This window comes from Thalassorhabdomicrobium marinisediminis (assembly GCF_003072065.1).
Lineage (GTDB): Bacteria > Pseudomonadota > Alphaproteobacteria > Rhodobacterales > Rhodobacteraceae > Octadecabacter > Octadecabacter marinisediminis.
This window is the reverse complement of record NZ_QCYG01000003.1, coordinates 1-225,279: the sequence shown is the minus strand read 5'-3', so window position 1 is coordinate 225,279 and position 225,279 is coordinate 1. Positions and strand designations below refer to the sequence as shown.

Below are 225,279 nucleotides of genomic sequence, written 5' to 3'. Positions count from 1 at the left end.
TTCCACCGCGCTCGAAGACATTCACATGAACGTCGAGGCGCGCCTGAAAGAGATCGTGGGCGAGCCTGCGGGGCGTTTGCACACGGGCCGGTCGCGCAATGATCAGGTGGCGCTGGATTTCCGGCTTTGGGTGCGCGACCAATGCGATGCCGCGGACGACGCGCTCAAGGCGCTGATGCTGGCCCTGATCGGGCAGGCGGAAGAGGGCGCCGATTGGGTCATGCCCGGGTTCACCCATTTGCAGGTGGCCCAGCCGGTCACATGGGGTCATCACATGATGGCCTATGTAGAGATGTTCGCCCGTGATCGCGCCCGCTTTGCCGATGCCCGCGCGCGGATGAACGAATCGCCCCTTGGCGCGGCGGCGCTGGCTGGAACCTCTTTCCCGCTGGACCGCGAGATGACGGCAAAGGCGCTGGGCTTCGACCGCCCCATGGCCAATTCGCTCGACGCCGTGGCAGCGCGGGATTTCGCGTTGGAATTCCTCGGCGCGGCGAGCATCTGTGCCATGCACCTGAGCCGGCTGGCCGAAGAGTTGGTGATCTGGTCCTCGGCCCAGTTCCGCTTTGTGTCCATGTCCGACCGCTGGTCCACCGGCTCAAGCATCATGCCGCAAAAGCGCAACTCCGATGCGGCCGAGCTTCTGCGCGCCAAGATCGGGCGCATTTTCGGGGCGAACGTGGCCTTGATGACGATCATGAAGGGGCTGCCGCTGACCTATTCCAAGGACATGCAGGAAGACAAGGAACAGACTTTTGATGCCGCCGACAACCTGATGCTGGGCCTTGCCGCGATGACCGGCATGGTTGCGGATATGAAGGGCCGCCCCGACGATCTGCGCGTGGCGGCGGCGATGGGCTTTTCCACCGCCACCGATCTGGCCGACTGGCTGGTGCGCGAATTGAACCTGCCGTTCCGCGACGCTCATCATGTGACGGGCGCGCTGGTGGCGAAAGCCGAAGAGAAGGGCTGCGACCTGCCGGAGTTGTCGTTGGAAGACATGCAGGCGGTGCATGCGGGCATTACTGAGGCGGTGTTCGATGTGCTGGGCGTCGACAACTCCGTGCGCAGCCGCACCTCTTACGGAGGCACCGCGCCGGACAACGTCCGATCCCAGATCGCCCGCTGGAAAGAGGCGCTGGCGTGACCCGTCTTGCGGTGCTGCTCGCTCTGCTGGGTCTGGCGGCCTGCGGCGCCGACGGCGAGCCCGAGCGGCCGAGCGGTGCTGTCGTCGCAACGCCCGCGCCGGTTGCGGCCACCAACGGGACGATCAGACAGGACGCGAGGTTGTGATCCATTGGCTGAGCGCCGCGCCGGATGCGGGCGGCGGATCAGGTATTTGAGAACCAGAGAAGACGGGGGACCGGCGCGCAGCCGCGGCCTTGGGTTTTCCTGAACGAGAGATCGGAGGGTCGGATGGACCATTTTCTTTACCGGAACGGCCAGTTGATGGCCGAGGATGTCCCCGTGACCGAGATCGCGGCCAGCGTCGGCACGCCCTGTTATATCTATTCCACCGCCACGCTTTTGCGGCACTTCCAACTGTTTGAAGAGGCTTTGCAGGGCACCGACCATCTGGTGTGTTTTGCGGTGAAGTCGCTGTCGAATGTCGCCGTGCTCAAGGTTCTGGGGGACGCGGGCGCGGGGATGGATGTCGTGTCGATCGGCGAATACAAGCGCGCCCGGGCGGCGGGTGTCGCTGGCGAGCGGATCGTGTTTTCCGGGATCGGCAAGACCCGCGCGGAGATGCGCGAGGCTTTGGAAGGTGGCATCCGCCAGTTCAACGTCGAGAGCGAGCCGGAAATGCAGGCTCTGTCCGAGGTGGCCGTCAGTCTGGGCAAGGTCGCGCCGATTACCGTGCGGGTGAACCCGGATGTGGATGCCAAGACCCATGCGAAGATCTCGACCGGGAAGAAGGAAGACAAGTTCGGCATTCCGATCAGCCGCGCGCGCGAGGTCTATGCGCTGGCCGCGTCCTTGCCGGGGCTGAAGGTGGTGGGGATCGACGTGCACATCGGCTCGCAACTCACCGACTTGGAACCGTTCCGGCAGGCCTATCGTAAGGTGGCCGAGCTGACCGGGGTGCTGCGCGCCGAGGGGCACGAAATCAGCCGCCTTGATCTGGGCGGCGGCCTTGGGATTCCCTATGCCCGCGACAACAACGCGCCGCCCTTGCCCATCGAATACGGCGCCATGGTGCGCGAAGAGGTGGGCCATCTGGGCTGCGAGATCGAGATCGAGCCCGGGCGGCTGATCTCGGGCAATTCCGGCATTCTTGTGAGCGAGGTGATCTACGTCAAATCCGGCGAAGAGCGCGAGTTCCTGATCGTCGATGCGGCCATGAACGACCTTGTGCGGCCTGCCATGTATGACGCCTGGCACGACATCGTGCCGGTCGTCGAACCCGCCGCCGGGGCGGAGGCGCAGGCCTATGACGTGGTCGGCCCGATCTGCGAGAGCGGCGACACCTTCGCCAAGGCCCGCCCCTTGCCGCAGTTGGCACCCGGGGCGCTTGTCGCATTCCGCTCTGCCGGGGCCTATGCCGCTGTAATGGCAAGCGAATACAACTCGCGCCCACTGGTTCCCGAGGTGCTGGTGCAGGGCCATCAATTCGCGGTTATCCGCCGACGCCCGACCTTTGACGAGATGATAAATCGCGATACCATACCCGAGTGGCTGTGACCGTTCCGGCGCCGCCTTCAGACTAGGAGTGTCCCCCTGACACCCATCGGACCTGTCCCGCGGCATCTGAAAATGCCCATCGCCCTGACCCGCGCCGGCCTGATGGCCGAGCGGGTGACGCAGGCGTTCTGGCCGGTCTGGACGGTCCTGTTTCTGGTTTTGGCGCCGCTTGTCATGGGCTGGCAGGACGATCTGCCCCTTGAAGCGGTGTGGAGTTTCGCCGTCATCGCCGTGCTGGCGCTGCTGTGGACGCTGTACCGCGGGGTGCGGCAGTTGCGCTGGCCCAGCCGCGCCGAGGCGGTCGCGCGTGTGGATGCGCGCCTGCCCGGGCGGCCGATTGCCGCGCTCTCCGACGAGCAGGTGATCGGGGCCGGCGATGCGGCCTCGGAAGCGGTCTGGCGGGCGCATCTGCAGCGCATGGAGCACCGCACGCGCGAGGCGCGCGCGGTTGAGCCGGACTTGCGCGTCTCGGACCGGGACCCGTTCGGGCTGCGCTATATCGCGCTTCTGGTGCTGATCGTCGCCTTGCTGTTCGGATCGCTCTGGCGGGTGGGCTCGGTGCTTGATGCCACGCCGGGCGGGGGCCAGACGCTCGCCACGGGTCCCGTCTGGGAAGGCTGGATCGAGCCGCCCGCCTACACCGGCAAGCCGACGTTGTATCTGGCCGACATCGCCGCCGACCGCCTACAGGTGCCTGAGGGGGCCTTTGTCACCATCCGTCTTTATGGCGAGGTCGGGGATCTCGCGGTGGCGGAGACCGTGTCGGGCCGGACCGAGGATCTGGGCGCCGCGACCGACCAGCAGCAGGGGTTCGAGGTGATCCGATCGGGCGAGATCGCCATCGAGGGCGCACCGGATGCGTCGTGGCAGGTGCAGGTGCTTGACGACGAAGCGCCGAAGGTGGAGCTCACCGGCCCCGTCGAGGCCGATGCGCAGGGCGAGATGTCCTTGCCGTTTTCCGCGCGCGATGATTATGGCGTTGTGGCGGGGCAGGCGACGCTTGCGCTGGACCTCGACGCCGTGGACCGGCGTTACGGCCTGGCGGTCGATCCCGATCCGCGGGGCGAGGTGGTGGTCGATCTGCCCATGCCGTTCTCCGGTAACCGGGCGGACTTCGAAGAGCTTCTGATCGACGATTTCAGCGAACATCCCTGGGCCAACCTGCCCGTTACGCTCACGCTTGAGGTAGAGGACGCGTTGGGCCAGACCGCCCGCACCGCGCCTGAGCGGCTCATCCTGCCGGGGCGGCGCTTTTTCCAGCCGATTGCCCGCGCGGTGGTCGAGCAGCGCCGCGATCTGCTGTGGTCGAAAGCCAATGCGCCGCGCGTGGCGCAGGTGTTGCGGGCCGTGTCCTACCGGCCCGAGGATCTGTTCCCGAACGAGACCACCTATCTGCGGCTGCGCTACATCATCCGCCGTCTTGAAGCCTTCGAAGGCGTGGAGCTGACGGACGAGGTGCAGGCCGAAGTCGTTGACGCCCTGTGGGAGCTTGCCATCCAGCTTGAGGAAGGGTCGCTGGCCGATGCGATGGCGCGGCTTGAGCGCGCGCAAGAGCGGCTGGAAGAGGCCATGCGCAACGGGGCCAGCGACGCGGAGATCGCCGAGCTGATGCAGGAGCTGCGCGAGGCGATGAACGGCTACATGAACATGCTCGCCCAGAACGCCGAGCCGCAGCAGGACCAGACCGATCAGCCGGATCAGCCATCGGACAGCATGTCGATTACGCAGGACGAGTTGCAGGCCCTTATGGACCGCATTCAGGAGCTGATGGAAGAGGGCCGCATGGCCGAGGCGGCGGAGCTGATGGAGCAGCTTAACCAGTTGATGGAGAACCTGCAGGTGACGCAGGGCGAGGGCGGCGAAGGCGGCCCCCGCACGCCCGGCCAGCAGTCGATGGACGACCTTGCAGACACCCTGCGCGACCAGCAGGAGCTGAGCGACGATGCCTTCCGCGACTTGCAAGAGCAGTTCAACCAGGGCCAGCAACAGAGCCAGCAGAACCAGCAGGGTCAGCAAGGCCAACAGGGCCAGCAAGGCCAGCAGCAGGGCCAACAGGGCCAGCAGGGTCAGGACGGCCAGCAAGGGCAGTCCGGCCAGCAGGGCCAGCAGCAAGGGCAGGGTCAGGGCCAAGGCGAAAATGCCCAAGGCGGGCTGACAGATGAGGCCGGACCGGGCGGTGAAGGCGGCGGCGCGCCGCAAAGCCTTGCCCAGCGGCAAGAGGCCTTGCGCGACGGGTTGAACCGCCTGCGCAACGGGTTGCCCGGCCTGAGCGGTGAGGCGGCCGACAATGCCGAACAGGCCTTGGAGCGGGCCGAAGGGGCCATGGACGGGGCCGAGGAGGCATTGCGTAACGGCGATCTGGCCGAGGCGCTGGATCGTCAGGCCGAGGCGATGGACGCCCTGCGCGACGGCATGCGCAACCTCGGTCAGGCGCTGGCCGAGAACCAGATGGACGAGCTTGAAGAAGGGCAGGGCACCCAGACCGGACGCGCCGAGGGGCGGCCGGAGCCGGAGCGCCGCGATCCGCTGGGCCGTGCGATGGGCAACAACGGACAGGTCGGCAGCGAAGACTCCATGTTGCAGGACGACATCAACCGTCGGGCCGAAGAGTTGCTGCAGGAATTGCGCGACCGCTCGTCCGAGCAGGACCGCCCGCAGTTGGAACTGGATTATCTGCGGCGGTTGCTGGACCGCTTCTGATCAGCACTTTCTGATCAGCCCTTTCCAATCAGCCCTGAGCGTTGTCCGGGGCCGCGTCGGCGGCAGCGCCGGTGTCGTCCAACAGGTCCTGCAGTTGCGCATCCAGCCACAGGCGGCCTTCGTTCACCCATTCCACATAGGAGGCCATCACCGGCTCGGCCTGCGGCACGGCGGCGCTGATCTGGGGGGCGAAGACATAGGCGCCCAGGGCCAACAGCGCGAAGGCGATCATGAGCGTGAAGCCGCGCCGAAAGCCGCTGCGCCGTTCGGTCTGGTCTTCCGGGTCTGCGGGCGCGTCCGGCGTGCTGGCGTCCTGTCGCAGGGTTGAGTTGATTTCTTCGATATCTGGCAAAAGGTCCCGACGGGGTGCGTTCGGGTCGGGCACGGCCGCGGCCGCCGCGCCGGGGGCCGAGCGCGTGACCGGATCGGCGTCGCCGCGCAGACGGGCCAGACGGTCGCGCGCCTCACGGCTGCGGCGATCCTCTTCCGGGTCGTGGGACAGATCAAGGTCCGGCTGCGTCTCGATCAGGTTGGCCTCGGCCTGTCGGGCGGCTTTCTCGAACTCGGCCTCTTCGCGCAGGATGCTTGCCACGTCGTCATCCATCGTGCGACGGCGCGGCGCGGGGGCGGGCTGGGGTTCGGGCTCCGGTTCGGGCTCAGGCTCTGGCGCAGGTTCAGGCCGGGGGTCCGGTTCGGCTTCAGGCTCGGGTTCTGGTTCCGGCTTCGGCGTCAATTCGGGCTGCGGTTCTGGCGCAGGCGGGGCTTGCGGCGCAGGCTGGGGGGCCGCCGGATCAGCACGGGCTTCGGCGGCGGCCGATGCGCCCGGGGTTTCAAACCATGTATGCCCGCAGTTCGAGCATTGAACATCCCGACCGTCGTCCGGGATCACATCCTCACCGACTTCGTATTGCGCCCCGCAATTCGGGCAAATCAGCCGCATTGTTCTGTTCCTCTGCCTCCGCACAGGCCTTGGGCCTGCAATCTTTCCGGAATGTTACTGGTCAAACCCTTGCAGCGCAAAGGATTAGCGCGGTTTGAGGGGGCGCATAGATTGCATGTGCGACCCATTTGCGCCAGAACGGGGCAGAAACGGGGCCCCGCGCGGCCCTGACAGCGGGGACCGACAGTGATCGAGCTTGACAATGTGGCCTACAGTTACGGCGGAGGAGAGCTGTTTTCCGGCCTTGATCTGTCGCTCGCGCCCGGTTCGTTCCATTTCCTGACCGGCCCGTCTGGCACCGGCAAGACCACGCTTCTCAAGCTATGCTACGGAGAGTTGATCGCCACCGCCGGGCAGGTGCGCCTGTTCGGAGAGGACGCCCGCGCGCTGGACCGCGATGCGGTGGCGCTGACACGGCGGCGCATCGGCGTGGTGCATCAGGATTGCCAGTTCCTTGACCATCTGCCGGTGGCCGAGAATATCGCTTTGCCGCTGACGGTTGCGGGCCTGCCGGCGATGCCTGACGATCTGCGCGACCTTCTGGGCTGGGTGGGGCTGACCCGGCAGGCGGCGCAACGTCCGCCGGAATTGTCCGGAGGCGAGCGGCAGCGCGCGGCGCTGGCCCGTGCGGTGATCATGTCGCCCGAGGTGATTTTGGCCGATGAGCCCACCGGCAACGTCGATCCCGAAATGTCGCAGCGGCTGCTCGCGCTGCTGGTCGAGTTGAACAAGATGGGCAAGACCGTGCTGATCGCCACCCATGATATGAGCCTGATCCGCGCCGCCAAGCCCCATGTTTCAGCCCGCGTGCTGCGGCTTGCCGATCGCAAGCTGCATCTGGCGGGGGCGGACCTGTGATGCAACGGCTGCGCCGCCTGTTCGACCTTCTGGCCGGTGACCCGCAGGCCGAGCGCGCGGTGCCGCCCACGGGGTTCACCGCGCGGCTGACGGTGCTGACCGCCGGCGCGATGGCGTTCCTTGCGGTCTTCGCGATGGCGCTGTCCCTTGCGACTGGGCGGCTTGCGGATCGCTGGGCGGCGGAACTTGCCCAGACTTCGACCTTGCGGATTTCCGCGCCGCAAGGCCAGCTGGACGCCCAGACCGAGGCCGCGCTGCGCGTGTTGCAGACCACCCCCGGCGTGGCTGAAGCCCGCGCGTTGAGCGCGGATGAGCAACGCGCCCTGCTGGCCCCGTGGTTCGGGCCCGATCTCCCGATCGAGAGCCTGCCGGTGCCGCAGTTGATCGAGATCATCGAGGATGCCGACGGTTATGACCCGGCTGGATTGCGTGCCCGGTTGCAGGCCGAGGTGCCGGGCGCCGTGCTTGACGATCACACCCGCTGGCGTGAGCCGCTGATCGAGGCGGCGGGCCGTTTGCGGCTGCTCGGGCTGGTCTCGATGGGGCTGATCGCCGTGGCCACCGCCGCGATGATCACGCTGGCGGCCAATGCGGCGCTGGCGGCCAATGCGCAGGTGATCCGCGTGATGCGGCTGGTGGGGGCAAAAGACATCTACATCGCCCGCGCCTTCGTGCGCCGCTTCACGCTGCGGGCGCTGATCGGCGCGGCGCTTGGCACTCTTGCGGGCACGCTCGCTGTGATGCTTCTGCCGCGCACCGATGCGGCGGGCGGGTTCCTCACCGGGTTGGGGTTTCAGGGGCTGCATTGGCTCTGGCCGCTGGTGATCCCGATCCTTGCGGCCCTTGTGGCCTTCGTCGCGACACGGCAAGCTGCGTTGAAAACCCTGAGGGAACAATCATGAAATATGCGGTCCAATGGCTGCGGTCGCTGGTGTTCAACGCGCAGATGTATGTGGCGATGCTGGTGATCGGCGTGCTCTGGACGATCCCTGCGCTGGTGTCGCGCCGGGGCGCCATCTCGGCCTGTCACGCCTATTGCGACTGGGTGACATGGACCGCGGGCTGGATGATCGGCCTGAAGTGCGAAGTGCGCGGAGAGGTGCCGACGGACGAGGTGCTGATCGCCGCGAAACACCAGTCGTTTCTGGACGTGATCATGATCTACGGGGCGCTGCCGCGGGGCAAGTTCATCATGAAAGACATCCTGAAATACGCGCCAATTCTGGGTCAGTTCGGCCTGCGCATCGGCTGCATTCCGGTGAAACGGGGCAAGCGCGGGCACGCGATCAAGAAGATGGTCGCCGACGTGGCAGCCGGACGCGCCCTGCCGGGGCAATTGATCATCTACTCCCAAGGCACGCGCGTGGCACCGGGGGTCAAGGCGCCCTACAAGGTCGGCACGGGCGTTCTTTATCAAGAGCTGGGGCAGGACTGCGTCCCCGTGGCGACCAACGCCGGTGTCTTCTGGCCCAAGCGCGGGATCTACCGGCATCCCGGGGTTGCGGTGGTCGATTTCCTGCCGCGTATTCCGGCGGGCATGCCGCTGAAGCCTTTCATGCAGCATTTGGAAGAGGCCGTGGAAACCCGCTCTGATGCCTTGATCCGCGACGCCCAGTATCGCGCGCTTGCAACCTGAGGGGGGGTGCACCGTGAAGACCGTGACCGATATCACAGAGCTTGAAGCGCTGTATGACGCGCCGCTACAGGTGGTGCTGGACAAGGTCGTGAGCCGACTGACGCCGCTTTACACCGAATGGATCAATGCCGCGCGGTTCTGCGTGCTGTCCACCGCAGGGGCCGAGGGCACCGATGGCAGCCCGCGGGGCGACGTCGGCCCCGTCGCACGGGTGGTGGACGACACAACGCTGCATCTGCCGGACTGGCGCGGCAACAACCGCATGGATACTTTGCGCAACATCGTCACCGACGGGCGCATCAGCGTGCTGTTCATGGTGCCCGGAGCGACGAATGTGATCCGCATCAACGGCACCGCGGTGCTGAGCGACGATCCCGAGCTGACCCAAAGCTTCGAGCAGGGCGGCAAGCACCCCCGCACGGTGATCGTGATCACTGTGGGTGAAGTCTATTACCAATGCGCCAAGGCGATCATGCGGTCGGAACTCTGGACCGCCGCGCCGCGCCGGGACCTGCCCACGGCGGGCCAATTCGTGAAAGAGCAACAGGCCGATTTCGACGCCGAAGGCTATGACGCGGGCTACGACGCACGCGCCAAGACGCGGATGTGGTGATGAAAAGCGCAGGCTTTGTGGTGGGCGCCGGACTGGCGGCGCTGGCGGTCTGGCTGTTCTATGCGCTGACCACCGTGCGCGACGATGACCTGCTTGCGGCCGTCCTTGGCGATCACTGTCTGCCTTACGTGCAATCCGGCCCCGCGCCCTTCGCGGACATGGGCCGCGCGCCCGGTGTCTATGACGCGATTGAGCCGCGCGAGGGGGTGAGCGATGGCGCGGCGCGGCTGATCCATGACGGACGTTTCGTCGCGCAATGGGGCATCTACGACGGGCTGCGCTTTTGCGAGGTCAAGTCGACCTCTGCCAGCGTCTCCCCCACTGTGTTCGAGGTCGAGCCTTCGGGCTTTATTCCCCGCTACACCGAGCTGATTGCACCCTTCGCGCCGCTCGTCCCCGATGTCGAAACCTTGCGCGACGGGCCGCGCAGCATCGGCTGGTATGGTGCGGACCGCGCCCCGACCGAAGGGCTGCGGGTGCTCATGGTGGCCAGCCCGGGGCGGGTCGCTTCGGTGCTCGCCGTGGCCCCGGCGCACGATTAACTCAGCGGGCAGTCCGCCACGTCGACATCCACGACAACGAAGGTCTGCGGGCCGAAATCCAACCCGGCCATGTTCACATAAAGCCGCGAGCCTTCGACGAAGATCGCGTCATCGGCCAGCGTCACCGTCGAGTTGTCCTGATCCTGCCCCGCGCCGTTGAACAGCACGCATTCGGTCAGAAAATCCAGCACATAGCCGTTGAACGCCGGCGCGGGGAACTGGCCGCCGACGGTGTCGGGATAGGTGACGATGATCTGCTGGTCGCGGATGTCGATGATCGCGGGCACGATGTCCCAGCCGTTCTGTGCGCCCTCGGGGCGCAGCCCGTATTCGATGCGGTCGCTGACCACCGCCGGATGCCGGTCGCCCACGAAAATCGGCGCGTCGGCCTGATCGTAGGCCAGCGCGCCGAAGGTCACGGTGCGGTCCATCAGGCCACCCGCCGCTGCCATCTGCCCGCAGCAGATCACCGCCGCGGCCAGCCGCATCACGCGGCGAGCCCCTTGCTCCCGAGGTCGAGGTATTTCTGCCGCCGCGACTGGCGAAGCACGTCGGGCGCTTGCCCCGACAGGTCGTCCAGCATTGCGCGGATCACCGCGCCCACGCCGTCGATCGCGGCCTTCTTGTGGCGATGGGCTCCGCCGGTGGGTTCGTCGATAATCCGGTCGCAGACGCCCAGCTCTTTGAGGTCTTGCGCGGTCAGGCGCAGCGCTTCGGCCGCTTCGCGCATCTTCTCGGCGTCCTTCCACAGGATCGAGGCGCAGCCCTCGGGCGAGATCACCGAATAGACGCTGTGCTGCAGCATCGCCACGCGGTTGGCCGTGGCAAAGGCCACCGCCCCGCCCGAGCCACCTTCACCGATGATGACGCTGACCAGGGGCACGCCCAGTTGCAGGCACTTCTGGGTCGAGCGGGCAATCGCCTCGGACTGCCCGCGCTCTTCGGCGCCCTTGCCCGGATAGGCGCCCGGCGTGTCCACCAGCGTCACCACGGGAATGCCGAAGCGGTCGGCCATGTCCATCAGGCGGATCGCCTTGCGGTAGCCTTCGGGGCGGGCCATGCCGAAATTGCGTTCGATGCGGCTTTTGGTGTCGTTGCCCTTCTCGTGCCCGATCACCATCACCGGCGTGTCGTTGAACCGTGCCAGACCGCCCATCACCGCGTGGTCGTCGGCAAAGTTCCGGTCCCCGGCCAGTGGCGTGTATTCCGTGAACAGCGCGTCGATGTAATCCTTACAATGGGGCCGGTCCGCATGGCGCGCGATTTGGCATTTCCGCCACGGCGTGAGGTTGGCGTACAGGGTGTCGAGCAGGTCCGACGCCTTCTTGTCGAGCGCCTGCGCCTCGGCTTCGACGTCCATCTCCTCGTTCTGGCGGGCCAGCGCCCGCAATTCGGCAGCCTTGCCTTCGATCTCCGCCAGGGGTTTCTCAAAGTCGAGGTAGTTGGTCATGGGTGCGGCTCCAATAAATGCTGCGCCCGATATAAGGGGGAGGGGCGGGGGGATGCAACGGGCCGCTTGATCGGCGCGCGCGGGCGGCGGCAATCCCGCCCCATAAGCGCTAGGGCGCGTCCTGTAGCGCGTCGAGCCACGTGGTCTTGATCCACTGCCGCAACTCGGCGTCGCTCAGCGCGGCGATGAACCGCGCGTCGGCGGGATCTTCGAGGTGGTGGAAGAACACGATGCGGTCGCTTTCGCCGTAGGGCGCGCGGACGTATTCCCCGTCCTCCGATCCCGCGCCGCCAACCCACGGATCAAACCCCATGTCGGTCAGGATGCGGGCAAGCCGTTCAAGTTGGGCTTCGTAGCGGGGCGAAAACCTCTCCCACACCTCGGCGGGGTAGGGGCCGGACAGCCCCCAGGCGAAGGGTTCGCTGTCCTTTTCACGGGGGAACGCAATGGGCATCGCTCACCTTTCCTGCGATCGGGCCAGCTTGAAAATCCGGACTCCCGCCGCATACCACAGGGCGAGGTAGCCCAGCAGCAGGGCCGCGCCAAGAACCATCCCTAAGGCCCCACCGACCCATGAGAAAGAAAAGACATAGGTCGAGAGCGCGTCGAGCGGATCAAAGCGCAGGGGCTGGTTCGACGGCTTGCTCGCCAGCGTGATGGCCAAGACAGCAAGGCCCGCGCCAAACAGCGCAGAGAGAAGGCCGGCGATATGTTTCATCAGAGCGCGCTTTCCTGTCGGGTCCTCAAACACCTAAGGCCGCCCGTGCCGACTTCAATGCCCCGCCACCGCGCCCGCGCTTATCCGTTGATCATTTCCGATTGTTTGACGATGACTTCGGCCTGTTTGATGCTGGCGATATCAACAAGCCGCCCCTTGTAGACCGTGGCCCCTTCGCCGCGGGCGGTCGCTTCTTCCATCGCGGCAAGGATGTCGCGGGCTTCGGCCACAGCCTCGTCGGAGGGGGTGAACACCTCATTGGCGAGGGCGATCTGTTTGGGGTGGATGGCCCATTTGCCCACCATGCCCAGCGTGGCCGAGCGGCGGGCCTGCGCGCGGTAGCCTTCGTCGTCGGAGAAATCCCCGAAGGGGCCATCGACGGGCAAGACGCCGTGGGTGCGGCAGGCGGCGACAATCGCGGTCTGCGCCCAGTGCCACGGGTCGGAATAGTGCCGGGTGTCGCCGTGCAGCATGTAGTAATTGTCCTGCGTGCCGCCGATGCCGGTGGTCTGCATGCCCATGGAGGCGGCAAAATCGGCGGCCCCAAGGCTCATCGCGGCCATCCGGGGCGAGGCGGCGGCAATTTCTTCGACATGGGCAAGACCGGCGGCGGATTCGATGATCACCTCGAAGGTGATTTTCTTGCTGCGCCCTTTGGCGGTTTCGATTGCGGTGACCAGCGCGTCCACCGCATAGACATCGGCGGCACAGCCCACCTTGGGGATCATGATCTGGTCCAGCCGGTCGCCTGCCTGTTCCAGCACGTCGACGACGTCACGATACCAAAAGGGCGTGTCGAGCCCGTTGATTCGCACGCTGAGGGTCTTGTTGCCCCAGTCGACGGTGTTGATCGCCTCGATCACATTGGCGCGGGCGCTGTCCTTGTCCGACGGGCTGACGCTGTCTTCAAGGTCGAGGTTGATGACATCCGCAACACTGGCGGCCATCTTCTCGAAAAGCTTCGTGTTCGATCCGGGACCGAAAAGCTGGCACCGGTTCGGACGGGCAAGGGGGGCGGGTTGCAGACGAAAGGACATTGGGAAGCCTCTGGGTAATGATGTTTCTTTATCTCTCGACGAAGGGGTAGAATATTGCGCGACGACCCGCAATAGGCGCATTGCGCCTATACCGCAGAATATTCTTGCGAGAACTTCAGTAAATGTCGAAAAATATCCCGACTTATCTGCCGAAGGCGTGACATTCAGTATCATTTCGCACCGGTGACGCTTCAGGCTGCGCGAAACACATTGGAGGCTTTCATGATTCCCACCCCCTATCTTCTGTTCCTCGGCGATGCGCCGGACGCTCTGGCTGCGAAAGTGGCGCAAGGGATCAAGGATTGGCGCCCCGAGAATGCGGTCGGCCAGTTCCGCCTGCCGGGGTGTGGCGCGGATGTGGGGCTGAACGACCTGACCCTGCAAGAGGCGTGGGACGCTGGCGCGCGCACGCTGGTGATCGGCGTGGCGAATCGTGGCGGGGTCATCGCGCAAAGCTGGAAGGACGTGCTGGTGCAGGCGCTGGAGATGGGCTTCGATCTTGCCTCGGGCCTGCATAACCTGCTGAAGGACGAGCCAGATCTTGTGGCGGCGGCCGAGGCCTCGGGGCGGACGCTGCACGACGTGCGGGTGCCTTCCGTTGCCTATCCGATCGCCAACGGCGTCAAACGCGGCGGCAAGCGTTGTCTGGCCGTGGGCACCGATTGTTCGGTGGGCAAGATGTACACCGGCCTTGCGATGGACGCCGAGATGCGCAAGCGCGGGATGAAATCGACCTTCCGGCCCACGGGGCAGACGGGCATCCTGATCACCGGCGGGGGCGTGCCGCTGGATGCGGTGGTGGCCGATTTCATGGCCGGTGCGGTTGAGTATCTGACGCCGGACAACGACAGCGACCACTGGGACCACATCGAAGGGCAGGGCAGCCTGTTCCATGTGAGTTACTCCGGGGTGACCATGGCGCTGATCCACGGTGGCCAACCGGACGCGCTGGTGCTGTGTCATGAGCCGACGCGCAAACACATGCGCGGCCTGCCCGACTATGACCTGCCGTCGCTGGAAATGCTGCGTGATACCGCGTTGCAGATGGCGCGGGTGGCTAATCCGGACTGTCAGGTCGTGGGCATCTCGGTGAACACGCAGCATCTGTCAGAGGATGAGGCGAACAGCTATCTGGGCGAGGTCGAGGCGCGCATGGGCCTGCCGGCGGTGGATCCGTTCCGCCATGGGGGCGCGCGGCTGGTGGATGCGCTCGAGGCCGTGTAGGTCAGCGAGACCGGCCACCGTCGGAGCCTCCGGCGGAGGTATTTGAGGAACCAGAGAAGCAGGGGGCGGCGATGACCATCACCGTAGAGCAGGATGTGTTCCGACTGGCCGAGGTGTTCACCATCTCGCGCGGGTCGCGGACCGAGGCGAAGGTGCTGACCGTGCGCATTGCGCGGGATGGCGCGGCGGGTTGGGGCGAATGCGTGCCCTATGCCCGCTACGACGAGACACTGGAGAGCGTGACGGCGCAGATCGAAGGGCTGCCCGCGGATGTCACGCGCGGGGCGCTTTACGATCTGCTGGAGCCCGGTGCCGCACGCAACGCGGTGGACTGCGCGCTTTGGGACCTTGAGGCGAAGGCCGCGGGCAAGCGCGTCTGGGAGCTGTTGGACCGGCCCGCGCCGGGGCCCTGTGTCACCGCGTTTACCCTGTCGCTGGATACGCCCGAGAAGATGCAGCAGGCGGCGGCGCGGCATGCGCACCGGCCCTTGTTGAAGATCAAGCTGGGCACGCCGGACGACATGGCGCGGCTGGAGGCGGTCCGCGCAGGTGCGCCCGACAGCCGGATTATCGTCGATGCCAACGAAGGCTGGACCGCCGAGGTCTATTCCGACCTTGCGCCGCATCTGCTTCGTCTGGGCGTGGCGATGGTTGAGCAGCCTTTGCCAGCTGGTCAGGATGATATGTTGGGCGAGATCGCGCGGCCGCTTCCGGTCTGTGCCGATGAAAGTTGCCATGACACCGCGTCCCTGCCCGCGCTCAAGGGCAAATATGATATGGTGAACATCAAGCTCGACAAGACCGGCGGGCTGACCGAGGCGCTGCGCCTGAACGAGGCCGCGCGGGCCGAAGGCTACGAGGTGATGGTCGGCTGCATGGTCGGCTCATCGCTGGCCATGGCCCCCGCAACAATCGTGGCCCAAGGCGCCGAGATCGTCGATCTGGACGGGCCGCTGCTGTTGGCCGAAGACCGTGACGCGCCGCTGACTTTCGATGCAGCGGGCGTGCATCCACCACAGGCGGCCCTGTGGGGCTGAGACCGCGGGTGGTTGCCACCACAGAGGTCCTTTCACCGGGCTGACCGATCCCCTATTCCCGTCCCGACCGTGTCGGACGCATACGCACTTTCAAGGAGACCACCGCATGAGCCGTATCGTATATCTCAACGGAGACTATCTGCCCGAGGAGGAGGCGAAGATCTCGATCTTCGACCGGTCGTTCCTGATGGCGGACGGGGTCTATGAAGTCACCTCGGTGCTGGATGGCAAGCTGATCGATTTCGCAGGCCACGCCAAACGGCTGGAGCGGTCGCTAGCCGAATTGGACATGCAAAAGCCCGACGCCTTTGACGACCTGCTCGAGATTCACCGCGAGTTGGTGCGCCGGAACGACATCAATGAGGGCATGATCTATTTGCAGGTGAGCCGCGGCAGCGCCGGGGACCGCGACTTTGTCTATCCCGACGCCAGCGTGAAGCCGACGCTGGTGCTGTTCACCCAGAACAAGCCCGGTCTGGCGGACAACCCGAAGGCGCGCGAAGGGTTCAAGATCATCTCGATCGAGGATCAGCGCTGGGGGCGGCGCGACATCAAGACGACGCAGCTTCTGTATCCCTCCATGGGCAAGATGATGGCCAAGGCGGCGGGCTGTGACGATGCGTGGCTGGTCGAAGACGGCCACGTGACCGAGGGCACGTCGAACAACGCCTATATCGTCAAGGGCGACACGATCATCACACGGCACCTGTCCAACGACATCCTGCACGGAATTACTCGCGCGGCGGTGCTGCGCTTCGCGCGTGAGGCGCAGATGAAGGTTGAGGAGCGCGCCTTCACCATCAAAGAGGCGCAGCAGGCGGATGAAGCGTTCGTCACCTCCGCCTCGACCTTCGTCATGCCCGTGGTCGAGATCGACGGCGCGGCCATTGGCAGTGGTGCCCCCGGTCCGGTGGCCGGTCGGTTGCGCGACATCTACCTTGAGGAAAGCCGCAAGGCCGCCGTCTGATTGCCGCCGCGCCGCAGCCTGCTTGCATGACCCCTGTCGCCGCGTTCATAGTGACCGTGCGTCATTCATGGACGTGACGAGAGATCGGAGGGACCGTGCGCAAGCTGTTGGGGTGTGTAGTTTTCGGGTTTGGTATCAGCGGATTGGGTCTGTGGGCGACGACGTCGGCCGCGCCCCGGATCGAAGGCGCACTGGCCGAAGTGGCGCGGCAGGCCGCCGCGCCCGACGCGCTTCAAACCGAGGTGCGCGGGCGGGATCTGCGCGTGACCGGCACGGTGACGGATCTGGCAGCTTACGTGGACAGGCTCGCGGAGTTCGAGCGGATCGACGGGCTGCGTCAGGTGGCGTTCGAGGTCGAGACCCTGCCGCTGGCCTCGCCTTATGAGTTGACCCTGCGCCGGACGGAGGAGGGCGCGATTTCGGTTGCGGGCCCCGTGCCGGATGACGCGGCGAAAGCGGCCTTGATCGATGGATTTCCCGACGGGGACGAGGCGGATCTGACGCTCGCCACCGGTGCGCCAGATGAGGATTGGGCTGAGGTCGTGGCCACGCTTGCGGAAGCGCTCGCGCCGTTGCGCTCGGGCGAGGTGATGTTGTCGGATCGCGCAATCACGCTCGCCGCGCTCGCCCCCACCCCACGCGAGGCTGAGGCGTTGCAGGCCACACTCGACGCGCTTCCCAAGGCCTATACCGTCGCCGATGAGATCGAGGTCGAGGATGACGGCACGCCGCTGCGCCTGAGCCTGACGCTGGACGACGGACGCCTCTCGGGGCAGGGCAAGGTGCCCGCAGATCTGCCGGAAGCGGTGTCGGAGGTAATCTTGGGCAACGGGGCCGTTGACGTGACGCAGTCGGTGCGCACCGCCGAGAACACCGCCTGGCCGGCCATGGCGCGGGCCGCGATTGAGGCGCTGGGCGCGCTGGTCGAGGGGCGGCTCGAGATTGAGGGCGACGCGGTCACGCTCACCGGGTCGGGCGCGCCTGACGCGGTGGAGAAGGCGCAAGCCATGTTGGGCGAAATCCCCGATGCGTTCGACGTGACGCAGGACCTGACGGTGGTGGAAGAGGTTCAGCCGGTCGGTCTGGTGATGGACTGGGACGGCGAGACTGCCACCGCCACCGGAGCGGTGCCCGAAGGCTTCGTGCCCAATGGCCCAGCCGGGGTGGAGCCCAGCCTTGATCTGGACGAGCATCCGCAGGCGGACGGGGCCGTGGCGTTCCGACGCAATGCCGACGCGGGGATTGCCGCACTCGCCCTGCTGGACACGGGCCGGGTGCAGGTCGATGCCGAGGCGATCCACCTGACCGGCACCGCCACCACGCCGCAGGTTGCGGTACTGATGGATGACGTGCTGGCCTCGGTGGCCGACAGTGTCACCATCACCCGCGACATCACCTATCTTGACGATGGCAGCCCCGCCGCCTGGACCTTGCGTTTTTCCACCACCGATGGTGCCCACGTCGAAGGGCGGTTGCCCGCGGGGCTGAGCGTTGCGGACATGGAAGCCGCGCTGGGGGTTGAGATCGCGGGCGCGCCTGCGGTGGCGGCCGAGGACAGCGAGACGCAAGGCAGCCTTGGCGTGCTTGACGTGCTGTCTGAGGTCTTGCCCGAGGTGGAAACGCTGACCTTTGCGCGGGAGGGGGGCGGCTCCGCGCTGGATCTGGTGGCCACGCCGGGGGTTGAGCTGGACGTTATGGCGGTCGATCTGGCCGAGAAATTGCCTGCCACCGTGGCCTTTTCCATCGCCCCGTCTGACGTGACCCTGCCCGAGGGCAGCACCCGCCGGAATGCGACGACCGGTCTGGAAGAGGTGTTCACCGGCAAATACTGGCTTCCGGTCCTGGCTTTCGAACCCGATGCCGAAACCTGCACCGAACAGGCCGATGCGGTGCTGGCGCGGAACAAGATCACCTTCCTGTCCGGCTCCGACCGGCTGGATGCGACCTCAATCCGCGCGATCAACGCGATTGCCGCCGTGGCCAAGCCCTGTCTGGACGCGGGTCTGATGCTCGAGATCGGCGGCCACACCGATTCTACCGGATCGGAAGAGATCAATCAGGCGCTTAGCTTCGATCGCGCCAATGCGGTGCTGACCGCCTTGCTGTCGCGCGATCTTGACGGGGCGGCGATGACCGCCGTGGGCTACGGGCAGTCCGAGCCGATTGCGGACAACGAAACCGAAGAGGGGCGGGCGGCCAACCGGCGGACGACGCTGAGATGGACCTCGCCCGAGGGGGAGGCCGATGGCCTGGCGACAGATGAGGCCACCGATGCGGAGGGGAGCGCCGACGCTGGCACTGATGAGGGTGAGACTGGCGCAGGCGCACTCGATGACGCGGGCGAAGAAGAGTCAGAGGCCACGGAAACCGACCCTGAAGAAACCCCGGATGCGGCAGAGGAGTAGCGCGCGATGACGCTTGAGGGCATGACCTTTCTGCTGGCCGAGATCTGGGGGCTTCTGGCGCTGGCGGGGCTGGTCGGTGTGCTCTCGGGCTGGCTGATCTGGGGCGGTCGCTCTGCCGCCGCGCGTGACCTGACCGCCCGCAACGACGAAATCCAGCGCCTGCGGGCCGAGTTGCAACGCGCCCGCGTCCAGGCCGCCTGGGCTGATGACGCGGGTGAGGACATCCCGCCGATGCAGGGCGGAGGCTATCGCCGGCCCGAGGCGGCGCTGGCCCCCGGTGAGGTGCCCGCACAGGCAGCCGTGACGCCCCAGCCGGTCCCGGGTCTGGCCCCCATTGCCGCACCGAACCCGCTCAGGACAGCCCCTCAGCCGACACCTGATAAGACCGGAAAGCCGGACACGCTGGCTGAACCGCGCGACGGCATTGCGGACGATCTGACCCGGATCAAGGGCGTCGGACGCAAGATCGCGACCGCCTGCAACCGGTTGGGTATCTGGCATTATGACCAGATCGCTGCGTGGACGCCCGAGAATATCGCTTGGATGGAAAGCCATCTTGGTGGGCCGAAGGGGCGTATCGCGCGCGACGATTGGGTCACGCAGGCGCAAACGCTGTCAGGGGCGGGGGAGCCGGTGTTTAAACACCGCTAATGGCCCCGGCGGACCGCAAGGCTCAGGACTTATCGGTGACGTTCTCGGCGAAGGCCTGCGTGAATGCGGCATCCTGTTCGGGGGTGGATGGCGTCTGGTGGTTGGCCTTCCACTCGGCCATGGTCATCCCGTAGAACGCTTCGCGCCCCTCGTCCTTGCTCATCTCGATCCCGCGTTCGGCGGCCGCCTCCTGATACCAGCGGCTCAGGCAGTTGCGGCAGAATCCGGCAAGGTTCATCAGGTCGATGTTCTGCACATCGGTGCGATCTTCCATCAAGTGCTTTTGCAAACGGCGGAAGGCGGCGGCTTCCAGTTCGATTTGCGTTTGCGGGTCAATCTGCGGCATCGGCGGCCTCCATTCGGGACAGGGCGGCGCGCAGGATCGGTGCCAGACGCGCGCCCCAGTGCTGTTGGTCCGCTTCAGACTGTATCAGATCATTGCGCAGTTCAACCAAGGCATTGGCGCGGCCCGTCTGCAGGGCATGTCGGTCCAGCGAATCGCCGGGCAGGTGGCCCGCATAGGGTTCGTTGTCACCGACGCAAAGGTCCGGTTCTTCGCGCAGCAGCGCGATCAGCGGCTCCGCCAGCCGGTTGTCGAAGGCATGCAGGATGCCGATGTGCCAGGGGCGCGGGCGGCGTCCGTTCAGCCGAGGCGTGAAACTGTGGACCGAGATCACGACCGTATCGTCGCGCCGCGCGGCACAATCGGCGACGGCCTGGTGATAGGGCGTGTAGAACGCATCGACCCGCCGCGCCTTCTCGACCGCGTCCGCGTCGCGGTTGGCCGGGATCACAGAGCCGTCGTAAAGCTTCATCAGCAGCGTCGGATCGTCCAGCCCGCGGTTCGGATCGATCACCAGCCGCGAGAAGTTCGACAGCACCGCGGGCGCGCCCAGCGCATCGGCCAGCGCCCGCGTCACCCCCGCCGCGCCCACATCATAGGCGATGTGGCGCTCCATATCCGCAGGGGCAAGCCCCAGATCGCCCCCGCCCACGCAGGCAGGCACCGTGTTGGCCGCGTGATCGCAGGTGATCAACCAGCGCGACTGGCGGTCGCCCCCGTGGATATGAAAGGGCGTGTGGGACGTGGTGGGGTGGAAGGTCTTGTTCATATGTTTGCCGTGGTGCAGTTGTAGGGCCGGGTGAAACGGGTATAAAGCGCCCGAGCCGTTAGCGATAACACGCGCGGCCTTCGCCGCAGACACGAGGAATAGCACCATGAAACGCGATCGCAACGTCAAGATTGTCGCCACCCTCGGGCCGGCGTCGGACGATTACAAGATGATCCGCGCCCTGCACGAGGCCGGCGCCGACGTGTTCCGCCTGAACATGAGCCACGGCGACCATGAGGAAATCCGCATCCGGCATGGCATCATCCGGCAGGTGGAAAAGGACCTCGACAGCCCGATCTGCATTCTAGCCGACCTTCAGGGGCCGAAGCTGCGGGTGGGTGTTTTCGCCAATGACGCGGGCGAGGATCTTGAGGTCGGGCAATCGTTCCGGCTGGATCTCGACGACGCCCCCGGCACCAATGAGCGTGTGCAACTGCCCCACAAAGAGATTTTCGACGCGCTTGAACCGGGCGCGCACCTGCTGGTCAACGATGGCAAAATCAAGCTCAAGGTGAAGGACTGCGGCCGCGACTTCGCCGATTGCGAGGTTCTCGTCGGGGGCACGATCTCCAACCGCAAGGGCGTCAACGTCCCCGACGTGGTGCTGCCGCTGGCCGCGCTGTCCGAGAAAGACCGCCGCGATCTTGAGTTTGTCTGCGAGCTGGGCGTCGACTGGCTGGCGCTGTCCTTTGTGCAGCGCCCCGCCGACGTGGAAGAGGCGCGCAAGCTGGCCAAGGGGCGTGCAGCGCTGCTCTCGAAGATCGAGAAGCCCGCCGCCGTCAAAGCCTTCGATGACATTCTGGCGGTGTCCGACGGCATCATGGTCGCGCGTGGGGATCTGGGCGTCGAGTTGCCAGTGCAGAACGTGCCGCCTATCCAGAAACGCCTGATCCTCAAATGTCGTGAGGCCGCCAAGCCGGTGATCGTCGCGACGCAGATGCTCGAGTCGATGATCGAATCACCCATGCCGACCCGCGCCGAGGTGTCGGACGTGGCCACGGCGATCTATGAGGGCACCGACGCGATCATGCTCTCGGCGGAATCCGCGGCCGGTGACTTCCCGATTGAAGCGGTCACCACCATGAACAACGTCGCCATCGAGGTTGAGGCTGATCCGACCTATACCGAGATGGTCGAAGCGACCCGCCAGACCTCGGGCAAGACCGTCGCCAACGGGATCGTCGCCGCCGCGCGCGAGATTGCCGAGACCGCCGACATCAAGGCGATCTGTTGTTATTCGCAGTCCGGCACGACGGCCCTGTTGACCGCGCGGGAACGCCCCCGCGTGCCGATCATGGTCCTGAGCAGCGACATCGCCACCGTGCGGAGGCTCGCGCTGAGCTGGGGGACGAATTGCGTCATGGTCGTCAAGGTCGTCGACCGGTTCAAGACCGCCGTGATCGAAGCGGTCCGCGCGGTCAAGGCCAGCGGCATCGCCGAGGCATCCGACATGGTGGTCGTGACCGCGGGCGTGCCCTTCAACACGCCGGGCAGCACCAACATCCTGCGCGTGGCACCGTGCGAGGAACGATTGATTTTTTCCGGCGAGTAAGGCTTAATTTCCTCAATTACATTGATTTGAGGGTTTTTGAGCATGGATCCGGAGCTTTTGCTGGTCATCGGCCTTGTCGTCGGCGGGTTTTCCATTCCGTCCATAATGGGGGCATTGGCAGACGGTCGGGTCCCCCGTGCCGCATCGATTGCGGTCATGGTGTCCGGCGCGCTGATCGTGCTGGCGATCCGCGACCGTCCGGGCGGGGTGGCGCTGGCCGACATTCCCGACATCTTCGTTTCGGTCGTCGGGCGCTACATCTACTAGCGCCCTTCGCAGGCGAATCCGCTTGCGATAGGGGCGAACCTCGGCTACATGCCCATTTCCAACCGCGCGTCCGGCCAGTCTGGCATGCCGAGTCGCGTTCATCTACCGACCCAAAGAGGAGACGGAAATGCCTAAGATGAAGACCAAATCGAGCTGCAAGAAGCGGTTCAAAGTGACGGCCACGGGCCGCGTTCTGGCCGGTCAGGCCGGGAAGCGCCACGGCATGATCAAACGCTCCAACAAGTTCCTGCGCAACGCGCGCGGCACCACAACGCTTTGTGCGGCTGATGAGAAAATCATCAAGTCCATGATGCCATACGCACGATAAGGAGTTTCTGATATGCGAGTTAAAGGTGGTACAGTCACTCATCGTCGTCACAAGAAGGTAACGGATGCAGCGAAGGGCTATTATGGCCGTCGCTCCAACACCTTCAAGGTTGCGCGTCAGGCCGTCGACAAGGCGAACCAATACGCGACACGCGACCGTCACAACCGCAAGCGCAACTTCCGCGCCCTGTGGATCCAGCGGATCAACGCCGCTGTGCGGTCGGTGGACGAATCCCTGACATATTCCCGCTTCATCAACGGCCTGAATCTGGCCGGTATCGAAGTCGACCGGAAGGTTCTGGCCGATCTGGCCGTGAACGAGCCCGAGGCCTTCGGTGCCATCGTTGAAAAAGCAAAAGCAGCCATGGCCTAAGCCAAGCTGCGATCGAAATGCGAAAGGCCGCTCCTTTGGGGCGGCCTTTTTCGTTGTCTAGTTCCCGTCAAGACGCAGTTGCCGCCCCAACGCCATGATCCGGCGCAGATAGGCATCGCCGATGCAGAACGTATCCGTGCCGCAGGCGTCCCGATCCCCACGCAGCCAGCGCAGCTGCGCGCCGTCCGCATCCCGCGCCTGCGCCGCGCCGTAGATCGCCTGCAGTGCCGCATCCAGATCTGCCAGCGTTTCGGTCCGGCAGATCGTCTGTTCCGTCGGGTTCAGCCGCGCCCCGTCGCACCACGGGCGCAGGTCCGACCGCACCGGCCTAGCGCCGCGCAGGGCTGCAATCCTTTCGGCGTAGCGTTCTTCGATGCACCCGATCGCCGTCCCGCAGGCATTGCGCGCGCGCAGCCACCGTGACTGCGCCGCCCGGTCGCGGTCCGAGGCGCGATAGGCGCGGGTCAGGTCCGCGTCGAGCTCGCCCAGGATCGGATCGGCGCAGATCGTCCGCTCGGTCGGGTTCAATGACGCGCTGTCGCACCACTCCTGCGCCGAGACCATCGTGGCGGGCAGGATCAGGGCAAGGATGATAAGCATGCGCATGGCGGACCTCCTGTCGGGGAAACCTAGTGCCCACGTGCGATCCGGCCAGAGCCGCCCCGCGCACCTTGCAACCGCGGCCCCCTTTCGCTACCTGAAACCCAAGCGAAAAAGGGCCCAAGGATGGACGGCGACATGGACGATCTCAAGAGCAAATACCTCGATCTTATCGGCAAGGCCGCTGATGAGGCCACGCTGGAAGAGCTGCGCCTGCAAGCCGTGGGCAAGAAGGGCGAGATCAGCCTGAAGATGCGCGAGCTGGGCAAGATGACCCCGGAAGAGCGGCAGGTGGTTGGCCCCGCGCTCAACGCCCTGAAGGACGAGATCAACGCAGCGCTTGCAGCCAAGAAGGCCGGGCTGGCGGATGCGGCGCTGGATGCGCGGCTCAAGACCGAATGGCTTGACGTGACGCTGCCCGCGCGGCATCGGCGGGTCGGCACGATCCACCCGATTTCACAGGTCTGGGAGGAATGCACCGCGATCTTCGCCGACATGGGCTTCGCCACCGCCGAAGGCCCCCAGATCGACACCGACTGGTATAACTTCGACGCGCTCAACATCCCCGGCCATCACCCCGCGCGGGCCGAGATGGACACGTTCTACATGCACCGCGACGAAGGCGACAATCGCCCGCCGCACGTGCTGCGCACCCACACCTCTCCGGTGCAGATCCGCGAGATGGAAAAGCAGGGCGCACCCATTCGCATCATCTGCCCCGGCCGCGTTTACCGTGCCGATTACGATCAGACGCACACGCCGATGTTCCATCAGGTTGAGGGGCTGGCGATCGACAAGAACCTCAGCATGGCGAACCTGAAATGGGTGCTGGAAGAGTTCTTCACCGCCTATTTCGGCACCACCGTCAAAACCCGCTTCCGCGCCTCGCACTTCCCGTTCACGGAACCCAGCGCCGAAGTCGACATCCAGTGCGACTTCTCTGGCGGCACCGTGACCGTGGGCGAGGGGGACGACTGGCTCGAGGTTCTGGGCTCCGGCATGGTGCACCCCAAGGTTCTGAAAGCCGCGGGCGTCGATCCGGACGAGTACCAAGGGTTTGCATTCGGCATGGGTATCGACCGCATCGCTATGCTGAAATACGGCATCCCCGATTTGCGGGCGTTCTTTGAGTCCGACTTGCGCTGGTTGAAGCACTACGGGTTTAGTGCGTTGCAGGTGCCGACGGTGCATGGGGGGTAGGGCGTGGGGGTCTTGCATGCCTTGTGGCAGGCGACTGCGGATTACCATAACTTCGCATACGCCGTCTTTCTGACGCTTTTCACAACCTTTCTCCTGTCCTTCTTTAAGTCTAAAGTTCGGATCATTTGGGGCTCGACGAATGTTAGTAGTCAAGCCTTTCAGTTGAATGAAAATGCAAATAGCCGCGTTTCGATAGCGACAGAAAAGCTCTATGTTCAAAATTTGGGTAAGAAGCCAGCGACTAACGTCGAATTGGTACTAAGCGCGCCGCCTAACAGCTATACACTCTGGCCCCCGCGCGATCATGAACCTCGTATTATGGCCAATGGTCATTTCAGCATTCGCGTGCCGTCCATTTCACCAAGTGAACTGTTGATTGTCGATACGGTCGACTTAGCTTCTAGAGGGCTGGTATTAATGACCGTTAATTGTCCTGACGCACTTACACGAGAAGTGAAGTTTCTGCCTCAGCGACAATTTTCGAAGCCGATTGTATTCTTGATTGGGTATTTGATGATGGCGGGGTTATTAGCAACGTTCTACGGTGCGGTTTACCTGCTTTTTGCGTAGCTGGGTCCGTGCATAGCACGGGCAGCGCCCGACCCTCCCCCCGGGAGGGCGCTTTTGCACCGGTGCAACACATTGCTACGCTGACGATTGTCCGTCCCTAGCGCCAAACTGTGAGTGTTCGATGCGCCCCCGGGGCTTCCCCGTTTCGGCCTGAAACGCATCTCATGCGTTTCCAAGACGGCCTCAACCCCAGGGTCGGGCGCTGCCCTACCGCTTGCGGCACTTGCGCTGTAGGGTGCGTGCAGCCCACCTCAACCGAAAGCCACGTCATGCCCGATATCGAAGACCTCCAAGAAACCTACCCCGGTGCCGGAACCTTCAAATTCGGGGACTCCGCCGAACTTTCCGCCCGCCTCATCCAGCTTGTCCGTGACGGCAGGAAACGCGCCACCTGCGGCGCTTTGCGCGATTTCGAGGATGAGCCCGAGGCCATGCCCGTCGTGGGCCGCACTGATATCTGCGCCTATTGGGACGGCACGCCCGCGCTGGTCATCAAGACCACATCGGTCGAGCAAATCCGATTTTGCGACGTCACCGAGAAGATGGCGCTGGCCGAGGGTGAAGACGACAGCCTGCTGGGGTGGCGCAAGGGGCACAAGGCCTACTTCCGGCGCAATGGCGGCTGGGACCCCGAGATGATGCTCGTCTTCGAGCATTTCGAACTGGTCGAAGACCTCGACGGGCGCGCGCTCTAAGGGTTCAGCCTTTCCCCTGGCGCGCCAATCCGCTACACCCCCGCCAACACCCGATTGGCAGGACCGACACGATGAAATTCACCCTTTCTTGGCTCAAATCCCACCTCGACACCGATGCCTCGGTCGAGGAGATCGCAGACACGCTCACCGACCTCGGGCTTGAGGTTGAGGGGGTCGAGGACCCTGCGGCGAAACTGTCTGCCTTCACGCTCGCCAAGGTGACCCACGCCGAACAGCACCCCGACGCCGACCGGCTGCGCGTTTGCACGGTCGCCACGGACGAGGGCGACAAGCAGATCGTCTGCGGCGCACCCAACGCCCGCGCGGGCATCACCGTCGTGCTGGCAAAACCCGGCGACTACGTGCCCGGCATCGACGTGACGCTCTCGGTGGGCAACATCCGCGGCGTGGAGAGCCACGGCATGATGGCGTCCGAGCGCGAACTTGAACTGAGCGATGAGCACGACGGCATCATTGAGCTACCCTCCGGTGATGTCGGGCAGAAGTTCACCGACTGGCTGGCGGAAAACGACCCCGACAAGATCGATCCGGTCATCGAAATCGCCATCACCCCCAACCGCCCCGATGCTTTGGGCGTGCGCGGTATCGCCCGCGATCTGGCGGCCCGGGGGCTTGGCACGCTGAAACCTCGCGAGGTTGAGGTGGTGCCGGCAAGTTTCCCCAGCCCGGTCAGCGTCACCATAGACGAGGATACCCGCGAACAGGCCCCCGTGTTCTTCGGCCGCTTGATCCGGGGCGTGAAGAACGGCCCCAGCCCCGACTGGCTGCAGGCGCAGTTGCGCGCCATCGGGCTGCGTCCGATCAGCTTTCTGGTCGACGTGACGAACTGGTTCACCTACGATCTCAACCGCCCGCTGCACGTGTTCGACGCCGACAAGATCACCGGCAACGCCCTGCGGCTGCACCGTGCCAAGGGGGGTGAAACGCTAGTCGGGTTGGACGAGAAAGAATATACCTTCCCCGAGGGTGCGACGATCATTTCCGACGCGGAGGGCCCCGAGAGCATCGCCGGCGTCATGGGCGGCCTGCGCACCGGCTGCACCGAAGAGACCACGAACGTCTTCGTTGAAGCCGCCTATTTCGATCCGGTCCGCACCGCCTACACAGGCCGTGCGCTGAAGATCAATTCCGACGCCCGCTACCGGTTCGAACGTGGCATCGACCCGGCCTTCACCCCCGAAGGGCTGGAGCATGCGGTGCGGATGATCGTCGATCACGCGGGCGGTGAGGCCTCCGAAGTCGTGCAGGCCGGTGCGATCCCCGACACCACACGCGCCTATAAGCTCGACACCGACCGCTGCTCCTCTCTCGTGGGCATGGACATTCCTGCTGACACCCAGCGCGACACGCTCACCAAGCTGGGCTTCGTGATGGAGGGCGACATGGCGCAGGTGCCGTCGTGGCGGCCGGACGTGCAGGGCGAGGCGGATCTGGTGGAAGAAGTCGCGCGCATCGCGTCGCTCACCAAGCTCAAACCCGCCCCGATGGCGCGCGCCCGCGCCGGCGTGCCGGCCCCCGTGCTGACGCCGATGCAAAAGCGCATGACCCTGGCGCGACGCACCACGGCCAGCCTTGGCTACAACGAATGCGTCACCTACAGCTTCATTGACCGGGCCTCGGCCACGCTGTTCGGCGGCGGAACCGATGCGACGATGCTGGCCAACCCGATCAGCTCCGAGATGTCGCACATGCGGCCCGCGCTGCTGCCCGGTCTGCTCCAAGCGGCAGCGCGCAATCAGGCGCGCGGGCAGTCGAATCTGGCCCTGTTCGAGGCGGGCGATGTGTTCCACGGCGGTGAGCCGGGCGAACAGCACCCTCGCGTCACCGGCATCCTGGTCGGCAAAACCGGCCCAAAGGACGTGCATGGCACGTCACGCGACGTGGATATTTTCGACGCCAAGGCGGACGCTGAAGCCGTGCTGGCAGCGATGAGTGCGCCGGCCAAGACGCAGATCCTGCGCGGCGCGGGCGACGTCTGGCATCCCGGACGCCACGGCAAGATCTGTCTTGGCCCGAAAAAGGTGCTGGGGGTGTTTGGCGAAATTCACCCGCGCATCCTTTCGGCGATGGACGTCAAAGGGCCGGTCGTGGGCTTCGTGCTTTACCCCGAAGAGATTCCGTTGCCCCGAAAGCAGACCGCCAACCGCGGCGCGGCGGCGCTTCCTGACCTGCAGGCGGTCGAGCGGGACTTTGCCTTCGTGATGGATGCGCAGGTGGATGCCCTGACGGCGGTGAACGCCGCGGCCGGAGCGGACAAGGCGCTGATCGAAGATGTGCGCGTCTTCGACGAATTCGTCGGCGGCAGTCTGGGCGAGGGCCGAAAATCCCTCGCGCTGACCGTGCGGATGCAGCCCACCAAGGCCACGCTGAAGGAAGCCGACCTTGAAGCTGTGAGCGCGAAGATCATCGAAAAGGTCACCAAGGCCACCGGCGGCACCCTGCGCGGATAGGGTCCGCCCGTTGCCTGCGCCATGTCGGGTGGCATGGCGCGCCCGATCCGCTAGGATGGGGCGAACCTAGAAAATCAGGAGGCGTAACATGCTCAAGGTCTATCTATCCGGCGAAATCCACACCGATTGGCGCGAACAGATCACCACGGGGGCCGAGGGGCTGGACGTCGAGTTTTTCAGCCCCGTGACCGATCATGATGCGTCAGACGATTGCGGCGTCGCCATTCTGGGGGACGAGCCGAACAAGTATTGGCACGACCACAAGGGCGCCATGATCAACGCGATCCGCACCCGCAAGGGGATTGCCGATGCGGATGTCGTCGTGGTCCGCTTTGGCGAGAAATACCGCCAGTGGAATGCGGCCTTCGACGCGGGCTATGCGGCGGCCTTGGGGAAATCGCTTATTGTGCTGCAACAGCCCGATCATGACCACGCCCTCAAAGAGGTGGACGCCGCCGCCCTTGCCGTCGCGCGCGAGCCGTCGCAGGTGGTCGAGATCCTGCGCTACGTCCTGACCGGCACGCTTCCGTCCTGAGCGCGCGACAGCGACGCAAAAGGCAAAGCCCAAAAACCTTTAGCCAGACCGCACCGGCTGCGCTAAATCTGGACCACGCGGCACAATTGCCGCGGGAACAAACGGGACGGGGACATTTACATGCTGAACGAATTCAAGGACTTCATCGCCAAGGGCAATGTCATGGACATGGCCGTGGGCATCATCATCGGCGCGGCGTTCACCGCGATCGTCTCGTCCCTTGTGGCCGATCTGATCAACCCGATCATCGCCATTTTCACCGGCGGAATCGATTTCTCCGGCTGGTATTACGTCATCGGCGGCGATGCCTCGGCCTATGCGTCGATCACCGAAGCGGAAGAGGCCGGGGCCTCGGTCTTTGCGGTGGGACGGTTCATCATGGCGGTGGTCAACTTCTTCATCATCGCCTTCGTGGTCTTCATGCTGGTCAAGATGGTCAACCGCATCAAGGCTGCGGCGGAAAAACCGGACGAGGTCGCGCCCGAGGTGGACTCTGGTCCGTCGCAGCTCGACGTGCTGCTGGAGATCCGCGACAGCCTGAAGAAAACCTGAAGGCTTCGACGTCTGTGACAAGGCCCGCCCTTTGGCGGGCCTTTTGCTTGCGCCCGGGTTAAAGCGCCAAAGCCTCCTGCTGGGTGATATAATCCAGTCCCAGCGCCTCGCCGACCGCGGCATAGGTCAGCTTGCCCGCATGCACGTTCAGGCCATTCAGCAGGTGTGCGTCGTCTTTGCAGGCCTGTTTCCAGCCCTTGTCGGCGAGCGCCAGCATGAAGGGCATCGTCGCATTGCTGAGCGCGATGGTCGAAGTGCGCGCGACCGCGCCGGGCATGTTGGCGACGCAGTAATGGATGATGCCATCGACCTCGTAGATCGGGTCTTGATGAGTCGTGGCGCGCGACGTCTCAAAGCAGCCGCCTTGATCGATGGCCACGTCCACCAGAACCGAACCGGGCTTCATCTGGCTCAACTGGTCGCGGCTGATCAGCTTGGGTGCGGCGGCCCCGGGGATCAGGACCGCGCCGATGACCATGTCCATGCGGGGCAAAAGCTCTTCCACCGCCGCCTGATCGGAATACTGGGTCGTCAGCCGCCCCATAAAGACGTCGTCGAGATAGGACAGGCGCGGCACGGAGCGGTCCAGAACGGTCACATTCGCGCCCATGCCGGCGGCCACGCGGGCCGCTGCCGTGCCAACAACGCCACCACCGATCACCGCGATATTGGCCGGGCGCACGCCCGGCACACCGCCCAGCAGCACGCCGCTGCCGCCGTTCGCCTTTTGCAAGGCCCAGGCACCGGACTGCGGGGCGAGCCGACCGGCCACCTCGGACATGGGCGCCAGAAGCGGCAGGCCGCCGTTGCGGTCGGTCACGGTTTCATAGGCGATGGCGGTGCAGCCCGAAGCAATGAGGTCCTTCGTCTGCTCGGGGTCCGGGGCCAGATGCAGATAGGTGAACAGCAGCTGGCCCTCGCGCAGCATCTTGCGCTCGGGCGCTTGCGGTTCCTTGACCTTGACGATCATGTCAGCGGCGGCAAAGAGCGCCTCGGCGCTTTCCGCGATCTCGGCGCCAAGGCTGGCATAGTCTTCGTCGGTGAACCCCGCGCCGGTCCCGGCCCCGGTTTCAACCGTGACCTTATGGCCGCGGCTGATCGCTTCCTGCGCGGCGCTTGGCGTCAGACCGACGCGGAATTCTTGCGGTTTGATTTCTTTCGGACAACCGATGTGCATGTGTCTCTCCCATTGTGTGGGCACAGACTTGCGCAGTTCGCCCCGAAAAGGAATGGCAACGGCGACGCTGTTAGCGGTAGACTTTGCACGAATCTTCGGCAGAATCGAAGTTTCTTCGAAGGAGATTGCAGTGACCGACATCGACGACACCGACCGCCGCTTGTTGAACGCCTTGCAGAAACAGGGGAGGCTGTCGAATGCGGAGCTGTCGGAGAAGGTGCATCTTTCGCCGTCTGCCTGTCACCGGCGGGTGCAGCGGCTCGAGAAAGAGGGTTATATCAGCGGCTATGTGGCGCTGGTCAATCCGCGCCGGGTGAACCGCAAGACGATCGTATTCGTCGAGATTACCCTGCGCGCGCAGGCCGACGACGTGCTGGACGCCTTCGAGAAATCGGTCGCGCGGATTCCCGATGTGCTGGAATGTCACCTGATGGCGGGGCAGGCGGACTACCTTCTGAAGATCGTGGCCGAGGATGCCGACGACTTCGCGCGCATTCACCGGCGGTATCTGTCAAGCCTGCCCGGCGTGCAGGGGATGCATTCGTCCTTTGCGCTGCGCACCGTGCGCCAGACGACCGCGTTGCCGGTGTAACGGAACTTTCTGTTGCGTGGGGTGTTAGTCAGTACAATCTAACGGAGGAAGACACATGCGCGGAATATTGATACTGGTTGGTCTAGTCGTTGTGGTCATTGCCCTCATCAACCTCATCTAAGGAATACAGAATGCGAAATATCCTATATATTGTTGGCCTGATCGTGGTCGTGATTGTCATCCTGAGCCTTGCCGGGATCGTCTGATACATAACGACTCGCGCATGTTTCAGAGCGTATGAACAGCGAAAAGCCCCCGTGCAGCGATGCATGGGGGCTTTTGCTATTCTTTGGTGTTCAGTCGAAAAGGGTGCTTAGAGCATCCCCTCACGCTGTGCTTTCTTCCGAGCCAGCTTGCGCTGACGGCGAATGGCCTCGGCCTTCTCGCGCGCCTTTTTCTCGGACGGTTTCTCGAAATGCTGCTTGAGCTTCATTTCACGAAAAACGCCCTCACGCTGGAGCTTTTTCTTCAGGGCACGAAGCGCCTGATCGACGTTGTTGTCACGAACACTAACCTGCATGTGGTTTTCACCACCTTTCTAAGTTGGATTTGCAAGGATTTGCAGGAAGTGGCCATATAGCAAGCCTGCCTTATCTTGTCTAGTATCTGACCGAAGCCAGAACTGGAGCCGCCGATGTCTGCCACCCTGACGCCCGAAACCGAAGCCCTGCTGGATGCGATCCTGCCACATGTGGCCTTTGATGGCTGGTCGTCCGACGCCTTCACCGCCGCCGCGCGTGATGCGGGGATGTCGCTGGACCATGCCCATGCGATCTGTCCGCGCGGGGCCACGGATCTGGCGATCCTGTTTCACCGGCGGGGGGATTCGGCCATGGTCTCGGCGCTGCAGACCGCCGATCTGGACGGCATGCGCTTTCGCGACAAGGTGGCCTATGCGGTGCGCACGCGGCTGGATGTGATCACCGACAAGGAAGCCGTGCGCCGTGGGATGACCCTGTTTGCCCTGCCGCATCTGGCCCCCGAAGGATCGAAGCTGATCTGGGACACCGCCGATGCGATCTGGACGGCTTTGGGGGACCGCTCGGACGATGTGAACTGGTACACCAAACGCGCGACCCTCTCGGCGGTTTGGGGATCGGTCGTGCTGTTCTGGCTGGGTGACAACAGCCCCGCCACAGCGAACACAACAGCCTTTATCGACCGCCGCATCGACAACGTCATGCAGTTCGAGAAGGTCAAATCGGCGGTCGCGAAAAACCCGCTGACCAAGCCCTTCGCACAGGCTTTGGGGGCGCTGACCGCCCCCATCAAGCCGCCGTCGGACCGCCCCCGTGATGTGCCCGGAAAATGGGATTTGCCGTCGTGAAGGCTGTCGAGATCACCAAAGCTGGCGGGCCGGACGTGCTGCGCCTCACCGATCGCGCCACGCCCGAACCGGGGCATGGTGAGGTGCGGATCAAGGTGGCCTATGCCGGGGTGAACCGCCCGGATGCGCTGCAACGAGCGGGTCTTTATGCGCCTCCGAAGGGCGCCAGCGATCTGCCGGGGCTTGAAGCCGCAGGCGAGATCAGCGCCATCGGTGCCGGCGTGACCGATTGGGCCGTGGGCGATGCCGTCTGCGCCTTGTTGCCCGGTGGCGGCTACGCAGAAGAGGTCTGCACCCCCGCGGCCCATTGTCTGCCGGTGCCCAACGGCATGGACCTGCGGCAAGCCGCCTGCCTGCCCGAAACCTTCTTCACCGTCTGGTCCAACGTGTTCATGCGGGGCGGGCTGCAAGCGGGCGAGCGGTTCTTGGTCCATGGCGGGTCCTCCGGCATCGGCACCACAGCGATCCAGCTTGCCCGCCACTTCGGCGCCCGGGTGTTCACTACCGCAGGCACCGACGAGAAATGTCAGGCCTGCCGCGACCTTGGGGCAGAGCTGGCGGTGAACTACAAGGAACGTGATTTCGTCGAGGCGGTGCGCGCAGAGGGTGGGGCCCATCTGATCCTCGACATGGTCGGTGGCGACTACCTGCCGCGCAACCTCAAGACGTTGGCGGACGACGGGCGGCTGGTGCAGATCGCTTTCCTTCAGGGCGCGAAGGTCGAAGTGAACTTCGCCCAGATGATGATGCGCCGCTTGACGCTCACCGGCAGCACCCTGCGGCCCCAGTCCGATCTGGCCAAGGCCGAGATCGCCCGGCAGTTGCGCGCGCAGGTCTGGCCGGTGCTGGCGGCGGGCAAGGTCGCCCCCGTGATAGATCGGGAATTCGCCCTGGGGGACGCGGCGCAGGCCCATGCGCGCATGGAAAGCAGCGCGCACATCGGCAAGATCGTGCTCAGGGTCGCCGAAGCGGACGCTTAGGGGATCGGCGCGAACAGGGCGTCGTCCAACGTGCAGTCACGGATCACGTCGTCGCCGCAGCGCCGCAGGTCCAGATCGCGCGTCAGGCAGATCCGCGCCTCCTGGATGCGGCCCGCGCGGCAGGTGATCGTGATCTCATCCGCGTCGAGGCCGTCATTCTCCTTCATGAATGCTTCTTCGATCAACGAGGCGGGCAGGGTCACGGCACGGTCGAGCTTGCGGAACACCTCGGGCCGCGCAATCCGGGAATAGGCTTCGCGGGCAAGGGCATAGTAATCGTTCGGCGCCAGACCGCTGCACGATCCGTGCTTGTTCCACTGGTGCCACGCCGACCCGGACGAGCCGAAAAGATCCGCCTGCGCCGAGGTCTCAAACCGCGACGGATTGCGGAAGCTGTGGCGGCAATCGGCGGGCCAGCCGCGTTCATACTGCGGCCAGAGCCCGTGCAGCACCCAGCCGAAATCCGCGCCGTTATCGCACTGAGGAGAGCCCCGGTCCGCACCCTCAAGCGCGCACCAGTTGGGCGACCACGACAGCGCCAAGACATAGTAATCGAAGTCGCCAGCGGTATGTTGCGCCTGCGCGGGCAGGGCCAGGGTCGAAAGCAGGGCCAGAAGTCGCAGCATTTGGGGTCTTTCCATGAATCACTTCAGCCACTATATAGCGCCCAAGTTCCCCGACAACGTGAACCCGGCCGGAAGCGGTCTGCCCCTTCAAGGGCGCGGGAGAGGCGTGTCGATCATTAGGAGAAGACGTTATGAGCGGTACACCGATTATGGCCAAAGCCACAGCCGTCTGGCTGTGCGACAACACGACATTGACCTTCAAGCAGATCGCCGATTTCTGCGACCTGCACGAGCTTGAGGTGCAGGGCATCGCCGATGGTGATGTGGCGGTTGGCGTGAAAGGGTTCGACCCGATCAGCAACAAGCAGTTGACCCAGGAAGAGATCGACAAGGGCGAGGCGAACCCCAAGCACAAGCTGCGCCTGCTGCACAACCCCGCCGCCTCGGGCGAGGAGAAGCGCCGTGGCCCGCGGTACACGCCGCTGTCCAAGCGTCAGGACCGGCCCGCGTCGATCCTGTGGCTCGTGAAGTTCCACCCCGAGCTGAGCGACGGTCAGATTTCCAAGCTGGTGGGCACCACCAAGCCGACGATTCAGGCGATCCGCGAGCGGACGCACTGGAACATCGCCAACATCGAACCCATCGACCCCGTGGCGCTGGGGCTGTGCAAACAGTCCGAACTGGATGCCGCCGTCCAGAAGGCGAGCGAGAAGAAGGCTAAGGAAGGCGGCGTGATGACCGACGATGAGCGGCGCAAGCTGGTCAGCACCGAACAAAGCCTTGGCGGCGATCCCGAGCCGAAAATCCCCGCCTCGATGGAAGGGCTCGAGACTTTCACCCTTGGCGACGGTCCGGCCGAGCCGGAAGAGGATACCTCGGTTCCGGACGCGGATTCCTTCTTCAACCTGCCCGACGATGATGAGGATGACGAGGACAACTAAAGCCCTCTGACCGGTCTTTGCAAAGCCCCGGCCCTTCGGTCGGGGCTTTTGCGTGCCTGGCCCAGGTGCGAACGCGGCGTGCCTAGTCAGGCGAGATCGCGGGCGGCTTTGTCGGAGCCTCCGGCGGGGATATTTGTGAAGCAAAGATGAAAGGGGTCAGAGCGACTTGCGGGCGTTGAGCGCGGCGGTGATCGTGCCATCGTCGAGGTAGTCGAGCTCTCCGCCCACAGGCACGCCCTGGGCCAGTGAGGTGACCTGCACCCCCGGCAATTCGTCGGCGATGTAATGGGCCGTGGTCTGCCCGTCGATGGTAGCGCCAAGGGCAAGGATCACTTCGGTGATGTTTTCGGTGGTGATCCGGTCGCGCAGCTTGGGGATGCGCAATTCGTCGGGGCCGATGTCGTCGAGCGCCGAGAGGGTGCCGCCGAGCACGTGGTAGCGGCCCTTGAACACGCCCGCCCGTTCCATCGCCCAGAGGTCGGCCACATCTTCGACCACGCAGATCTGGCCGATGTTGCGTTTTTCGCTTTCACAAATGTCGCAGATATCCGCAGTGCCGATGTTGCCGCAGTTGAGGCATTCGCGCGCCGTGGCGCCGACCGTGGTCAGCGCCTCGGCCAGCGGTGTGAGCAGCGCCCCGCGTTTCTTGATCAGGTGCAAAACCGCGCGGCGCGCCGAACGGGGACCGAGGCCCGGAAGGCGGGCCATCAGGTCGATCAGCGCGTCGATGTCTTTGGGCGCCGGGCTCAAATCAGAACGGCAGTTTCATGTCCGCCGGCAGGCCCAGCCCGTCGGTGAGTTTCTGCATCTCTTCCTGCGCCTTGTCGGAGGCTTTCGCCTGCGCGTCCTTGATCGCGGCAAGGATCAGATCCTCGACCACTTCCTTGTCGTCGCCGTTGAAGATCGACGGGTCGATGTCGAGCGCCTTGAGTTCGCCCTTGGCGCTGGCGGTCGCCTTGACCAGACCGGCGCCGCTTTCGCCCACGACCATGACGTTGTGCAGCTCGTCCTGCAGCTCGCCCATCTGCTTTTGCATCTCCTGGGCTTTTTTCATCATGCCGGCCATATCGCCGAGGCCGCCTAGTCCTTTGAACATCGAAATCTCCTGAATTTGTGTTGCGCCCTAGATAGGGGTGCGGCGAGCCTGCTGCAAGTTAGCCGTCCTCGAAGGGGTCCCATTCGTCATCAACCTCGGGCAGGGCTTCGAGTTCGGCTTCGGCCGCAAGCGCCTTGGGGGTGCGGATGTCGGTGATTTTCGCGCCGGGGAACTGGGTGATCACCGCTTGCACCAGCGGCAGGGCGGCGGCCTTTTCGCGCAGAGCGGTGGCTTCCGCGTCGCGCACTTCGGCGATCGTCGGCGCGCCGCCGTCGTTGACCAGCGTCACGGCCCAACGGTTGCCGGTCCAGGCTTGCAAGCGCGAGCCAAGCCGCGCGGCGAGGTCTCTCGGGGCGTCTGGCGTGGGCACGAATTCGATGCGACCGGGCCGATAGGCAGCAAGGCGCACGCCGGTCTCGACCTCGACTAGAAGCTTGACGTCGCGGTGCCGGCGGATCAGCTCCACCACCGAAGCGAAGGTGGGGTAGTGGGCCAGCGCCTCTTCGCTGGCGGGGGCAGTCACGGGGCCGCCTGTGGACATCGTCGTGCCGCTGGGGCCGGAATGGGTCGGTGTGGGCGGTGTGCTAGGGCCCGATGCGGTCGATGGGGCAGGGGCGGATGGCGCGGGGGATGCCGGAGCAGGACGCGGGCCACCGCCCGGTCCGCCGCCAGGGCCGCCGGGGGGCGGCGATTGCCCGTCCAGCCTGCGCACCAGCTCGTCCGGAGTGGGCAGGTCCGAGACATGGGTCAGCCGGATGATCGCCATTTCGGCAGCCATCATTGCGTTGGGCGCGATGGCGACTTCCTCAAGGGATTTCAATAACATCTGCCACAGGCGCGACAGCACCCGCATGGGCAGGTCCTGCGCCATTTGCGCGCCGCGCGTGCGCTCGTCCGGCCCGATGGTTGGATCGTCGGCGGCGTCGGGCGTGATCTTGATGACGCTGACCCAATGGGCAATTTCAGCCAGATCGCGCAGGATCGCCATGGGGTCGGCACCATCGGCATATTGGCTCGACAATTCATAAAGCGCGTCGCCCGCCTGACCGCGCAGGATCATGTCGAACAGGTCCAGCACGCGGCCACGATCGGCGAGGCCCAGCATCGCGCGCACCTGATCGGCGGTGGTCTCGCCCGCGCCGTGGGAAATCGCCTGATCCAGCAGCGACTGGGCATCCCGGGCCGAGCCTTCGGCGGCGCGGGTGATCAAAGCCAGCGCGTCGTCGGTGATTTCGGCCCCTTCGGCGGTGGCGATGCGGCGCAGCAGGCCGATCTGGTCCTCGGGCTCGATCCGGCGCAGGTCGAAACGCTGGCAACGCGACAGCACCGTGACCGGCACCTTGCGGATTTCCGTGGTGGCGAAGATGAATTTGACGTGCTCGGGCGGCTCTTCCAGCGTTTTCAGCAAGGCGTTGAAGGCGCTGGTCGAGAGCATGTGGACTTCGTCGATGATGTAGATCTTGTAGCGCGCGCTGGCGGCGCGGTAATGCACGCTTTCGATGATCTCGCGAATGTCGCCGACGCCGGTGCGCGACGCGGCGTCCATCTCCATCACGTCAACGTGGCGGCCTTCCATGATCGCGACGCAATGCTCGCAGACGCCGCAAGGGTCGGTCGTGGGGCCGCCGGTACCATCGGGGCCGATGCAGTTCATGCCCTTGGCGATGATCCGCGCGGTGGTGGTTTTACCGGTGCCGCGGATGCCCGTCATGATGAAGGCCTGCGCGATCCGGTCCGCCGCAAAGGCGTTTTTCAGGGTGCGCACCATGGCATCCTGCCCGACCAGATCGGCAAAGGTTTCGGGGCGGTATTTCCGCGCGAGGACTTGGTATTTGGGGGTGTCGGATTCGCTCATCCGCTTAAACTACGCCGGGGGTCCGGCAACGTCTAGCTAGAGTGACCAGAGGATGCCGCCCGTGCCCAACGCGGTGAGCGACAGCAGGCCGGCGACGAGTTTAAGCGTCTTACCCCCCGAGGCTTCGACCTTGTGATCGTTCAGCCGGGTCAGGGTCTGGCTGGCCTTGCGCTCGGCGGTGACGAACAGGACGACGGCGGTGATCAGGGGGAGGGTTGCGACGGTTTTCGCCACCCAGGTCGGTTCGAATTTGCCAAAAATCGCCTGAAAGGCCAGGGCGACGCCAATGGCCCCCATGCCACCGCCGATCCAGCTGACGAAGGTCCGCTCATTGGCCATGATCGTGCGGTCTTCGGCCCAATCGGTGCGGACCTCGGCCCATTCGGTGCGGTCTTCTGCAAGGTCGGTCTTGTCTGTCATGGGCAGGATCTAGCGCGGCGCAGATCGCCTGCAAGATAGGACGAAGCTATTTGCCGCGCTTGCTGCGGCCGCGTTCTTGCCCTGCATCATAGAGCTTTTGCAGGCGGCGTTGATGGGCGCGGTTCTCGCCCACGGTCGCCGTGTTGAAGCGGTTCTCCCGGTCCAACTTGCGCCAGCGGTCCAGCCGGTCCGCGTCCAGCGTCCCGTTGTCGATGGCGGCGCGCACGGCGCAGCCGGGCTCGGTCTGGTGGGCGCAGTCGTTGAACTTGCACAGCGCCGCCAGCTCGGTGATGTCCGAGAACACCTCCTCAACTCCGTCTTCCGCGTCCACCAGCCGCAACTCGCGCATGCCCGGCGTGTCGATCAGCCAGCCCCCCGCCCGCGTCGCCCGCAGGTTGCGGTTGGTCGTGGTGTGGCGGCCCTTGGCGTCATCGGCGCGGATGTCCTGCGTGGTATCTTCGATGCCCGTCAGGCGGTTCTGGATCGTGGTCTTGCCGACGCCGGAGGATCCCACAAGCGCCAGCGTCTGGCCCGCCCCGCACCACGGGTTCAGACGTTCGACGTCTTCGGCGTCTTTCGCGTTGATCGCGATAGTACTGAGCAGCGGTGAGAGCCGTTCCGCCTGTTTCACGAAGTCTTGCGGATCGTCGCATTGGTCGGCCTTGGTCAGGATCACCAGCGGCAAACAGCCGGACGCCGCGCACATGGTCAGATAGCGTTCCAGCCGGGCGACGTTGAAATCCGCGTTGCAACTGGTGACGATGCCCAGCGTGTCCACGTTGGCGGCGATAAGTTGCGGTTTGGATTCCTCGCCCGCTGCACGACGCGTGATCGCGGTGGTCCGCTCCAACGGGGCCGAGGCTGCCGCGCCACTCGCTACCACCCAATCGCCCACCGCGTAGCTGCCCGCGCTTTCCGTAGGCGAGAGCGAGACCGCGCCCCCTGCCTGCAACCCGTCCAGCCGCGACCGGTGCACGGCGGTGATGCGGGTCGGGCGCTGGTCGGCGTCAAGCTGCACCTGACGGGCGAAATGGTCGGTCCAGCCGAGGGCGGCGAGGGTCTGATTCATGCAGGTGGAGTATATTATTTTTTGACGTCGCAAAAGCTGCGCTTTCGCTTTGTCCAAATCCGCGAAGACGCAAGGCCTCGTCGCGGTGGGTGAGAGGTTGGACATCGACCCAAGTGGGGCTCGTTGTGGCTGCTTCCTTCCGGACCTGACCAGGTTGGCGAGGCACTTGCCCGCGCCAACCTCTCACCCCCCCATATACGAACGCGAACCGGCCCGCGCAAGGGGGGTGATGCATTGCGCCTGCCATTGCGCCGTGGCACCCCTGCGGGATGGAACATGCGGAAACAGTGACTTTTGGCGGCTCGGGCCTGAACCGGGCGGCGCATTTACGGGGCGCGATTGCGGAAACGCTGGCCGATCCCGCCGCGCGGTGCATCGTGCTGTGGCGCGGCAAACCCCTGCTGGACGGGGCGGGCGCGGGCCTGTCCCGTGTGCCGCTTGACCATCCGGTGCTGGGCGACGCGAGCGACATGCGTCTGTTTCTGGGGCTAGACGAAGGTGGCCCCGTCTTCGCCGCCGAGTTGACCCGCTGGGACCCGGACGTGAGCGAAGCCGCCGATTTCGGCGCGTTCCTCGACCCGTCGCAGCAACACCACCCGGCCATGCCGGCTGCCGCGCATTTCGCGGAACTTCGCGCGGTGATGACGACACTGAGCGCCCGCGACGCCGAGCTTGCGGCGACGGCGCGGGCGGTGATCGGCTGGCACGGCAGCCACCGGTTCTGTTCGACCTGCGGGGCCGAGAGTGCGCCCGACGACGCAGGCTGGAGGCGCGTCTGCCCTGCCTGCGGCACCTTCCATTTTCCGCGCACCGATCCGGTGGTGATCATGCTGATTCTGTCCGGCGACAACGTGCTCTTGGGGCGCTCGCCCGGCTGGCCCGAGGGGATGTATTCCCTGTTGGCCGGATTTGTCGAACCCGGTGAGACCATTGAGGCCGCCGTCCGCCGCGAAGTGTTTGAGGAGGCGGGGATCGCCGTCGGCCCCGTCCGCTATCTGGCCAGCCAGCCCTGGGCCTTTCCGTCATCGCTGATGATCGGCTGTCTGGGGCTGGCGACCTCGACCGAGATCACGCTGGACCCGGTTGAGCTGGAAGATGCGGTCTGGGTCTCGCGCACGGATATGGCGCGGGTTGCCCACGGCACGCACCCGACGATCAAGCCCGCGCGCGCCGGTGCCATTGCGCACTTTTTGCTAGAGAACTGGCTGGCGGATAGTCTAGATTGACCGCAGCAAACGACAATCGGCCAGCAAGGCCGCGCAGAATGACAGGACAGCATGGATTTCACCGCCCGCTCAGATATTGAGGCCCCGATCGACCACGTCTTCGCGCAGGTCACAGATTTCCCCGCCTTCGAGCGGTCGATCATGCGGCGTGGGGGCGATGTTGAACGGATTCAGGGGGGCGACGCGCCCGCCGTGGGCACGAAATGGCGGGTGAAGTTCCGGATGCGCGGCAAGGATCGCGTGGTCATGGCCGAGATCGTCAAGGTCGACGCGCCCCATGGCCTGACCGTCGACGTGACCTCGCCCAGCGTTGACGGAACGACACGGGTCGAGCTTGTGGCCCTGTCGCGCGCGCGCACGCGGCTGATCGTCTCGGCGGATGCGGGCGCGAAGTCGATTCCGGCCAAGTTGATGATGCAGTCGATCCGGTTCGCCAAGGGCAAGACCGAGCAACGCTTCAAGGATGTGGTCGCCACCTTCGCCAAGGACGTCGAATCCCGCTATCGCGGCTAGACCTACTTGGACGCCTTTTCGTGCCGCCGCGCGGCGGCCGGGAACACACCCATCAGCTTGATGTGGTCGGTGAAGTAGTCGAGCTCTTCCATCGCCAGTTGCAGGTTGCGGTCGTCGGGGTGGCCCTCGACCTCGGCATAGAACTGCGTTGCAGTGAAGTGCCCGCCGACCATGTAGCTTTCCAGCTTGGTCATGTTGACGCCATTGGTGGCAAAACCGCCCATCGCCTTATACAGCGCCGCCGGAATGTTGCGCACGCGGAAGACAAAGCTGGTGACCATGCCGTATTTGCCGCGCCGCGTGAGATCGGGATCGCGGGACATGATCAGGAAACGGGTGGTGTTGCGGTCGTGATCCTCGATATGGCGGGCGAGGATGTTGAGCCCGTAGATATCCGCCGCCATCTCGGAGGCCAGCGCGCCCTTGGTCATGTCGTCGCCCTCGGCCACATCCATGGCGGCGCGGGCGTTGTCGGGGCTCACCTCGGTCTGGATGCCGTTTTCGCGCAGGAACATGCTGCATTGGGGCAGGATCACAAGGTGCCCGGCCGCCGTCTTGATCTGGTGCAACTGCGCGCCGGGTTTGCCCAGAAGGTTGATGTGCACGCGCACGAAGGCTTCGTCGATGATATGCAGCCCGCTTTCGGGCAGAAGCGTGTGCACGTCGCCCACGCGGCCATAGGTCGAATTCTCGACCGCGATCATGCCAAGATCGGCGTCGCCCTTGCGCACCGCTTCGATCGCGGCTTCGAACGACGGGCAGGGGAGCGGCTCATGATCGGGCCGCGCTTCGACACAGGCCTGGTGCCCATAGGCCCCCGGTTCCCCCTGAAAAGCGATGCGTTTTGTCATCAATCCCCCCCGATACCCCAAAATCACGCAAATTAGCCAATTGGTCGCGGTGCTACACCTTGATAATTCCCGAGGGAAGCGGATACATGGCGTCTGAATCAGGAAGCAAATGGATCGCGACATGTTCGACACAATGACCTTGACCAAAGTGATTGGCGCCCTTTGCGGCACCCTGTTGGTGTTCTTGCTGGGCGGTTGGGCAGCCGAGACGATCTATCACGGTGGCGGTCACGGCGAGCACGAACAGGCCTATGTCATTCCCGTGGCCGGCGGGGATGAGGGCGAGGAGCCCGCAGAGGAAGGCCCCGCCTTCGAAGAATTCTATGCCGAAGCCTCGGCCGCCGATGGCGAAAGCCTGTGGCGCGCCTGTTCGGCCTGTCACCAGCTTGAAGACGGCGCGAATGGCGTCGGCCCGCATCTTTACGGCGTGGTTGGCCGCGACGTGGCCTCGGTTGACGGGTTCAACTATTCCGGCAGCCTGATCGCCGTGAACGACGTCTGGACCCCGGAAGAGCTGAACCACTTCCTTGAGAACCCACGCGGCTATGCGCCCGGCACCGCCATGACCTACAACGGCATGCGCAAGATCGAGGATCGCGCGAACCTGATCGCCTATCTCGACAGCCTCGACGACTAAATTCGCCTTTCACGGCACCCAAAAGGCCGCCCCCCGGGGGCGGCCTTTTTGTTTGGGCGGGCGGGGGGATGCCCGTCACGGCGCGATCACGCAATCTCGCCTTGAAACTCTGGCCTTTGGCGATTTAGCCTCATGCAACGGTAACGATCCCCGCAGGAGTGCTTCGATGTCCCAGACCCACCGTCCCGCCGCCCCCGCAATGGCACAGGCCGCCGCCCGGCCCGTCCCCGACACGGGGTCCCAGCTCGCGGTGTTGGTGACCGGCGTGGCGCTGGCGCTGGGCATGGCGACATGGGCGGGCGCGCAAGAGGCGGAGACCGTCATCACCTCGCACGGGTATACCAATTTCGGAGAGCTGAAATACGGCCCCGACATGGCGCATCTGGACTATGTGAACCCCGACGCCCCCAAGGGGGGCGAGATCAGCGTCTGGGCGCGGGGCACCTTTGACACGTTCAACAACTACACCCGCGAAGGTGCGGCAGCGGCAGGCACGGGGCTGATGTATGAAAGCATCATGACCAGCACCGCCGACGATCCGTACGGGCTGTATTGCTACATGTGCACGACGATCGAATACCCCGAAAGCAAGGACTGGGTGATTTTCAACCTGCGCGAGGATATGACCTTTGCCGACGGGACGCCGATCACCGCCGAGGACATAGCATTCACGCACAACCTGTTCATGACGCAGGGTCTGCCGGAATATGTGAACGTCGTGTCGGAATACCTCGACGGGACCGAAGTGCTCGGGCCCTACCGCGTCAAATACCTGTTCACCGAGGATGCCCCGCGCCGCGACGTGATCGGCATTGCCGGTGGCCAGACGGTGTTCTCCAAGGCTTGGTTCGAAGAGACCGGCGCGCGGCTGGACAAAAGCACCGATGAGCCTTTTTTGGGGTCGGGGGCCTATGTGCTGGGCAGTTTCGACACCAACCGCAACGTGATCTACCAGCGCGATCCCGACTGGTGGGGCGCGGATCACCCGATGAACATCGGACAGGCGAACTTCGATACCATCCGCTATGAATACTTCGCCGATGGCGCGGCGGCGTTCGAGGCGTTCAAGGCCGGTGAATACACCTTCCGGCAGGAAAATTCCTCCCTCCAGTGGGCGACCGGCTATACCTTTCCGGCCGTGGAGAAAGGTTGGGTCAAAGTGGAAGAACTGCCCGATGGCAGCATCGCGTCCGCGCAGGCCTTCATCTTCAACATGCGCGACCCGAAGTTTCAGGACCCACTGGTGCGAGAGGCGATCCGCCTGATGTTCAACTTCGAATGGTCAAACGAGACGCTGTTCTACGGGCTGTATGACCGCGTCGAATCCTTCTGGCAGAACTCGGACTTGCAAGCGCGCGGCACCCCGAGCGAGGATGAGCTGGCGCTGTTGCAACCGCTGGTGGACGAAGGGCTGCTGGATGCGTCGATCCTGACCGATGAGGCGGTCCTGCCGCCCACGTCCGACCCCGCCCGTCCCACGGATCGCGGCAACCTGCGCCGCGCGTCGGCACTGCTCGATGAAGCGGGCTGGATCGCGGGCAGCGACGGTATCCGCCGCAAGGACGGAGAGGTGCTGTCCATCGAGTTCCTGCAAACCTCTCCCTCGTTCGACCGCATCGTGAACCCCTATATCGAGAACCTGCGGCGGCTGGGGGTGCAGGCCAAGCTCGACCGGGTGGATTTCGCGCAATACGTGGACCGTCTGCAGGCGCCGGTGGATTTCGACTTCATCAACCACACGATGACCCAAGGGTACGAGCCGGGCATCGGCCTGCGCCAGTGGTTCGGCTCCGAGACCGCCGCAGACAGTTCCCGCAACCTGATGGGGATCGAGGATGGGGCTGTGGATCGCCTGATCACCGCCATCATCGACGCCACCACGCTGGAAGAGATGACCGCCGCGACCCATGCGCTGGACCGGGTGCTGCGGGCCATGGGGTTCTGGGTGCCGCAATGGTACAAGTCGGTCCATACGGTCGCCTATTACGACATGTACGACTATCCCGACCCGTTGCCGCCCTTCTCGCTGGGGAACCTGTCTTTCTGGTGGTATGACGCCGAACGGGCCGAAGAACTGAAAGCGGCGGGCGCCCTCTAGGCCCTGCCATCCAACAAGAAGCCTAAGCAAAGGGCACGCACCATATGGGCGCTTACATCCTCAAGCGATTGCTGCTCGTGATTCCGACGTTGCTCGGGATCATGATCATCAACTTCGCGCTGATCCAGTTCGTCCCCGGCGGGCCGATCGACCAGATCATCGCCCAGCTTGAGGGCGGCGGCGACGTGTTCGAGGGGTTCTCGGGCGGCGGCTCGGAACTGGTCGAGACCGACAGTGGCGACAGCGTCGCCTCTCGCGGGTTGCCGCAGGAGTTTCTGGACGAGCTGCAGGTGGAGTTCAATTTCGCCCGCGTCGTCTGCGAAGAGGGCTACACCGGAGAGCCGAGCGTGCGCGTGCCCGAGTGCGAGCCGGTGCCGATCCCGACGATTGAACGCTTTTTCCTGATGATGTGGGACTATCTGCGCTTCGATTTCGGAGAGAGCTATTTCCGCTCGGTGACGGTTGTCGATCTGGTGCTGGAAAAGATGCCGGTGTCGATCACGCTGGGCCTGTGGTCCACGCTGATCGCCTATATCGTGTCCATCCCGCTGGGCATCCGCAAGGCGGTGCGGGATGGTTCCTCTTTCGACACCTGGACTTCGGCCGCGATCATCGTGGGCTACGCGATCCCCGGTTTCCTGTTCGCGATCCTGCTGATCGTGCTGTTCGCGTCGAACAACTGTTTCCGCATTCCGGTGCTCTCCGACTGGCTCAACGGGCATCCGGTGTTCTGGTGGCTCTATGACTGGAACCCGACCTGCAACCGGCTGTTCCCGCTGCGGGGCTTGACCTCGTCCAACTTCGATGAGCTCAGCACGGGGGGCAAGATCCTCGACTATTTCCACCACATCGCGCTGCCGGTGCTGGCGTCGACCATCTCGGCCTTTGCGACGCTGACTTTGCTGACCAAGAACTCGTTCCTCGACGAGATCAAGAAGCAATACGTCATCACCGCCAAGGCCAAGGGCCTGTCCGAGCGCCGCGTTCTTTACGGTCATGTTTTCCGCAACGCCATGCTGATCGTGATCTCCGGCTTTCCTGCGCTGTTCATCGGGGTGTTCTTCGGTGGCTCGCTGATTATCGAGACGTTGTTCTCGCTCGACGGGTTGGGCCGTCTGGGGTTCGAGGCGACGTTGCAGCGGGACTATCCGGTGATGTTCGGCACGCTCTTCGCCTTCTCTCTCATGGGGTTGGTCGTGGGCATCATCACCGACATCACCTATGTGCTGATCGACCCGCGCATCGACTTCGAGAGGAGAGGGTAGCCCATGGCCAACACCACCGAAGCCCGGATGCAGGAGCTGCCCGCCGTCAAGCGCCGCTTCGCCCTGTCGCCGCTCAACCGCCGCCGCTGGACGAACTTCAAACGCAACCAGCGCGCCTATTGGTCGCTGTGGATCTTCATGATCCTGTTCGGGCTGTCGCTGTTCGCGGAGTTTCTGGCCAACGACAAACCCATCGTGGTGAGTTATCGCGGCGAGCTGCGGATGCCGATTTTCAAGTTCTATTCCGAACAGGACTACGGCGGGGATTTTCCGACGCAGGCGGAATACAAGGATGTCGAGGTGCAATGCCTGATCGCGACCGGCGGGCTGGAGAGCTGTTTTGACGACCCCGAAGGGCTGATCATCGCCGCCGAAGCGGGCACCATCGACGATCCGGACTTCGCAAAGGGCTGGCTGGTCTGGCCGCCGATCCCCTATAGCTACAACACCATCGTCGATATTCCCGGCGTGGCCCCCTCGCCGCCGGACAGCAACAATTGGCTGGGCACCGACGATACCAAACGCGACGTGGTGGCGCGGGTGATCCACGGCTTCCGCTTGTCGATCCTGTTCACCATCATCGTCACCACCTGCGCGTCGATCATCGGCATCATCGCCGGCGCGGTGCAGGGCTATTTCGGCGGCTGGGTCGATCTTGTGTTCCAGCGCCTGTTGGAAATCTGGAGCTCGACGCCCTCGCTCTACGTCATCATCATCCTGTTCGCCATTCTGGGCCGAAGTTTCTGGTTGTTGGTGTTCCTGACGATCCTGTTCGGCTGGCCCGCGCTGGTGGGCGTGGTGCGGGCGGAATTCCTGCGCGCGCGGAACTTTGAATACGTCCGCGCGGCCAAGGCGCTGGGCGTGAAGGACCGCACCATCATGTTCCGCCACATGCTGCCCAACGCCATGGTTGCCACCGTGACCATGCTGCCCTTCATCATCACCGGCACAATCGCGACGCTCGCCTCGCTTGATTTTCTGGGCTTCGGGTTGCCGTCTTCGGCCCCGTCACTGGGGGAGATGACGTTGCAGGCCAAGCAGAACCTGCAGGCCCCGTGGTTGGGCTTCACCGCTTTCTTCACCTTCGCGATCATGCTGTCGCTGCTGGTGTTCATCTTTGAAGGCGTCCGCGATGCCTTCGATCCGCGAAAGACCTTCTCCTGATGCGCGTATTGGACGTTCAAGACCTCACCGTCGATTTCCGGCAGGACGGAGAGACGACCCATGCTGTGCGCGGCGTGTCCTTCCATGTGGACCGCGGCGAAACCGTCGCCATCGTCGGCGAAAGCGGGTCCGGCAAGTCGGTCTCGGCGCTGTCCACCGTGCAGCTTCTGGGCGACAGCGCGACCGTGGGCGGCTCGATCACCTATGACGGCACGCAGATGGTCGGCGCGCCCGAGCGGGACCTGCGGCGGGTCCGGGGCAACGACATCAGCTTTATCTTCCAAGAGCCGATGACCTCACTCAACCCGCTGCACACCATTGAAAAGCAGTTGGCCGAGTCGATTGAGCTTCATCAGGGGTTGCGCGGCGACGCGGTGCGGGCGCGGATTCTCGAGCTGCTACAACAGGTCGGCATCCACGACCCCGAAAGCCGGCTCGGCGCCTATCCGCACCAGCTCTCCGGCGGGCAGCGCCAGCGGGTGATGATCGCCATGGCGCTGGCGAACGGCCCCGAGATGTTGATCGCGGATGAGCCGACGACCGCGCTGGACGTGACCATTCAGGCGCAGATCCTCGACCTTTTGGCCGATCTGAAGCGCGACCTTGGCATGTCGCTGCTGTTCATCACCCACGACCTGACCATCGTGCGGCGCATCGCCGACCGGGTCTATGTGATGAAGGACGGGGAAATCGTCGAGCACGGCCCCACGGCGCAGATTTTCGACGCGCCGCAGCACCCCTACACCCAGACGCTGCTGGCCGCTGAAAGCACCGGCACGCCCGATCCCGTGCCCGAGGGCGCGGCGGTGGTGGCGGAAGCGGAACATCTGAAAATCTGGTTTCCGCTCACCTCCGGCCTGCTGCGGCGCACGACCGGCTACGTCAAAGCCGTGAACGACGCGAGCTTCACCGTCCGCGCCGGGGAAACGCTGGGCATCGTCGGCGAAAGCGGCTCGGGCAAGACAACACTGGCGCTGGCGATGATGCGGCTGATCCCGTCCGAGGGGCGCATCGTGTTTCTGGGGCGTGACATTCAGGGGCTGCGCGAAAGCCAGATGCGGCCCCTGCGCTCGGACATGCAGATCGTGTTTCAGGACCCCTACGGCTCGCTCAGCCCGCGCATGACGGTCGAGCAGATCATCGCCGAGGGGCTGACGATCCACGGCACCACCAAAGGCAAGAACGCGCGCCAGATGGTGGCGGAAATCATGGGCGAGGTGGGGTTGGACCCCGCGATGATGGACCGCTACCCGCACGAGTTTTCCGGCGGCCAGCGTCAGCGTATCGCCATCGCCCGCGCCATGATCCTGCGGCCCAAACTGCTGGTGCTGGATGAGCCGACGTCGGCGCTTGATATGACGGTGCAGGTGCAGATCGTGGAACTGCTCCGCGCCTTGCAGAAGAAATACCAGCTTGCCTATCTGTTCATCAGCCACGATCTGAAGGTCGTGCGCGCGCTGTCGCATAAGGTGATGGTGATGAAGCGCGGCGACGTTGTCGAGGCAGGCGAGGCGGCGGAGATTTTCGACAATCCGCAGACCGACTACACCCGCCAGTTGATGGCCGCCGCGCTGGGGTAGGGGCGCTCAGCCCTGATAGGTCACCGTGGCGTCACCCAGCCCCGCAATCTCGCACCGGCAGGTCTGACCCGGTTTGATAGGGCCGACGCCAGCGGGCGTGCCGGTCATGATGACGTCGCCCGCCTGAAGTGTGACCAGTCCGGACAGCGTGGCGATGATCTCGGGCACCGACCAGATCATCTGGCTCAGGTCTCCGTCCTGACGCGCTTCGCCGTCCACCGAGCAGCGCACCGCGCCGGTCGTCGGGTGGCCGATCTGCGCGACGGCATGGACCGTGCCGATCACGGCGGAATTGTCGAAGCCCTTCGCCATATCCCAAGGTCCGCCTTTGGCCTTGGCTGCCGCCTGCATGTCGCGGCGCGTCAGGTCGTTGCCCACCGCATAGCCATAGACGTGCCCCAACGCGTCGTCGGCCGCGATGTCCGCGCCGCCGGACTTCAGCACGACGACAAGCTCCACCTCGTGATGCAGGTTTTCGGTCGCGGCAGGGAAGGGGAGGGTTTCGCCTGACGCAACAATGGCGCTGGCGGGCTTGCTGAAAAAGATCGGCGGATCCGCCTTCGCATCCCCGCCCATCTCGGCCACGTGGTCGGCGTAGTTCTGGCCGACGCAGAAGATGCGATGCACGCCGATCGTGGCGCCGTCCGCCCCCTGCAAGGTCTTCGGGGCGGGTGGGGTGACGGCAAGCTCGGGCATGGATCGGTCCTTATGAAATCAATCGGGTCCGATCATGAAACACGTCGTGCCACGGGCTTGCAAGCGGGCGCAGGCGCGCTCGGCCCCGTCGCGGGTCAGGCCCATGAAATTGGCGTCGAACCCGCGCGGCGACCGGTTCACCCGCCGCAGGGAGCCATCGAGCGTCGACATTTCGTTCAGCGCCACGCGGAGCAGCACCCGTTCCGCCTGATACTGCGAATTGTAGCGCCCCACGTTGATGCCCCACAGGCGGCTGCCCGAGGTTGAGATGCGGGTCACGACTTCGGGGGCGCTGGGTGCGGTGGTCGATTGTTGCACCGCAGCCAGCACCACATCTTCGGACGGGCGGGCCGGGGGTGCTATTGTCTGATCGGGGGCGGCGGCCACCTCGACCACATCGGCGATGACGTTCTGGACCACATCGGCGCTGACCATCAGCAGCTCTTCGGGGGCCTCGGGCTCGGGCACCGCGCGGGCGTGGGGGCGCAGGGACCGCGCCACAAGGCCGTTCACGCGCACCGTGCGGGCGGTCGTGCCGGGGGCCGGGGCGTCTGCACCGCCAGAGCCTTGCGGCCCAACGGGGCGGGGGCGGTCCAGACGCGCGGTGGCCGGTGCGCGGGCAAAGCCCATGTCGAGAAGCTCCGCCACCCGCGCGTTGCGCTGCGCAGTGGAGGATCCGCCGAACATGGTGGCGATGATCCGCTCTTGCCCGCGTTCGGCCGAGGCCACAAGGTTGAAGCCCGCCGCGCGGGTGTAGCCCGTCTTGATCCCGTCCGCCCCGCGATAGGCCCGCAAGAAACGGCGGTTGGTGTTGGCCACCTCGCGCACGCCGGCGTCGGTCGTGATGCGGCTGAAAATGTTATAATACTGCGGGTAGTCATAGATCATGTGACGGCCCAGCGTGGTCATGTCGCGCGCGGTGGACAGGTGCCCCGCCTCGGTCAGGCCGTGGGCGTTGCGGAATGTTGTGCGGGTCATGCCCATGGCCCGCGCGGTGGCGGTCATCCGGCGGGCAAAGGCCGCTTCGTTGCCTTCCAGCGCGATCCCGATAGCGGTCGCGGCATCGTTGGCCGATTTCACGCCCGCCGCGCGGATGAGATAGCGGAACTGGATGCGCTGACCGCTCACCAGACCCAGCTTCGACGGAGGCTCGTTCGCCGCAAGGGGGGTGATCGTCACCATGTCGTCAAGGCTGATCTCACCCCGTTCCACAGCCTGAAACGCGATATAGAGCGTCATCATTTTGGTGAGCGACGCGGGATGCAATTGCGTGTCCGCATTGCGCGAATGCAGCACCTCACCGGTGCGGGCATCCATCACCATCGCCGCATAAGGGGCCGCCTTCCCCGTTGCCGGGGCCAGACCTGCCATCAGAAGTGTCAATACTAGTAATAATCCCGCCCAAGCGGGGTGCTGGATACGACGGTTCACACCACTGCCTCATTTACTGCCTCATGAGCCCCTGTTTTTGGTCGGGGTCTCTTATTATCCTTAGACGGTAGCACAGGGATCGGCTTCGGAAAATACCCTATTTTCAACGGGTTTGAGTGTGGCTTCGCTGCACGACGACGGTTTTGCGCGCCACATGTGGGGGGTGGGGATCGCAGCACCCCAAGATGGCGGAATGTGGCGAGAATAAGGCAGGCGTCTCGACCCGCGATATCGCCCACAATCCGCTGTGCCGCGACGTGTCCATGGGACCAGCCTGCGACCCTTCCGCACCGCCGCATGCTCCCCCCTTTTCATAGCCGCCACGAAGGTTATATTAAGCGGCTGATACGAGACTCGATCCATCGGTCGGGGCAGAAGGATACGCATGCGACACGATCTTGTAATGATGGCCGACAAACGCGAAGACGACGACACGGATGTCGGCGTCAAGCTTGAGGCGCGCCCCAAGACCAAGCGGCCGCCGCTGTACAAGGTCATGATCCTGAACGACGATTACACGCCGATGGAATTTGTCGTTCACGTGCTGGAACGCTTCTTCGGCATGACCCACGCGCAGGCGGTGGAACTGATGTTGACCGTGCACGAAAAAGGGCTCGCCGTGGTGGGCGTGTTCAGCCACGAGATTGCGGAAACCAAGGTCGCACTGGTAATGGATTTCGCCGCCCGCCACCAGCACCCGCTGCAATGCACGATGGAGAGAGAGTAGGGGCCCGCCCCGCTCGCCGTCATGAAACAGTCCCGCCTCTTCACCGCTTTGGACGAAGGTCTGTCCCTTGACGGCCCGCTGCACGTGATACGCCCCCCTGCGGGCTACGATCTGGCCGGTCTGCGCGACGTGAGCGTCGAGGCCACGTTTTACCCCGATCACCAGTATTGGGCCGCCGCCGGCTTGATCGGGGACGGTGCTGGCCGCGCCGCGACATTGGTCGTGGTGCCGCGGTCCAAGACGCTGGCGCGGGCCATGATATCCGGGGCCATTGCACAGGGCGGGACGGTGATCGTGGACGGGCAAAAGACCGACGGGGTCGAATCGCTCTACAAGGATATCCGCAAGGTCGCCACCATCGAAGGTGTTGTAACCAAGGGCCACGGGCGCCTGTTCTGGTTCCGCGCCGACCGCCAGCCCGCGTGGGAGGTGTCGGTCACCTCGCCACAGGGGTTCACGACCGTCCCCGGCATCTTCTCTGAAGCCAAGGTTGATGCGGGCTCGGCTCTGCTGGCCCCCTTCCTTGACGGGCTTGAGGGTGAGGTTGCGGACCTCGGCGCGGGCTGGGGCTATCTGTCTCGCGCCATTCTGCAGAACGACGCCGTCACGCGGCTCGACATGGTCGAGGCTGAGAAGACCGCGCTGGACTGTGCGGTGCAAAACGTAGACGACCCCCGCGCCCACGGAATCTGGGGCGATGCGCTGACCCATCAGGGTGCCTATGATGCGGTCGTCTCGAACCCGCCGTTCCACACGTCGCGCAGCGGCGATCCCGATCTGGGGCGTGGCTTCATTGCCACCGCCGCCCGTATCCTGAAACCGCGGGGGGTGTTTTTCATGGTCGCGAACCGGCACCTGCCCTATGAAGCAGACCTTGATGCGCGGTTTGCGCGCATCGAAGAGCTGAGCGGCAGCGGCGCGTTCAAGCTGTTCCGGGCGACACGACCCAAACGGTAATCCAACCCACAGGAGCCACCCATGTCGTTTTCGATTGAAGGAAAGACCGCCATCGTCACCGGCGCCGCGAACGGCGTCGGGCTGGCCATCGGACGGCGGTTTCTGGCGCAAGGGGCCAATGTCGTCTTTGCCGATATGGACGAAGAGCGGCTTGAGGCCGAGCTGGGCGATGGCAAGGCCGAGCCGGAACAATACCGCACCTTCGCCTGCGACCTGCGGCAGAAACTTTCGGTCAATAACCTGATGTCGATGACCATCGACAGCTTTGAGCGGGTGGACATCCTTGTGAACGCCTCGCGCCAGATCGCGTCTTCCGATCCGTTGAACCCGAAAGAGGACAACGTCGAAGAGATGCTCAACCAGAACCTGATGACCGCGCTGCGGCTGACGCAGGCAATCTCGAAGCGGATGATGAAACAGGCCGAGGGCGAGGACGAGGGGCCGGTCGGCTCGATCATCAACCTGTCGTCGATCGCCGCCCGCCGCGCCAACCCGGACCTTCTGGGCTATTCCATCGCGACGGCGGCGCTCGACCAGATGACCCGCTCCATGGCAGTCGCGCTTGCCCCGCACCGCATCCGCGTCAACGCGGTGGCCTTCGGCTCGGTCATGTCGTCAAGCCTGCGCAACCGGATCCGCGAGCATGAGGAATACCGCGACAACATCATCGAGAACACGCCGCTGGGCCGAATCGCGGGCCCGGGCGAGGTTTCGGACGCGGTGCAATACCTCGCCTCGGACGCGTCGAACTTCGTGACCGGTCAGATCATCACCGTGGACGGCGGCCGGACGCTGATCGATCCGGCCTCGGCCCCCGCGCACTGATTATTCGGGATGCACAGCGATGCATTGCTGCACCTGCGCCTGCGCAGCGCGGGCGGCGGCATCGCGCCGCTCAAGCAGTTGCGCAAGCTTGGTCTGCTCATCTGCCACGTTGATCGTCACAGGCTCCTGCCGGGTGTAGGTCCGGGTCTCGTCGCAGGGGAAGTGGAACTCGGTCCCGTCGGAATTGGTGCCTTCGCAGAAGCTGCGGACCACGCGCACGTCCTGCACCTCGACCAGCCCATACCCGCGCGAGATATTGACCCGCGTTTCCGAAATAAGCTGATCCAAGGTCGAGACCTGGCGATTGGCGCTTGAGACGCAGCGTTCGCGCGGCGTGGCGCAGGCGGTGAGGGCAACAAGGGGGATCAGAAGCAGGGCGGGTTTGAACATGGGTCTTCCTTTGGCAGCCAAATGGTCGCGGGTCTGGGGCAGGCGGTTTCCTGTGCGATCACGCAATGCTAGGTGGCATTGATAGGCAATAACAAGGGGTCCGGTGATGACGATGGACGATATGATTTCCCAAAAGGCCGAAGCTGCGGCGTGGTTCAAGACCCTGCGGGACGAGATCGTGCAGGCCTTCGAGGCGCTTGAGGACAGCCAGACCGACGGGCCTTTGTCGGACCAGCCCGCAGGCCGGTTCGAGGTGACCGAAACCAAACGCGCCGCGCAAAACGGCGAGGATGCGGGCGGCGGGCTGATGTCGGTGATGCGCGGGGGCCGTGTGTTCGAGAAGGTCGGGGTGAACATCTCGACCGTTTACGGCACCCTGGGCGAGCGCGCGCAAGCGGCGATGATGGCCCGCAAGGGGCTGCACGGCATGGCCGACGATCCGCGCTTCTGGGCCTCGGGCATCAGCCTTGTGGCGCATATGCAGAACCCACACGCGCCGGCGGTGCATATGAACACGCGCATGTTCTGGACGCCCCATGCGTGGTGGTTCGGCGGCGGATCAGACCTTAACCCCTGCATCGAATATGACGAGGATACCGCCCATTTCCATGCCACGCAGCAAGCATGGCTCGACCCCCATGGAGAAGCCCATTACCCAAAGCTGAAGGCTTGGGCGGACGAATATTTCTATATCCCGCACCGGCACCGCGCGCGCGGGGTGGGCGGCGTCTTCATGGACGATCACTGCACCGGCGACTGGGCGGCGGATTTTGCCCTGACGCAGGACCTTGGCCGGGCCTTCCTGCCGTCCTATCTGCCGCTGGTCGAGAAACGGCGCGGCACTGACTGGACGGAGGCGGACAAGGACGCGCAACTGGTGCACCGCGGCCTCTATGCCGAATACAACCTTGTTTATGACCGGGGCACCAAGTTCGGGCTTGAGACGGGACACGACGCCAACGCGGTGTTGATGAGCCTGCCGCCGATGGCGAAATGGGTCTAGTCTGACAGCGCGTTGACCAGCGCACGGCTGGGGAAGCACGTCGGGGCTTGCCCGGTCGCGACCTGCCATTGACCGATGGCGCGGCGGGTCTTGAACCCGGCGAGCCCATCAGCACCGCCCACGTCATAGCCCTGCGCAACCAGCCCGCGCTGCATTGCCGCCACATCCGAGCGCAGAAGATCGTCCACCGGACGCCAGGGGGCGGTAAAATCGCCGACGTTATAGGCGATCCGGTCGCCCACGTGCCCCACGAAAAGCGCGTAGAGATCCGAGTTGTTGTAGGTCTTGATCGTGTAGAAATTCGGCGTGACAAGAAACGCGGGGCCAAAGCGGCCCGCAGGCATAAGCAAGAACGCCTCGCCGTTGCGCTCGGCGGCGGGGAAGGGGCGCCCCGAGACGCGGGTGATGCCCAAGGCCTCCCACTGGCTGATCGTCCGGCCCTGATCGCGCCCGCCGATGGCGCAGGAGACGGTTGCGGGCACCGAGACCTCGAACCCCCAATCACGGCCCGCCTGCCATCCGTTGCGGGCAAGGTAGTTCCCGATGGACCGGATCGTGTCCGCCTCGGAGGTCCAGATGTCGGCGCGCCCGTCGCCATTGCCATCGCGGGCGTAGGTCTCGAAGCTGCTGGGCATGAATTGCGGCTGGCCCATCGCCCCCGCCCAAGACGACCGCATGGCCCCCGGTGCGATATGGCCCGCCTGCACGATGCGCAGCGCGGCCAGAAGCTCATTGGTGAAATACTCCGCGCGGGTGGACATGAAGCCCTTGGTGCCCAGCACGCGGAAGGTGTTGTGCGGGATCGCCACCCGCCCGAAACCGCTCTCACGGCCCCAGATCGCAAGGATGATATGCCCCGGCACGCCGGTCGCGCGGGTCGTCTCGGCCAGCGCGGTAGCGTGACGCGCAGCCATGTCGCGGCCGATGCGGGCCGTGGATTGCACCGTGTTGGGGCGGAAATACCGGGCCGGGCTGCGGAACTCGGACTGGGTCTGCGCGCGCCGCTCGGGCGGCGCGGTCCCCGGCGGCACAAGATCGGGCAGGTCCCAGTTCAGCGTGACACCGGCGAAGGCCGCATCGAACGTCGCGCGCGAGACGCCGCCCCCCTGCGCACGGGGCCAGACGACCTGTTCGAGCCAAGTCCGGAACTGCCGTTCTACCGCCCCCCGATCCTGCGCCGAGACGGGCAGGGCGGTCAGGAAAAGGAGGGCGAGTAAAAGCTGTTTCATGCGGTCCTGACTGTGTCGATCATCAATTGCACATTCTCGGGATCGGCGTCCGGCGTGATCCCGTGGCCAAGGTTAAAGATGTGCGGCCCGTTTTTGAAGGCCTCGACGATGCGGCGCGTCTCGGAGATGAGCGCATCTCCGCCGGTGACCATGTGCGAGGATTTCAGGTTGCCCTGCACGCAGCCGTCGGGCTGCACGTGTTTGGCGGCCCATTCGGCGCTCACCCCGTCGTCCAGCGCGATGCAATCGGCGCCGATGGCCTTGTGCAGACCGGTGTACCGCTCGCCCGCGCCACGGGGGAAGGCGATGATCGGCGTCTCGGGGTGACGCTCTTTCAACGCGGCGACGATGCGCGCGGCGGGCTTGACGGCATAGGCCTCGAAATCCGCGCCCTGCAGCGAGCCGGCCCAGCTGTCGAACAGCTTCACAACCTCGGCCCCCGCCTTGATCTGTTCGGAAAGGTATTCGATCGTCGCCTCGGTGATCCGGTCGAGCAACGCCTCGAAGGCCTCACGGTTGGCGTCTTTGAACGCATGGGCGGGGCCCTGATCGGGGGTGCCTTGCCCGGCAATCATATAGGTCGCCACGGTCCAGGGCGCACCGGCAAAGCCGATCAGCGTGGTTTCGGATGGCAGTTCACGCGCAAGGATCTTGACCGTCTCGTAGATCGGCGACAGCGTGTCGTGGATCGCCGTGACCGGTTTCAGGGCCTTGACCTCGTCCGCCGTGGTGATGGTGGACAGCCGCGGGCCTTCGCCGGTGACGAACCACAGATCCGACCCCAGCGCCTGCGGCACCAGCAGGATGTCCGCAAACAGGATCGCCGCGTCAAAGCCGAAGCGGCGGATCGGCTGCAACGTGACTTCGGCGGCCAGCTCGGGGTTGTAGCACAGCGACAGGAAGTCGCCGGCCTGCGCCCGCGTTGCCTTGTATTCCGACAGGTAGCGGCCCGCCTGCCGCATCATCCAGATCGGCGGGGTTGGCAGGGTTTCCCCGGCGAGGGCACGAAGAACGGTTTTTTGCTGCGACATAAGGGCCTCCTGAGTTGCGGATGGTCTGTCTATCGGGGTCAACTAAGTCAAGGCAGTTGTCACGACAGGGGGGCGCGGCTAATAGGCGCTTATGGATATTGCACTGCCCACCCCCGACAAACCGCTCAGGATCGGCACCCGCGCCTCGGTTCTGGCTATGGCCCAGGCCCATGAGACACGCGCGCGGCTGATGCAGGCGCATGATCTGCCGGAAGCGGCGTTCGAGATCTGCCCGATCACCACGACCGGCGACGACCGCGCGATGATCGCGGCGGACATTGCGCTCAAGACCATCGGTAACAAGGGTCTGTTCACCAAAGAGCTGGAAGAGGCGATGCTGGCCGGGCGGATCGACATTGCCGTGCATTCGACCAAGGACATGCCCGTGGTCCAGCCCGACGGCCTGACGCTTGACGTCTTCCTCCCGCGGGAGGATCCGCGCGATACGTTCGTGTCGATCCGTTACGGCGGCATTGCCGATCTCCCCGAAGGGGCGACGGTGGGCACCTCAAGCCTGCGGCGCCGGGCGCAGGTGCTGGCGCGACGGCCCGATCTGAACGTGGTGGAATTCCGCGGCAACGTGCAGACGCGGTTGGGCAAGCTGGCCGACGGGGTCGCCGATGCGACGTTTCTGGCGATGGCGGGGCTGAACCGGATGCAGCTCGACGACGTGCCCGCGACCCCCATCGCGGTCGACGACATGCTGCCCGCGATTGCCCAAGGCACGATCAGCATCGAACGGCGCACCGACGATCTGCGCACCCGCGACATGCTGGCCGCGATCCATGACACCGCCGCGGGCCAGCAGATGGCGGCGGAACGCAGCTTTCTTGCGGCGCTCGACGGCTCATGCGAGACGCCCATCGGCGGGCTGGCGCTGATCGAGGGTGACCAGCTTTGGCTGCGCGGCGAAATCCTCAGCTACGACGGGCGCGAAGTCTACAAGGGCGAGCGGCGCGGGGCGGTCTCTGAAGGCGCGGCGATGGGCCATGAGCTCGCACAAGAGCTTTTGGGACAGGCCGGCCCGGGGTTCTTCTCGCAGCACTGACGCGGCTCGCCCGGGGCACGGGCAGGCAGCCACCCACATGGCTGCCCGCCATGGATCAACGCCGGTAGATCACCGGAAACCAATCTTCGCGCAGGGTCTGCCCCGGAGTCATGTCGTGACCGGGGAAGGGCGGCGAGGTTGGTCCGGGCCGCTCCACATAGCGCGCATCGTCGCCCACCAGCCGCAGCGAAAACGCCCGGCGGCGGGTGCCCGCCTCATTCCCGCGCGCGCCGTGCAGGGTCGCGAAGTGGAAGGCCACCGCGTCGCCCGGCTCCATCGTCCACTCCTTGACCTCCATGCCTTCGGCGTCCGGGTCCGGCACGGGCATGTAGTCCTCTTCGTTCGGATAGAAGCTCGATTCAGCGAGCCACCGGGTCGGCAGCACCGGCTTGTCCCATTTGTGGCTGCCCGCCACGCAGCGCAGGCTGGCATCGGTGACCGGGTCCATGGGCGACCAGAAGCTGACGGTCTGCGCGCCCTCAACGAAGTAATAGGGGCCGTCCTGATGCCACGGTGTCGGCTTCGACGTGCCCGGCTCCTTGACCAGCACGTGATCGTGGAACACCTGCACGCGGTCCGATCCCATCAGATCGGCGGCGACTTCGGCCGCGGGCGAGGTGCGGATCACCTCTTCGAATTCGGGGATGCGGGTCCAGTTGCAGTAATCGTCGAAAAAGCGCCCGCCTTCGCCCGCTTTCAGGTTTTCCGCAGCATAGGGGCCGGGCGCGTCCATGTTGCGCTCGATACCCGCGCGCAGGGTGTCAACGTGGTCCTTGAACAAACCTTTGATAAGCACGGCGCCGTCCCGCTGATAGGCGTCGATTTGGTCTTGGGTCAGAAGTGGGTGCATGGGTGATCCTCCAGATTTCAAGGGACCTTAGCGGCGGTATTTTTTAGCTTCCAATAATGTCTGGGCATATTATTCATAGGGCCATGCTATATAACACCCTGCGCCAATACGAATACATCGTCGCTGTGGCCGACGCGGGCAGCTTGACCGAAGCGGCGGCGCGTTTGCACGTGTCGCAGCCGTCGCTCTCCGTGGCGATCACAAGGGTTGAAGCGCAGTTGGATCAGCCACTGTTTGTCCGCCGCAAGGGGGCGGCCCTGCGGATCACGCCCTTCGGGCACGGGGTGATCGCCAAGGCGCGCGACCTGCTCCACCGCGCACAAGAGATCGAGCGCGGGCCGGACCAAGCGCCGCCCTTCGTGCTGGGCTGTTTTGAGGATATCGCGCCGTGGTATCTGGTCTCGGCGCTGGAACGCTTGCGGGCGTATTTTCCCGCGCTGACCTTCGCCGCGCGACAGGGCCGATTTTCCTCGTTGGCCGAAGATTTGGCGCAGGGGCGCGCCGATCTGGTGATTTCTTATGACGTGGGGTTTGATGCCTCGTTCGAGCGCCGGACCCTGACGCAGGTGAAGCCTGTCGTCTTCGTGGCGCAGGATCACCCTCTGGCAGGGCGCGATTCCGTCGAGTTGTCGGACTTGCTGGACGATCCGTTGATCGTGTCGAGCGAGGACCTGTCAGAGGGGTTCGTGCGGGCGCTGTTCGACCGCGTCCGACTTGCCCCCGAAATCGCGCATCGGGCGACCTCGCTCGAGATGATGCGCTCCATGGCGGCCCATGGGGTAGGCGTCGGCATCAGCTATTCGCGCCCGCCGACCGAGACCGCTTACGATGGCACGCCGCTGGTGAGCGTGCCCATCGCCACGCGCCATGCGACGGCGGACATAGCGCTTGTGTGGTCCGGCCTGCGCCCGCTTGACGCCCGGTTCCGCGCGATCCTCGATGCGCTCGCCGACGCGCCTTAATCCGGGATCGTCTTGCCGGGGTTCAGGATGCCGGCGGGGTCCAGCACGGCTTTGATCTTGCGCATCATATCAAGGGCGACGGGGTCCTTGCGGCGGCGCATGGTGTTGAGCTTCGACAGCCCGACGCCGTGTTCCGCCGAAAAGCTGCCCCCCAGATCGGCGACGATATCCTCGACCGCTTCGATGATCCGGTCGTGCAGATCCGCATCGTCGCGGGACGGATAGACGCTGTAATGCGCGTTCCCGTCGCCCAGATGCGCGATGTAGAACGGCTCGGCCTGCGGGTCGAGCGTGGTGACGGCGGCATTGGCGCGGGTGAAGAAGTCGGGCATCCGGTCCAGCGGCAGCGCCACGTCGGTGTCCACCAGCGGCGTGCGCCAGAACGAGATTTCCGCCGCCGCCTCGCGCCGTTCCCACATCTCGCGCCGCTGTGCTTCGTTCTGGGCGATCACGGCATCGCGCAGGGTTCCCTCCTCAAGCCGCCGGGCTAGAACATTCTCCAACAGTTCGGTAATGTCGCGCTCGGTGGTGGTGGCGACTTCAACCATGATGTTGATCTCATGGGGGGCGTCGAAGGGTTCGCGCGCGCCGTTGATCCGCGACAGATGCATGTCGATGTAATGGCGCGGCATGTATTCAAAGGCCTCGACCTCACCCCCCGAGGCATCCTGCAAGACGTTGAGCAGATCGAGCGCATCCTGAAGCGAGGGCACGGCGACCATGGCCGTGGCATAGGCGCGGGGCTTGGGGTGTAGCTTCAAAACGGCGCGGGTGATGATGCCAAGGGTGCCCTCGGCCCCGATCAGAAGGTGCCGCAGGTTCAGGCCGGAATTGTCCTTGTGCAGCGCGGACATGAGGTTGACGACCCGCCCGTCCGCCAGCACCGCTTCAAGCCCCAGCACCAGATCACGGGTGTTGCCATAGCGCAGCACGTTGGAGCCGCCCGCGTTGGTGGACATGACCCCGCCGATCATCGCCGACCCCTTGGCGCCGAAGGTCAGCGGGAAAATCAGCCCCTCGGCCTCGGCTGCGTCATGCAGGTTGGACAGGATCACTCCGGCATCCACGGTCGCGGTGCGGGCGGTGGCGCTGACCTCGTGAATGGTGTTCATCCGGTCGAGCGACAGAAGGATCCCGTCGGGCGCATAGGTGCCGCCCACCAGCCCGGTATGGCCGGACACCGGCGTGATCGAGAGCCCCCGCGCGTTGGCCAGCGTCAGGATGCGCGACACTTCCTGTGTTGAGGCAGGGCGCAGCACAAGGCCCGGCGCGGCGGAATATTTGCCCGTCCAGTCCTGCGACCAGCGGGCCACGTCCGCGCCCGTCAGCACGTGTTTCGCGCCCACAATCTCGGCAAAATCGGTCACCAAAGCCATGTCCAGCCCCCCGCAAAAAACGCGAGATTACGGATTTGCCGTCTGGTGTCAAAGCCGGATCGAAGATGAAGGGGGGGGTGGTGGCGTTACCTGGATTTGAACCAGGGACCTAACGATTATGAGTCGTTCGCTCTAACCAACTGAGCTATAACGCCGTGCACAGCGCGCGGGATAGTCGCAGCAGCGCGTCCTGTCAAACCGTTTCTCGCAGTTTGAGGGTTGTTTCTTCCCCGCCGCCTTGTTCAAGTCGCCGGACACAGGGCAGGGGGTGCGAGATGACAGCGAAACAGTGGGAATTCTGGGTCGATCGGGGTGGCACCTTCACCGATATCGTCGGACGCGCACCCGATGGCCGCGTGCGCACGCATAAGCTGTTGTCCGAGAATCCCGAACACTACCCCGATGCGGCGGTGCAGGGGGTGCATGACCTGATCGGCACCGACACGCCCGCGGCCGGTTCGATTGCCGCCGTGAAGATGGGCACGACCGTGGCGACCAATGCGCTGCTGGAACGCAAGGGCGAAGCCGTGTTGCTGCTGATCACCGAGGGCTTCCGCGACCTTCTCAGGATCGGCTACCAGACGCGGCCGGATCTGTTTGCCCTGCACATCCAGCGGCCCGAATTGCTCTATGCCGAGGTGGCGGAAGTGCGCGAGCGGCTCGACGCGGCGGGCGAGGTTCTGGTGCCGCTGGATGAGCAGGCCGCGCGCGCGGCGTTGCAGGCGGGATATGACGCGGGGCTGCGTGCGGTTGCGGTGGCGCTGCTGCATGGCTACCTCAACCCCGCCCATGAAGTGCGCCTGGCCGAAATCGCGGGTGAAATCGGCTTCACGCAGATTTCGACCAGTCACGAGGTTTCGCGCCTCGCCAAGCTGGTGGGGCGCGGCGACACCACTGTGGTCGATGCCTACCTCTCGCCGATCTTGCGCCGCTATGTGGATCAGGTGGCGGGCGCTCTGGACGTGGGCCGCGTTTGCGAACGGTTGTTTTTCATGCAGTCCAGCGGCGGACTGACCGATGCGGCCCGCTTTCAGGGGCGCGATGCGATCCTCTCGGGCCCCGCGGGCGGCATCGTCGGCATGGTCAAGACCGCGGAAGCCGTGGGGCACGACCGGCTGATCGGCTTTGACATGGGCGGCACGTCAACAGATGTGAGCCACTACGCGGGCGACTACGAACGCAGCTTCGAGACCGAGGTGGCGGGCGTGCGGATGCGCGCGCCGATGATGGACATTCACACGGTCGCGGCGGGCGGCGGGTCGATCTGCCGCTTTGCCGACGGCCGCTTTCAGGTCGGACCGGACAGCGCGGGCGCCAACCCCGGCCCGGCTTGCTACCGGCGGGGCGGGCCGCTCACGGTCACCGATTGCAACGTGCTGTTGGGCAAGCTGAACCCTGAGCATTTCCCGCAGGTATTCGGCGCTGGCGGAGACCAGCCGCTGGACGTGGATACCGTGCGGGACAGGTTCGCCGCGCTGGCCGAGGAGGTGGCAAGCGCCACCGGAGAAGCGCCGCGCAGCCTTGAGAGCATCGCCGAAGGGTTTCTGGCCATCGCCGTCGACAACATGGCCAATGCGATCAAGAAGATCAGCGTCCAGCGCGGCCATGACGTGAGCGATTACACCTTGCAGTGTTTTGGTGGCGCGGGCGGGCAGCACGCCTGCCTGGTGGCCGAGGCGCTGGGCATGTCGCGGGTGCTTATCCATCCGTTCGCCGGGGTCCTGTCGGCCTTCGGCATGGGGCTGGCTGAATTGCGCGAGATGCGCGAAGCGCAATTCGACGCGCCGCTTGAGGGGGGCGACGGCGATGCGGGCGCAGCGCAAGCGCGGATCGCCGCGCTGGAAGCCGAGGCGGTCGACGCGCTGCGGGCGCAGGGTGCGTCCGAGGCACCGGTGATCGAGCGTTGGGCCTATTTGCGCTATTCCGGCACCCAACAGGCGCTCAAGGTGCCCTTCGGCGCTGCGTCCGACATGGCGGCGGCGTTCGAGGCCGCACATGCGGCGCGCTTCGGCTTCACCTCGCCGGACGTCCCCCTGTTGTTCGAGATGCTGAGCGTCGAGGCCATAGGCAAAGGCGCAGAGCTGCCCGAGCTTGGCATCGGCCCCGCCCGCTCGCCCGCGCCCATCGCCCACGCGTCGGTGCATATGGCGGGCAAGACGCGGCAGTGCCCCTTTTATGACCGCGACGGCATGGGCATCGGCGACCGCATCACCGGCCCGGCGATCATTCTGGAGGCCACCGGCACCAATGTCATCGAACCGGGCTGGACGGCCGAGGTGGACCGGCTGGGCAACCTGATCCTGAGCTCCGACGCGCAGGCGCGCACCCTGTCGGCCAGCGCCGAGGCGGACCCCGTGGTGCTTGAGGTCATGTCGAACCTGTTCATGTCCGTGGCCGACCAGATGGGGGCGACGCTGGCCAACACCAGCCAATCGGTCAACATCAAGGAACGCTTCGACTTTTCCTGCGCCATTTTCGACGGGAACGGCGATCTGGTGGCGAACGCGCCCCATGTGCCGGTACATCTGGGGTCTATGTCCGACAGCATCAAGACGGTGATGGCGGGCTGGCCCGAGGTGCAGGACGGCGACGCTTTCATGCTCAATTCGCCCTACAACGGTGGCACCCACCTGCCCGATGTGACGGTGGTGACGCCAGTCTTCGTGGGGGGCAGGCCGCGCTTCTGGCTTGGTTCGCGCGGACATCACGCGGACGTTGGCGGGCGCACCCCCGGCTCGGCCCCGCCTGACAGCCGCCACATCGACGAAGAAGGCGTGCTGATCGACAACGTGCAGCTTGTTCGCGCGGGCCGGTTTCTTGAGGCCGAGGCCCGCGCCGTGCTCGCGTCGGGGCGTTATCCCTGCCGCAACCCGGATCAGAACATCGCCGATCTCAAGGCGCAGGTGGCCGCGAATGCGACCGGCATGGCCGAGCTGAAACGCATCTGCGACGGCTACGGGGTGGAAGTGGTGAGCGCCTATATGGCCCACGTGCAGGACAACGCCGAAGCCAGCGTGCGCCGCGTGATCGACAGCCTCTCGGACGGGCGGTTCACCTATCCCATGGACGAGGGGCAGGTGATCGAGGTTGCGGTGCGCGTGGACCGCGACGCACGCAGCGCCACCGTGGACTTCACCGGCACCAGCGCCCAGCACGCGGGCAATTACAACGCGCCCTTTGCGGTCTGCCGCGCGGTGGTGCTTTATGTTTTCCGTACGTTGGTGGGCACCGCCATTCCGCTCAATGAGGGGTGTTTGAAGCCGCTGAAGATCATCGCCCCCGAAGGGTCGATGCTGAACCCGCGGTATCCGGCGGCGGTGATCGCGGGCAACACCGAGGTCAGTCAGGCCACCTGCAACGCGCTTTATGGCGCGCTGGGAGTGATCGCAGGCTCACAGGCGACGATGAACAATTTCGTTTGGGGCAACGCACGGTTCCAGAATTACGAGACGATTGCCGGCGGCACCGGCGCGGGGCCGGAGTTCGACGGCTGCGACGCGGTGCAAAGCCATATGACCAACACGCGGATGACCGACCCGGAGGTGCTGGAGAAACGCTTCCCCGTGCGGCTTGACCGGTTCGAGGTGCGCGACGGATCGGGCGGCGCGGGGCGGCACCGGGGCGGCCACGGCGCGCGGCGGGTGATGACCTTTCTGGAGCCCGTGACCGTGACGACCCTGTGTTCGCACCGCGTGGTCGCGCCCTTCGGCGTGGACGGCGGGGCGGATGGCGCGGTGGGCCGCAACTGGGCCGAGCTGCCCGACGGCACCCGCAAGGACCTGCGCGGCAACGACGAGATCGACCTGCCCGCAGGCGGGCGTTTCGGCATGGAGACGCCGGGCGGGGGCGGCTGGGGCGGTTGATCGGGGCCACCCGGTCGCGGGCGCGCCTCGCTAGAGGATGACCTGATGTTCGGCCTGACCCACCGTGTCGACGGCGGTGGCGAAGGTCTTGCCGTCGTCCGGCCCGTTTAGGCCATCCGCGGCCGAGGTGCAGAACAACGTGCGCAGACCCGTCCCGCCGAACGCGGGGCAGGTGGTCTGGGCGGCGGGAAAGGCGACCGTTTGGGTCAGAGTGCCATCGGGCGCGTAACAGGCCACGCGGTTGGCGTTCCATTGGGCGTTCCAGAAGTTGCCGGCTGCATCGACCACCGCACCGTCCGGGCCCCAGTCCGTGGTCCCGAAATCCAGCCAGACCTCGGGGTCGCCCTCGGGCCATCCGTCGCGGGGCGTCAGACGCTGACGCATGATCTTCTTGGTCGGGGTGTCGGTGAAATAGGCATGCCCCCCGTCAGGGGCAAAACAGATCGCGTTGTTGATGGTGATATCGGGGTAAAGCTGGCGCAACTCACCGCGATAATAGCGGTAGATCGCCCCGGCGCGCGGTTCCGCGTTCAGCCCCATGGTGCCGATCCAGAAGCCGCCCCAGGGATCGGCGCGCCCGTCGTTGGAGCGCGTGACCGGGTTGTCGATCTCGAGCTCGGCCACCTGATCCGCCGTGCCGCTGGCGATGTCGAAGACGTGCAGGCCGATGCTGTCGGCCATAAGCAGTCGGTCCCGGTCGATCCAGCCCGCCGCCGACACATAGCGCGAGAATTGCCAATGGGTGCCCTTGGTGTGCAGGCGTTTGGACAGAACGTCGAACCAGAACAGCTCGTCCCGTTCCGGATGCCAGAGCGGGCCTTCACCAAGGGTGCATGTGCTATCGTCAAAAATCATAGGGCAGCATCATAGGCAGAAACGACCTCTTTGGCACGGGTGGCGATGTCAGCGTTGGACCGGCCCGGCACGTAAAGGGCTGAGCAAAGGCCGAACCCGTCCGCCGAAGCCGCAACCCAGCGTGCGAAGTTGTCGGGCCCCGCCCCGCCGGTGGGATAGACCTGCGTGCCCGGGGGCAGGATCGGACGCAGGGCTTTCAGACCTTCAGGTCCGACCAATGCGGCGGGAAACAGTTTCAAACCGTCCGCGCCGTTCTTCAATGCGGCAAGGCATTCGGTGGGCGTCATCACGCCCGGCCAGCTTTGCAGACCGGCGCTTTTGGTGGCGACGATCACGCGCGGGTCGGTGTTGGGCGAGACGATGAACCGGCCCCCCGCCTGCGCCACATGGGTCACCTCTTGCACCGAAAGGACCGTGCCCGCGCCGATCTGCGCCTGCGCGCCGTGGGCCTGTGCCATGATCCGGATGCTGTCCAGCGCATCGGGCGAGTTCAGCGGCACTTCGATGCGGGTGATTCCGGCCTCGATCAGCGCGGCGCTGACGGCTTCAGCCTCAGTCGGGATGATGCCGCGCAGGATGGCGATGATGTTGCGGGTCATGTCACGCGCCTGCAAGCTGGGCATGGGCGGCGCGCAATCCGGCCAGTGTCATGTCATCGGCGTCCGCCCGCAGCACCGTCACCCCCTGCGCCGCAAGCCCCTCGGCATAGGGGTGCGCCACAGTGTCCGAACCGATCAGCGCCATGTTCTGCCCCAGCCAATAGGGCTTTGCCGCGGCAAGTTCCGCCCCGATCAACAGCCCCGACAGCCGCGCGCGGGCGGTGGCGGGGTCCAGATCGTCGAGCAGATGGCCGCCGCGCAGGGCGAAGAGTTTCCCGGCAAGCTTCTCGGGGCGCGAGATGGTGTCGGACAGCGCATCGGCGAAAGCATCTGCGTCCCAGCCCGCCTCTGCCACGCCATGGCGCAGGACCGACTGCTCCGACAGCAGGGCGAACAGCTCTCCGGTCATGAAGGTCTGGAAGCTCACGACCTCGCCCGCGCTGACATGGGCCCATTTGGTGTGTGTGCCGGGCAGGCAGATCACCCCGTCCCAACCGTCGTTCTTCGCAAGAAACCCCGCGATCTGCGTCTCTTCCCCGCGCATGACGTCGGGCGGGGTGGCTTGGCTGAGGCCCGAGACGACATGCAGCGAAAGCGTAGGGCGCGTATCGGCGGCAGCCACGGGCGCGCGGGTCAGCGCGGCAGGGGTGACCGCGCAGGGCACCGGGCGATAGGGCACCTCAACCCAGCCTTCGCGCGCGCCAAGCATGCCGCAGGCGACGATTGTGCCGGTGCGCTCCAGCCAGTCCCCCGCAAGCGCGCGCAGGATGGTTTCGAACTCGGCGGGCGTGCGGGGTGCTCTTTCGGGCTGCGAACTGCGCTCGGCCAGCCGCGTGCCATCGGCGGCCATCGCCCAAAGCCGCAGGCGCGTGCTGCCCCAGTCGGCGGCGATCCAGTCGAGGTCGTGGCTCATCATCCGGTTCCTTTTCGGCAGCGTGGCGGGGCAAGGCCCGCCCGTGATACGGTCCCCTTCCTACGGGCCAAGCCGCCGCGCCACAAGACGCGGATCGGAACCCTTACGGCGCTAGGGCTGCTGCACCGGTTGGCGGGCTTCGACGTCGCGGCGGTGGCCGTAATACAGCCCGACCACGTGTTCGGCTTCGGCAAAGAACAGCCAGCGCGCGGTGGCGACCCCCGCCAGATGGCTGAGCACGGCCACGGCCGCGAACAGGTGGGACGGGGCCAGCAGCAGGATCAGAACCGGCAGGACGATCATCAGGATCATGGCGATCACCCGCAGCTTGAGCGCATGTTTGCGCCCCAGCACGTAGACGAATTCTTTCAGCAGGTAATTGGTGCCCGTATGCGGCGGCTCGAACGAGCGGACCGCGCCGCGCGCCCCCAGACCGGTGGCCGTGCCCAGCGTCGTGCCTGCCTTGGTGAACGCCTGATCCCCCACCAGCCAATGCGCCCCCTGCGCCAGACCGCCAAGCACGAGCAGCACGATCGCGGCGGTGACCTGTCCGGCCAGAAGCGCCCCACCGGCCAGACTGAGCGTCAGAAACATCACTGGCGTCGTGATATTGTTCCAACGGGGCACGGCACGGATCGAGGTGTAGATCATCGAGGTGGTATAGACGGTGCCCAGCGACAGCGCCGCGCCGATCCAGCCCAGCACCGCCCAACGGTCGGAGAAGAACACCAGCCCCGCCCCATAAATCGCCATGACCAGAAGGGCAGCCACGGAACAGACACCTTCGCGGCTGAGCCAGCTTGTGCGCCATTGGGTGAAGGCCTTCAGCGCCCGTTCCGGACGGCCCAGATGGAAGGTCGAGGCGATGAGCCCGCCGACGGCGAGGATGTAGGCGAGCGCGAAGAAGACGAAGGCAACCCAGCCCGTGGGGGCGGGCCACCCGAGGCCGAGAAACACCAGAAGGCCGAAGCCCAGGCCGGACAGAGTCGAGAAGATGATGACTGAAGGAGCGGGATGCATCAGCTTTTGCCTCCGGGCAGGGCGTCAAGGGCGCGGTCGAGCCAGCCAAGAAAGCCCTTGGGCTCCTCTGCGACGGGCTCAAGAAACGGCGCGAGGATGTCGATCTCTTCGCGCTGGGATGCGTCGCGCGGGCGCGGCGGCAGGTATTTGTTCACCGGCTTGGTGCCCATCTCGGGCATCAGGTCCATGCCGCCGCGCTCCGCAACCAGTTGGCTGACGTGGCTGTCGGGGTCGGCGAGGTCGCCGAAGTGCCGCGCGCCCGCAGGGCAGGTGCGCACACAGGCGGGGGTGCGGTCCACCTCGGGCAGGTTTTCGTTGTAGATGCGGTCGACGCAGAGGGTGCATTTCTTCATCACGCCCTCGACCTCGTCCTTTTCACGGGCGCCATAGGGGCAGGCCCAGGCACATAGGCCGCAGCCGATGCAATCGCTCTCGTTGACCAGCACGATGCCGTCCTCGACCCGTTTGTAGCTGGCCCCCGTGGGGCAGACGGTGACGCAGGGCGCATCGTCGCAGTGCAGACAGGACTTCGGGAAATGGATCAGCTGCGCGGGGGCAGGTGTGCCCGTGCCCAGGTCAGGGGGCTGCACCTCGTAGGAGTGGACCCGGTTGAGGAAGGTGCCGTGCGGGTTCGGCCCGTAGGGGTCAAGGTCCGACAGCGGTGCGCCGTAGTTCTCTGTGTTCCAACCCTTGCAGGAAATCACGCAGGCATGGCAGCCGACGCAGGTGTCAAGGTCGATCACAAGGCCGAGCTTGCGTTGGGTGGCGGTGGGAAGTTGGGTCATGTCAGCACCTCATGGAAGGGGCGCGCCTGTGGCAAACCGGCCCTCCGGGGGAGTTTATCGGGTCAGATGAAGTGGGCACGATGCGCGTCATGTGCCGACCTTCCAGGCCAGTACGTCCGGCCCCTTGCCCACGGGGGAGGCTTGCGGGGCGAAATCTGGTTTCGATTGTTTGTCGGCGGGGGGATCGGTCTTCTCGATTTTGACGCGCAGGTCGAACCATGCGGCCTGTCCGGTGATCGGGTCGGAGTTCGACCAGCGCATGCCGTCGCCCTTCTCGGGCAGCAGCTCGTGGATCAGGTGGTTGAGCAGGAAGCCGGGTTTGGCCTCGGCCGCGTCATTGTCCAGCGCCCAGGCGCCCTTGCGTTTGCCGATGGCGTTCCACGTCCAGACGGTGTGATCGTTGAGCGCGGCCATAAGGGCGACCGGCACGGTGATCTCGCCCGCCGGAGAGGTCACGCGCGCCCAGTCGCCTTCGCGAAAGCCGTGTTTTTCCCAGATCTTCGTCGGCACGTAGAGCGGATTGCGCCCGTGGATTTGCCGCAGCCACGCGTTCTGCGTGCCCCAGGAGTGATACATCGCCATGGGCCGCTGGCTGAGCGCGTGGACGTCGTATGTCTCGGTGTCCGTCAGGCTGTCCGACAGGGGGGCATACCAGATCGGCAGCGGGTCCATGGTGTCCTGCACCTGCTGGCGCAGATGTTCGGGCGGCTGGACGCGGCCATGCCCCTCGGCCGCCAGTTGCAGGCGGCGCAAGGGTTCGACGTAGGGCGTGAACAGATAGGGTTGCGGGCTGTCATAGAAGCCCATTTCGACGGCCCAGTCCTGATAGGCCCGGTTGAAGGGTTTGTAATAGGCGGCCTCGTCCGGGACGTGGCTCATCCAGAAGCCGCCATTGGCGATGTAATTGTCGAGCTGGCCTTCGTTGGGGGCGCCGCGTCCGTGCTGGATTCCATCTTCGCCCATGCGCCAGCCAGCCAGCGGGCCGATGCCGGGGCGGCGGATGTGGTTGGTTATGTAGTCGGCGTAGTCTTCGAACTTCTGGCTGCCATCCTCGTTCACGAAGCCGGGCAGGCCCAGCCGCGCCCCCAGATCGCACAGCACCGACTGGAAGCCGCGCACATCGCGGTCCGGCTCGACCACCGGCCAGCGGATCGCATCGGCCACGGCGTCGGCTTCGCAGATCGGCCGGTCGAGTAGCGAAATACAGTCGTAGCGTTCCAGATAGGTCGTGTCGGGCAGGATCAGATCGGCAAAGGCCACCATTTCGGAGCTGTAGGCGTCGGAGTAGATGATGCGCGGGATCTTGTAGTCGCCCGCTTCGTCCGTGTCGGTGAGCATGTCCATCACGGCCTTGGTGTTCATGGACGAGTTCCAGGCCATGTTGGCCATATACATGAACAGCGTGTCGATCTTGTAGGGATCGCCCGCGTGGGCGTTGGAGATCACCATGTGCATCATGCCGTGGGCGCTGAACGGGTTGTCCCACGTGAAGGCCTTGTCGATGCGGATGGCCGAGCCGTCCTCGTGCAGCAGAAGATCCTCGGGGCCCTGGGCAAACCCCAGATGCGGGCCGTTCAGCGGGCCGCCGGGGGTGACGCCGCCGTGGGGCTTGGGGTGCGCGTGGGCGGGTTTCGGATAGGGCGGCTTGAAGCGCATGCCGCCGGGGGTTTCCACCGCGCCAAGGATGATTTGCAAGGTGTGCAGCGCACGACAGGTCTGGAAGCCGTTGGAATGGGCCGAGATGCCGCGCATGGCATGCATCGAAACGGGACGCCCGATCATCTTGTCGTGCCGCTTGCCACGGAAATCCGTCCAGGGGCGGTCGATCACAATCTCTTCGTCAAACGCCACGCGGGCCAGATCGGCGGCCAGACGTTTGATGCGGGTGGCCGGGATGCCGGTGCGGTCGGCCACGGCGTCGGGGGCGTATTGCGGATCGAGGAACCGGTCCGCCATGAGGTGGAAGACCGGGCGGTGGGTGATGCCCGCGGCGCGGTGGGTGGCGCGCAGGTCCGGCTCTACCCCTTCGCCGTTCCAAGGCGCGAGCTGACCGGTCCGCTTGTCGATCACCAGCGGCTGGCCGTCATCGTCGCGCAGCAGCAGCCCGTTCTGGTCCGACTTGGGGTCCTCGTTGACGATGCAAGACGCATTGGTGAACCGCGCGAGGTAATCGAGGTCGAGCTTGCCGGCGCGGAAGAGCTCATGGATCAGCGCCATGATCAGCAACCCGTCGGTGCCTGGTGTGATCCCGAACCAGTCGTCGGCCACGGCGTTGTAGCCCGAGCGCACAGGGTTCACGCCGATCATCCGCGCGCCGCGTTCCTTGATCTTGCCGATGCCCATCTTGATCGGGTTGCTGTCGTGATCCTCGGCCACGCCGAACAGCAAGAACAGCTTGGTGTGGTCCCAATCCGGCTGGCCGAATTCCCAGAACGCGCCGCCCATGGTGTAGATGCCCGCCGCCGCCATGTTGACCGAACAGAACCCGCCGTGGGCTGCGTAGTTCGGCGTGCCGAACCCTTGGGCCCAGAGCGAGGTGAAGCTTTGCGACTGGTCGCGCCCGGTGAAGAACGCCAGCTTTTCGGGGTGTTTTTCGCGCAAGGGGGCCAGCCAGTCGGTGGCGATCTGCAGGGCCTCATCCCAGGAAATCTCCTCAAACTCGCCCGAGCCGCGCGGCCCGACCCGTTTCAATGGCGCCTTGAGGCGCGAGGGTGCGTTGACTTGCATGATCCCCGCCGAGCCCTTGGCGCAGAGCACCCCCTGATTGACCGGATGGTCGCGGTTGCCTTCGATATAGGCCACCTTGCCGTCCTTCATATGTACGTTGATGCCGCAGCGGCAGGCGCACATGTAGCAGGTGGTTTTGCGCACCTCGTCCGAGACCTTGGGCGATGTGTCGAGGATCGGTTGATCTTTGGGCATATCGGAACCTTTCACGTCAGACGAGTTGGCTGCGGACCAGACCCACAGAGGCCAGCCCGATCAGGAGGATAAGACACAAGGGGCGGTAGTAGCCAGAGAGCCGTTCGGTGAACAGCATCTGGCCCAGCACCACGCCGAGGATCGTCGGCACAGCAAAGACGAGCCCGCGGGTGATGCCGGAGAAATCCATCACGCCGAACAGCGTCAGGACCACCATTGAGGTTGTCGCACCCAGAAACAGGTAAAGCACCAATGTCGCACGCATCACGCGGGCGGACCTGTCAGCGGCAAGGATGTAGAACGCGACCACCATGCCGCCCACATGGGCCACGCCGCTGGCAAACCCCGCTGCCACGCCGGTACCATAAAGCCCCGCCTTCGTCGCCAGCCCCGGGATGCGCAGGCGCGCCAGTTGCGCGGCCGCCAGCAGCACGATCACGCCCAGCGCCAACGCCTTCGAGGTCTCGACCGGCAGCGCCAGCGTCAGGCTCAGCCCCAGCGGCCAGCCGACCAGCGCGCCGAGCGCCAACCCGTAAGCCATAGGGCGGTCGGCGGCCGCCCAGCCGCCCCGCACCATGATGAGCGAGGCAGCCATCTCGAGCCACCACAGCATCGGGATCAATTCGACCGGCGGCAGGATCACCACCGCCGTCGCCATCACCATCGCCGAGAGGGCAAAGCCCGAGAAGCCGCGCACGATCCCCGCCAGAAGCGTCAGCCCCGCAAGGGCTGCGAACTCGCCCCCCGTCAGGGCGGTCAGCTCGAGCAGGGGTGTGGCGGCGCCAGTCATGTACCCGCGCCAAGCGTGACCGCATCCAGCGCGATCTGGCGCTCCTCATCGGCCTCGATTACGTGCACGGGCAGCTCCCCGAGGAACGACAGATGCGCCATGATCCGGTCGCGGATTTCGGCGGCGTTCTCACCGATCCCGCCGGTGAAGGCGACCGCATCCACCCCGCCCATGGCCACCACAGCCGATCCCGCATGTCGCGCCGCCCAGTAGCAGAAATGCTCGACGGCAAAGGCGGCCTCCTCGGAGTCGGCCCCCAGCAGCAGACGCATGTCATTGGACCCGCCCAAAGCCTTCAACCCGCTGTCCTTGTTGAGACTGCGCGCGGTCTCTTCAGGCCCGTGAACTTCGGCCATGCGCAGCACCGCCATCCCGTCAAGCGCGCCCGATCGCGTGCCCATGGTCAGCCCGTCCAGCGGCGAATAGCCCATCGAGGTGGCCATCGATTTGCCGTTCCGGATCGCACAGAGCGAGGCGCCGGAACCAAGGTGGAAGGCCAGCAACCGTTCGGGCAAGCGGTCCTCGAACTGGGTAACGATCCAGGCGTAGCTGAGCCCGTGGAAGCCGTAGCGCCGGATGCCCATGGCGCGATCCCGCTCGGGGATGGCGTAAGTCGTGGCCACCGGCGGATTGGTCGCGTGGAAGGCGGTGCCGAAACTGGCGTATTGCGGTAGATCAGTGGCCAGCGCATGCACCGCGCGGATGCCTGCCAGATTGTGCGGATTGTGAAGCGGGGCCAGCGGCGTCGCGGCCTCGATCCCGGCGATCACATCCTCGGTGATGCGTTGCGGCTCAACCAGAGAGGTGCCGCCATGCACCACGCGATGCGCCGCCGCGGTCAGCCTGTCTGAAGTGACGTCCTGCGCCGCAAGACTGTCGAAAATCGCGGTCAGGGCCGCGTCGTGGTCAGGGGCGGCGACGTCCTTGTCGTGTGCGCCCAGCGTAAGGCGCGCCAGCGCGCCGCCGATCCCGCTCACCTGACCGGCCATGACTTGCGTCAGGTCCGGTTGGAACAGCGCCACCTTGATCGAACTCGACCCTGCGTTGACGACCAAAATCACGCGGATGCCGCCATGATGGCCCCCAAGGCGATTGACGACAGACGCGCCGCCGCCGGGTCCGCGCGGGAGGTCAGAAGGATCGGCACCTTGGCGCCCATGACGATGCCACCGGCGCAGCCGCCCCCGAGATAGACGAAGGATTTGAACAGCGCGTTGCCCGCCACGATGTCGGGCACGATGATCGCATCGGCGCGCCCCGCGACCGGATCATCGCCCAGCCCCTTCGCCTCAACCGCACGCGGCGACACAATCAGGTCAAACGCCAGCGGGCCGGAGAAATCCGCACTTTCGATGCTCTCTCGCGCCCAGTCGCGCAGCTCGCGCCCCGCCACGGAAGAGGGGACCGAGGCGATCGGGCTTTCGGTGGCAGAGAGGAACGCCACCTTGGGGCGCGGCGTGCCCAGCCTGTGCAGCAAGCCCACGACCGCCGTGGTTGCATCCTTGCGCGTGTCAAGGTTGGGGGCCACGTTCACCGCCGCATCGCTGATGGTGATCGCCCCCGTCCCTTCCGCGCCGGTGATGTGGAAGATATGCACGAACCGTTTGCCCGTGCGCAGGCCCGAGTCGCGCGCAACGGCCGCCCGCATGAAGGTATCGGTGTGCAAATGCCCCTTCATCAGCACATCGGCCCGCCCCTCGCCACAGGCGCGGGCGGCCGCCAGACCGCTGTCCAACTCACCCTCGGCCTCGATGATTTCATAGCCCGAGATGTCCCAGTCGAGCGCTTCTGCCGCCGCTTCGATCCGGTCGCGTTCGCCGGTGAACAGCGGCACCATCATGTTCGCCTCGGTCGCTTCTTTCGCGGCCAGCATCGGCAGGTCCGCACCGGCGCGGGCGATGGCCACGCGCGGAGAGGGCGCCTTTTGCGCCTGTGCGATGATATGGGCCGGGGGCTGCGCGTCAGCGTCGGAGAGGAAGGGGGACATACGGGCCGGGACCTTTCTGAATCTTGGAACCGGGGCAAAGCATCTTCGCCCCGGCCAGAAGGTGCAAGGAGGATCAGGCCTTTTGTGGCCGCATGTCGCCTTTGGAGATCCCCGCCACCTGCACCGGCTTTTTCATGGCGTCGCGTCGGAACGGCTCACCCAATTCCTGATTGATCATCGCTTCGATCAGGGTGGTCACGCCGTTTTCCATCTGGTCCTTGATCGCCTGATCCAGCGCGGCGGTCAGTTCCTCCTGCGTGCGGGCCACGACACCTTTCAGGCCGCAAGCCATGGCGATCCCGGCATAGGACACCTCCTCATCCAGTTCGGTGCCGACGAAATTGTCGTCGAACCAGAGCGTCGAGTTGCGCTTTTCGGCCCCCCACTGGTAGTTGCGGAACACGATCTGCGTCACCGCAGGCCATTCGCCGCGCCCGATGGCGGTGAGTTCGTTCACCGCGATGCCGAATGCGCCGTCGCCGGCAAAGCCCACCACAGGCACGTCCGGCTGGCCGATCTTGGCACCGACGATGGCGGGCAGACCGTAGCCGCAGGGGCCGAACAGACCGGGGGCCAGATATTTGCGCCCGTCGTCGAAGTCCGGATAGGCGTTGCCGATGGCGCAGTTGTTGCCGATGTCGGACGAGATGATGGCATTGCGGGGCAGGGCGGACTGGATCGCACGCCACGCCATGCGCGGGCTCATCCAGTCAGGCTTGTCGTTGCGGGCGCGTTCGTTCCAGTTGGTGCCCGGATCATCCTCTTCATGGTCCATGGAGGACAGTTGCTGCTTCCACTTCGACTTGGTCTCGGAAATCTTCGCCTTGCGCGCATCGCGGCCCGCATCGCCCGCGTCGTCGGACAGGTTGGCAAGAATGCCCTTGGCGACTTTCGCCGCGTCCCCGACGATGCCTACAGTAACCTTCTTGGTCAGGCCGATCCGGTCGGGGTTGATGTCGACTTGAATGATCTTCGCGTCCCCGGGCCAGTATTCCATGCCATAGCCCGGCAGGGTCGAGAAGGGGTTCAGGCGGGTGCCAAGGGCCAGCACGACGTCGGCCTCCTTGATCAACTCCATCGCTGCCTTCGAGCCGTTGTAGCCCAAGGGACCGGCGAACAGCGGGTGCGAGCCCGGGAAGGCGTCATTGTGCTGATAGCCCACGCAGACCGGCGCATCGAGCCGTTCGGCCAGCGCCTTGGAGGCCTCGATCCCGCCTTTGGAGAGGACCACGCCCGCGCCGTTGAGGATCACCGGGTTCTTGGCATTCGAGATCAGTTTGGCCGCTTCGGCCACCGAGTTTTCGCCCCCGGGGGAGACTTCGAATTCAATCGGTTCGGGGATATCGATATCCACCACCTGCGTCCAGAAATCGCGCGGGATGTTGATCTGCGCGGGGCCCGACAGCCGCTTGGCCTGAGAGATCACGCGGGTCAGCACCTCGGCCACGCGGGACGGGTCGCGCACCTCTTCCTGATAGGCGACCATGTCCTCGAACAGTTTCATCTGTTCGACCTCCTGGAAGCCACCCTGACCGATGGTCTTGTTGGCAGCCTGCGGGGTGACAAGCAGCAGCGGCGTGTGGTTCCAGTAGGCGGTTTTCACGGCGGTGACGAAATTGGTGATGCCGGGGCCGTTCTGGGCGATCATCATCGACATCTCGCCCGTGGCGCGGGTGTAGCCATCGGCCATCATCCCGGCGCTGCCTTCGTGGGCGCAGTCCCAGAACGTGATGCCCGCATCGGGAAAGATGTCCGAAATCGGCATCATGGCCGAGCCGATGATGCCGAAGGCGTTGTCGATGCCGTGCATCTGGAGGGTTTTCACGAAGGCTTCTTCGGTGGTCATTTTCATGCGGATTTCCCCTGTGCAAATTTGCGCTCAAACTAGGGACTTCGCCCCACGCGGGTTAGGGCCAGTTGCTGGCGGGTCTTAAGGCCACGTGGTCGCCGCCGGCGCGGGTATGATCGGGGGCGGTTTTGCCGCTCAGCCCATCTCTTGCAGGGTCGCCGCAAGCTGCGCGATCCCTTCTTCGATGCGCGGCGCGGGAATCGAGCTATAGGCCAGCCGGTAGTAGTTCGCAGGCGGGTTCGGTCCGGCGAAAAACGTGTGCCCGGGCTCGATCAGAACGGACTTCGGCTGCAACGCGCGGGCCAGCTCGGCGGTGTCCACCGGATCGGGCGCGCGCATCCACAGCGCCGAGCCGCCGAAGCTGCCCGCGCCGGCCACGGTCAGCCCATGGGCCTCAACCGCGGCGTCCATGGTCATGCGGCGGTCATGGAACGCGCGGGACATGCGCCGCACCTGCGCGTCGTAATGCCCCCGCGACAGGAAATAGGTCACCGTGCGCTGGATGTGACCCGGCGGGTGACGCAGCACGCTGGCCCGCAGGGCGCGGGCTTCGCGGATAAAGGGCGCGGGCCCCACCAGATAGCCCAGCCGCAGCCCCGGAAAGATGGATTTCGAAAAGCTGCCCACATAGATCACCCGCCCGTTCCGATCGAGCGATTTCAGCGCGGGCGAGGGCGGCTTGAGAAAGGACATCTCGAATTCGTAGTCATCCTCGACGATCAGGAAATCATCCGCCTCGGCCTTGTCCAGAAGCGCCCGGCGGCGGGCCATGGGCATGGTCGCGGCGGTGGGGCATTGATGGCTGGGGGTGGTGAAGACGACGTCGGTGTCATCGGGCAGCGCATCGGGGCGCAGCCCGAGTTCATCCACCGGAATCGCGTTCAGGTGACAGCGCGATTGCTCAAGAATGCTGCGCAGTTGCGGATAGCACGGATCCTCGATCGCGGCGCTGCGCCGCTGGGTGAGAAGGATCTGCGCCGTGGTCCACAGGGCGTTTTGCGCGCCCAGCGTCAGCAGGATCTCTTCCGGTTTGGCCAGAATGCCCCGCCGCGGCAGGGTCTGGCGGGCGATGAAATCGATCAATTTCGGGTCGTCGCTGTCGAAATAATCCGCCGTCAGCGCGTCGAAATCCTTGCGCCCCAGTGCTTCGAGCGCGCAAAGCCGCCAGTTGGCGCTGTCGAACAGATCCGGATCGGCCTGCCCGTAAATGAACGGATAACGATAGCTGGCCCAGTCCGCAGGCTTCGGGATCGCATCCGCCGAGGTGAAGCGCTGGCCGATGGCGCGGGACCAATCAACGGTGCTCTTGTCGCTGCCCTTGGCGGGAAAGGCGGGCGGCTCGGGGGCATTCTCGGACACGAAATAGCCCGACCGCCCGCGCGCGACGATGTAATCGTCGGCCAGCAATTCGGTGAAGGCCAGCGTGACAGTGATCCGGCTGACGCCCAGATGTTCCGCCAGCTTGCGGGTCGAGGGGAGCTTCTCACCCGGGCGGAAGCGGCCCGACAGGATCCCCTCGGCCACGAGCTGCCGGATCTGGGTTTGCAGGGTGCCTTCGGCATCGGGCTGCAGGAAAAATGTCTCAACAGGAAGGGCCATGGGGGCAGGTTATCTGGCCCCATTCGGAAGGTAAACTGGCCTTATGTCACGGCGCTATTGCTGTTGTAGCACCATCGCCGCAAAGGCCCGACTGTCGACCGCCAGATTGCCCACCGCAAAGGGCGTCTTGTCATCCTCGGGGTTGAAGAACGTGCTGTCGATGGCGATAATTTTCCATTCTCCATCAACATTTAGCAAGAAGGGTGAGCCGCTGTCCCCCTGCGCCGTGTCGCATTCGTGCAGGATCGAATTGTCCTCATAGGCTTCGACGACGCGGCATCCCTGATTGCCCGACAGATTGTCGCCCGTGTCCCATGAATAGCCCGCCTGATTGACCAGCAGCCCGCGGCCCGCGATCTGGCTCAGATTGCCGTCGGTCAGCTGGTGAATCCGCAGAAAGCCCACCTCATCCCCCAAGGGGCGGTCCAGCATCACAAGCGCCCAGTCGTGGCCATTGCCGCCCCCCGGGGGCGCCACGTCGGGCCGGTAAGAGGGGTCGAACACCGCGCCGGTCACCTTCGCTTCGCCCATGTTTCTGCCCTGTGACAGACCGGCCGAGAACCGCAGCGGGGTGACGGTTTCCTCGCCGCTTTCGGTCACGCAATGGGCAGCAGTCAGCACCAGCGACGGGCCGACAAGGGTGCCGGTGCAGGTGCCGTCGTGCAATTCGAGCGACCCGATCGCCCGCCACGGCAGTTGCGTGGCATCCACAAGAAAGCGGTCATCGCGGCCGAAGAAGTGGTTTTCCAGACCCGCCGGACGGGACCGGCCCAGACAGTCGGCCGTGTCCGACAGCACCGGGCAGGTGCCATCGCCGCCGTCCGGTTCGTTGCACACCCCGTCAAAGGCGGTGCTGCAACTGTCGGTGCGGTTGCGCAGATAGGCGACGGCGGCGCAATCGGTGCGATCCGTGCCCGAGGCGCAATTGTCGGTGCCGATCCCCGGCTCGTCACATTCGCCGTCATTGGCCCAGCGGCAGCTGTCCTCTCCACCCAGCGCCAACGCCCGACAGTCCGAGGCGTCGGTGCCGCTTGCGCAGTAAACCGTGCCGCCAAAGGCTGCGTCGTCGCATTCGCCGTCATTGGCGTATTCGCAACTGTCATCGCCCAGTCGCGCCCGCAAGTCCCCGGGCACAAGGTCGAGCAGACGGGCGCGGGCGTCTGGCGAATTGCCATAAAGGCTGCAATCGGTGGCATCGGTGCCGTCGCGACATTGGCCGCCCCCGCCATAACGCGCTTCGTCGCAGGCGCCGTCGTTGGCCCAGCGGCAACTGTCATCGTCAATCCCTGCCGCAAGCTGGCGACAGTCCGAGGTGTCGGTGCCGGTTTCGCAATAGCCCCCGCCGCCGTAGCGGGCCTCATCACATTCGTTGTCGTGGGCGTATTCGCAACTGTCCGCGGACATCGGCACAAGCCCGACCTGTGGCGCGCTGGGGGTAAGCTGGATCGGATCGGTCATGGGCACCAGCGCGGTCCCCTGATCGACGCGCGCCAGACAGTCTGTGGCGTCGGTGCCGCTGTCGCAGGCGCCGGTGCCGCCCAGGGCCGGGTCGTCACACTCGCCATCGTTGGACCAGCGGCAGGTGTTGTTGCCCAGCGCCTCGATGTCCGCCTGCTGCACGCCCAGACTGCGGGCGCGGCTGAGAAAGTCGGTCTCTCGCGTGACCTGCCACAGGTTGCAATCGGCGGTGTCCGAGCCGTCCTGACAGGCGCCGGTGCCGCCATAGCGGAACTCGTCGCACTCGCCGTCATTGGCAAAGGTGCAACTGTCGTCGGTGATGTTCCGGCTCAGCAAGGCGCAGTCAGCCGTATCGGTGCCCGCATCGCAATAGCCTTGACCGCCGAAGCGCGCTTCATCGCATTCGTTGTCATTGGCGTATTCGCAAGAATCTTGTGCCAGCACAGGGGTGGCGAGCAACAACGCCAGCGCAGTCAGAACCGAACGGAGCATGGAAATCCCTCAAATCTCAAAATCACGATCATCATGGCGCATAACAAAGGGCCCGGTCCACCTAAGAACCGGGCCCTTCGCAAGAATGTGGATCCGACCTAGCCGAAGACGCGGCCCAAGGCCCGATCGACGGCCTCGGTGATCTCGTCAATGTCATCCGCCGTGGCGATCAACGCGGGCGAGAAGGTCAACGTGTTGTTTCGGCTGGGGATCGAGCGGTTGGTCGCGCCGATGATGACGCCCTGCTGCATACAGTCCGCCACGACCGCACCGACGCGCTTTTCATCCATCGGTTCCTTGGTCTTGCGGTCGGTCACCAGCTCAGCGCCGCAGAACAGCCCCTTGCCGCGTACGTCGCCGATCACCGGATGTTTCTCGGCCAGCGCCTGCAAATTCGCCAGCATCCGCTCACCCATGACCAACGTATTGGCCAGCAGGTCTTCGTCTTCGATAATCCGCATATTCTCCATCGCTGCCGCAGGCCCCGCCGTGCAGCCGCCGAAGGTCGAGATGTCGCGGAAGTAGTTCATCGGATCGCTCGCGTCGTCCTTGAACAGGTCGAACACCTTTTCCGAGGTCACACAACACGAAATCGCCGCATAGCCCGAGGCCACACCCTTGGCCATGGTCACGAAGTCCGGCTTGATGCCGTAGTTCTGATAGCCGAACCAGACGCCGGTGCGGCCCACACCGCAGACCACTTCATCGATGTGCAGCAGGATGTCGTATTTGTCGCAAATTTCCTGCACCCGCTCCCAATAGCCGTCGGGCGGGGTGATGACGCCGCCGCCTGCGGTCACGGGCTCAAGGCACAGCGCGCCCACGGTGTCGGGGCCTTCGCGCAGGATCACCTCTTCGATCTGGTTGGCGGCCCAGACGCCGTAGTTCTCCTCCGGTGCGCCGTCCTGTTCATGCTTGCGGTATTCCATGCAGTGCGGCACGCGCACGAAGCCCGGCGCGAAGGGGCCGTATTGCGCGTTGCGTTCGTCCTGTCCGCCCGCGCTCATGGTGGCAAGGGTCGAGCCGTGATAGTCGCGGTCGCGATACAGAATCTTGTGCTTCTTGCCGCCATAGCGTTTGTGGGCGATCTGGCGCACCATCTTGAACGCCTTCTCGTTCGCTTCAGAGCCGGAATTGGCATAATAGACCCGTTTCATTCCGGGCATCTTGCTCATCAGCTTTTCCGCGAACAAAGCCCCGGGGATCGAGCCGGTGGTGCCACCGAAGAAGTTCATCTTGAGGATCTGGTCGCGCACCGCATTGGCGATGCTTTCGCGGCCATAGCCCACGTTGACCGTCCAGACCCCGCCCGAGACGGCGTCGATATGCTCTTTGCCGTTCTGGTCCCAGACGCGCATGCCCTTGCCCTCGACGATGATCTTGGGCTCGCCGGTCTCGAAGGGTTTGTGCTGCACCAGATGGTGCCAGACGTGGGCGCGATCTGCGTCAACCACGTGGCTCAGATCGTTGGCTGTCATGCCGTCCATGAGTTTTCCTCCGCTTGGAATCACTGGGCGCCATCCGGGCGCGATGGCATACTATCCCCGTTCCGGGCGCTTCCAAATAGGGCCAGTGTGCCCCGTCAGATAAGGCCAAAACCGATGCAGGCGCAGCAATCGCGCGACCTGTGTCGCTGGGTGATACCGCGCGGCTCAATAACCGCTGCGGCGCTGCGGCATCGCGTTAGAAGTCGACCGTGACGCCCGGCAGGTTCAAAGCCTCGATCAGGCCGCGCAATTCCTGCCGTGCGGCGACGTTCGAGATATTGAGCCCCTTCACGCCGATGTCGCGCAGGTCCAGCAGGGTCAGCCCGCGGGGGAACAGCTCGCGGAAGATCACCCGCTCGTTAAAGCCCGGCGCGGTGCGAAATCCGATGCGTTTGGACAGTTTCGCAATGGCCGCTTCCATCTTTTGCTTGTTGACCATGTTCTGCGCGCCCAGCCGGTTGCGCACCACGATCCAGTCGATGGGCTCGAACCCCGCCTGCGCGCGCAACTGCCGCGCGTTCCAGACCATCTGGGAATAGACGGCGGGGCCCTTGATCGTCTCACCGTCGCTGTCGATATGGGCGAGCAGGTCGAAATCGATGAAACTGTCGTTCAGTGGGGTGATCAGCGTATCGGCGAGCGAATGGGCCACCTGTGACAGGCGGGTGTGGCTTCCGGGGCAGTCGATCAGGATGAAATCGCTGTCGGGTTCCAGCCCGGCGACGGCCATGGACAGCCGGTGATCGAAGATATTCTCCCCCTCGCGCAGGGTGTCGGGGTCCACCTCGGGCAGGTCGTGATAGGTCGGCGTCGGCAGGTCGAGGTCATGTTCATCCATATAAGCGCGCCGGTTCTCGACATAGCGGCCAAGGGTTTTCTGGCGCAGGTCCAGATCCAGCGTGCCGACCTTGTGCCCCATGCGCGCCAGCGCGGTGGCCACGTGCATCGAGACGGTCGACTTGCCCGCGCCGCCCTTTTCGTTCCCCACAACGATAATATGTGCCACTGCCCCGGCCCCTTATGTGATGCGCCGGATCGTTGTCCGGCCCCCGTAGATGCGTCGGCGTAACCATACCGATGGACGGGCGCAAGGCAAACAGGGATTGACATAAGCGGTTCGGGGGGCCATGTGCCACCCGACGGTCTGATGCCGGCTGCCGCGTGAGCAGGCCCCAACACGGGGCAAAGGTGCATCGACCACGGATTCAAATCCGACAGGTTCCCAATATCACGCAGGGGCGCCGCGCCAGATCGGCGGGCCTTTGAACAGGTTAATGGGCATTCGGCCCTCCGTCAGCCTTTGGCGCAACCCTTTTGCAATGCTGCGGCCATTCGGGCGCGTGGCGCGTTTTATGCGGGTGCCTGCGGCGTCCGCCCCGATCCAAGGATTAAACATGGATTTCGATATGCTGGGCCTCGCGCCCCGACTGATCAAGGAACTCGAACGTCAAGGGATCACCGATCCCACGCCCATTCAGGCGCAGGCGATCCCCCACGCAATGAACGGCCGCGACGTCATGGGCCTTGCCCAGACCGGCAGCGGCAAGACGGCGGCCTTCGGCTTGCCGATGATTGATATGCTCTTGAAAGAACAGGGCAAACCCGACCCCAAGACCGCGCGGGCGCTGATTCTGGCCCCCACGCGCGAATTGGCGAAACAGATTCAGGAAAACCTCGCCGCCTATACTGCTGGCACGCACCTCAAGACCATGTTGGTCGTGGGCGGGGCCGGCATCGTTGGCCAGATGCGCAAGCTGGAACGTGGCGTCGATCTTCTGGTGGCGACACCGGGCCGTCTGATCGACCTGCTGGACCGCAAGGCCGTGCGTCTGGGCGAGACGCGGTTTCTGGTGCTGGATGAGGCCGACCAGATGCTCGACATGGGGTTCATCCACGCCCTGCGCCAGATCGCGCCGCTGCTGGCGACCCCGCGCCAGACCATGCTGTTCTCGGCCACCATGCCCAAGCTGATGGCGGAACTGGCGGGGGCCTTCCTCGACAATCCGATCCGGGTGCAGGTGAACGCGCCGGGCAAGGCCGTCGACCGGATCGAGCAATCGGTGCATTTCGTGGCCAAGGCCGCCAAGACCGACCTGCTGATTGAACTGATGGACAAGCACCGCGACGAACGCGCCATCGTCTTTGGCCGCACCAAGCACGGCTCGGAAAAGTTGCACAAGCTGCTTGAGAAGAAGGGCTTCGCCAGCGCGTCGATCCACGGCAACAAATCACAGGGGCAGCGCGACCGCGCGATCACCGATTTCAAGGCCGGTAAGGTCAAGGTTCTGGTGGCCACCGATGTGGCGGCCCGTGGCCTCGACATCCCCGAGGTGAAGCACGTCTATAACTACGACCTGCCCAACGTGCCGGAAAACTATGTCCACCGGATCGGCCGCACCGCGCGCGCCGGGGCCGATGGGATGGCGATTGCCTTCTGCGCCCCGGACGAGATGGGCGAATTGCGCGACATCCAGAAGGCGATGAAGGCGGATATTCCCGTGGCGGGTGGCCGTCCCTGGGCGCGTGATGAGGAAGAAGCCAAGCCCAAGCGCGGCGGCGGGGGCGGCGGTGGACGTCGCTCCGGCGGCGGACGCAAGCACGGTGGCGGACGTCCCGGCGGGGGCGGCGGAGGCGGCGCGGGCCATGCCGGTGGCGGTAAGCCCGGCGGCGGCAACCGCCGGCGCAAACCACGCAAACCTGCGGCCTGAGTTGAAAAATCGCGACTGAACTGCTAGATTGTTAACCAATAATAATATGAAATCTGGCAGTTCAGACCGCATGCTCAAACTCGATCGCCTGTTCCGCGACTATGTCGCGCCCATGTTCCGTCGTCCGAAACGGCTTCAGGTGGCCGCGCTTTGCCATCGCACGGGCAAGCGCGGAAAAGAGGTGTTGCTGGTCACCAGTCGTGGCACCGGACGCTGGATCATCCCCAAAGGCTGGCCCATTCGCGGACTCGCTTCCTCTGAGGCCGCAATGCAGGAGGCTTGGGAAGAGGCGGGGGTCAAAGGCGATACGCCGCAGGATCAGGCCATCGGCACCTACAGCTACGACAAATGGTCCAACAGCGGCCTTCCGGTCCCGGTTGAGGCGCTGGTCTATTCGGTCGAGGTCGACAGTCTGGCGCAGGATTTCCCCGAGGCGCACCAGCGCCGCCGCCGCTGGGCCACGCCAGCCGAAGCGGCGACGTTGGTGGACGAGCCCGAGCTGAAGTCTATTTTCAGGAACATCGACAGCTAAAGGTGTTGCGCTGCGTCATTCGGGATTGATCTGTTGCCTTGATGGTGTATGGCGTGCCCCTGTCAAAAGGGGAGGGTCCTATGACCGAAAATAACAGTGGCGATGCCCGCCATCTGGAAACGCTGGATCGCGATCTGGCGCGCTATTCAACCCTGGAAGTCGCCACGCAGTATATCTCACGGCCCATTGTCGGTCCGGGGATCGCGCTGGTGTTCATCGTGCTCGCGGGTCTGGTGTCGGCGATCATGTTCGGACAGACCAACAACGCGATGATCGTCGTCGTGGCCGCCTGTTTCGGGGCCTATATGGCGCTGAACATCGGCGCCAATGACGTGGCCAACAACATGGGGCCCGCCGTGGGCGCCAATGCCTTGACCATGGGCGGTGCCATTGCAATTGCCGTTATCTTTGAAAGTGCCGGGGCCTTGCTGGCCGGGGGCGACGTGGTCTCGACCATCGCCAAGGGGATCATCGCGCCCGAAGCCATCGGCACGGCCGAGACCTTCATCTGGGCGATGATGGCCGCGCTTTTGTCGGCGGCGCTCTGGGTCAATCTTGCCACTTTCGTGGGCGCGCCCGTGTCGACCACCCATTCGGTCGTCGGCGGCGTGATGGGCGCTGGCATCGCCGCTGCGGGCTTCGGTGCTGTGACATGGGGCACCATGTCGGCGATCGCGGCCTCTTGGGTGATTTCGCCCCTGCTGGGCGGGATCGTGGCGGCCTTCTTTCTGTTCATCATCAAGAACCGGATCATCTACCGCGACGACAAGATCGCCGCCGCCCGTGTCTGGGTGCCCATTCTGGTGGGGGTCATGGCCGGGGCTTTCGGCGCCTATCTCGCGCTCAAGGGCCTCAAGAAAATCATCAAGATCGACCTGCCCGTTGCCCTGTTGATCGGCCTTGGCATCGCTGTGGTTGTCTGGGCGGTGATGATCCCGGTGATCCGCAAGCAAAGCGAAGGGCTGGAGAATCGGAACAAATCGCTCAAGGTGCTGTTCGGCATTCCGCTGGTCGTCTCTGCGGCGCTGCTCTCCTTCGCCCACGGAGCCAATGACGTGGCCAACGCCGTGGGCCCCTTGGCCGCCATCGTGCAGGTGTCGCAGTCCGGCGATTTCACCAGCGCGTTCTCGATCCCGATCTGGGTCATGGTGATCGGCGCTTTCGGCATCTCGTTCGGGCTGTTCCTGTTCGGGCCGAAACTGATCCGCATGGTCGGCAGCCAGATCACCAAGCTGAACCCGATGCGCGCCTATTGCGTGGCGCTGTCGGCGGCGATCACGGTCATCATCGCAAGCTGGCTGGGCCTGCCCGTAAGCTCGACCCACATCGCCGTGGGCGGCGTCTTCGGGGTCGGCTTCTACCGCGAATGGGACGCCGAGCGGCGGTTGCGCAATGCGCGCGCCGCAATGCCCGACCGTCCGGTCTATTCCGCCGAGGAACGCCAGCGCCGCAAGCTGGTGCGCCGCTCGCACGTGCTGACGATCCTCGCGGCCTGGGTGATCACGGTGCCGGCGGCGGCGATCCTCTCGGGTGTGATCTTCCTTGGCCTGAACACGCTGCTCGGCTGACACCCGCTGCATTTGCAATGACAAAGGCCGCACCTTCGGGCGCGGCCTTTTCTTTGGCCAAGCGTCCAGACGCCCGCGCCACACCACTCGCCAACGAAAAACGCCGCCCCCGAGGGAGCGGCGTTTGCTGTTGCGAAAGCTGCGTGGCTTAGAAGCCCAGACCTTCGTATTTCTTCTTGAACTTGGAGACGCGGCCGCCGGTGTCCATCAGACGCGAGCTGCCGCCGGTCCATGCGGGGTGCACGGAGGGATCGATGTCGAGCGCAAGCTGGTCGCCCTCGGAGCCCCAGGTGGAGCGCATCTTCACGACATCGCCGTTCGTCATCTTGACGTCGATGAAGTGGTAGTCGGGGTGAATGTCTTTTTTCATGAACCCAATCCTTATGCGTCTGCGCCGCTGGACAGCGGACGATAGTTGGTCTGTTCGGCGATACGCGCGGACTTGCCCCGGCGCGAGCGCAGGTAATACAGCTTGGCACGACGGACGCGGCCACGGCGTACGACGGTGATGCTGTCGATGTTGGTGGAGTGCAGCGGGAACACACGTTCCACACCTTCACCAAAGGAAATCTTGCGAACGGTGAAAGAGCCGGCGATGCCCTTGCCGTTCTTGCGGGAAATGCAGACACCTTCGTAGTTCTGCACACGGGTGCGGGTGCCCTCGGTCACGCGGAAGCCCACGCGCAGGGTGTCACCGGCTTTGAAGTCTGGGATATCCTTGCCCAGTTCGGCGATCTGTTCCGCCTCGAGTTGTGCGATCAAGTCCATTGACCGTCTCCTATTTTGACGCGCGGTTGACCCGCGGATGTGATCGGCTGCCAGAGCTTCGGTCTTCAACGGGTCGATCCCGAACCTGTTCGGAACGGTCGCCCACCGGAGAATTTCACGGCCTTGCTATGCTGCCGGGCGGGTTCGCGGTGAAGAGGTCGCGGCCAATACCAGACAGGTCCGAACGACTCATTCCAGCCGCGGACAGGCGAGGTATAGGCGCGCGGGCCCTGTGTGGCAAGGGGGAACCGGCGCGGATTGACACGGGCCCGGGCGCGTCCGGCCGCGGGTAACCGATCGTTCACGTTTGTCGGCTATCACATGCGCACAACCAACGGATATCACCATGAAATATCGAGCACAACGCTACCCCACGCGCTTTCAGGTCACCCTTCGGGTGGGCGCCGTGGGCTTCAAGTCGACGATCACCAGCATCAGCGCCATGGGCGCGCGCATCACGCTGGACCAGCCGCTGGCCGTGGGGCAGGGCATTTCGCTGGATTATGCGGGCCAACGGGTGCCCGCCAAGGTCCGTTGGGTGCGCAACGCCGCCGCGGGCGTGACCTTCGATCGCGCCCTGCCCAAGGCCGAGCTTGAGCGTCTGCGTAGCGGTCTGCCCGGCATCGGCGCGCGCCCGTCCCACCGCGTGGGCTTTGCCGCCCTGCGTCACTGACGGGGCGCGTTCGGTGATCACGCAGGCAGGGGCGGCGCCACACGCTGCCCCTTGAAACCGGACCGGACCTGGGACAGATGTGTGCCACGCTTGTTGCCATATCATTTCAGGGGCCGTCCGGTGTCAGACAGAACTTTCATTCGCCACGTCGTCTTGTTCAGCGCCAAGGACAAGGCCGACATTGGCCGCATCCGCGAGGGTCTGTCGATGTTGGCCGACATTCCCCATTCCTCGCTGTTCGAGGTGGTCGAAAACTCCCGCGTTGACGCCTTCTCGGGGGAGATCGACGTGGTCGTCTATGCCGAGTTCAAGGATGATGCGGCGCTACAGGCCTACAAGGCGGATCCGATCTATCAACAGGCCATCGACCTCGTGCGGCCCTTGCGCGACAAGCGGATCGCTGCGGACTTTTGAGCGGCAGGGCGCCAGCGCGGGTCCGGTTTGACCGGGGACCGTCCGGGCAGGCGGAGGAGTTTCGCGCCCCGCACAGGATCATCCGCGCCGACCGCCCCGACGATGTAGAGGCGGCGTTCGACGCCCTGCAGGCCGCGCAGGCGGCGGGCAAATGGCTGGCGGGCTATCTGTCCTATGAATTCGGCTATCTGACGTCCTCCAAACTGCGCGACCTGTTGCCCGGGGACCGCGCCGTGCCGCTGCTGCATTTCGGGGTCTTCGACGGGCCCGAGGCCGTATCGGCCATGGACACCGGGCAGGGGGGTGGCCTGTCCGCTGCTGCCCCGGCCTGGGGGCGGGACCGCTACGGGCGCGCCTTCGACAAGGTCCATACCTATATCGGCGCGGGGGACATCTATCAGGTGAACCTGACATTCCCGCTTGCGGCACGGTCCGATGCCCCGCCCGAGGCGCTTTATGCCGCTTTGTGTCAGCGGCAACCTGTGCCCCACGGGGCATATGTCAGCCTTGATGAGGTGACGTTGCTTTCGCGCTCGCCTGAATTGTTCTTTTCCTTGACGGCGGGCGGTGTTCTCCAGACCCGCCCGATGAAGGGCACCGCGCCACGGGGCGCGACCCCGCAGGAGGATGACGCCCTGCGCGACGGGTTGCAGACCTCGGTCAAAAACCGCGCCGAGAACTTGATGATCGTGGACCTGTTGCGCAATGACATGAGCCGCGTGAGCGAGATCGGCAGCGTCAAGGTGCCAAAGCTGTTCGAGGTGGAACGCTTCGCCACCGTCCACCAGATGACCTCGACCATCACCTCGCGCTTGCGCCGGGACGTCTCGCTGCGCGATCTGTTCATGGCGCTCTTCCCCTGCGGCTCGGTCACCGGCGCGCCCAAGGTCCGCGCCATGCAGATCATTCACGAGGTCGAGGACACCCCCCGCGACGCCTATTGCGGCTCGGTCGGTTGGATCGCACCGGACGGCGCGATGGCGTTCAACGTGGCGATCCGCACGTTGATGATGCAGCCCGACGGGGCGGTGCGGCTGAACGTGGGCGGCGGGATCGTGTACGACAGCACCGCCGAAGATGAATATGATGAGGCTTTGCTGAAAGCGCGGTTCGCGGACCTGAGCTAGTGGAAATCTCGTGATTTCGGGATGACGCGGGCGTTGCGCGGATGCCCCCGGGTGCGGTTGGCGGCGCTGGGCAGGGGGCTGTTGACGTGGTCCGCCCGCGACAACTGCGTCTCGAGCCGGTCCGGTGTCAGCCGGTCCAGCGCGTCAGAGCGGTCGATAAGGTCCTCCGCCACCACGTGAATAACCTCTTCCGAGCGTTGCACCACGCCGCGCACATCCAGAATGCGCGCGCCCATGATGACCTTGCGATAGGCCTCCATCATCTTCGGCCAGACCACAAGGTTCGCGACCCCCGTCTCATCCTCGATGGTGATGAAACAGACCCCCTTGGCACTGCCCGGGCGTTGCCGGATCAGCACGATGCCCGCCAGCTTCACCTGCTGCCCATTGCGCGTTTGCTTTAGCGTGGCGGTGGGCAGGAACCCCTGCCGGTTCATGCTGCGGCGCAGGAAGGACATCGGGTGCGCCTTCAGCGACAGCCGCGTGGTCTGGTAGTCCGATACCACATGTTCACAAATAGGCATCTGCGGCAGATCGAACCGCACCTCCTCGCCCTCGTCCTTCTGGCCGGTGAACAACGGCAGGTCCGGCGCGTCGCGCAGCGCCCGCGCGTCCCAGAGCGCCTGCCGCCGGTCCAGCGTCATCGAGCGCACCGCATCCGCCGCCGCCAGCCTGCGGATCACCGCCACACCAAGATTGGCCCGGGTTTTCAAATCCTCCAGATCGGCAAACGGATGCGTCCGCGCGTCCATGATCCGCTGCGCCATTTCCTGGCGCACGCCATCCACTTGGCGCAACCCCAGCCGCACGGCGAAAACCCCCGGGGCCAGCGGCTCCAGCGTGTTGTCCCAGTCGGAATAATTCACGTCCGCCGCCCGCACGACGACCCCGTGTTCACGCACATCGCGCACGATCTGCGCCGGCGCGTAGAAGCCCATGGGCTGCGAGTTCAGCAAGGCCACGCAGAACACGTCCGGATAGTGATATTTGATCCAGCTCGAGACATAGACGAGGTGCGCGAAGCTGGCGGCATGACTTTCGGGGAAGCCATAGTAGCCGAACCCCTTGATCTGGTTGAAACAGCGGGCCGCGAACTCCGCGTCATAGCCCCGCGCGATCATCCGGCCCACCATCATATCCTCGAGCTTTTCGATCTGTCCCTTGGAGCGGAAGGTCGCCATTGCCTTGCGCAGCTGGTTCGCCTCGTTCGGGGTGAATTCGGCGGCGACCATGGCGATTTTCATGGCCTGTTCCTGAAAAATAGGCACGCCCTTGGTGCGGCCCAGCACCTTGCGCAGCTCATCCGGGTCATGGGGCGGCCCGGGGGAGGGGTATTCCTCCGGCTCGATGCCGCTGCGCCGTCGCAGATAGGGGTGCACCATGTCGCCCTGAATGGGGCCGGGGCGGACGATGGCAACCTGAATCACAAGGTCGTAGAAGGTCGTGGGTTTCAGCCGTGGCAGCATGTTCATCTGCGCCCGGCTTTCGATCTGGAACACGCCCAGACTGTCGCCGCGGCACAGCATGTCGTAAACCTTCGCGTCCTCCTGCTCGATGTTGGCGAGCGTATAGGTCTTGCCGTAATGCGCCTCGATCAGGTCGAACGCCTTGCGGATGCAGGTCAGCATCCCCAACGCCAGAATATCGACCTTGAGGATGCGCAATTCGTCGATGTCGTCCTTGTCCCATTCGATGAAACTGCGGTCGGGCATGGCGCCATTGCCGATGGGCACGGTTTCGGTCAACGCGCGTTCGGTCAGGATGAAGCCGCCCACGTGTTGCCCCAGATGGCGCGGCATGCCGATAAGCTGGTCGGCCAGCTTGATCGTCCGCGCCATGAGGGGGTCCGACAGATCCAGCCCGGCTTCGGCGGCCTCGCGCTCGCCCAACTCGCGCCCGTAGGAGCCCCAGATCGTCTTGGCCAGCGCCGATGTGATATCCTCGGACAGGCCCATGACCTTGCCTACCTCGCGGATCGCCATGCGCGGGCGGTAGTGGATCACCGTGGCGCAAAGCGCCGCGCGGTCGCGTCCGTATTTGTCATAGATGTGCTGGATCACCTCCTCGCGCCGCTCATGCTCGAAATCCACGTCGATGTCGGGCGGCTCCTTGCGCTCCTCGCTGATGAACCGCTCGAACAGCAGGTCGTTCTGGTCGGGGTCCACGGCGGTGATGCCCAGCACGTAACAGACGGCGGAGTTCGCCGCCGAGCCGCGCCCCTGACACAGGATCGGCGGGGTGCAATCGGTGCGGGCGAACTTGACGATCTGGTGAATGGTCAGGAAATACTGCGGGATATCGAGCTTTTCGATCATCCCCAGCTCTTTCTCCAAAGCCCCGCGCACCTTCTCCGGCACGCCGTGGGGATAGCGCCACTCCGCGCCTTTCCACGTGAGTTCGCACAGATACTCCTGCGCCGTGCGCCCCTCGGGCACGGTCTCGCTCGGGTATTCATAGGACAGCTCGCGCAGGTCGAAGCGGCAGGCATCGGCCACCTCGCGGGCGGCGCGGATCGCGTGGGGCCACGGGGCAAACAGGCGCTGCATCTCGGCGGGAGATTTCAGGTGCCGCTCGGCGTTGGCGTGCAGCAGAAACCCCGCCTTGGCGATGGTCGTCTTGTGCAGCACGCAGGTCATCACGTCCTGCAAGGGTCGCCGCTCGGGCGCGTGGTAATGCACGTCGTTGGTGGCCAGGATCGACAGCCCGTGCGCGCGGGTCAGCGCATCAAGCCGGTTGATCCGCGCCACATCATCGCCGCGATAAAGATAGCTGGCGGCGATGTGTTTCAGCGTCGGCAGAGCGCGGCGCAGACGGGGAAAGCCGGCTTCGAAATGCGCGACATGGGGGCCGGGGATGGCGATCAGCTGCACGCCCGCGCTGTGCTGCGCCAGATCGTCCAGCGTGATGTCGCAGACGCCCTTGGCCTGCCATGCGCCGTCAACCCCGTGCCTCTTGCCCTTGGACAGCAACCGGCAGAGCCGACCATACGCGTCCCGGTCCCGCGGATAGGCGAGGAATTCCTCACCGCTTACCAGCGCCAACCGGCAGCCGATCACCGGCCGCATGCAGGCTTTCAGCGCTTCGGAGTGCAGCCGCACGACGCCGGCCATGGTGTTGAGGTCCGCGCAGCCGATGGCGTCATAACCCTGCGCCCAGGCCATCTCCGCCAGATCGGCCGCATCCGAGGCCCCGCGCAGGAAGGAAAAGCAGGTCGCCAGCCCGAGCTCCACGAAGGGCGCGCGGGCGTTGGGGGTGAAACTCCCCTCATCCAGCGTGTGACGCGGATAATGGTTCTCGCTCTCAGGCATGGGACCGGCCCTTCATCTGACCCTTAAACTCCCGCCGGAGGCCCGACGGCAGCCAGCAAAGGCAACGTCTGAAAACAGGGCGGGCCCCTCTTGCTCGGCCAACAGGCCGAGCAGCGCCCGACCCTCCCCCCGGGAGGGCGCTTCGCACCCCCCCAGGGTCGGGCGCTGTCCTTGATGACCGCCGCTCATTCACCCGAAACACCCATGCACGAACCAGCGCGGATCACCGCCGCGCCCGTCCTCGTGCAGGCCTTCGCGGTAGAGCCAGATGCGCCGCCCGAACTGATCCTCAACCTTGAAATAATCCCGCAGCCGCGTGCCGGGACGGTCGGTCCACCATTCCGGCGCGATCCGCTCCGGCCCGGCATAGCGGGCCACGCGCAGGGTCTGCTTGCGCCAGACGAATTGCGCGGGCGGACCTTCGGGCACCGCATAGAGCACGCGCACCTCTTCGGGGTGGTCGAACAGGCGGATCGGGCGGTCCGTGCGGACCTCCACCGTGGGGCGTTCCAGCGTCGTCAGGGCGGTGCCCCGCGCCTCGGCCCGCTCGGGGACATGACTTTCGCGCAGCAGCGGGCGGGTAACGGCGCGCGGGCCGAAACGCGCGCTCAGCCGGTCGATCAGCCGGCTCAGGTGCAGCGCCTCGTCGCTGTTGCCGTCAAAGGCGTTCTGCACCAGCTCCAGCGGTTCCACCCCGCCCGCGGTGAGCGTGATCAGGTCGAAGCCGAAGCCGGGGTTGATCCGTTCGACCTTGTCGCGGAACAGGCCCAGCAGGTGGTCCGCATCGCGGGTGGGGGCCGAGGTCGCGACCTCGACCGTGCTCACGTCGCCATCGGTCTTGTAGACGGTCAGCAGCAGGCTGCGGCACCCCTGTCCGGTCTGGGTCAACCGGTCACAAAGATCCGCGCAGAGGTCGGGCAGATGGGCGGTCGGATCGAAGATCGGCTCGGGCAATTGGGTCTGCACATGGATGCGCGGCTTGGCGTCGACGCTGGCCACGGGTTCGGCGGTCTTGCCCAGCATCTGGTCCAGCCGCAGCACCGGATTGGCCTGCAGGGGCGCTTTCACGAAGCGTCGGGTCAGCGACAGGCGCGGCACGTCGATCACGTCGCCCACGGTTTTCAGCCCCAGCCGGCGCAGCAGCAGCACGGTCTCACCGTCCAGCCGCAGGGCGGGCACGGGCAGGGCGCCCAGTTTCCATGACACCTCGTCCGCGGCGCAGATCGACCGGACAGGCCCGAACCGTGCCAAGGCCCAGGCCGCGCCCCAGGTGGGGGCCACGGCCAGCCCGGCGGACAAGCCCAGGCGCGACAGTTGCGTCTCCATCTCGATCAGCATCGCGGCTTCTCCGCCCATGAGGTGGTCCGATCCCGTGGTGTCAAGGATCAGCCCGTCGTCGCCGTCGCGCACCGTCCAGGGGCACCAGCGCCGCGCCCAGAGCACCAGCCGGTCCAACGCGTGACGATCCCCCGCGATGTCGGCGTATTCGACCTTCAACTCGGGGCAGAGCGCGCGCATGTCGACCACCCGTGCCCCCGTCTGGATCCCGGCCAGCCGGGCGGTGCGGTTGGCCGCATGGATCACCGGCCCGTGGTGACCCTCACGGGCCAACACCAGCGGCACCTCATCCGGTGGCGCGCTCCCGTTGCGCTCCATCACCCGCTGCCAACGCTCCATCGCCAGATGCGGCAACACGATAGAGACGATCCGCCGTCCGGTCATGTTCCGCCACCCACTGCCCGGGCTTCAACCGGCGCGAGCGGAACAGATCCAGCGACCAGCGCGGCAGGCCGGGCGCCTGTGCATCGTGCGGATTGGGGGCCGAGGGGGCCGAGGCGATGCGCCAGCGGTCGCGCGCGGCGCTCAGGTTCGCGGCCCCCGCCCGGCGCACCAGCCAGCACGGCACCTGCGCCGCTTCGGAGCGCAGCGCCAGCCGTTTCGTGGCGGTGAAATCCAGCGCCGGCGGATCGCCCCAGACTTCGCCCACGACGGCCCTGAGCGCCCGGCAGCGCAGGCCTTCTTCCATTGCCCACAGCACATCCTGCGCCCGCGACAGATCGACCAGAATGATCGCAGGCGGCGCGGCGGCGCCCGTGGCCATGCCCGCCAAGTAGGGCCGCCCGGATTCCTTGCGCGACAGGCGGTCCTGCACCCAGAGCACCGGAGCCTCCTTGCGGGGCAGGCGCGCCAGCAGATAGCCCACCGCCGCCGCATCGGTGGCCGTGTCGGGAAAAACTTCCGACAGGGTCGGCGTGGCAGGATCGGGCTGTTGCGCCTGACCTGCGAGTTTTTCCTGAAGACGTACCGATCGCATACACGACTCACCCTGCGCTTTGTTCCTGTTTTGTTCTAACCTGAGTCGCGCCACAGGTCAAACCCGCCAAGGGGCGGTCCTGCGCGTTCCTTCGCCGGGGTTGTCCGCGAAAGACCCTATACAAAAGGGCTTCGCCGCGTTAGGTGCGGCGCTTGACGAGTCGTCCGGACCCCACGCGGGGGGATGATTCATTTTTGCAAAAGCACACAACAGATTTGGAACGGCCCTTGAAACAGACATTGGCAGACGCGCTTTCCGCGCGTGGATATGACACGCTGACCGCCGTGCAGGACGCGGTGAGCGATCCTGACACCACGGGCCGCGACATGCTGGTGTCGGCGCAGACCGGATCGGGCAAGACGTTGGGCTTCGGTCTGGCCATTGCGCCGACCATTCTGGGCGAGGGCGACGCATTCGACCGCGCCGGCGCCCCGCTGGCCCTGATCATCGCCCCCACGCGCGAACTGGCGATGCAGGTGAAACGCGAACTGGCATGGCTGTATGAAAAGGCCGGCGTGGTCATGGCCTCGACCGTGGGCGGCATGGACATGCGCGACGAACGCCGCGCGCTCGAGCGTGGGGCGCATATCGTCGTGGCCACCCCGGGCCGCCTGCGCGATCACATCATGCGCGGCTCGATCGACCTCTCGGCACTGAAGGCCGTCGTGCTGGACGAAGCGGATGAGATGCTTGACCTCGGCTTTCGCGAAGATCTTGAATTCATTCTTGAAAACGCACCCGAGGATCGCCAGACGCTGCTCTTCTCGGCGACGGTTCCAAAGGCCATCGCCAAGCTGGCCGAACGCTACCAGACCGACGCGCTGCGCATCGCCACCGCGAATGCCGCGACCCAGCACGCCGACATCGAATACCGCGCCCTGCGCGTGGGCCCGCGCGACGTGGAAAACGCCATCATCAACGTGCTGCGCTATTACGAAGCGCCAAACGCCATCGTCTTCTGCAACACCCGCGCGACCGTCAACCGGATGACGACGCGGCTGTCCAATCGCGGCTTCTCGGTCGTGGCGCTGTCGGGCGAATTGACGCAGTCCGAGCGCACCAACGCGCTGCAAGCCATGCGCGACGGCCGGGCGCGGGTCTGCGTGGCGACCGACGTCGCCGCGCGCGGCATCGACCTGCCGAACCTCGAGCTTGTGATCCACGCCGAATTGCCCACCGGATCGGACACCTTGCTGCACCGCTCGGGCCGCACGGGCCGGGCAGGGCGCAAGGGCATCTCGACCCTGATCGTGCCGCCCGCCGCCCGCAAGAAGGCCGACCGCCTGCTGGGCTGGGCGAAACTCTCGGCCGACTGGGGCGATGCGCCCTCGGCCGAAGAGGTGACCGCACGGGATGAGGAGCGGATGCTCGAGCAATTGGGCGACGCTGCCCCGCTTGAGGAAAGCGACGCGGGCATCGTCGGCAAGCTTACCGAGACCTATTCCGCCGAACAGATCGCCACCGCCTATCTGCGGCTCTACCGCGAACGCCACTCGGCCCCGGAGGAGCTGTCGCCCGCGGATGCTCCGGCGAAACCGCGCGAGGCGTTCGGCCCCTCGGTCTGGTTCGCCATTCCCGGTGGACGTGACGCCGAAGCAGAGCCGCGCCGCATCCTGCCGGTGGTCTGCAAGGCGGGCGATCTGTCGCGCGACGATATTGGCGCGATCCGCATCCAGAAAGATGCGTCATACGTGGAAATCCGCGAATCCGCCGTGCCGGGGTTCCTGTCGGCCATCGGGCCGGACATGACCCTTGAGAAGGGCATGAGCGTCACGCAACTGGCCCAGCCGCCCAAGCTTGAGCCGCGCGGCCCGCGCCCGGACAAGCCCCGGTTCGACAAGCCCCGGTTCGACAAGGGGAAATCCGATCGTCCCAAGCCCCATCGTGGATCGGACAAGCCCGACTGGAACGGCAACAGCGACGACGCCCCCCGTAACGTCCCCCGTGACGCCAAATCCGTCAAGCCCAAGACCAAGGGCACGACGACGCCCGTGGACTGGAACGACGCGCCGACGCCGAAGCCCAAAAAGCCCAAACCCGACGCCGCGCGTGCGGACGCACCTGCGTTCAAGAAAAAGCCCCGCCATGGGGGGAAAGCTCCGGCAGGTGACGGCGCGGTGGAACCCTACAAGCCGCGCAAGGCGGCGGCTGGTGATCCCTCAAAACGGGTGAGCCGTCCGGGCGATAAGCCGAAACACGGCGGCGCAAAGGGGCCGACACCGCCCCAGGGCAAGGCATCCAGCAAGAAGAACCGCGCGCGACAGGCGGCGGCCAAGGGTGCCGGTCCAAAGGGCGCGGGCGCCAAGGGTGGTCTGGGGCGGCCCACCGTGAAGAACAAGAAACCCGGCAAACCGCCCCGCGGTCAGAGCTGACCCCCCGAACCCCGGCGCGCGCAACCTGTCGCGGGCCGGGGCCTGGATCGCATCCCAATCCCCCATCATGACGCCGTTCACCCCCGTCCCCGGGGGGGGCGAGCTATTGCCAATCCCCGCCTTGGCATGAGTCCAGTTTCTACAAAAGATTTGACGCAACGCCCGCTGGCTCACTAGGTTGACGGCGCTAAAGCCTGGTTCCGAGACCGGAACAAAAAACAAGGTGACGCATCAACGATAACCAACAGGGGATCACCATGATCAAATCAACCACACGTGCCGTCGTTCTGGGTGCTGTCGCCGCCATGACCGGCTCAACGGCCATGGCCGATGGTCACGCCATCACCGTCGGCTATTTCCTCGAATGGCCGATGCCGTTCCAATACGCCAAGGTCAACGGCGACTACGAAGAGGCGCTGGGCATGGAGGTCAACTGGGTCTCCTTCGACACCGGCACCGCGATGTCGGCGGCCATGGCCTCAGGCGATGTGAACATGTCCGTCAGCCAGGGCGTGCCGCCTTTCGTGGTCGCGACCTCGGCCGGGCAGGATTTGCAGATCCTCGACGTGGCCGTGTCCTATGCGGACAACGACAACTGCGTCGTGCGCTCCGACCTCGAGATCGACAAGAATTCGGCCGAAGACCTTGCCGGGGCCAAGGTGGCCGTGCCGCTGGGCACCGCGGCGCATTACGGCTTCCTGCGCCAGATGGACCACTTCGGCGTCGATCTGACCTCGCTGGAAATCGTCGACATGTCGCCCCCCGATGGTGCGGCAGCGATTGCACAGGGCTCGGTCGACATGATGTGCGGCTGGGGCGGCTCGCTGCGCCGCGCGCTTGAACATGGCAACGTGCTGCTGACGGGCGACGAGAAAACCGAACTGGGCATTCTGGTCTTCGACGTGACCTCTGCCCCCACTGCCTGGGTGGCCGAGAATGAGGACACCGTCGCGAAGTTCCTTGCGGTGACCGCGGAAGCCAACGCCAAGTGGAACTCGGGCGAGCACACCGACGAGATGCTGTCGGTCATCGCGCAGGACGCGGGCATGGACCTTGAAGCCACGCGCGCCACGCTCGACACCTTCGTCTTCCCCCCGGTCGAAGAGCAACTGGGCGAAGCCTGGCTGGGCAGCGCCGCACCGTCCTTCCTGAAAGGGGTGGCGGACGTCTTCGTGGAATCCGGCTCCATCGACGCGGCCCTCGACAGCTATGAGGGCAACATCAACACCGGACCGCTGTCGAGCCTCGACATGTAAGACCACGCAGAAAAGGGCCGCCCGCATCCGCTACGCGGCCCTTTTCGACCAACCTATGCGACCCTGCATCCAACATTCCGACTGAAACAACGGGGGCCCAATGTCCGGATTGGTCATCGACGATATCTCCATGCGGTTCGATTTGCCGAACGGCACCTATGTGCAAGCCCTTCAGGATGTGACGCTCGACATCAAACCGGGCGAAATCATGAGCGTTCTGGGCCCTTCGGGGTGCGGCAAGACCACGCTTTTGAACATCGTTGCGGGGTTTCTGGCCCCCACGGGCGGCGAGACGCGGATCAACGGCCACGTGGTTGAAGGCCCCGACGCCGAGCGCGGCATGGTGTTCCAGCAAGGTGCGCTTTTCGAGTGGATGTCCGTGCGCGACAACGTGAGCTTTGGGCCCCGCATGGCCGGGCGGAAGAAATCCGACTACATGGGCAACGTCGACCATCTGCTCGACGTCGTCGGCCTGCAGGACTTCAAGGAAAAGATGGTCTATGAGCTGTCGGGCGGCATGCAGCAACGTGTGGCGCTGGCCCGATGTCTGGCCAATGACCCTGACGTGATCCTGATGGATGAGCCGCTGGGCGCGCTCGACGCGCTCACGCGTGAGAAGATGCAAAGTCTTGTGCTCAAGCTGTGGAAAGAGACCGGCAAGACGATCATCCTGATCACCCACTCGATCGACGAGGCGTTGCTTCTGGGCGAACGGGTACTGGTCATGGCCCCGCGCCCCGGCCGCATCCACAAGGAATACCGCCTGCCGTTTGCAGAGTTGGGCGTCAACGCCGACCTGCGCGAGGTCAAGGAACACCCAGACTACGCCCCCACACGTGAAGAAATCCTCACGATGATCTGGGACATGGAAGAAGAAATCATGGGTCGCACCGAGGGGGGCGCATAACGATGGCTGGACTTGTTAACCTTCTGTGCACCCGCGACCGTTTGGGTGTCACCACCACCGAGCTTCGCGCCACACCGGTTCCCGATGGACAAAGCGTCGGCGACGGGTTCACCCCGCCCGAAGGGTGTGAGATCGCCACCGGGTGGGAGACGTTCTCATACCAGTTCGGCACGCTCGGCACCGAGCTCTGGACCGAGACGCAAAACGTCTTTCTCGCTGCGATCAACGGGCTGCCCTACATCCTCGGCTATATCCTGCTGATCCTGATGTTCATGTTCGTCTGGCGGGCGATCAAGTCGTTCCTGACGCCGACGCGGGATTTCACCTCGCTCAAGACGGTGACCTTCGGGGATGAAAGCGCCGTGCGCTCCGAGACGGCGGCCTCGATCCTGTCGATCATCTTCATTTTCATCATCTGGGGCACGTTCACCGGATCCTCGCTGATCCCGTCGTTCCTGCACTTGCCGGGGCCCTTCACCGGACAGGAGAGTTTCACCTACACCGTTGAGGACGCCGACGGAAACCGCGACGATGCAGTGGTCTTCGTCAACGTGCTGGACGCCGGCGAAGTGGGCGAACCGGCCGAGATCGACCCCGGCGACGGCTTTGCCAAGAACGACCAGACCGAGATCACGGTCTATCGCAGCGAAATCGTGTCCTGGGACCGCAACGACGACGTGAACCGCCGCGACGATGGTGCACGGATCGTGGCCATCAATGGGCAGGAATTCGAGTTCGACGCCAGTCTGGTGGATGAGGATGGCAATCTGCTGCAGCGCGCGCCGTCCTTCAACTTGGACTTCGCGCGGGTGGCGATCACCGACCGCGGCACCATCAACGTCACCCCCAATCAGGGCTGGCAGATGCAACCGCTGTATCTGCCCGCGCCCGAAGTGGTCTGGGCGCGGTTCATCGACGTGGCGAAATACGGCTACCAGAACGTCTATCTCACCGTTCACCTCGGGTTTTCGTTGTTCCGCGTGATCGTGGGCTTCCTGCTGGGCGCGGCGGTGGGCATTCCGTTGGGTTATGCCATGGGGCTAAGCAACTGGTTCCGCGGCTGGTTCGATCCGATCGTCGAATTCATGCGCCCGGTGCCGCCGCTGGCGCTGATCCCGTTGGTGATCATCTGGTTCGGCATCGGCGAAGTGGGCAAGATCTTTCTGCTGTTTCTTGCCGCGCTCTGGATCATGGCCATCGCGGCGCGGTCGGGGGTGTCCGGCGTGCGGATCACCAAGGTTCACGCGGCCTATTCGCTGGGCGCGTCGCGCTGGCAAATCCTGCGGCACGTGATCATCCCCAACAGCCTGCCGGAAATCTTCACCGGCGCGCGGGTCGCCATGGGTGTCTGCTGGGGCACCGTGGTCGCCGCCGAACTGGTCGCCGCGGAAGAGGGGATCGGCAAGATGATCACCACCGCGTCGAAGTTCCAGAACACCGACATCATCCTGCTCGGCGTGATCATCATCGGCCTTGTGGGCTTCGGCATCGACATGCTGATGCGCTGGGGCGAGCGATACCTCGTGCCGTGGAAGGGCAAAGCTTAGTCCGGCCTCTGGCCGGCGAAAGGTCCAGTGGACCTTTCGTAAGCTTTGCGGGCGGAGCCCCGGGGTGTGCGTGCATCGCGACCAAGCTCGGCGGAAGGTCCAGTGGACCTTCCGTAGGCTTTGCGGGCGGAGCCCCGGGGCAAACGTGTATCGCGAGGAAAATGGCTTTGCGGGCGGAGCCCCGGGGCAAGCGTGCATCGCGACCAAGCTCGGCGAAAGGTCCAGTGGACCTTCCGTAGGCTTTGCGGGCGGAGCCCCGGGGCAAACGTGCATCGCGACGAAAAAAGCTCGCCCGCACAAAAAAGCCCGCCCGCATCTCAGCGGACGGGCCAAACCTTCAACGCCGGTCGATCACTCCCCGAGCTGGTCCGTGATCACCGACGTATGGGCACCCTCGGGCTCTTTCGAGATCACCGGGTCCGAGCCGCCAGCCAGCAGCGTGTCGACCGTCCGCTGGTAGGCGTCCACGTCCAGCGCGCCGGTGCTGCCGTTGGTCAGCTTGGCGACCTCGCTCATCATCCGGGCCTGTGCGGCTTCGGACTGGGCGCCGGTCTCATCGTTGTCCATCACGATCGACGCGGCCTCATCCACGTTCTCCTCGGCGTAGCGCCAGCCGCGCATGGAGGCGCGCACGAAACGCACCATCTTGTCGACGAACTCCGGATCCTCAAGGTTCTCTTCCAGCACGTAAAGCCCGTCTTCCAGCGTCGCGACGCCCTGATCCTCATACAGGAAGGTCACCAGCTCATCCGGGTTCACGCCCGCATCCAGCAGTTGGCCGTATTCGTTGTAGGTCATGGTCGAGATGCAATCCGCTTGACGCTGCAACAGCGGGTCGACGTTGAACCCCTGTTTGAGGACCGTCACGCCCTCTTCTCCGCCATCGGTGGGAATGCCCGCCTGACTCATCCAGCTCAGGAAGGGATATTCATTGCCGAAGAACCACACGCCGATGGTCTTGCCGCGGAAATCCTCGACGGATTCGATGCCGGTGTCCTTCCAGCAGGTCAGCATCAGGCCCGACGCGCCGTAAGGCTGGGCGATGTTGACCACCGGCAACCCCTTTTCCCGCGCGGCCAGCGCGGGCGGCATCCAGTCGATCATCACATCCGCGCCGCCACCGGCCAACACCTGCGGCGGGGCGATGTCCGGACCGCCGGGCAGGATCGTGACGTCAAGCCCTTCTTCTTGGTAAAAGCCCTTATCCAGCGCCACGTAGTAGCCCGCGAACTGCGACTGCACGACCCATTTGGTCTGCAGCGTCACCTCGTCCGCCTGCGCGCCGGTGACGGTCGTGCCCGCCACCCCCGCGGCCAGCGCCGTGATTTTTAGAATGTTCTTCATCTTGACCTCCAATGTCAGGGTTGTGGTGCTTCGGTTGTCCGAAGTCTTGGTTTTATCGCTGTGACGGGTGCCAGAAGGTCACCCGCTTTTCGATCAGGGACATGATCCCATAAAACGCCGATCCCGCAAGCGCGGCGACGACGATCTCGGCCCAGACAAGATCAAGCGCCAGTTGCCCGACCGAGGTCGAGATGCGAAAGCCCATGCCCACGGTGGGTGAGCCGAAGAATTCCGCCACGATAGCACCAATCAGCGCGAGCGTGGTGGCGATCTTCAAGCCGTTGAAGATGAAGGGCAAAGCGGCCGGAAGGCGCAGTTTAAACAGCGTCGGCCAATAGCCCGCGCCATAGGTCCGCATCAGGTCGCGCTGCATCGCGCTGGTGTCTTTCAGGCCGGCGACCGTGTTCACGAGGATCGGGAAGAACACCATGACGCCCACCACGGCGGCCTTGGATTCCCAGTCGCTGCCCAGCCATTTGACGAAGATCGGCGCGGTGCCGACAATGGGCAGGGCCGCCATAAAAGCGCCCACGGGCAGGATGCCGCGCGTCAGGAACGGGCTGCGATCCGCCAGAAGGGCCACGGCAAAGGCGGCCAGCGCGCCGATCACATAGCCCGACATGGCCCCCTTGATGATCGTCTGTTCAAAGTCGGCCCAGAGCAGCGGCAGCGACTCCATGAACCGCACCGCGATGGCCGAGGGCGGCGGCAGGATCACCGCGCTCACCCCCAGCATCCGCACCAGCAATTCCCAGATCACCAGCACCGTGATGCCGAAAAGCGTCGGGATCAACAGACCGTAAAGCCGCGTGTCGCCGCGCGCGGAATGGGCGAGTTTTGTGTTGAGCCACCAGCCGATCAGCCAGATCGCCAAGGCTATGGACCATGCCATCATACCGCGGCCTCCGCCATGCCCATGCGCCGCAGGGTGCGCCGTTCCAGCCAGCTCAGCAAGCCGACCATCAGCGCCGCCGTGATCGCCGCGCCGAACAGCGCAGCCCAGGTCACCAGCGGTTGCCCGTATTGATCGCCCACCAGCATGCGCGCCCCGAAGCCGGCGCGCGCTCCGGTCGGCAGCTCGCCCACGATGGCCCCCACCAGCGCGGCGGAAATGCCGATCTTGAGCGAGGCGAATAGATAGGGCATCGACGCCGGCAGCCGCAGCTTCCAGAACCCCTGATTGGCGCTGGCGTTGTAGGTCCGCAGCAGGTCAAGCTGCATCCCGTCCGGTGAGCGCAGCCCTTTGACCATGCCCACCACCACCGGAAAGAACGACAGATAGGCCGAGATGATCGACTTGGGCAGCAGCCCCTGAATGCCGATGGCCCCCAGCATGACGATGATCATCGGCGCCAGCGCCAGAATGGGAATGGTTTGCGAGGTGATCGCCCAGGGCATCACCGACTTGTCCATCGTCCGGTTGTAGACGATCCCGACCGCCAGCAGAATGCCCAGCGTCGTGCCGATCACAAAGCCCACCAACGTCGCCGAGAGTGTGACCCAGCCGTGATACACCAGCGACCGGCGCGAGGTCGGCGCCTTGGTGAACACCGTCTCGTAAAGCTCGACCGCCACCTGATGCGGAGAGGGCAGGCGCGGCCGGTCCTGCACATAGGTCAACGGGATGATCTGCGGGTTCTTCAGCGCCAACATCAGCCCCGACACGTCCTGCCGGTCAGCCGGAGCCTCGGGTGTCAGCACCATGCCGCCGCGCTGGGCCTGATCCGCGGTCAGATGCGCGTTCATCGGGATCACGGCGAGTGCCCAGACCGCAAGGATGAACCCCACGATGCTGAGCGGCGGGATGAGGTTGCGCAGCCTAGTCATCGCTGTGCCCGGCCCGCAGCCCGTCGCGCACACGGTGGGCGATCTCGATGAACTCCGGCGTATCGCGAATGTCGAGGGGGCGTTCTTTCGGCAGCGGGCTGTCGATCACATCGGCGATGCGGCCCGGACGCGGCGACATCACGACGATCTTGGTGGAGAGATACACCGCCTCGGGGATCGAATGGGTAACGAAGCCGATGGTCTTTTCCGTCCGTGCCCAGAGCTTGAGCAATTGCTCGTTGAGGTGGTCGCGCACGATCTCGTCCAACGCGCCGAAGGGTTCGTCCATCAGCAGAATGTCAGCATCAAACGCCAGCGCACGTGCAATGCTCGCCCGCTGCTGCATCCCGCCGGACAGTTGCCACGGGAACTTCTTCTCGAACCCCGCCAGATCGACCAGCTCCAGCACCCGGCCCACGCGCTCGGCCTGCTCGACCTTGGAAAAGCCCATGATCTCGAGCGGCAGGCGAATATTCCCGCCAATCGTGCGCCAGGGATAAAGCCCCGCCGCCTGAAAAACGTAGCCATAGGCACGGGCACGTCGCGCCTCGTCCGGGGTCATCCCGTTGACGGAAATCTCCCCCGCCGTTGGCGTCTCCAACCCCGCGATGCAGCGCAGAAAGGTCGTCTTGCCGCAGCCCGAAGGCCCGATAAAGCTGACGAAATCGCCCTTGTTGATGTCAAGGTTCACGTCCTTCAGCGCATGAATCGGACCGTCATTGGTCTCAAACGTGAGGTCCAGATGGCGGGCGGTTATGACCGGGGCAGTCACCGCGACTTATACCCCCGTCGCCGGAATGCCAGAACGTTGCACGGGGCGCGGCGCGGTGAGGTCTTTCCATTTGGTGAGCGCCTGATTGGTCATGCCGTTGCCTTCGCGTTTCACGAACTTGCCGTGGCCCTCTTGCGTGCGGATGTCACCGTCATGCACCGCCACATGGCCGCGCGTCAGGGTGAAACGGGGCAGGCCCTTGACCTTCTTGCCCTCGAAGACGTTGTAATCAATGGCCGATTGCTGCGCCTTCGCGGTAATCGTCTTTTCCTTCGCAGGATCCCAGACCACGATATCCGCATCCGCACCGACCAGAATGGCCCCCTTCTTGGGGTAGCAGTTGAGGATCTTCGCGATGTTGGTTGAGGTGACGGCGACGAATTCGTTGGGTGTCAGCCGCCCGGTCTCGACCCCGTGGGTCCAGAGCATCGGCATCCGGTCCTCAAGCCCGCCGGTGCCATTGGGAATCTTGGTGAAATCGTCCACGCCGTAGCGTTTCTGCTCGGTGGTAAAGGCGCAATGGTCCGTGGCGACGACGCTCAGGGACCCGCTTTGCAGACCGGCCCACAGGCTGTCCTGATGCTTCTTGTTGCGGAACGGGGGCGACATGACGCGGCGGGCGGCGTGGTCCCAATCGGTGTTGAAATACTCGCTCTCGTCCAGCGTCAGGTGCTGGATCAAGGGCTCGCCCCAGACGCGCTTGCCTTGCTGGCGCGCGCGGCGGATCGCTTCGTGGCTTTCCTCGCAGGACGTGTGCACCACATAAAGCGGCACGCCCGCCATGTCGGCAATCATGATCGCGCGGTTCGTGGCCTCGCCCTCAACCTGTGAGGGGCGCGAATAGGCGTGCGCCTCGGGTCCTGTATTGCCGTCCGCCAGCAATTTGGCAGACAGTTCCGCCACAACATCGCCGTTCTCGGCATGCACCATGGCAATCCCGCCCAACTCGGCCAGCCGGTTGAAACTGCTGAACATTTCATCATCGTTCACCATCAGCGCACCCTTGTAGGCCAAGAAGTGCTTGAACGTGTTGATGCCGCGATCCTGAATGACGGTCTTCATGTCGTCGAAGACCTGCTCCCCCCACCAGGTCACCGCCATATGGAAGGAATAATCGCAGTTCGCGCGGGTCGATTTGTTGTCCCACCGCTTGATTGCATCCAGTAGGCTCTCGCCCTGGTTGGGCAGACAGAAATCCACCACCATCGTGGTGCCTCCCGCGAGTCCCGCCCGTGTGCCGCTCTCGAAATCATCGGTCGAGTAGGTCCCCATGAACGGCATTTCCAGATGCACATGGGGGTCGATGCCGCCGGGCATGACGTAGCAATCCGTGGCGTCCAACTCTTCATCGCCCTTCAGGTTGGGCCCGATCTCGGTGATCACGCCATCCTCGATCAACACGTCCGCCTTATAGGTCAAATCGTGGGTCACGATGGTTCCGTTCTTGATGACCTTGCTCATCCCTTGTCTCCCTTTATTCATCTGACCCGAAAACTCCGGGGGGTCGCCTTTGGCGACGGGGGCAGAGCCCCCTCAACCGGTTCAACCGGGCACGATCTCCGCCGTCTCCAGCACCGCATGCAGCAGCACGTCCGCGCCGGCTGCGGCCCACTCTTGGCTGATCTCTTCCGCTTCGTGGTGGCTCAATCCGTCCACGCAGGGGCACATGATCATCGCCGTGGGATACAGATCATTGATCCAGCAGGCATCGTGCCCCGCGCCCGAGACGATATCCATATGGCTGTAGCCCAGCCGTTCGGCGGCGTTGCGCACGGCGCGCACGCAGCCCTCATCGAAGGCGGGCGGGTCGAATTGGCCGACGATCTCGCTCGAGAACTCAAGCCCGATCTCTTCGCACAGGCCGGGGGCGCGGGCGTTGAACTCCTCCACCATGGCGTTGAGTTTGTCTAGAAGATGCGTGCGCATGTCGACCGTGAAGACCACCTTGCCGGGGATCACGTTTCGGCTGTTGGGATAGACGTCGATGTGCCCGATGGCGCCCACCGCGTTGGGCTGGTTCTTCATCGCGATCTCGTGCACCAGCTCGGTCACCCGTGCCAGGCCCCGCCCCGCGTTCTTGCGCATATGCATGGGCGTCGATCCGGTGTGGCTTTCCTTGCCAGTCACCGTGCATTCGATCCAGCGCAGGCCCTGCCCGTGGGTGACGACGCCAATATCCTTATCCTCGGCCTCCAGAATGGGGCCCTGTTCGATGTGCAACTCGAAAAAGGCGTGCATCTTGCGGTCGCCGACCTTCTCGTCGCCCTTCCAGCCGATCCGCTCCAACTCGTCACCGAACTTCTTGCCCTTGGCATCCTCGCGGTCATAGGCCCACTGCAGTTCGTGCTTGCCCGCGAAAACCCCCGAGGCGAGCATGGCGGGTGCGAAGCGGGTGCCTTCCTCATTGGTCCAGTTGGTGACCACGATCGGGTGCTTGGTCTTGATGTCGAGGTCGTTCATCGTGCGGATGATTTCCAGCCCGCCCAGAACCCCGAGCACACCGTCATACTTGCCGCCCGTGGGTTGGGTGTCGAGGTGGCTGCCCACATAGACGGGCAGGGCGTCGGGGTCCGTGCCTTCGCGCCGGGCGAACATGTTGCCAATCTCGTCCACGCCCATGGTGCAGCCCGCAGCTTCGCACCATTTTTGGAACAGGTGCCGGCCTTCGCTGTCCTCATCCGTCAACGTCTGGCGGTTGTTGCCGCCGGCCACTCCGGGGCCGATCTTGGCCATCTCCATCAGGCTGTCCCACAGCCGTGCGCCGTTGATTTTCAGATTCTCGCCCATTGCCGGTGTCGCGTCCGCCATGCAGTCCCCCCTTTGACCGACCCCTCCCCGGGCTGGTCCTTGCGATATTTGACCAACTGGTCAAAGGCACGCTAACACGGGTCCGGAACCAGTCAAGGATTTTGCTTACGCTTTCCCGCCGCAGCGTTTAAGGACAGCGCCAATTGACGCAGCCGAGACCGGAACACGTCCCATGCCCAAGGCCGACACACGGATACAAAAGAAGAATCAGGCGGCGATTCTGTCGGCCGCGCTTGTTGTCTTTTCCCAGTTCGGGTTTCGCGGCTCGACCCTTGATCAGGTCGCGGACGAGGCGGGCCTGTCCAAGCCGAACCTGCTGTATTATTTCCCCTCGAAAGAGGCGATCTACACCACGTTGCTGGCGCGGCTTCTGGAAAACTGGCTTGAGCCGCTCAAGAACATCAAGGCCGATGGCGACCCGGTTGAGGAGCTTCTGGCCTATGCCACCCACAAGCTCGAGATGTCGCAGCATTTCCCCCGCGAAAGCCGCCTGTTCGCGAACGAGATCATTCAGGGCGCGCCGCGCATCGGTGAGGTCTTGCGCGGAGAGCTGCGCGAACTGCTCGGCGAGTTGGCTATTGTGATCAACGGCTGGGCAGAGGCCGGGAAAATCCGGCCCGTCGATCCCTATCACCTGATCTTTTCGATCTGGGCCGTGACACAGCACTACGCGGATTTCGACGTGCAGGTGCGCGCGATCCTAGGCGACGCGGACCCGTTCGAGGGCGCCCATGCGCATATCGAAGCGATGCTGCGCGCGCTTCTGACCCCGGCCGGCTCAAACCCGTAGCCCGACAAAAATTGGGCCGATGCGACGCACCGGCCCAGTCGCAGGGAATAACAGTGAACGTTTATTCCGCAGCGGTCGCCGCCGGATTGTTCGGATGGGTCGTCCAGTTGGCGTACTCCGCCTGCACAACTTTGCCGGTGCGCGGGTCCACCGTGCCGGGTTCAAGGGCGACCATGGTGATGCAATCCTCCACCGGGCAGACGTCCACGCACAGGTTGCAGGCCACGCATTCCTCGTCGATGACGGTGAAGGTGCGGTCGTCGGACATGGCAATCGCCTGATGCGATGTATCCTCGCAGGCCGCAAAACAGCGCCCGCACGAGATGCACAGATCCTGATCAATCTGCGCCTTGGCGACGTAATTGAGGTTCAGATACTGCCAGTCGGTGGTGTTCGGCACCGCCGCGCCCATGAAGTCCTGAATGCTCGTGTGGCCCTTTTCGTCCATCCATTGCGACAGGCCAGAGATCATTTCCTGCACGATCTTGAAGCCATAGGTCATGGCCGCCGTGCAGACCTGCACGTTGCCGCAGCCCAGCGTGATGAACTCGGCCGCATCGCGCCAGGTTGTCACGCCGCCGATGCCCGAGATTGGCAGCCCGTGGGTCGCGGGGTTGCGCGCGATCTCTGAAACCATCGACATGGCGATGGGCTTTACTGCCGGCCCGCAATAGCCGCCGTGGGTGCCCTTGCCGTCGATCGACGGCTCCGGCGACATGGTGTCGAGGTTGACCGAGGTGATCGAGTTGATCGTGTTGATCAGGCTCACAGCATCCGCGCCGCCGCGCTTTGCCGCTTCCGCCGGTTTGCGGATGTCGGTGATGTTCGGCGTCAGCTTCACGATCACCGGCCTGGAGTAGTATTTCTTGCACCAGCGGGCGACCATCTCGATGTATTCGGGCACCTGTCCGACGGCCGCACCCATGCCGCGCTCGCTCATCCCGTGGGGGCAGCCGAAGTTCAGCTCGATCCCGTCGGCGCCGGTGTCCTCCACCAGCGGCAGAATGGCCTTCCACGCCTCTTCCTCGCAGGGCACCATGATCGACACGATGATCGCGCGGTCGGGGTAATCGGCCTTCACGCGCTTGATCTCTTCAAGGTTGGTGTAAAGGTCGCGGTCGGTGATCAGCTCGATGTTGTTGATCCCCAGAACCGTGCGATCCTTGCCGTAGATCACGCCATAGCGCGGCCCGTTGACGTTGACGACGGGCGGCCCTTCCGCGCCCAGCGTCTTCCAGACGACCCCGCCCCAGCCCGCCTCGAAGGCGCGGCGGACGTTGTATTCCTTGTCGGTGGGCGGGGCCGAGGCCAGCCAGAAGGGGTTGGGGCTCTTGATGCCCAGAAAGTCCGTTGTCAGATCAGCCATGTCATGCCTCTTTGGTTCGCGTTACCACCCCGCAGACGGGGCCATAGGTCAAAGTTACCGTTGCCCGATCACCACCTGTCCGGCGGAGTGATAGGCATCGTTCTGATAGGTCAGGATCGTCAGCGCGATCTCACCGTTGGAATAGGTCGACTCCATCGACAGGGCGGCCCAGGTCGGCGCGGGCGAGGAAGCCACGCGCAGCACGTGGCCGGCGTCGTGGAACAACACCCGTTCGAAGTGTGGCCCGGCGAGGATCGCATGGGCGCACACCGCGACACCGTTCGAGCAGGTCAGCGTGGTGTCGTAATCCACGCAAAGCTCCGGCGCGCCGTCGCGGTTCAGGTCCGTCAGTACACCGCGCACCGTGCCTGTGGCGGCGCGCAGGTCGTTGGGGTCCAGATCGACCGCGTTTGCGATGTTGATCCATTGCGCTGCGTTGACCTCCACCAGTGTGGTGCCGGTCATGTCACACTCGGCCAGGGCCACCCCGGGCAGAAGTGCTGCGCAAAGGATCGCGGCCGCCTTCATCCCTGCAGGCTCGCATGGATGTCCATCGCCGCATCGCGGCCTTCGGCAACGGCGGTCACCGTCAGGTCGTCCCCGCCCGACGCGCAATCGCCCCCGGCCCAGACCCCGACGCGGCTGGTGCGGCCGGTTTCGTTCACCGCGATCTTGCGGCCCTCAAGCGTCAGCCCCTCGTCGCTGTGCAGGGTTTGACCGATGGCGCGGAACACCTGATCGGCGGGCAGGCGGATCGTCTCTCCGGTGCCTTTAAGCGTGCCGCCCTCGGTGCTGGTGTATTCCAGCTCGATCTCGGCCGAGGTGCCGTTGCCGTGAATGGCGCGCGGCATCACGTTGAACAGCAATTTCACCCCGCTGGAGGCCGCAAGATCCTGTTCGTAGCGGCTGGCGCTCATGGCGTCGCGGCCCCGGCGATAGGCGATGGTCACATTGTCCGCGCCCAGCAGTTTCGACTGCACGGCGGCGTCCACGGCGGTCATGCCGCCGCCGATCACCACCACGTTGCGGCCCACAGGCAGGGCGGACAGATCATCGGACTGGCGCAGGGTGCGGATAAATGACACCGCATCCTCTACGCCGCCCTTGTCGTCGCCCTCGACCGAGAGGGCGTTCACGCCACCCAGGCCCATGCCAAGGAACACCGCCGAGAAATCCTTCTCGAGGTCGTCAAGCGCGATGTCGCGGCCCAGCACCATCTCGTTGCGGATCTCGATACCGCCGATGGAGCACAGCCACTCCGCCTCGCGGGCGGCGAAATCCTCTGTCGATTTATAGGCGGCGATGCCGTATTCGTTCAGGCCTCCGGGCTTGGGCATGGCGTCGAAGACCACCACATCATGGCCCAGAACCGCCAGACGGTGGGCGCAGGACAGCCCCGCCGGACCCGCACCCACCACCGCGATCTTGTGGCCGGTGGACGGCGCGCGGGTGAACGGCATCTCGCCCTTGGCCATCAATGTATCGGTGGCATAGCGCTGCAGGCGGCCGATCTCGACCGGCTTGCCTTCGGCCAGTTCGCGCACGCAGGCCTCTTCGCACAGATCCTCGGTCGGGCAGACACGGGCGCACATGCCACCCAGAATGTTCATGTCGAAAATGGTCTTGGCCGCCGCCTCGGGCGTGTCTGTCGCGATCTGGCGGATGAACAGCGGAATGTCGATGTCCGTGGGGCAGGCGGTGATGCAGGGCGCATCGTGGCAGAAGTAGCAGCGGTCGGCGGCCACCATGGCTTCATGGCGATCCAGCGGCGCATGCAGATCGGCGAAATTCTTGGCCAATTCGTCCGAGCCAAGGCGCTGGGCGGCGATTCCGGGGGTGTAAGGCGAATTCATAAGGACTCCGTCGTCAATCATGGCAATCACCTTTGCACAGTTTATTTTTTTATCAAACGGTAAAATTTTGAAATTTTGCGGGCAAGATTTTTGCTTATCTTTCAATGGACCGTGGCTGAAATTTCCGTAAGGTGGGGGCGAAATCATCCCAAATCAGACAGAAGTGAGACCGCCCATGACCGCCTATGCCATCGTTCAGATCGACGTTCACGACGCCGAGGAATACGCGAAATATGCCAAGCTTGCCGGCCCCGCCGTCGAGAAGTTCGGCGGTGAATTTTTGGCCCGTGGCGGTGAGACGGAAGTGATGGAAGGCACCAGCCGGGCGCGCAACGTGCTGATCAAGTTCCCCGACATGGAAACCGCGAAAGAGTTCTACAACTCGCCCGACTATCAAGAGGCGCTGGAATACGCGCTGCCGGTGGCGGACCGCGACTACAAGATCGTCCAAGGGGTCTGACCCGCCGTGCCGCGGGGCGCGCGCCCCGCGGTTTGACGAGAAGTAACTTCAAATTTAAGGCGATTTTGTCCGGTTGCCCTTGAGGGTAGGCTGAAACTCACTCAAAAAGGGCGGGTTATCCGGCCCCAAGATCAGGAGTTCGCGTGTCCCTCTTCCTTATCGTCGCCTTGCCATTTCTGGGCGCGTTGCTGCCCGGTTTGATGAATTCTGCCGGGCGTCAGGCCGTCGGCGGCGTGACGTTCATGGTCACCCTGACCGCTTTCGTGGGCCTGCTGACCAATCTGCCCGCCGTTTTGGCAGGCGAGGTCGTGCAGACCGGGTTCAACTGGATTCCCGCGCTGGGTCTGAACGTGACCCTGATGCTCGACGGGCTGGGCTTCTTCTTCGCGACGCTGATCCTGGGCATCGGCTTGCTGATCATCGCCTACGGGCGCTTCTACCTCTCGCGTGACGACAACATGGGTGAGTTCTTCACCTACCTGTTGTTGTTCCAGGGCGCGATGGTGGGGATCGTGCTGTCGGACAACATCTTGCTTTTGCTTATTTTCTGGGAGCTGACGTCACTCTCGTCTTTCCTGTTGATCGGCTATTGGAAGCATCTGGAGGCAGGGCGGCAGGGCGCGCGGATGGCGCTTGCGGTGACCGGCATGGGCGGGCTTGTGATGATCGCGGGGATGCTGATCCTTGGCAATATCGTGGGCTCTTACGACCTGAGCGTGATCCTGCAAGAGCGTGAGGCCATTCAGGCCGACCCGATGTATCTGCCCGCGCTGTTCCTGATCCTGATCGGGGCCTTCACCAAGTCCGCACAGTTCCCGTTCCACTTCTGGCTGCCCCACGCGATGGCCGCACCGACGCCTGTCTCGGCCTATCTGCACTCGGCCACGATGGTCAAAGCCGGGATCTTCCTGCTCGCCCGCACGTGGCCCGTCCTCTCGGGGACGCCGGAGTGGTTCTATATCGTGACCACCGCCGGTTTGGTGACGATGATCCTTGGCGCGGTGATCGCGCTGTTCAAACATGACCTCAAGGCGCTTCTGGCCTTCTCCACCGTGTCGCATCTGGGGTTGATCACCATGTTGCTGGGCACCGGCACCGCGTTCGGGGCCTTCGCGGCGGTGTTCCACATCCTAAACCATGCCACGTTCAAGGCGGCGCTTTTCATGTCCGCAGGGATCATCGATCACGAGACCGGGACCCGCGACATCCGCATCCTTGGCGGGCTGCGGCACCTGATGCCGATCACCTTCGTCATCGCCACGCTCGCAGCGCTGTCGATGGCGGGGATTCCGCTGCTCAACGGGTTCCTCTCGAAAGAGATGATGCTCGAAGAGATGGGCCACACCGCGCTCTTCGGGCCGGACTGGCTGGTGCCTGTGCTGGTGACCGTCGGCTCGCTTTTCTCGGCGGCCTATTGTTTCCGGCTGATCGCGCACACCTTCCTCGGGGGCAAGCGCGACCCCGAGAGCTACCCCGCCCAGCCCCATGATCCCGGCGCGGGCCTCTGGCTGCCGCCCGCGATCCTTGTGGTGCTGGTCGTGCTGATCGGCGTGGCACCGTTTCTGGTCGAGGATTTCGTCAAACTGGTCACGGCGTCGGTGCTGGGCATCGCGGCCGAGGTGCCCGATGCGCATATCAAGATCTGGCACGGGCTGGTGCCCGCGCTTTATATGTCGATCATCGCGGTGGTCGGCGGGCTGATCCTGCTGGCGCTGTTCCGGCCCCTGTCCCGCGCGTGGGAGGCCACCCCGCGCCCCGAGGCGAAGACCATCTTCGACGGCATCATCGCCGCTTTCGTTGCCCTGTCGCGCGGGCTGATCCATCCGTTGCACAACGGCGCGTTCACCCGCTACGCGATGATCTTCGGCGTCGCGGTGACGGCGGCCGGGTATCACGCCTGGACCACCGGCGTGCTGGGCGACGCGACCCGCACAGTGCAGCCGGCTGGCTGGGTCGAGATCGCGGGCTGGCTGATGCTGGTGATCGCGGCGGTGGGTCTGGCCTCGATGCATCACAACCGGCTGCTGGCGCTGATCCTGATCGGCATCGTCGGGCTGATCGTGTCCATCGGCTTCGTGTTCTTCAGCGCGCCCGACCTTGCGATGACGCAGATCACCGTCGAGGTGGTGACGATCATCCTGATGCTGCTGGCGCTCAACTTCCTGCCCAATCACACCCCGCTTGAGACCTCGTTCCTGCGGCGGGTGCGCGATGTGACCGTGGCCGGTGCGGCGGGGCTGGCGGCCATGGCGCTGTCCTATCACTACCTGCTGCGCGATGCGGTCACGACGCCGATTTCCGAATTTCACCTTGCCAATTCCTACAAGGGCGGCGGCGGCACCAACGTGGTGAACGTCATCCTTGTGGATTTCCGGGGCTTCGACACCTTTGGCGAGATCATCGTGCTGGGCATCGCCGCCCTGCTGATCTTTGCCCTGACCGAGGCGCTGCTGAACGGTCCGGTGCGGGCGCGTCTGCTCAACCGGGTGCCGGACAAGCCGCTCTCGGGCACCCAGCACCCGATGATGATGGTCGTGCTGACGCGGGTGATCTTCCCGGTGGTGCTGCTGGTGGGCTTCTACATCTTCCTGCGCGGCCACAACGAACCGGGCGGCGGCTTCATCGCGGGGCTGATCGTGTCCATCGGCGTGGTCATGCAATATATGGCCAGCGGCTTTGGTTGGGCCGAGGATCGCGTGCGCTTCCCCTATCACGGGGTGATCGGCGCGGGCGTGCTTGTCGCCGGGCTCACCGGGATCGGCGCGTGGTTCGTGGGCAAGCCCTTCCTGACCTCGGATTTCACCTATGTGCGCATTCCGCCGTTCGACAAATTCGAGCTTGCCACCGCCGCGCTGTTCGATCTGGGCGTGTTCCTTGCGGTGCTGGGCGCGGTGATGCTGTCGCTTGAAAGTTTCTCGCGTCTGGCCCGGCGGGCCCATGTGAAAGACAGCGAGAACCCGATGGATATTGACCCGTCGCGCACGAGCAACCAAAACCCCGCCGAAGTGGACATCAAAGGACCGGACACGCCGGTCGGGGAGGGTGCGTAGAATGGAAGTTCTGGTTGCCTCGGCGGTGGGGATCCTCACCTCTGCCGGATTTTACCTCGTGTTGCGGTTGCGCACCTTTCCGGTGATCCTTGGCATGTCGCTACTGACCTATGCGGTGAACGTGTTCCTGTTCGCCTCGGGCCAGTTGACCGTCGGCTCGGCGCCGATCCTGCGCGACGGGGTCGCGGCCTACGCCGACCCGTTGCCGCAGGCGCTTGTCCTGACCGCGATCGTGATCTCGTTCGGGATGACGGCTGTGGTCGTGATGATTGCGCTGGGCAGCTATCTGGGGGCCGATGACGATTTTGTCGACGATCTGGCGAACCCCGCCGATGCCCCTTCGGACGCGGAGGAGCGCCCGTGACCCATTGGCTGATCGCCCCCGTCGTGCTGCCGGCCATGCTGGCGCCCTTCATCGTGCTCGCCGCGCGGTTCCATATTGGCATCCAGCGGGTGTTTTCGGTCGCCGGTGTCGCCGCGCTGATCGCCATCGCCATTGCGCTGGCGTGGCAGACCGGCGACGGCACCATCCTGCTGTATCAGCTTGGCGACTGGGCCGCGCCCTTCGGCATCGTGCTGGTGGGCGACCGGCTGGCCACGCTGATGGTGCTGCTGACCGCCGTGCTTGCGCTTTTCGTGCTGCTCTACGCCATCGGCTCGAAATGGGACGAACGCGGGCGGCACTTCCACGCGTTGTTCCAGTTCCAGCTCATGGGGATCATGGGGGCCTTCCTGACGGGCGACGCCTTCAACTTGTTCGTGTTTTTCGAGGTGATGTTGATCGCCTCATACGGGTTGATGATCCACGGCGGCGGCAATGTGCGCCTGCGGGCGGGGGTGCAATATGTGCTCTACAACCTGCTGGCCTCGACCCTGTTTCTTTTCGCGCTCGGCTCGCTTTACGCCGAGACGGGGACGCTCAACATGGCCGATCTGGCGCAGCGCGTCGCCCTGATCGGAGAGGGCGGAACGGCGGGCATCCGCGTCGCTGCGGTCCTGCTGCTGCTGGTCTTCGCGATCAAGGCCGCGCTGGTGCCGCTGCATTTCTGGCTGCCCTCCAGCTACGCCGAAGCCCCCGGACCGGTGGCGGCTTTCTTCGCGATCATGACCAAGGTGGGCGCCTATGCGATCATCCGCGTCTATACGCTGATCTTCCCGCCCGAGCTGGACGCCACGGCGAACCTGTTCGATGTCTGGCTGATGCCCGTGGCGCTGCTGACGCTCGCGCTCGGGATGTTCGGCGTGCTGGCGGCGCGCAAGCTAGATCGGCTGGTGGCCTTCGCGGTGATCGGCTCCATGGGCATGGTGATGATCCCGGTGGCGCTGTTCACCCATGCGGGCCTGACGGCGGCGCTCTATTACATCGTGCATTCCACGCTGGTGGGCGGCGCGCTGTTCCTGCTGGTGGATCTGGTGCGCTACAGCCGCCCGCATCTGCACTTCACCACCACCGGCCCCGTGGCGGGCACCGCGCTGGTCTCGGGGCTGTTCTTCGTCGCCGCCATCGGCATGGTCGGCCTGCCGCCCCTGTCGGGCTTTCTTGGCAAGCTGCTGATCCTTGATGCCGCCCGCGATCATGGGCTGGCCACGGTGATCTGGGCTGTGGTTCTGGGCACCAGCCTGATCTCGCTCGTGGGGTTCGCCCGCGCTGGCAGCACCCTGTTCTGGAAAGCGCACAGCGTGACGCCGCCGGAAGAAGAGGGCGACGAAGCGCCCAAGGTGCCGCTGCCCAGCCGACTGACCTTCGTGGCCGTGGGCGGGCTGCTGGCGTTGCTTCTCGCCCATACGGTCTTTGCCGGTTTCGCCTATGACTATCTGTCCGCCACCGCCGATCAACTGCTGGCACCCGACGCCTATCTCTCGACCGTGCTCGAGACCGAGGGCAAGCTGAGCACCCCAACGGCAAAGGATCACTGACATGACCCGGCTGTTCAACTGGCTTTTCCCGCACCCCGTGATGACGCTGCTGCTGGCCGTGGTCTGGGTGATCCTGCAAAACAACGTGAGCGCCGGAATGGCGGTCTTTGGGCTGATCCTTGGCACGGTCATTCCGCGCGCTTTCGCCGCGTGGTGGCCAGACCGGCCCACGGGGTTCAAGCTGGGGCGGATGATCCTCTACGTATTCCTGGTGCTGTATGATATCGTCATCGCCAACGTGCAGGTGGCGTGGATCGTGCTGACCAAGCCGCGCAAGAAGCTGCGGCCGACGTGGATCAAGATCCCCCTCGATCTGCGCCAGCCTGAAGCGATCAGCGTGCTTGCCGGGACGATCACCCTGACGCCCGGCACCGTCTCGGCGGATATGTCGAGCCGCGGGCACTATCTTCTGGTGCATGTGCTGCACACCGACGATCCGGACGCCGTCCGCGATGACATCAAAACCCGTTACGAGGCCCGCCTGAAGGAGATTTTCGTATGATGCCTGCTGCCGACTTCCTCAGCTTCGCGCTGATGATCGCCTTTGGTGCGGTCGCGCTTTCGACGCTTATGGCGATGCTGCGCCTTGTGATCGGCCCCAGCACGGGCGACCGCATTCTGGCGCTGGACACGATGGTGGTGAACGCCATCGGTCTGATCGTGCTTCTGGGCATCGCGCAAAGCTCACGGCTGTATTTCGAGGCCGCGCTGATCATCGCCATGCTGGGCTTCGTCTCGACCGTGGCCTATGCGCGGTTCGTGCTGCGGGGGGACATCATCGAATGACCCTGAGCGAGTTCGGAACCTATGCGGTCGGCGTGTTCCTGTTGATCGGGGCCTTCTTCACCTTCGTCGGCGCCATCGGGCTGGTCAAACTGCCCGATCCGATGACCCGCCTGCACGCCCCCACCAAGGTCGGCACCATGGGCATCGGCGCGCTTCTGCTGGCCGCGATGAGCCATTCCTACGTCTTCCGCGACGGGTCCTTCCATGAGCTTCTGATCATGGCGTTCCTGTTTGTCACCGCGCCCATCTCGGCGAATTTCATCAGCAAGGTGAACATCCACCGCCGCGCGTGCGACACCCCGCCCAAGGTCAAGTCGGACGAGACGTGGTCAACGCTGGTCCAGCGCGACGAAGACGGAAACGTGATTTAGCGACGCGGCTCAAGCGGGTGACGCTTCGGCCCCTGCATCCAACAACAGGCTGCTCAGATCCGCCGCCGCCGCTTGCAGGTTCGGCAGGAACCGCGCCGCCTTGTCGGTGTCAAAGCGCAGGGTTGGCGCGTGGAACGAAAGCGTGGCGATCAGCCGCTTGTTGCGGTCCAGAACCGGCACAGCCAGCGCCACCATCCCGTCCATGAACTCTTCGGTGTCCAGCGAATAACCGCGCTGGCGCACGCGCGACACCTCTTCCAAAAGCGCCTCGGCCGAGGTGATCGTATGGGGCGTCTTGGCTTCGAACCGTTCCGACGCGGCATAGCGCGTCACATGGGACCGGGGCAGGGTGGACAGATACATCTTGCCCGACGCGGTGCAGTAGAAGGGCACCTTCGAGCCCACGGGCAACTGGATGCGCAGGGGCCATTCGGTCTCGACCCGCTCGAGATAGATCATCGCGTCGCGGTCGGGCAGAGAGATGTTGCAGGTCTCGCCGATGGTCTCGCTCAGCTTGCGCAGTACCGCCAGCCGCGCCGTGCGCACCCGCAAGGACGACAACACCCCCGTGGCCATGGTGCGGAACCGCGGACCGGGCGAATAGGTCCGCCCGTCCAGATCCCGCTCAAGAAAGCCTTCGGCCTCAAGCGTGGCGAAAAGACGGTGGATCGTGGGTTTCGGCAGGCCAAGACGGGCGTTCACGTCCGTCGGCGTCACCGGCACCCCGCCCTGGGCCACCTCTTCCAGCACGGCCAACAGCCGCAGGTTCGTCGGGATCGTTTCGGTGGGGCGGGGCTTTGTCATCGCGGGTCGGTCCAGTCACGGTCAATGGGTCGCCATTGATCGGACGAATGCCCCGCGCTGTCAAATTTCCCGTGGCGGAAAGTTTCGCATTTATTCCGCCCCATCCCATTGCACCTGCGGCCCTGTAGCCTAGCCTATGGTCTGCGCAAGAAAGGAAGTTCAAAATGAGTTACACGCCCCCCAAAGTCTGGACCTGGGATTCCGAGAATGGCGGCAAGTTCGCCAGCACCAACCGGCCGGTGTCGGGCCCGACCCACGACAAGGACCTGCCGGTGGGCAAGCACCCGTTGCAACTGCATTCGCTGGCCACGCCCAACGGCGTCAAGGTGACCGTGATGCTGGAAGAGCTTCTGGCCGCGGGCCATGCGGCGGACTACGACGCGTGGTTCATCGACATCGGGGAGGGGGACCAGTTCTCCAGCGGCTTCGTCGATCTGAACCCGAACTCGAAAATTCCCGCCCTGTTCGACAAATCCACCGGCGTGCGCGTTTTTGAAAGCGGCGCGATCCTGCTCTATCTGGCCGAGAAGTTCCGCGCCTTCCTGCCGCGCGACATCGAAGGCCGCACCGAGACGTTGAACTGGCTGTTCTGGCTGCAAGGTTCGGCCCCCTATCTGGGTGGCGGCTTCGGCCATTTCTACGCCTATGCGCCCGAGCCCATGGAATACCCGATCAACCGCTTCACGATGGAGGTCAAGCGCCAGCTCGACGTGCTCGACAAGCAGCTTGAGGATTACCGCTACATCGCGGGCGACACCTACACCATCGCCGACATGGCCGTGGCACCTTGGTATGGCTCACTGGTGAAGGGGCAGACCTACGACGCGGCCGAGTTCCTTGAGGCTGAGGGCTATGAGAACGTGCAGCGCTGGGCCGATGACGTGATGTCGCGCCCCGCCTATGTGCGCGGGCGCATGGTCAACCGCGCCAGCGGCGCGCCGCACGAGCAACTGCGCGAACGCCACGACGCAAGCGATTTCGACAGCGTGCCGAAAAAGCCCTAGCGCAACTTCACAGGGTTTCGGCGGGTTTGGCGAAGATCGACCAGCCCATTTCGTCGGCGATTCGTTTCGCCAAATAGATTGCGATCATCGGATTGCCCTTGGCGTTCAGCCCGGGCGTCCAGATCGCAATCGACGCCTGATAAGGCACCGAGATAAGCAACCCGCCCCCCACGCCGCTTTTGGCCGGCAGTCCCACCTCAAAGGCGAAATCGCCGGATTCGTTATAAAGCCCGCAGGTCAGCATCAGCGCGTTGATCCGCTGGATGCGATCCGCGCCAAGGGTGATGTTGGCGCAGGGCAGTTGCGCCAGCGTCGCCCCCGCGCGGGCCAACTGCCGCGTCGTCATCTCGATGGCGCATTGGTGGAAATAGGTGCCCAGAACCCGGTCCGGGTCTTCGGTCAAAATCCCGTTGTGGCGCAGGAAATTCGCAATCGCGGTGTTGCGAAAGCCGCTTTCCGTCTCGAGCCGCGCCACTTCGGCGTCGATCAGAATGCTTTCGTCACCCGCCATATCGCGGACGAATCGCACCAGCTCCGACAAGGTCTCGCGCGGCTCATACCCCTTCAGAAGCGCGCCGGTGGTGGCGATGGCACCGGCATTCTCGAACGGGTTGCGGGGGCGCCCCTCATTCGCCTCAAGCGCGGCGAGCGAGGCGAAATGCGTCCCCGAAGGTTCGCGCCCCACGATCTGCCACAACAGGTCGCCATAGCGCCCCATGGCCAGCGCCAGACTGAACACCTTTGAGATGCTCTGGATCGAGAAGGCCTTGCGGCTTTCCCCGGCGTTCACCATCGTGCCGTCGGGCAGGCAGACCGAGACCGCCGCCTGCCGCGGATCGACCTGCGCAAGGGGCGGGATGTAATCGGCACTGCGGCCCCAATCCTCGATCTCGCTCGCGTCGAGAAGGGCTTCGTCGATGATGTGGTGAAGGCGGGTGCTTAGCTCTGTCATTACGGCTCCACCTGTGGTGGTGGGCCCGAAAATCAAGGCCGGAACGGCTCAAGGGTGCTGCGCGCAAGGGGCGCACACCAATCGGCCCACATCACAGGCGCGCACGGCGCTACACATCATAAACCGGGGGGGGAATGGTGGAGCATAGCGGGATCGAACCGCTGACCTCCTGCATGCCATGCAGGCGCTCTCCCAGCTGAGCTAATGCCCCTTACCAAGGGTGTCGCGGGTCTGGTGTTGCTGTTGGAACAGCGTCCGCGACAAGCCGCTGTCTAGGCGGCGGCGCGGGCGAGATCAAGAGTAAAATCCCGCCCGAAACCGGAAAAATTAGGATTCATCATCCGGCGCTGCGACATCGGCGATTTCCTCAAGCGGAACGTCGTTGTCGTCGTCGTCATCTTCAAGCACATCGTCGCCCAGATCGGCTTCCACGTCCTCTTCATCGTCGAGAACCAGATCTTCCTCGTCCGCCTCGGCGGCCTTCGCCTTGTTCTGTGCATCGGCGGCATCGGCCTGCATCGTGCGGGTCTTGCCCGTCTCGACCTCGACCTCTTCGCCGGTGTAAGGGCTGATGATCGGCGAGGCGTTCAAATCGTAGAACCGCTTTCCGGTGGTTGGGCAGAGGCGCTTTGTGCCCCACTCTTCCTTTGGCATCTGTTCATCCTTCATATCATGGCAGCACGGGACTCGCCCGGGCTGGATCGGCGTCAATTGCCATAGCACCTTGGGCGTGTCAAAGACTATCGGCACCGGATTTTCGCGAAAGGCACACATGGGCGTTCTGATCCTCGATGGCAACCCCCCGGTGCAGGTGCAACTGCGCCGCTCCGCACGGGCGCGGCGGCTGTCCTTGCGCATCTCGCGGCTGGACGGGCGGGCGACACTGACGCTGCCCCCCCGCGTGCCCGAGCGCGAAGGCATGGCCTTCCTGCGCGACCGCGAAGACTGGTTGCGTCGCCATCTGGCCGACGTGGCCCCCGAACAGGTGCTCCGGCTGGGCGGCAGCGTGCTTTATCGGGGAGAGGCTTTGCCGCTGGTCGCGGGCGATGTGAAACGCGCGCGGCTGCAGGATGGCGCGTTGGTCCTGCCCGACGCGCCTGCGCTTGTGGGCAAACGGGTGGCCGCCTTTCTCAAGCTGCAAGCGCGGGATGCGCTGGCCGAGGCGTCGGACCGCTACGCCGCAGCCCTTGGGCGGCCCTACAGCCGGATCACCCTGCGCGACACCCGGTCGCGTTGGGGGTCCTGCACCTCGGCCGGCAACCTGATGTATTCGTGGCGGCTGATCATGGCCCCGCCCCGGGTGCTCGACTACGTCGCCGCCCATGAGGTCGCCCATCTTGCCCACATGGACCATTCCCCGCGCTTCTGGGCCGCGGTTGAGACCCTCTTCGGGCCCCATGCAGAGTGCCGCCAGTGGCTGCGCGACAATGGGTCCGCCCTGCACCGGGTGCGTTTCGATTGACCTTGCCGCGCTTCGTGATCACAAATAACCCATGTTGATCCAGACCAAAGCCAGTGACGGTCCCGGTGCGGCCCATGACCGTGTCTATCGCACCCTGCGCCAACGCATCATGCACGGGGAAATTCATCCCGGCGTGGCACTGACCCTGCGCGGGATCGGCAAGGATTTCGACGTCTCCATGACGCCCGCGCGGGAAGCCGTGCGGCGGCTGGTGGCCGAAGGCGCGCTGTTCTTGTCCTCGTCCGGGCGGGTCTCGACGCCGGAGCTGAGCAACGAGCGGATCGAGGAACTCGCCGCCCTGCGTGCCTTGCTTGAGCCGGAACTGGCCGCCCGCGCCTTGCCCCGCGCCCACATGGCCCTGATCGAGCGGCTGGAAGAGATCAACGCCCGCGTCGGCGGGGTGATCGCGCGGCAGGACGCGCCGGGCTACATCCGGCTGAACCTCGAATTTCACCGCACGCTTTATCTGCGCGCGCAGGCCCCCGCGATGCTCGCCATGGCCGAGACGATCTGGCTGCAACTGGGGCCGACGATGTCGAAACTCTATGGTCGCCTGCGCCGGACCGAGCCGCCGCGCAATCACAAGCTGATTCTGGCCGCGTTGAAAGCGGGGGACGAAGCGAGCCTTAAACTCGCCGTGCGCTCCGACGCGACCCAGGGCCTGCGGATGCTGAAGGTCTAGGCCGCCCGCATCGCCTGAAAATGCGCCGAGACGTTGCGCACCGCGCGGCGGAAGGCTTCCGCCCCGACCTGCATCCGAAGCGCCAGATCCGAGACGACCTCATATTCCGGGGGGCGGATCTCGCCCTTGGCGACGGCCAGTTGCAGCGCCGCCTCCAGCACGATCTCGCGATCCCGTTCCGGCAGATCTTGCCCGACCTGCGCCAGATCCTCGGCCGTGGGGTTGAGCTTTTGCAACATCTCCATCACCTGCGTCGGCCCATATTCGCGACCGGTCAACCGCGTCAGGATCGCCGCGATCTGCTGCACGGCAGCGTCGTCCATCCGTCCCGTGGCGATGACCACCTGCGACATGGCCACGACGGCATGCAGCGCAAGCTGCTCCGGCCCGGGGGTGCGTCGAAATACGCGGAACAGGGAGGGCAGCGAGGGCAGGGAAAAGCGCGAACGGGGCGCGGGATCGGTTGGGGACATGTTCGGGCTCACTCTACGCTACAATCGTCCCCATCGTTGTCGTGTCCATATGTGGCACGGCTGTGGCCCTGAGCGGACAACGGGCGGGCCTTTTGCGGCACCGCCCGTCATATTCGTTGGCCCGGTTGGCCCGGTTCAGGCGTGGATCGCGCCATCGCCACAGGCCAGTGCTGCTTCGCGCACGGCCTCGGAATAGGTCGGATGCGCGTGGCAGGTGCGGGCCAGATCCTCGGCCGCTGCGCCGAACTCCATGGCGACGCAGATCTCGTGGATCAGATCGCCCGCCATGGGGCCGATGATATGGGCGCCCAGAATGCGATCGGTCGTCTTGTCCGCAAGGATTTTCACGAAGCCGTCGCCCGCGAAATTGGCCTTCGCCCGCCCGTTGCCCATGAAGGAGAATTTGCCGACCTTGTAGTCACGTCCGGCGTCCTTGAGCTGCTGCTCCGTGGCCCCCACTGCGGCCACCTCGGGGTGGGTGTAGATCACGCCGGGGATCACATCGTAGTTCACGTGGGGCTTCTGGCCGGCCAGCCCTTCGGCGCAGGCCATGCCCTCATCCTCGGCCTTGTGGGCCAGCATGGGGCCGTCGATGCAGTCGCCGATGGCGTAGATACCATCAATGCTCGTCTTGTAGTGCGCGTCGGTCTTGATCTGGCCGCGGTCGGACATCTCGACGCCCAGCTTATCCAGCCCCAGCCCGTCGGTGTAGGGGCGGCGGCCCGTGGCGACCAGCACCGTATCCGCATCGACGCTGTGCTCGCTGTCGTCCTTGCGCAGCTTGTAAGTCACCGTGGCCTTGCCGCCCTTGGTCTCGACCCCTTGCACGGCGGCGCCCATGACGAACTTCAGCCCCTGTTTCTTCAGCGTCCGCTGGAAGGTCTTCTGGATTTCCGCATCCATGCCCGGCGTCACAGCGTCGAGGAATTCGATCACCGTCACATTGGCGCCCAGACGGCTGTAGACCGAGCCCAGCTCAAGCCCGATGACACCGGCACCGATCACGACCATGTCGTTGGGGACCTTCTTGAGCTCCAGCGCGCCGGTGGAGGACACGACGGTCTTTTCGTCGATCTCGACGCCGGGAAGGGAGGAGACTTCAGAGCCCGAGGCGATGATGATGTGCTTGGCCTCGTGCACCTCATCCCCGACCTTGACCTTGCCCGCCTCGGGGATCGAGCCCCAGCCTTTCAGCCAGTCCACCTTGTTCTTTTTGAACAGAAATTCGATGCCCTTGGTGTTCTGGCCGATCACGTCATCCTTGTAGGACAGCATCTGTTTCCAATCGACCGAAGGCGATTTCCCCTTGAGGCCCATGGCGGCGAAATTGTGCTCGGCCTCGTGCAGCATGTGGCTGGAGTGCAGCAACGCCTTGGAGGGGATGCAGCCCACGTTCAGGCAGGTGCCGCCCAGCGTGTCGCGCCCTTCGACGCAGGCGGTTTTCAGGCCGAGTTGCGCACAGCGGATAGCGCAGACATAGCCGCCGGGGCCGGAGCCGATGATGATGACGTCATAACTTGCCATGGGTGTTTTCCTTTTTGCAGATCGCCGGGGGCCAGCCCCCGGACCCCCGGAGTTTCGGGGTCAGATGAAATCAGAACAGGGTTGCGAGGATCATCAGGATGGTTGCGGCAAATCCGACCATCCAGACGAGCGAGCGCCAGGGGCGCAGGCCGAAATAGTAGGCGGGCACGTAGAGCACCCGCGCGATGAGATAGGTCCAGGCGCACAGGGCGGTGAAAGCGCTTTCCTGGGCCGAGAGGGTGACGACGACCACCGCAAGGGTGAAGAGGATCAGCCCCTCGAAATGGTTGTTCAAGGCCCGCTGCAACCGGCCCGCGTGATCCGAAAGCGGCCGCGAGGGCGCGCGATCCCGGGCCGAGGTAGAATAGCCCAGCCCGACGTCGCGGTTGGCGCGGATCGAATAGGCGGCGAATTGCAGCGCTTGCAACAGGCCCGCAAGGGCGAGTGTGGTCAGTTCGGCGGTCATCAGGCGGCTTTCATGGCGGTTGCGATCTGTTCGGCCTTGGTGGCAAAGGTGCCGATCCGGGCTGAGGGGTGGGGGGCCTGCACATGGGGCACGTCGAAGTGACGTAACACGCGGGCAGCGTCATGGCCAAGGGCGACCGGGCGACGGCCCAGAAGCTCGTGCCGCCCGACGGCGTCGAACGAGGCCCGGGCATGGACAGGCGAGATGGTCGAGGATCGTTGCGGCGTCAGCAAGTGGAAAACCGGCGTGATGTAAATATCCGCCCGGACCAGTCCCAGAAGCCGCAGCACCATGTCGATCACGCGGTTGTAGGGATTGGTGGCGAGGTAGCCTTGCCGCTGCAACTCGGGGCGATGTTTGCGCACCGAGGGCGCGTCGAGCCAGTCTTTCGAGATCAGCATCGGCCCGTCAAGGTTGCCTGACGTCATCTGGATCGGCGAGACATAGTCGCCGTCGAAGCCTTCGTCCGCCAACGTCGGATAGCCGGGCAGGGCAAAGGCCCGCCGGGCCGCGATGGCGCGGGCGTAGGTCATGACAGGGGCCGCAGGTGGGGGCGCCGCGCCCGACCCGCAAGGGGCAGGCGCGACACCGTGGCGTGGAGTGTCATCACAGATCCATCAGCAGGCGGCGGGGATCTTCCAGCGCCTCTTTCACGCGCACGAGGAAGGTCACCGCGCCCTTGCCGTCGACGATCCGGTGGTCGTAGCTCAGCGCCAGATACATCATCGGGCGGATCACCACCTCACCGTTGATCGCCATGGGGCGGTCCTGGATCTTGTGCATGCCAAGGATGCCCGACTGCGGCGGGTTCAGGATGGGCGAGGACATGAGCGAGCCGTAAACGCCGCCGTTGGAGATCGTGAAGGTGCCGCCCTGCATCTCTTCCATCGACAGTTTGCCGTCGCGGGCCTTGGCACCCTTTTCTGCAATGGCTTTCTCGATCGCCGCGAAGCTCATCGCGTCGGCGTCCTTGATCACCGGCACCACAAGGCCCGTGGGCGTGCCCGCCGCGATGCCCATGTTGACGTAGTTCTTGTAGACCACATCGGTGCCGTCGATTTCGGCGTTCACCTCGGGCACTTCGTTGAGCGCATGCACGCAGGCCTTGGTGAAGAAGGACATGAAACCCAGTTTGACGCCGTGCTTCTTGAGGAACAGGTCCTTGTATTCATTGCGCAAAGCCATGACTTCGGTCATGTCCACCTCGTTGTAGGTGGTCAGCATCGCGGCGGTGTTCTGGCTTTCCTTCAGACGGCGGGCGATGGTCTGGCGCAGACGGGTCATCTTGACGCGCTCTTCGCGGTCCGCCTGATCCGCCGAAGCCGGCGCGCTGGTCTTGGCCGGGGCAGGGGCCGCAGCCGCCGCCGGTTTCGCGCCGCCCTGAATGGCCTTCTGCACGTCTTCCTTCATCACCCGTCCGTCCTTGCCGGTGCCGGTCACATCGCCCGACGACAACCCGTGTTCGGCCATCAGCTTCTTGGCGCTGGGCGCGTCTTCGATGTCCGTGCGGCCCGAGCCGGTGTCGTTGTCTTTCGCCTGCGCTTCTGGCTTGGTGGTGGTGTCGGGCACGCCGGTCACTTCAGAGGCCGAAGCCTTGGCGTCGGTGGACATGACCGCCAGCTTGCCGCCGGCCTCGACCGTATCGCCTTCGTTGGCGAGCAGTTCGGTCAGCACGCCGGCCGCGGGCGCGGGCACTTCGACCGACACCTTGTCGGTTTCCAGCTCGCAGAGCATCTCATCGGCGTCGAAAGCCTCACCCACCTTCTTGAACCAGGTGGAGACGGTCGCCTCGGTCACGCTTTCGCCCAGCGTCGGCACCATCACGTCCAGCGATTTGCCGCCCGCTGCGCCACTGTCGGTGCTCTCGGCGCCACCTTCCGAGCGCAGCTTCACATCGGCCGAGCCTGCGTCGATCGGGGTCGAGGGATCGTCGCCGCCGGCGTCATTGGCCGTGGCTTCGCCGCCTGCGCTGATCTGCGCCAGCAGCGCGTCGACGCCGACGGTCTGACCCTCTTGCGCGACGATCTCGGACAGGGTGCCGGCCACGGGGGCGGGCACTTCGACGGTGACCTTGTCGGTCTCGAGCTCGCAGAGCATTTCATCCTGCGCGACGCTGTCGCCGGGTTTCTTGAACCAGGTGGCGACGGTGGCTTCGGTGACGGATTCGCCAAGGGTGGGGACACGGACTTCGGTCATGATTTCGATCCTTCAACGGTAAGTGCTTCGTCAACAAGCGTGGCTTGCTGGGCTTTGTGCTGGCTGGCCAGACCGGTCGCGGGCGAGGCCGAGGCCGGACGCCCCACATAGACCGGTCGCGTGTGCTGGGCCTTGATGCGGGTCAGGACCCATTCGATGTTCGGCTCCATGAAGGTCCAGCCGCCCTGGTTCTTCGGCTCTTCCTGACACCAGACCATTTCGGCGTTCTTGAACCGCTCAAGCTCTTTCACCGCCGATTGCGCGGGGAAGGGGTAGAACTGCTCGAACCGCATCAGATAGATGTCGTCGATGCCGCGGGCGTCACGCTCTTCCAGCAGGTCGTAATAGACCTTGCCCGAACACATAACGACGCGCTTGATCTTGTCGTCGGCCACCAGTTCGGTGTCTGAGTTGCCGTGCTGGGCATCGTCCCAAAGCACGCGGTGGAAGCTGCTGCCGGACTGGAACTCTTCGGCCTTGCTGACGGCCAGCTTGTGGCGCAGCAGCGACTTCGGGGTCATCAGGATCAGCGGCTTGCGGTAGCTGCGGTGCAGCTGACGACGCAGGATGTGGAAATAGTTCGCCGGCGTGGTGCAGTTGGCGACGATCCAGTTGTCGCCCCCGCACATCTGCAAGAACCGCTCAAGCCGCGCGCTGGAGTGCTCCGGCCCTTGGCCTTCGTAGCCGTGGGGCAGCAGACAGACGAGGCCGGACATCCGCAGCCACTTGCTCTCCCCGCTGCTGATGAACTGGTCGAACATGATTTGCGCGCCGTTGGCAAAGTCGCCGAACTGCGCTTCCCACAGGGTCAGAGCGTTGGGTTCGGCCAGCGAATAGCCGTATTCGAAGCCAAGCACCGCATATTCCGACAGCATGGAATCGATCACCTCATACCGCGATTGACCCTCGCGGATGTGGTTGAGCGAATAATACCGCTCTTCGGTTTCCTGGTTCACGATGCCGGAATGCCGCTGCGAGAAGGTCCCGCGGGTGGAATCCTGCCCCGACAGGCGCACCGGATAGCCTTCGGTGAGCAGCGAGCCAAAGGCCAGCGCCTCACCGGTGGCCCAGTCAAAGCCTTCGCCGGTCTCGAACATCTTCTTCTTCGCCTCAAGGATGCGCCCCACGGTCTTGTGCATGGGGAAGCCGTCCGGCACCGTCGTCAACGCGCGGCCGACGTCGTCGAAGGTCTCTTTCGAGATCGCCGTCTTGCCGCGCTGGTACTTGTCCTTCTGGCGGTCCAGATGCGACCACTTGCCATCCAGCCAGTCGGCCTTGTTGGGCTTGTAGTCGGTGCCGGCCTCGAATTCCTCGTTGAGGTGTTGCTGGAACGAGGCTTTCATGTCCTCGATCTCGCCCTCGGGGATCAGCCCGTCGCGCACCAGCCGCTCGGTATAAAGCGTCAGCGTGGTCTTCTGCTGCTTGATCTTCTTGTACATCACCGGGTTGGTGAACATCGGCTCATCGCCTTCGTTGTGACCGAAGCGGCGATAGCAGATGATGTCGAGCACCACGTCCTTGTGGAACTTCTGGCGGAACTCGGTCGCCACGCGCGCGGCGTGGACCACAGCCTCGGGGTCGTCCCCGTTCACGTGGAAGATCGGCGCTTCGACCATCAGCGCAATGTCAGTGGGGTAGGGGGACGAGCGCGAGAAATGCGGCGCGGTGGTAAAGCCGATCTGGTTGTTGACCACGATGTGCATGGTGCCGCCGGTGCGATGCCCGCGCAGCCCCGACAGGCCGAAGCCCTCGGCCACGACGCCCTGACCCGCAAAGGCCGCGTCCCCGTGCAGCAGAACGCCCATGGCGCGGGTGCGGTCGGTGTCGTTGATCTGGTCCTGCTTGGCGCGGACCTTGCCCAGCACCACGGGGTTCACAGCCTCAAGGTGGCTGGGGTTCGCGGTCAGCGACAGGTGGACCGAATTGCCGTCGAATTCCCGGTCGGACGAAGCGCCAAGGTGGTATTTCACATCGCCTGAGCCGTCCACGTCCTCGGGCTTGAAGCTGCCGCCCTGGAATTCGTTGAAGATCGCGCGATAGGGTTTCTGCATCACGTTGGCCAGCACGCTCAGACGGCCCCGGTGCGGCATCCCGATGACGATCTCTTCAAGGCCGAGCTGCCCGCCGCGCTTGATGATCTGCTCCATCGCCGGGATCAGGCTTTCGCCCCCGTCCAGCCCGAAGCGCTTGGTGCCCATGTATTTGACGTGCAGGAACTTCTCGAACCCTTCGGCCTGCACCAAGCTGCCAAGGATGGCTTTGCGTCCCTCGCGGGTGAAGCTGATTTCCTTGCCGTAGCCCTCGATCCGCTCTTTCAGCCATGCCGATTGCTCGGGGTCGGAAATGTGCATGTATTGCAGCGCGAAGGTGCCGCAATAGGTGCTTTGCACGATGGCGAGGATCTCGTTCATCGTGGCCACTTCAAGGCCCAGCACATTGTCGATGAAGATCGGCCGGTCCATGTCGGCGTCGGTGAAACCGTAGGAGCGGGGGTCAAGCTCGGGGTGCGGGGTCTGGTCGCGCATGCCCAGCGGATCGAGGTCGGCCACCAGATGCCCGCGGATGCGATAGGCGCGGATGATCATCAGCGCGCGCACGGAATCGAGCACCGCGTGCCGCACCTGCTGGTCGCTGACCTCAACGCCGACCTCGCGGGCCTTTTCCTTGATCTTCTTGCCGGCCGCGTCCGGTTCCTGCGCCCACTGGCCATCCAGCGCCGCGGTCAGGTCGTCGTTCGGCTGCGGCGGCCAGTCCGCGCGGGCCCAGGACGGACCCGCTGCCTCGGCCTTCGCGTCGTCCGGTGCGTCCCCCAGCGACTTGAAGAAGGCGCGCCAGCTCTCGTCAACCGCGTTCGGGTTGTCGGCATAGCGCGCATAAAGCTGTTCGATGTATTCCGCGTTGTGTCCCTGCATAAAGGACGAGGCGTGGAACTGGTCGTTGGGGGATTGGTCAGTCATGGACGGTCACCTTTAATCTGTTTCGCCCTGTGCTGGATGGGTTGCCCGGCGGGATTGCCGGTATGTGCCGACCCCCGACGGGAGGGCGCTACGCACCCACCCAGGCCCGGGCGCGGCCCTTGTTCAGGAACGCGCCCGATCTTTTCATCAGCCGATCGCCTTCAACACGGCCTCGCCCAGCGTGGCGGGGCTGTCGGCGACCACGATCCCGGCGGATTTCATCGCCTCGATCTTGCTTTCCGCGTCGCCCTTGCCACCTGCGACGATGGCGCCCGCGTGGCCCATGCGGCGGCCCGGAGGGGCGGTGCGGCCCGCGATGAAACCCGCAACCGGCTTCCAGCGGCCCTTTTTCTTCTGCTCGGCAAGGAATTCTGCTGCTTCCTCTTCGGCGGTGCCGCCGATCTCGCCGATCATGATGATGGATTGCGTCTCATCATCGTCAAGGAACATATCCAGCACGTCGATGTGCTCGGTCCCCTTGATCGGATCGCCGCCGATGCCCACGGCGGTGGATTGCCCAAGGCCGCTGTCCGAGGTCTGCTTGACCGCCTCATAGGTCAGCGTGCCGGAACGGGACACAACGCCGACCGAACCGCGCTTGTGGATGTGGCCGGGCATGATGCCGATCTTGCAGGCGTCGGGCGTGATGACGCCGGGGCAGTTCGGTCCGATCAGACGCGAGGCAGAACCTTCCAGCGCGCGCTTCACGCGCATCATGTCGAGCACCGGAATGCCTTCGGTGATGCAGATGATCAGCGGCATTTCCGCATCAATTGCCTCAAGGATGGAATCCGCGGCAAAGGGGGGCGGCACGTAGATGACCGACGCATTCGCCTCGGTCTGGTGCATCGCTTCGTGGACCGAGTTGTAGACCGGCAGGTCAAGGTGCGTCTGACCGCCCTTGCCGGGGGTCACGCCGCCGACCATCTTGGTGCCATAGGCCATCGCCTGCTCAGTATGGAAGGTGCCCTGCGACCCGGTCAGGCCCTGACAGATGACTTTGGTGTTTTCGTTTACGAGAATGGCCATTTAATTGTCCTGTTCATTTTGTACTGGAAGCGTCTCATCGTCTGCAAAAGGCCCTTCTGTGCTCAACCAATACACGGTAAAGCCGGTGGCCAAGATCATGACCACTACGCCAAGCTGTGGTAGCATGAGGCTAAGGGTGAAGAGTGCGCCCCCAACGATGATGACGACCTGAATCATTTCACCCTTTGACCGCTTTCACGATCTTCTGCGCGCCGTCCTTGAGGTCATCGGCCGCGATCACATCCAGACCGCTTTCGTTGATGATCTTCTTGCCCTCTTCGACGTTCGTGCCTTCCAGACGCACGACCAGCGGCACCTGCAGGCCGACTTCCTTGACCGCCGAGACCACGCCCTCGGCGATCACGTCGCAGCGCATGATGCCGCCGAAGATGTTGACCAGAATGCCTTTGACGTTGTCGTCGCTGGTGATGATCTTGAAGGCTTCGGTGACCTTTTCCTTGGTCGCACCGCCGCCTACGTCGAGGAAGTTGGCAGGCTCTGCGCCGTAAAGCTTGATGATGTCCATCGTCGCCATGGCAAGACCCGCGCCGTTGACCATGCAGCCGATCTCACCGTCCAGCGCGATGTAGTTGAGGTCGTATTTCGAGGCGGCGAGTTCCTTGGGGTCTTCCTCGGTCTCGTCACGCAGGGCGGCGACGTCGGAATGGCGGTAAACCGCGTTGCCGTCAAAGCTCACCTTCGCGTCCAGCACCTTGAGGTCGCCCTTGTCGGTGACGATCAGCGGGTTGATCTCGAGCATCTCCATGTCCTTCTCGGTGAAGGCTGTGTAGAGTTGCCCCATCAGCTTGACGCACTGCTTGACCTGCGCCCCTTCGAGCCCCAGCGCGAAGGCCACGCGACGGCCGTGGAAGGGCTGGTAGCCGGTGGCAGGATCGACGGTGAAGTTGAGGATTTTCTCAGGCGTGCTCTCGGCCACTTCCTCGATGTCCATGCCGCCCTCGGTCGAGACGACGAAGCCGATGCGGCTGGTCTGGCGATCCACCAGCAGCGCCAGATACATCTCGGTCTCGATGCCCGAGCCATCCTCGATATAGACGCGGTTGACCTGCTTGCCGGCGGGGCCGGTCTGGTGCGTGACCAGCGTGCGGCCCAGCATTTTTTTTGCTTCCTCGGCGGCTTCCTCGACCGATTTGGTCAGGCGCACACCGCCCGCGTCACCGGCGTCGGCTTCCTTGAACTTGCCCTTGCCGCGCCCACCGGCGTGGATCTGCGCCTTGACGACCCAAAGCGGCCCGTCCAGCTCGCCCGCGGCGGTCTTGGCTTCTTCCGCGCGCAGCACGGCACGGCCGTCGCTGACCGGGGCACCATAGGACGCCAGAAGCGCCTTGGCCTGATATTCGTGGATGTTCATGAAACCGTCCTTCGATCTGATAAGCGTTCGTTCTGCTATAGCCCTGTTAGACGTAGGGTTTGAATGGGTGTTTAACAGAACCGATGAAAAAACCGACATTTGTGATCACACCCATCAGGCGTGTGATCACATAAAAAATTCCGCCGCCGGAAAACCGATGAAAAGTGTTTAACATTTAAAAAATAGGGGATTCGCGCATCCCGTCCATTTCCGCATACGAAAACAGGCAGGCGCCGAAGCACCTGCCTGTGGATCTTCTCTTGTCAGCAGTCTCAGGTGAGCGAGCTGTCGATGCCCTTGCACGCATCCACCAGACCTTTGACAGCCTCGACGGAGGTGTCGAACATCTCTTGCTCTTGCTTGTTGAGCTTGATGTTGACCACACGCTCCACGCCGCCCGCGCCGATCACGGTGGGCACGCCGACATACATGCCGTTCAGCCCAAAGGCCCCGTCCACATAAGCCGCGCAGGGCAGGACGCGCTTTTGGTCCTTCAGGAAGGCTTCGGCCATCTCGATGGCGCTGGTGGCCGGCGCGTAATAGGCCGATCCGGTTTTCAGCAGACCGACGATCTCTGCGCCGCCGTCCCGGGTGCGCTGCACGATGGCGTCCAGCTTGTCCTGCGTGGTCCAGCCCATCTCGATCAGGTCGGGCAGGGGAATGCCCGCGACGGTGGAGTAGCGCACAGACGGCACCATCGTGTCGCCGTGGCCGCCCAGCACGAAGGCGGTGACGTCGCGCATGGAGACGTCGAATTCCTCGGCCAGGAAGTGGCGGAACCGCGCGCTGTCCAGCACGCCCGCCATGCCGCAGACCATGTTGTGTGGCAGGCCCGAGAATTCGCGCAACGCCCAGACCATCGCATCCAGCGGGTTGGTGATGCAGATCACGAAAGCATTCGGCGCGTGTTCGGCGATGCCTTCGCCCACGGATTTCATGACTTTGAGATTGATGCCCAGCAGGTCGTCACGGCTCATGCCCGGTTTGCGGGCGACACCGGCGGTGACGATGCAGACGTCTGCGCCCGCAATATCGGCATAGTCCGAGGTGCCCGACATGGCCGCGTCGAACCCTTCCGAGGGGCCGGATTCCGCGATGTCGAGCGCCTTGCCCTGCGGCAGGCCGTCCGCGATGTCGAACAGGACGACGTCGCCCAGCTCCTTGAGTGCTGCAAGATGGGCGAGCGTGCCGCCAATGTTACCGGCGCCGATCAGGGCGATTTTGGGTCTGGCCATGTGAATGGGTCCTTTGTCCGTTCGAAAAGGCGAGTGGCGTGCGGGTCTTGTTCGCACGTCAGTCCGTGGGTTGCCTAATCCTTTGCAGACCGTCGTGCAAGCCTGCTGCGCTGCAGCGCAGCACAGGCCATTGTTTGCGGGGGATTGTTTGCGCTAGCGTAGCGGGGATTTGATCCGGGGTGCGGCGGGCCGCGCGGGCACCCGCCGCGTGATTCTGTACCCTTTGAAAGGCGCCACATGGACGGCATGACATTCTGGGCCCTTGCCGTCACGGCGGCCTTCTGCGTGGGGCTGTCCAAGGGGGGTGCGCCGGCCTTCGGCGGGCTGGCTGTGCCGATCCTGTCGCTGGCGATCTCGCCGCTGGTGGCCGCGGGCCTGCTGCTGCCGGTGTTTATCGTGTCGGATGTCTTCGGGCTCTGGGCCTATCGCCGCCACATCGACCTGTCGATCTGGCGCATCGCGGTGGTGGGGATCGTGATCGGCACCGCGGTCGGCTGGGCGACGGCGCAGCTGGTGTCCGAAGATTTCGTGCGGGTGCTGATCGGCGGGATCGGGCTGGTCTTCTCGCTCAACTACCTGTGGCGCTCGAAAACCGCCACGGCCCGCCCCGCAGGCTGGCGCGCGGGCGTGTTCTGGACGTCCATCGCCGGGTTCACCAGTTTCATCAGCCACGCAGGCGCGCCACCGTGGCAGGTCTGGGCCTTGCCCCAGCGCCTGCCGAAAATGGTCTTCTCGGGCACCTCCACCGCCGCCTTCGCGACGATGAACATCCTCAAGGTCTGGCCCTATCACCAGCTTGGATTGTTACAACTGCAAAGCCTGAAGATCACCGCGATCCTGTGTCTACCGGCGGTGCTGGCCGTGGGCGTCGCCTACCATCTCATCCGCGTCCTGCCCGAACGGGTGTTCTATCTGGCGGTGACATGGATGCTGCTGGCGGTCTCGCTCAAACTGATCTGGGACGGGCTTTTGGGCTAAGCGCCATCAGGCCCCCGGATCGGTGTTGGGCAATCCTTCGGCCAGCACCTGAAACGCGCCGCCGCTGGCCACCAGACAGGTCGGCCCGCCCGGGCGGGTCACCGTGATCGTCCAGGTCCCGGTGTCGAGCGCGGCAAAGACCTCGACCACCGTGTTGTCCGCCCCGAGGCCGATCGACTGCCGCGTTTCGCCATAGCCTGAAGCCAGCCGCTCAACCACTCGGTCGTGGTCGGCGCAATTGCCTTGGGCGCTGGCCGTCTGCGCCGCAAGGGCAGTGATCGTCGCAAGTGACAGGGTCTTGAACATGGTCGCATTCTCCTAAACAGGGGGCGTCAGCCTTTCGTGAACCGTGCGACAAGCCTGCGCGTTAACCTTTTAAGAATGGTTAACGCGGCGGCACGGTGCTGTTGCGCTGCGCGCGCGAAGGATTTTTCGCTGCGCTGCGGCAGGTTTGGGCTTGCAAGATGCGGCGGAATCTGGCCCTTTTGCCGCAACAATATTACCCGCCCGAACTTCGGAGGCTCCATGTCACGCCCGCACCGCTCTGCCCTGTATATCCCCGGCTCGAAGCCCCGCGCGCTCGACAAGGCGCGGGGCCTGCCGGTGGATGTGATCCTGTTCGATCTTGAGGACGCGGTCACGCCGGACGAAAAACCCGCCGCCCGCGCCACGCTTGCGGAGGAACTCGCCAAAGGCGGCTACGGCGCACGCCTGCGGGTGGTGCGGATCAACGGGCTCGACACCCCTTGGGGGGCCGAAGACGCCGCCGCCGCCCATGCCATGGATTGCGATGCGGTGCTGTTGCCCAAGGTGAACGGACCGGCGGACGTGGACGCGCTCGCCGGGCTCACCAGCAAGCCGATCTGGGCGATGATCGAGACGCCGCTGGGCATCCTCAACGCGCGCGAGATTGCCGCCCATCCGCAGATCGAGGGCTTCGTGCTGGGCACCAACGATCTTGCCAAGGATCTCAACACGCGCAGCCGCGCGGACCGCGAACCGCTGCTCACCGCGTTGCAGCTCAGCTTGCTCGCCGCCCGCGCCCACGGGGTGATCGTCATCGACGGGGTTTACAACGCCTTCAAGGACGAAGACGGGTTCCGCGCCGAATGCGAACAGGGCCGCGACATGGGGTTCGACGGCAAAAGCCTGATCCATCCCGCGCAGGTCGCCATCGCAAACGCGGCCTTTGCCCCGACCGAGGCGGAGATCGACCTCGCCCGCCGCCAGATCGCCGCTTTCGACGCAGCACAGGCCGAAGGGCAGGGTGTTGCCGTGGTCGATGGCAAGATCGTCGAGAACTTGCATATCGAAACCGCCCGCGCGACCTTGGCCAAAGCGGACGCAATCAAAAAACTGGAGGCGGATACATGATCGTTCTACTGCTCGGGCTGGCGCTTTGGGTCGCCTCGCACACCTGGAAACGGGTGGCGCCCGACCACCGCGCCCGATTCGGCAGCGCGGGCAAGGGGATCGTCGCGGCGCTCTCGGTTGTGGCCATCGTGTTGATGGTGATCGGCTACGGCGACGCCGACAGCACCCCGTATTGGAGCCGCTCGCCAGCCCTGACAGGGATCAACAACCTGTTGATGCTGCTGGCCTTCTACCTCTTTGCCGCCTCGGGCAAGGGCACGCGGGTGACCCGCTACATCCGCCATCCGCAGCTGACGGCGGTGCTGGTCTGGGCCGGCGCGCACCTGCTGGTGAACGGCGATCTGCGCTCGCTGGTGCTGTTCGGCGGCCTGGCTCTCTGGGCGCTGGTGGAAATGGCGCTGATCAACCGCGCCGAAGGGCCGCGCGGAGCCTATCACGCGCCGCCGATCAAATCCGAGATCATCGCCGTTGTCGCCACATTCGTGGTGTTCGGCATCGTTTCCGCCATCCACATCTGGCTTGGCTACAATCTGTTTGGATAAGACATGAGCACACTGTACCGCTTTCTGACCGAGGACGATTCCTCAGAGTTCTGCCACAAGGTCAGCGCCGCCCTCGCGCAAGGGTGGGAGCTTTATGGCGACCCGCAATACACCTATGACCACGCCAACGGGGTGCTGCGCTGCGGGCAGGGGGTGATCAAAACCGTAGGGGCCGAGTATTCCCCCGACATGAAGTTGGGCGCCCAGTGAGCAAGACCAACACAGGCCGCTTTTTCGAGGATTACCGTCTGGGGGAGATGATCGACCACGCCGTGCCGCGCACGGTGTCCGGTGGAGAGCGGGCGCTCAACCACATGCTCTACCCCGCGCGGCACGCGCTTTATTCGTCCGATGCTTTCGCGCAGGGCTGCGGCCTGTCCGCCAGCCCGCTGGACGATCTGATCGTCTTTCATATCGTCTTCGGCAAATCCGTGCCCGACATCTCGCTCAACGCCATCGCCAATCTGGGTTATGCGGACTGTCGCTGGCTCGCCCCTGTCTGGCCGGGGGACACGTTGCGGTCGACGTCCGAGGTCATCGGCCTCAAGCAGAACTCGAACGGCAAATCCGGCGTGGTCTATGTGCGCACCACGGGCACCAACCAGCACGGGCAAGAGGTGCTGCAATTCGTCCGCTGGGTCATGGTCCGCAGAGGCGATCCGGACGCGCCCGCGCCCGAGACGGTGATCCCCGAGTTGAAGGACTCTGTTGCGGCCAGCGATCTGGTGGTGCCGAAGGGCCTTGATTTTACCGACTATGATTTCACCCTTGCCGGAGAGCCGCACCGGCTGCGCGACTATACCGTGGGCGAGGTAGTCGATCACGTGGACGGCGTCACCGTGGAAGAGGCCGAGCACATGCTCGCCACCCGCCTGTGGCAGAACACCGCCAAAGTGCATTTCGACGCCACCGCACGAGAGGATGGCAAACGGCTGATCTACGGCGGGCACGTGATCTCGCTGGCCCGCGCGCTGACCTTCAACGGGCTGGCCAATGCGCAGATGCTGGTCGCCATCAACGGAGGCGCCCATGCGAACCCCTGTTTCGCAGGCGATACGGTGCGGGCGTGGTCCGAGGTGCTGGACACCGCTCCGCTGGACGCGCCGGGCGTCGGCGCGATCCGTTTGCGGCTGGTGGCCACCACGGGCGGAGAGGTCGGGGCGCTGAAAGGCGACGACGGGAAATACTTGCCGCACGTGTTGCTCGATCTGGATTACTGGGCGCTGATGCCTACCTAGCGGCCGCTTTTTGGCGCGGAACGGCTGCACCGAGCGCCCACCCAGTATCACGGCCTTTGTGATCACACACCGTCAGCTAGTGATCACAATTTGGAAAAAACCTGCAATCTGCGACAAGATTTCGCCGCTGCATACGCTCGCACACCGTGACACTCCTGTGTAATACGTTAGAACAGGTGCAAGTTTCACGCCGCACCGGTCCAAGACCGCAGCAAGAGGGAGCCATCATGGCCGACGTCAATCGGGGCAATCGCCCGCTGTCTCCGCACCTTACGATCTATCGCCCGCAACTGACGTCGATGACGTCGATCTTCACCCGCCTGACGGGCAATGCCCTGATCGTGGGGGCGTTGCTGGTCGTGTGGTGGTTCGCCGCGCTGGCGTCGGGCCCCGAAGCCTATGAGCGGGCGAATGGCTTCATGACCAGCTGGTTCGGCGATCTGGTGATGTTCGGCTCGGTCGCCTGCCTGTGGTATCACTCCCTCGCCGGGATCCGGCACCTGATCTGGGACAGCGGCCGCATGCTTGACGTGGAACGCTCCGAACTGGCGGGCATGGCGATCATCCTGATCTCGATCCTGCTGACCATTTTCACCGCAATCGTGCTGTAAGGGGCTGACATCATGCGATTTCTGACTGACCGCAAACGCGCCGCCGGCCTTGGTTCCGCAAAATCCGGGACCGAACATCACTGGCACATGATGGTGTCTTCCGTGGCGCTCGTCGGGCTTGTGCCGCTGTTCGTCTTCACCTTCGGGCAGGCGCTGGGCATGACCTATGCCGAGGCAAGCCTGTATTACGCGCGGCCGTTCCCCGCGATCGTGGCGATCCTGACGCTGCTGGTGGGCTTCATCCACTTCAAGGGCGGCGTGCAGGTGCTGATCGAGGATTACGTCCACGGCTTCGCGCGCCGGGCGCTGATCATCGGCTCGATCCTGCTCAGCTATACCGCTGCGGCCATCGCCGTTTTCGCAATCGTGCGGATTGCACTCTAATTCAAAGGTCCAGACATGGCTGAATACGAATACGAAACCCACGAATACGATGTGGTTGTTGTGGGCGCCGGTGGTGCGGGTCTGCGCGCCACGCTTGGCATGGCCGAGCAGGGCCTGCGCACGGCCTGCATCTCGAAAGTGTTCCCCACGCGTTCGCACACCGTGGCCGCGCAGGGCGGCATCGCCGCGTCCCTGTCGAACATGGGGCCGGACCACTGGCAGTGGCACATGTATGACACCGTCAAAGGCTCCGACTGGCTGGGCGACACCGACGCGATGGAATACCTGGCCCGCGAAGCCCCAAAGGCGGTTTATGAGCTGGAACACTACGGCGTGCCCTTCTCGCGCACCGAGGAAGGCAAGATCTACCAGCGGCCCTTCGGTGGCCACACGACCGAGTTCGGCGAAGGCCCCGCGGTGCAGCGCACCTGCGCCGCCGCCGACCGCACCGGCCACGCGATCCTGCACACGCTTTACGGTCAATCGCTCAAGCAACAGGCCGAATTCTACATCGAATATTTCGCCATCGACCTGATCATGACCGACGGGGTCTGCACCGGCGTCGTGTGCTGGAAGCTCGACGATGGCACGATGCATGTCTTCAACGCCAAGATGGTCGTGCTGGCCACCGGCGGCTATGGCCGCGCCTATTTCTCCGCCACCTCGGCCCACACCTGCACCGGCGACGGCGGCGGTATGGTCGCCCGCGCGGGCCTGCCATTGCAGGACATGGAGTTCGTACAATTCCACCCCACGGGCATTTATGGCTCAGGCTGCCTGATCACCGAAGGCGCGCGCGGCGAAGGCGGCTATCTCACCAACTCCGAAGGTGAGCGTTTCATGGAGCGCTACGCGCCGCAGTATAAGGACCTCGCCCCGCGCGACTATGTCTCGCGCTGCATGACGATGGAAATCCGCGAAGGCCGCGGCGTGGGCGCGAATGGCGACCACATCCACCTCAACCTCAACCACCTGCCCGCTGAGGCGCTGGCCGAACGGTTGCCCGGCATCTCCGAATCCGCGCGCATCTTCGCGGGCGTCGACGTCACGAAAGAGCCGATCCCCGTGCTGCCCACGGTGCACTACAACATGGGCGGCATCCCCACGAACTACTTCGGCGAGGTGCTGAACCCGACCGAAGGCGATCCCAACGCCGTCGTCCCCGGTCTGATGGCCGTGGGTGAGGCGGGCTGTGCGTCCGTCCACGGGGCCAACCGCCTCGGTTCAAACTCGCTCATTGACCTTGTGGTGTTTGGCCGCGCCGCCGCGATCCGCGCAGGTGAGGTGGTGGACCGCGAGGCTTCGGTGCCCGCCACCAACACCGCCGAGGTGGACAAGGCCTTCGACCGGTTCGACACCCTGCGCCACGCCAACGGCGGCACGCCCACGGCTGAACTGCGGCTCGAGATGCAAAAGGCAATGCAGGAAGATGCCGCTGTGTTCCGCACGGACAAGACCCTCAAAGAGGGCGTCGAGAAGATGACCGCCATCGCCGGCAAGCTGGGCGATCTGAAGGTCACGGACCGCAGCCTTGTGTGGAACTCCGACCTGATGGAGACGCTCGAGCTGACCAACCTGATGCCCAATGCGCTGGCCACCATCGTCGGCGCTGAAGCGCGCAAGGAAAGCCGTGGCGCCCACGCGCATGAGGATTACGCTACCCGCGATGACGAAAACTGGCGCGTGCACACGATCAGCCGGATCGACGGCAACCGCGTGGAGCTCAGCCACCGTCCGGTGATCACCGACCCCCTCTCGACCGAGGCCGAAGGCGGGATCAGCCTGCAAAAGATCGCCCCGAAAGAAAGGACGTTCTGATGCGTCTTGTGTCCCTGTCCGCGCTGCTCGTGGCCCTTGCGGCCTGCACGCCCGCACCGGTGACGCCCGAGCAGGCGGCGGATCTTTGCGAAGACCGCGCCCGCGCTGCACAGGGCCCCACCGGATCTGTTACCATGGGGGTCAACAGCAACAGCGGGCCGTCCGCGGGTCTTGCGGTGGGGCTGTCGTCGGATTTCATCCGCGGGCGCGATCCGGTCGAGGTGTACGAATCCTGCGTGTTTGACCGCACCGGCGCGGCCCCGATCCGGCCGCCGCGCCTGCGCTAGCTAGAAAAGTGGAGAGAATACGATGAAGACGCTTATTTCCCTGACCGCCGCCGCCCTGACGCTTGCGGCCTGTGACGTCGCACAGGTGGCCGCCGTCGACACCGGCCGCGCCGCAGCGAAAGCCGTCATCGCGCCCATCGTGGCCGAGACCGTCCCCGGCGCGCCCGGCGTGATCCTGACGAACTGCATCGTCGACAACGCCACCCCGCAAGAGCTGATCGTCATCGCTTCGGGCGGTGCGACCCCGCAGAACGTAACCCTTGTGGGCGACATCCTTGCCCGCCCCGCCACAGTGACCTGCGCCACCGCCGGCCTGACCTGATTTGCCAAGGAGCCTGACCAAATGGTTCAACTGACCCTGCCCAAGAACTCCCGCATGACGACGGGCAAGACCTGGCCCAAGCCGGAAGGTGCGACCAATCTGCGCAAGGTGCAGATCTATCGCTGGAACCCCGACGACGGCAAAAATCCCAGCCTCGACACCTATTTCGTCGACATGGACACCTGCGGGCCGATGGTTCTGGACGCGCTGATCAAGATCAAGTCCGAGATCGACCCGACGCTGACCTTCCGCCGCTCTTGCCGCGAAGGGATCTGCGGCTCTTGCGCGATGAACATCGACGGGATCAACACGCTAGCCTGTATCTACGGGCTGGAAGAGATCAGCGGCGACATCAAGATCTACCCCCTCCCGCATATGCCCGTGGTCAAGGACCTGATTCCCGACCTCACACACTTCTACGCCCAGCACGCCAGCGTCATGCCGTGGCTGGAGACCAAGACAAACCGCCCCGCGAAAGAGTGGAAACAGTCGATCAGCGACCGCAAGAAGCTCGACGGGCTTTATGAATGCGTCATGTGCGCCTGCTGCTCCACATCGTGCCCCAGCTACTGGTGGAACGGCGACCGCTACCTCGGGCCCGCCGCCCTGCTGCACGCCTATCGCTGGATCATCGACAGCCGGGATGAGGCCACAGGCGAGCGTCTGGACGACCTTGAGGACCCCTTCAAGCTTTACCGTTGCCACACGATCATGAACTGCGCCAAGACCTGCCCCAAGGGGCTGAACCCGGCTTCGGCGATCGCCCATATCAAGAAGATGATGGTCGAACGCGCGGTCTGATCGGGCTTACAGAAACTGAAAAGGCGACGCGTCCCATCGGAGGCGTCGCCTTTTGCTATTGTGGATTAGGTATTTGGGAACCAGAGAAGCGGGGGTGGGCGCCTACTCCGCAAAGGCGGCGGTGAGGGCGATGTCGATCATGTCGCCGAAGCTGGTTTCCCGCTGGTCGGACGGCAATGCCTCGCCCGTGAGCAGGTGGTCGGAAACGGTCATCACCCCCAGCGCGCGGCGGCCGTGGCGGGCAGCGACGGTGTAGAGCTCGGCGGCCTCCATCTCGACCCCCAGAACGCCGTGGCGCTGCATTTCCTTGTTCAGGTCGGGCCGCTCGTCATAGAAGGTGTCGCTGGAATAGATGTTGCCCACGTGGACGCCCACATCGACCTTCTTGGCAGCCTCTGCCGCCGCCGAGAGCAGGCCGAAATCCGCACAGGGGGCGAAGTTCAGCTCCTTGAAGATGGTCGAAGAGGGGGTCGAAACCGTGGTCGCTGTCATGGCGAGGATCACGTCGCGCACCTTGACGCGCTCTTGCATGCCGCCGATGGAGCCGATGCGGATCAGGGTTTGGGCGTCGTAGTCTCGGATCAGCTCATTGGCGTAGATCGACATCGACGCCATGCCCATGCCCGAGCCCTGGATCGTCACCCGGTTGCCCTTCCACGTGCCGGTGAAGCCCAGCATACCGCGCACCTCGTGCACGCATTTCGCATCGTCAAGGAAGGTCTCGGCGGCCCATTTCGCGCGATAGGGGTCGCCGGGCATCAGCACCACCTCGGCGATGTCGTCTTTCTGGGCTCCGATATGGATGGTCATGGGCGCGGCCTTTCGATTGAAACAGATCAACCGATGCTACGCGCGCGGGCAGGGCGGAGCAAGACCTGCCCCGCCCCGTCCGGACTGGATTCAGAGCGCCATGCTCTCAGGCGTCTTGCCCGAGGAGATCGCGGCTTTGTACCAGTCGGGCTGGCGGCCCTTTCCGGTCCAGGTTTGTGTCGGATCGTCAGGGTTGGCGTATTTGGGCGCGGATTTCGCCTTGGTTCCCTTGGGGCCCCTGCCGCCCATAACCTCAGCCACGCTAACTCCGTGGGCAGCGGCAAGCTTTTCCATTTCCGCACGCACCCGCTTGAGGTCTTCTTTGCGCAGATTTTCCAAAGCGGCCTCAACCTCCCGAGCGAGCGTCTCGAGTTCGTTGCGGTTCATGTCTTTCAGGTTGAATTTCACAAGGCAGTCCTTTCTTATATGCGTATTGCAATAAAGTACTCGTCCCCACGTGCCAGAAAGTTATTGGTAAATTGTACTAAAGTATAGCCAAATCAGGTGGATGTGATCTGTGTTACGGTTTTGTGCCGGAGTCCGCCTATTGCGCGGCGATTTGTTCGGGGTCAGCGAGCGTCACAATGTCGCCCATAATCGCATTCAATTCGAAATCTTTCGGCGTATAGATTCGCGCCACGCCTAGGGATTTCAAGCGGGCCGCATCCTCATCCGGGATGATCCCGCCGACAATGACAGGGATATGGCTCAGGTTCTCGCCGTGCAATTTCGCCATCAATTCGGTGATCAGCGGAATGTGCGAGCCCGAGAGGATGGACAGGCCAATGATATGCGCGTCGTCACGGCGAGCGGCGGCAATAATCTCGTCCGGGGTAAGGCGGATGCCTTCATAAGTGATGTCGATGCCGCAATCGCGCGCACGGGCGGCGATCTGCTCGGCGCCGTTTGAATGGCCGTCAAGGCCCGGTTTTCCCACAAGAAACTTCAGCCTCCGGCCGAGTTTGCGGCTCACCGCATCGACGCGGTCGCGGATCTCGTCCAGTCCTTCGGTGCGGTTCGACGGGTGGGCGCTGACGCCGGTGGGGCCGCGGTATTCGCCGAAGGCTTTGCGGATCACGTCGGCCCATTCGCCCGTGGTCACCCCCGCCTTCGCGGCAGCGATCGACGGGGGCATGATGTTGCGCCCTTCCCGCGCGGCGGTTTTCAACTCGGCCAACGCGCGATCTACCGCGGCTGCGTCGCGCGTCCGTTTCCAGGTCGCAAGACGGTCGAGCTGGTCCGCTTCGGCTTGCGGATCGCTCACCATGATCGCGTCCTCCCCCGCGGTCAGCGGCGAGGGTTCGCCGGTTTCGAACCGGTTGACCCCGACCACGGTGGTCGCGCCGGATTCGATATCGGCGATGCGCGCGGCGTTTGATTCGACCAGCCGCGCCTTCATGAATTCGATCTTCTGCTGCGCATCGCCCAGCCCGTCGATCTGCGCCAATTCCGCACGCGCCCCTTCTTTCAGGGCCGCGACCTTCCGCTCGACCGCCGGATTGCCCTCAAACAGATCGTCATATTCCAGAAGGTCGGTTTCAAAGGCCAATATCTGCTGCATCCGCAAGGACCATTGCTGATCCCACGGGCGCGGCAGGCCCAAAGCCTCGTTCCAGGCGGGCAATTGCACCGCCCGGGCGCGGGCGTCTTTCGACAGCGTTACAGCCAGCATCTCAATCAAGATGCGATAGACATTGTTCTCGGGCTGCTGTTCGGTCAGGCCCAGCGAATTGACCTGCACACCATAACGGAAGCGGCGGTATTTCGGATCTTCCACGCCGTAGCGGTCGCGGCAGATTTCATCCCACAATTCGACAAAGGCGCGCATTTTGCACATCTCGGTCACGAACCGGATGCCTGCATTCACGAAAAAGGAAATGCGCCCGACCATGGCGGGGAAGTGTTCGGCGGGGACCTTGCTTTGCAGATCGTCCAGCACGGCGATGGCGGTGGCCAGCGCGAAGGCGAGCTCTTCCTGCGGTGTCGCGCCGGCCTCTTGCAGGTGATAGGAACAGACGTTCATCGGGTTCCATTTCGGCAGATGCTCGCGGGTATAGGCGGCGACGTCGGTGATCATCCGCAACGACGGGGCCGGGGGGCAGATATAGGTGCCCCGGCTGAGGTATTCCTTGATGATGTCGTTCTGCACCGTGCCCTGCAAAGCCGCGACGTCTGCCCCCTGTTCCTCGGCCACAGCGATATAGAGCGCCAGAAGCCAGGGCGCGGTCGCGTTGATCGTCATCGAGGTGTTCATCTGTTCCAGCGGGATCGCGTCGAACAGGGCGCGCATGTCGCCCAGATGGCAGACCGGCACGCCGACCTTGCCAACCTCGCCGCGTGCGAGCACGTGATCGCTGTCATAGCCCGTCTGCGTGGGCAGATCGAAAGCGACAGACAGGCCCGTCTGCCCCTTGGCCAGATTGCTGCGATACAGCGCGTTCGAGGCCGCCGCCGTCGAATGGCCCGCATAGGTGCGAAACAGCCAGGGGCGATCGGCTTTCGGTTTCTGCTCTTGCGACATGGTTCGGTCTCCGCTCAAGTGCGCGCAACAAAATTACACAAAGCGATAGCTATCCGACAGATTAGACCCTTGTCAACGTGCTGCGCTGCGGCATCATCCTATTTACCTTGTGCCGGTTCCCTGACAAGGTTCGCCCGATGACCGCCCCTGTAACGATCCCCCTTTGGTTGCTGACCCTGATCGTGCTGTTCGCGGGCGTGACCTTTGCCTCGCATTTCCTGTTTCCCTCGGTCCGATGGTTCTTTCGCCGCCGCGCGGAACGGGTCGTCACGCGGATGAACAAGCGGCTGCAGAAACCCATCGAGCCCTTCAAACTGGCGCGGCGCTACGACACCATTCAACGGCTGGTCTATGACCCGCAGGTGATCCAGGCGGTGAACGACTACGCCGGCGCCGAGGGCATTCGCGAGGATGTGGCCTTCGAGAAGGCCCGCGCCTACGCGCGCGAGATCGTGCCGTCGTTTTCTGCCACCGCCTATTTCTCCTTCGGGATCCGCATCGCCCGCTGGCTGTCGCGGTTCCTCTATCGCCTGCGCGTGGGACAGTTCGACCGCGCGCAGTATGACGCGATCGACCGGGATGCGACGGTGATCTTCGTGATGAACCACCGCTCGAACATGGATTATGTGCTGGTGACCTATCTGGTGCGCCGCGCCGGGGCGCTGTCCTATGCGGTGGGCGAATGGGCGCGGGTCTGGCCGCTGTCGTCGGTGATCAAGATGATGGGCGGCTACTTCATCCGCCGCAAATCCCGGCGGCAGTCGCTCAGCGGTGGCCTGTATCGCAAGGTTCTTGCGCGCTACGTGCAGATGGCGACCGAGGGCGGGGTGACGCAGGCGGTGTTCCCCGAGGGCGGGCTGTCGCTCACCGGCGGGCTGGCCCCGCCGCGTCTGGGTATTCTAAGCTATGTGATCGACGGCTTCGATCCCGCGGGGCGCGACGTGGTCTTCGTGCCGGTGGCGCTGAACTATGATCGCGTGCTTGAGGATCGCTTTCTGGTGCAGGCCGACACCACCGGCGTGCGCCGCTTCCGGCCGCCGCTCCTCACCGTGCTGGGCGGGGTCGCGGGCTATCTCTGGGCGCGGCTGCGGGGCAAGATTTCGACCTTCGGCACCGCCAACGTGAGCTTCGGGCAACCGCTGTCCCTGCGCGCCTTCGCCGCCGCCCACGGGGGCGACAGCCGCGCCGTAGGGGCCGAGATCATGGCCCGCATCTCGGGCGTGGTGCCACCGCTTCCGGTGCCGCTGGTGGCCCGCGCGCTGCTGGCCGGGGCCCGCACGGGGGCGGAGATCCGCAGCCATATCGCAGGCGACCTCGCCGCGCTTCCCAAGACCGCGCCGCCCCCCCGTCGCCCGGTGGACAAGGTCGCGCAGGACGGGCTGGCCAACCTACGGTATCGCGGGATCATCACCGGCAGCGACCCCGTCACCCCCGTCGAATCGGACCTCCCCCTGCTGCGCTACTACGCGAACTCCATCGCCCACCATTTCGATGCAGGCGCAGCATCGCCCCCGCCGATGCTGCATTCGCAAAGTAATAAAATTACCAAAATCTAGCAATCAACTATTGCAAAGTTACCCGCTCGAACTCTATCAACGGATAGGGCTGCTTCGATTCTGCGGTGCGGCACGAAACCGGGATTGAAACTGATGGAGACGGACATGGCGCTCGACCACGATGCAGGCTTCACATACGAGGCTGAAACCAAAGACCTTTATGCGATGGGCGAAATCCCCCCCATGGGGCACGTGCCGAAGCAGATGCACGCCTGGGCCATCCGCCGCGAGCGGCACGGTGAGCCGGATCAGGCCTTCCAGCTTGAGGTTGTCGATACGCCAACGCTTGATTCCAACGAGGTTCTGGTCCTCGTCATGGCAGCCGGGGTCAATTACAACGGCGTCTGGGCCGGTCTGGGCAAGCCGATCAGCCCCTTCGACGGCCACGGCGCAGACTACCATATCGCGGGCTCCGATGCGTCCGGAATCGTCTGGGCCGTGGGCGACAAGGTGAAGCGCTGGAAGGTGGGTGACGAGGTCGTGGTCCACTGTAATCAGGACGACGGCGATGATGAGGAATGCAACGGCGGCGACCCGATGTTCTCCACCAGCCAGCGGATCTGGGGCTACGAGACGCCTGATGGCTCTTTCGCGCAGTTCACCAACGTGCAGGCGCAGCAACTCATGCCGCGTCCGCAACACCTCACGTGGGAAGAAAGCGCCTGCTACACGCTGACCCTCGCCACCGCCTACCGGATGCTGTTCGGCCACGAACCCCACGACCTCAAGCCCGGCCAGAACGTGCTGGTCTGGGGCGCATCCGGGGGCCTTGGCTCCTACGCAATCCAGCTCATCAATACGGCCGGGGCCAACGCGATCGGCGTGATCTCGGACGAGGACAAGCGCGATTTCGTCATGGGGCTGGGCGCCAAGGGCGTCATCAACCGCCGCGATTTCAATTGCTGGGGCCAGCTGCCCACGGTCAACACCCCCGAATACGCCGAATGGTTCAAAGAGGCGCGCAAGTTCGGCAAGGCGATCTGGGACATCACCGGCAAGGGCAACAACGTCGACATGGTCTTTGAACACCCCGGCGAGGCGACGTTCCCCGTCTCGACCCTGGTCTGTAAAAAGGGCGGCATGGTGGTGATCTGCGCGGGCACCTCCGGCTTCAACTGCACCTTTGACGTGCGCTACATGTGGATGCACCAGAAGCGCTTGCAAGGCTCGCACTTTGCGCACCTCAAGCAGGCGTCGGCAGCCAACAACCTGATGGTGGAACGCCGTCTCGACCCCTGCATGTCCGAGGTGTTCCCATGGGCCGATCTGCCCGCAGCCCACACCAAGATGCTGCGCAACGAGCACAAGCCGGGCAATATGTCGGTGCTGGTGCAATCGCCGAAGACCGGTCTGCGCACGCTTGAGGATGTCCTCGACGCGAGCCGCTGACCGGCGCCTGCCCGCATCCCGTAAATCACGGGCCGCCGGCATTGCGCCGCGCGGCCCGCTTTGCTTTCAACCCCATGGCCGCGCCCCTCTCCCCCATTTCTGGCGAGGTCGTTTCAGCGTGATGAATTGTTAAGAATTGCGGGTTTATACTCGGAATTAAGACTTCATTAACCGAACCCGCTGAGAGTATTTTATGGGACAGAAATGGATCATTGACGTAATTGACGACCTGCGTGTCTTTGCCGAACAGAACGGGCTTCCGCGTCTGGCGGCGCAACTCGACAGTGCCGCGACCATCGCGCAGGCGGAACTTGCCGAAATGCCTGAGGGGGCGCCGCGCGCGGTGACGGGACATGCAAGCCAACCTGCGCCAGCTTTTGCAGACCCTCGATCAGGCCACGGAACTTAGCGCGCTTCAGACCTCGATCCTTGCCCTGCGCGACCATTTCGGGGTGGCGCATATGGTCTATCACTGGGTTTGTGCCGATGGCGGGCAATTCGGCTGTGGCTCCTATCCGCCCGCCTGGGTGCAGCACTACGTCGATCAGGGCTATCTGCGGATCGATCCGGTCGTCGCGGCCTGTTTCCGGCGCGCGCAGCCGGTGGACTGGAAAACGCTCGACTGGTCCGGCAAACCGGCCCGTCTGGTCCGGGCCGAGGCGTTGCGCGCAGGGCTTGGCACCCAGGGCTATACGATCCCCCTGCACGGGCCGCAGGGGCAATTCGCCCTGTTCTCTATCACCGACACCACCGATGATCCCCGATGGGCGCGGTTCATCGACCGCCACCGCCGCGACCTTCTGCTGTGCGCCCACACGTTCAATCACCGCGCCATCGCGATCGAGGCGCAGCGTCTGCCTGCGCCGGTCAAGCCCCTGTCCCCGCGTGAGGTGGACGTGCTGACCCATCTTGCCATGGGCCTTGCCCGCGCGCAGGTCGCGCAGCGGCTGGAAATTTCCGAACACACCCTGCGGGCCTATGTGGAAAGCGCGCGGTTCAAGCTGGGGGCGAGCAACACGGTCCACGCCGTGGCCCGCGCCGTGGCCGGGGGGCTGATCGTGACCGGCGGCACCGCCCGCGACGCGCCACCGCTTTGGCCCGGCCGCGCCGCGGCGGCGGAGTAGGGCGGCCACACCCACCGCCCGGCACCGCCCAGAAAAAGAGCACCCAAGTGCCACTTTGCGCCGTTCCAATCTGGTCCCCGCCGCCCCCTGCCGGTAGGGTCGCCCCCATGTCATCTACCGCGCTCACCTTCTCCGACGATCAGGCCGAAGCCTGGGACGCCGTCTCCGACCTTCTGGGCACCGCTGGCGTCGATATGCTCGGCGGCCACACCCTGCCGCCGAAGGACGATCCCGACAGTTCGGTTCTTGCGATTTTGGGCAAGGCGGGCAGCGGCAAGACGCTGCTTCTGGCCGAGCTGTTCAAGAACCTGCGCGCCTCCGGCGTCGACATCGTCTCGGGCGATTGGGAAGGGCGCAAGCGCCGCGAACGCCGCACGCTCGCCATCCTCGCGCCCACCAACAAGGCGGCCAGTGTGCTGCGCACCCGTGGCGTGCCCGCAACCACGATCCACCGCATCCTTTACACCCCGGTCTATGATCCCGAATACGAACAGATCGCCGAATGGCTGGCCGGGCAGGCGGATCGCCCCGAGATCGAGGGGCTGACCGACGTCGCCCTCGACCGCGCCTTTGCCTCTTATGAGGTCAACTCCTCGGTGCCCGCCGCGCTCGCCGCCGCTGGCCTGCGCGGCTCGGATTTCATCACCGGCTGGAAGCGCCGCGAAGACCCGCTCGACATCGGCTTTGTTGACGAATCCTCCATGCTTGACGCCAAGCAGTTCCAGGACCTGCAGGAGATCTTTCCCACGCTGGTGCTGTTCGGCGATCCGGCCCAGCTGCCCCCGGTCAAGGCCGAGGGCGGGCAGATGGTCTTTGACACGCTCCCCGACAGCCGCAAGCGCATCCTCAGCCGGGTGCACCGGCAGACCGCCGACAACCCGATCCTTGATCTGGCCCACGCGCTGGCCGATCCGCAGGTGGATTTCTACGCCTTCGAGCGCCTGGTGGAAGAGGCCGCCGCCCGCGACGACCGCGTCGTCATGGCGCAGCGGGTGGAAAGCGACCTGATGGCGCGGTCGCCCTGTCTGGTCTGGCGCAACGCCACCCGCATCAAGCTGATCCACGCCTTCCGCAACGCCTATGGCGCGCCCCCGGACGAACTGCTCGAGGGCGAGCCGCTGATCTGCGACGGCATCGAGCTGCCCGCCAAGCACCGCAAGAAACGTCTCGACCTTGAAGCGCGCGGCCTGATCAAGGGCGCGCAGGTGATCTACCTTGGCCCCGGGCGCAAACCGGGCTTTTCGCGGCTGCACGTCATGGGGGCCGAGGATCCGCGCATCAGCGCCGCCAGCATCGTGAAGATCGAACTGGAAGGGGACGAGGAGCCCTTCATCCCCTTCGCCGCCCGCATGGGCGCCACCTTCCTGCACGGGGCGGCGGTGACGATCCACAAGGCGCAGGGCAGCCAGTGGGACACGGTGCAGGTCTTCGCGCCCGACATCTACGCCGCCTCGCGCATGGGGCGGATGGAGGCGGGCCAGCCCCTGTGGAAGCGGCTGGCTTATGTGGCGATCACCCGCGCCGAAAACCGTCTGTGCTGGGTGGTGCGCAACCGCCTCGCGCGGCCCACCGCCCCGCTGACGACCGAAGACCTCACCGCCGCGCCCGCGCCGCTGGAACTCGCCGCGCAGACCGACGGGGAAGGGGCGTGAGCCGCATCCTCGTCACCGGAGCCAGCCGTGGCATCGGCCGCGCGGTGGCCGAGCGGTTCTTGCGCGAAGGCTGGACCGTGGGCCTTCTGGCCCGGGACGAGGGCGCGCTGCGCGACGCGGCGCGTGACCACACGGCGGCTCATGTGCTGCCCTGCGACGTGACCGATCCGGACGCCGTCGCGCGGGCCTTCGACAGCTTCGCCGCTCAGGCGGGCGGGCTTGATGTGCTGTTCAACAACGCAGGGCTGTTCACCCCCGCCGCCCCCATTGACGAAATCCCCGTCGCGGACTGGCTTAGGGCGGTGAACGTCAACCTCACGGGGATGTTCCTGTGTGCCCGCGCGGCCTTCGGCCTCATGCGGCACCAGTCGCCCCGCGGCGGGCGCATTATCAACAACGGCTCCGTCTCGGCCCATGCGCCGCGCGAAGGGGCCACGCCCTATACCACCACCAAACACGGGGTTACGGGGCTGACGAAATCGCTGGCGCTCGACGGGCGGCGCTTCGACATCGCCGCCAGCCAGATCGACATCGGCAACGCGCAAACCGATCTTCTGCGCGGCATCGCCGAGGCTGCCCGCGCCGCCGGACAGCCCGCCCCGCCGATGATCGAAGTCGCGCTTGTGGCCGATGCGGTCTGGCACATGGCGACCCTGCCGCTGCACGCTACGACCCTGTTCCAGACCCTGATGGCGACGCAGATGCCCTTCGTCGGGCGCGGCTGACCCTAACGCTGGAAGACGCGGAACGCGGCAGAGGCCAGCCAGCCCGCCGCAATGGCGATGGCCAGCGACATCAGCCCGTAAAAGAACGGCTGTTCGCGGGACGTGTCGTAAAGCCAGCGCTCAAGCCCGGCCTTGAAGACCGCGATCGAGGTCTCGTAAATGTCGATCACCTCTCCCCCGCGGGTCAGGAAAATCCGCGCCGCATATTCGCCTTCGGTCAGCGCGGCGGGCAGGGTGATCTGGCCGCGAAACAGCGTCTCTTCCTCAAGGTCCACGTCGTTCTCGAGCACCTGATACAGACCCGATCCCGCGCGAATTCGGATCAGCGCTTCGGTGAAGGTCTTGGCATTCTCGACCTCGCCGGGCGCCCCGACCGAGCGGATCGCCTGCGGGATCGTGATCGAATGGCGCAGGTCTTCGGTGGCGCTCAGCACCTCGTCCAGCGGGGCGGAGGTGGCGACCGCGTAGAACGACGGGGCGGCGTCGACGTCGACCGCGTCGGTGTTGGCCCAGATGCCGACGACCCGTTCCTTGCGGCGCACGGTGACCGGCTGCGACGGACCAGCGAGCGTGATGATCACCTGCAGCGGGGCCGCGTCGGGGGCCGGAGCCTCGCGCTTGACCGCGCCGAAGATTAAAACTTCCGAGCCGTCGAACGTGGCGGTGATCGCCACTTCGTCATGGCTCAGCCCCAGCACGATCTCCTCGGCCTGCGCGGGCAGGGGGGCGGTCAGCGGTGGCAGCGCCATGAGCGCAAGAAGGGCAAAGGCGCGCAGCATCAGTGGCCCCCTTCGCCAAGAGAATACAATTCGGTCGGGGTCAGCAGCAGGTCCAGCGCGAGCTTGCCGCAGACCGCCAGCACCATCAGCGCCAGCAGGATGCGCAGGTTCTCGGCCTTCATCTTGACGCCGATGCGGGTGCCGATCTGCGCGCCGATCACGCCGCCGATCAACAGCAACACCGCCAGCACCACATCCACGGTAAAGTTCGTGGTGGCGTGCAGCATGGTGGTGAAACCGGTCACGAAGATGATCTGGAACAGCGAGGTTCCGATCACCACCTTCGTCGGCATCCCCAGCAGATAGATCATTGCGGGCACCATGATGAAGCCGCCGCCGACGCCCATGATCGCCGACAGGATGCCCACGCAAAGACCGACCAGCAACGGCGGGATCACCGAGATATACAGCCCCGAAACACGGAATTTCATTTTGAACGGCAGCACATGGACCAGTCCGTGCTTGCGCCGTTTCGGCGCCGCACCGCCGGCGGTTTTCGAGCGCCGGATCGCCCGCAGGCTCTCGAAGAACATCAGCCCGCCGACCACGCCCAGAAACACGACGTAGCACAGCTTGACCAGCAGATCGACCTGACCCTGCGCCTTGAGGAAGTTGAACAAGACAACCCCCACCGCCGCGCCGGTCAGCCCGCCGATCAGCAGCACTGTGCCCATCCGCAGATCGACGGTCTTGCGCCGCAGATGTGCCAGCACGCCCGAGAAGGACGACGCGACGATCTGGTTGGCTTCGGTCGCCACCGCCACGGCGGGCGGGATGCCGATGAAGAACAAAAGCGGCGTCATCAGAAAGCCGCCGCCAACCCCGAACATGCCCGACAGGATGCCGACGATCCCCCCCAGACCAAGAAGCAGGAACGCATTCACGGACACTTCGGCAATGGGGAGGTAGATTTGCATGGGCTTTCCTTACGCCTGACACCCCGTAGGATACAACGACCAATTGGCCCCGCCCGATAAGGCCAGTTGGCCCGTCCGGTGGTGCCAGAGCGCCGCCCTAAAGGTGGGGCAGGGCGGCGCGGAGCACCTGTTCGAGTTTCGCAGCCCCCAAGGGCGCCATTGCCTTGGTATGCTCATGGCTGATCGATTCCTCGCTCATCCCCGCGGCCATGTTGGTGATGGTCGAGATCGCGGCGCAGCGCAGCCCCAGAAACCGGCCCAGAATGACCTCGGGCACGGTGGACATGCCCACCGCATCGGCGCCCAACATGCGGATCGCGTTGATCTCGGCCACGGTCTCGAAGCTGGGGCCGGAATACCACGCATAGATGCCGTCCTGCATGTCGATCCGCACCTCGACCGCGGCTTTGGTCAGCACGTCGCGCATCTCTGGATCGTAACAATCCTTCATCGGCACGAAACGCGCGTCCGTCGGCTCTCCGATCAGCGGGTTGAGGCCGCTGAAATTGATGTGGTCGGTCAGGCACATGATCGAGCCGGTGGGCATGTCCGGCACCATTGAGCCCGCGGCATTGGTGGCGATCATCTTGTCCGCGCCAAGCGCCTTGAGCACCTCGAGCGGCAGGCGCATGGCATCGCCGCGCCCGCTTTCGTAGTAATGCGCACGCCCCCCGAACACCGCGACCCGCCGCCCTTCGAGCGCGCCGATCACAAGGTTGGGGTTGTGCCCGCTCACCCCCGCGTGGGGGAAGCCCTCAAGCTCGTCGTAGGGAATGGCCACGCCTTCCACGGCGCCTGCCAGATGCCCCAGACCCGAGCCGAGGATCAGCCCGATCTCGACCGGCGCGGGGCCGGCAATCTGGCGGATCTTCTCCGCCAGTTCATCAGCGTTCCTTGACATAGGGCTGTCCTCCGGCACGGGGTGGAATGGCCTTGCCGACGAAGCCCGCCAGCACGACGACCACGAAAAGATAGGGCAGCGACTGGATCAGCTGGCTTGGCACTTTCACGGTCTCGAACAGTGCCGCCGTGGCGCCGATCGCCTCATCCATGGCGCCGATCCACGTGGCCAGCCCGACAAAGACCAGAACCGCCGACAGGCCGCCCAGCACGATCAGGTCGATCCGCTCACGCCGTAGGGCGTAAAGCGTCATCGCGGCGGCGGCCGCGAACAGCCCGGTCATGATCCAGATCACCTCAAGCTGGATGTTCTGGAACCGGTTGTCGATGGCGAAGAACAGGCCGAACAAAAGGCAAGCCCCCAGTGCATACCACGGCCGCCACTTGGCGAAGATCAACGCGGCGAGCGCGATGAAGCCCCGGTTTGCGGTCATGTCCTTGGTGAAACCGGCCTGCACCGCCGTCGACAGATACGCCCCGGCGACACCGCAGAGCACACCGGCAATGATCACCGCCGTATAGCGCAGTCGCACCACGGAAATCCCGGCCGTATCAACGGCTTCCGGCGCTTCACCCACGGCCCGCAGGCGCAGGCCGAAGCGTGTGCGATAAAGAACCCACCAGCTCAGCGGCACGGTCAGCAGGCCCAGATAGACAAGGATCGAGTGGCCCGAGATGAACTCGGAATAGAACTGCGCCCAAGGGTCCGCCTGCATCTTGTCGCGCACCCGCGTCAGCGCGCCGGGAAAGTCGATCCCGTTGAACCGCGCATCTTTGGGCAGCGACGGGGTCCGCCCGCCCTGGGCGAACCAGCCCTGCGCCACGACGACCGTCAGACCGGCGGCGAAGAAGTTGATCGCCACGCCGGAAATCAGCTGGTTGCCGCGGAAGGTGATCGAGGCCAGCCCGTGGATCAGCGACAGGGCGATCGAAATCCCGATGCCCGCCAAAAGCCCGACCCAGGCGTTGCCAGAAACCAGCGACACCGCCGCCGCAAGGAAGGCGGCGGCCAGCATCTTGCCCTCAAGCCCGATGTCGAAAATGCCCGCCCGTTCCGAGAACAGACCCGCCAGACAGGCCAGAAGCAGCGGAATGGCCATCCGCACCGAAGCATCGCCCAGTTGAACAAAAGTGAAGAAATCCATCGTCTTACTCCTCACCTTCCGGCAACACGGCCGCAGGTGCACCGACGCCCTTGTTGCCGTAGCGCAAGAACATCTTCTGAATGGGGGACCGCACCATCTCGTCCAGCGCGCCGGTGAACATGATCACGAGGGCCTGGATCACGACGACGATCTGCACCGGAATCTGCGTGGCCGCCGAAAGCTCGGCCCCGCCTTGAAACAGCGCGCCGAACAGCAGTGCCGCGATGACGATGCCCACGGGGTGGTTGCGCCCCATCAGGGCCACCGCGATGCCGATGAAGCCCGCGCCGCCGGCGGCGTTGTCCACCAGTTGCGGGTTGTTGATGCCCATCGTGTTGTTGACCGCCATCATCCCGGCCAAAGCGCCCGAGATCAGCAAGGCGATCATCGTGATGTTCACCGCCGAGATGCCTGCATAGCGCGCGGCGGATTCGGACTGGCCAAAGGCGCGGATCTGATAGCCCAGCCGCGTGTGCCAGATCAGCGCCCAGACGCCGACACAGGCACCCAGCGCCAGAAAGATCGAGATATTCACCGGCGAGCGGCCGAAGGTATCCAGCCCGAACAATTGTGCGATGTCGTGCAGCGACGGCAGGTGCACCGTTTCAGGGAAGACCGCCGTGGCGATCTGCATCTCGCCCACCGGTTTGAGCGGCCCGGCCAGCATAAAGATCAACAGGCCCGAGGCCATGAAGTTGAACATGATCGTGGTGATCACGATGTGGCTGCCGCGCCGCGCCTGCAAATAGGCGGGGATCGCGACCCAGAGCGCGCCAAACAGCGCCGCTGCCACGGACCCCGCCAACAGCGCCAGCGTCCAGTGCGGCCAGGGCACGAAAAGCACCGCCAGCGTGGCCCCCAGCCCGCCCAGCAGCACCTGACCCTCACCGCCGATGTTGAACAGCGCTGCGTGGAAGGCCACCGCCACCGCCAGACCGGTGAAGATGAAATTTGTCATGTAAAACAGGGTGTAGCCAAGATTGTCCGAGGTGCCGACCGCGCCGTAGGACATCAGCTTGAGCGCCTCCCACGGGTCCTGGCCCACGGCGACGAATACGATGATCGAGATGATTGCCGCCAGCAGCAACGAGACCACCGGAACAAGGACCACATCGGCCCATTTTGGCATGGCGTCCATTATTCGGCCTCCCCTGCATGCGCGAGATTCTGTTCGATTTCTTCAATACTGTGCGGCGCGTCGGTGTCGGTCATCCCGGCCATCAGCAGGCCCAGCTCCTTTTCGTCGGTCTCCGACGGCAGCCGCTCGCCCATAATCTTGCCGTCGAACATGACGGCGATCCGGTCGCTCAGCCCCATGATTTCTTCCAGCTCGACCGAGACCAGCAAGATCGCCTTGCCCGCATCGCGCAGGGCGACGATCTGTTGGTGAATGAACTCGATGGCACCGATGTCGACGCCGCGCGTGGGCTGGCCCACCAGAAGCAGATCGGGGTCGCGCTCGATCTCGCGGGCGACGACGATCTTCTGCTGGTTCCCGCCCGAGAAATTCTTCGCCGCAAGCAGCGGGTTAGGCGGGCGCACGTCGAAGCGGTCCATCTTCTCCTGTGCGTCCTTCAGGATCGCGCTGTTGTCCATCAACAGGCCGTTTTTCTGATACTTTTCGTCGTGGTGATAGCCAAAGGCGGTGTTTTCCCACGCGCTGAAGTTCATGATCAGCCCTTCGTGCTGGCGATCTTCCGGCACATGGGCGATGCCCCGCGCGCGGCGGCTTTGCCCGTCGGACTTGGCGCCGCTGAGGTCCAGCGGCTGCCCGTTGAGCAGGATTTCCCCCGTCGCCTCTTCATAGCCGCCCAGCACCTCAAGCAGCTCCGACTGCCCGTTGCCCGACACGCCGGCGATGCCCAAAATCTCACCCGCGCGCACCTGGAAGGACACGCCCTTGACCCGGTGCACGTCTTTTTCGTCGACCACGTCCAGATTGCGCACGTCGAGCACGACCTCACCCGGGGTCGCGGGCTTTTTGTCCACGCGCAACAGCACCTTACGGCCCACCATCCGCTCTGCCAGATCGGCGGGGTTGGTGTCCGTGGTTTTCACGGTCGAGGTCATCTCACCGCGGCGCATGACGCTCACCGTGTCGGTGATGTCCATGATCTCGCGCAGCTTGTGGGTGATCAGGATGATGGTTTTGCCTTCTTCCTTCAGCCGGTTCAGAATCCGGAACAGCTGGTCCGCTTCCGCCGGGGTCAGCACGCCCGTCGGCTCATCGAGAATCAGGATATCCGCCTGCCGATACAGCGCCTTGAGGATTTCCACGCGCTGCTGCATGCCCACGCCGATATCCTCGATCACCGCGTCGGGATCGACGTTCAGCCCGTATTCCTCGGACAGTTCTTTGAGCTGCTGGCGTCCGCGCCGCAGGCTGGGGCGCAGCATCGGGCCGTCCTCCGCGCCCAGCACCACGTTCTCGAGCACTGTGAAGTTCTTCACCAGCTTGAAATGCTGGAACACCATACCAATGCCAGCGGCAATCGCCGCATCGGAATCGGGAATCTCGGTCAGCTTGCCGTTGATGTAGATCTCACCGGAATCGGCTTTGTAGAACCCGTAAAGGATCGACATAAGCGTGGATTTCCCCGCACCGTTCTCCCCGATGATCCCGTGGATCGTCCCCGGCATGACCCGGATCGAGATGTCCTTGTTCGCTTGCACGGGGCCAAAGGCCTTGGAAATCCCCTTGAGTTCGATCGCCGGCGTCTGGCCGCCCTGTGTTTGCGCGCTCATGCGCTTGCCCCCCGGCCTGATGCGCCCGCCAGCCCCGCGTCGGGTGCCGCTAAAAAGGTGTTCGGATAATCGCTCAACGTCGTGTCCCCCGCCGCGTGTTTATCATTCTTAATTTTAAAGGGCCGCGCCGATCAGATCAGCGCGGCCCCAGAAAGTGTGCATCAGCCTAGCTTAGAAATCGATCGCAGGGCAAGTCTCGTCGGACATGTAGTCGTGAACTTCCAGCTCACCCGAGGCCATCTGTGCCGAGGCCTCTTCGACCATCGCCTTCATCTCGTCGGTGATCAACTCTTCGTTGTGCTCATCCAGCGAGTAGGCCACGCCTTCGTTCTCGACGCCCATCACGTTCAGGCCGACTTCAACGTTCTCACCGGCGGCGAATGCGTCATACACGGCGTTGTCCACGCGCTTGACCATCGAGGTCAGGACCTGACCGGAGTGCAGGTAGTTCTGGTTGGAATCCACACCGATGGACAGGATGCCTTCGTCGGCTGCGGTCTGCAGCACACCGATGCCGGTGCCGCCAGCGGCCGCAAAGACCACGTCAGAGCCTTGGCTGATCTGGCTCAGCGTCAGCTCGGAGCCCTTGACGGGGTCGTTCCAGGCCGATGGCGTGGTGCCGGTCATGTTCGAGATCACGGTCGCGTCGGGGTTCACCGCTTTCACGCCCTGGGCGTAGCCACAGCCGAACTTGCGGATCAGCGGAATGTCCATGCCGCCCACGAAGGACACGGTATCGGTCTCGGACGCGGCGGCGGCCAGCATCCCCACAAGGTAGGAGCCTTCATGCTCGTTGAAGACCACCGAGCGGATGTTCGGCGCGTCCACTGCGGCGTCGATGATCACGAAATTGGTGTCCGGATAATCCGCGGCAGCTGCTTCCAGCGGGGTGCCCCAGGAAAAGCCTGCCATGACGATCGGGTTGTTGCCGGCTTCGGCGAAGCGGCGGATGGCCTGCTCGCGCTGCGCGTCCGAAGTGATCTCGAATTCTGCGAACTCCTCACCGGTTTCCTCGGCCCAGCGCTGGGCACCGTTGTAGGCGGATTCGTTGAAGGATTTGTCGAACTTGCCCCCCAGATCATAGATGATCGCGGGGCCGTCGGCCCAGGCGGCACCGGCGGTCAGCGCCAAAGCGGCCGTCGCGCCGAGGAATTTCGTGGTAAAGCTCATGTTGTGGTCTCCCATGTTCTTGTTGTCGGGGGCTGTTGCCAGATCCCCGGGATCGTTGCGGCCCGCAGGGGCCGATCACAGATCATGCGACAAAGTAGGCAATGACGCCAGTGGAAGATCAACCGATTCTTGCGATTTTGAGAGCGCTGCAGGGGATTTATCCGCCGGACGTCGCGGAAAGTTGCGCTTTCATGCAAACCGCCGTGTCGCCGTTGCGGTAATATCCGACCCGCTGGCCAAAGGTCTCGAACCCGCAGGCGCGGTACAGCGCCAGCGCCGCCGTGTTGCTTTGCGCCACCTCAAGGAAAACTTCTTCCACGCCCTGCGCGGCCAGACCGGCCAGTGCTGCGCGCAGCATCGCGGTCGCGCGGCCCTGACCCTGATGGGCGGGGTGGGTCGCCAGCGTCAGCACCTCCGCCTCGGGGCCCGCGCGGCGCAGCACGGCAAAGCAGGTCTCGTCACCCCAGAGCGTCGCGCGCGGATCGTCAAGGTAGCCGCGAAAGCTCTCCGCGCGCCAGCCGGCGGCGCCGAAGGCCGCCCCGTGGGTGCGTGCCAGCCCGTCGGGCGTCATCGGCGGGCCACAGGGCCGGTCACGGCAGGATCACCGGCGGCGCCTCACGCGCGGGGGCGGCATCGGGCGGCTTGACATAGACCGGCTTGGGGGCAGGGGGGGCGTCGTGCAACTGTGCGGCGGCAATCAGCGCCACCTGACGGATATGATCCTCGGCGGGGAAGGCCGTGGCGCTGGCATAGGCCGCGGTCACATCGTCCGGCGCGGCAAGGATCGGCGCGCCCATCGTCCCGGGGTCATAGACGTAGAGCTGGTCGCGCGGGGCGGGCACCGAGGTCTGCGCCCGGCCGGACAGGTGCTGCGTGGTCTCGAACATCGACACGCCCACGGCCGGTTTGCCCAGCCCCAGCGCCAACCCCCGCGCGGCCGAGACCGAAATCCGGATGCCGGTGAAATTGCCCGGACCGGTGCCAACGCCCAGCCCGTCCAGATCACCCCAGCCCAGTCCGTGCGCGGCCAACAGCTCTTCCAACAGCAGCATCAACCGCTCCCCCTGACCGCGCGCCATCTCTTCCACGCGGGTGTGGACCGTGCCGTGCAAAAGCAAAGCGGCGGCGCAATGCGCCGCCGATGTGTCGAATGCCAAAAGCGTGGTGTCAGGCTGCAACGGGGCGCACCTCGACCACCTCGGGGATATAGTGGCGCAGCAGGTTCTCGATGCCCATCTTCAACGTCAACGTGGACGAGGGGCAGCCCGCGCAAGCGCCTTGCATATGCAGGTAAACGACGCCGCGATCGAACCCGTGGAAGGTGATATCGCCCCCATCCTGCGCCACCGCAGGGCGCACGCGGGTGTCCAGCAACTCTTTGATCTGGTTGACGATCTCGCCATCCTCCCCGGTGTGCTCGGCGTGGCCGCTGGCCGCTTGCTCACCTTCGATCACGGGCTTGCCGGACTGGTAATGCTCCATGATCGCGCCAAGGATCGCGGGCTTGATGTGGTCCCATTCAACGCCGTCCGCCTTGGTGACGGTCACGAAATCCGTGCCGAAGAACACGCCGGTCACCCCCTCGACTGAGAAGATGCGCCCCGCAAGCGGGCTTTTCTGCGCGGCCTCGGCATTGGGGAAATCGGCCGTGCCCATCTCGAGCACCTGTTGCCCGGGCAGGAATTTCAACGTGGCAGGGTTCGGGGTGGATTCGGTCTGGATGAACATCGGAAGAAACCTTTTTTGTCAGGTTTTACATATGCGCCCCCGGGCGCGCCCTGTCAAGGTTTGGAACGGTTCTAAAAAGCAGCGCGGGCGGCCCTTCCGGACCGCCCGCCTGTGGTGTCGTCTGATCGGATCGACTTAGTTGAATTCGATCTTCTGGGTGTCCACCACTTCATCGTTCACCCGCAGCACGGCAATCGCGTTGGTCGAGGGGCGGGCGATGTTGACGTTGACCTGCTGGTTGGCGCCGGCTTTCACCTTGGTCGAGCCCAGCAGCGCACCCTGGGTGCCCTTGTGGAAAGAGTAGAGCTCAACCACGCCATCGGCTTCCGCCACAACGGTGCCCAGCTCGACCTGACCGTTTGCGGTCTGGTTCTTCACCAGCGGGGAGAGGTGGCTCGCATCCGCCGAAGCGATGCCCACGGAAGCAACGAGGGCGGCGAGGCTGAGGGATACGGTCTTGAACATGGTCTTTCCTTTCGTCGGCCGATTTCGGCCCAGTGATCTGTCGGTCGTCTTGCTGACGAGCGACCGGTTAAGAAAATGTCGAACAGCAATTCGCTGCCGTCCGGTGTCACTGATCTGGTCTGAAAGGGGGCGAAGCGGAAGCCCTTGATCGATCACAAAAAAATGCGCGTTTTCGGCGCTTGCAGCCTCTTGAAAACGAAGATCGACACCCCGTTAAGGTGCGATAGCGCGCGGGCGCACAGATTGGAGCGGTTTTTCGTGCATTCATGCACACTGTCCGTGACAGCCGCCCCCGACCGCCGCCGGCCCATTCTCACATCGGCGTGAGCGCTCGGCGAGAAAGCTGTAACAGTCCGGGCGCGCGGGGCTCAGGTGATCTCCTGCAGCCGCTCCTTGGACATGTCGCCGGGGACGATCGTCATGGGAATCGGCAGGTCGCCGGCCTGTTTCGTCAGCGCGGTGATCAGAGGGCCGGGGCCCTTCTTGTCGGTCGCCGCCCCCAGCACCAGCACCCCCACTTGAGGGTCCTCTTCGATCTGGGCCATGATCTCGTCCACGGGCACGCCCTCACGGATCACCAGCTCGGGATCGACGTTCTGCTTGTCGCGCATCCACTTGGCGAAGACCTCGAAATGCACCTCGATCCGCTCGCGCGCCTCGGCCCGCATGATGTCGCCCACGCCGATCCAGTGGTTGAACTCATCGGGCGGTATGATCGACAGAACCGACACGCCGCCCCCGGAATTGGCCGCACGCATGGCGGCGAACCGCATGGCGTTCAAACACTCGCGGCTGTCATCGAGGATCACCAGAAACTTGCGCATGGGTCTCTCCCTTGTTGCGGATGCACTGTGCCGGAGCGCCCCCGCTGGCGCAACACAAGATCGTCACCGCCTCGTCGTGGCCAGCGCCCGGCGCAGCCCCCGCAGACCGGCATTGCCGATCCGGTTGGCGACAAACACAAGCGCCTGTGCAGCCAGCGCGGCAAGCGCCGCCACCGCCCCCAGCGCCAGATCCGTCAGCCGGACCGCCGCCCGAAACACCCGCGCCTTGCCCAGCACCGCAAAGGCCTTGCCCGTGCGCGGCCCCATGGCGGCGCTCACCCGGGCCAGACGTGCCGCATCCTCGGCGCTGTCCACATGGCGCAACAGCGTCACCGCCTGCGCGACCGACGTGTTCTCGGCCAGCCGCCCCAGATCGCTGCCGATGGCGCTTAACTTCCCCAGTTTGGCGCTGTCCACGACCTCCGCGGGGCCGATGCGGAACCGCGCCAGATCACCCATCCGATCCCAGCGCACCGCATCTCCGGCCAGCGCGGCCAGCCGCGCCGCAAAGGCCGCGTTCAGCTCGCCCATGCGCCGCGCCATCCGCAGCACCGACGCGCCTGCCTTGACCGTATAGCTGCTGCCGCCCGTGGCCAGCACCGCCCCCGTCGCCCCCAGCCCAACCAACGCCAGCCCCAGATCAAGCCGGTCGACCGCGTCCCCCGCGCCGTAATTCAGTGCCGCCCGGCGCAGGGCGTTCACGTCCCCCGCCGGGGTCAGCTCGAACGGGATCGCGCAGGCGGAGATCTGCGTCAGGGTCGCGCAGGCGGTCACATCCACCGCGCAGGCGCCGCACCCCAGCGCCGAGGCGAAAAACCCGGTCTGCGCGTCGACCACCTCCTGCAATCGCACCTTCAAGGCGGGCGGCACCGCAACCTCATAGGAGATCGCCAGATCGACCAACAGTTCGATCCGCATCAAATCCTCGTCCGCCACCGCCGCCTGTAACCGCGGCACCAGCCAGTCCGCATCCACCTTCCGCGCCATCGCCCGGCTCAGTGCTACCTCGATCCCGGCTGCGCTGCGTTGAACCAAAGGTGCCGCGAAGGGTGCCTGCGCCAAGAGCCACAAAGTGCAGGCCAGCGTCGCCCCGAAGGGCAACACGTGCAGCACGACGATCAGTGTGCGCTTCACGCGGTGCGCTTGGCCCAGGCCCAATACAACTCACGCGTGCGGCGGGTGACCGGGCCGACCTGATAGGACACGTCGTCGAAGGCGGTGATCGGCGTGACCTTGGCCATGTTGCCGCTCAGAAACAGCTCATCCGCGTCGCGGGCATCGTCGAAGGTCAGCACGCTTTCATGCACGGTGTAGCCGTCGGCGCGCAGGTTCTCGATGTGGCGCGCGCGGGTGATCCCGGCCAGAAACGTGCCGTTGGGGATCGGGGTGAACACCGCGCCGTCCTTGACCAGAAACACATTGGCCGTCGCGCTTTCCGCCAGATTGCCCAAAGCGTCGGCCACCAGCGCATTGTCGAACCCCTTGGACTGCGCCTCGGCCAGCATCCGCGCGTTGTTGGGATACAGGCAAGCGGCCTTGGCGTTCACCACGCTGCTGTCCATCACCGGACGGCGGAACCGCGTCGTGGTGACCGAGATCGTGGCCCCCTCGGGGGCAAAGGGGATCTCTTCCAGACAGATCGCGAAGCCCGCCTTGCCCTTGCCCGGCACGATGGCGCCGGGGCCGGTATCCTGCCCCCAATACATCGGCCGGATATAGACCGGCGCGTCGCCATAGGGGCGCAGACCCTCGCGCACGATCTCGACCATCTCCTGCGTCGACACCCAGGGCGTCAGCATCAGCGCCTCGGCCGAGCGGTTCACCCGTTCGCAGTGCTTGTCCAGATCGGGCACCAGCCCGTTCACCGCCCGCGCCCCGTCGAACACGGCCGAGCCAAGCCACATGCCGTGATCGGCCGCCTTCATCAGCGGGATGTCGCCCTCATGCCATTGGCCTTCGAAATAGGTGCGAATGTTGGTGCCCGTCGCCATGGCGCTCTCCGTCAGACTGCTTTTGCCGCGACCCTAGTGGGGGCGCGCGCCCGCGTCCAGTCACGGGTCAGAGCGTCCCTCCTCCACCAGTGCTGCCACGTCCAGCCGCGCGTTGACCATCCGCAACTGGCCATCGTCATCCCGCGGCCAATCCGCCTGCGGCCGGTCGCGATAAAGCTCCACACCGTTGCCGTCCGGGTCCCGCACATAGACCGCCTCGCTCACCCCGTGGTCTGCCGCGCCCTCAAGCGCGATGCCCGCCTCCAGCACCCGCGCTACCACGCGCCCCAGCGCGACGCGGTCGGGATAGAGCAGGGCGGTGTGATAAAGCCCCGTATGCCCCGCAGGGGGCGCGGTGGCCCCAAGGCTCTCCCATGTGTTCAGGCCGATATGATGATGGTAGCCACCGGCCCCCAGAAACGCCGCCCGGTCGCCATATCGCTGGGTCAACTCGAAGCCCAGCACCTCGCCATAAAAGGCAATCGCCCGATCCAGGTCGGACACTTTCAGATGGATATGCCCGATCATCGGGCTTTGGACTGGCTGGGGAATGGTCATGGGCGCTCTCCTTTGGCGCAGAGTTTACGCCCCCGCGCATCCCCGCAACACCCGCAGCCCCGCGCAGCGCCTTTGCGTGCCCGCACAGATCCCGTTGCGCCCGCACCGCACGGTCCGGCAACTTCGCCTTAACCCCGCGCGGGCAATCTGCCGCATGGTTGACCCGCGGGGCCCAGACGCCCCGTGCCATGGAACTTGAAACGGCAGCCGGCCTCACAGACCACCCCCGCGCGCTCGCGCAGATCGGGTGCAGAGGCAGGTCGCAGCGCATTAGACCTTGGGGCTGACACCCCCACGGCTTCCGTCCTTTTACCAAAGAGTGCGCCACACCCCGCAAAACCGCCTGCCCGTCAGCGCCCGCCGCTGCCTCGGGCCAAAAGCGCATCCCTCGTTTCATCTGACCCGATAAACTCTCCCCGAAGGGCCGGGTCGCACCGCGCCGCTCGGCCAGTGGCGGTTACGAGCGCAGCAAACCCACGATGTCATAGGTCCGCTCAAGCACCGGCGTCGCAATCTCGCGCGCGCGCTGTGCCCCGCGGGCCAGCTTGCGGTCGATCTCGGCAGGATCATCCATCAGGCGCTTCATCTCGTCGCTGATGGGCGCCAGCTTCTCGACCGCCAGTTCGGCCAGCGCCGGTTTGAACGTGCCCCAGCCCGCACCGGCATATTCGGCGACGACCGCCTGCGGGCTGGAATTCGCAAGGCCCGCATAGATGTTCACAAGGTTCGCCGCCTCGGGCCGCCCCTCCAGTCCTTCGACGCTTTCGGGAATCCCCTCGGGATCGGTCCGCGCCTTCTTGAACTTCTTGGCGATGGTGTCGGCGTCATCCAGCATGTTGATCCGCTCCATATCGCTCTCGCCGGATTTGCTCATCTTCTTGGTGCCGTCGCGCAGGTTCATCACGCGGGTGGCGGGGCCTTCGATCACCGGCTCGGTCATCGGGAAGAAGTCGACGCCGAAGTCGTTGTTGAACTTGGCGGCGATGTCGCGCGTCAGCTCGACGTGCTGCTTCTGATCCTCGCCCACGGGCACATGGGTCGCGTGATAGAGCAGGATGTCAGCCGCCATCAGCGACGGATAGGCATACAGCCCAAGGCTGACCTTCTCGGCGTTCTTACCGGCCTTGTCCTTGAACTGGGTCATCCGGTTCATCCAGCCCATGCGTGCGACGCAGTTGAGGATCCAGCCAAGCTGCGTGTGCTCGGGCACCTGGCTTTGGTTGAACAGGATCGACGTTTCGGGATCGATGCCGCTGGCCAACATGCCGGCGGCAATCTCGCGCGTGCCCTTCTTCAGGGTCGCAGGGTCCTGCCAGACGGTGATCGCGTGCAGATCGACCGAGCAATAGAGCGTTTCCATCGCGCCGTCCTGCATGTCCACCCAGCGTTTGATCGCGCCCAGATAGTTGCCAAGCGTCAAGCCGCCCGAGGGCTTGATGCCGGAGAAGACACGCGGGGTGAAAGTGCTATCGCTCATGAGACGTTCCAACGCTGGATTTACAGGTCTGCTTGGCTTACCCATGCACCGATATATCGTCAACCGAAGTGAGCCTTCCCATGCACAACCCCAACCACGGCGAAAACCCGTTCAATGCGATTCCTCCGGTGCCCTTGGCACTGGTGCTGGTGATCGCGGGGATCGAGCTTGTGTTCTCGGCTGCGGGTGCGGGCTTCGTCGGCGGGGCCGGGGGGATCGGCTGGCGCTCGGCCGCGTTTCAGGACTACGCTTTCGCCCCCGCCGTGATGACCGAGATCTTCGAGCGCGGGCGCGGCTCCTTCGATCTGTGGAAGCGGTTCGTCAGCTATGCATTCGTGCATATCAACTTCACACATACGCTCTGGGCCTGTGTGCTTCTGCTGGCGCTGGGCAAGTTCGTGGGCGAGATTTTTCGCCCCCTCGCTTTCGCCCTTTTGTTCTTCATCAGCACCATCCTCGGGGCCGCGATTTACGGGCTGCTGTCGTGGCAGAACGCCCCGCTTCTGGGGGCCTATCCGGGGGTTTACGGGCTGATCGGGGCCTATACCTATCTGATGTGGCTCACGCTTGAGCGGATGGGGGAAAACCAGCTCAAGGCCTTCCAGCTTATCGGCATCCTGCTGGGGCTGATGCTGGTCTATTCGATGATCTTCGGCTCGACCCCCACATGGATCGCCGAGGTCGCGGGCTTTGTCGTCGGCCTCTTTGCCGCACCGCTTCTGGCCCCCGGCGGCTGGACGGCCTTCGTCAACCGGATGCGCAAGCGCTAGGGCGGGGGCAGGGCGCCATGACCCAAGCCGCAGGCCCGCCCGCCGTCACCCTGTCGCGTGCCGGGCCACAGCAGCGCGCAACCCTCGCGCAGCTGTTCCAACTCTACATCTACGACATCTCAAGGTTTGCCCGCTGGCCCGTGGGGCCGGACGGGCGCTATGACCTCGCCGACCGCATTCTGCCGCCCTATTTTGACGCGGCCGATCATCACCCCTATCTGATCCTGTCGCAGAACGAGATTGCGGGCTTCTGCCTGATCCGCCGCGCCTCGGACGACGCTGCGCGGTGGGACATGGGGCAGTTCTTCGTGATGCAGAAATTTCGCGGCGGGGCCACGGCGCAGGCGGCGTTCCGGGCCGCCCTGCACCTGCACCCGGGGCGCTGGCAGGTGCGCGTGCTGCCCGCCAACGAACCCGCCCTGCGGTTCTGGTCCGCCGCCATCGCGCAAGTAAACGGCAGTCCGGTCGACGGGGAGGATGTGACGGCAGACGGGCTCACCATGCGGCGCTTCGCTTTCCAGCTCGGGCCGGATGTCAGCCCCGCCGCACCGCCGTCTTGAAGTCGGCCAACCGGAAAGCCCCGAGCATCTGGCCAATGGCGAAATAGCTGACCATGCCCAGCACCACGATCACCGCCAGCGCGGCGTAGCGCACCCCGGGCAGGCCCAGCGCGGGGCCGACCAACAGCATCAGGATATAAAGCACCACACCCATCAGGAGCGAGGCCAGCACGATCCGCCACAACCGGCTTTTGAACCGCGGGTCGAACTGCGCGGCTTCGCCCATCTTGCGGCTGCCGAGCCAAAGCTGCCAGACCATGACCCATGCGGCGATGCTGGTGGCGAGCGCCGCCGCGATATAGCCGATGTAGATCGACAACCCGATCGCCACGGCGGCGTTCACCACCATCGCCACCAGTGCGTAATAGAACGGCCTTTTGGTGTCCTCACGCGCGAAGAACAGCGGCTGCAGCGCCTTTTGCAGCACAAACGCCGGCAGGCCGAGGCCATAGACCGTCACCGCCAGCGCTGTCGCCGCCGTGTCGTCGCTGTCGAACAACCCGCGCTCGAACAGCACGCTCACCAGCGGCACGGGGATCACAATCAGCGCCACCGCGGCGGGGATCGTCAGCGCCAGCGCCAGTTCCGACGCGCGGTTGAAAGCGTCGCGCCCGCCGGCGTCATCGCCCGCGGCCAGACGGCGGCTCAGGTCGGGCAGAAGCACCACGCCCAGCGCAATCGCCACCACCCCGAGGGGGAGTTGATAAAGCCGGTCCGCATAGCTGAGCCATGCAATCGCGCCGTCATAGAAACTGGCCACCTGACGGCCCACCAGCAGGTTGACCTGCACCACGCCGCCCGCCAGCATCGCCGGGGCCGCGATCACCGTCAGCCGTTTGAGTTCCGGCGTCATGCGGGGCAGGCGGGGGCGCAGATTGATCCCCGCCCCCCGCGCCGCGACCCAGACCAGCGCCAGTTGCGCGGCCCCCGCAATCGGCACGCCCCAAGCCAGATAAAGCCCGGTGCGTTCCTGCGCCACGAAGGGCGTGCCAAGGATGTCGGTCGTGCTCAGCCAGACGGCGGCGATCAGGATCACGTTGAGCAACACCGGCGCCGCCGCCGCCGCCGCAAAGCGCCCGGTGGCGTTCAGCACGCCCGAAGCCAGCGCCGCCAGCGAGATGAACAGGATATAGACAAAGGTGATCCGGCCATAGTTCACCGCGAGATCAAGCCGCCCGTCATCGGCAAAGCCCCCCGCCATGGCCAGCACCAGCCACGGCATGATGACCTGCGCCACCAGCGTCAGCACGATCAGCACCGTCGCCAGCCCCGCAAAGGCATCACGTGCAAAGCCTTCCGCATCGGCCCCGGTCTCCAGCTTTTTCGAGAACATCGGCACAAAGGCCATGTTGAACGCGCCTTCGGCGAAAAAACGGCGGAACATGTTGGGCAGGGCAAAGGCAATCAGGAACGCTTCGGCCACCGGCCCCGCGCCCAGAAAACCTGCGATCAGGATGTCGCGCACGAAGCCCAGCACGCGGCTGAGCAGGGTCCAGACCCCCACGGTAAGGAAGCCTGCAATCAGTCGGATGGGTTTCATGGGGTCTGCTCGATCCTTGGGTTTGGCCCCTTTTAGGGGCAAGCGGCGGCGAAAACTATCGCGAAGTTGGCCCCGCGCCGAAGTTCACCGACCGCCGCCCAAGCGCCCGACCCGACGCGCAGACCCCGTCGCCGCACCGTCATTCCCAGGCCCGTTTGGCCCCTTCGGTGATCGCATCGCGCAGCTTCTTCTCCAGCGCTTTCTGTTTGTTCTCGGCGTGGAACTTCAGCCCGAACATATCCTTCACGTAGAAGGTATCGACGACCTGCTCGCCAAAGGTCGCGATCACCGCGCTGGCGATATAGACGTTGGCATCCGCCAGCGTGCGCGTCAGATCGTGCAGCAATCCGGGGCGGTCGCGGGTGTCCACTTCGATGATCGTGTAGATCTCGGACCCCTCGTTGTCGAAGGTGATCGAAGTCTTCACCCGGAATGCGCGTTCGCGTTTCTTCATCCGGTCGCGCCCGGCCAGCGCGTCGCGGGCCACGACCTCACCGTACAGCGTCTTCTGGATCATCTGGCGCAGGCGCGGCAGGCGCTCTTCGTCATAGGGGCGGCCCTCGATGTCCTGCACCCAGAAGGTCGCGGTGGCGTAGCCGTCCTTGCTGGTGAAGGTCCGCGCATCGACCACGTTGGCCCCCACCAGCGACAACGCCCCGCACATGCGGCTGAAAATGCCCGGATGATCGGCCATGGCGAAGCAGACGCGGGTGGCGTCGCGGTCCTCGTCCGGGGTCAGCCGGGTGCGCATCTCGTCCGGGCCGATGTCGCGCAGCATCTCGGCGAATTGCAGGTGGGCGGTGACGTGCAGGCCTTGCCAATAGGGCGGGTAATGGCGGCCCAACTCGGCGCGGATCGCCTTCTCCGTCCAGCCCGCATCCTCTTTGTCGCGCAGGGCGGCGCGCAACCGCTTGCGCGCCTCGGTGCCCCGTTCGTTGCGGTTCAGCGCCTCCATCCCGTTCTCAAGCGCATAGCGCGTCTGGCGATAGAGCGCCCGGATCAGCACCGCTTTCCAGTTGTTCCACGTGCCCGGCCCCACGCCGCGGATGTCGCAAACCGTGAGCACGCAGAGCAGGTTCAGCCGCTCGACCGTTTTCACCGCCTTGGCGAAATCGCGCACCGTGCGCGGGTCGGCAATGTCGCGTTTCTGCGCCATGTCCGACATCAACAGATGATAGCGCACCAGCCATTCGACCGTCTCGCTTTCCTTGCGCGACAGGCCCAGCCGCGGCGCCACCTTGCGGGCGATCCGCGCGCCCAGCACCGAATGATCTTCGTCCCGGCCCTTGCCGATGTCATGCAGCAGCAGCGCCACGTAGAGCACCCGCCGGTTGATCCCGCCCTTGAGGATCGAGGCCGAGACCGGAAGCTCTTCGTCCAGCTCGGCGCGTTCGATCTTCGACAGGTGGCTGATCGTCTGGATCGTGTGCTCATCGACCGTGTAGTGGTGATACATGTTGAACTGCATCATCGCGACGATGGGTTCGAACTCGGGCAGGAAGGCCGACAGCGCGCCCAGCTCGTTCATCGTGCGCAGCGCGCGTTCGGGGTTGCCGTGCTTGAGCATCAAATCAAGGAAGATGCGCTTGGCTTCCTTGTTCTGGCGCACCTCGTCGTCGATCAGATGCAGGTTCGCCTTGATCAGCCGCATGGCGTCCGGATGCATCAGGGTGCCGGTGCGCAGCGCCTCTTCAAAGATCCGCAACAGGTTCAGCGGATCCTCGACAAAATCCTCGGGCTCCGCCACGGTCAGCCGGTTCTGCTTGATCGCATAGGGGGCCTTGGCGCGTTTGGTGCGGTTGAACAGCCGTTGCAGCATCGGCTCGGCCTTCAGGTGCGCGGCTTCTTGCGCCACAAGGAAGATGCGGGTCAGGTCGCCCACATCCGTGGCGTGGTGGAAATAATCCTGCATGAAATGCTCGACCGCGCGGCGGCCGCCGCTGTCGGTGTAATGCATCCGCTCGGCCACCTCGACCTGCATGTCGAAGGTCAACTGGTCCACCGCGCGCCCGGCGATCAGATGCAGATGGCAGCGCACCGCCCAGAGGAACTCATGCGCGGCCTTGAACTCCTCGTATTCGTCCTGCGTGAAGACCTTGTGCTGCACCAGCTCCGAGGCATCCTTGACCCCGTGAACGTATTTGCCGATCCAGTAGAGCGACTGCAGATCGCGCAAACCGCCCTTGCCCTCTTTCACGTTGGGTTCAACCATATAACGCTGGCCGCCCTGTTTGGCATGCCGGGCCGAGCGTTCGTTCAGCTTGGCTTCGATGAACTCGGGCACGGTGGCGGTGAAAAGCTCGTCGCGCAGCCGCGTCGTCAGCTCTTCGGCCAGCGCTTCGTCCCCGGCGAGAAAGCGTTCCTCAACCAGCGAGGTGCGGATGGTGTAGTCGTCCCGAGCGAGCCGCAGACATTCTTTCACCGTGCGGCTGGCATGGCCCACCTTCAGCCGCAGGTCCCACAGCAGATAGAGCATGGTCTCGATCAGGCTCTCGGCCCAAGGGGTGAGCTTGTAGGGCGCCAAAAACAGCAGATCGACGTCGGAGTAGGGGGCCATCTCGCCCCGGCCGGACCCGCCCACCGCGATCAGCGCCAGCCGCTCCGCCTCGGTCGGGTTCGGATTGGGGTGCAGGTGCGATTTCGCCAGCCGGAACACCTCGATCACGATGGCATCGGTGAGCCACGAATAGGCGCGGGTGGTCTCGCTCGCGACGAAGGGATTGGCCTCGAAAGCGCTGGCGATGATCTTGCGGCCCGCGTCCATCGCCTGCTTGAGGATCGGCAGCATCGCCGCGCGCTTGTCCGAACCCAGCGGCCCGGCGTCGGCAATGGCCTCAACCAGCGCCACGTGCAGAGCCCTGCGGTTGAGGATCTCATCCGCAGGGCAAATCAGGTCGTCGGGGGTCAGATCGCCGGTGGGATCATAGGCCCCGTCGCCGAGCAGATCAGGATCCGCCACGGCCGAACGACAATGGGGCCGGATCGACGATGGAGACGCGGTTGTCGACGATCTGAGCCACGGCCAGCGCACGTTCGTTGGTGCCGTCACGGCGCAGGCGGAACGCGCCCGCCGCGCCCGAGAACCCGGCCGACCGGGTGAGCGACGCCTTGGTCAGTGCGTTGCTGTCGCCGGTGGCGGCCAGCGCGCCGATGGCGGCGATCCCGTCATAAGCGATCGAGGCCAGCGGGTGCGGTGCGGCACCGTAAGCGGCTTCATAGCGGCTGCGGAACGCGGCTTCGCGTCCGGCATCGGCCATGGCAAACAGCCCGTTCTGCAACCCGGGAAGCGAGGCCGCCTGCGGTGCTGCGTCCCACCGGGTGATGCCGATCAGCGGCGTCGTGGCGGGCACCAGCCCCTGGTCGTTGAGCGAGGTGGCCAGGATCGGCAGCCCGCCGGCCACGTTGTCGGTCACGAAGATGCCCTGCGCCCCGCCGGAATTGGCGGCGTTCACGATGGCCGAGGCACGGGCGAAGATCCCCTGCTGGCTGAACGGATAGGACTGCACGCCCACGACCGTGCCGCCATTGGAACGGATCGAGGTCGAAATCGCATCCCGCCCGACAGACCCCGCAAGGTCTTCCTGATGCGCGATCAGGAACCGGGTCATGCCCTGGGTTGCAGCATAGCGCACCAGCCGGTCAGAGATATTGCCAAAGGTGTTGCCCAGCACGAAGACGTTGCCCCCCGCGATGGCGGTGTTGTTGGAGAAGGCCAGCACGTTAACATTGGCTGGGGCCACGGCGACCCCCACGGCATTTGCGCTGGCGGCATCCAGCGGGCCAAGAATGATTTTCGCCCCGTCTGCGACCGCCTGCGCGGCCATCTGGCTGGCCTGTCCGGCATCGCGCGCGGTGTTATAGACCTGCAGATCGACCTCGACCCCGTTGAGATCGGCAATCGCCAGCCGCGCGGCATTCTCAAGGCTCGAGGCGATGGCATTGGCCTCGGCCGAGCCGGTCCCGCCGGGCACCAGGAGCGCCACCTGAACCGGCGCGGAGGGGTCGATCCTTTGTCCCGAATTGCCGCCCACGCTGGGCACCGCCAGATCACAGGCGGCAACGAAGGCGAAGGCTGCAAGGGTGAACAGGCGAACAGCAAGGCTGGGCAAACGGGCTAACATGGACTATCTCACTTCCTCTGGCGGCGGGGCTGTCCCCGCGGCTTCCTGGCCTACCATAATAGGGCGCGGGTCGAAGGGGTCTAGCAATGAATCACGAACCGGATGAAACTCGCCCAACGGCCTATCGCACGGTGCCCCTGACGGCAGGGCTCTATCTTTGCGCGGTGCCCATCGGCAACGCCCGCGACGTGACCCTGCGCACGCTTGACATCCTTGCCAGCGCCGATGTGATCGCCGCCGAAGATACGCGCACCGCGCGCAAACTGATGGACATTCACGGGATCCCCATCGGGCGGCGCAGGATGATCGCCTATCACGACCACTCAGGCGAAGCCACGCGTGAGAAGATCCTCGACGCGGTCGTCGAAGGGCAGTCGGTGGCCTATGTGTCCGAGGCCGGAACCCCGCTGGTGGCCGATCCGGGCTACAAACTGGCGGCGGCATTCCGCGATCTGGGCTTGCCACTCACGGCCGCACCGGGGGCATCGGCCGTGCTGGCTGCGCTGACCGTCGCCGGCCTGCCCAGTGACGCTTTCCATTTCGCAGGCTTCCTGCCCGCCGGCAGCGCCGCCCGCCGCCGCGCGCTTGAGGCACTGCAGGACGTGGCGGCGACGCTGGTCCTCTACGAGTCGCCGAAACGGATTTACGGATTGTTAACTGATTTGGGGCAGGTTCTAGGGGAATCGAGGGAGGTGGCGCTTTGCCGGGAGCTGACGAAGAAGTTTGAAGAGGTGCTACGTGGCACGCCTGAGGCCTTGCTGGAGCAGTTGGACGGGCGCAGCCTGAAAGGCGAACTGGTCGTGCTTGTGGGCCGTCGCACCGGCGCGGAGCTGGATGAAGACGCGGTGCAGCAAGCCTTGCGATCCGCGATGCAGACCATGCGGATCAAGGACGCCGCAACCGCGGTCGCCGGCGCAACTGGCCGCCCGCGCCGCGACATCTATCAGCTCGCGCTGAGCCTGAAAGAGGAGGACGACTGATGCAAGTTACGATCCAGGGCCAGACTGCGGCCGGCATGGCAGCGACCAATGTGGCATTGGCGAAGAAAGCGCGGGGCCGCATCGCCTATAAGGCGGGCCAAGCCGCCGAAGACATTGTCGCACGGCAATACACGCGCTCCGGCCGCCCGGTGCTCGCCCGCCGCTGGCGCGGCACCTACGGCGAGATTGATCTGGTGGCGCAGGACGGTGACGGGGTCATCTTCATCGAGGTGAAGAAAAGTCGCAGCCATGCCCGCGCCGCCGCCCGGCTGACCCGCCGCCAGATGGACCGGATTTACGGGGCCGGATCGGAATTTCTCGCGACGCAGCCCAAGGGTCAGTTAACGGATGTGCGCTTCGATGTGGCACTGGTCGATGATTTCGGCCGCGTCGATGTGATCGAAAACGCTTTCATGGACGCTTGACGGATCGGACCCATTGCGATCTTGCGGCGGCAGGTCCATGTTTCGGGGACCCTCAGATAAGGACACCCCATGACTGCCGCCAAATCCTTGACCGTTGCCTTTCAGATGGACCCGATCGACGCGGTGGACATCAATGCCGACAGCTCTTTCCGGCTTGCCGAAGAGGCGCAGGCGAGGGGGCATGCGCTATTCTACTATACGCCGGATCAGCTGAGCTATCGCGAGGGGCAGGTGTTCGCGCGGGGGCAGGATCTGACGGTGCGGCGAGAGGTGGGCAACCACTTCGCCGTTGGAGAGATGCGGGACCAGAACCTTGCTGAGGTCGACGTGATCTGGTTGCGGCAGGACCCGCCGTTCGACATGGGCTATATCACCACAACCCATATTCTCGACCGGGTGCATCCCGAGACGCTGGTGGTGAACGATCCGTTCTGGGTGCGCAATTATCCCGAGAAACTGCTGGTGCTGGACTTTCCCGACCTGACACCGCCCACCGCGATTGCCCGGGATCTCGACACGCTCAAGGCTTTCCGCGACCGCCACGGGGACGTGATCCTCAAGCCGCTTTACGGCAACGGCGGCGCGGGGGTGTTCAAGCTCGCCCATGCGGACAGCAACCTCGCCTCGCTCCATGAGCTTTTCGTCGGCATCAACCGCGAACCCCTGATCATCCAGAAGTTCCTGCCCGACGTCAGCGCGGGCGACAAGCGGATCATTCTGGTCGAGGGGGAGCCCGTCGGCGCGATCAATCGCGTGCCGGCCAAGGGGGAAACCCGGTCGAACATGCACGTGGGCGGGCGGCCGGAACCGGTGGGGTTGACCGACCGCGACCGTGAGATCTGCGACCGGATCGGCCCTTTGCTGCGCGAAAAGGGGCAGATTTTCGTCGGCATCGATGTGATTGGCGACTATTTGACCGAGATTAACGTGACCTCGCCCACCGGTATTCAGGAGCTTGAGCGGTTCGACGGCACCAATATCGCCGCGAAGATCTGGGAGGCGATCGAGGCGCGGCGGGCGTGAGCGCTCCGTCGCATCGCCTGAAGCTATTGCGTCTGGCCATGCGCTGGGCTGTCAAACCGCAGCTGGAGAAATCCGCAACACCGGAGACGGCCTATCGCAGCTTCGAGCGCCTTGCGCCGCTGTTGTTCAGCACGCCCCGGGGGCTTGAGGTCCGGCAGGAGGGGCCGGCGGAATGCCTGATGCCCGAAGGGGCGGTTCCCGACCGCGCTATTCTCTATCTGCACGGCGGCGCCTTTGTCGCAGGCACCCCGCGCAGCTACCGCGCCATCGCCGGACGGCTGGCCCGCCGCACCGGCGCGCGGGTGTTCCTGCCGGATTATCCGCACCTGCAAGAGGCCCCGTTCCCCGCCGCGCCGGATGCGGTGCTGGCGGCGTGGGATGCGCTTCTGGCGCAGGGGTGGCGGCCTTCGGATATTGTCATCGCCGGTGACAGCGCGGGCGGCAATCTGGTGTTCGGGCTGCTGGCGGATCTGCTCGCGCGGGGGCAGCGGCCGGCGGGCGTTGTCGGCTTTTCGCCTTGGGGGGACCTGACCCTCTCCGGCGAGTCTTTGGCCGCGAATGCCGCGGCAGACCCGCTGATCCCCGTGGACCGGATGCGGGAGGCGGTCGCGTTGTATCTGGACGGGGCCGATCCCCGCGACCCGCGGGCCAGCCCGGTCTTCGCCGACTTCCCCGATCCGCCGCCGGTGCTGATCCAGGTCGGCGCGGATGAGGTCTTGCGCAGCGATGCGGAACGGCTGGCCGAAAAGACGGGCGCAAAGCTCGAGATCTGGCCCGATGTGCCCCATGTCTGGCAGATGTTCGACGGACGGCTGCCCGAGGCCAACGCCGCAATGCGTCAGGTCGCGCGTTTCGTTCAAACCTCTTTCGACAGGGCCAGACGGTAGCCGACGGCTTCGGCCACATGGGGTTTGCGCACGTGCTCGGCCCCGTCGAGGTCGGCGATGGTGCGCGCCACGCGCAACACCCGGTGATAGCCCCGCGCGCTGAGCCCGAATCGGTCGGCGACCTTCAAAAGGAGCGCCTTGCCGTCGGCGTCCGGGGTGGCGACCTCTTCCAGCGCGCCGCCTTCGAGGTCGGCGTTCACCCGAATCGCCGCGCCTGCGTAGCGCGCCGATTGCACCGCGCGGCAGGCGGCGACGCGGGTGGCGATGGTCGCGGTGGTGTCGCCGGAGGGCGGCAGGTCGAGATCCTGCAGCGCCACCGGTGGCACCTCGATGCGCAGATCGAACCGGTCCATCAGCGGGCCGGAAATCCGCTGCATGTAATCCTCGCCGCAGACCGGAACTTTGGCGCAGGCGCGGTTCGGGTCGGTGAGGTAGCCGCATTTGCAGGGGTTCGCGGCGGCCACCAGCATGAACCGGCAGGGGTAGCGGACGTGGGCATTGGCGCGGGCGACGACGACGTCGCCCGATTCGATGGGCTGGCGCAGGGTTTCCAACACGGCGCGTGAGAATTCGGGGAATTCGTCCATGAACAGCACGCCGTTGTGCGCGAGCGAGATTTCCCCCGGCCGCGCCCCCCGGCCTCCGCCGACGATCGCCGCCATCGACGCGGTGTGGTGCGGTTCGCGGAAGGGGCGGGCGCGGTTGATGCCGCCGTCGCTGAGCAATCCGGCGAGCGAATGGATCATCGAGGTTTCCAGTGCCTCGGCGGGGGTGAGCGGCGGCAGGATGCCCGGCAGGCGAGCGGCGAGCATGGATTTGCCGGAGCCGGGCGTGCCGACCATCAGCACGTGATGCCGCCCCGCAGCGGCAATCTCGAGCGCGCGCTTGGCCTTTTCCTGCCCCTTCACATCGGCGAAGTCGCGCGCGGTGGGGGTGGCGATGACCTCACCAGCTTCGGCGGGGGCGAGGGGGGCATGGCCGGTGAAATGGCGCAAGGCTTCGCCCAGCGTGCGGGGGGCATAGACGGCGGCGGCGTCGACCCAGGCGGCTTCGGCGCCGCAGGCCTGCGGGCAGAACAGCGCTTTGTTTTCAACGGCGGCGGTCATGGCGGCGGGCAGCGCGCCGAGCACCGGAACCAGCGAGCCGTCGAGCGACAGCTCACCCAGCGCGACGGTTTCCGCGGCCACATCCTGCGGGACCACGTCGAGGGCGGCGAGCAGGGCGAAGGCGATGGGCAGATCGAAGTGCGACCCCTCTTTCGGCAGGTCAGCGGGCGAGAGGTTGACCGTGATCTTTTTCGAAGGCAGCGCGATGGAAAGCGCCGAGAGGCTGGCGCGGATGCGATCGCGCGCCTCGCTCACCGCTTTGTCGGGCAGGCCCACGATAGAGAACGCAGGCAGGCCGGGGGCGGTGGTGCATTGCACTTCGACCAGCCGCGCCTCAACCCCTTCGAACGCGACCGTATAGGCGCGTGCCACCATCCCGAACCCCTCTCGTCCCGTTAACTGAGGTTAACGCGGTCTTGGTTACCGAAAGGTAAACGGCGCGGATTGGGATTTAAGGGAGGTGATTGATCCGGGCGACGCCGGGGGTCGGGCGCATCTGGATTTCGGTGATCGAAAAATTGTCGATCCGGTGGGCCAGCGCGCGATAGGGCGTGATCCCGGCGGCCCATTGCACCTGCGACAGGATCGCGCCGAAATGGGCGACGGCGATGATGTCGCGGTTCGGATGCGCGTCGATCAGCGCGGTGATGTCGGCGGCGATGCGGGCGGCGGCGGTGTTCCAGCTTTCGCCGTTGGGGGGGGCGATGTCGCCGGGGGTTTCCCAATAGGCACGGCTGAGATCGGGCCAGCGGGTGCTGACCTCATGATGGTGCAGCCCGTCCCAATCGCCGAAGTCGAATTCGCGCAGGCCGGGGCGGTGGGGCAGGCGGGTGCGCTGGCCTTGCAGGGCGCTGGCGGTGTCGATGGCGCGGCGCAGATCGGAGGAGACAACCAGCGCATCGGCGGGCAGGGCGGCGTCGAGCCGCGCGATCAGGGCCGTGTCGCTGAGATCGGCGGGAATATCGCGATGCCCCACGAAGCTGCGCGCATGGGTGGGGCCGTGGCGCACCCAATGGATGACGGTCACGGCAGCGCCCCTTTAAGAACTTGCGGCAGGCCTGCGATCACCTGCACCACCAGATCGGCCTGCGCGGCGAGCTGCTGGTTCAACCGGCCTTGGGCGTTGCGAAATTGCCGCGCGAGGGCGTTGTCGGGGACCACGCCGTGGCCGACCTCATTCGAGACGACGACGAGTTGCGCGGGGCAGGCGGCGAGGGCTTGCAAAAGGGCCGCGCCCTCGGCCTCTACATCGCGGCCCGCGAGCAGAAGGTTCGACAGCCAGAGCGTGGCACAATCGAGCAGCACAACCTCATCCGCCGGACAGCGCGCCAGCACGGGGGGAAGGTCGAGCGGCGCTTCGACCGTGCGCCAGTTTTCGCCGCGCTGGGCTTGATGAGCGGAAATTTTCGCACGCATCTCGGCGTCAAACGCCTGTGCGGTGGCGATGTAAATTCGGGATTTTTTCGTTTGGAAACAAAGGTGTTCCGCAAAGGCCGACTTGCCCGAGGCCGCGCCCCCTATGACAAAAGTGAAATTCGGCAAGGTCACGGTGGCAACTTTCTTGAAGGTGGCGGCGTTAAGACTGCGTAACCAGATCGTGGACAAAAGCAAAGTGCCGCCGCGACAGACCGAGGGGGAAGACACCAATGGCCGCTATGACTCAGGATGATCGAACGCTGTCCCGCAAGGCCATGAAGGCCGAGCTTCTGGACGCCGAGACCGAAGCCGCGCTGGCCCGCGCTTGGCGGGACGAGCGCGACGAAGCGGCGCTGCACCGGTTGATCACCGCCTACATGCGGCTGGCGATTTCCATGGCGGCGAAGTTCAAGCGCTACGGCGCGCCGATGAACGACCTTATTCAAGAGGCGTCGCTGGGGCTGATGAAAGCCGCCGACAAGTTCGACCCCGACCGCGAGGTGCGCTTTTCGACCTATGCGGTCTGGTGGATCAAGGCGGGCATTCAGGACCACGTGATGCGCAACTGGTCGATGGTGCGCACGGGCTCCACCTCTTCGCAAAAGTCGCTGTTTTTCAACATGCGTCGGGTGCAAGCGCAGTTGGAGCGCGAGGCCATGGCGCGGGGCGAGGAGCTTCCGGGGCATGAGCTGCGCGAGAAGATTGCCGTCGAAGTGGGCGTGCCCCTGCGCGATGTCGAAATGATGGAGGGCCGTTTGGGCGGCTCGGATTTCTCGCTCAACGCGACGCAATCGGCGGATGAGGAAGGGCGTGAATGGATCGACATGCTTGAGGACGACGGCGCGAACTCCTCGGAGCAGGTGGAATTATCCCACGACACCGAACGCCTGCGCCAGTGGCTGGTGACCGCCATGTCGACGCTGAACGCGCGCGAGCAATTCATCGTCCGCGAGCGCAAATTGAACGACGCGCCGCGCACGCTGGAAAGCCTTGGCGGTGAGCTTGGCCTCTCGAAAGAGCGCATCCGCCAGCTTGAGGTGGCGGCCTTTGCCAAGATGCGCAAATCCCTTGAGGGGCAGGGCGCGGAGGTGCGCGAACTGCTCGCCTGAGGGGCGGTCGATTCGCCACTGGTTCTTTGCCTTTTCCGGCCTTAGTGTTTTGCCGTGGATCGAAAGGGCCAGGGCATGACCGGCAAGAAAATACTCCTGATTATCGGCGGTGGCATTGCCGCGTTCAAGGCGCAGGATCTGATCCGGCGCCTGCGCGAGCGCGGGCATTCGGTGGTGCCGGTGCTGACCCGCGCGGCGGCGGAATTCGTAACCCCTCTGAGCGTCTCGGCGCTGGCCGGTGAGCGCGTGTTCCAGGAGCTTTTCGATCTGAACGACGAAGCCGAAATGGGCCATATCGAGCTGAGCCGCGCCGCCGATCTGGTGGTCGTCGCGCCCGCGACGGCGGATCTGATGGCGAAGATGGCGCAGGGTCTCGCGAACGATTTGGCCTCGACCCTGCTTATGGCGACGGACAAGCCGGTGCTGATCGCGCCGGCGATGAATGTGCGCATGTGGGAGCATCCCGCCACTCGGCGCAATCTGGCGACTTTGCAAAAAGATGGTATTTTGACCTGCGGCCCCAATAAGGGCGATATGGCCTGTGGTGAATTTGGGTATGGGCGGATGGCGGAACCCCTTGAGATCGTCGCGGCGGTTGAGGGGGCGCTGGCCGATGGGCCGCTGACGGGCAAGCATGTGCTGGTAACCTCAGGCCCGACCCATGAGCCGATCGACCCCGTGCGCTACATCGCCAACCGGTCGTCCGGCGCGCAGGGAACCGCGATTGCCAAGGCGTTGCTGGCGCTGGGCGCACGGGTGACCTTTGTCACCGGCCCCGCCGAGGTGCCCCCACCCCAAGGCGTTGATCTGGTTGCGGTTCAAACCGCACGCGAGATGTTGGAAGCGGTGCAAGCGGCGCGGGACGTGGACGCGGGCGTATTTGCCGCAGCAGTGGCCGATTGGCGGGTGGCGAGTGCGTCAGAGCAGAAAATAAAAAAGGATTCCAGTGAATTACCTGTGCTCGAATTCGCCGAGAACCCCGACATTCTGGCCACGGTTTGCGCCTCCGACGACCGGCCCGCGCTGGTCGTGGGCTTCGCTGCCGAGACCGAGAACGTGATCGCCCACGCCACGGCCAAACGCGCCCGCAAGGGGTGTGACTGGATCTTGGCCAACGACGTCTCGCCCGCGACGGGGATCATGGGCGGCTCCGAGAACGCGGTGACGTTGATCACCGCGCAGGGCGCCGAAGACTGGCCGCGCATGGGCAAGGATGAAGTGGCCGCGCGGCTCGCCCAGAAAATCGCCGAGGCACTGGGCTGATGGTCACGGTGCGGCTGGAATGGACCGAGGTGGCGGACCGGTCGCTGGGCCTGCCGATCTATGCGACAGCGGGCGCGGCAGGCGCGGATGTGCGCGCGAATTTTGAGGATCGTCAGGGGGTTACCCTGCAACCGGGCGCGCGGATCCTGGTGCCCACGGGGCTGCGTATCGCCGTGCCCGAGGGGTATGAGGTGCAGCTGCGGCCACGGTCCGGACTGGCGCTGAAACACGGCATCACCCTGCCCAACAGTCCCGGCACCATCGACAGCGACTATCGCGGATTGCTGGGCGTGATCGTGCAGAACGGCGGGACCGAGGCCTTCGAGGTCACCCACGGAATGCGCATCGCGCAGCTGGTGGTGGCCCCCGTGGTGCAGGCGGCGTTCGAGCTTGGCCCCTTGGATGAAACGGCGCGCGGCGGCGGCGGTTTCGGCTCGACCGGGACGGGCTGATGCTGCTGGTTCTGGCCTTGGCGGCACTGCTTTGGGGGATCGGTGTGGTGCTCGGCCTCTCGCGCGCGCGCCGGTGGGGGATGGTCGCCGGGTTGCTGTGCATTGTGATCGCGCTGCATCTGATCCTGCCGGACGGACACGTGGTGAGAGAGGCGACGGGGCAACAGGCGGCACTGTGGGTCGCGATCCTTTTGGTCGGTATTGCCGTTGGCGCCTATGGTTTTTTGCTCTCGGGGCTGCGGTCCCGGGCACAGACGGGCACGCCCGATCCTGCGCCGCAGGGCCCGTTTTCCGAGAGCGAGCTGGAACGTTACGCCCGCCATATCGTCCTGCGCGAGATTGGCGGGGCGGGGCAGAAGGCACTGAAAGACGCCGCCGTGCTGGTGGTGGGCGCGGGCGGGCTAGGCGCGCCGGTGCTGCATTATCTTGCGGCGGCGGGCGTGGGCACCATCGGCGTGATCGACGACGACGTGGTCGAGGCGACGAACCTGCAACGGCAGGTGATCCATTCGGATCGCAAGATCGGCATGCCCAAGGTGCAATCGGCGGCCGAAGCGATGACCGCGCTCAACCCGTTCGTGACGGTAAGACCCTATCACCGCCGCCTGACGCCCGAAATTGCGGCCGAGCTGATGGCCGATTACGATCTGGTGCTCGACGGGACGGACAATTTCGACACCCGCTATCTGGTGAATGCGGCGGCGGCGTCGGTCGGGGTGCCTTTGATTGCCGCCGCGCTGACGCAGTGGGAAGGGCAGATCAGCCTTTACCATCCGGCAGGAGGAACGCCGTGTTATCGCTGCGTTTTTCCTGAACGCCCGGAGGCCTCGCTGGTGCCGTCCTGCGCCGAGGGCGGGGTGCTGGGCCCCTTGCCGGGCGTGTTGGGGGCGATGATGGCGGTGGAGGCGGTGAAGGCGATCACCGGCGCGGGCGAGGGCCTGCGCGGCCGGTTGTTGATCTACGACGCGCTTTACGCCGAGACGCGCACCATGCGGATCAAGCCGCGCGCCGATTGCCCGGTTTGCGGAGGTCCCGGACGGGGGCGCGTGCCGGATTCGTGATGGTACCTGCCGGGCAAATCGTTAGGGTGCCCGCAAAGGAGATGCGCCATGACCAACCCGCTTTTGTCCGACTGGAACACACCTTTCGAGCTGCCCCCGTTCGACAAGATCGAAGACTCCCATTTCGCCCCCGCGCTTGAAGAGGCGCTGGCCCAGTCTCGCGCCAATGTGGCGGCGATCTGCGACGCCTCCGAGCCGACTTTTGCGAACACGATCGAGGCTTTGGCGCTGGCCGATGCGCCGCTGGACAAGGTGCTGGCGCCGTTCTTCGCCATGGCGGGCGCAGACAGCACCCCCGCGCGGGAGGCGCTGATGCGGGAGTTTTCGCCCAAGCTCGCGGCCTATGGCACCGAGGTGACGTCGAACGCGGCGCTGTTTGCCCGGATCGAGGATCTGTGGTCGCGGCGCGACGATCTGGACCTCACCGAAGAACAGGCCCGCGTGCTGATGCTGACCCGCCGCAGTTTCGTGCGGGCGGGGGCGCAATTGCAAGGTGACGACGCCGCGCGTCTGGCCGAGGTCAAGCAGCGGCTGAGCGTGCTGGGCACGAAGTTCACGCAGAACCTGCTGGCGGACGAGCGCGACTGGTCGATGCCGCTTGAGGATACCGCGGGCCTGCCCGAGTTCGTCATCGCCGCCGCGCGGGCGGCGGGCGAGGAGCGGGGCGCGGACGGGCCGGTGGTAACGCTTTCGCGGTCGCTGATCGTGCCGTTCCTGCAATTCTCGGACCGGCGCGATCTGCGCGAGAAGGCCTATGAGGCTTGGACCGCGCGGGGGGGCAACGGGGGCGAGACGGACAACCGTGCCATCGCCGCCGAGGTGCTGGCCCTGCGGGCGGAACGGGTGGCGCTGCTGGGCTATGACAGCTTCGCGGACTACAAGCTCGAGACCGAAATGGCGAAAACGCCCGAGGCCGTGCGCGCGCTGTTGATGCAGGTCTGGACGCCGGCCAAGGCCAGCGCCGAGGCGGATGCGGCGGTGCTGGAGCAGATGTTGCTGGCCGATGGCCACGCGGCACCGTTGCAGCCGTGGGACTGGCGTTATTACAGCGAAAAGCGCCGTGCGGCGGAGCATGACCTGAACGAGGCCGAGTTGAAGCCCTATCTGCAGCTCGACCGCATGATCGAAGCTGCCTTTGCCTGCGCCAAGCGGCTGTTCAACCTCGATTTCGCGCCGGTCGACGTGCCGCTTTATCACCCCGACGCCCGCGCGTGGGAGGTCACGCGCGAGGGGCGGCACATGGCGGTGTTCATCGGCGATTACTTCGCGCGCGGCTCGAAACGCTCGGGCGCGTGGTGCTCGGCCCTGCGCAGCCAGCAAAAGCTCGCCGGGGACATCCGGCCCCATGTCATCAATGTGTGCAATTTTGCCAAACCGCCCGAAGGTGCGCCCGCGCTTCTGTCCTATGATGATGCGCGCACCCTGTTTCATGAGTTCGGCCACGCCCTGCACCAGATGCTCTCGGACGTGACCTATGAGGCGATTTCCGGCACCAGCGTGGCGCGGGATTTCGTCGAGTTGCCCAGCCAGCTGTACGAGCACTGGCTTGAGGTGCCCGAGGTGCTGGAAGAGTTTGCCACCCATGCGGAAACGGGCGAGCCCATGCCCCGCGACCTGCTGGACCGGATGCTGGGGGCGGCGACCTATGACATGGGGTTCCAGACGGTGGAATACGTGGCCAGCGCCATGGTCGATCTGGCCTTCCACGACGGGCCGCCCCCCGCCGATCCGATGCAGAAACAGGCGGAGGTGCTGGAAGAGCTGGGCATGCCCCACGCGATCCGGATGCGCCACGGGACGCCGCATTTCGCCCATGTCTTCGCGGGCGACGGCTATTCTTCGGGTTATTACAGCTACATGTGGTCCGAAGTGATGGACGCGGATGCCTTTGAGGCCTTCGAGGAGAACGGCGGCCCCTTCGATCCGGTGATGGCGACGAAGCTGGAAGAGTTCATCCTCAGCGCCGGTGGCTCGGAGGAGGCGGCGGTGCTTTACGAGAAGTTCCGCGGCTCGATGCCCGATGCGACCGCCTTGCTGAAAGGGCGCGGGCTGGCGGCCTGAGTAGGGCGGCGGGGGGGGGGCGCGCGTCAGCCGCGCACCTCGTCGGGGGCGACGCCGAAGAGCGCGGATTTGGGCGCCCAGCCGCGGTAGCCGCCTGCGCTCAGGCGGCACCAGTCCAGACTGCATTCGCCCAGATCGGCGACCACGCCAAGCTCCAACATGGCGACCTCCATCGCCTCGGGCGAGGGGCGGGCGCGCAGGGGCAAAAGGTCCTTGTCGACGATCACGGTGCGGTTGCCCGAGAGCAGCGAGTAATGCACCCAGCCGCCCATGCCTTCGCGGTCGACCACGCGGCGCCAGTGGCCGTATTCCCCGACCACCCGCAACGGCATGTCGCGGCGGGTGAAGACCCAGTCGATCCGGTGCGAGAGGGAGGGGCCACGGCGCACGTTGGCCTCGGTCGCCTTGAGCGAGACATAGCGCGGCATCGGCAGATTGGTGACCGGGCCGCGTTCGCCCTGCACGGCGGTGATGGTCGTGGCAGCTTCCTCCGTGACGCCCGGACTTGGCAATCCGCCCCCTACGAATATTGCGAATGCCAGACCTGCGGCGCACATAAATTTCATTGTCACTGCCTTTTTCCGTCCAGCGGTTCTTGTGCCTCTGGCGCTTTGCAGGCAACTTGCCTCGGAACGCCCGTGCCGGGCAAGTCACAGGAGGACGCCCATGCCAAGCAAACGCCTGAGTGTTACCGTCACGCGACGGTTGCCCGATGCGGTCGAGACGCGGATGCGCGAATTGTTCGATGTCACCCTGCGCGATGACGACACGCCGCTGACGCAGGACCAGCTTGTGGCGGCAATGCAGGGCTGTGACGTGCTGGTGCCCACGGTGACCGACGACATCAACGCGGCCACGCTGGCGCGGGCGGGCGACCGGCTCAAGCTCATCGCCAACTATGGCTCGGGCGTGGATCACATCGACGTGGCAACCGCGCGGCAGCGGGGCATTCTGGTGTCGAATACCCCCGGCGTGCTGACCGAGGACACGGCGGATATGACCATGGCGCTGATCCTTGCGGTGACGCGGCGCATTCCCGAAGGGCTGGCGGTGATGCAGTCGGGCGAGTGGGACGGCTGGGCCCCGACCGCGCTTCTGGGCGGGCGCATCGCCGGGCGGCGGCTGGGCATCCTTGGCATGGGCCGGATCGGGCAGGCAGTGGCGCGGCGCGCGCGGGCGTTCGGGATGCAGGTGCATTACAACAACCGCCGCCGCCTGCGCCCCGAGGTCGAAGAGGCGCTGGATGCGACGTGGTGGGACAGTCTGGATCAGATGGTGGCGCGGATGGACATTCTGAGCGTCAACTGCCCGCATACGCCCGCGACCTTCCATCTGATGAACGCCCGCAGGCTCAAGCTGATGAAGCCCGACGCGGTGATCGTGAACACGGCCCGGGGCGAGGTGATCGACGAGAACGCGCTGACACGCATGTTGCGCGCCGGAGAGATCGCGGGCGCGGGGCTGGATGTTTACGAGCGCGGCACGGACATCAACCCGCGCCTGCGTGAGCTCAAGAACGTGGTGCTCTTGCCGCATATGGGATCAGCGACCCGCGAAGGGCGGATCGAGATGGGCGAGAAGGTGCTTTTGAACATCAAGACCTTCGACGACGGGCACCGGCCCCCGGACCTTGTGGTGCCTGCGATGCTGTAACCGCAGCCAATCGGCCCCTAGTGCACCATCGACATGGTGGAAAACCGCATCAGGTCGTTGTTCGCCCGCGCGCCCACGGGGCGGGGGGTGTAGCTGTCGGCGGGGCCGAAGCCGGAATAGAAGGTGTCGCTGCTGTCCAGTCTGGAGGGAATGTCGGGCTGAGCGCAAGCGCCCAGCATGAATGCCGCCGCGAGGGCCGTAAAACCAATACGTATCATAATCCTGCTCTCTTCTCCGGGGCCGCTTTGCGCGATTCTCCCGTATTGAATGCGGTCAGATATACGCCCTGTTTGGCAAAATCTCCTAATGAAATTTTACGCGGGTTAAATGACCTGTCGCAAAATTGCCGCAAAGGCCAAGCGGGGCCGGGGGCGTCCGTGCGGGGGCAACTTGGTCGGTTTTGAGCGCTCGGGCGTCGGACGGGTTTCGCGCGGGGGGGCGGGCTTGGGGCACAGTGCAGCGGAAGGCCACCAAGGAGTCAGCCCATGAAAACGCAGGTCAAAGCATTGGTCGTCGGCGGCGGCGCCGTCGGAACCTCGATCGCCTACCATTTGGCCCGCGCCGGCTGGGACGATGTGATGCTGCTCGAGCGTGATGAGCTGACCTCGGGGTCAACCTGGCATGCGGCGGGGCTGCTGCCGCTGTTCAACATGAGCTACGCGACCACGCATATTCACAAGTATTCGGTCGATTTCTACAAAACGCTTGAGGAAGAAACCGGCCTGAACGCGGGCTTTGCCGTGGTCGGCAATCTGCGCATGGCGCAGACCAAAGAGCGGATGGACGAGTATATGCTCTATGCCTCCACCGCCGAGACCTGCGACGTGCCGTTTGAATGGCTGACGCCGGAGCAGATCAAGGAGCGCTGGCCGCTGATCCGCACCGACGACCTTGAAGGCGCGATTTACCACACCGAGGACGGCTATATTAACCCCGCCGATGTGACCATGGCGATGGCCAAGGGGGCCCGTCAGCGCGGTGTGATGATCGAGCGGAAATGGCAAGCCGACTCTTTCCACTGGACGGGCGAGGCTTGGGAGGTCACCTGCACCAAGATGGTCGAGAAGGGCGGCAACCTTGTGCCCTCGGACGAGCAGATCATGATCACCGCCGAACATGTGGTCACAGCCAGCGGGAACCACGTGCAACGCACGGCGAAGATGCTCGGGATCAAGCTGCCCGCGATCCCGGTGGAGCACCAGTTTATCGTGATGGATCAAGACCCTGCGCTGGTCGAGTATCGCAAGAACGGCGGGGGTGAGCATCCAGTCGTGCGCGACGCCGACGCGCAATCTTACGTGCGTGAGGAACGCGGCGGCTGGATCCTTGGCGTTTACGAGAAGAACGCCCCGGCGGTGTTCGAATACGGCGTGCCCGACAGCTTCCGCGCGGACCTGTTCCAGCTCGATCTGGAGCGGATCGAAGCGCAGTATATGGCGATGATCCACCGCGTGCCGTCCTGCGAGGACAGTGGCTTGAAGGACGATTTCAACGGCCCGATCTGCTACACCCCCGACGGCAACCCCCTTGTCGGTCCCGCGCCGGGGCTGCGGAACATGTGGCTGGCCGAGGGCTTTTCCTTCGGGATCACGGCGGCGGGGGGCACGGGCTATTATCTGGCGCAGATGATGGTTGAGGGCGAGGCCGAGATCGACATGGCCTCACTCGACCCCAAACGCTACGGGCAGGGCTGGATGACCACCGAGTTCGCCGCCCGCAAGAATGAAGAAGCCTACGACCACGTCTATATCCTGCACCACCCCGACGAAGAGCGCCCGGCCTGCCGCCCCCTGCGCACGGCCCCCGCTTATGACCGCCAGAAGGCGCGCGGCGCACAGTTCGGTTGGGTCAACGGGTGGGAGCGGCCGAATTACTTCGGGCCGTTGGATGCGCCGGACAGCTTCGACCACGACAGCCGGTCGTTCAGGCGCGGGGATTGGTGGCAATATGCCGTGGAGGAGGCTAAGGCGATCCGCGAGGGCGTGGGCCTGATCGACGCCACCGCCTTCACCAAACATATCGTCAAGGGGCCGGGGGCGGAGGCGTTTCTGGACTGGTTCACCACCAACAAACTGCCGAAGGTGGGACGGATCAACCTGACCTATGCCCTCACCGATCATGGCACGACGCGCACGGAATATACGATTGTGCGGTTGAAGGATGATGCGTTTTATCTTGTCTCGGCGGGGGCCTGGACGGACTACGACGCCGATTATCTGCGCAAGGCAATCGAGGACAAGGAGCCCGAATTCGGCCGCATCGACTGTCAGGACGTGACCACGCAATGGGGCGTCTTCGCCATCGCGGGGCCGAAGTCGCGCGAGGTGCTGAACGCGGTCATCAAGGACGCAGAGCCGGAAACCGCGCTGTCGAACAAACGTTTTCCGTGGCTGTCTGCGCGGCAGATCGAACTGGGCATGTGTCCGGTGAATGCGATCCGCGTCGCCTATACCGGAGAGCTGGGCTGGGAGTTGCATCACCCGATGGAGATGCAGAACTATCTATTTGATCTGCTTGAGAAAGCAGGCGAGCCCCACGGCATGAAACTGGTCGGCGCGCGGGCGCAGAACTGGCTGCGGCAAGAGAAGAGCTATCGCGCGTTCGGGACGGAACTGGGCCGCGATGCGACGCCGCTTGAGGCGGATCTGCCGCGCTTTGTGGATATGTCGAAAGACTTCCACGGCAAGGCGGCGATGGAGGAGATCGGCATCCGGTCGAAGTGCGTCACGCTGCTGATCGACGGGCCGGAGGACGCCGACCCCTGGGGCCGCGAAGCGCTGTTGCATGACGGCCAGAAGGTCGGGCGACTGACCTCGGGCGGCTATTCGGTCGCCTTCGGGAAGTCCATCGGCATGGGCTATCTGCCGCCGGAATTGGCAGAGGTCGGCACCAAGGTGAAAGTGCGCATGTTCCGCGAGCTTTACGACGCCGAAGTGGTGCAGGACAGCCCCTATGACCCGAAGAACGAGGCCATCCGCAAGGACGGTTAGGCCTTGGCGAAGGCGATATCCAGCCGCGGTTTGAGGTTGCGGTAAAGGATGCGGTCGACGCGCAGTTTGACGTGGTTTTGTCTGGTGATCGACGCCCAGTCGATCAGCAGGCGGCCGCGCAGGGACACGTCGAGCACGTCGCGGTTCAGCTTGTGTTTGTAGCCTTTGAAAAACATCTCGCGGTGCGCTTTGGTGATGCCGGCGTGGTCCACTTCCGGGGCCGGCGTGTCGCGGTAGATGTCGCATTTCAGAAAGTCCACGACGTCATAAACCGCCATCTTGGCGCGGGCTTCCGTGAAGTCGAAACCATAGGTCATGCCTGGCCCCAACATGATGTTTTCGCTATGAAAATCCCCGTGTGAGGTGGCGTGGGTGTCCTTGGTGCGGTTCACCTTGCGCACCTGTTCGTGCAGGATCGCGCGCATGTGGGCGACCTCGGACGCGGGGGCCTGCATCTCGTCCCGCTCGACGACCTCGTCGAGTTCCTTGAGCATCCAGTTGCCCCACCATTCCTTGCGCTTTTGCGGCTTGTATTCGTGCATTGCGTGCAGCCAGAGACCGGCGCGGCGGAACACCTGACGGCGGGTCTGGGCGTTGTCCACCGCTTGCAGACGCTCTCCGGCGGTGCGGTGATCGAGGAACTCGGTGACGCAGAAGGTGCCGCCGGGCGAGAGGTAAACCGGAGTGGCGATGCCCAGCTTGTCATATTTGGCGAAATGCGCGCTGAGGTTCTGCAGCTCGGCGTATTCCTTGGCCAAACGCCCTTCGGGTCCGGCGTCGTGATCCAGCTTCAGGGCGAAGACCTCGGGCCCCAGCGCCACCTGCCAGACCTGACGGGTCGCGGGGAAGTCGTAGGACCGGTAAATCAGCCGGTGTTCGGGCATTCCGGCAAAGCCGCGATGGGCGGCGAATTCGCGGATCATCGCGTTGACGCGGGAGTCTATCACGGCAGGGGCGCTGGTCATGCTGCACCTTTGCCTGTCGCGGCGGTCAGGTCAAACCTGTGCGCGATCCGGCTGCGGTGCGGGTCCGGCTAGAAGCTGCTGTTGCAGGCCATGGCGAGGTCCATAACGGTGGCCAGATCCATGCCATTGCGCGAGGCCGCGCCCATCCAGTCGAGCGACAGCTCGGACGAGTCGGCATAGGACATGCGCGCGGCGGCGGTGCGTTCCAAAGATGCCACGTAGCCCTCAACATTGCTTGGCCCGAAGGTGCGCAGCATCGCGTCCAGCAGACAGGCTTTGCCTGCGCGGTCTTCGCTGTTCCACGGTGAGAACTATTGTGAATTGCCTGCCAGATCGAAGACCCGTTCGGTCAGGGCTTCTTCCGCGACTTCCCAGCGGGGCAACAAATCGGCCTGCACACCGGTGGCAGACACGGCGAGAACGAATGTGGCAATACGATATTTCATCGGGATCCTTTGAAACGGGCGGGCGACAGGGCTGCGACCAAGCCTGCGTCAAGTTCGGGCGTCCGTCCAGCCACCAGATCGGCGACCAGCTGGCTTGCGGCGGGGGCGGTCTGGAAGCCGTAGCCCCCTTGCCCTGCCACCCAGACGAAGGCCGCATCGGCCGCGTCCGGCCCCAGCACAAGGGTGCGGTCGGGGGCGAAGCTGCGCAGGCCCGCCCAGTTCGACAGCATCCGCGTGACCGGTTCGGTGACGTGGGCTTCGTATTTCGCCAGACCTTCGGCCAGCACCATGTCGTCGGCCCAAGCGTCCATCGGGGGCATCGGGTCTTCCTCGGCCGGAGAGACGATCAGCGCGCCCGCGTCGGGCTTGGCATACCAGTCTTCGCCGGGGCCGAACATCATCGGCCAGCGCGCGACGTCGTGCTCGCCCGGGGCCGGGATGCGCGCCATGGAGCGGCGCAGGGGGGTGATGCCCACGGGGGCCATGCCCGCCATCTGCGCCAGCTCATCGGCCCAAGGCCCGGCCGCGTTCACAAGGGTGCGAGTGGTGAGGACTTCGTCGCCCAGAGCAACCTCCCACCCGTCCCTGGTTCGGGTCACGTCCGTCACCTCGGCCCCGGTGCGCACCGTGCCGCCGTTGTCGCGAATTTCGCGCGCGAAGTTCTGCACCAGCCGGTCGGTGTCGAGGTCCCATGCGGCGGCGTCATAGCCCACGCGGGTCACGCTGTCGTTGAGGATCGGGATCAGGTCGCGGGCCTCGGACGGGGAGATCTCGGCAAGTTTCATCTCGGCCAGATCCTGCGCGAAGGCGTCGCGGTTGTCGTTGGTGCCGATCAGCATCAGGCCGCGCGGGCTGGTCACGCCGCCGTTGGCCGTGAAGTGATAGTCGCGGCTGGCGATGTTGAGCGCGACCGTCGCGGGCAGGCCGTAGTTTTCTTCAAACAAAGCGGCGGACCGGCCCGAGGCGTGGAAGGCCAACGCGGTTTCGCGCTCCAGCAGGGTGACGCGGCCCAAATGCGACAGGCGCGCGCCCGCTGAGGTGCCGGCGATGCCGCCGCCCACGACAAGAAAATCGATCATGCTTCTTCCAGACGGTCGGTTGCGGGGGCCGGCGCGGGCGAGAGGTCGCAGATCGCGGCGAAGACGTCGTCGGCCATCTCGTAGGTGAGCCCGTCGAGCGAGGGCTGCAACTGCTCAACGGTGCGCGCCGAAAGGATCGGGTGCACCTGCGGCGCGTGCCGCCGCAGCCAGGCGATGGCAAGGGTCGCGGCGGGGGTTTGCAGCTCGTGCGCGATGTCGGTGAGGCTGGTGGCCGCCTGTTGCATCCATTCCGGCCCGTAGCGTTTGGCATAGCGGTCGTCGCGGGTCAGCCGCCCCTCGGCCCCCAGTGCGGCGTATTTGCCGGTCAGCAGCCCGCCGCCCAAGGGCGAATAGGCGCAGACCTGAATGTCCTGATCCTGCGCCATGGGCAACAATTCCACCTCGGCCTGTCGTTTGACGAGGTTGAGCATCGGCTGCAGGGCGTCGATGCGGGTGTCGAAGGTGGCGGCGACGGCCTGCGCTTTCATCACCTGCCATGCGGCGTAGTTGCTGACCCCGATATAGCGGATCGCGCCGTCGGACTGCATCCGCGCCAGCGTCTCGAAGGTCTGCTCGAGCGGGGTCGCGGGGTCGAACCGGTGGAGGTAGAACAGGTCGATCACGTCGCGCTGCAGACGGCTCTGGCTGGTCTGCAGGCTGTGGCGGAGATTGTCCGGCGTGGCGGGGCGGTCATAGGCGGCCTTGGTGGCGACGAAGATGTCGTCGCGGTCTTCGGCCAGCGCGCCAAGCAGGGTTTCCGATGCGCCGTCGGTATAGACGTGGGCGGTGTCGAAATGGGTGATGCCCGCGGACAGGCAGGCGTCGAACATGGCGCGGGACGCGGCGTCCTCGGCGGAGCCGCCCCATTGCATGGTGCCGAAGGCCGCCGGGGCAAGGGCCGCGCCCGTGCGGGTGGTCATCTGTGTCATGGCGATCCCTTTCGCTGGGTGGTCGCTGACAATCAAGACCAACGGGGGCGAAAAGAAAACCCCGAAGCGGTGGCGGGGCAGGGGCGGGCCCTAGGCCGGGGGCGTGTCGGGCTTGGGGAAGCGGATCGTGGTCGTGGTTCCCTTGTCCGAACTCGTCCGGTCGATCGTGCCATCAAGGTCCTGCACGAAGGCATTCACCAGACGCGACCCAAGGCCCGAGGGCGGTGTGCCCTTGTCCGCCATGCCGCGGCCGTTGTCGGCGACGGTCGTCACGACCTCGTCCCCGTCGACGGTGAGGGTGACCTCCACCTGCCCGGAGCTGTCGGCGGTGAAAGCGTGTTTGACGCTGTTGGTGATCACCTCGTTCAGGATCAGCCCGATGCAGACCGCATGACGCCCGGCAAGGATCAGCGGCGCGATCTGTGCGGTGATCGTGATATCCTCGTCCTGGGCCAGCGCGTCGCGCAGGTTGTCGACGATCCCGCCGAGGTAGTCGTCGGCCTGCACCTTGTCGATCGCATCCGAGACGGCCATGGCTTCGTAGAGCGCGCCAATGGCCGTGACCCGGTTGCCGAGCCGCGTCAGACGCGGTTGCGCGTCCTCGGGGGCGTTGCGGGCTTCCATCGAGATCACCGAATTGACGATGGCGAGCGAGTTCTTGACCCGGTGATTGAGTTCGCTGAACAGGCGTTTGGACTGGGCCAGCGCGGCTTCACGCTCAAGCTCGGCGTGTTTGCGCGGGGTGACATCGCGAAACAGGATCATGAAACGGCCCTGCGGCTCGGCGGGGGTGGCATAGACCTCGAACCAGCGGCCCATGGCGGCGGAGCCATTCTCGAACCGGAGTTTCTCGCCGTGCAGCCCGACGCGGGCATAGGTGTCGATCCAGTCCTGCTCAAGCTCCGGCACAAGTTCGCGCGCGGTGCGGCCGGTGGCGTCCTTCAGTCCGGTATAGTCTTCGAACAGCGCATTGACCTGCAAGAAGCGGTAGTCAACCGGTACGCCTTCGGCGTCGGTGATCATCTCACACAGGCACAGGCCATCACCGGTGAGTTCGGTAAGTTGGTCGAACAGGGTCATGGCGCAGACGTCGTTCCGAAAAAAGTAGTATTTACGGCACCATGGGTCCGGGCTCGGGGGGAGGGCAATAGAACATTTGTTATCTCGCCCCGACAGGCGGAAGCGCGCACCCGGTTCGCGCCATGAAAAAGGCCCGCCGGTGGGGCGGGCCTTTGAGAGGTTTCAGGTGTGCCGCACGCTTATTGCGGGATCTCGGAGGTCAGACCTTCCACATAGAAATCCATGCCTGCCAGCGTGCCATCGTCTGCGGTTTCACCCTCAGCAAGCCAGGCGCTGCCGTCCTGTTTGTTGATCGGTCCGGTGAAGGCGTGATATTCGCCCGTGGCCAAACGCTCGATTAGGTCTTCGGCTGAGGCTTTGATGTCGGCGGGAACCGCGTCGCTGATGTCACCAATGCCGACCATGCCAGCGCCGATGCCGTCCCATGTGTTCACGCTTTCCCATGTGCCGTCCATGACAGCCTGAGTGCGCGCAATGTAGTAGGGCGCCCAATCGTCGATGATCGAAGAGACACGCGGCAGGGGCGCGAATTCACCCATGTCGGAGGCCTGACCGAAGGTGTAGATCGTCTTTTCGCCCGCTTCGTTCACCGAAGCTGCAGCGGCCTGCGGCGCGGTGGAATCGGTGTGCTGCAAGATCACGTCCGCGCCCTGTTCGATCAGCACGCTGGCGGCTTCGGCCTCTTTTGCGGGATCGAACCATGTATAGGCCCAGATGATCTTGAACTCGACATCGGGGTTCACTTCCTTGGCGTGCAGATAGGCGCTGTTGATGCCGCGGATGACTTCCGGAATCGGGAAGGAGGCGATGTAGCCGATGATGTTGCTCTCGGTCAATTGACCCGCGATATGGCCCTGAACAGCGCGGCCTTCGTAGAACCGCGCGGAATAGACGCTGACGTTGTCGGCCTGCTTGTAGCCTGTCGCATGCTCGAACATCACGTCGGGGAACTGCTGGGCCACGTTGATTGTCGGGTCCATGTAACCGAACGAGGTGGTGAAGATCAGGTCCGCGCCTTCCAGCGCCATCTGCGTCATCACACGCTCGGCGTCGGGGCCTTCTGGCACGCTTTCGACGAAGACCGTCTCGACCTTGTCGCCGAAATGCTCTTCCACAGCCAGACGGGCTTGGTTGTGCTCATAGGTCCAGCCGCCGTCGCCCACGGGGCCGACGAAAACGAAGCCGACCTTGGTGGGCTCGTGCCCCTCGGCGATGGCCATGCCGGACAGGCCTGCCAATGCGGCCGCGCTGGCCAAAAGTGTTCTTCTCAACATGTGTAGTCTCCCTAGTGGTGAGGTCTTTATAGATGGGCCGCTAGCGTGCGGCGTGGAACGTCTTTCCCAGTGATCCGGGTGCCCCGCTGGCTGACATAATGACCAGAACGAGGATGGTGGCAATATACGGCGACATCGAAAGGTACTCGACCGGGATCGCGACGCCCGCGGCCTGCAAGTTCAACTGCAATACCGTAACGCCGCCGAACAGATAGGCCCCCAGCAGCAGCCGCCCCGGTTTCCAGCTTGCAAAAACCACAATCGCAAGGGCAATCCAGCCTGCTCCGGCGGTCAGCCCGTCGGCATAGGTCGGCACGCGGACGATGGACAGATAGGCCCCGCCAAGGCCCGCGCAGGCCCCGCCGAACATGATCGCCAGAAGGCGCGTGCGCACCACGTGATAACCCAAGCCGTGCGCCGCCTCATGGTTTTCGCCTACGGCCCGCAGGACAAGCCCGGCACGGGTTTTGCTGAGGAACCACCAGACGCCCGCGACAATGGCGAGGCCGAGATAAACAATCGGGTCGTGCTGGAACACGATGGGGCCGAGCACCGGAATATCGCTCAGCAGCGGGATGTGCCAATCGGGGAAGGGGGGCGCTTTCACGCCGAGGTAGCCCTGACCCAGAAGCGACGCGAGGCCGAGGCCGAACAGCGTCAGCGCCAGACCTGTAGCCACCTGATTGGACAGGAAGAACTGCGTCAGGATGCCGAACACCAGCGCCATGCCCGCGCCACCCAGTGCCGCCACCAGAAAGCCGAGCCACGGCGATCCGGTTGAGATCGCGGCGACAAATCCCAGAACAGAGCCGGAAATCATCATCCCCTCGACCCCGAGGTTCAGCACGCCTGCGCGTTCCACCACCAGTTCACCAGTCGCGGCCAAAAGGATCGGCGTGGCTGCAACCATCAAAGAGGCAAGAAGCAACAGCGGGTTGATTGAGGACAGATCCATTATGCAACGCTCCTTTGGCCGATCCGCACGCGGTAGTTTGTCAGCACGTCCACGGCCAACAGGAAAAACAGCAACATGCCCTGAAACACCTGAATGGCTGCGCCCGGCAGTCCGAGCGAGCTTTGCGCCACATCGCCGCCGATATAGGTGATCGCCATCAGCGTCCCCGCCAACAGGATGCCGACCGGATGCAGGCGACCCAGGAAGGCCACGATGATCGCGGTGAAGCCGTAGCCCACGTTGAAATCAATGCTCACAAGGCCGGCGGGGCCGGCGACCTCGGTCAGCCCCGCGAGGCCCGCAAGCGCCCCCGAGGTGCCCAGGCAGAACAGGACCAGCCGTGCGGGGCTGACGCCCGAAAAGGCCGCGGCACGGGGGGCCTGACCGGCGAGTTTGATCTGGAAGCCGAGGATGTGGCGCGAGAACAGGATATAGGCGAAGCACACGGCGATCAGCGCGATGACCACGCCCCAGTGCATGCCGTAGCTGCGGTCGATCCAGGTTGACGCGCTTTCATATTGCGACAGGTTGCGCGATCCGGGGAAGCCCATGCCTTCGGGGTTTTTCATCAGCCCCAGCGCCATGGACGCCATGAGCTGTTCGGCCACATAGACCAGCATCAGCGACACGAGAATTTCGTTGGTGTTGAACTTCACCCGCAGCAGGCCGGGGATCATCGCCCAGACAAAGCCGCCCAAGGCCCCCGCCACCAGCATCAAAGGCAGGATCAGCCAGCGGGCTTCCATCGGGTAGAAGGCCAGCCCCACGCCCGCGCCACACAGGGCGCCGATGATGTATTGCCCTTCAGCGCCAATGTTCCAGATGCCCGCCTTGAACCCCAGGCTCAGCCCCAGGGCGATCGCGACGAGGGGTGCGCCCTTGATCAGCAGTTGCGGCAGATAGAAGAAGTTGTAGGGGCCGAAGACCGGCTCCCAGAAGATCTTGATCAGCGCGGCGACGGGGTCCTGCCCCAGCGCCGCGAACAGACCCGCCCCCGCGATCATTGTCAGCACCACGGCCACAACAGGTGAGGCCAGCGACCAGACCTGCGACGGCTGCGGGCGTTTTTCCAGCGCGATCATAGTCGCATCCCCCCTCGTTCGTTTCTTATTCCACGATGACGTTTCGTTTTTGTCCGGCGGGGTGTCCCGCCTCTCCCTTGGGTGGCCTTGCATTCGGCCAGACCCGCCCCCCTGCGGCGGTCAGCTGGCCACATGGGCCACTTCCATATCGTGCGCGCCACCGAGCATCAGGCCGATTTCCTCAACGGTGAGGCCCCGGGCGGGACGCGGCGCGGACAGGCGCCCTTCGTTCAGGGCGGCAAAGGAATCCGAGACCTCCATCAACTCATCAAGGTCCTGAGAAATAACGATCACCGCCGCGCCCTTGGCGGCCAGATCAAGCAGGGCCTGCCGGATCGCGGCGGCGGCGCTGGCATCGACGCCCCATGTGGGCTGGTTGACGATCAGCACCTGCGGGTCTTGCAGGATTTCCCGTCCGATAACGAATTTCTGCAGGTTTCCGCCCGACAGCGAGCGCGCGGCGTTGTTCGGCCCCGGCGTGCGCACGTCGAAGGTCTCGATCACCTCTTCGGCGAAGCCACGCGCGGCCCGCCAGTTGATAAAACCGTTCTTTGTCAAATTCTTGCGTTTGCGCGCGGTGAGGGCTCCGTTTTCGGTCAGGGACATATCGGGTGCGGCGGCATGGCCCATCCGTTCCTCGGGCGCGGCACAGATACCAAGAGTACGGCGGGCGTCGGGCGGCAGATGGCCGATGTCCTTGCCCTGAAAGGTGATCTGGCCTTGTCCGACGCGGATTTCGCCCGACAGCGCGGCCAGCAGTTCGTCCTGCCCGTTGCCCGCGACCCCGCCGATGCCGATCACGTCGCCGGCGCGCACCTCAAGCGAGATGTCTTTCAGCGAGGTGCCGAATTCCGCAGGCGAGGGCGCGCTCAACCCCTTGATCTGCATGAGGACTTCGCCCTCAACCTTGGTTTCACGCTCGGGCACGTGCAAGGTGCCGCCGACCATGAGTTCCGCCATCTCGCGGGCGCTGGTCTCGCGCGGGTCGCAGGTGCCCACCACTTCGCCCAGACGCAGGATCGTGGCGCAGTCGCACAGGGCGCGGATCTCTTCCAGCTTGTGCGAGATATAGAGGATCGACGTGCCCTCGGCCTGCAGCTTGCGCAGGGTTTCGAACAGGATTTCAACCTCTTGCGGGGTGAGAACGCTGGTCGGCTCATCCATGATCAGGACCTTGGGGTCCTGCAACAGGCAGCGGATGATCTCGACCCGCTGCCGCTCGCCCGCGCTCAGATCGCCGACGATGCGCGACGGGTTGAGCGGCAGGCCGTAGGTTTCCGACACGTCCTTGATGCGGGCGGCCAACTCGCCCATGGGGGGCGGATTCTCCATGCCAAGGGCTACGTTCTCGGCCACGGTGAGCGCGTCGAACAGGGAAAAGTGCTGGAACACCATGGCGATCCCGGCGGCGCGGGCGGCGCGGGGATCGTGGGGCGCAAAGGGCTTCCCCTCAAGCGTCATGCTGCCCTCGTCCGGTTTGACCAGCCCGTAGATCGTCTTGACCAGCGTGGATTTGCCGGCCCCGTTTTCCCCCAAAAGGGCGTGAACCTCGCCCTTGCCGATATCGAATGACACGTCGCGGTTGGCGACAACGCCGGGATAGGCCTTGGTCAGGCCGGACAATCTCAGGAGCGGGTCATTCATCCGGTGCGGTCCCTTGCTGGTTCGTTGGAAGCGTGTGTGGAGGGGCCGCAGCGCAGAGCGGCGGCCACGCCGATGGCAATGGCCTGCGGGTGTTTGCCCAGGGCGGGGTCGCCGATGGGGCAGGCGATGCGGGCGATGGCTTCGGGCGTGTGGCCCATGGCCGACAGGCGGCTGCGGAAACGCGCCTTCTTGGTGGCCGAGCCGATCAGACCGGCGGTGCCAAAGCCGTGCCGCAGCAGCGCATCGCAGAGCGCAAGGTCGAGGTCGTGGGAATAGGTCAGGATCAGGTGGTCGGCGTTGGCGGGCGCATGGGCCACCACGCGAACCGGATCGGCGGCCACCAGCGGCGCGACGGTCTCGGGCAGGTCGGGCATCCGTTCGGCGGTGGTGTCGATCACGATGATGTCGCGATCCTCGAACGGGGCCATGACGCGGGCGATGGCGCGGCCCACGTGGCCGCCGCCCCAGATCCACAGGGGCGGAAAGATCAGCGTGTCGACGGTGCCGTTGCGCTTGAACTCAAGGGTGACGACGCCGCCGCAGCACTGGCCCAGATCGGGGCCGAGGGGCAGGGTGCGCTGGGCCGTCTGCTCCCCGGCGGCGAGCACCTCACGCGCGATGCGCGCGGCCTCCCACTCCAGCGTGCCGCCGCCGATCGTGCCCTCTTGCCGGTCCGGCCAGACCCGCATGAAAGCGTCGGTGTCGCGCGGCGCCGAGCCGCGGGTGGCGGCGACTGTGACAAGGATGAAGTCGATCATGGCCTGGTCACCCACGGGCCCGCTTGACCGCCTGCAACACTTCTTCGGCGGTGGCGGGCGCTTGCAGGTCGGGAAAGTTCGGACCGCAGGCGGCGCAGGCGTCGGCCAGCGCCAGATGGGTGGAAATGCCCAGCATGAAGGGCGGCTCCCCCACCGCTTTCGAGCGATAGACGGTGTCCGAGCGGTTCTCGCCATCCCAAAGCGCGACATTGAAGATGTCCGGCCGGTCGGAACAGGCGGGGATCTTGTAGGTGCTGGGCGCATGGGTCCGCAGACGGCCAGAGCCGTCCCAGACGAGCTCCTCGGTCGTGAGCCAGCCCGCGCCCTGCACGAAGCCGCCCTCGATCTGGCCGATGTCGAGCGCGGGGTTCAGGGATTTGCCCGCGTCATGAAGGATGTCCACCCGCAGGATGCGGTTCTCGCCGGTGAGCGTGTCGATCACCACCTCGGAGATCGCCGCGCCATAGGCGAAGTAGAAGAACGGGCGGCCCTTGCCGGCGATCCGGTCCCACGCGACTTCGGGCGTCTTGTAGAAGCCGGTTGCCGACAGCGAGACGCGGTTTTCATAGGCCAGCTTTGCGGCGGCGGCGAAGGACATGGTGTCATTGGCGACGGTGACCTCGCCATCCTCGAAGCGCACGGTGTCGGGGTGGACCTGATGCAGCTCGGCCAGCAGCTCCGCGATCCGGTCGCGGATGGTGTCGCAGGCGTTCTGCACGGCCATCCCGTTGAGGTCGGAACCGGAGGAGGCTGCGGTGGCCGAGGTGTTGGGCACCTTGGCGGTGTCCGACGCAGTGATCTTGATCGCCTCGACCCCGACGCCGAAACGCGCGGCGGCGACCTGTGCCACCTTCTGGAACAGGCCTTGCCCCATTTCGGTGCCGCCGTGGTTCAGGTGGATCGAGCCGTCCTGATAGACATGCACCAGAGCCCCCGCCTGATTGAGGTGGGTGAGCGTGAAGGAGATGCCGAACTTCACCGGATTGAAGGCGATGCCCTTCTTCAGCACATCGTGCTTGGCGTTCCAGTCGGCCACCGCCTGTTTGCGGGCGGCGTAGTCCGAATCCTCCAGCAGCTTGTCGGTCATCTCGTGCAGGATGAAGTCGGTGACCGGCATGGCGTAGGGGGTGGAATTGTCGACCTCGGCCGCATCCAGACCCTGCGCCTGTGGCAGATGCTCTTCCGCGCCGGAGCCGTCGGCCACGTCCTGCGCCCCGCGGCTGGTCAGGTCTTCGGAGGTGGTGGGTTTGACGGGCGCGGTCGTCTTCGTTGACAATGCGCCGTCTGAGGGCTGCGCATCCCCCGCCGGCGCGTAATAGTTCACGCGCCGCACCTCGATCGGGTCCAGCCCGAGGGTGTGGGCGATGTGATCCATCACCCGTTCGATCCCGATCAAGCCCTGTGGGCCGCCGAAGCCGCGAAAGGCGGTGGCGCTTTGCATGTTGGTCTTCAGCCGGTGCGAGGTGATGCGCGCGGCGGGCAGAAGATAGGCGTTGTCGGCGTGCAGCATGGCGCGGTCGGCCACGGGCAGCGACAGGTCCTGCGCCCAGCCGCAGCGGGTGTAATGGGTGAAGTCGATGCCGGTGATCCGGCCATCGTCCTTGAAGCCTACGTCATATTCGATGCGGAAGTCGTGGCGCTTGCCGGTGATGGTCATGTCATCGTCGCGGTCGTAGCGCATCTTGCAGGGCTTGCCGGTCAGCGCGGCGGCCACGGCGCAGGACACCGCAAGCGCGTTGCCCTGGCTTTCCTTGCCGCCGAAGCCCCCGCCCATGCGGCGGATCTCCACGCGCACCCCGTGCATCGGCACGCCAAGGGCCTCGGCCACCTTGTGCTGGATCTCGGTCGGGTGCTGGGTGGAGGACTGCACGATCATGTCGCCGCCTTCCTGCGGCAGGGCCAGCGCGGCTTGACCTTCCAGATAGAAATGTTCCTGCCCGCCCATGTCGAAGCGGCCCGACAGACGGTGGGGTGCTGCGGTCAGGGCCGCATCCACGTCGCCCTTGGTGTAGATTCGCGGGCCATCCTCGAAGCGGGCATCGGCGGCCATCGCCTCTTCGATGCTGAGGATCGGGGTTTCCTCGTCATAGGTGACATCCCCCATCCGCGCGGCGTTGCGGGCGTTGTGGTGGCTGTCGGCGATCACCAGAAACAGCGGCTGGCCAAGGTAATGCACCGTGCCGTCGCTCAGCAGCGGCTCGTCATGGATCGAGGGCGAGACATCGTTGGCATGGGGCAGATCCTCGGCCGTGAGCACCGCGACAACGCCAGGCGCCTTGCGCACCCGGTCAAGGTTCATCGCGGTGATCGTGCCGCGCGCGATCGCGCTGAGCCCGAAGGCGAGGTTCAGGGTGCCCGCCGGGGTCGGCATGTCGTCTACATAGCGGGCGGTGCCGGTGACGTGCAGGCGGGCGGCGTCGTGGGGAAGGGGTTTGTTCACGCTCATGCCGACACCTCCAGAACAGACGTGGGTTTGGCGTTCAGGTCCGCGAAATAGCGGCGCAACTGGCCTTGCGCGGCCTCCATCCGGTAGGCGGCCGAGGCGCGCATGTCGGTCATCGGCTGGTAATCCTGCGTCATCGCGTTTGCAGCGGCCTCAATGGTGTCGGCGGTCCACGGCTGGCCGGTCAGCGCGGCTTCTGCCGCGGCGGCGCGTTTGGGCGTTCCGGCCATGCCGCCAAAGGCGATGCGGGCGTCGGTGATCGTGCCGCCGTCCACGGTGATGTTGAAGCAGCCGCAGACCGCCGAGATATCCTGATCGAAACGTTTGCTGAGCTTGTAGCAGCGCAGGGCGGGCGCGGATTTCGGTATCGTCACCGCTTCGACGAACTCGCCGGGCTGGCGGTCCTGCTTGCCGTAGTCGATGAAGAAGTCCTCGATCGGCATCTCGCGGCGCGTATCGCCGCGGCGCAGGTGCAGCGTGGCGTCCATGGCGATCAGCGCAGGCGGGTTGTCCCCGATGGGCGAGCCGTTGGCGATATTGCCGCCGATGGTCGCCGCGTTGCGCACCTGTTCGGAGCCGTAGCGGCGGATCATCTCGGCATAAGAGGGGTGCAGGTCGCGCATGGCGGCGAGCACATCGGTCATCGACACGCCGGCGCCGATGCGCAGGGTGTCGCCCTGATCCTCGATCTGTTGCAGGTCGCGGCAGCGGTGCAGAAAGGCCACCTCATCGAGTTTGCCGTCGCGGTGCAGGAAGCCCTTGGTGGCCCAAAGGCCGACGTCCGTCGCACCCGCGATCAGCGTGCCCTGCGGGTGGGCCAGACACCATTCGGCCAGCGCGTCGCTGGAGGTGGGCGCGGGCAGGTCGCTGTCGCCGCGCAGATCGGGGGGCGTGTCGCGCATGTGCGCGGGGATGGCCTGCCCTTCCACCGCTTTGGCGGCGCGGATGATCGGCGCGTAGCCCGTGCAGCGGCACAGATTGCCGGCGAGCACATCGTCATGGTCGGAGCGCCCGTTGAGGTGGCTGGTCGCCATCGAGACCACGAAGCCCGGCGTGCAGAAGCCGCACTGGCTGCCGTGGTGTTCGATCATCGCATCCTGCACCGGATGCAGCGCGCCGTCGGGGGCCGAAAGGCCTTCGACCGTGCGGACGGCCTTGCCGTGCAGTTGCGGCATGAACAGGATGCAGGCGTTGTAGGTGCGTGCGCCGCGCTGGTCGGTCACCATCACCGAACAGGCGCCGCAATCGCCTTCGTTGCAGCCTTCCTTGGTTCCGGTGAGGTGACGCTCTTCGCGCAGCCAGTCGAGGAGTGTTTGGGTGGGGGTGGTGTTCACCTCCACGGTCTCTCCGTTCAGAAGAAACGTAACGATCATGGTTTAGCCCGCCGCGGTACCAGGTGTGCGTTTGACGTGGGGCGCCTTCGATGCGGCGTAGAGGGCGCCCGTCAGAATGAGAGTGAACCCCACCGCAAAGTCGTTTGGCAAGGCTTTTTTGACAATGTAGCGAATTAACCTAGCGACGCGGCGAGATCGGCGAGCTGTCGGGCGGTGGTGCCCCAACCGTCATGGAAGCCCATCTTTTCATGGCGTTCGCGGGCGTCGGGCTCGGCGTGGAGCACCTGCACGCGGTAGAGTGTTCCGGCGTCGTCGGGGGTCAGCGTGATGATCGCGGTCATGAAGCCCTGCCCGGTGGGGCGGAAGCCTTGGGTCATGGAATCGGTCATCACGATGAGCCGCGGGGCCTCCACCAGCACAAAACAGCCGTCGTTGGGCATCAGGGTGCCATCGGGCAGCTTCATCTCGGTGAAGGCGCGGCCGCCGGGGCGCAGGTCGTTGTCGACGCGGGTGACTTCGACGGGCTTGGGTGTGAACCATTGCTTGAACAGTTCCGGCTCGGCCCAGCAGCGCCAGATCGTTTCGGGCCGTGCCTTGATATGCTGCTCAAGCTGCAGGTCGCGGGCGGGGTCAAACGGGGGGGGCTGGAAATCGGTCATGGGGGGCTCCGGTCCGGGGTCTCAAGGGTTTCGGCAAGCTCGCTCAGCTGGTCAAGGCGGTCGTCCCAGATGCGGCGTTGCCATTCGAGCCAGCCTTGCAGTTCCAGCAAAGGGGCCGCTTCGATATGACAGGTGCGCACACGGCCCTTCTTGACCGAGCGCACAAGGCCGCAATCCTCAAGCACGCGCAGGTGCCGCATGAAGGTGGGCAGGGCGATGGCGTGGGGCGCGGCAAGCGTGGACACCGTGGCCGGCCCGCGCGAGAGCTGTTCGACCACCGCGCGGCGGGTCGGGTCCGAGAGGGCTGCGAAGGAAGCGTTGAGCTGCGTGGTCATGCGGACAGTATTGCGCGTAGCGGGGGCGGGGTCAATATACTTAGCTAGATTGCTAAGTGTCGCTCGCGGACAGGCATAATTTCGCTGTCTGCGCAGTCGGTTGCACCGGTTCCGCAGGGGCAGGGCCGGAACGCTCTTCCCGCTGCAGGTGCCACCGGATAGAGTGCGCGACATGGCTGATCCCCGATTCATTCACTTGCGCGTTCATACGGAATATTCGCTGCTCGAAGGCGCGGTTCCGGTCAAGAAACTCAGCAGTCTGGCCGAGGCGAACGGCATGCCCGCCGTGGCCGTGACCGACACCAACAACATGTTCTGCGCATTGGAGTTTTCCGAATACGCGGCCAAGGCGGGGGTGCAGCCGATCATCGGCTGTCAGGTCGATGTGCAGATGGCCACGGCGGACCCGCGCGGACGGCCCGAAGCGCCCGCGCCGATTGTCCTGCTGGCGCAGAACGAACAGGGCTACATGAACCTGATGAAGCTCAACTCCTGCGCCTATGTGGACGCGGGCGGAGAGCTGCCGCAGGTGACCGTCGATGATCTGGCGACCTACTCCGAGGGGCTGATCTGTCTGAGCGGCGGGCCGGACGGGCCGGTGGGGCGGCTGTTGCGCGCGGGCCAGCGTCCGGCGGCGGAAGCCTTCCTGACACGGCTGGCGGCGATCTACCCCGACCGACTTTACGTCGAATTGCAGCGCCACCCCGGTGAGGGTGGCCTGCCCGAGGCCGAGGCGCTGTCCGAGCAGGGCCACGTGGAGATGGCCTATGCCATGGAGCTGCCGCTGGTGGCGACCAACGACGTCTATTTCCCCAAGCCCGAGATTTACGAGGCCCACGACGCGCTGATCTGCATCGCCGACGGGGCCTATGTGGACCAGAACGAGCCACGCCGCAGGCTCACGCCGCAGCATTATTTCAAGTCGCAAGAGGAGATGGTGGCGCTGTTTGCGGACCTGCCCGAAGCGGTCGCCAACACGGTCGAGATCGCCAAGCGCTGCGCCTTCCGCACCTATACCCGCGATCCGATCCTGCCCAAGTTCGCCGATGACGAGGTGGTAGAGCTGCGGCGGCAGGCCAATGAGGGTTTGCAAGAACGGCTGAAGGTGATCCCCCATGCGGTGAGCGTGGAAGAGTATCAGAAACGGCTGGATTTCGAGCTCGACATCATCGAGGGCATGGGTTTTCCCGGCTATTTCCTGATCGTGGCCGACTTCATCAAATGGGCCAAGGATCACGACATTCCGGTTGGGCCGGGGCGGGGGTCCGGCGCGGGGTCGCTGGTGGCCTATGCGCTGACGATCACCGACCTTGACCCGCTGCGCTATTCGCTGCTGTTCGAACGCTTCCTGAACCCCGAGCGGGTCTCCATGCCCGACTTCGACATCGACTTCTGCATGGACCGCCGGGAAGAGGTGATCCGCTACGTGCAAGAGAAATATGGCCGCGACAAGGTGGGGCAGATCATCACCTTCGGCGCGCTGCTGTCCAAGGCCGCCGTGCGCGACGTGGGGCGGGTGCTGCAACTGCCTTACGGGCAGGTCGACAAGCTGTCGAAGATGATCCCGGTGGAGGGGGTCAAACCCGTGAGCATCGTCAAGGCGCTCGCGGATGAGCCGCGCTTGCGGCAGGCGGCGGATGAGGAAGAGGTCGTCGACCGGCTGTTGACCTATGGCCAGCAGATCGAGGGCCTTTTGCGCAACGCTTCGACCCACGCGGCGGGGGTGGTGATCGGCGACCGCCCACTGGATGAGCTGGTGCCGCTGTATCAGGACCCGCGCTCGGACATGCCGGCGACGCAGTTCAACATGAAATGGGTCGAACAGGCCGGGCTGGTGAAGTTCGACTTTCTGGGCCTGAAGACGTTGACCGTGATTCAGAACGCGGTGAACCTGATCCTGCAATCGGGGCGGTCGCTGCATATCGCCGCCGACGGGACCGAGCTTTATGAGCCTGCCGAGGGCATGGAGAACGACATCGGGGGAATTCCGCTCGATGATGAGGCGACCTACAAGCTCTATGCCGCCGCCAAGACCGTGGCCGTGTTCCAGGTGGAATCCACCGGCATGATGGACGCGCTGCGGCGCATGAAGCCCGACTGCATCGAGGATATTATCGCGCTGGTGGCGCTGTACCGCCCCGGTCCGATGGAGAACATCCCCAAGTTCTGCGAGGTCAAGAACGGCCTGTCCGACCGCGACAAGCTGCATCCGACCATCGACCACATTCTGGACGAGACGCAGGGCATCATCGTCTATCAGGAACAGGTGATGCAGATCGCGCAGGAGATGGCGGGCTATAGCCTCGGCGGGGCCGATCTGTTGCGACGCGCCATGGGGAAAAAGATCCAAGAGGCGATGGACGCCGAGCGGCCCAAATTCATCGCAGGGGCCAAGGAAAACGGCGTTGACGACAAGAAGGCGCTTGAGGTCTGGAACCTGCTCGACAAGTTCGCCAACTACGGGTTCAACAAATCCCACGCGGCGGCCTATGCGGTGGTCAGCTATCAGACGGCGTGGCTAAAGGCGAACCACCCGGTCGAGTTCATGGCAGGGATGATGAATTGTGATCTGCACCTGACCGACAAGCTGGCGGTGTATTTCCAAGAGGTGAAGAAAGGGCTGGGCCTGCCGTGGTCGCCGCCTTGTGTGAACACCTCCAAGGCGACGTTCGACGTGCGGGACGGCACGTTGGTTTACGGTTTGGGGGCGCTGAAGAACGTCGGCGTCGAGGCGATGGGCCTGATCGTTCAGGCGCGGTATGAGGACGGCGATGCCGGGCAAGGAAAGCCTTTCGCGACATTGTTCGATCTGGCGCGGCGCGTGGACCTCAAGCGCGTGGGCAAGCGCCCGATGGAAATGCTGGCGCGCGCCGGGGCCTTTGACGTGCTGGACCCGAACCGGCGCCGCGTGTTCGAAAGCCTTGATGCACTGGTCAGCTATTCCGCCGCAATCCACGAGCAGAAGAACTCCAATCAGGTGAGCCTGTTCGGTGAGGCCGGCGACGATCTGCCCGAGCCGCGCCTGTCGGCGGCGCAGGACTGGTTGCCCGCCGAACGTTTGGCCGAAGAGTTCAAGGCCGTGGGCTTCTACCTCTCCGGTCATCCGCTGGACGACTACATGGCGCCGCTCAAGCGCAAGCAGGTGATGACGCTGGACGAGGTGACCAAGAAGGCCGAGCAGGGGCCGATGGTCGCCAAGATGGCGGGGCACGTGGCCGGTCGGCAAGAACGCAAGTCGGCGCGCGGCAACCGGTTCGCCTTTGTGCAACTCAGCGATCCGACCGGCCAATACGAGGTGATGATCTTCTCGGATACGCTTGAAGCCTCGCGCGATTTTCTTGAGACCGGGTCGCAGGTCGTCGTGCAGGTCGAGGCAACGATGGAGGCGCAGCAACTCAAGCTTCTGGGCCGCTCCGTCGCCCCGATCGACGCGGCGGTTGCCGATGCCGGGTCCACCGGGTTGCGGGTGTTTCTGGGCGATGTGGCGGCCATTCCCACGGTCAGCGACATCCTGCAGAACGCCCTGCGCGACGGGATCAAGGCCGGGCGCGGGCCGATCACCTTCACCATCGACGACGCCGAACTGGGAGAGATCGACGTGGAACTTGAGCGGGATTTCCCCGTCAATCCGCAAATCAAGGGCGCGTTGCGCAGCCTGACCGGCGTAATCGAGGTGCAGGAAATCTAGGCGGCGAGCCGCTGCCGGACCGGCCAAACCGACAGGAATGCTGGACGGGTGATCACCGATTCGTTACACCACGCCTTAACTTGAATAAAAAAACGTTAAGGACGCGGAATGCGCCACCTAATTTTGGGGTTCGGGATGATGGCCGCTTTGGCCGCCTGCGGTGACCCGCTGCAAGATGTCGCGCGACTGAGCGACGTCGAGGTATCACAATCCACACGGGCGGTCGCGCCCACGGCGGCCGAGGCGGCCGGCACCGGCGGGCTTCTGGACCGTCTGTTGAACCGCGACCCCGATGATCCGACGACTGCCGCTGTCGATGCGGCCGTGGCCACCGCCGAGCAGGCCAACGCGACCCGCGCCCGTGCGGCGCGGCCCGCGCGGGGGGGCTTGCTGGGCCTCTTCGGCGGCGGGCGCGCCGCGGCGCGGACCGGTCCCGACACCAGCGACGTAAGCCCCGGCGCGGTTCTGCCCTTCGGCGAGATTGCGCGGGTCTGCGATGTGAGCGGCGATGCACTGGGCACGCTGGTCGATCAGGGCGGCGGCTTCCAGATCTACGACACGATCCCCAACTCCAAGGCGCCACGCCCCTTCTACATCACCGGCTTCGACGACCGCTGCGCGCGCACCTTTACCGGCGCGGTGGTGATTTCCGGCGACGTGGAAACCCATGAATTCGTGCGCTACCGGCCCAGCAATCAGGGCATCGGCTACACCGCGACCGACAATGCCTATGAGGCGCTGAAAGCCAGTTTCTGCCGCGTCGGACAGGGCGAGCCCTGTGGAGCCAAACAAAGCCAGTTGAACCAGAACACCCGGTTCGTGACGGTGTATAATTTCTTCGGCGGCACGTTCAGCTCGGTGCCCACGGAATGGGCGCAGATTCTGCTCCACGGTGGAGAGGTCATGGCCATGTCGATCAAGGATGGCGATATCGGCTGACCGGCCCTCCGGGGGGAGTTTATCGGGTCAGATGAAGCCGGTGTGGATCGTTTAAGGCGACGACGGGCGAAGCCCTTTTAAGATGACGCGGGGGCGCTGCGCTAGTAATGCGGGGGGCGCTGGTCGGCCAGCGGGATGCTGCTGCCGGTGTCCATCTCGCGCGAGGCTTCGCGTTCCATGAGCATTTGCACGCGGTAGGTCAGGCGGCTGATCTCACCCTCCTGTCGGGCGACGATGTCTGACAGGTCATCGACCGCGCGGGTCAGATGGGCGATGCGTTCTTCAAGATCGGTTGTGCTGGTCATGGTCCCCATTAGAGCCTGCGCGTGGTCTTTGCCAACCCCCTCCTGTTGCGTGGCGGCGGTGGGCGCGGTAAAGCGCCATGGACAACGGACCTGATAGAGCGAACCCATGGCCAAGAAGCAAAAAGTGCAACGCCCCAAGGCGCAGACCCCCAAAGGGTTCCGCGACTATTTCGGCGCCGAGGTGGCGCAGCGCACAGAGATGTTGCGAGTGATTGCCGGGGTTTACCATCGCTACGGGTTCGAGGCGCTGGAATCGGCGGCGGTCGAGACCGTCGAGGCGCTGGGCAAGTTCCTTCCCGACGTGGACCGCCCGAATGAGGGGGTGTTTGCATGGCAGGAAGAGGACGAGAAGGGCAGCGGCGACTGGCTGGCGCTGCGCTATGATCTTACAGCGCCGCTGGCGCGGGTGTTCGCCCAGCACCGCAACGACCTGCCGACGCCCTATCGCCGCTATGCCATGGGGCCGGTCTGGCGCAACGAAAAGCCCGGACCGGGGCGATTCCGGCAGTTCTATCAATGTGATGCGGACACGGTGGGCAGCGGCTCGGTCGCCGCGGACGCCGAGATCTGCGCCATGCTGGCCGACACGCTGGAAGCCGTGGGCATCGAGCGCGGCGATTACGTGGTGCGGATCAACAACCGAAAAGTGCTTAACGGTGTGCTTGAGGTCATGGGGCTGAGCGATGAGGCGCAGCGCGCCGACGTCCTGCGCACCATCGACAAGTTCGACAAGGTCGGAGAGGCAGGCGTGCGTGAGTTGCTGGGCAAGGGGCGGTTGGACGCTTCGGGCGCCTATATCGACGGCGTGGGGCTGAGCTCCGCACAAGCCGAGCCGGTGATCGCGTTTTTGACGTCCAAGGCCGAGGATACGGCGGGCACGCTCGACAATCTTGCGGCGGCGGTCGGCGACAGTGCGACGGGGGCCGAGGGAGTAGCCGAGTTGCGCAGCATGGCCGATCTGCTGGAGGCCGGCGGCTATGGCCCAGATCGCATCGTCATCGACCCGTCCGTGGTGCGTGGCCTTGGCTACTACACCGGTCCGGTGTTCGAAGCGGAACTCACCTTCGAGATCACCGACGACAAGGGGCGGCCCCGTTCCTTCGGCTCGGTTGCGGGCGGCGGACGCTATGACGATCTGGTGAAACGCTTCACCGGACAGGAAGTGCCCGCGACCGGCGTGTCGATCGGCGTGGACCGGCTTCTCGCCGCGTTGCACATGAAGGGGCGGCTGAGCACCGACACGACCGGCCCCGTGGTCGTGACCGTCATGGACCGCGACCGGATGGCGGATTATCAGGGCATCGTCAGCGAATTGCGGCAAGCGGGCATCCGGTCCGAGGTCTATCTGGGCAACCCGAAGAATTTCGGCAACCAGCTCAAATACGCCGACCAGCGCGGCAGCCCCATCGCGATCATTCAGGGCGCGGACGAGGTGGCCAAGGGCACGTTGCAGATCAAGGACCTGATCCTTGGCGCGAAACTGGCCGAGACCGCCACCCATGAGGAATGGAAGGAACGCCCCAGCCAGTTCGAGATCCCCCGCACCGATCTGGTTGCGCGGATCCGGCAATTGCTGGACGAGCAGGGCCAGTGATGGACACGGGGCAGGACAGCTGGGCCCGCGCGCGGCGCTATCAATCGGTGATTGCCGGGCAGGGGGCCGTGGTGACCGACGCAGATTACCTGCAATCGGCGGGCACGCTTCTGGACCTTTACGGAGAGGACATTCGCGCCCGCGCCTTCACCACCCATGATCCCGTGCGTGGTGAGCAGATGCTGCGGCCGGATTTCACCGTGCCCATCGTGCAGCAGCACATGGCCCACGGGGCGGAGCCTGCGCGCTACACCTACATGGGCAAGGTGTTCCGCAAGCAGGAAAAGGACGAGAATCGGCCGACCGAATTCGTGCAGGTCGGATACGAGATTTTCGACGGCGCGAACCCGGCGGCGGCCGATGCCGAGGTCTTCGCGACGCTGGCGGGGTTGCTCAGCGATGTCGAGGTGACTGCGGCCACCGGCGACATCGGGGTGCTGCGGGCGGCGGTCGAAGGGCTGAAGACGACCAAGCGGCGGCGCGCGGCGCTGTTGCGCCACCTGTGGCGGCCGCGCCGGTTCAAGGCGCTGCTGGACCGCTACGGCGGGCGCAGCGACATGCCCGCCGCCCGCGCCGCGCTGTTGGCGCAGGACGATCCGATGGCCCAGATGCCGCCCTTGTTGGGGCTGCGCACGCAGGCCGAGATCGCTGAACGGATCGAGGTGCTGCGCGAGGATGCGGCGGCCGAGCCGATCTCGGCGGTGGAACTTGACCTGATCGACACCCTGCTCAAGGTCCGCGAGACCGCGCCCAATGCGCTGGTGGCCTTGCGTGACCTTTCCGTCGATCTGCCCTCGATCGCGCCGGCGGTGGACGGGATCGCGCGACGGCTTGACGCTTTGGCCGCGCGGGGGATTGCGGTGGACACGCTGCCCTTCGAAGCCTCCTACGGGCGCACCTCGATGGAATATTACGACGGCTTCGTCTTCGGCTTTTCCGCCGATCCGCGACTGAACCTGCCGCCCCTGGCCACGGGCGGGCGCTATGACGCGCTGACGACCGTTCTGGGGGGCGGCGTGGGCGTGCCCGCCGTGGGCGGCGTGATCCGGCCGGACCTTGTCGCCGCAGTGGAGGCCGCACAATGAGCCTGAAACTCGGGGTGCCGTCCAAGGGGCGGCTGATGGAAAAGACCTTTCAATGGTTCGCCGACCGGGGCGTGACGCTGCGCAAATCCGGATCGGACCGTGAATACGCCGGCGCGGTGGACGGGATCGACGGGGTGGAACTGGTGCTGCTGTCCGCGGGCGAAATCCCCCGCGAGCTTGAAACCGGGCGCATCCATCTGGGTGTGACCGGATCCGACCTTGTGCGCGAGCGGCTCAGCGCCTGGGACCAGCAGGTGGACGAGGTTGCGCGCATGGGATTTGGCGGGGCCGATCTGATCATCGCGGTGCCGCAAGCCTGGATCGACGTGGAGACGCTCGACGATCTTGATGCGGTTGCCGCCGCCTTCCGCGCCCATCACGGGTTCCGGCTGCGGATCGCCACGAAATACCACCGTCTGGTGCGCGAGTTTCTGCGCGACAACGGGGTGGCGGATTACCAGCTGATCGACAGTCAGGGCGCGACCGAGGGCACGATCCGCAACGGCACCGCCGAGGCCGTGGCCGACATCACCTCAACCGGTGAGACCCTGCGCGCGAACGGGCTTAAGATTCTCAGCGACGGAATGATCCACAGCAGTCAGGCCACCCTGTTCCGGGGCCGCCGCCGCAACTGGACCGACGCGCAACGGGCGACGTTCAAGGCCCTCGTGGCGAAACTCACCGCCTGACCTTCTTTGGTTCAAAAATACCTCAGGGGGTGAATGCGCGCCCGCGCAGAGGGGGACAGCGTCCCCCTTTTTCCCGCGCAGCCAGTTGCCCAACATCTCCAGCGTGCCGCCTGATCCTACGTCTCAGAGCAACCCGATCTCGGCCAGGGCCGCTTGCAGGGAGGCGGGCAGCGGCTCTTCCGCCTCGCGCCCTTGGGGCAGGTCCATGGGCGCGTCCGCCGCCTTGAGGTAGCGCCACCCCTGAAAGGGGCGCTTGAGCGTCGGCACCACGGGCACCACCTCGGGGGCGAGGATGATGGCGCAGCGGCGGATGCCATCGGCACCGATCTTTTCCTCGAACCGCCGGATTTCCTGCCGCGCGAGGATCGCCCCCTTGATCACCCAGTACATCGACCCGCCGTTCAGGATCTCGTCTGCGCGTTTCGGCCACATGCGGGTGACGTGGCGTGGCAAATTATCTGTGGTGCGAACACGTTTGTTGGCTTGCCACCGGACGAGGTCTGCGACAGTTTCCGTGCCAACTGACAACTTCTGCAAATGTAAAGTCGCGGTCATACTTCCTAACCCAATATGTGGTAAAATGTTCCCATTGCATTCCACATTTGGTAGGGTAGGTGTCCGCCATCGATTCTGCCAGCCATTCAAGAGGACACTCTCATGACCCGTTTTGCCGCCCCCATTGCCGAACAAATCTGGGACATGAAATATCGTCTCAAGGATGCCGAGGGCGCGCCGATCGACGCCACGGTCGAAGACACCTGGAGCCGGGTGGCCAAGTCCTTGGCATCGGTGGAAAAAGACCCCGCCGCGTGGGAGCCGAAGTTCTACGCCGCGCTTGAGGATTTCAAATATCTGCCCGCAGGCCGGATCACCGCCGGGGCGGGCACGGACCGCAGCGTTACGTTGTTCAACTGTTTCGTGATGGGCACGATTCCCGACACCATGTCGGGGATTTTCGAGAACCTGCGCGAAGCGGCGCTGACCATGCAGCAGGGCGGCGGCATCGGCTACGACTTCTCGACCATCCGGCCCCGGGGGGCGCTGGTCAAAGGGGTGGCGGCGGATGCGTCCGGCCCCTTGTCCTTCATGGATGTCTGGGACGCCATGTGCCGCACGATCATGTCTGCCGGATCCCGCCGCGGTGCGATGATGGCGACCATGCGCTGCGACCACCCGGACGTCGAGGATTTCATCACCGCCAAGTCCGACCCCGCCCGGTTGCGCATGTTCAACATGTCGGTGCTGGTGACCGACCCCTTCATGGAGGCCGTGAAGGCCGATAAGGCCTGGGATCTGGTCTGGGAGGGTGCCACCATCAAGACGGTGAAGGCGCGCGACCTGTGGAACAGCATCATGCAGTCGACCTACGATCAGGCCGAGCCCGGTGTGATCTTCATCGACCGCATCAACGAGATGAACAACCTCAACTACGTCGAGACCATCGCCGCAACGAACCCCTGCGGCGAGCAGCCCCTGCCGCCCTATGGCGCCTGCCTGCTGGGCTCGGTCAACCTTGCGCGGCTGGTGAGCACGCCCTTCGAGGACGGCGCAGGCATCGACGATGCGGAACTGTCGGACCTTGTGGCCACCGCCGTGCGGATGATGGACAACGTGGTGGATGCGTCGAACTTCCCGCTTGAGGCGCAGGCGCAGGAAGCCGCGGCCAAGCGCCGGATCGGCCTTGGCGTCACCGGGCTGGCGGACGCGCTCTTGATGGTGGGGCTGCGCTATGGCTCGGAAGAGGCGGCGCGTCAGACCGAACACTGGATGAAACAGGTCGCCCGCGCCGCTTATCTGGCGTCGGTGGAATTGGCGAAGGAAAAGGGTGCCTTCCCGTTGTTCGATGCGGAAAAATATCTTGCCTCTGGCACCATGATGCAGATGGACGACGACGTGCGCGATGCGATCCGCGAACATGGCATTCGCAACGCGCTGCTCACCTCGGTCGCGCCCACGGGCACGATCAGCCTGTATGCGGGCAACGTGTCCTCGGGGATCGAGCCGGTCTTTGCCTATGCCTATACCCGCAAGGTGTTGCAGAAGGACGGCACCCGGACCGAGGAAGAGGTCGTCGATTACGCGGTGAAGCTGTGGCGGGACCTCAAGGGCGATGCGGAGTTGCCCGACTATTTCGTCAACGCCCAGACGCTGCCGGCGCTGGACCATGTGCGGATGCAGGCGGCGGCGCAGAAATGGGTCGATTCCAGCATCTCCAAGACGATCAACGTGCCCGAGGACATCAGCTTCGACGACTTCAAAGAGGTCTACATGGAAGCCTGGGATTCGGGCTGCAAGGGCTGCACGACCTACCGCCCCAACGATGTGACCGGATCGGTGCTGTCAGTGGAGTCCGAGAAGGAAGCCGCGCCCGAAGTGGTCGCCGATGAGAACGCAGGCGACGTGATCTACATGACCGAGCCGCTGGATCGCCCCGGAGAGCTCACCGGCCAGACCTACAAGCTCAAGTGGCCCGACAGCGAGCACGCGATCTACATCACCGTGAACGACATCCAGCATCAGGGCCAGCAGCGCCCCTTCGAGGTCTTCATCAACTCCAAGAACATGGAGCATTTCGCCTGGACTGTGGCGCTGACGCGGATGATCTCGGCCGTGTTCCGGCGCGGCGGCGATGTGTCCTTCGTGGTCGAAGAGCTCAAGGCCGTGTTCGACCCGCGCGGCGGTGCCTGGATGAACGGCAAATACGTGCCCTCGATCCTCGCCGCGATCGGCAGCGTGATCGAAAAGCACATGATCTCGACCGGGTTCCTCGCCGGGGAGGGGCTGGGCCTGAAGTCCGATCCGCAAGCGGACGTGGTGTCGATGAAGCCCAAAGGCAAAGCCTGCTCGAGCTGCGGCTCTTACGAGCTGCGGATGATCGAAGGCTGCATGACCTGCGGCAGCTGCGGCCATTCCAAGTGCGGCTGAGGGTGATCTGAGCACCAGCAAATGAAACGACAGGCAATTCAGAGCCACTTTGACTGAAAAGTCTTCCACTTTACGGGTCTATTTCTTCCATCAAGTCCTAAGATATTGAGAAGTAAAGATTCTATAAGGCGCCGTTTCGCAAGGAACGGCGCCTTCTTTTTTGCCGACCAACGACACGGCCACGCGGTACCCTGTGGTGTGATGTCGCGAAATTCTGCAGCGCCCAAACGGGCGGAGCAGGAACTGCTTTTCGCAATCTCTGTGCTCCCAGTAGCTGGGCAAAGAAGCATATCTATATAGAGTAGCTGCAATGGCCGGGTGGATTTCCTTATCAAATCGCAGACCAGCACCAACGTGTTGGAAGAAGAGAGGTTGAGGTGCGTACCTACGGCTCGTCTGACATATCGCATCGGTTTAACAGATCGTTCGCATTTCAACTTTTCGCAAAATATACTTAATATCAATAACTTGACTCGTTCGTGAATGGTGCGCAGGGTTTGAGGCATTCTGAGCAAGGGAGCATCACGATAAGGGGTATCTGCGATGGCGGGGTGGGCTTCCTTATTATATTGCAGGCCAGCACCAACGTGTTGGAAGCAGAGCGATTGAGGTGCGTACCTGCGTCTCGGCTGACATATCGCACCGGTGTGAGAGATTGTTCGCAATTCCATTTTTCGCAAAAGTTATGCAATATCAATGGCTTGACTCATTTCTGAATGGTGCGCAGGGTTCGAGGCATTCAACTGAGAATCGGTACCCAGGGCCAAGCGTCTGTTCGCAGGTCCGACCCTTCTCAAGTCAATGCCTGACCAAGGAAGTTCACCATGACACTGATCAAGATTATTGACCTCCCTCGTTTCGAGACGTCTTCGGACAAGATCGCGCAGCGACTCCAGTTAACCCTGACACGGATCCGACTCAACAAATGCCTTGCTGATCCGCAAAACAATTTCAGGTTGCCAGAAGACTTCGATGGTGAGGACTTCGAGGTGCTGGATAGCGAACTTCTGGATGAAATCGAACTGGACCGTGGGGATCTTCAGCGTATTCGCAATCGCGCAGATAAGTTGTCGAGGGCACGTCGCGCGGCCGCGGGCATCACCCATTTAAAGCCGGAGGATCTCAACCGGTTAACCCCTGCGCTGAATGGCATGAAGGTTGTTACGGCCAAAGATTTGAACTGGGCCGATGAAGTCGCCGCGAAATTGCACGCAGAGATGCCTTGGATGAAGTTCGCGACCGATCATCTGTGGAAAGTGCTTCGACGCATTGCTGTCCGAGGGGACCCCCTTACTTTGCGACCAGTGATTCTTAATGGCCCTCCAGGGATTGGGAAAAGCGTTTGGGCCAGGTCTGTCGCAATCGCACTTTCGGTACCTTCTATCGATATTGATGCGAGTAAAGGCGGCGCAGGAATTGCTGTTGCCGGACTGGAACGGGGATGGAGCTCATCAGTTGAAGGTCAACCTATTGGTCTATTACTATCCAAACGCATAGCCAATCCGTTGATCGTAGTTGATGAGATTTGTAAGGGACGGACAGCAACATCGAATCGCGGAACGTATCACGCATTTTCAGATAGCCTGTTATCTCTTCTGGAACCTGCGACCGCGGCAAAATGGGAGTGTCCGTTTTTTCGGGTGAGGTTTAATATGTCTCATATCTCCTGGGTGCTGACTTCAAACGTGATTGAAAATGTGCCGGAAACATTGCGAAGCCGTTGCCAAATTATAGAGATTCCCGACCTTACGACAGAACAGTTGCAATCCTTTGCCTATAAGAAGGGCAGTACGATGGGCCTGTCCAAAGCCTCGGTTGAAGCGGTGGCTATGGCGATTGCGCTGGCCCCAAAAGTGACCAAGCGCCGACAAAGCCTGCGCGACGTTCTGCGAATGTTGGAACGGGCTCAAAACATGGACGGGGGACCACGGTTGCATTGAACCGACGAAGATGATTTCTGTTAACTTGGTTCCGGAGGTCTTCTGGATGGCTTCGAGCTTTCTTCACATATGCGAACGCACCCTTAGGTGTACAGGGACACGGATGTTCGGCCTGGGTCGGTCCGTTGAACGCGGCCCAACCCACTCCAAGGGCGGAACGATGACATCCTCTGCGGTGCGAAACGACTGATTGTGAGGCAAGATGGACCGGCTTAACGCCCACAAGAATACCCAGATTCGGTGTGACGACTGGCTGTCCTCAAGCTCAAACTACGGTTGAATTGGATGCCTACACGCTCTCTTGCGATTGCGGATACCGAAGGTGTCATAGCTTCATGTGACACTACTCTACATGGCGACACCTCAGCAAACAGATTATGGTTGCAATCCAACATTATCTGAACCAGTGTATTTCGCGGTGATATCCCTAAGAGATTGATAAATGAAGTTTTTTGCAGCGTACCCATCTTCACCGGATCACATTTCAATCTCCATAGAAGAAGCGGAAAAGGCGAACTCCTCTCACCTCCAGTTTTCGACTTGGCGTTCAACCTTTGGTGCCGGAAGGTTAATTGATCAATCTGTTCTCCCGGAAATAGCTAAGGCTGATGGGCTAATTTGCGATATCAGTATACCTAACGAGAACGTTTTCTTTGAAATTGGTTTCGCTATCGGTAAGATGAAGCCGATCATACCGATTATTAATATATCTATGATGGACGCTGGAGAATACTTGCGAAAAGTAGGCCTTCTGGATAACGTTGGACAGATTAGGTATGAGAACTCCGCCGACTTAGTCTATCAACTGCAGTCACACGCTGTGGGTCGCCCAATATTTGCAGAGCCAAATTTCGAAATATCAAATCAACCATTGTTGGTGCTGGATTCACTGCGGCGAAACGAGTTTAGTACTAAGCTTATTTCAGCCGTAAAGGAGCTTGCGAAATTCTATCGTACGGTTGATCCACAGGAAGAGTATCGCCTTTCAACTCGAAGCGCATGGGAGCTTGTCAACGAGAGCAGCGCTGTTGTGGTCTCCGTGTACGACACCACTCGAACGGATTATTTACTTCACAATATCCGCGCGGCCTTTCTTGCAGGCTTGACTATCGGGTTGGACAAAGAATGTGTAATATTAGTTGATCCAAATGCGAACAAGCCACTCGATTTCATAGATGTTTGCCGGACCATAAAGCATCCTGACGATATCCGGGATGCGGTATCCGACCTTGTTCCGAAGCTTTATCAACAGCAATTGGGTGGGACTGAAAAAAGGCGGACTAAAAATCGGCGCTTAATATCTCAAGTTTCAGTGGGTTCAAATGCTGCCGAGAATGAAATGCGCGACCTCGAGGATTACTTTGTCGAAACGCACCATTTCAAGAATGCACTTGAAGGGCGAGGAAGGCTCGTTGTCGGTCGCAAGGGAGCGGGAAAGACAGCCATCTTCTGGCGTGTTCGCGATATTTCACGCAGAAAGAATAGCGAACTAGTTCTGGATTTGAAGCCTGATGGCTACCAATTAAGAAAGTTTAAAGAGCAACTCGTCACGCTGCTGGCTGATGGCACCAAAGAGCACACGCTTACAGCATTCTGGGAGTACATAGTCTATTGCGAGATTGTCCATAAAATATTAGAGTCAGACTACAAGAGGCTTTACGGTAGAAATCCCAGATTGACCCCCATTCTGGACGACTTGTCAGAGCTTAGGTCGGTTCTATTCGAGGCGAGAGAGGGTGATTTCTCTGAGCGAATGATGGGGCTAATTAAAGATATTAATGACAAGTTCTATATGCGGCATGGTACAGACGGAAGTACAGCGCTTCAGACAAGCGAGGTTACTGAATTACTTTACGCAACGGACATTCACAAGATTCAGAACGCTGTGCTTTCCTATCTCGAAACTCGTGATCGCACCCTATTGTTGGTCGACAACATTGATAAAGGGTGGGGTGCACACGGCGTTGATCGCGATGACGTATTAATTGTCAGCACGCTGATTGATGCCCTTCGAAAGGTTGAACGTAAAGCCGCGAAAAGTAGAGCCAACTTGGGCTGGCTGCTATTTCTACGTAATGACGTTTTTGAGTTACTGGTCGACCAGCAGAACGATCGCGGCAAGGACGGAAAAATTGTTGTAGATTGGGATAGTGAGGCTGCTCTTCAACAGGTCATAGAGGAGCGGATTAGGTCTTCGACGTTAGCGAGAACTGGCAAGGCCGCCGGATGGGCGGACATCTCTATTCCTACGATTGATGGCATGGGTAGTATAGCTTGGTTAACAAAAAGGTCATTAATGCGTCCCCGATACCTTATTCAGTTAGTTGACGAGTGCATAGGCCATGCAGATGTATGCGGGCATGAACGAATTGAAGTAGAGGATTTAAGAGCCGGTTTTCGGAACTTCAGCCAAGACGTAATTGGAAACACCAGCTTCGAAATGCGAGATATTTATCCAAGTTCTGAAGATGCAATATATGCGCTTATTGGCTTGGGGCGTAAAACGACGTTAGGGACGGTTAAAGGAACTCTTACGAAGGAAGGTTATGGCGATCACCTCGATAAGATTGTTGATCTCTTCTTTTGGTTTGCTGTCCTGGGGGCATCTTCGCCTAATGGTGAAGAGAAATACATCTACGACTATAGATATGACCAGAAGTTGATCTCAAAAATGCGAGCGCGCGCTGATGGTGACGATGAGGAAATCTTCATAAATCATGCTTTTGCAGAAGGCTTGGATTGTGTGGATTTGATTTAAGTCCGTGCTGCCCTCGCTTCGTTTTTTTTTGCGGTCTTGCAAGCCGCATCTATGTTGCGGCGCGGTGTTGCCGACCAAGGCGGACGGCCGCAATGGTCCGTTTGTCGTAGGTACGATGCCTACAGTCTTGACCAACGGCACGGTTGTCTCAAAACCCCTGAAAATCCACGCGTCGTTCCAGGAGCGCGTCGCACAGGTAGTCGACGAAGAGCCGGACCCTACGGACGCGGCGCAACTCGCCGTGTAAGAGGACCCAAGTCGCCCGTCGCTGGTCGGGCGCGGCGCCCGGGACCCGTTGCAACTCGGGGAACACCGAGGTGATCCACGTCGCAAGGAAGGTCATCCCCGCCCCTGCGCGGACGAGATGAGGGTGCATTTCCGGGTCCGGGACCGTGTGACGGATCCGCGCTTCGGGAAAGGCCGAGGCGGCTATCATGTCGGTCAGCTCGGGCACGTCACCATATCCGATCCAGCTCAATCCCCGCCCTTTGCGGCCTGCCTTTGGCAACGCACGGTCGATGTAGTCGCGCGAGGCGACCACTCCGATGGACAGGGGAAACAATTTCCGGCCCACCGCGTCATCCTCAATCTCGGCGGCGTGGCGGATCGAGACATCGGTCTCGTTGCGGGCAATGGAGTCCAAGGTGTAACCAAGGCGCAATTCGATCTCGATCTCGGGATAAAGCGCCGCAAAATCGGCAAGGACCGGGGCCAGCATGTAGTGCGCCGTCATCGGGTCCACCGACAGACGGATGCGCCCCGAGGCTTCGCGGTCCAGCCCTTTCACGGCGTTGAACCCCTTGAGCAACGCCGCCTCGGCGTCGAGCGCTTGCGGCAGCAGACGTTGCCCGGCCGCGGTCAGCGACAAGCCGTCCGCACCTCGCCGGAAAAGCTGGGTGCCAAGCTGCGCTTCAAGGGCTTCGATCTGGCGGCGCAGGGTGGCGTGGGTGCCGCCCGTCTGCTCGGCCGCCGCCCGAAGCGAGCCGTTTCGCGCGACCGCCAGAAAAGCTGGTAGAGATTTCCAGTCCATGACCACCCGGATCGTTTGTGAACCACTCTGGCCCATTATTGCCAGCGACGGGATCAAGAAGAAACCTCTATCCCGTTTGGCATATCCAATATCCCGGAGGTTCACCGATGACTGCAACACGCACCGCCTGGCACATCCCGCACTATGGCCGCCCCGACACGCTCACCCCCGTCACGCTCCCCATGCCGCAGCCCGGCCCGAACGAGGTTCTGATCCGCATTCATGCTTCGGCCGTAACGCGAGCCGATGGCATGATGCGCAAGGGCGAGCCGCTGTTCGCGCGCCCGTTCCTTGGTCTGCGACGCCCGCGCAACGGGCTGTCCGGCACGGGCCTGTCCGGGGAGGTCATGGCGACAGGAAATAAGGTCAGCCGCTTTGCCTCGGGCGATCTGGTCTTTGGCGAGGCCGGAATGCACTTCGGCGCCAACGCAAGCCACATTTGCCTTGACGAGGGCGGGGTCCTGATGCCCAAGCCTGCCAGCTTGTCCCATGAGGAAGCAGCCGTTCTGTGCGACGGTGTACTGACCTCTTGGCACTATCTGCACAACCTTGGTGAGGTGCAATCCGGCGACCGTGTCTTGATCCTCGGCGGGGCTGGCAGCCTTGGCAGCGCGGCCGTGCAGATCGCCGCCCACATGGGCGCCGAAGTGACGGCGACCTGCAGCGCGCGGAACGCCAGCTTCGTGGCGTCGCTCGGCGCGGACCAAGTGATCGACTATAACGCCGAAGACGCCCTGCAGCGCGGGGCCGGCTATGACGTGATCTTCGACACGCTGGGCGTTGGCACCTTCTCGACCGCAAAGCCCGCGCTTGCAGATACGGGGCGCTACCTCTGCCCGGTGCTGACGCTGGGACGGCTTCCGGCGATCTTGCTCTCGCGTCTTGGCCGGAAGCGCGCCCTGTTCGCGGCGGCGGGCTTGGAAAAGCCGCAACGCCTGCGGGCCATGCTGTCCGAGATCCTGACACAAATCGAACAGGATCACCTCACCCCCATCATCGATCGGACCTATCTGCTGTCCGATCTCCTCGAGGCACATGCTTACGTCGAAGCGGGACACAAACGCGGCAATGTTGTTGTGGTATGATGGTCTGCCCTTGTCCCATAGAAAGAACCAACGCCCTTACATGTCTTCCTGCCGTGCTGCGCGACAGGCGTTCAACGTCTTGTTGGTTTCCCGCTTATAATAAGAGGCGTGGAAGCGCAGGTATGGTTAAGGCAGTTGTTGTAACTTATTATTGCCTGCCTCTGGCTGCAGGCAGTCGTCTACCAAGCAGCACTGGTCGGATTGAGCTCGCTACTGCCATTCGCTGCAGTTACCGCGTCGAAGCGGCGCGGAATCTCACGTCAAGATCTCTCGTGCGAATAAAGCGGTCACTTCTTCAACGAAACAAACCTGTTTGCCGAGAATTCTTTGAGGAATGCCTGATCGTGACTGACGACCACCACTGCCCCGTCATAGCATGACAGTGCCGCTTCCAGCGCTTCGACCCCTTCCAAGTCGAGGTGGTTCGTCGGCTCATCAAGTAGCAGAAGTTGCGGCGGCGGCGTCGCGCCGAGAACGCAGGCGAGACCTGCGCGCACCTTTTCACCCCCGCTCAGATCTTCGGCGCGGCGCAGTGCATCGGTGGCACGAAACCCGAACCGGGCCAAGGCGGCGTGGGCCGTTTGCGTCGTAGCCTGGAACTACATCAATCCAGTGTGAACGGCGCACCGCTTACGCAATGCGGACCTTTGGTGCGTGTTGCAACGAGCACCTGCTCTGCACCCTTTTGTGCCCGCACCGATCGCCATGCTTCGCACAGTACGAAGTAAGACCGCATGTCTTTTTTCAGCGGCGCGCGCATGACGGTTCAGCTTGTATCCTGATCGCATGGCGGCAAGTGCC

214 protein-coding genes, 2 tRNA genes, 1 other RNA gene and 1 pseudogene (1 of these 218 only partly in view) are annotated in these 225,279 nt (G+C 64.5%); 101 read left to right on the top strand and 117 right to left on the bottom strand.

Annotated features, from left to right (window positions below; all coding sequences use genetic code 11):
- From argH to DC363_RS05590, 4 genes are all read left to right on the top strand, one after another.
- A protein-coding gene (argH, locus tag DC363_RS05600; RefSeq protein ID WP_108640147.1) for an argininosuccinate lyase crosses the window boundary here: on the top strand, positions 1-1,147 show its 3' portion. 248 nt of this gene lie to the left of the window's left edge; 1,147 of the gene's 1,395 nt are visible here — the last part of the coding sequence; its start codon lies beyond the left edge, outside the window; it ends in the stop codon at positions 1,145-1,147.
- Positions 1,144-1,293 carry a hypothetical protein gene (locus DC363_RS16800; RefSeq protein WP_158270835.1) on the top strand — a complete coding sequence of 50 codons (150 nt, stop codon included), beginning with the start codon at positions 1,144-1,146 and terminating at the stop codon, positions 1,291-1,293. Before argH ends, DC363_RS16800 begins: the two co-directional genes overlap by 4 nt.
- Before the next feature lie 123 nt (positions 1,294-1,416).
- The gene (lysA, locus tag DC363_RS05595; protein WP_108640146.1) at positions 1,417-2,682 is read left to right on the top strand and encodes a diaminopimelate decarboxylase; all 1,266 of its coding nucleotides are present in this window, start codon (positions 1,417-1,419) and stop codon (positions 2,680-2,682) included.
- Positions 2,683-2,754: 72 nt separating this feature from the next.
- Positions 2,755-5,382, top strand: coding sequence for a DUF4175 domain-containing protein (locus tag DC363_RS05590; RefSeq protein ID WP_108640145.1), 2,628 nt, complete (start codon positions 2,755-2,757; stop codon positions 5,380-5,382).
- A gap of 28 nt (positions 5,383-5,410) precedes the next feature.
- Here DC363_RS05590 and DC363_RS05585 read toward each other — a convergent pair whose 3' ends face one another.
- Positions 5,411-6,322 carry a zinc-ribbon domain-containing protein gene (locus DC363_RS05585; RefSeq protein ID WP_108640144.1) on the bottom strand — a complete coding sequence of 304 codons (912 nt, stop codon included), beginning with the start codon at positions 6,320-6,322 and terminating at the stop codon, positions 5,411-5,413.
- Between the two features lie 186 nt (positions 6,323-6,508).
- Between DC363_RS05585 and DC363_RS05580 the strand changes: the two genes are divergently transcribed.
- The 5 genes from DC363_RS05580 to DC363_RS05560 are packed head-to-tail and all read left to right on the top strand — an operon-like array spanning position 6,509 to position 9,971.
- Positions 6,509-7,180, top strand: coding sequence for a cell division ATP-binding protein FtsE (locus DC363_RS05580; protein WP_108640143.1), 672 nt, complete (start codon positions 6,509-6,511; stop codon positions 7,178-7,180).
- Entirely contained in the window at positions 7,180-8,082 is a 903-nt protein-coding gene (locus DC363_RS05575; protein ID WP_196778378.1) for a cell division protein FtsX, read from the top strand. The genes DC363_RS05580 and DC363_RS05575 overlap by 1 nt, the downstream gene beginning before the upstream one ends.
- Complete coding sequence (locus tag DC363_RS05570; protein WP_108640141.1) at positions 8,079-8,816, top strand: lysophospholipid acyltransferase family protein; 738 nt, start codon at positions 8,079-8,081, stop codon at positions 8,814-8,816. The genes DC363_RS05575 and DC363_RS05570 overlap by 4 nt, the downstream gene beginning before the upstream one ends.
- A 13-nt stretch (positions 8,817-8,829) precedes the next feature.
- Positions 8,830-9,429: a pyridoxamine 5'-phosphate oxidase family protein gene (locus DC363_RS05565; protein WP_108640140.1), complete on the top strand. Its 600-nt coding sequence runs from the start codon at positions 8,830-8,832 to the stop codon at positions 9,427-9,429.
- Positions 9,429-9,971, top strand: a complete 543-nt coding sequence (locus tag DC363_RS05560; RefSeq protein ID WP_146180747.1) for a hypothetical protein — start codon at positions 9,429-9,431, stop codon at positions 9,969-9,971. The genes DC363_RS05565 and DC363_RS05560 overlap by 1 nt, the downstream gene beginning before the upstream one ends.
- On the opposite strand, the gene DC363_RS05555 is transcribed toward DC363_RS05560, so the two are convergent.
- From DC363_RS05555 to DC363_RS05535, 5 genes are all read right to left on the bottom strand, one after another.
- Positions 9,968-10,459, bottom strand: a complete 492-nt coding sequence (locus DC363_RS05555) for a hypothetical protein (RefSeq protein ID WP_241962940.1) — start codon at positions 10,457-10,459, stop codon at positions 9,968-9,970. The two genes, DC363_RS05560 and DC363_RS05555, sit on opposite strands and share 4 nt — an antisense overlap.
- On the bottom strand, positions 10,459-11,421 hold the full coding sequence (locus tag DC363_RS05550; protein ID WP_108640137.1) for an acetyl-CoA carboxylase carboxyltransferase subunit alpha: 963 nt from the start codon (positions 11,419-11,421) through the stop codon (positions 10,459-10,461). Before DC363_RS05550 ends, DC363_RS05555 begins: the two co-directional genes overlap by 1 nt.
- A gap of 109 nt (positions 11,422-11,530) precedes the next feature.
- Positions 11,531-11,875: a hypothetical protein gene (locus DC363_RS05545; RefSeq protein WP_108640136.1), complete on the bottom strand. Its 345-nt coding sequence runs from the start codon at positions 11,873-11,875 to the stop codon at positions 11,531-11,533.
- A 3-nt stretch (positions 11,876-11,878) separates the two neighbouring features.
- Positions 11,879-12,139, bottom strand: a complete 261-nt coding sequence (locus tag DC363_RS05540; protein ID WP_108640135.1) for a hypothetical protein — start codon at positions 12,137-12,139, stop codon at positions 11,879-11,881.
- 80 nt (positions 12,140-12,219) lie between these two features.
- Positions 12,220-13,176, bottom strand: a complete 957-nt coding sequence (locus DC363_RS05535; protein WP_108640134.1) for an L-malyl-CoA/beta-methylmalyl-CoA lyase — start codon at positions 13,174-13,176, stop codon at positions 12,220-12,222.
- A gap of 222 nt (positions 13,177-13,398) precedes the next feature.
- Here DC363_RS05535 and dgcN point away from each other — a divergent pair, with 222 nt between their 5' ends.
- The 5 genes from dgcN (at position 13,399) to DC363_RS05510 (ending at position 19,460) form a co-directional block, all read left to right on the top strand.
- Positions 13,399-14,400 (top strand): N-acetyltransferase DgcN, encoded by a 1,002-nt coding sequence (gene dgcN / locus DC363_RS05530; RefSeq protein ID WP_108640133.1) that lies wholly within the window; start codon positions 13,399-13,401, stop codon positions 14,398-14,400.
- Between the two features lie 71 nt (positions 14,401-14,471).
- On the top strand, positions 14,472-15,437 hold the full coding sequence (dgcA, locus tag DC363_RS05525; RefSeq protein WP_108640132.1) for an N-acetyl-D-Glu racemase DgcA: 966 nt from the start codon (positions 14,472-14,474) through the stop codon (positions 15,435-15,437).
- A gap of 106 nt (positions 15,438-15,543) precedes the next feature.
- Complete coding sequence (locus tag DC363_RS05520) at positions 15,544-16,404, top strand: D-amino-acid transaminase (RefSeq protein ID WP_108640131.1); 861 nt, start codon at positions 15,544-15,546, stop codon at positions 16,402-16,404.
- A 95-nt stretch (positions 16,405-16,499) separates the two neighbouring features.
- The gene (locus DC363_RS05515; RefSeq protein WP_146180746.1) at positions 16,500-18,809 is read left to right on the top strand and encodes an OmpA family protein; all 2,310 of its coding nucleotides are present in this window, start codon (positions 16,500-16,502) and stop codon (positions 18,807-18,809) included.
- A 6-nt stretch (positions 18,810-18,815) separates the two neighbouring features.
- Entirely contained in the window at positions 18,816-19,460 is a 645-nt protein-coding gene (locus DC363_RS05510) for an NADH-quinone oxidoreductase subunit E (protein WP_108640129.1), read from the top strand.
- 22 nt (positions 19,461-19,482) lie between these two features.
- Here DC363_RS05510 and DC363_RS05505 read toward each other — a convergent pair whose 3' ends face one another.
- Positions 19,483-19,806, bottom strand: coding sequence for a DUF1244 domain-containing protein (locus DC363_RS05505; RefSeq protein ID WP_422396399.1), 324 nt, complete (start codon positions 19,804-19,806; stop codon positions 19,483-19,485).
- Entirely contained in the window at positions 19,793-20,572 is a 780-nt protein-coding gene (locus tag DC363_RS05500; protein ID WP_108640128.1) for an N-formylglutamate amidohydrolase, read from the bottom strand. The genes DC363_RS05505 and DC363_RS05500 overlap by 14 nt, the downstream gene beginning before the upstream one ends.
- A gap of 106 nt (positions 20,573-20,678) precedes the next feature.
- On the opposite strand from DC363_RS05500, the gene pyk reads away from it, so the two are divergent.
- The 4 genes from pyk (at position 20,679) to rplT (ending at position 23,091) form a co-directional block, all read left to right on the top strand.
- Positions 20,679-22,124, top strand: a complete 1,446-nt coding sequence (gene pyk, locus DC363_RS05495) for a pyruvate kinase (RefSeq protein WP_108640127.1) — start codon at positions 20,679-20,681, stop codon at positions 22,122-22,124.
- 42 nt (positions 22,125-22,166) lie between these two features.
- Positions 22,167-22,391 (top strand): hypothetical protein, encoded by a 225-nt coding sequence (locus DC363_RS05490; RefSeq protein WP_108640126.1) that lies wholly within the window; start codon positions 22,167-22,169, stop codon positions 22,389-22,391.
- A 127-nt stretch (positions 22,392-22,518) separates the two neighbouring features.
- Entirely contained in the window at positions 22,519-22,719 is a 201-nt protein-coding gene (gene rpmI, locus DC363_RS05485; RefSeq protein ID WP_108640125.1) for a 50S ribosomal protein L35, read from the top strand.
- Between the two features lie 12 nt (positions 22,720-22,731).
- Entirely contained in the window at positions 22,732-23,091 is a 360-nt protein-coding gene (gene rplT, locus DC363_RS05480) for a 50S ribosomal protein L20 (protein ID WP_108640124.1), read from the top strand.
- A gap of 57 nt (positions 23,092-23,148) precedes the next feature.
- Here rplT and DC363_RS05475 read toward each other — a convergent pair whose 3' ends face one another.
- Positions 23,149-23,697 (bottom strand): lysozyme inhibitor LprI family protein, encoded by a 549-nt coding sequence (locus tag DC363_RS05475; RefSeq protein ID WP_108640123.1) that lies wholly within the window; start codon positions 23,695-23,697, stop codon positions 23,149-23,151.
- A gap of 132 nt (positions 23,698-23,829) precedes the next feature.
- Between DC363_RS05475 and pheS the strand changes: the two genes are divergently transcribed.
- The 6 genes from pheS to mscL all read left to right on the top strand — a co-directional run bounded on the left by pheS (position 23,830) and on the right by mscL (position 29,714).
- Positions 23,830-24,891: a phenylalanine--tRNA ligase subunit alpha gene (pheS, locus tag DC363_RS05470; RefSeq protein WP_108640315.1), complete on the top strand. Its 1,062-nt coding sequence runs from the start codon at positions 23,830-23,832 to the stop codon at positions 24,889-24,891.
- A 3-nt stretch (positions 24,892-24,894) separates the two neighbouring features.
- Positions 24,895-25,461, top strand: coding sequence for a hypothetical protein (locus tag DC363_RS16655; protein WP_146180745.1), 567 nt, complete (start codon positions 24,895-24,897; stop codon positions 25,459-25,461).
- A 269-nt stretch (positions 25,462-25,730) separates the two neighbouring features.
- The gene (locus DC363_RS05465) at positions 25,731-26,156 is read left to right on the top strand and encodes an ASCH domain-containing protein (RefSeq protein WP_108640122.1); all 426 of its coding nucleotides are present in this window, start codon (positions 25,731-25,733) and stop codon (positions 26,154-26,156) included.
- Positions 26,157-26,227: 71 nt separating this feature from the next.
- Positions 26,228-28,627, top strand: a complete 2,400-nt coding sequence (gene pheT, locus DC363_RS05460) for a phenylalanine--tRNA ligase subunit beta (protein ID WP_108640121.1) — start codon at positions 26,228-26,230, stop codon at positions 28,625-28,627.
- A gap of 88 nt (positions 28,628-28,715) precedes the next feature.
- Positions 28,716-29,162, top strand: coding sequence for a YtoQ family protein (locus DC363_RS05455; protein ID WP_108640120.1), 447 nt, complete (start codon positions 28,716-28,718; stop codon positions 29,160-29,162).
- 120 nt (positions 29,163-29,282) lie between these two features.
- A complete protein-coding gene (mscL, locus tag DC363_RS05450) occupies positions 29,283-29,714 on the top strand; it encodes a large conductance mechanosensitive channel protein MscL (RefSeq protein WP_108640119.1) in 432 nt (143 codons plus the stop codon).
- Between the two features lie 58 nt (positions 29,715-29,772).
- Here mscL and ald read toward each other — a convergent pair whose 3' ends face one another.
- Positions 29,773-30,891 carry an alanine dehydrogenase gene (gene ald / locus DC363_RS05445; protein WP_108640118.1) on the bottom strand — a complete coding sequence of 373 codons (1,119 nt, stop codon included), beginning with the start codon at positions 30,889-30,891 and terminating at the stop codon, positions 29,773-29,775.
- Positions 30,892-31,021: 130 nt separating this feature from the next.
- Between ald and DC363_RS05440 the strand changes: the two genes are divergently transcribed.
- The gene (locus DC363_RS05440) at positions 31,022-31,483 is read left to right on the top strand and encodes an Lrp/AsnC family transcriptional regulator (protein WP_241962930.1); all 462 of its coding nucleotides are present in this window, start codon (positions 31,022-31,024) and stop codon (positions 31,481-31,483) included.
- Positions 31,484-31,796: 313 nt separating this feature from the next.
- On the opposite strand, the gene rpsU is transcribed toward DC363_RS05440, so the two are convergent.
- Entirely contained in the window at positions 31,797-32,003 is a 207-nt protein-coding gene (gene rpsU, locus DC363_RS05435; RefSeq protein ID WP_009159816.1) for a 30S ribosomal protein S21, read from the bottom strand.
- A 114-nt stretch (positions 32,004-32,117) separates the two neighbouring features.
- Here rpsU and DC363_RS05430 point away from each other — a divergent pair, with 114 nt between their 5' ends.
- Both DC363_RS05430 and DC363_RS05425 read left to right on the top strand, forming a co-directional pair.
- On the top strand, positions 32,118-32,810 hold the full coding sequence (locus tag DC363_RS05430) for a COQ9 family protein (protein ID WP_108640116.1): 693 nt from the start codon (positions 32,118-32,120) through the stop codon (positions 32,808-32,810).
- Positions 32,792-33,790 (top strand): NAD(P)H-quinone oxidoreductase, encoded by a 999-nt coding sequence (locus DC363_RS05425; RefSeq protein WP_108640115.1) that lies wholly within the window; start codon positions 32,792-32,794, stop codon positions 33,788-33,790. The genes DC363_RS05430 and DC363_RS05425 overlap by 19 nt, the downstream gene beginning before the upstream one ends.
- Here the strand turns inward: DC363_RS05425 and DC363_RS05420 are convergent.
- Positions 33,787-34,431, bottom strand: a complete 645-nt coding sequence (locus tag DC363_RS05420; protein ID WP_108640114.1) for a ribonuclease T2 family protein — start codon at positions 34,429-34,431, stop codon at positions 33,787-33,789. The two genes, DC363_RS05425 and DC363_RS05420, sit on opposite strands and share 4 nt — an antisense overlap.
- A gap of 116 nt (positions 34,432-34,547) precedes the next feature.
- Between DC363_RS05420 and DC363_RS05415 the strand changes: the two genes are divergently transcribed.
- Positions 34,548-35,297: a DUF1013 domain-containing protein gene (locus tag DC363_RS05415; RefSeq protein WP_108640113.1), complete on the top strand. Its 750-nt coding sequence runs from the start codon at positions 34,548-34,550 to the stop codon at positions 35,295-35,297.
- 156 nt (positions 35,298-35,453) lie between these two features.
- On the opposite strand, the gene recR is transcribed toward DC363_RS05415, so the two are convergent.
- The 6 genes from recR to ffs form a co-directional block, all read right to left on the bottom strand.
- Positions 35,454-36,047: a recombination mediator RecR gene (gene recR, locus DC363_RS05410; protein WP_108640112.1), complete on the bottom strand. Its 594-nt coding sequence runs from the start codon at positions 36,045-36,047 to the stop codon at positions 35,454-35,456.
- Position 36,048: 1 nt separating this feature from the next.
- Entirely contained in the window at positions 36,049-36,393 is a 345-nt protein-coding gene (locus DC363_RS05405) for a YbaB/EbfC family nucleoid-associated protein (protein ID WP_108640111.1), read from the bottom strand.
- A 58-nt stretch (positions 36,394-36,451) separates the two neighbouring features.
- Positions 36,452-38,248: a DNA polymerase III subunit gamma/tau gene (locus DC363_RS05400; protein WP_108640110.1), complete on the bottom strand. Its 1,797-nt coding sequence runs from the start codon at positions 38,246-38,248 to the stop codon at positions 36,452-36,454.
- Positions 38,249-38,284: 36 nt separating this feature from the next.
- A complete protein-coding gene (locus DC363_RS05395) occupies positions 38,285-38,668 on the bottom strand; it encodes a DUF202 domain-containing protein (protein WP_108640109.1) in 384 nt (127 codons plus the stop codon).
- Between the two features lie 46 nt (positions 38,669-38,714).
- Complete coding sequence (rsgA, locus tag DC363_RS05390) at positions 38,715-39,737, bottom strand: ribosome small subunit-dependent GTPase A (RefSeq protein WP_108640108.1); 1,023 nt, start codon at positions 39,735-39,737, stop codon at positions 38,715-38,717.
- A gap of 87 nt (positions 39,738-39,824) precedes the next feature.
- Positions 39,825-39,923, bottom strand: an RNA gene (gene ffs, locus DC363_RS05385) — signal recognition particle sRNA small type.
- A gap of 83 nt (positions 39,924-40,006) precedes the next feature.
- Between ffs and nudC the strand changes: the two genes are divergently transcribed.
- Together nudC and DC363_RS05375 are read left to right on the top strand one after the other, a co-directional pair.
- Positions 40,007-40,963, top strand: a complete 957-nt coding sequence (gene nudC / locus DC363_RS05380; protein WP_108640107.1) for an NAD(+) diphosphatase — start codon at positions 40,007-40,009, stop codon at positions 40,961-40,963.
- A gap of 51 nt (positions 40,964-41,014) precedes the next feature.
- Positions 41,015-41,476, top strand: a complete 462-nt coding sequence (locus DC363_RS05375) for an SRPBCC family protein (RefSeq protein ID WP_108640106.1) — start codon at positions 41,015-41,017, stop codon at positions 41,474-41,476.
- A 2-nt stretch (positions 41,477-41,478) separates the two neighbouring features.
- Here DC363_RS05375 and DC363_RS05370 read toward each other — a convergent pair whose 3' ends face one another.
- On the bottom strand, positions 41,479-42,327 hold the full coding sequence (locus tag DC363_RS05370) for a prephenate dehydratase (RefSeq protein ID WP_108640105.1): 849 nt from the start codon (positions 42,325-42,327) through the stop codon (positions 41,479-41,481).
- Positions 42,328-42,448: 121 nt separating this feature from the next.
- Between DC363_RS05370 and DC363_RS05365 the strand changes: the two genes are divergently transcribed.
- From DC363_RS05365 to DC363_RS05345, 5 genes are all read left to right on the top strand, one after another.
- Positions 42,449-42,964, top strand: coding sequence for a c-type cytochrome (locus DC363_RS05365; RefSeq protein ID WP_108640314.1), 516 nt, complete (start codon positions 42,449-42,451; stop codon positions 42,962-42,964).
- A gap of 166 nt (positions 42,965-43,130) precedes the next feature.
- Positions 43,131-45,062, top strand: coding sequence for an extracellular solute-binding protein (locus tag DC363_RS05360; RefSeq protein ID WP_108640104.1), 1,932 nt, complete (start codon positions 43,131-43,133; stop codon positions 45,060-45,062).
- Positions 45,063-45,106: 44 nt separating this feature from the next.
- Entirely contained in the window at positions 45,107-46,327 is a 1,221-nt protein-coding gene (locus DC363_RS05355) for a microcin C ABC transporter permease YejB (RefSeq protein ID WP_108640103.1), read from the top strand.
- A gap of 3 nt (positions 46,328-46,330) precedes the next feature.
- Complete coding sequence (locus tag DC363_RS05350) at positions 46,331-47,491, top strand: ABC transporter permease (protein ID WP_241962929.1); 1,161 nt, start codon at positions 46,331-46,333, stop codon at positions 47,489-47,491.
- Positions 47,491-49,071 carry an ABC transporter ATP-binding protein gene (locus DC363_RS05345; RefSeq protein ID WP_108640102.1) on the top strand — a complete coding sequence of 527 codons (1,581 nt, stop codon included), beginning with the start codon at positions 47,491-47,493 and terminating at the stop codon, positions 49,069-49,071. Before DC363_RS05350 ends, DC363_RS05345 begins: the two co-directional genes overlap by 1 nt.
- Positions 49,072-49,077: 6 nt before the next feature.
- On the opposite strand, the gene DC363_RS05340 is transcribed toward DC363_RS05345, so the two are convergent.
- Positions 49,078-49,767, bottom strand: coding sequence for a fumarylacetoacetate hydrolase family protein (locus tag DC363_RS05340; RefSeq protein ID WP_108640101.1), 690 nt, complete (start codon positions 49,765-49,767; stop codon positions 49,078-49,080).
- Positions 49,768-49,785: 18 nt separating this feature from the next.
- Complete coding sequence (locus tag DC363_RS05335) at positions 49,786-51,138, bottom strand: D-alanyl-D-alanine carboxypeptidase family protein (protein ID WP_108640100.1); 1,353 nt, start codon at positions 51,136-51,138, stop codon at positions 49,786-49,788.
- A 445-nt stretch (positions 51,139-51,583) separates the two neighbouring features.
- On the opposite strand from DC363_RS05335, the gene clpS reads away from it, so the two are divergent.
- From clpS to DC363_RS05320, 3 genes are read left to right on the top strand one after another with little or no spacing between them, the layout of a single operon-like run.
- A complete protein-coding gene (gene clpS, locus DC363_RS05330; RefSeq protein WP_108640099.1) occupies positions 51,584-51,925 on the top strand; it encodes an ATP-dependent Clp protease adapter ClpS in 342 nt (113 codons plus the stop codon).
- A gap of 21 nt (positions 51,926-51,946) precedes the next feature.
- The gene (locus DC363_RS05325; protein WP_108640098.1) at positions 51,947-52,882 is read left to right on the top strand and encodes a class I SAM-dependent methyltransferase; all 936 of its coding nucleotides are present in this window, start codon (positions 51,947-51,949) and stop codon (positions 52,880-52,882) included.
- Positions 52,883-52,903: 21 nt separating this feature from the next.
- Complete coding sequence (locus DC363_RS05320) at positions 52,904-53,707, top strand: SDR family NAD(P)-dependent oxidoreductase (protein ID WP_108640097.1); 804 nt, start codon at positions 52,904-52,906, stop codon at positions 53,705-53,707.
- Here DC363_RS05320 and DC363_RS05315 read toward each other — a convergent pair whose 3' ends face one another.
- Positions 53,708-54,097, bottom strand: a complete 390-nt coding sequence (locus DC363_RS05315; protein ID WP_108640096.1) for a hypothetical protein — start codon at positions 54,095-54,097, stop codon at positions 53,708-53,710.
- Positions 54,098-54,209: 112 nt separating this feature from the next.
- On the opposite strand from DC363_RS05315, the gene hemF reads away from it, so the two are divergent.
- The gene (gene hemF / locus DC363_RS05310; protein ID WP_422396403.1) at positions 54,210-55,100 is read left to right on the top strand and encodes an oxygen-dependent coproporphyrinogen oxidase; all 891 of its coding nucleotides are present in this window, start codon (positions 54,210-54,212) and stop codon (positions 55,098-55,100) included.
- Here hemF and DC363_RS05305 read toward each other — a convergent pair.
- Together DC363_RS05305 and hemE are read right to left on the bottom strand one after the other, a co-directional pair.
- On the bottom strand, positions 55,097-56,329 hold the full coding sequence (locus DC363_RS05305) for a lytic murein transglycosylase (RefSeq protein WP_108640094.1): 1,233 nt from the start codon (positions 56,327-56,329) through the stop codon (positions 55,097-55,099). The two genes, hemF and DC363_RS05305, sit on opposite strands and share 4 nt — an antisense overlap.
- The gene (hemE, locus tag DC363_RS05300; RefSeq protein WP_108640093.1) at positions 56,326-57,360 is read right to left on the bottom strand and encodes a uroporphyrinogen decarboxylase; all 1,035 of its coding nucleotides are present in this window, start codon (positions 57,358-57,360) and stop codon (positions 56,326-56,328) included. The genes DC363_RS05305 and hemE overlap by 4 nt, the downstream gene beginning before the upstream one ends.
- A 91-nt stretch (positions 57,361-57,451) precedes the next feature.
- Between hemE and hemC the strand changes: the two genes are divergently transcribed.
- Positions 57,452-58,408: a hydroxymethylbilane synthase gene (gene hemC / locus DC363_RS05295; protein ID WP_108640092.1), complete on the top strand. Its 957-nt coding sequence runs from the start codon at positions 57,452-57,454 to the stop codon at positions 58,406-58,408.
- 55 nt (positions 58,409-58,463) lie between these two features.
- On the opposite strand, the gene DC363_RS05290 is transcribed toward hemC, so the two are convergent.
- Complete coding sequence (locus tag DC363_RS05290; protein WP_108640091.1) at positions 58,464-59,258, bottom strand: phytanoyl-CoA dioxygenase family protein; 795 nt, start codon at positions 59,256-59,258, stop codon at positions 58,464-58,466.
- Positions 59,259-59,341: 83 nt separating this feature from the next.
- Here DC363_RS05290 and DC363_RS05285 point away from each other — a divergent pair, with 83 nt between their 5' ends.
- Positions 59,342-60,220 carry a LysR family transcriptional regulator gene (locus DC363_RS05285; protein WP_158270834.1) on the top strand — a complete coding sequence of 293 codons (879 nt, stop codon included), beginning with the start codon at positions 59,342-59,344 and terminating at the stop codon, positions 60,218-60,220.
- Here DC363_RS05285 and DC363_RS05280 read toward each other — a convergent pair.
- Both DC363_RS05280 and DC363_RS05275 read right to left on the bottom strand, forming a co-directional pair.
- On the bottom strand, positions 60,217-61,596 hold the full coding sequence (locus DC363_RS05280) for an FAD-binding oxidoreductase (RefSeq protein ID WP_108640089.1): 1,380 nt from the start codon (positions 61,594-61,596) through the stop codon (positions 60,217-60,219). The genes DC363_RS05285 and DC363_RS05280 overlap by 4 nt on opposite strands.
- Before the next feature lie 78 nt (positions 61,597-61,674).
- Positions 61,675-61,751: transfer RNA gene (locus DC363_RS05275), tRNA-Met, on the bottom strand.
- A gap of 120 nt (positions 61,752-61,871) precedes the next feature.
- On the opposite strand from DC363_RS05275, the gene DC363_RS05270 reads away from it, so the two are divergent.
- The gene (locus DC363_RS05270) at positions 61,872-65,459 is read left to right on the top strand and encodes a hydantoinase B/oxoprolinase family protein (RefSeq protein ID WP_108640088.1); all 3,588 of its coding nucleotides are present in this window, start codon (positions 61,872-61,874) and stop codon (positions 65,457-65,459) included.
- A 30-nt stretch (positions 65,460-65,489) separates the two neighbouring features.
- On the opposite strand, the gene DC363_RS05265 is transcribed toward DC363_RS05270, so the two are convergent.
- The 14 genes from DC363_RS05265 to DC363_RS05200 all read right to left on the bottom strand — a co-directional run bounded on the left by DC363_RS05265 (position 65,490) and on the right by DC363_RS05200 (position 83,221).
- On the bottom strand, positions 65,490-66,314 hold the full coding sequence (locus tag DC363_RS05265) for an SMP-30/gluconolactonase/LRE family protein (protein ID WP_108640087.1): 825 nt from the start codon (positions 66,312-66,314) through the stop codon (positions 65,490-65,492).
- The gene (locus DC363_RS05260) at positions 66,311-66,913 is read right to left on the bottom strand and encodes a 2-dehydro-3-deoxy-6-phosphogalactonate aldolase (RefSeq protein WP_108640312.1); all 603 of its coding nucleotides are present in this window, start codon (positions 66,911-66,913) and stop codon (positions 66,311-66,313) included. Before DC363_RS05260 ends, DC363_RS05265 begins: the two co-directional genes overlap by 4 nt.
- 1 nt (position 66,914) lies before the next feature.
- Entirely contained in the window at positions 66,915-67,826 is a 912-nt protein-coding gene (locus tag DC363_RS05255) for a 2-dehydro-3-deoxygalactonokinase (RefSeq protein ID WP_108640086.1), read from the bottom strand.
- Between the two features lie 111 nt (positions 67,827-67,937).
- The gene (locus DC363_RS05250) at positions 67,938-68,846 is read right to left on the bottom strand and encodes a dimethyl sulfoxide reductase anchor subunit family protein (RefSeq protein ID WP_108640085.1); all 909 of its coding nucleotides are present in this window, start codon (positions 68,844-68,846) and stop codon (positions 67,938-67,940) included.
- A complete protein-coding gene (locus DC363_RS05245) occupies positions 68,846-69,631 on the bottom strand; it encodes a 4Fe-4S dicluster domain-containing protein (protein ID WP_108640084.1) in 786 nt (261 codons plus the stop codon). Before DC363_RS05245 ends, DC363_RS05250 begins: the two co-directional genes overlap by 1 nt.
- A gap of 87 nt (positions 69,632-69,718) precedes the next feature.
- A complete protein-coding gene (locus DC363_RS05240) occupies positions 69,719-72,553 on the bottom strand; it encodes a molybdopterin oxidoreductase family protein (RefSeq protein ID WP_108640083.1) in 2,835 nt (944 codons plus the stop codon).
- Between the two features lie 16 nt (positions 72,554-72,569).
- On the bottom strand, positions 72,570-73,343 hold the full coding sequence (locus tag DC363_RS05235) for a TSUP family transporter (protein ID WP_108640082.1): 774 nt from the start codon (positions 73,341-73,343) through the stop codon (positions 72,570-72,572).
- A complete protein-coding gene (locus DC363_RS05230) occupies positions 73,340-74,404 on the bottom strand; it encodes an acetate/propionate family kinase (RefSeq protein WP_108640081.1) in 1,065 nt (354 codons plus the stop codon). Before DC363_RS05230 ends, DC363_RS05235 begins: the two co-directional genes overlap by 4 nt.
- Entirely contained in the window at positions 74,401-75,330 is a 930-nt protein-coding gene (locus DC363_RS05225) for a phosphate acyltransferase (RefSeq protein WP_108640080.1), read from the bottom strand. The genes DC363_RS05230 and DC363_RS05225 overlap by 4 nt, the downstream gene beginning before the upstream one ends.
- 73 nt (positions 75,331-75,403) lie before the next feature.
- A complete protein-coding gene (gene xsc, locus DC363_RS05220; protein WP_108640079.1) occupies positions 75,404-77,182 on the bottom strand; it encodes a sulfoacetaldehyde acetyltransferase in 1,779 nt (592 codons plus the stop codon).
- Positions 77,183-77,314: 132 nt separating this feature from the next.
- The gene (pdxR, locus tag DC363_RS05215; protein WP_108640078.1) at positions 77,315-78,778 is read right to left on the bottom strand and encodes a MocR-like pyridoxine biosynthesis transcription factor PdxR; all 1,464 of its coding nucleotides are present in this window, start codon (positions 78,776-78,778) and stop codon (positions 77,315-77,317) included.
- A gap of 54 nt (positions 78,779-78,832) precedes the next feature.
- Complete coding sequence (locus DC363_RS05210; RefSeq protein ID WP_108640077.1) at positions 78,833-80,728, bottom strand: trypsin-like serine peptidase; 1,896 nt, start codon at positions 80,726-80,728, stop codon at positions 78,833-78,835.
- Positions 80,729-80,826: 98 nt separating this feature from the next.
- Positions 80,827-82,215: an aminotransferase family protein gene (locus DC363_RS05205; RefSeq protein ID WP_108640076.1), complete on the bottom strand. Its 1,389-nt coding sequence runs from the start codon at positions 82,213-82,215 to the stop codon at positions 80,827-80,829.
- Positions 82,216-82,411: 196 nt separating this feature from the next.
- On the bottom strand, positions 82,412-83,221 hold the full coding sequence (locus DC363_RS05200; protein WP_108640075.1) for a division plane positioning ATPase MipZ: 810 nt from the start codon (positions 83,219-83,221) through the stop codon (positions 82,412-82,414).
- Positions 83,222-83,609: 388 nt separating this feature from the next.
- Between DC363_RS05200 and DC363_RS05195 the strand changes: the two genes are divergently transcribed.
- From DC363_RS05195 to DC363_RS05185, 3 genes are all read left to right on the top strand, one after another.
- On the top strand, positions 83,610-84,923 hold the full coding sequence (locus tag DC363_RS05195) for a DEAD/DEAH box helicase (protein WP_108640074.1): 1,314 nt from the start codon (positions 83,610-83,612) through the stop codon (positions 84,921-84,923).
- Positions 84,924-84,993: 70 nt separating this feature from the next.
- On the top strand, positions 84,994-85,455 hold the full coding sequence (locus DC363_RS05190; RefSeq protein WP_108640073.1) for an NUDIX hydrolase: 462 nt from the start codon (positions 84,994-84,996) through the stop codon (positions 85,453-85,455).
- A gap of 80 nt (positions 85,456-85,535) precedes the next feature.
- Entirely contained in the window at positions 85,536-87,023 is a 1,488-nt protein-coding gene (locus tag DC363_RS05185) for an inorganic phosphate transporter (protein WP_108640072.1), read from the top strand.
- Between the two features lie 148 nt (positions 87,024-87,171).
- Here DC363_RS05185 and rpmE read toward each other — a convergent pair whose 3' ends face one another.
- Together rpmE and rplS are read right to left on the bottom strand one after the other, a co-directional pair.
- Positions 87,172-87,393, bottom strand: a complete 222-nt coding sequence (gene rpmE, locus DC363_RS05180) for a 50S ribosomal protein L31 (RefSeq protein WP_108640071.1) — start codon at positions 87,391-87,393, stop codon at positions 87,172-87,174.
- Between the two features lie 11 nt (positions 87,394-87,404).
- Positions 87,405-87,791 carry a 50S ribosomal protein L19 gene (gene rplS, locus DC363_RS05175; protein WP_108640070.1) on the bottom strand — a complete coding sequence of 129 codons (387 nt, stop codon included), beginning with the start codon at positions 87,789-87,791 and terminating at the stop codon, positions 87,405-87,407.
- 346 nt (positions 87,792-88,137) lie between these two features.
- On the opposite strand from rplS, the gene DC363_RS05170 reads away from it, so the two are divergent.
- From DC363_RS05170 to DC363_RS05160, 3 genes are all read left to right on the top strand, one after another.
- The gene (locus tag DC363_RS05170) at positions 88,138-88,464 is read left to right on the top strand and encodes a PilZ domain-containing protein (protein WP_108640069.1); all 327 of its coding nucleotides are present in this window, start codon (positions 88,138-88,140) and stop codon (positions 88,462-88,464) included.
- 120 nt (positions 88,465-88,584) lie between these two features.
- The gene (locus DC363_RS05165; protein ID WP_108640068.1) at positions 88,585-88,878 is read left to right on the top strand and encodes a Dabb family protein; all 294 of its coding nucleotides are present in this window, start codon (positions 88,585-88,587) and stop codon (positions 88,876-88,878) included.
- Entirely contained in the window at positions 88,875-90,005 is a 1,131-nt protein-coding gene (locus DC363_RS05160) for an aminodeoxychorismate synthase component I (RefSeq protein WP_108640067.1), read from the top strand. Before DC363_RS05165 ends, DC363_RS05160 begins: the two co-directional genes overlap by 4 nt.
- Here the strand turns inward: DC363_RS05160 and DC363_RS05155 are convergent.
- The 3 genes from DC363_RS05155 to DC363_RS05145 form a co-directional block, all read right to left on the bottom strand.
- A complete protein-coding gene (locus DC363_RS05155; protein ID WP_108640066.1) occupies positions 90,002-93,313 on the bottom strand; it encodes an error-prone DNA polymerase in 3,312 nt (1,103 codons plus the stop codon). The two genes, DC363_RS05160 and DC363_RS05155, sit on opposite strands and share 4 nt — an antisense overlap.
- Before the next feature lie 189 nt (positions 93,314-93,502).
- Positions 93,503-94,969 carry a Y-family DNA polymerase gene (locus DC363_RS05150; RefSeq protein ID WP_196778384.1) on the bottom strand — a complete coding sequence of 489 codons (1,467 nt, stop codon included), beginning with the start codon at positions 94,967-94,969 and terminating at the stop codon, positions 93,503-93,505.
- A complete protein-coding gene (locus DC363_RS05145; RefSeq protein WP_108640064.1) occupies positions 94,938-95,627 on the bottom strand; it encodes an ImuA family protein in 690 nt (229 codons plus the stop codon). Before DC363_RS05145 ends, DC363_RS05150 begins: the two co-directional genes overlap by 32 nt.
- Positions 95,628-95,854: 227 nt before the next feature.
- Here DC363_RS05145 and DC363_RS05140 point away from each other — a divergent pair, with 227 nt between their 5' ends.
- From DC363_RS05140 to DC363_RS05125, 4 genes are all read left to right on the top strand, one after another.
- A complete protein-coding gene (locus tag DC363_RS05140; RefSeq protein ID WP_108640311.1) occupies positions 95,855-97,999 on the top strand; it encodes a DEAD/DEAH box helicase in 2,145 nt (714 codons plus the stop codon).
- Between the two features lie 257 nt (positions 98,000-98,256).
- Positions 98,257-99,255, top strand: a complete 999-nt coding sequence (locus DC363_RS05135) for a taurine ABC transporter substrate-binding protein (RefSeq protein WP_108640063.1) — start codon at positions 98,257-98,259, stop codon at positions 99,253-99,255.
- 100 nt (positions 99,256-99,355) lie between these two features.
- A complete protein-coding gene (locus DC363_RS05130) occupies positions 99,356-100,162 on the top strand; it encodes an ABC transporter ATP-binding protein (protein WP_108640062.1) in 807 nt (268 codons plus the stop codon).
- A 2-nt stretch (positions 100,163-100,164) separates the two neighbouring features.
- The gene (locus DC363_RS05125) at positions 100,165-101,709 is read left to right on the top strand and encodes an ABC transporter permease (protein WP_108640061.1); all 1,545 of its coding nucleotides are present in this window, start codon (positions 100,165-100,167) and stop codon (positions 101,707-101,709) included.
- Positions 101,710-102,060: 351 nt separating this feature from the next.
- Here DC363_RS05125 and DC363_RS05120 read toward each other — a convergent pair whose 3' ends face one another.
- The 6 genes from DC363_RS05120 to DC363_RS05095 all read right to left on the bottom strand — a co-directional run bounded on the left by DC363_RS05120 (position 102,061) and on the right by DC363_RS05095 (position 108,460).
- Entirely contained in the window at positions 102,061-103,053 is a 993-nt protein-coding gene (locus tag DC363_RS05120) for an ABC transporter substrate-binding protein (protein ID WP_108640310.1), read from the bottom strand.
- Positions 103,054-103,105: 52 nt separating this feature from the next.
- Positions 103,106-103,945 carry an ABC transporter permease gene (locus tag DC363_RS05115; protein ID WP_108640309.1) on the bottom strand — a complete coding sequence of 280 codons (840 nt, stop codon included), beginning with the start codon at positions 103,943-103,945 and terminating at the stop codon, positions 103,106-103,108.
- On the bottom strand, positions 103,945-104,880 hold the full coding sequence (locus DC363_RS05110; protein ID WP_196778377.1) for an ABC transporter permease: 936 nt from the start codon (positions 104,878-104,880) through the stop codon (positions 103,945-103,947). Before DC363_RS05110 ends, DC363_RS05115 begins: the two co-directional genes overlap by 1 nt.
- Positions 104,873-105,652, bottom strand: a complete 780-nt coding sequence (locus DC363_RS05105) for an ABC transporter ATP-binding protein (protein ID WP_108640060.1) — start codon at positions 105,650-105,652, stop codon at positions 104,873-104,875. Before DC363_RS05105 ends, DC363_RS05110 begins: the two co-directional genes overlap by 8 nt.
- A gap of 6 nt (positions 105,653-105,658) precedes the next feature.
- Positions 105,659-107,113, bottom strand: a complete 1,455-nt coding sequence (hydA, locus tag DC363_RS05100) for a dihydropyrimidinase (RefSeq protein WP_108640059.1) — start codon at positions 107,111-107,113, stop codon at positions 105,659-105,661.
- Positions 107,114-107,194: 81 nt separating this feature from the next.
- On the bottom strand, positions 107,195-108,460 hold the full coding sequence (locus tag DC363_RS05095) for a Zn-dependent hydrolase (protein ID WP_196778376.1): 1,266 nt from the start codon (positions 108,458-108,460) through the stop codon (positions 107,195-107,197).
- Positions 108,461-108,632: 172 nt separating this feature from the next.
- Here DC363_RS05095 and DC363_RS05090 point away from each other — a divergent pair, with 172 nt between their 5' ends.
- Positions 108,633-109,250 (top strand): TetR family transcriptional regulator C-terminal domain-containing protein, encoded by a 618-nt coding sequence (locus DC363_RS05090; protein ID WP_108640058.1) that lies wholly within the window; start codon positions 108,633-108,635, stop codon positions 109,248-109,250.
- Positions 109,251-109,311: 61 nt separating this feature from the next.
- Here DC363_RS05090 and preA read toward each other — a convergent pair whose 3' ends face one another.
- The 3 genes from preA to DC363_RS05075 are packed head-to-tail and all read right to left on the bottom strand — an operon-like array spanning position 109,312 to position 112,469.
- Positions 109,312-110,616 (bottom strand): NAD-dependent dihydropyrimidine dehydrogenase subunit PreA, encoded by a 1,305-nt coding sequence (gene preA, locus DC363_RS05085; RefSeq protein WP_108640057.1) that lies wholly within the window; start codon positions 110,614-110,616, stop codon positions 109,312-109,314.
- Positions 110,617-110,670: 54 nt separating this feature from the next.
- On the bottom strand, positions 110,671-111,081 hold the full coding sequence (locus DC363_RS05080) for a hypothetical protein (protein ID WP_158270833.1): 411 nt from the start codon (positions 111,079-111,081) through the stop codon (positions 110,671-110,673).
- A 59-nt stretch (positions 111,082-111,140) separates the two neighbouring features.
- Entirely contained in the window at positions 111,141-112,469 is a 1,329-nt protein-coding gene (locus DC363_RS05075; protein WP_108640306.1) for an NAD(P)-dependent oxidoreductase, read from the bottom strand.
- A 175-nt stretch (positions 112,470-112,644) separates the two neighbouring features.
- Here DC363_RS05075 and DC363_RS05070 point away from each other — a divergent pair, with 175 nt between their 5' ends.
- The 7 genes from DC363_RS05070 to DC363_RS05040 all read left to right on the top strand — a co-directional run bounded on the left by DC363_RS05070 (position 112,645) and on the right by DC363_RS05040 (position 119,053).
- Positions 112,645-112,929 carry a DUF1330 domain-containing protein gene (locus DC363_RS05070; RefSeq protein WP_108640055.1) on the top strand — a complete coding sequence of 95 codons (285 nt, stop codon included), beginning with the start codon at positions 112,645-112,647 and terminating at the stop codon, positions 112,927-112,929.
- A gap of 143 nt (positions 112,930-113,072) precedes the next feature.
- Entirely contained in the window at positions 113,073-115,979 is a 2,907-nt protein-coding gene (locus DC363_RS05065) for a monovalent cation/H+ antiporter subunit A (protein WP_108640054.1), read from the top strand.
- A gap of 1 nt (position 115,980) precedes the next feature.
- Entirely contained in the window at positions 115,981-116,343 is a 363-nt protein-coding gene (locus DC363_RS05060; RefSeq protein ID WP_108640053.1) for a Na+/H+ antiporter subunit C, read from the top strand.
- Positions 116,340-117,896, top strand: a complete 1,557-nt coding sequence (locus DC363_RS05055; RefSeq protein ID WP_108640052.1) for a monovalent cation/H+ antiporter subunit D — start codon at positions 116,340-116,342, stop codon at positions 117,894-117,896. Before DC363_RS05060 ends, DC363_RS05055 begins: the two co-directional genes overlap by 4 nt.
- A gap of 1 nt (position 117,897) precedes the next feature.
- Positions 117,898-118,398, top strand: coding sequence for a Na+/H+ antiporter subunit E (locus tag DC363_RS05050; protein ID WP_108640051.1), 501 nt, complete (start codon positions 117,898-117,900; stop codon positions 118,396-118,398).
- Positions 118,395-118,682 (top strand): K+/H+ antiporter subunit F, encoded by a 288-nt coding sequence (locus DC363_RS05045; protein WP_108640050.1) that lies wholly within the window; start codon positions 118,395-118,397, stop codon positions 118,680-118,682. Before DC363_RS05050 ends, DC363_RS05045 begins: the two co-directional genes overlap by 4 nt.
- Entirely contained in the window at positions 118,679-119,053 is a 375-nt protein-coding gene (locus tag DC363_RS05040; RefSeq protein WP_108640049.1) for a Na+/H+ antiporter subunit G, read from the top strand. Before DC363_RS05045 ends, DC363_RS05040 begins: the two co-directional genes overlap by 4 nt.
- A 9-nt stretch (positions 119,054-119,062) precedes the next feature.
- On the opposite strand, the gene DC363_RS05035 is transcribed toward DC363_RS05040, so the two are convergent.
- Positions 119,063-119,857 carry an IclR family transcriptional regulator gene (locus DC363_RS05035; protein ID WP_108640048.1) on the bottom strand — a complete coding sequence of 265 codons (795 nt, stop codon included), beginning with the start codon at positions 119,855-119,857 and terminating at the stop codon, positions 119,063-119,065.
- 164 nt (positions 119,858-120,021) lie between these two features.
- Here DC363_RS05035 and yghU point away from each other — a divergent pair, with 164 nt between their 5' ends.
- The gene (gene yghU / locus DC363_RS05030) at positions 120,022-120,861 is read left to right on the top strand and encodes a glutathione-dependent disulfide-bond oxidoreductase (RefSeq protein ID WP_108640047.1); all 840 of its coding nucleotides are present in this window, start codon (positions 120,022-120,024) and stop codon (positions 120,859-120,861) included.
- Positions 120,862-120,868: 7 nt separating this feature from the next.
- Here yghU and glsA read toward each other — a convergent pair whose 3' ends face one another.
- The 3 genes from glsA to DC363_RS05015 all read right to left on the bottom strand — a co-directional run bounded on the left by glsA (position 120,869) and on the right by DC363_RS05015 (position 122,467).
- Positions 120,869-121,813: a glutaminase A gene (glsA, locus tag DC363_RS05025; RefSeq protein WP_108640046.1), complete on the bottom strand. Its 945-nt coding sequence runs from the start codon at positions 121,811-121,813 to the stop codon at positions 120,869-120,871.
- A gap of 135 nt (positions 121,814-121,948) precedes the next feature.
- Positions 121,949-122,024, bottom strand: a tRNA-Ala gene (locus DC363_RS05020).
- A 116-nt stretch (positions 122,025-122,140) separates the two neighbouring features.
- On the bottom strand, positions 122,141-122,467 hold the full coding sequence (locus DC363_RS05015; RefSeq protein WP_108640045.1) for a TIGR02300 family protein: 327 nt from the start codon (positions 122,465-122,467) through the stop codon (positions 122,141-122,143).
- Between the two features lie 118 nt (positions 122,468-122,585).
- Here DC363_RS05015 and DC363_RS05010 point away from each other — a divergent pair, with 118 nt between their 5' ends.
- Together DC363_RS05010 and DC363_RS05005 are read left to right on the top strand one after the other, a co-directional pair.
- Positions 122,586-123,275 carry a M48 family metallopeptidase gene (locus tag DC363_RS05010; RefSeq protein WP_108640044.1) on the top strand — a complete coding sequence of 230 codons (690 nt, stop codon included), beginning with the start codon at positions 122,586-122,588 and terminating at the stop codon, positions 123,273-123,275.
- A 31-nt stretch (positions 123,276-123,306) separates the two neighbouring features.
- Positions 123,307-123,957 carry a GntR family transcriptional regulator gene (locus DC363_RS05005; RefSeq protein ID WP_108640043.1) on the top strand — a complete coding sequence of 217 codons (651 nt, stop codon included), beginning with the start codon at positions 123,307-123,309 and terminating at the stop codon, positions 123,955-123,957.
- Here DC363_RS05005 and DC363_RS05000 read toward each other — a convergent pair.
- From DC363_RS05000 to mdh, 10 genes are all read right to left on the bottom strand, one after another.
- Entirely contained in the window at positions 123,954-124,430 is a 477-nt protein-coding gene (locus DC363_RS05000; protein WP_108640042.1) for a TerB family tellurite resistance protein, read from the bottom strand. The genes DC363_RS05005 and DC363_RS05000 overlap by 4 nt on opposite strands.
- 135 nt (positions 124,431-124,565) lie before the next feature.
- On the bottom strand, positions 124,566-125,954 hold the full coding sequence (lpdA, locus tag DC363_RS04995; RefSeq protein WP_108640041.1) for a dihydrolipoyl dehydrogenase: 1,389 nt from the start codon (positions 125,952-125,954) through the stop codon (positions 124,566-124,568).
- A gap of 70 nt (positions 125,955-126,024) precedes the next feature.
- Complete coding sequence (locus DC363_RS04990; protein ID WP_108640040.1) at positions 126,025-126,420, bottom strand: MAPEG family protein; 396 nt, start codon at positions 126,418-126,420, stop codon at positions 126,025-126,027.
- The gene (locus DC363_RS04985) at positions 126,420-126,953 is read right to left on the bottom strand and encodes a hypothetical protein (protein WP_108640039.1); all 534 of its coding nucleotides are present in this window, start codon (positions 126,951-126,953) and stop codon (positions 126,420-126,422) included. Before DC363_RS04985 ends, DC363_RS04990 begins: the two co-directional genes overlap by 1 nt.
- 73 nt (positions 126,954-127,026) lie before the next feature.
- Positions 127,027-128,619 (bottom strand): 2-oxoglutarate dehydrogenase complex dihydrolipoyllysine-residue succinyltransferase, encoded by a 1,593-nt coding sequence (gene odhB / locus DC363_RS04980; protein ID WP_108640038.1) that lies wholly within the window; start codon positions 128,617-128,619, stop codon positions 127,027-127,029.
- Positions 128,613-131,573, bottom strand: coding sequence for a 2-oxoglutarate dehydrogenase E1 component (locus DC363_RS04975; protein WP_108640037.1), 2,961 nt, complete (start codon positions 131,571-131,573; stop codon positions 128,613-128,615). The genes odhB and DC363_RS04975 overlap by 7 nt, the downstream gene beginning before the upstream one ends.
- A 147-nt stretch (positions 131,574-131,720) precedes the next feature.
- Positions 131,721-132,602: a succinate--CoA ligase subunit alpha gene (gene sucD / locus DC363_RS04970; protein WP_108640036.1), complete on the bottom strand. Its 882-nt coding sequence runs from the start codon at positions 132,600-132,602 to the stop codon at positions 131,721-131,723.
- A complete protein-coding gene (locus DC363_RS16795; RefSeq protein WP_158270832.1) occupies positions 132,603-132,779 on the bottom strand; it encodes a hypothetical protein in 177 nt (58 codons plus the stop codon).
- A 1-nt stretch (position 132,780) separates the two neighbouring features.
- The gene (gene sucC / locus DC363_RS04965; RefSeq protein WP_108640035.1) at positions 132,781-133,974 is read right to left on the bottom strand and encodes an ADP-forming succinate--CoA ligase subunit beta; all 1,194 of its coding nucleotides are present in this window, start codon (positions 133,972-133,974) and stop codon (positions 132,781-132,783) included.
- Positions 133,975-134,246: 272 nt separating this feature from the next.
- Positions 134,247-135,209, bottom strand: coding sequence for a malate dehydrogenase (gene mdh, locus DC363_RS04960; protein WP_108640034.1), 963 nt, complete (start codon positions 135,207-135,209; stop codon positions 134,247-134,249).
- Positions 135,210-135,446: 237 nt separating this feature from the next.
- Here mdh and DC363_RS04955 point away from each other — a divergent pair, with 237 nt between their 5' ends.
- On the top strand, positions 135,447-136,187 hold the full coding sequence (locus DC363_RS04955) for a sulfite exporter TauE/SafE family protein (RefSeq protein ID WP_108640033.1): 741 nt from the start codon (positions 135,447-135,449) through the stop codon (positions 136,185-136,187).
- A 6-nt stretch (positions 136,188-136,193) separates the two neighbouring features.
- Here DC363_RS04955 and DC363_RS04950 read toward each other — a convergent pair whose 3' ends face one another.
- A complete protein-coding gene (locus DC363_RS04950) occupies positions 136,194-136,493 on the bottom strand; it encodes a hypothetical protein (RefSeq protein WP_108640032.1) in 300 nt (99 codons plus the stop codon).
- A gap of 219 nt (positions 136,494-136,712) precedes the next feature.
- On the opposite strand from DC363_RS04950, the gene DC363_RS04945 reads away from it, so the two are divergent.
- From DC363_RS04945 to DC363_RS04900, 10 genes are all read left to right on the top strand, one after another.
- A complete protein-coding gene (locus DC363_RS04945) occupies positions 136,713-137,561 on the top strand; it encodes an HpcH/HpaI aldolase/citrate lyase family protein (protein ID WP_108640031.1) in 849 nt (282 codons plus the stop codon).
- Positions 137,558-138,103 (top strand): NnrU family protein, encoded by a 546-nt coding sequence (locus DC363_RS04940; RefSeq protein WP_108640030.1) that lies wholly within the window; start codon positions 137,558-137,560, stop codon positions 138,101-138,103. The genes DC363_RS04945 and DC363_RS04940 overlap by 4 nt, the downstream gene beginning before the upstream one ends.
- Positions 138,104-138,106: 3 nt before the next feature.
- Positions 138,107-138,313 (top strand): DUF1737 domain-containing protein, encoded by a 207-nt coding sequence (locus tag DC363_RS04935; protein ID WP_108640029.1) that lies wholly within the window; start codon positions 138,107-138,109, stop codon positions 138,311-138,313.
- Entirely contained in the window at positions 138,310-139,341 is a 1,032-nt protein-coding gene (locus DC363_RS04930; protein ID WP_108640028.1) for a MaoC family dehydratase, read from the top strand. Before DC363_RS04935 ends, DC363_RS04930 begins: the two co-directional genes overlap by 4 nt.
- Before the next feature lie 227 nt (positions 139,342-139,568).
- Positions 139,569-139,952, top strand: coding sequence for a succinate dehydrogenase, cytochrome b556 subunit (gene sdhC, locus DC363_RS04925; protein WP_108640027.1), 384 nt, complete (start codon positions 139,569-139,571; stop codon positions 139,950-139,952).
- A 12-nt stretch (positions 139,953-139,964) separates the two neighbouring features.
- Positions 139,965-140,336 carry a succinate dehydrogenase, hydrophobic membrane anchor protein gene (gene sdhD, locus DC363_RS04920; protein WP_108640026.1) on the top strand — a complete coding sequence of 124 codons (372 nt, stop codon included), beginning with the start codon at positions 139,965-139,967 and terminating at the stop codon, positions 140,334-140,336.
- Positions 140,337-140,351: 15 nt separating this feature from the next.
- Positions 140,352-142,154 carry a succinate dehydrogenase flavoprotein subunit gene (gene sdhA / locus DC363_RS04915; protein WP_108640025.1) on the top strand — a complete coding sequence of 601 codons (1,803 nt, stop codon included), beginning with the start codon at positions 140,352-140,354 and terminating at the stop codon, positions 142,152-142,154.
- A complete protein-coding gene (locus tag DC363_RS04910; RefSeq protein WP_108640024.1) occupies positions 142,154-142,441 on the top strand; it encodes a hypothetical protein in 288 nt (95 codons plus the stop codon). The genes sdhA and DC363_RS04910 overlap by 1 nt, the downstream gene beginning before the upstream one ends.
- A gap of 22 nt (positions 142,442-142,463) precedes the next feature.
- Positions 142,464-142,763: a hypothetical protein gene (locus DC363_RS04905; protein ID WP_108640023.1), complete on the top strand. Its 300-nt coding sequence runs from the start codon at positions 142,464-142,466 to the stop codon at positions 142,761-142,763.
- Between the two features lie 21 nt (positions 142,764-142,784).
- Positions 142,785-143,564 (top strand): succinate dehydrogenase iron-sulfur subunit, encoded by a 780-nt coding sequence (locus DC363_RS04900; protein WP_108640022.1) that lies wholly within the window; start codon positions 142,785-142,787, stop codon positions 143,562-143,564.
- Between the two features lie 102 nt (positions 143,565-143,666).
- Here DC363_RS04900 and deoD read toward each other — a convergent pair whose 3' ends face one another.
- The 3 genes from deoD to DC363_RS04885 form a co-directional block, all read right to left on the bottom strand.
- The gene (gene deoD, locus DC363_RS04895; protein ID WP_108640021.1) at positions 143,667-144,374 is read right to left on the bottom strand and encodes a purine-nucleoside phosphorylase; all 708 of its coding nucleotides are present in this window, start codon (positions 144,372-144,374) and stop codon (positions 143,667-143,669) included.
- 90 nt (positions 144,375-144,464) lie between these two features.
- Entirely contained in the window at positions 144,465-144,782 is a 318-nt protein-coding gene (locus DC363_RS04890; RefSeq protein WP_108640020.1) for an H-NS histone family protein, read from the bottom strand.
- Positions 144,783-144,918: 136 nt separating this feature from the next.
- On the bottom strand, positions 144,919-146,895 hold the full coding sequence (locus DC363_RS04885) for a protein meaA (RefSeq protein WP_108640019.1): 1,977 nt from the start codon (positions 146,893-146,895) through the stop codon (positions 144,919-144,921).
- 137 nt (positions 146,896-147,032) lie between these two features.
- On the opposite strand from DC363_RS04885, the gene DC363_RS04880 reads away from it, so the two are divergent.
- Both DC363_RS04880 and ccrA read left to right on the top strand, forming a co-directional pair.
- Positions 147,033-148,451 carry a 1-acyl-sn-glycerol-3-phosphate acyltransferase gene (locus DC363_RS04880; RefSeq protein ID WP_108640018.1) on the top strand — a complete coding sequence of 473 codons (1,419 nt, stop codon included), beginning with the start codon at positions 147,033-147,035 and terminating at the stop codon, positions 148,449-148,451.
- Positions 148,452-148,556: 105 nt separating this feature from the next.
- Positions 148,557-149,840, top strand: coding sequence for a crotonyl-CoA carboxylase/reductase (ccrA, locus tag DC363_RS04875; RefSeq protein WP_108640305.1), 1,284 nt, complete (start codon positions 148,557-148,559; stop codon positions 149,838-149,840).
- 25 nt (positions 149,841-149,865) lie between these two features.
- Here the strand turns inward: ccrA and DC363_RS16790 are convergent, their stop codons facing one another.
- Positions 149,866-150,195, bottom strand: a complete 330-nt coding sequence (locus DC363_RS16790; RefSeq protein ID WP_158270831.1) for a hypothetical protein — start codon at positions 150,193-150,195, stop codon at positions 149,866-149,868.
- On the opposite strand from DC363_RS16790, the gene DC363_RS04865 reads away from it, so the two are divergent.
- The 3 genes from DC363_RS04865 (at position 150,194) to DC363_RS04855 (ending at position 153,341) form a co-directional block, all read left to right on the top strand.
- Entirely contained in the window at positions 150,194-150,964 is a 771-nt protein-coding gene (locus DC363_RS04865) for a helix-turn-helix transcriptional regulator (protein WP_108640016.1), read from the top strand. The genes DC363_RS16790 and DC363_RS04865 overlap by 2 nt on opposite strands.
- Positions 150,965-151,071: 107 nt before the next feature.
- The gene (locus DC363_RS04860; protein ID WP_108640015.1) at positions 151,072-152,616 is read left to right on the top strand and encodes an ATP-dependent DNA helicase; all 1,545 of its coding nucleotides are present in this window, start codon (positions 151,072-151,074) and stop codon (positions 152,614-152,616) included.
- Positions 152,613-153,341, top strand: a complete 729-nt coding sequence (locus DC363_RS04855) for an SDR family oxidoreductase (protein WP_108640014.1) — start codon at positions 152,613-152,615, stop codon at positions 153,339-153,341. The genes DC363_RS04860 and DC363_RS04855 overlap by 4 nt, the downstream gene beginning before the upstream one ends.
- A 2-nt stretch (positions 153,342-153,343) precedes the next feature.
- On the opposite strand, the gene DC363_RS04850 is transcribed toward DC363_RS04855, so the two are convergent.
- The 16 genes from DC363_RS04850 to trpS form a co-directional block, all read right to left on the bottom strand.
- Positions 153,344-154,120, bottom strand: a complete 777-nt coding sequence (locus DC363_RS04850; protein WP_108640013.1) for a TIGR02186 family protein — start codon at positions 154,118-154,120, stop codon at positions 153,344-153,346.
- Positions 154,120-155,037, bottom strand: a complete 918-nt coding sequence (locus tag DC363_RS04845) for a sulfite exporter TauE/SafE family protein (protein ID WP_108640012.1) — start codon at positions 155,035-155,037, stop codon at positions 154,120-154,122. The genes DC363_RS04850 and DC363_RS04845 overlap by 1 nt, the downstream gene beginning before the upstream one ends.
- A 97-nt stretch (positions 155,038-155,134) precedes the next feature.
- Positions 155,135-155,938 carry a purine-nucleoside phosphorylase gene (locus DC363_RS04840; protein ID WP_108640011.1) on the bottom strand — a complete coding sequence of 268 codons (804 nt, stop codon included), beginning with the start codon at positions 155,936-155,938 and terminating at the stop codon, positions 155,135-155,137.
- Positions 155,922-157,082, bottom strand: coding sequence for an ABC transporter permease (locus tag DC363_RS04835; RefSeq protein ID WP_108640010.1), 1,161 nt, complete (start codon positions 157,080-157,082; stop codon positions 155,922-155,924). The genes DC363_RS04840 and DC363_RS04835 overlap by 17 nt, the downstream gene beginning before the upstream one ends.
- Before the next feature lie 4 nt (positions 157,083-157,086).
- Positions 157,087-158,220, bottom strand: a complete 1,134-nt coding sequence (locus tag DC363_RS04830; protein ID WP_108640009.1) for an ABC transporter permease — start codon at positions 158,218-158,220, stop codon at positions 157,087-157,089.
- Complete coding sequence (locus tag DC363_RS04825; RefSeq protein ID WP_108640008.1) at positions 158,220-159,827, bottom strand: ABC transporter ATP-binding protein; 1,608 nt, start codon at positions 159,825-159,827, stop codon at positions 158,220-158,222. Before DC363_RS04825 ends, DC363_RS04830 begins: the two co-directional genes overlap by 1 nt.
- Before the next feature lie 171 nt (positions 159,828-159,998).
- Positions 159,999-160,997: a BMP family lipoprotein gene (locus tag DC363_RS04820; RefSeq protein ID WP_108640304.1), complete on the bottom strand. Its 999-nt coding sequence runs from the start codon at positions 160,995-160,997 to the stop codon at positions 159,999-160,001.
- A gap of 157 nt (positions 160,998-161,154) precedes the next feature.
- Positions 161,155-161,568 (bottom strand): GNAT family N-acetyltransferase, encoded by a 414-nt coding sequence (locus tag DC363_RS04815; protein ID WP_108640007.1) that lies wholly within the window; start codon positions 161,566-161,568, stop codon positions 161,155-161,157.
- A gap of 19 nt (positions 161,569-161,587) precedes the next feature.
- Positions 161,588-162,175, bottom strand: a complete 588-nt coding sequence (gene tsaB, locus DC363_RS04810) for a tRNA (adenosine(37)-N6)-threonylcarbamoyltransferase complex dimerization subunit type 1 TsaB (RefSeq protein WP_108640006.1) — start codon at positions 162,173-162,175, stop codon at positions 161,588-161,590.
- Positions 162,165-162,725 carry a NifU family protein gene (locus DC363_RS04805; RefSeq protein ID WP_108640005.1) on the bottom strand — a complete coding sequence of 187 codons (561 nt, stop codon included), beginning with the start codon at positions 162,723-162,725 and terminating at the stop codon, positions 162,165-162,167. Before DC363_RS04805 ends, tsaB begins: the two co-directional genes overlap by 11 nt.
- 135 nt (positions 162,726-162,860) lie before the next feature.
- Entirely contained in the window at positions 162,861-163,190 is a 330-nt protein-coding gene (locus DC363_RS04800) for a hypothetical protein (RefSeq protein ID WP_108640004.1), read from the bottom strand.
- A gap of 368 nt (positions 163,191-163,558) precedes the next feature.
- Positions 163,559-164,014, bottom strand: a complete 456-nt coding sequence (locus DC363_RS04795; RefSeq protein ID WP_108640003.1) for a universal stress protein — start codon at positions 164,012-164,014, stop codon at positions 163,559-163,561.
- Positions 164,015-164,077: 63 nt separating this feature from the next.
- The gene (locus DC363_RS04790) at positions 164,078-165,148 is read right to left on the bottom strand and encodes a hypothetical protein (RefSeq protein ID WP_146180744.1); all 1,071 of its coding nucleotides are present in this window, start codon (positions 165,146-165,148) and stop codon (positions 164,078-164,080) included.
- On the bottom strand, positions 165,145-166,005 hold the full coding sequence (locus tag DC363_RS04785) for a branched-chain amino acid aminotransferase (RefSeq protein WP_108640001.1): 861 nt from the start codon (positions 166,003-166,005) through the stop codon (positions 165,145-165,147). Before DC363_RS04785 ends, DC363_RS04790 begins: the two co-directional genes overlap by 4 nt.
- Positions 166,006-166,065: 60 nt before the next feature.
- Positions 166,066-166,563, bottom strand: coding sequence for a VOC family protein (locus DC363_RS04780; protein WP_108640000.1), 498 nt, complete (start codon positions 166,561-166,563; stop codon positions 166,066-166,068).
- A gap of 457 nt (positions 166,564-167,020) precedes the next feature.
- Positions 167,021-168,040 carry a tryptophan--tRNA ligase gene (gene trpS / locus DC363_RS04775; protein ID WP_108639999.1) on the bottom strand — a complete coding sequence of 340 codons (1,020 nt, stop codon included), beginning with the start codon at positions 168,038-168,040 and terminating at the stop codon, positions 167,021-167,023.
- Between the two features lie 80 nt (positions 168,041-168,120).
- On the opposite strand from trpS, the gene DC363_RS04770 reads away from it, so the two are divergent.
- Both DC363_RS04770 and DC363_RS04765 read left to right on the top strand, forming a co-directional pair.
- The gene (locus DC363_RS04770) at positions 168,121-168,810 is read left to right on the top strand and encodes a rhomboid family intramembrane serine protease (protein WP_108639998.1); all 690 of its coding nucleotides are present in this window, start codon (positions 168,121-168,123) and stop codon (positions 168,808-168,810) included.
- Positions 168,811-168,827: 17 nt separating this feature from the next.
- Complete coding sequence (locus DC363_RS04765) at positions 168,828-169,370, top strand: GNAT family N-acetyltransferase (RefSeq protein WP_108639997.1); 543 nt, start codon at positions 168,828-168,830, stop codon at positions 169,368-169,370.
- On the opposite strand, the gene murJ is transcribed toward DC363_RS04765, so the two are convergent.
- The 3 genes from murJ to DC363_RS04750 form a co-directional block, all read right to left on the bottom strand.
- Positions 169,345-170,910, bottom strand: a complete 1,566-nt coding sequence (gene murJ / locus DC363_RS04760) for a murein biosynthesis integral membrane protein MurJ (RefSeq protein ID WP_108639996.1) — start codon at positions 170,908-170,910, stop codon at positions 169,345-169,347. The two genes, DC363_RS04765 and murJ, sit on opposite strands and share 26 nt — an antisense overlap.
- A gap of 139 nt (positions 170,911-171,049) precedes the next feature.
- A complete protein-coding gene (locus tag DC363_RS04755) occupies positions 171,050-173,869 on the bottom strand; it encodes a [protein-PII] uridylyltransferase (RefSeq protein ID WP_196778375.1) in 2,820 nt (939 codons plus the stop codon).
- Positions 173,856-175,031 carry a penicillin-binding protein activator gene (locus tag DC363_RS04750; protein ID WP_108639995.1) on the bottom strand — a complete coding sequence of 392 codons (1,176 nt, stop codon included), beginning with the start codon at positions 175,029-175,031 and terminating at the stop codon, positions 173,856-173,858. Before DC363_RS04750 ends, DC363_RS04755 begins: the two co-directional genes overlap by 14 nt.
- An 86-nt stretch (positions 175,032-175,117) precedes the next feature.
- Here DC363_RS04750 and rsmI point away from each other — a divergent pair, with 86 nt between their 5' ends.
- The 4 genes from rsmI to DC363_RS04730 all read left to right on the top strand — a co-directional run bounded on the left by rsmI (position 175,118) and on the right by DC363_RS04730 (position 178,346).
- Positions 175,118-176,011: a 16S rRNA (cytidine(1402)-2'-O)-methyltransferase gene (gene rsmI, locus DC363_RS04745; protein ID WP_108639994.1), complete on the top strand. Its 894-nt coding sequence runs from the start codon at positions 175,118-175,120 to the stop codon at positions 176,009-176,011.
- Between the two features lie 35 nt (positions 176,012-176,046).
- Positions 176,047-176,436 carry a YraN family protein gene (locus tag DC363_RS04740; protein ID WP_108640302.1) on the top strand — a complete coding sequence of 130 codons (390 nt, stop codon included), beginning with the start codon at positions 176,047-176,049 and terminating at the stop codon, positions 176,434-176,436.
- 69 nt (positions 176,437-176,505) lie between these two features.
- Positions 176,506-177,459, top strand: a complete 954-nt coding sequence (gene gshB / locus DC363_RS04735) for a glutathione synthase (protein ID WP_196778374.1) — start codon at positions 176,506-176,508, stop codon at positions 177,457-177,459.
- Complete coding sequence (locus DC363_RS04730; RefSeq protein ID WP_241962928.1) at positions 177,456-178,346, top strand: alpha/beta hydrolase; 891 nt, start codon at positions 177,456-177,458, stop codon at positions 178,344-178,346. Before gshB ends, DC363_RS04730 begins: the two co-directional genes overlap by 4 nt.
- On the opposite strand, the gene DC363_RS04725 is transcribed toward DC363_RS04730, so the two are convergent.
- The 3 genes from DC363_RS04725 to cobU all read right to left on the bottom strand — a co-directional run bounded on the left by DC363_RS04725 (position 178,316) and on the right by cobU (position 181,000).
- Positions 178,316-179,827, bottom strand: coding sequence for a YifB family Mg chelatase-like AAA ATPase (locus tag DC363_RS04725; protein WP_108639992.1), 1,512 nt, complete (start codon positions 179,825-179,827; stop codon positions 178,316-178,318). The two genes, DC363_RS04730 and DC363_RS04725, sit on opposite strands and share 31 nt — an antisense overlap.
- 76 nt (positions 179,828-179,903) lie before the next feature.
- Complete coding sequence (locus DC363_RS04720) at positions 179,904-180,479, bottom strand: histidine phosphatase family protein (RefSeq protein WP_108639991.1); 576 nt, start codon at positions 180,477-180,479, stop codon at positions 179,904-179,906.
- A complete protein-coding gene (gene cobU, locus DC363_RS04715) occupies positions 180,476-181,000 on the bottom strand; it encodes a bifunctional adenosylcobinamide kinase/adenosylcobinamide-phosphate guanylyltransferase (protein WP_108640300.1) in 525 nt (174 codons plus the stop codon). Before cobU ends, DC363_RS04720 begins: the two co-directional genes overlap by 4 nt.
- A gap of 98 nt (positions 181,001-181,098) precedes the next feature.
- Here cobU and DC363_RS04710 point away from each other — a divergent pair, with 98 nt between their 5' ends.
- From DC363_RS04710 to DC363_RS04690, 5 genes are all read left to right on the top strand, one after another.
- The gene (locus DC363_RS04710; RefSeq protein ID WP_108639990.1) at positions 181,099-181,977 is read left to right on the top strand and encodes an RNA polymerase factor sigma-32; all 879 of its coding nucleotides are present in this window, start codon (positions 181,099-181,101) and stop codon (positions 181,975-181,977) included.
- Between the two features lie 75 nt (positions 181,978-182,052).
- Positions 182,053-183,240 carry a bifunctional phosphopantothenoylcysteine decarboxylase/phosphopantothenate--cysteine ligase CoaBC gene (coaBC, locus tag DC363_RS04705; RefSeq protein ID WP_108639989.1) on the top strand — a complete coding sequence of 396 codons (1,188 nt, stop codon included), beginning with the start codon at positions 182,053-182,055 and terminating at the stop codon, positions 183,238-183,240.
- Positions 183,240-183,692 carry a dUTP diphosphatase gene (gene dut / locus DC363_RS04700; protein WP_108639988.1) on the top strand — a complete coding sequence of 151 codons (453 nt, stop codon included), beginning with the start codon at positions 183,240-183,242 and terminating at the stop codon, positions 183,690-183,692. The genes coaBC and dut overlap by 1 nt, the downstream gene beginning before the upstream one ends.
- On the top strand, positions 183,692-184,753 hold the full coding sequence (locus DC363_RS04695; RefSeq protein ID WP_108639987.1) for a HesA/MoeB/ThiF family protein: 1,062 nt from the start codon (positions 183,692-183,694) through the stop codon (positions 184,751-184,753). The genes dut and DC363_RS04695 overlap by 1 nt, the downstream gene beginning before the upstream one ends.
- Positions 184,754-184,801: 48 nt before the next feature.
- Positions 184,802-186,814: a M3 family metallopeptidase gene (locus tag DC363_RS04690; RefSeq protein ID WP_108639986.1), complete on the top strand. Its 2,013-nt coding sequence runs from the start codon at positions 184,802-184,804 to the stop codon at positions 186,812-186,814.
- A 26-nt stretch (positions 186,815-186,840) separates the two neighbouring features.
- Here the strand turns inward: DC363_RS04690 and DC363_RS04685 are convergent, their stop codons facing one another.
- Positions 186,841-187,380 carry an SH3 domain-containing protein gene (locus DC363_RS04685; RefSeq protein WP_108639985.1) on the bottom strand — a complete coding sequence of 180 codons (540 nt, stop codon included), beginning with the start codon at positions 187,378-187,380 and terminating at the stop codon, positions 186,841-186,843.
- Positions 187,381-187,480: 100 nt separating this feature from the next.
- Here DC363_RS04685 and DC363_RS04680 point away from each other — a divergent pair, with 100 nt between their 5' ends.
- Positions 187,481-188,467, top strand: coding sequence for a 2-hydroxyacid dehydrogenase (locus tag DC363_RS04680; protein ID WP_108639984.1), 987 nt, complete (start codon positions 187,481-187,483; stop codon positions 188,465-188,467).
- A 17-nt stretch (positions 188,468-188,484) separates the two neighbouring features.
- Here DC363_RS04680 and DC363_RS04675 read toward each other — a convergent pair whose 3' ends face one another.
- Positions 188,485-188,685, bottom strand: coding sequence for a hypothetical protein (locus DC363_RS04675; RefSeq protein ID WP_108639983.1), 201 nt, complete (start codon positions 188,683-188,685; stop codon positions 188,485-188,487).
- A 267-nt stretch (positions 188,686-188,952) separates the two neighbouring features.
- Here DC363_RS04675 and DC363_RS04670 point away from each other — a divergent pair, with 267 nt between their 5' ends.
- Complete coding sequence (locus tag DC363_RS04670) at positions 188,953-191,457, top strand: GcvT family protein (protein WP_108639982.1); 2,505 nt, start codon at positions 188,953-188,955, stop codon at positions 191,455-191,457.
- On the opposite strand, the gene DC363_RS04665 is transcribed toward DC363_RS04670, so the two are convergent.
- From DC363_RS04665 to DC363_RS04600, 15 genes are all read right to left on the bottom strand, one after another.
- On the bottom strand, positions 191,454-192,422 hold the full coding sequence (locus DC363_RS04665) for an aminoglycoside phosphotransferase family protein (protein WP_108639981.1): 969 nt from the start codon (positions 192,420-192,422) through the stop codon (positions 191,454-191,456). The two genes, DC363_RS04670 and DC363_RS04665, sit on opposite strands and share 4 nt — an antisense overlap.
- 68 nt (positions 192,423-192,490) lie before the next feature.
- Positions 192,491-192,679, bottom strand: coding sequence for a hypothetical protein (locus tag DC363_RS04660; protein ID WP_108639980.1), 189 nt, complete (start codon positions 192,677-192,679; stop codon positions 192,491-192,493).
- 54 nt (positions 192,680-192,733) lie between these two features.
- Positions 192,734-192,868 (bottom strand): hypothetical protein, encoded by a 135-nt coding sequence (locus tag DC363_RS17235; RefSeq protein WP_277871162.1) that lies wholly within the window; start codon positions 192,866-192,868, stop codon positions 192,734-192,736.
- Positions 192,865-193,947, bottom strand: coding sequence for an NAD(P)/FAD-dependent oxidoreductase (locus DC363_RS04655; protein WP_108639979.1), 1,083 nt, complete (start codon positions 193,945-193,947; stop codon positions 192,865-192,867). Before DC363_RS04655 ends, DC363_RS17235 begins: the two co-directional genes overlap by 4 nt.
- Positions 193,944-194,876, bottom strand: a complete 933-nt coding sequence (locus tag DC363_RS04650; RefSeq protein WP_108639978.1) for an aldo/keto reductase — start codon at positions 194,874-194,876, stop codon at positions 193,944-193,946. The genes DC363_RS04655 and DC363_RS04650 overlap by 4 nt, the downstream gene beginning before the upstream one ends.
- Before the next feature lie 90 nt (positions 194,877-194,966).
- On the bottom strand, positions 194,967-195,956 hold the full coding sequence (locus tag DC363_RS04645; protein WP_108639977.1) for a sensor histidine kinase: 990 nt from the start codon (positions 195,954-195,956) through the stop codon (positions 194,967-194,969).
- A 179-nt stretch (positions 195,957-196,135) separates the two neighbouring features.
- Positions 196,136-197,230 carry a BMP family ABC transporter substrate-binding protein gene (locus DC363_RS04640; RefSeq protein ID WP_108639976.1) on the bottom strand — a complete coding sequence of 365 codons (1,095 nt, stop codon included), beginning with the start codon at positions 197,228-197,230 and terminating at the stop codon, positions 196,136-196,138.
- A 40-nt stretch (positions 197,231-197,270) separates the two neighbouring features.
- The gene (locus DC363_RS04635) at positions 197,271-198,185 is read right to left on the bottom strand and encodes an ABC transporter permease (protein WP_108639975.1); all 915 of its coding nucleotides are present in this window, start codon (positions 198,183-198,185) and stop codon (positions 197,271-197,273) included.
- Positions 198,185-199,267, bottom strand: a complete 1,083-nt coding sequence (locus tag DC363_RS04630; protein ID WP_108639974.1) for an ABC transporter permease — start codon at positions 199,265-199,267, stop codon at positions 198,185-198,187. Before DC363_RS04630 ends, DC363_RS04635 begins: the two co-directional genes overlap by 1 nt.
- Before the next feature lie 120 nt (positions 199,268-199,387).
- A complete protein-coding gene (locus DC363_RS04625; RefSeq protein ID WP_108639973.1) occupies positions 199,388-200,911 on the bottom strand; it encodes an ABC transporter ATP-binding protein in 1,524 nt (507 codons plus the stop codon).
- Positions 200,908-201,669 carry a xanthine dehydrogenase accessory protein XdhC gene (gene xdhC / locus DC363_RS04620; protein ID WP_108640299.1) on the bottom strand — a complete coding sequence of 254 codons (762 nt, stop codon included), beginning with the start codon at positions 201,667-201,669 and terminating at the stop codon, positions 200,908-200,910. The genes DC363_RS04625 and xdhC overlap by 4 nt, the downstream gene beginning before the upstream one ends.
- A gap of 7 nt (positions 201,670-201,676) precedes the next feature.
- Positions 201,677-204,115 carry a xanthine dehydrogenase molybdopterin binding subunit gene (gene xdhB, locus DC363_RS04615; RefSeq protein ID WP_108639972.1) on the bottom strand — a complete coding sequence of 813 codons (2,439 nt, stop codon included), beginning with the start codon at positions 204,113-204,115 and terminating at the stop codon, positions 201,677-201,679.
- Positions 204,112-205,485: a xanthine dehydrogenase small subunit gene (gene xdhA, locus DC363_RS04610; RefSeq protein WP_108639971.1), complete on the bottom strand. Its 1,374-nt coding sequence runs from the start codon at positions 205,483-205,485 to the stop codon at positions 204,112-204,114. The genes xdhB and xdhA overlap by 4 nt, the downstream gene beginning before the upstream one ends.
- A gap of 134 nt (positions 205,486-205,619) precedes the next feature.
- The gene (locus DC363_RS04605) at positions 205,620-206,105 is read right to left on the bottom strand and encodes an SRPBCC family protein (RefSeq protein ID WP_108639970.1); all 486 of its coding nucleotides are present in this window, start codon (positions 206,103-206,105) and stop codon (positions 205,620-205,622) included.
- Positions 206,102-206,440, bottom strand: a complete 339-nt coding sequence (locus tag DC363_RS04600) for an ArsR/SmtB family transcription factor (RefSeq protein WP_108639969.1) — start codon at positions 206,438-206,440, stop codon at positions 206,102-206,104. Before DC363_RS04600 ends, DC363_RS04605 begins: the two co-directional genes overlap by 4 nt.
- 172 nt (positions 206,441-206,612) lie before the next feature.
- Here DC363_RS04600 and dnaE point away from each other — a divergent pair, with 172 nt between their 5' ends.
- Together dnaE and DC363_RS04590 are read left to right on the top strand one after the other, a co-directional pair.
- Positions 206,613-210,128 carry a DNA polymerase III subunit alpha gene (dnaE, locus tag DC363_RS04595; protein WP_108639968.1) on the top strand — a complete coding sequence of 1,172 codons (3,516 nt, stop codon included), beginning with the start codon at positions 206,613-206,615 and terminating at the stop codon, positions 210,126-210,128.
- A gap of 108 nt (positions 210,129-210,236) precedes the next feature.
- Positions 210,237-211,067 carry a hypothetical protein gene (locus tag DC363_RS04590; protein ID WP_108639967.1) on the top strand — a complete coding sequence of 277 codons (831 nt, stop codon included), beginning with the start codon at positions 210,237-210,239 and terminating at the stop codon, positions 211,065-211,067.
- A gap of 101 nt (positions 211,068-211,168) precedes the next feature.
- On the opposite strand, the gene DC363_RS04585 is transcribed toward DC363_RS04590, so the two are convergent.
- Positions 211,169-211,372 carry a SlyX family protein gene (locus tag DC363_RS04585; protein ID WP_108640298.1) on the bottom strand — a complete coding sequence of 68 codons (204 nt, stop codon included), beginning with the start codon at positions 211,370-211,372 and terminating at the stop codon, positions 211,169-211,171.
- Positions 211,373-211,478: 106 nt separating this feature from the next.
- Here DC363_RS04585 and hisS point away from each other — a divergent pair, with 106 nt between their 5' ends.
- From hisS to hisG, 3 genes are read left to right on the top strand one after another with little or no spacing between them, the layout of a single operon-like run.
- Positions 211,479-212,966 (top strand): histidine--tRNA ligase, encoded by a 1,488-nt coding sequence (gene hisS, locus DC363_RS04580; RefSeq protein ID WP_108639966.1) that lies wholly within the window; start codon positions 211,479-211,481, stop codon positions 212,964-212,966.
- Positions 212,966-214,051 (top strand): ATP phosphoribosyltransferase regulatory subunit, encoded by a 1,086-nt coding sequence (locus DC363_RS04575; protein ID WP_108639965.1) that lies wholly within the window; start codon positions 212,966-212,968, stop codon positions 214,049-214,051. The genes hisS and DC363_RS04575 overlap by 1 nt, the downstream gene beginning before the upstream one ends.
- Positions 214,048-214,740 carry an ATP phosphoribosyltransferase gene (gene hisG, locus DC363_RS04570; RefSeq protein ID WP_108639964.1) on the top strand — a complete coding sequence of 231 codons (693 nt, stop codon included), beginning with the start codon at positions 214,048-214,050 and terminating at the stop codon, positions 214,738-214,740. Before DC363_RS04575 ends, hisG begins: the two co-directional genes overlap by 4 nt.
- A 123-nt stretch (positions 214,741-214,863) precedes the next feature.
- Here hisG and DC363_RS04565 read toward each other — a convergent pair whose 3' ends face one another.
- Positions 214,864-215,295 carry a DUF1489 family protein gene (locus DC363_RS04565; protein ID WP_108639963.1) on the bottom strand — a complete coding sequence of 144 codons (432 nt, stop codon included), beginning with the start codon at positions 215,293-215,295 and terminating at the stop codon, positions 214,864-214,866.
- A 102-nt stretch (positions 215,296-215,397) separates the two neighbouring features.
- On the opposite strand from DC363_RS04565, the gene DC363_RS04560 reads away from it, so the two are divergent.
- The 3 genes from DC363_RS04560 (at position 215,398) to DC363_RS04550 (ending at position 222,363) form a co-directional block, all read left to right on the top strand.
- Complete coding sequence (locus DC363_RS04560; RefSeq protein WP_108639962.1) at positions 215,398-217,665, top strand: adenosylcobalamin-dependent ribonucleoside-diphosphate reductase; 2,268 nt, start codon at positions 215,398-215,400, stop codon at positions 217,663-217,665.
- Between the two features lie 824 nt (positions 217,666-218,489).
- Positions 218,490-219,605: an AAA family ATPase gene (locus DC363_RS04555; protein WP_108639961.1), complete on the top strand. Its 1,116-nt coding sequence runs from the start codon at positions 218,490-218,492 to the stop codon at positions 219,603-219,605.
- Positions 219,606-220,047: 442 nt separating this feature from the next.
- Positions 220,048-222,363, top strand: coding sequence for a P-loop ATPase, Sll1717 family (locus DC363_RS04550; protein WP_108639960.1), 2,316 nt, complete (start codon positions 220,048-220,050; stop codon positions 222,361-222,363).
- Between the two features lie 148 nt (positions 222,364-222,511).
- Here the strand turns inward: DC363_RS04550 and DC363_RS04545 are convergent, their stop codons facing one another.
- Positions 222,512-223,393 (bottom strand): LysR family transcriptional regulator, encoded by an 882-nt coding sequence (locus DC363_RS04545; RefSeq protein ID WP_241962927.1) that lies wholly within the window; start codon positions 223,391-223,393, stop codon positions 222,512-222,514.
- Positions 223,394-223,500: 107 nt separating this feature from the next.
- Between DC363_RS04545 and DC363_RS04540 the strand changes: the two genes are divergently transcribed.
- Positions 223,501-224,478 carry an NAD(P)-dependent alcohol dehydrogenase gene (locus DC363_RS04540; RefSeq protein WP_108639958.1) on the top strand — a complete coding sequence of 326 codons (978 nt, stop codon included), beginning with the start codon at positions 223,501-223,503 and terminating at the stop codon, positions 224,476-224,478.
- Positions 224,479-224,765: 287 nt separating this feature from the next.
- Here the strand turns inward: DC363_RS04540 and DC363_RS04535 are convergent.
- Positions 224,766-225,050: pseudogene (locus DC363_RS04535) on the bottom strand (ATP-binding cassette domain-containing protein); the annotation flags it as partial.
- Positions 225,051-225,279: the final 229 nt, after the last annotated feature.

What these genes read in the sequence shown, in the direction of transcription:
- lysA (WP_108640146.1), top strand. Translation starts at nt 1,417, where the DNA reads ATGGACCATTTTCTTTACCGGAACGGCCAGTTGATGGCCGAGGATGTC.
- DC363_RS05590 (WP_108640145.1), top strand. Translation starts at nt 2,755, where the DNA reads ATGCCCATCGCCCTGACCCGCGCCGGCCTGATGGCCGAGCGGGTGACG.
- DC363_RS05585 (WP_108640144.1), bottom strand. Translation starts at nt 6,322, where the DNA reads ATGCGGCTGATTTGCCCGAATTGCGGGGCGCAATACGAAGTCGGTGAG.
- DC363_RS05575 (WP_196778378.1), top strand. Translation starts at nt 7,180, where the DNA reads ATGCAACGGCTGCGCCGCCTGTTCGACCTTCTGGCCGGTGACCCGCAG.
- DC363_RS05570 (WP_108640141.1), top strand. Translation starts at nt 8,079, where the DNA reads ATGAAATATGCGGTCCAATGGCTGCGGTCGCTGGTGTTCAACGCGCAG.
- DC363_RS05560 (WP_146180747.1), top strand. Translation starts at nt 9,429, where the DNA reads ATGAAAAGCGCAGGCTTTGTGGTGGGCGCCGGACTGGCGGCGCTGGCG.
- DC363_RS05555 (WP_241962940.1), bottom strand. Translation starts at nt 10,459, where the DNA reads ATGCGGCTGGCCGCGGCGGTGATCTGCTGCGGGCAGATGGCAGCGGCG.
- DC363_RS05550 (WP_108640137.1), bottom strand. Translation starts at nt 11,421, where the DNA reads ATGACCAACTACCTCGACTTTGAGAAACCCCTGGCGGAGATCGAAGGC.
- DC363_RS05545 (WP_108640136.1), bottom strand. Translation starts at nt 11,875, where the DNA reads ATGCCCATTGCGTTCCCCCGTGAAAAGGACAGCGAACCCTTCGCCTGG.
- DC363_RS05540 (WP_108640135.1), bottom strand. Translation starts at nt 12,139, where the DNA reads ATGAAACATATCGCCGGCCTTCTCTCTGCGCTGTTTGGCGCGGGCCTT.
- DC363_RS05535 (WP_108640134.1), bottom strand. Translation starts at nt 13,176, where the DNA reads ATGTCCTTTCGTCTGCAACCCGCCCCCCTTGCCCGTCCGAACCGGTGC.
- dgcN (WP_108640133.1), top strand. Translation starts at nt 13,399, where the DNA reads ATGATTCCCACCCCCTATCTTCTGTTCCTCGGCGATGCGCCGGACGCT.
- dgcA (WP_108640132.1), top strand. Translation starts at nt 14,472, where the DNA reads ATGACCATCACCGTAGAGCAGGATGTGTTCCGACTGGCCGAGGTGTTC.
- DC363_RS05520 (WP_108640131.1), top strand. Translation starts at nt 15,544, where the DNA reads ATGAGCCGTATCGTATATCTCAACGGAGACTATCTGCCCGAGGAGGAG.
- DC363_RS05510 (WP_108640129.1), top strand. Translation starts at nt 18,816, where the DNA reads ATGACGCTTGAGGGCATGACCTTTCTGCTGGCCGAGATCTGGGGGCTT.
- DC363_RS05505 (WP_422396399.1), bottom strand. Translation starts at nt 19,806, where the DNA reads ATGCCGCAGATTGACCCGCAAACGCAAATCGAACTGGAAGCCGCCGCC.
- DC363_RS05500 (WP_108640128.1), bottom strand. Translation starts at nt 20,572, where the DNA reads ATGAACAAGACCTTCCACCCCACCACGTCCCACACGCCCTTTCATATC.
- pyk (WP_108640127.1), top strand. Translation starts at nt 20,679, where the DNA reads ATGAAACGCGATCGCAACGTCAAGATTGTCGCCACCCTCGGGCCGGCG.
- DC363_RS05490 (WP_108640126.1), top strand. Translation starts at nt 22,167, where the DNA reads ATGGATCCGGAGCTTTTGCTGGTCATCGGCCTTGTCGTCGGCGGGTTT.
- rpmI (WP_108640125.1), top strand. Translation starts at nt 22,519, where the DNA reads ATGCCTAAGATGAAGACCAAATCGAGCTGCAAGAAGCGGTTCAAAGTG.
- rplT (WP_108640124.1), top strand. Translation starts at nt 22,732, where the DNA reads ATGCGAGTTAAAGGTGGTACAGTCACTCATCGTCGTCACAAGAAGGTA.
- DC363_RS05475 (WP_108640123.1), bottom strand. Translation starts at nt 23,697, where the DNA reads ATGCGCATGCTTATCATCCTTGCCCTGATCCTGCCCGCCACGATGGTC.
- pheS (WP_108640315.1), top strand. Translation starts at nt 23,830, where the DNA reads ATGGACGATCTCAAGAGCAAATACCTCGATCTTATCGGCAAGGCCGCT.
- DC363_RS05465 (WP_108640122.1), top strand. Translation starts at nt 25,731, where the DNA reads ATGCCCGATATCGAAGACCTCCAAGAAACCTACCCCGGTGCCGGAACC.
- pheT (WP_108640121.1), top strand. Translation starts at nt 26,228, where the DNA reads ATGAAATTCACCCTTTCTTGGCTCAAATCCCACCTCGACACCGATGCC.
- DC363_RS05455 (WP_108640120.1), top strand. Translation starts at nt 28,716, where the DNA reads ATGCTCAAGGTCTATCTATCCGGCGAAATCCACACCGATTGGCGCGAA.
- mscL (WP_108640119.1), top strand. Translation starts at nt 29,283, where the DNA reads ATGCTGAACGAATTCAAGGACTTCATCGCCAAGGGCAATGTCATGGAC.
- ald (WP_108640118.1), bottom strand. Translation starts at nt 30,891, where the DNA reads ATGCACATCGGTTGTCCGAAAGAAATCAAACCGCAAGAATTCCGCGTC.
- rpsU (WP_009159816.1), bottom strand. Translation starts at nt 32,003, where the DNA reads ATGCAGGTTAGTGTTCGTGACAACAACGTCGATCAGGCGCTTCGTGCC.
- DC363_RS05430 (WP_108640116.1), top strand. Translation starts at nt 32,118, where the DNA reads ATGTCTGCCACCCTGACGCCCGAAACCGAAGCCCTGCTGGATGCGATC.
- DC363_RS05425 (WP_108640115.1), top strand. Translation starts at nt 32,792, where the DNA reads ATGGGATTTGCCGTCGTGAAGGCTGTCGAGATCACCAAAGCTGGCGGG.
- DC363_RS05420 (WP_108640114.1), bottom strand. Translation starts at nt 34,431, where the DNA reads ATGGAAAGACCCCAAATGCTGCGACTTCTGGCCCTGCTTTCGACCCTG.
- DC363_RS05415 (WP_108640113.1), top strand. Translation starts at nt 34,548, where the DNA reads ATGAGCGGTACACCGATTATGGCCAAAGCCACAGCCGTCTGGCTGTGC.
- DC363_RS05405 (WP_108640111.1), bottom strand. Translation starts at nt 36,393, where the DNA reads ATGTTCAAAGGACTAGGCGGCCTCGGCGATATGGCCGGCATGATGAAA.
- DC363_RS05400 (WP_108640110.1), bottom strand. Translation starts at nt 38,248, where the DNA reads ATGAGCGAATCCGACACCCCCAAATACCAAGTCCTCGCGCGGAAATAC.
- DC363_RS05395 (WP_108640109.1), bottom strand. Translation starts at nt 38,668, where the DNA reads ATGACAGACAAGACCGACCTTGCAGAAGACCGCACCGAATGGGCCGAG.
- rsgA (WP_108640108.1), bottom strand. Translation starts at nt 39,737, where the DNA reads ATGAATCAGACCCTCGCCGCCCTCGGCTGGACCGACCATTTCGCCCGT.
- nudC (WP_108640107.1), top strand. Translation starts at nt 40,007, where the DNA reads ATGGAACATGCGGAAACAGTGACTTTTGGCGGCTCGGGCCTGAACCGG.
- DC363_RS05375 (WP_108640106.1), top strand. Translation starts at nt 41,015, where the DNA reads ATGGATTTCACCGCCCGCTCAGATATTGAGGCCCCGATCGACCACGTC.
- DC363_RS05370 (WP_108640105.1), bottom strand. Translation starts at nt 42,327, where the DNA reads ATGACAAAACGCATCGCTTTTCAGGGGGAACCGGGGGCCTATGGGCAC.
- DC363_RS05365 (WP_108640314.1), top strand. Translation starts at nt 42,449, where the DNA reads ATGTTCGACACAATGACCTTGACCAAAGTGATTGGCGCCCTTTGCGGC.
- DC363_RS05360 (WP_108640104.1), top strand. Translation starts at nt 43,131, where the DNA reads ATGTCCCAGACCCACCGTCCCGCCGCCCCCGCAATGGCACAGGCCGCC.
- DC363_RS05355 (WP_108640103.1), top strand. Translation starts at nt 45,107, where the DNA reads ATGGGCGCTTACATCCTCAAGCGATTGCTGCTCGTGATTCCGACGTTG.
- DC363_RS05350 (WP_241962929.1), top strand. Translation starts at nt 46,331, where the DNA reads ATGGCCAACACCACCGAAGCCCGGATGCAGGAGCTGCCCGCCGTCAAG.
- DC363_RS05345 (WP_108640102.1), top strand. Translation starts at nt 47,491, where the DNA reads ATGCGCGTATTGGACGTTCAAGACCTCACCGTCGATTTCCGGCAGGAC.
- DC363_RS05340 (WP_108640101.1), bottom strand. Translation starts at nt 49,767, where the DNA reads ATGCCCGAGCTTGCCGTCACCCCACCCGCCCCGAAGACCTTGCAGGGG.
- DC363_RS05335 (WP_108640100.1), bottom strand. Translation starts at nt 51,138, where the DNA reads ATGGCAGGTCTGGCCCCGGCAACGGGGAAGGCGGCCCCTTATGCGGCG.
- clpS (WP_108640099.1), top strand. Translation starts at nt 51,584, where the DNA reads ATGCGACACGATCTTGTAATGATGGCCGACAAACGCGAAGACGACGAC.
- DC363_RS05325 (WP_108640098.1), top strand. Translation starts at nt 51,947, where the DNA reads ATGAAACAGTCCCGCCTCTTCACCGCTTTGGACGAAGGTCTGTCCCTT.
- DC363_RS05320 (WP_108640097.1), top strand. Translation starts at nt 52,904, where the DNA reads ATGTCGTTTTCGATTGAAGGAAAGACCGCCATCGTCACCGGCGCCGCG.
- DC363_RS05315 (WP_108640096.1), bottom strand. Translation starts at nt 54,097, where the DNA reads ATGTTCAAACCCGCCCTGCTTCTGATCCCCCTTGTTGCCCTCACCGCC.
- hemF (WP_422396403.1), top strand. Translation starts at nt 54,210, where the DNA reads ATGGACGATATGATTTCCCAAAAGGCCGAAGCTGCGGCGTGGTTCAAG.
- DC363_RS05305 (WP_108640094.1), bottom strand. Translation starts at nt 56,329, where the DNA reads ATGAAACAGCTTTTACTCGCCCTCCTTTTCCTGACCGCCCTGCCCGTC.
- hemE (WP_108640093.1), bottom strand. Translation starts at nt 57,360, where the DNA reads ATGTCGCAGCAAAAAACCGTTCTTCGTGCCCTCGCCGGGGAAACCCTG.
- hemC (WP_108640092.1), top strand. Translation starts at nt 57,452, where the DNA reads ATGGATATTGCACTGCCCACCCCCGACAAACCGCTCAGGATCGGCACC.
- DC363_RS05290 (WP_108640091.1), bottom strand. Translation starts at nt 59,258, where the DNA reads ATGCACCCACTTCTGACCCAAGACCAAATCGACGCCTATCAGCGGGAC.
- DC363_RS05285 (WP_158270834.1), top strand. Translation starts at nt 59,342, where the DNA reads ATGCTATATAACACCCTGCGCCAATACGAATACATCGTCGCTGTGGCC.
- DC363_RS05280 (WP_108640089.1), bottom strand. Translation starts at nt 61,596, where the DNA reads ATGGCTTTGGTGACCGATTTTGCCGAGATTGTGGGCGCGAAACACGTG.
- DC363_RS05270 (WP_108640088.1), top strand. Translation starts at nt 61,872, where the DNA reads ATGACAGCGAAACAGTGGGAATTCTGGGTCGATCGGGGTGGCACCTTC.
- DC363_RS05265 (WP_108640087.1), bottom strand. Translation starts at nt 66,314, where the DNA reads ATGATTTTTGACGATAGCACATGCACCCTTGGTGAAGGCCCGCTCTGG.
- DC363_RS05260 (WP_108640312.1), bottom strand. Translation starts at nt 66,913, where the DNA reads ATGACCCGCAACATCATCGCCATCCTGCGCGGCATCATCCCGACTGAG.
- DC363_RS05255 (WP_108640086.1), bottom strand. Translation starts at nt 67,826, where the DNA reads ATGAGCCACGACCTCGACTGGATCGCCGCCGACTGGGGCAGCACGCGC.
- DC363_RS05250 (WP_108640085.1), bottom strand. Translation starts at nt 68,846, where the DNA reads ATGCATCCCGCTCCTTCAGTCATCATCTTCTCGACTCTGTCCGGCCTG.
- DC363_RS05245 (WP_108640084.1), bottom strand. Translation starts at nt 69,631, where the DNA reads ATGACCCAACTTCCCACCGCCACCCAACGCAAGCTCGGCCTTGTGATC.
- DC363_RS05240 (WP_108640083.1), bottom strand. Translation starts at nt 72,553, where the DNA reads ATGCCCAAAGATCAACCGATCCTCGACACATCGCCCAAGGTCTCGGAC.
- DC363_RS05235 (WP_108640082.1), bottom strand. Translation starts at nt 73,343, where the DNA reads ATGACTGGCGCCGCCACACCCCTGCTCGAGCTGACCGCCCTGACGGGG.
- DC363_RS05225 (WP_108640080.1), bottom strand. Translation starts at nt 75,330, where the DNA reads ATGTCCCCCTTCCTCTCCGACGCTGACGCGCAGCCCCCGGCCCATATC.
- xsc (WP_108640079.1), bottom strand. Translation starts at nt 77,182, where the DNA reads ATGAAAATGACCACCGAAGAAGCCTTCGTGAAAACCCTCCAGATGCAC.
- pdxR (WP_108640078.1), bottom strand. Translation starts at nt 78,778, where the DNA reads ATGGCCCTTCCTGTTGAGACATTTTTCCTGCAGCCCGATGCCGAAGGC.
- DC363_RS05210 (WP_108640077.1), bottom strand. Translation starts at nt 80,728, where the DNA reads ATGCTCCGTTCGGTTCTGACTGCGCTGGCGTTGTTGCTCGCCACCCCT.
- DC363_RS05205 (WP_108640076.1), bottom strand. Translation starts at nt 82,215, where the DNA reads ATGGACGGCATGACAGCCAACGATCTGAGCCACGTGGTTGACGCAGAT.
- DC363_RS05195 (WP_108640074.1), top strand. Translation starts at nt 83,610, where the DNA reads ATGGATTTCGATATGCTGGGCCTCGCGCCCCGACTGATCAAGGAACTC.
- DC363_RS05190 (WP_108640073.1), top strand. Translation starts at nt 84,994, where the DNA reads ATGCTCAAACTCGATCGCCTGTTCCGCGACTATGTCGCGCCCATGTTC.
- DC363_RS05185 (WP_108640072.1), top strand. Translation starts at nt 85,536, where the DNA reads ATGACCGAAAATAACAGTGGCGATGCCCGCCATCTGGAAACGCTGGAT.
- rpmE (WP_108640071.1), bottom strand. Translation starts at nt 87,393, where the DNA reads ATGAAAAAAGACATTCACCCCGACTACCACTTCATCGACGTCAAGATG.
- rplS (WP_108640070.1), bottom strand. Translation starts at nt 87,791, where the DNA reads ATGGACTTGATCGCACAACTCGAGGCGGAACAGATCGCCGAACTGGGC.
- DC363_RS05170 (WP_108640069.1), top strand. Translation starts at nt 88,138, where the DNA reads ATGAAATATCGAGCACAACGCTACCCCACGCGCTTTCAGGTCACCCTT.
- DC363_RS05155 (WP_108640066.1), bottom strand. Translation starts at nt 93,313, where the DNA reads ATGCCTGAGAGCGAGAACCATTATCCGCGTCACACGCTGGATGAGGGG.
- DC363_RS05150 (WP_196778384.1), bottom strand. Translation starts at nt 94,969, where the DNA reads ATGGAGCGCAACGGGAGCGCGCCACCGGATGAGGTGCCGCTGGTGTTG.
- DC363_RS05145 (WP_108640064.1), bottom strand. Translation starts at nt 95,627, where the DNA reads ATGCGATCGGTACGTCTTCAGGAAAAACTCGCAGGTCAGGCGCAACAG.
- DC363_RS05135 (WP_108640063.1), top strand. Translation starts at nt 98,257, where the DNA reads ATGATCAAATCAACCACACGTGCCGTCGTTCTGGGTGCTGTCGCCGCC.
- DC363_RS05130 (WP_108640062.1), top strand. Translation starts at nt 99,356, where the DNA reads ATGTCCGGATTGGTCATCGACGATATCTCCATGCGGTTCGATTTGCCG.
- DC363_RS05125 (WP_108640061.1), top strand. Translation starts at nt 100,165, where the DNA reads ATGGCTGGACTTGTTAACCTTCTGTGCACCCGCGACCGTTTGGGTGTC.
- DC363_RS05120 (WP_108640310.1), bottom strand. Translation starts at nt 103,053, where the DNA reads ATGAAGAACATTCTAAAAATCACGGCGCTGGCCGCGGGGGTGGCGGGC.
- DC363_RS05115 (WP_108640309.1), bottom strand. Translation starts at nt 103,945, where the DNA reads ATGGCATGGTCCATAGCCTTGGCGATCTGGCTGATCGGCTGGTGGCTC.
- DC363_RS05110 (WP_196778377.1), bottom strand. Translation starts at nt 104,880, where the DNA reads ATGACTAGGCTGCGCAACCTCATCCCGCCGCTCAGCATCGTGGGGTTC.
- hydA (WP_108640059.1), bottom strand. Translation starts at nt 107,113, where the DNA reads ATGAGCAAGGTCATCAAGAACGGAACCATCGTGACCCACGATTTGACC.
- DC363_RS05095 (WP_196778376.1), bottom strand. Translation starts at nt 108,460, where the DNA reads ATGGCGGACGCGACACCGGCAATGGGCGAGAATCTGAAAATCAACGGC.
- DC363_RS05090 (WP_108640058.1), top strand. Translation starts at nt 108,633, where the DNA reads ATGCCCAAGGCCGACACACGGATACAAAAGAAGAATCAGGCGGCGATT.
- preA (WP_108640057.1), bottom strand. Translation starts at nt 110,616, where the DNA reads ATGGCTGATCTGACAACGGACTTTCTGGGCATCAAGAGCCCCAACCCC.
- DC363_RS05080 (WP_158270833.1), bottom strand. Translation starts at nt 111,081, where the DNA reads ATGACCGGCACCACACTGGTGGAGGTCAACGCAGCGCAATGGATCAAC.
- DC363_RS05075 (WP_108640306.1), bottom strand. Translation starts at nt 112,469, where the DNA reads ATGAATTCGCCTTACACCCCCGGAATCGCCGCCCAGCGCCTTGGCTCG.
- DC363_RS05070 (WP_108640055.1), top strand. Translation starts at nt 112,645, where the DNA reads ATGACCGCCTATGCCATCGTTCAGATCGACGTTCACGACGCCGAGGAA.
- DC363_RS05060 (WP_108640053.1), top strand. Translation starts at nt 115,981, where the DNA reads ATGGAAGTTCTGGTTGCCTCGGCGGTGGGGATCCTCACCTCTGCCGGA.
- DC363_RS05050 (WP_108640051.1), top strand. Translation starts at nt 117,898, where the DNA reads ATGACCCGGCTGTTCAACTGGCTTTTCCCGCACCCCGTGATGACGCTG.
- DC363_RS05045 (WP_108640050.1), top strand. Translation starts at nt 118,395, where the DNA reads ATGATGCCTGCTGCCGACTTCCTCAGCTTCGCGCTGATGATCGCCTTT.
- DC363_RS05040 (WP_108640049.1), top strand. Translation starts at nt 118,679, where the DNA reads ATGACCCTGAGCGAGTTCGGAACCTATGCGGTCGGCGTGTTCCTGTTG.
- DC363_RS05035 (WP_108640048.1), bottom strand. Translation starts at nt 119,857, where the DNA reads ATGACAAAGCCCCGCCCCACCGAAACGATCCCGACGAACCTGCGGCTG.
- yghU (WP_108640047.1), top strand. Translation starts at nt 120,022, where the DNA reads ATGAGTTACACGCCCCCCAAAGTCTGGACCTGGGATTCCGAGAATGGC.
- glsA (WP_108640046.1), bottom strand. Translation starts at nt 121,813, where the DNA reads ATGACAGAGCTAAGCACCCGCCTTCACCACATCATCGACGAAGCCCTT.
- DC363_RS05015 (WP_108640045.1), bottom strand. Translation starts at nt 122,467, where the DNA reads ATGCCAAAGGAAGAGTGGGGCACAAAGCGCCTCTGCCCAACCACCGGA.
- DC363_RS05010 (WP_108640044.1), top strand. Translation starts at nt 122,586, where the DNA reads ATGGGCGTTCTGATCCTCGATGGCAACCCCCCGGTGCAGGTGCAACTG.
- DC363_RS05005 (WP_108640043.1), top strand. Translation starts at nt 123,307, where the DNA reads ATGTTGATCCAGACCAAAGCCAGTGACGGTCCCGGTGCGGCCCATGAC.
- DC363_RS05000 (WP_108640042.1), bottom strand. Translation starts at nt 124,430, where the DNA reads ATGTCCCCAACCGATCCCGCGCCCCGTTCGCGCTTTTCCCTGCCCTCG.
- lpdA (WP_108640041.1), bottom strand. Translation starts at nt 125,954, where the DNA reads ATGGCAAGTTATGACGTCATCATCATCGGCTCCGGCCCCGGCGGCTAT.
- DC363_RS04990 (WP_108640040.1), bottom strand. Translation starts at nt 126,420, where the DNA reads ATGACCGCCGAACTGACCACACTCGCCCTTGCGGGCCTGTTGCAAGCG.
- DC363_RS04985 (WP_108640039.1), bottom strand. Translation starts at nt 126,953, where the DNA reads ATGACCTACGCCCGCGCCATCGCGGCCCGGCGGGCCTTTGCCCTGCCC.
- DC363_RS04975 (WP_108640037.1), bottom strand. Translation starts at nt 131,573, where the DNA reads ATGACTGACCAATCCCCCAACGACCAGTTCCACGCCTCGTCCTTTATG.
- sucD (WP_108640036.1), bottom strand. Translation starts at nt 132,602, where the DNA reads ATGGCCATTCTCGTAAACGAAAACACCAAAGTCATCTGTCAGGGCCTG.
- DC363_RS16795 (WP_158270832.1), bottom strand. Translation starts at nt 132,779, where the DNA reads ATGATTCAGGTCGTCATCATCGTTGGGGGCGCACTCTTCACCCTTAGC.
- sucC (WP_108640035.1), bottom strand. Translation starts at nt 133,974, where the DNA reads ATGAACATCCACGAATATCAGGCCAAGGCGCTTCTGGCGTCCTATGGT.
- mdh (WP_108640034.1), bottom strand. Translation starts at nt 135,209, where the DNA reads ATGGCCAGACCCAAAATCGCCCTGATCGGCGCCGGTAACATTGGCGGC.
- DC363_RS04955 (WP_108640033.1), top strand. Translation starts at nt 135,447, where the DNA reads ATGGACGGCATGACATTCTGGGCCCTTGCCGTCACGGCGGCCTTCTGC.
- DC363_RS04950 (WP_108640032.1), bottom strand. Translation starts at nt 136,493, where the DNA reads ATGTTCAAGACCCTGTCACTTGCGACGATCACTGCCCTTGCGGCGCAG.
- DC363_RS04945 (WP_108640031.1), top strand. Translation starts at nt 136,713, where the DNA reads ATGTCACGCCCGCACCGCTCTGCCCTGTATATCCCCGGCTCGAAGCCC.
- DC363_RS04940 (WP_108640030.1), top strand. Translation starts at nt 137,558, where the DNA reads ATGATCGTTCTACTGCTCGGGCTGGCGCTTTGGGTCGCCTCGCACACC.
- DC363_RS04935 (WP_108640029.1), top strand. Translation starts at nt 138,107, where the DNA reads ATGAGCACACTGTACCGCTTTCTGACCGAGGACGATTCCTCAGAGTTC.
- sdhC (WP_108640027.1), top strand. Translation starts at nt 139,569, where the DNA reads ATGGCCGACGTCAATCGGGGCAATCGCCCGCTGTCTCCGCACCTTACG.
- sdhD (WP_108640026.1), top strand. Translation starts at nt 139,965, where the DNA reads ATGCGATTTCTGACTGACCGCAAACGCGCCGCCGGCCTTGGTTCCGCA.
- sdhA (WP_108640025.1), top strand. Translation starts at nt 140,352, where the DNA reads ATGGCTGAATACGAATACGAAACCCACGAATACGATGTGGTTGTTGTG.
- DC363_RS04910 (WP_108640024.1), top strand. Translation starts at nt 142,154, where the DNA reads ATGCGTCTTGTGTCCCTGTCCGCGCTGCTCGTGGCCCTTGCGGCCTGC.
- DC363_RS04905 (WP_108640023.1), top strand. Translation starts at nt 142,464, where the DNA reads ATGAAGACGCTTATTTCCCTGACCGCCGCCGCCCTGACGCTTGCGGCC.
- DC363_RS04900 (WP_108640022.1), top strand. Translation starts at nt 142,785, where the DNA reads ATGGTTCAACTGACCCTGCCCAAGAACTCCCGCATGACGACGGGCAAG.
- deoD (WP_108640021.1), bottom strand. Translation starts at nt 144,374, where the DNA reads ATGACCATCCATATCGGAGCCCAGAAAGACGACATCGCCGAGGTGGTG.
- DC363_RS04885 (WP_108640019.1), bottom strand. Translation starts at nt 146,895, where the DNA reads ATGTCGCAAGAGCAGAAACCGAAAGCCGATCGCCCCTGGCTGTTTCGC.
- DC363_RS04880 (WP_108640018.1), top strand. Translation starts at nt 147,033, where the DNA reads ATGACCGCCCCTGTAACGATCCCCCTTTGGTTGCTGACCCTGATCGTG.
- ccrA (WP_108640305.1), top strand. Translation starts at nt 148,557, where the DNA reads ATGGCGCTCGACCACGATGCAGGCTTCACATACGAGGCTGAAACCAAA.
- DC363_RS04865 (WP_108640016.1), top strand. Translation starts at nt 150,194, where the DNA reads ATGCAAGCCAACCTGCGCCAGCTTTTGCAGACCCTCGATCAGGCCACG.
- DC363_RS16790 (WP_158270831.1), bottom strand. Translation starts at nt 150,195, where the DNA reads ATGTCCCGTCACCGCGCGCGGCGCCCCCTCAGGCATTTCGGCAAGTTC.
- DC363_RS04860 (WP_108640015.1), top strand. Translation starts at nt 151,072, where the DNA reads ATGTCATCTACCGCGCTCACCTTCTCCGACGATCAGGCCGAAGCCTGG.
- DC363_RS04850 (WP_108640013.1), bottom strand. Translation starts at nt 154,120, where the DNA reads ATGCTGCGCGCCTTTGCCCTTCTTGCGCTCATGGCGCTGCCACCGCTG.
- DC363_RS04845 (WP_108640012.1), bottom strand. Translation starts at nt 155,037, where the DNA reads ATGCAAATCTACCTCCCCATTGCCGAAGTGTCCGTGAATGCGTTCCTG.
- DC363_RS04840 (WP_108640011.1), bottom strand. Translation starts at nt 155,938, where the DNA reads ATGTCAAGGAACGCTGATGAACTGGCGGAGAAGATCCGCCAGATTGCC.
- DC363_RS04835 (WP_108640010.1), bottom strand. Translation starts at nt 157,082, where the DNA reads ATGGATTTCTTCACTTTTGTTCAACTGGGCGATGCTTCGGTGCGGATG.
- DC363_RS04830 (WP_108640009.1), bottom strand. Translation starts at nt 158,220, where the DNA reads ATGGACGCCATGCCAAAATGGGCCGATGTGGTCCTTGTTCCGGTGGTC.
- DC363_RS04825 (WP_108640008.1), bottom strand. Translation starts at nt 159,827, where the DNA reads ATGAGCGCGCAAACACAGGGCGGCCAGACGCCGGCGATCGAACTCAAG.
- DC363_RS04820 (WP_108640304.1), bottom strand. Translation starts at nt 160,997, where the DNA reads ATGAGCTTTACCACGAAATTCCTCGGCGCGACGGCCGCTTTGGCGCTG.
- DC363_RS04815 (WP_108640007.1), bottom strand. Translation starts at nt 161,568, where the DNA reads ATGACGCCCGACGGGCTGGCACGCACCCACGGGGCGGCCTTCGGCGCC.
- DC363_RS04805 (WP_108640005.1), bottom strand. Translation starts at nt 162,725, where the DNA reads ATGTTCATCCAGACCGAATCCACCCCGAACCCTGCCACGTTGAAATTC.
- DC363_RS04800 (WP_108640004.1), bottom strand. Translation starts at nt 163,190, where the DNA reads ATGTTCAAGACCGTATCCCTCAGCCTCGCCGCCCTCGTTGCTTCCGTG.
- DC363_RS04795 (WP_108640003.1), bottom strand. Translation starts at nt 164,014, where the DNA reads ATGCGCAAGTTTCTGGTGATCCTCGATGACAGCCGCGAGTGTTTGAAC.
- DC363_RS04785 (WP_108640001.1), bottom strand. Translation starts at nt 166,005, where the DNA reads ATGGCGACGGGCACCAACATTCGCACCTATTTCGAAGGCCAATGGCAT.
- DC363_RS04780 (WP_108640000.1), bottom strand. Translation starts at nt 166,563, where the DNA reads ATGACCATTCCCCAGCCAGTCCAAAGCCCGATGATCGGGCATATCCAT.
- trpS (WP_108639999.1), bottom strand. Translation starts at nt 168,040, where the DNA reads ATGAGCGATAGCACTTTCACCCCGCGTGTCTTCTCCGGCATCAAGCCC.
- DC363_RS04770 (WP_108639998.1), top strand. Translation starts at nt 168,121, where the DNA reads ATGCACAACCCCAACCACGGCGAAAACCCGTTCAATGCGATTCCTCCG.
- DC363_RS04765 (WP_108639997.1), top strand. Translation starts at nt 168,828, where the DNA reads ATGACCCAAGCCGCAGGCCCGCCCGCCGTCACCCTGTCGCGTGCCGGG.
- murJ (WP_108639996.1), bottom strand. Translation starts at nt 170,910, where the DNA reads ATGAAACCCATCCGACTGATTGCAGGCTTCCTTACCGTGGGGGTCTGG.
- DC363_RS04750 (WP_108639995.1), bottom strand. Translation starts at nt 175,031, where the DNA reads ATGTTAGCCCGTTTGCCCAGCCTTGCTGTTCGCCTGTTCACCCTTGCA.
- rsmI (WP_108639994.1), top strand. Translation starts at nt 175,118, where the DNA reads ATGAATCACGAACCGGATGAAACTCGCCCAACGGCCTATCGCACGGTG.
- DC363_RS04740 (WP_108640302.1), top strand. Translation starts at nt 176,047, where the DNA reads ATGGCAGCGACCAATGTGGCATTGGCGAAGAAAGCGCGGGGCCGCATC.
- gshB (WP_196778374.1), top strand. Translation starts at nt 176,506, where the DNA reads ATGACTGCCGCCAAATCCTTGACCGTTGCCTTTCAGATGGACCCGATC.
- DC363_RS04725 (WP_108639992.1), bottom strand. Translation starts at nt 179,827, where the DNA reads ATGGTGGCACGCGCCTATACGGTCGCGTTCGAAGGGGTTGAGGCGCGG.
- DC363_RS04710 (WP_108639990.1), top strand. Translation starts at nt 181,099, where the DNA reads ATGGCCGCTATGACTCAGGATGATCGAACGCTGTCCCGCAAGGCCATG.
- coaBC (WP_108639989.1), top strand. Translation starts at nt 182,053, where the DNA reads ATGACCGGCAAGAAAATACTCCTGATTATCGGCGGTGGCATTGCCGCG.
- dut (WP_108639988.1), top strand. Translation starts at nt 183,240, where the DNA reads ATGGTCACGGTGCGGCTGGAATGGACCGAGGTGGCGGACCGGTCGCTG.
- DC363_RS04695 (WP_108639987.1), top strand. Translation starts at nt 183,692, where the DNA reads ATGCTGCTGGTTCTGGCCTTGGCGGCACTGCTTTGGGGGATCGGTGTG.
- DC363_RS04690 (WP_108639986.1), top strand. Translation starts at nt 184,802, where the DNA reads ATGACCAACCCGCTTTTGTCCGACTGGAACACACCTTTCGAGCTGCCC.
- DC363_RS04685 (WP_108639985.1), bottom strand. Translation starts at nt 187,380, where the DNA reads ATGAAATTTATGTGCGCCGCAGGTCTGGCATTCGCAATATTCGTAGGG.
- DC363_RS04680 (WP_108639984.1), top strand. Translation starts at nt 187,481, where the DNA reads ATGCCAAGCAAACGCCTGAGTGTTACCGTCACGCGACGGTTGCCCGAT.
- DC363_RS04675 (WP_108639983.1), bottom strand. Translation starts at nt 188,685, where the DNA reads ATGATACGTATTGGTTTTACGGCCCTCGCGGCGGCATTCATGCTGGGC.
- DC363_RS04670 (WP_108639982.1), top strand. Translation starts at nt 188,953, where the DNA reads ATGAAAACGCAGGTCAAAGCATTGGTCGTCGGCGGCGGCGCCGTCGGA.
- DC363_RS04665 (WP_108639981.1), bottom strand. Translation starts at nt 192,422, where the DNA reads ATGACCAGCGCCCCTGCCGTGATAGACTCCCGCGTCAACGCGATGATC.
- DC363_RS04660 (WP_108639980.1), bottom strand. Translation starts at nt 192,679, where the DNA reads ATGCTGCGCACCTTCGGGCCAAGCAATGTTGAGGGCTACGTGGCATCT.
- DC363_RS17235 (WP_277871162.1), bottom strand. Translation starts at nt 192,868, where the DNA reads ATGAAATATCGTATTGCCACATTCGTTCTCGCCGTGTCTGCCACCGGT.
- DC363_RS04655 (WP_108639979.1), bottom strand. Translation starts at nt 193,947, where the DNA reads ATGATCGATTTTCTTGTCGTGGGCGGCGGCATCGCCGGCACCTCAGCG.
- DC363_RS04650 (WP_108639978.1), bottom strand. Translation starts at nt 194,876, where the DNA reads ATGACACAGATGACCACCCGCACGGGCGCGGCCCTTGCCCCGGCGGCC.
- DC363_RS04645 (WP_108639977.1), bottom strand. Translation starts at nt 195,956, where the DNA reads ATGACCCTGTTCGACCAACTTACCGAACTCACCGGTGATGGCCTGTGC.
- DC363_RS04640 (WP_108639976.1), bottom strand. Translation starts at nt 197,230, where the DNA reads ATGTTGAGAAGAACACTTTTGGCCAGCGCGGCCGCATTGGCAGGCCTG.
- DC363_RS04635 (WP_108639975.1), bottom strand. Translation starts at nt 198,185, where the DNA reads ATGGATCTGTCCTCAATCAACCCGCTGTTGCTTCTTGCCTCTTTGATG.
- DC363_RS04630 (WP_108639974.1), bottom strand. Translation starts at nt 199,267, where the DNA reads ATGATCGCGCTGGAAAAACGCCCGCAGCCGTCGCAGGTCTGGTCGCTG.
- DC363_RS04625 (WP_108639973.1), bottom strand. Translation starts at nt 200,911, where the DNA reads ATGAATGACCCGCTCCTGAGATTGTCCGGCCTGACCAAGGCCTATCCC.
- xdhC (WP_108640299.1), bottom strand. Translation starts at nt 201,669, where the DNA reads ATGATCGACTTCATCCTTGTCACAGTCGCCGCCACCCGCGGCTCGGCG.
- xdhB (WP_108639972.1), bottom strand. Translation starts at nt 204,115, where the DNA reads ATGAGCGTGAACAAACCCCTTCCCCACGACGCCGCCCGCCTGCACGTC.
- xdhA (WP_108639971.1), bottom strand. Translation starts at nt 205,485, where the DNA reads ATGATCGTTACGTTTCTTCTGAACGGAGAGACCGTGGAGGTGAACACC.
- DC363_RS04605 (WP_108639970.1), bottom strand. Translation starts at nt 206,105, where the DNA reads ATGACCGATTTCCAGCCCCCCCCGTTTGACCCCGCCCGCGACCTGCAG.
- DC363_RS04600 (WP_108639969.1), bottom strand. Translation starts at nt 206,440, where the DNA reads ATGACCACGCAGCTCAACGCTTCCTTCGCAGCCCTCTCGGACCCGACC.
- dnaE (WP_108639968.1), top strand. Translation starts at nt 206,613, where the DNA reads ATGGCTGATCCCCGATTCATTCACTTGCGCGTTCATACGGAATATTCG.
- DC363_RS04590 (WP_108639967.1), top strand. Translation starts at nt 210,237, where the DNA reads ATGCGCCACCTAATTTTGGGGTTCGGGATGATGGCCGCTTTGGCCGCC.
- DC363_RS04585 (WP_108640298.1), bottom strand. Translation starts at nt 211,372, where the DNA reads ATGACCAGCACAACCGATCTTGAAGAACGCATCGCCCATCTGACCCGC.
- hisS (WP_108639966.1), top strand. Translation starts at nt 211,479, where the DNA reads ATGGCCAAGAAGCAAAAAGTGCAACGCCCCAAGGCGCAGACCCCCAAA.
- DC363_RS04575 (WP_108639965.1), top strand. Translation starts at nt 212,966, where the DNA reads ATGGACACGGGGCAGGACAGCTGGGCCCGCGCGCGGCGCTATCAATCG.
- hisG (WP_108639964.1), top strand. Translation starts at nt 214,048, where the DNA reads ATGAGCCTGAAACTCGGGGTGCCGTCCAAGGGGCGGCTGATGGAAAAG.
- DC363_RS04565 (WP_108639963.1), bottom strand. Translation starts at nt 215,295, where the DNA reads ATGACCGCGACTTTACATTTGCAGAAGTTGTCAGTTGGCACGGAAACT.
- DC363_RS04560 (WP_108639962.1), top strand. Translation starts at nt 215,398, where the DNA reads ATGACCCGTTTTGCCGCCCCCATTGCCGAACAAATCTGGGACATGAAA.
- DC363_RS04555 (WP_108639961.1), top strand. Translation starts at nt 218,490, where the DNA reads ATGACACTGATCAAGATTATTGACCTCCCTCGTTTCGAGACGTCTTCG.
- DC363_RS04550 (WP_108639960.1), top strand. Translation starts at nt 220,048, where the DNA reads ATGAAGTTTTTTGCAGCGTACCCATCTTCACCGGATCACATTTCAATC.
- DC363_RS04545 (WP_241962927.1), bottom strand. Translation starts at nt 223,393, where the DNA reads ATGGACTGGAAATCTCTACCAGCTTTTCTGGCGGTCGCGCGAAACGGC.
- DC363_RS04540 (WP_108639958.1), top strand. Translation starts at nt 223,501, where the DNA reads ATGACTGCAACACGCACCGCCTGGCACATCCCGCACTATGGCCGCCCC.